The organism is Rhizobium subbaraonis (assembly GCF_900220975.1).
Taxonomy (GTDB): Bacteria; Pseudomonadota; Alphaproteobacteria; order Rhizobiales; family Rhizobiaceae; genus Mycoplana; species Mycoplana subbaraonis.
Window position 1 is genome coordinate 77,447 of sequence record NZ_OBQD01000005.1, and the last position, 230,043, is coordinate 307,489.

Annotated in this window: 205 protein-coding genes, 7 tRNA genes and 2 pseudogenes (1 of these 214 running past the window's edge); 91 read left to right on the forward strand and 123 right to left on the reverse strand. The window is 63.3% G+C overall.

Translation table 11 applies throughout. From position 1 onward, the window contains the following. A partial coding sequence (locus tag CRO48_RS32120) for a cadherin-like domain-containing protein (RefSeq protein ID WP_176526694.1) occupies positions 1-2,006 on the forward strand: 2,006 nt, incomplete at its 5' end. 81 nt (positions 2,007-2,087) lie between these two features. On the opposite strand, the gene CRO48_RS08660 is transcribed toward CRO48_RS32120, so the two are convergent. Beyond that, positions 2,088-2,441, reverse strand: coding sequence for a DUF982 domain-containing protein (locus CRO48_RS08660; protein WP_245423469.1), 354 nt, complete (start codon positions 2,439-2,441; stop codon positions 2,088-2,090). Between the two features lie 225 nt (positions 2,442-2,666). Continuing rightward, entirely contained in the window at positions 2,667-4,001 is a 1,335-nt protein-coding gene (locus CRO48_RS08665) for a calcium-binding protein (protein WP_141402029.1), read from the reverse strand. A gap of 767 nt (positions 4,002-4,768) precedes the next feature. On the opposite strand from CRO48_RS08665, the gene dusA reads away from it, so the two are divergent. Continuing rightward, complete coding sequence (dusA, locus tag CRO48_RS32865) at positions 4,769-6,070, forward strand: tRNA dihydrouridine(20/20a) synthase DusA (protein WP_245423470.1); 1,302 nt, start codon at positions 4,769-4,771, stop codon at positions 6,068-6,070. Positions 6,071-6,175: 105 nt separating this feature from the next. Here the strand turns inward: dusA and CRO48_RS08680 are convergent, their stop codons facing one another. The 4 genes from CRO48_RS08680 to uvrB form a co-directional block, all read right to left on the reverse strand. Then, on the reverse strand, positions 6,176-6,739 hold the full coding sequence (locus CRO48_RS08680) for a hypothetical protein (RefSeq protein WP_097138214.1): 564 nt from the start codon (positions 6,737-6,739) through the stop codon (positions 6,176-6,178). Between the two features lie 1,164 nt (positions 6,740-7,903). Then, positions 7,904-8,320: a Swt1 family HEPN domain-containing protein gene (locus CRO48_RS33460; protein WP_176526710.1), complete on the reverse strand. Its 417-nt coding sequence runs from the start codon at positions 8,318-8,320 to the stop codon at positions 7,904-7,906. 231 nt (positions 8,321-8,551) lie between these two features. Next, complete coding sequence (locus CRO48_RS08685; RefSeq protein ID WP_097138216.1) at positions 8,552-8,842, reverse strand: GIY-YIG nuclease family protein; 291 nt, start codon at positions 8,840-8,842, stop codon at positions 8,552-8,554. Positions 8,843-9,175: 333 nt separating this feature from the next. Next, the gene (gene uvrB, locus CRO48_RS08690; RefSeq protein WP_097138218.1) at positions 9,176-12,328 is read right to left on the reverse strand and encodes an excinuclease ABC subunit UvrB; all 3,153 of its coding nucleotides are present in this window, start codon (positions 12,326-12,328) and stop codon (positions 9,176-9,178) included. A 202-nt stretch (positions 12,329-12,530) separates the two neighbouring features. On the opposite strand from uvrB, the gene CRO48_RS08695 reads away from it, so the two are divergent. The 3 genes from CRO48_RS08695 to CRO48_RS08705 all read left to right on the forward strand — a co-directional run bounded on the left by CRO48_RS08695 (position 12,531) and on the right by CRO48_RS08705 (position 15,734). Further along, on the forward strand, positions 12,531-12,884 hold the full coding sequence (locus CRO48_RS08695; protein WP_097138220.1) for a DMT family protein: 354 nt from the start codon (positions 12,531-12,533) through the stop codon (positions 12,882-12,884). 72 nt (positions 12,885-12,956) lie between these two features. Further along, positions 12,957-14,552, forward strand: coding sequence for a DUF1800 domain-containing protein (locus CRO48_RS08700; protein ID WP_097138222.1), 1,596 nt, complete (start codon positions 12,957-12,959; stop codon positions 14,550-14,552). A gap of 12 nt (positions 14,553-14,564) precedes the next feature. Then, positions 14,565-15,734 carry a DUF1501 domain-containing protein gene (locus CRO48_RS08705; RefSeq protein ID WP_097138224.1) on the forward strand — a complete coding sequence of 390 codons (1,170 nt, stop codon included), beginning with the start codon at positions 14,565-14,567 and terminating at the stop codon, positions 15,732-15,734. Here the strand turns inward: CRO48_RS08705 and CRO48_RS08710 are convergent, their stop codons facing one another. Continuing rightward, positions 15,735-16,325 (reverse strand): hypothetical protein, encoded by a 591-nt coding sequence (locus CRO48_RS08710; protein ID WP_097138226.1) that lies wholly within the window; start codon positions 16,323-16,325, stop codon positions 15,735-15,737. It abuts the gene before it with no gap. Positions 16,326-16,504: 179 nt separating this feature from the next. Then, positions 16,505-16,891 carry an acyl-CoA thioesterase gene (locus tag CRO48_RS08715; protein WP_097138228.1) on the reverse strand — a complete coding sequence of 129 codons (387 nt, stop codon included), beginning with the start codon at positions 16,889-16,891 and terminating at the stop codon, positions 16,505-16,507. Between the two features lie 223 nt (positions 16,892-17,114). Between CRO48_RS08715 and CRO48_RS08720 the strand changes: the two genes are divergently transcribed. From CRO48_RS08720 to CRO48_RS08740, 5 genes are all read left to right on the forward strand, one after another. Next, entirely contained in the window at positions 17,115-18,926 is a 1,812-nt protein-coding gene (locus tag CRO48_RS08720; RefSeq protein ID WP_097138230.1) for a methyl-accepting chemotaxis protein, read from the forward strand. A 310-nt stretch (positions 18,927-19,236) separates the two neighbouring features. Further along, positions 19,237-20,463 carry an extensin-like domain-containing protein gene (locus CRO48_RS08725; RefSeq protein WP_097138233.1) on the forward strand — a complete coding sequence of 409 codons (1,227 nt, stop codon included), beginning with the start codon at positions 19,237-19,239 and terminating at the stop codon, positions 20,461-20,463. A gap of 505 nt (positions 20,464-20,968) precedes the next feature. Further along, positions 20,969-21,895, forward strand: a complete 927-nt coding sequence (locus CRO48_RS08730) for an ABC transporter ATP-binding protein (RefSeq protein ID WP_097138235.1) — start codon at positions 20,969-20,971, stop codon at positions 21,893-21,895. Then, complete coding sequence (locus CRO48_RS08735; RefSeq protein WP_097138237.1) at positions 21,892-22,653, forward strand: ABC transporter permease; 762 nt, start codon at positions 21,892-21,894, stop codon at positions 22,651-22,653. Before CRO48_RS08730 ends, CRO48_RS08735 begins: the two co-directional genes overlap by 4 nt. 229 nt (positions 22,654-22,882) lie before the next feature. After that, positions 22,883-24,577 carry a methyl-accepting chemotaxis protein gene (locus CRO48_RS08740; protein WP_097138239.1) on the forward strand — a complete coding sequence of 565 codons (1,695 nt, stop codon included), beginning with the start codon at positions 22,883-22,885 and terminating at the stop codon, positions 24,575-24,577. Positions 24,578-24,731: 154 nt separating this feature from the next. Here CRO48_RS08740 and CRO48_RS08745 read toward each other — a convergent pair whose 3' ends face one another. Genes CRO48_RS08745 through CRO48_RS08755 form a run of 3 tightly spaced genes read right to left on the reverse strand, consistent with a single transcriptional unit; the run spans position 24,732 to position 26,472 of the window. Further along, positions 24,732-25,430, reverse strand: coding sequence for a retropepsin-like aspartic protease family protein (locus CRO48_RS08745; protein ID WP_097138242.1), 699 nt, complete (start codon positions 25,428-25,430; stop codon positions 24,732-24,734). Beyond that, positions 25,427-25,648: a DUF1289 domain-containing protein gene (locus CRO48_RS08750; protein ID WP_097138244.1), complete on the reverse strand. Its 222-nt coding sequence runs from the start codon at positions 25,646-25,648 to the stop codon at positions 25,427-25,429. Before CRO48_RS08750 ends, CRO48_RS08745 begins: the two co-directional genes overlap by 4 nt. 41 nt (positions 25,649-25,689) lie before the next feature. Next, the gene (locus tag CRO48_RS08755; protein WP_407071906.1) at positions 25,690-26,472 is read right to left on the reverse strand and encodes an adenosylcobinamide-GDP ribazoletransferase; all 783 of its coding nucleotides are present in this window, start codon (positions 26,470-26,472) and stop codon (positions 25,690-25,692) included. Positions 26,473-26,655: 183 nt separating this feature from the next. Between CRO48_RS08755 and cobT the strand changes: the two genes are divergently transcribed. The 3 genes from cobT (at position 26,656) to CRO48_RS08770 (ending at position 29,462) form a co-directional block, all read left to right on the forward strand. Beyond that, complete coding sequence (cobT, locus tag CRO48_RS08760) at positions 26,656-27,672, forward strand: nicotinate-nucleotide--dimethylbenzimidazole phosphoribosyltransferase (protein ID WP_097138738.1); 1,017 nt, start codon at positions 26,656-26,658, stop codon at positions 27,670-27,672. 208 nt (positions 27,673-27,880) lie between these two features. Next, entirely contained in the window at positions 27,881-28,282 is a 402-nt protein-coding gene (locus CRO48_RS08765; protein WP_097138248.1) for a diacylglycerol kinase, read from the forward strand. A 76-nt stretch (positions 28,283-28,358) separates the two neighbouring features. Then, positions 28,359-29,462, forward strand: coding sequence for a hypothetical protein (locus tag CRO48_RS08770; protein ID WP_097138250.1), 1,104 nt, complete (start codon positions 28,359-28,361; stop codon positions 29,460-29,462). 22 nt (positions 29,463-29,484) lie between these two features. On the opposite strand, the gene CRO48_RS08775 is transcribed toward CRO48_RS08770, so the two are convergent. Further along, on the reverse strand, positions 29,485-31,020 hold the full coding sequence (locus tag CRO48_RS08775; RefSeq protein WP_097138252.1) for a sensor histidine kinase: 1,536 nt from the start codon (positions 31,018-31,020) through the stop codon (positions 29,485-29,487). A 296-nt stretch (positions 31,021-31,316) separates the two neighbouring features. Here CRO48_RS08775 and CRO48_RS08780 point away from each other — a divergent pair, with 296 nt between their 5' ends. The 4 genes from CRO48_RS08780 to CRO48_RS08795 all read left to right on the forward strand — a co-directional run bounded on the left by CRO48_RS08780 (position 31,317) and on the right by CRO48_RS08795 (position 34,110). After that, the gene (locus CRO48_RS08780) at positions 31,317-31,904 is read left to right on the forward strand and encodes a thermonuclease family protein (RefSeq protein ID WP_176526696.1); all 588 of its coding nucleotides are present in this window, start codon (positions 31,317-31,319) and stop codon (positions 31,902-31,904) included. A 13-nt stretch (positions 31,905-31,917) separates the two neighbouring features. Further along, entirely contained in the window at positions 31,918-32,559 is a 642-nt protein-coding gene (locus tag CRO48_RS08785) for a uracil-DNA glycosylase family protein (protein WP_245423471.1), read from the forward strand. A gap of 69 nt (positions 32,560-32,628) precedes the next feature. After that, a complete protein-coding gene (locus CRO48_RS08790; protein ID WP_097138740.1) occupies positions 32,629-33,117 on the forward strand; it encodes an Lrp/AsnC family transcriptional regulator in 489 nt (162 codons plus the stop codon). Positions 33,118-33,183: 66 nt separating this feature from the next. Continuing rightward, the gene (locus tag CRO48_RS08795) at positions 33,184-34,110 is read left to right on the forward strand and encodes a cation diffusion facilitator family transporter (RefSeq protein WP_097138258.1); all 927 of its coding nucleotides are present in this window, start codon (positions 33,184-33,186) and stop codon (positions 34,108-34,110) included. Between the two features lie 55 nt (positions 34,111-34,165). On the opposite strand, the gene CRO48_RS08800 is transcribed toward CRO48_RS08795, so the two are convergent. From CRO48_RS08800 to CRO48_RS08815, 4 genes are all read right to left on the reverse strand, one after another. Continuing rightward, positions 34,166-35,038: an NAD(P)-dependent oxidoreductase gene (locus CRO48_RS08800; RefSeq protein ID WP_097138260.1), complete on the reverse strand. Its 873-nt coding sequence runs from the start codon at positions 35,036-35,038 to the stop codon at positions 34,166-34,168. 79 nt (positions 35,039-35,117) lie between these two features. Further along, positions 35,118-36,404, reverse strand: a complete 1,287-nt coding sequence (locus CRO48_RS08805) for an MgtC/SapB family protein (RefSeq protein ID WP_097138262.1) — start codon at positions 36,402-36,404, stop codon at positions 35,118-35,120. Between the two features lie 71 nt (positions 36,405-36,475). Next, on the reverse strand, positions 36,476-37,990 hold the full coding sequence (locus tag CRO48_RS08810; protein WP_097138264.1) for a hypothetical protein: 1,515 nt from the start codon (positions 37,988-37,990) through the stop codon (positions 36,476-36,478). A gap of 88 nt (positions 37,991-38,078) precedes the next feature. Further along, entirely contained in the window at positions 38,079-38,900 is an 822-nt protein-coding gene (locus CRO48_RS08815; protein WP_097138266.1) for a class I SAM-dependent DNA methyltransferase, read from the reverse strand. Positions 38,901-39,046: 146 nt separating this feature from the next. On the opposite strand from CRO48_RS08815, the gene CRO48_RS08820 reads away from it, so the two are divergent. After that, entirely contained in the window at positions 39,047-39,772 is a 726-nt protein-coding gene (locus CRO48_RS08820; protein WP_097138268.1) for a DUF2270 domain-containing protein, read from the forward strand. A gap of 77 nt (positions 39,773-39,849) precedes the next feature. Here the strand turns inward: CRO48_RS08820 and CRO48_RS08825 are convergent, their stop codons facing one another. From CRO48_RS08825 to CRO48_RS08840, 4 genes are all read right to left on the reverse strand, one after another. Continuing rightward, positions 39,850-40,116, reverse strand: a complete 267-nt coding sequence (locus CRO48_RS08825) for an usg protein (protein ID WP_097138270.1) — start codon at positions 40,114-40,116, stop codon at positions 39,850-39,852. A 157-nt stretch (positions 40,117-40,273) separates the two neighbouring features. Then, positions 40,274-41,104: an ABC transporter permease gene (locus CRO48_RS08830; protein ID WP_097138272.1), complete on the reverse strand. Its 831-nt coding sequence runs from the start codon at positions 41,102-41,104 to the stop codon at positions 40,274-40,276. Next, the gene (locus tag CRO48_RS08835) at positions 41,101-41,904 is read right to left on the reverse strand and encodes an ABC transporter permease (RefSeq protein WP_097138274.1); all 804 of its coding nucleotides are present in this window, start codon (positions 41,902-41,904) and stop codon (positions 41,101-41,103) included. The genes CRO48_RS08830 and CRO48_RS08835 overlap by 4 nt, the downstream gene beginning before the upstream one ends. A 171-nt stretch (positions 41,905-42,075) precedes the next feature. Continuing rightward, complete coding sequence (locus CRO48_RS08840) at positions 42,076-42,858, reverse strand: ABC transporter substrate-binding protein (protein WP_097138277.1); 783 nt, start codon at positions 42,856-42,858, stop codon at positions 42,076-42,078. A 357-nt stretch (positions 42,859-43,215) separates the two neighbouring features. Between CRO48_RS08840 and CRO48_RS32130 the strand changes: the two genes are divergently transcribed. Beyond that, positions 43,216-44,145: a hypothetical protein gene (locus tag CRO48_RS32130; protein ID WP_176526697.1), complete on the forward strand. Its 930-nt coding sequence runs from the start codon at positions 43,216-43,218 to the stop codon at positions 44,143-44,145. Between the two features lie 271 nt (positions 44,146-44,416). Then, a complete protein-coding gene (locus tag CRO48_RS32135; protein WP_176526698.1) occupies positions 44,417-45,406 on the forward strand; it encodes an OmpA family protein in 990 nt (329 codons plus the stop codon). A gap of 51 nt (positions 45,407-45,457) precedes the next feature. Here the strand turns inward: CRO48_RS32135 and mobB are convergent, their stop codons facing one another. Continuing rightward, positions 45,458-45,991: a molybdopterin-guanine dinucleotide biosynthesis protein B gene (mobB, locus tag CRO48_RS08850; protein ID WP_097138281.1), complete on the reverse strand. Its 534-nt coding sequence runs from the start codon at positions 45,989-45,991 to the stop codon at positions 45,458-45,460. Then, the gene (gene mobA / locus CRO48_RS08855; protein WP_245423472.1) at positions 45,988-46,635 is read right to left on the reverse strand and encodes a molybdenum cofactor guanylyltransferase MobA; all 648 of its coding nucleotides are present in this window, start codon (positions 46,633-46,635) and stop codon (positions 45,988-45,990) included. Before mobA ends, mobB begins: the two co-directional genes overlap by 4 nt. Positions 46,636-47,004: 369 nt before the next feature. Here mobA and CRO48_RS08860 point away from each other — a divergent pair, with 369 nt between their 5' ends. Then, positions 47,005-49,545 carry a methyl-accepting chemotaxis protein gene (locus CRO48_RS08860; protein ID WP_097138286.1) on the forward strand — a complete coding sequence of 847 codons (2,541 nt, stop codon included), beginning with the start codon at positions 47,005-47,007 and terminating at the stop codon, positions 49,543-49,545. Positions 49,546-49,608: 63 nt separating this feature from the next. Here CRO48_RS08860 and moaA read toward each other — a convergent pair whose 3' ends face one another. After that, positions 49,609-50,634, reverse strand: a complete 1,026-nt coding sequence (gene moaA, locus CRO48_RS08865) for a GTP 3',8-cyclase MoaA (protein WP_097138741.1) — start codon at positions 50,632-50,634, stop codon at positions 49,609-49,611. A 161-nt stretch (positions 50,635-50,795) separates the two neighbouring features. Here moaA and CRO48_RS08870 point away from each other — a divergent pair, with 161 nt between their 5' ends. After that, positions 50,796-51,170, forward strand: coding sequence for a gamma-butyrobetaine hydroxylase-like domain-containing protein (locus CRO48_RS08870; protein WP_097138743.1), 375 nt, complete (start codon positions 50,796-50,798; stop codon positions 51,168-51,170). Positions 51,171-51,311: 141 nt separating this feature from the next. Then, positions 51,312-51,920 (forward strand): pyridoxamine 5'-phosphate oxidase family protein, encoded by a 609-nt coding sequence (locus CRO48_RS08875; RefSeq protein ID WP_097138288.1) that lies wholly within the window; start codon positions 51,312-51,314, stop codon positions 51,918-51,920. A 293-nt stretch (positions 51,921-52,213) separates the two neighbouring features. Here the strand turns inward: CRO48_RS08875 and CRO48_RS08880 are convergent, their stop codons facing one another. Beyond that, the gene (locus CRO48_RS08880; RefSeq protein ID WP_097138291.1) at positions 52,214-53,284 is read right to left on the reverse strand and encodes a GGDEF domain-containing protein; all 1,071 of its coding nucleotides are present in this window, start codon (positions 53,282-53,284) and stop codon (positions 52,214-52,216) included. Between the two features lie 169 nt (positions 53,285-53,453). Continuing rightward, on the reverse strand, positions 53,454-54,845 hold the full coding sequence (gene fumC, locus CRO48_RS08885) for a class II fumarate hydratase (protein WP_097138293.1): 1,392 nt from the start codon (positions 54,843-54,845) through the stop codon (positions 53,454-53,456). A 524-nt stretch (positions 54,846-55,369) separates the two neighbouring features. Here fumC and CRO48_RS08890 point away from each other — a divergent pair. Beyond that, positions 55,370-57,259: a L,D-transpeptidase family protein gene (locus CRO48_RS08890; protein WP_097138295.1), complete on the forward strand. Its 1,890-nt coding sequence runs from the start codon at positions 55,370-55,372 to the stop codon at positions 57,257-57,259. A 90-nt stretch (positions 57,260-57,349) separates the two neighbouring features. Here the strand turns inward: CRO48_RS08890 and CRO48_RS08895 are convergent, their stop codons facing one another. Next, positions 57,350-58,036 (reverse strand): HAD family hydrolase, encoded by a 687-nt coding sequence (locus CRO48_RS08895; protein ID WP_097138297.1) that lies wholly within the window; start codon positions 58,034-58,036, stop codon positions 57,350-57,352. A gap of 197 nt (positions 58,037-58,233) precedes the next feature. Between CRO48_RS08895 and rpiA the strand changes: the two genes are divergently transcribed. The 5 genes from rpiA to CRO48_RS08920 all read left to right on the forward strand — a co-directional run bounded on the left by rpiA (position 58,234) and on the right by CRO48_RS08920 (position 63,061). Then, positions 58,234-58,932 (forward strand): ribose-5-phosphate isomerase RpiA, encoded by a 699-nt coding sequence (rpiA, locus tag CRO48_RS08900; RefSeq protein ID WP_097138299.1) that lies wholly within the window; start codon positions 58,234-58,236, stop codon positions 58,930-58,932. Positions 58,933-58,950: 18 nt separating this feature from the next. Further along, the gene (locus CRO48_RS08905; protein ID WP_097138746.1) at positions 58,951-59,484 is read left to right on the forward strand and encodes a DUF2059 domain-containing protein; all 534 of its coding nucleotides are present in this window, start codon (positions 58,951-58,953) and stop codon (positions 59,482-59,484) included. 144 nt (positions 59,485-59,628) lie between these two features. Further along, complete coding sequence (gor, locus tag CRO48_RS08910) at positions 59,629-61,017, forward strand: glutathione-disulfide reductase (protein ID WP_097138748.1); 1,389 nt, start codon at positions 59,629-59,631, stop codon at positions 61,015-61,017. Positions 61,018-61,127: 110 nt separating this feature from the next. Then, positions 61,128-62,501 carry a class II 3-deoxy-7-phosphoheptulonate synthase gene (locus CRO48_RS08915; protein WP_097138300.1) on the forward strand — a complete coding sequence of 458 codons (1,374 nt, stop codon included), beginning with the start codon at positions 61,128-61,130 and terminating at the stop codon, positions 62,499-62,501. A gap of 161 nt (positions 62,502-62,662) precedes the next feature. Continuing rightward, positions 62,663-63,061, forward strand: coding sequence for a GFA family protein (locus CRO48_RS08920; protein ID WP_097138302.1), 399 nt, complete (start codon positions 62,663-62,665; stop codon positions 63,059-63,061). A gap of 75 nt (positions 63,062-63,136) precedes the next feature. On the opposite strand, the gene sthA is transcribed toward CRO48_RS08920, so the two are convergent. The 5 genes from sthA to phaC all read right to left on the reverse strand — a co-directional run bounded on the left by sthA (position 63,137) and on the right by phaC (position 69,173). Then, the gene (gene sthA / locus CRO48_RS08925) at positions 63,137-64,549 is read right to left on the reverse strand and encodes a Si-specific NAD(P)(+) transhydrogenase (protein WP_097138304.1); all 1,413 of its coding nucleotides are present in this window, start codon (positions 64,547-64,549) and stop codon (positions 63,137-63,139) included. A 156-nt stretch (positions 64,550-64,705) separates the two neighbouring features. Next, entirely contained in the window at positions 64,706-65,557 is an 852-nt protein-coding gene (gene radC / locus CRO48_RS08930; RefSeq protein ID WP_097138307.1) for a RadC family protein, read from the reverse strand. 6 nt (positions 65,558-65,563) lie between these two features. After that, positions 65,564-66,391: a type I methionyl aminopeptidase gene (gene map, locus CRO48_RS08935; RefSeq protein WP_097138309.1), complete on the reverse strand. Its 828-nt coding sequence runs from the start codon at positions 66,389-66,391 to the stop codon at positions 65,564-65,566. 29 nt (positions 66,392-66,420) lie between these two features. Then, a complete protein-coding gene (gene sfsA, locus CRO48_RS08940) occupies positions 66,421-67,137 on the reverse strand; it encodes a DNA/RNA nuclease SfsA (protein ID WP_097138311.1) in 717 nt (238 codons plus the stop codon). Between the two features lie 119 nt (positions 67,138-67,256). Next, positions 67,257-69,173 (reverse strand): poly(3-hydroxyalkanoate) polymerase subunit PhaC, encoded by a 1,917-nt coding sequence (gene phaC / locus CRO48_RS08945; RefSeq protein WP_097138313.1) that lies wholly within the window; start codon positions 69,171-69,173, stop codon positions 67,257-67,259. Between the two features lie 95 nt (positions 69,174-69,268). Here phaC and CRO48_RS08950 point away from each other — a divergent pair, with 95 nt between their 5' ends. The 4 genes from CRO48_RS08950 (at position 69,269) to recJ (ending at position 74,264) form a co-directional block, all read left to right on the forward strand. Further along, complete coding sequence (locus tag CRO48_RS08950; protein WP_097138314.1) at positions 69,269-69,613, forward strand: hypothetical protein; 345 nt, start codon at positions 69,269-69,271, stop codon at positions 69,611-69,613. A 179-nt stretch (positions 69,614-69,792) separates the two neighbouring features. Beyond that, the gene (locus CRO48_RS08955) at positions 69,793-71,010 is read left to right on the forward strand and encodes an LL-diaminopimelate aminotransferase (protein WP_097138316.1); all 1,218 of its coding nucleotides are present in this window, start codon (positions 69,793-69,795) and stop codon (positions 71,008-71,010) included. Between the two features lie 63 nt (positions 71,011-71,073). Beyond that, entirely contained in the window at positions 71,074-72,396 is a 1,323-nt protein-coding gene (locus CRO48_RS08960) for a homoserine dehydrogenase (RefSeq protein WP_097138318.1), read from the forward strand. Positions 72,397-72,464: 68 nt separating this feature from the next. Next, positions 72,465-74,264, forward strand: coding sequence for a single-stranded-DNA-specific exonuclease RecJ (recJ, locus tag CRO48_RS08965; protein WP_097138320.1), 1,800 nt, complete (start codon positions 72,465-72,467; stop codon positions 74,262-74,264). Positions 74,265-74,349: 85 nt separating this feature from the next. Here recJ and CRO48_RS08970 read toward each other — a convergent pair. Both CRO48_RS08970 and CRO48_RS08975 read right to left on the reverse strand, forming a co-directional pair. Continuing rightward, positions 74,350-74,424: transfer RNA gene (locus CRO48_RS08970), tRNA-Glu, on the reverse strand. 109 nt (positions 74,425-74,533) lie between these two features. Next, positions 74,534-74,608 (reverse strand) — tRNA-Glu (locus tag CRO48_RS08975). A 5-nt stretch (positions 74,609-74,613) separates the two neighbouring features. Here CRO48_RS08975 and CRO48_RS08980 point away from each other — a divergent pair. Continuing rightward, positions 74,614-74,907, forward strand: a complete 294-nt coding sequence (locus CRO48_RS08980; protein WP_141402030.1) for a hypothetical protein — start codon at positions 74,614-74,616, stop codon at positions 74,905-74,907. Here the strand turns inward: CRO48_RS08980 and CRO48_RS08985 are convergent. From CRO48_RS08985 to CRO48_RS09000, 4 genes are all read right to left on the reverse strand, one after another. Further along, positions 74,895-74,969 (reverse strand) — tRNA-Glu (locus tag CRO48_RS08985). The two genes, CRO48_RS08980 and CRO48_RS08985, sit on opposite strands and share 13 nt — an antisense overlap. A 150-nt stretch (positions 74,970-75,119) precedes the next feature. After that, a tRNA-Glu gene (locus CRO48_RS08990) sits at positions 75,120-75,194 on the reverse strand. A 321-nt stretch (positions 75,195-75,515) separates the two neighbouring features. Next, on the reverse strand, positions 75,516-76,754 hold the full coding sequence (locus tag CRO48_RS08995; protein ID WP_245423473.1) for a YcbK family protein: 1,239 nt from the start codon (positions 76,752-76,754) through the stop codon (positions 75,516-75,518). A 401-nt stretch (positions 76,755-77,155) separates the two neighbouring features. After that, positions 77,156-77,596 carry a VOC family protein gene (locus CRO48_RS09000; RefSeq protein WP_097138326.1) on the reverse strand — a complete coding sequence of 147 codons (441 nt, stop codon included), beginning with the start codon at positions 77,594-77,596 and terminating at the stop codon, positions 77,156-77,158. 202 nt (positions 77,597-77,798) lie between these two features. Between CRO48_RS09000 and CRO48_RS09005 the strand changes: the two genes are divergently transcribed. The 4 genes from CRO48_RS09005 to CRO48_RS09020 all read left to right on the forward strand — a co-directional run bounded on the left by CRO48_RS09005 (position 77,799) and on the right by CRO48_RS09020 (position 80,438). Then, positions 77,799-78,377, forward strand: a complete 579-nt coding sequence (locus CRO48_RS09005) for a cold-shock protein (RefSeq protein WP_097138328.1) — start codon at positions 77,799-77,801, stop codon at positions 78,375-78,377. A 13-nt stretch (positions 78,378-78,390) separates the two neighbouring features. Then, positions 78,391-78,891, forward strand: coding sequence for a DUF192 domain-containing protein (locus CRO48_RS09010; RefSeq protein WP_097138330.1), 501 nt, complete (start codon positions 78,391-78,393; stop codon positions 78,889-78,891). Positions 78,892-78,984: 93 nt separating this feature from the next. Next, positions 78,985-79,236, forward strand: coding sequence for a hypothetical protein (locus tag CRO48_RS09015; protein ID WP_097138331.1), 252 nt, complete (start codon positions 78,985-78,987; stop codon positions 79,234-79,236). A 32-nt stretch (positions 79,237-79,268) separates the two neighbouring features. Further along, complete coding sequence (locus tag CRO48_RS09020) at positions 79,269-80,438, forward strand: alginate lyase family protein (RefSeq protein WP_097138333.1); 1,170 nt, start codon at positions 79,269-79,271, stop codon at positions 80,436-80,438. 248 nt (positions 80,439-80,686) lie between these two features. Here CRO48_RS09020 and CRO48_RS09025 read toward each other — a convergent pair whose 3' ends face one another. The 7 genes from CRO48_RS09025 to CRO48_RS09055 all read right to left on the reverse strand — a co-directional run bounded on the left by CRO48_RS09025 (position 80,687) and on the right by CRO48_RS09055 (position 89,475). Next, positions 80,687-81,394: a response regulator gene (locus CRO48_RS09025; RefSeq protein ID WP_097138335.1), complete on the reverse strand. Its 708-nt coding sequence runs from the start codon at positions 81,392-81,394 to the stop codon at positions 80,687-80,689. Further along, positions 81,391-84,084, reverse strand: coding sequence for a sensor histidine kinase (locus CRO48_RS09030; protein ID WP_097138337.1), 2,694 nt, complete (start codon positions 84,082-84,084; stop codon positions 81,391-81,393). The genes CRO48_RS09025 and CRO48_RS09030 overlap by 4 nt, the downstream gene beginning before the upstream one ends. Before the next feature lies 1 nt (position 84,085). Further along, on the reverse strand, positions 84,086-84,655 hold the full coding sequence (gene kdpC / locus CRO48_RS09035) for a potassium-transporting ATPase subunit KdpC (protein WP_097138339.1): 570 nt from the start codon (positions 84,653-84,655) through the stop codon (positions 84,086-84,088). A 2-nt stretch (positions 84,656-84,657) separates the two neighbouring features. Beyond that, the gene (kdpB, locus tag CRO48_RS09040) at positions 84,658-86,697 is read right to left on the reverse strand and encodes a potassium-transporting ATPase subunit KdpB (RefSeq protein ID WP_097138341.1); all 2,040 of its coding nucleotides are present in this window, start codon (positions 86,695-86,697) and stop codon (positions 84,658-84,660) included. A gap of 12 nt (positions 86,698-86,709) precedes the next feature. Beyond that, the gene (gene kdpA / locus CRO48_RS09045) at positions 86,710-88,419 is read right to left on the reverse strand and encodes a potassium-transporting ATPase subunit KdpA (RefSeq protein ID WP_097138343.1); all 1,710 of its coding nucleotides are present in this window, start codon (positions 88,417-88,419) and stop codon (positions 86,710-86,712) included. A gap of 18 nt (positions 88,420-88,437) precedes the next feature. After that, on the reverse strand, positions 88,438-88,539 hold the full coding sequence (kdpF, locus tag CRO48_RS09050) for a K(+)-transporting ATPase subunit F (RefSeq protein WP_210201986.1): 102 nt from the start codon (positions 88,537-88,539) through the stop codon (positions 88,438-88,440). Positions 88,540-88,944: 405 nt separating this feature from the next. Continuing rightward, the gene (locus CRO48_RS09055; RefSeq protein WP_097138345.1) at positions 88,945-89,475 is read right to left on the reverse strand and encodes a DUF992 domain-containing protein; all 531 of its coding nucleotides are present in this window, start codon (positions 89,473-89,475) and stop codon (positions 88,945-88,947) included. Positions 89,476-89,992: 517 nt separating this feature from the next. On the opposite strand from CRO48_RS09055, the gene CRO48_RS09060 reads away from it, so the two are divergent. The 4 genes from CRO48_RS09060 to CRO48_RS09075 all read left to right on the forward strand — a co-directional run bounded on the left by CRO48_RS09060 (position 89,993) and on the right by CRO48_RS09075 (position 94,324). After that, the gene (locus CRO48_RS09060) at positions 89,993-91,012 is read left to right on the forward strand and encodes a septal ring lytic transglycosylase RlpA family protein (protein ID WP_097138348.1); all 1,020 of its coding nucleotides are present in this window, start codon (positions 89,993-89,995) and stop codon (positions 91,010-91,012) included. Between the two features lie 172 nt (positions 91,013-91,184). Further along, positions 91,185-92,345, forward strand: coding sequence for a D-alanyl-D-alanine carboxypeptidase family protein (locus tag CRO48_RS09065; RefSeq protein WP_097138350.1), 1,161 nt, complete (start codon positions 91,185-91,187; stop codon positions 92,343-92,345). A 255-nt stretch (positions 92,346-92,600) separates the two neighbouring features. Then, positions 92,601-93,290 (forward strand): dTMP kinase, encoded by a 690-nt coding sequence (gene tmk / locus CRO48_RS09070; protein WP_097138352.1) that lies wholly within the window; start codon positions 92,601-92,603, stop codon positions 93,288-93,290. Further along, complete coding sequence (locus CRO48_RS09075) at positions 93,287-94,324, forward strand: DNA polymerase III subunit delta' (RefSeq protein WP_097138354.1); 1,038 nt, start codon at positions 93,287-93,289, stop codon at positions 94,322-94,324. The genes tmk and CRO48_RS09075 overlap by 4 nt, the downstream gene beginning before the upstream one ends. 7 nt (positions 94,325-94,331) lie before the next feature. On the opposite strand, the gene CRO48_RS09080 is transcribed toward CRO48_RS09075, so the two are convergent. Continuing rightward, the gene (locus CRO48_RS09080) at positions 94,332-95,132 is read right to left on the reverse strand and encodes a sulfite exporter TauE/SafE family protein (RefSeq protein WP_245423474.1); all 801 of its coding nucleotides are present in this window, start codon (positions 95,130-95,132) and stop codon (positions 94,332-94,334) included. Between the two features lie 216 nt (positions 95,133-95,348). Between CRO48_RS09080 and metG the strand changes: the two genes are divergently transcribed. The 3 genes from metG to CRO48_RS09095 are packed head-to-tail and all read left to right on the forward strand — an operon-like array spanning position 95,349 to position 98,546. Continuing rightward, positions 95,349-96,899 carry a methionine--tRNA ligase gene (gene metG / locus CRO48_RS09085; protein ID WP_097138358.1) on the forward strand — a complete coding sequence of 517 codons (1,551 nt, stop codon included), beginning with the start codon at positions 95,349-95,351 and terminating at the stop codon, positions 96,897-96,899. 11 nt (positions 96,900-96,910) lie between these two features. Further along, positions 96,911-97,690 (forward strand): TatD family hydrolase, encoded by a 780-nt coding sequence (locus tag CRO48_RS09090; RefSeq protein WP_097138360.1) that lies wholly within the window; start codon positions 96,911-96,913, stop codon positions 97,688-97,690. A gap of 4 nt (positions 97,691-97,694) precedes the next feature. Next, complete coding sequence (locus tag CRO48_RS09095; RefSeq protein WP_176526701.1) at positions 97,695-98,546, forward strand: MBL fold metallo-hydrolase; 852 nt, start codon at positions 97,695-97,697, stop codon at positions 98,544-98,546. A 126-nt stretch (positions 98,547-98,672) separates the two neighbouring features. On the opposite strand, the gene CRO48_RS09100 is transcribed toward CRO48_RS09095, so the two are convergent. The 5 genes from CRO48_RS09100 to CRO48_RS09120 all read right to left on the reverse strand — a co-directional run bounded on the left by CRO48_RS09100 (position 98,673) and on the right by CRO48_RS09120 (position 104,089). Beyond that, entirely contained in the window at positions 98,673-99,620 is a 948-nt protein-coding gene (locus tag CRO48_RS09100) for a phosphoribosylaminoimidazolesuccinocarboxamide synthase (protein WP_097138750.1), read from the reverse strand. A gap of 184 nt (positions 99,621-99,804) precedes the next feature. Next, positions 99,805-100,581, reverse strand: coding sequence for an amino acid ABC transporter ATP-binding protein (locus CRO48_RS09105; protein WP_097138364.1), 777 nt, complete (start codon positions 100,579-100,581; stop codon positions 99,805-99,807). Positions 100,582-100,597: 16 nt separating this feature from the next. After that, positions 100,598-101,749, reverse strand: a complete 1,152-nt coding sequence (locus tag CRO48_RS09110) for an amino acid ABC transporter permease (RefSeq protein ID WP_097138366.1) — start codon at positions 101,747-101,749, stop codon at positions 100,598-100,600. A gap of 1 nt (position 101,750) precedes the next feature. Further along, a complete protein-coding gene (locus CRO48_RS09115; protein ID WP_097138368.1) occupies positions 101,751-102,959 on the reverse strand; it encodes an amino acid ABC transporter permease in 1,209 nt (402 codons plus the stop codon). A gap of 101 nt (positions 102,960-103,060) precedes the next feature. Continuing rightward, positions 103,061-104,089, reverse strand: a complete 1,029-nt coding sequence (locus tag CRO48_RS09120) for an amino acid ABC transporter substrate-binding protein (protein WP_097138370.1) — start codon at positions 104,087-104,089, stop codon at positions 103,061-103,063. A 368-nt stretch (positions 104,090-104,457) separates the two neighbouring features. Between CRO48_RS09120 and CRO48_RS09125 the strand changes: the two genes are divergently transcribed. Beyond that, positions 104,458-105,648 (forward strand): cystathionine beta-lyase, encoded by a 1,191-nt coding sequence (locus CRO48_RS09125; protein WP_097138372.1) that lies wholly within the window; start codon positions 104,458-104,460, stop codon positions 105,646-105,648. Between the two features lie 27 nt (positions 105,649-105,675). Here CRO48_RS09125 and CRO48_RS09130 read toward each other — a convergent pair whose 3' ends face one another. Further along, a complete protein-coding gene (locus CRO48_RS09130; protein ID WP_097138374.1) occupies positions 105,676-106,842 on the reverse strand; it encodes an FAD-dependent monooxygenase in 1,167 nt (388 codons plus the stop codon). Positions 106,843-106,869: 27 nt separating this feature from the next. Next, positions 106,870-107,115: a zinc-finger domain-containing protein gene (locus CRO48_RS09135; protein ID WP_097138376.1), complete on the reverse strand. Its 246-nt coding sequence runs from the start codon at positions 107,113-107,115 to the stop codon at positions 106,870-106,872. 171 nt (positions 107,116-107,286) lie between these two features. On the opposite strand from CRO48_RS09135, the gene CRO48_RS09140 reads away from it, so the two are divergent. The 4 genes from CRO48_RS09140 (at position 107,287) to CRO48_RS09155 (ending at position 109,824) form a co-directional block, all read left to right on the forward strand. Continuing rightward, entirely contained in the window at positions 107,287-108,075 is a 789-nt protein-coding gene (locus CRO48_RS09140) for an alpha/beta fold hydrolase (RefSeq protein WP_097138378.1), read from the forward strand. 77 nt (positions 108,076-108,152) lie between these two features. After that, entirely contained in the window at positions 108,153-108,986 is an 834-nt protein-coding gene (gene cysE / locus CRO48_RS09145) for a serine O-acetyltransferase (protein WP_097138380.1), read from the forward strand. 95 nt (positions 108,987-109,081) lie between these two features. Further along, entirely contained in the window at positions 109,082-109,285 is a 204-nt protein-coding gene (locus tag CRO48_RS09150; RefSeq protein WP_097138383.1) for a DUF3126 family protein, read from the forward strand. Positions 109,286-109,470: 185 nt separating this feature from the next. Then, positions 109,471-109,824, forward strand: a complete 354-nt coding sequence (locus tag CRO48_RS09155) for a phasin family protein (protein WP_097138385.1) — start codon at positions 109,471-109,473, stop codon at positions 109,822-109,824. A 133-nt stretch (positions 109,825-109,957) separates the two neighbouring features. Here CRO48_RS09155 and CRO48_RS09160 read toward each other — a convergent pair whose 3' ends face one another. The 6 genes from CRO48_RS09160 to CRO48_RS09185 all read right to left on the reverse strand — a co-directional run bounded on the left by CRO48_RS09160 (position 109,958) and on the right by CRO48_RS09185 (position 117,968). Then, on the reverse strand, positions 109,958-111,916 hold the full coding sequence (locus CRO48_RS09160; protein ID WP_097138387.1) for a M10 family metallopeptidase: 1,959 nt from the start codon (positions 111,914-111,916) through the stop codon (positions 109,958-109,960). A gap of 573 nt (positions 111,917-112,489) precedes the next feature. Beyond that, a complete protein-coding gene (locus CRO48_RS09165; protein WP_097138389.1) occupies positions 112,490-113,719 on the reverse strand; it encodes a molybdopterin molybdotransferase MoeA in 1,230 nt (409 codons plus the stop codon). Positions 113,720-113,721: 2 nt separating this feature from the next. Next, a complete protein-coding gene (gene moaC / locus CRO48_RS09170) occupies positions 113,722-114,216 on the reverse strand; it encodes a cyclic pyranopterin monophosphate synthase MoaC (protein WP_097138391.1) in 495 nt (164 codons plus the stop codon). Beyond that, the gene (trpC, locus tag CRO48_RS09175; protein WP_097138393.1) at positions 114,216-115,031 is read right to left on the reverse strand and encodes an indole-3-glycerol phosphate synthase TrpC; all 816 of its coding nucleotides are present in this window, start codon (positions 115,029-115,031) and stop codon (positions 114,216-114,218) included. The genes moaC and trpC overlap by 1 nt, the downstream gene beginning before the upstream one ends. A gap of 9 nt (positions 115,032-115,040) precedes the next feature. Next, positions 115,041-116,063, reverse strand: a complete 1,023-nt coding sequence (gene trpD, locus CRO48_RS09180; RefSeq protein WP_097138395.1) for an anthranilate phosphoribosyltransferase — start codon at positions 116,061-116,063, stop codon at positions 115,041-115,043. A gap of 21 nt (positions 116,064-116,084) precedes the next feature. Continuing rightward, positions 116,085-117,968: a peptidylprolyl isomerase gene (locus tag CRO48_RS09185; RefSeq protein WP_097138397.1), complete on the reverse strand. Its 1,884-nt coding sequence runs from the start codon at positions 117,966-117,968 to the stop codon at positions 116,085-116,087. A 79-nt stretch (positions 117,969-118,047) separates the two neighbouring features. Between CRO48_RS09185 and CRO48_RS31770 the strand changes: the two genes are divergently transcribed. From CRO48_RS31770 to CRO48_RS09210, 6 genes are all read left to right on the forward strand, one after another. Then, entirely contained in the window at positions 118,048-118,284 is a 237-nt protein-coding gene (locus CRO48_RS31770) for a hypothetical protein (protein ID WP_141402031.1), read from the forward strand. An 18-nt stretch (positions 118,285-118,302) separates the two neighbouring features. Beyond that, complete coding sequence (locus CRO48_RS09190; RefSeq protein WP_097138399.1) at positions 118,303-119,946, forward strand: Na/Pi cotransporter family protein; 1,644 nt, start codon at positions 118,303-118,305, stop codon at positions 119,944-119,946. Positions 119,947-120,022: 76 nt separating this feature from the next. Then, entirely contained in the window at positions 120,023-121,390 is a 1,368-nt protein-coding gene (glmU, locus tag CRO48_RS09195) for a bifunctional UDP-N-acetylglucosamine diphosphorylase/glucosamine-1-phosphate N-acetyltransferase GlmU (RefSeq protein ID WP_097138751.1), read from the forward strand. A 221-nt stretch (positions 121,391-121,611) separates the two neighbouring features. Beyond that, positions 121,612-123,438, forward strand: a complete 1,827-nt coding sequence (gene glmS / locus CRO48_RS09200; protein WP_097138401.1) for a glutamine--fructose-6-phosphate transaminase (isomerizing) — start codon at positions 121,612-121,614, stop codon at positions 123,436-123,438. Beyond that, positions 123,435-123,929, forward strand: a complete 495-nt coding sequence (locus CRO48_RS09205) for a GNAT family N-acetyltransferase (protein WP_097138403.1) — start codon at positions 123,435-123,437, stop codon at positions 123,927-123,929. Before glmS ends, CRO48_RS09205 begins: the two co-directional genes overlap by 4 nt. 22 nt (positions 123,930-123,951) lie before the next feature. Next, positions 123,952-124,650 (forward strand): DUF502 domain-containing protein, encoded by a 699-nt coding sequence (locus CRO48_RS09210; RefSeq protein ID WP_097138405.1) that lies wholly within the window; start codon positions 123,952-123,954, stop codon positions 124,648-124,650. Position 124,651: 1 nt separating this feature from the next. Here the strand turns inward: CRO48_RS09210 and recG are convergent, their stop codons facing one another. Next, positions 124,652-126,757 (reverse strand): ATP-dependent DNA helicase RecG, encoded by a 2,106-nt coding sequence (recG, locus tag CRO48_RS09215; RefSeq protein WP_097138753.1) that lies wholly within the window; start codon positions 126,755-126,757, stop codon positions 124,652-124,654. A 265-nt stretch (positions 126,758-127,022) separates the two neighbouring features. On the opposite strand from recG, the gene CRO48_RS09220 reads away from it, so the two are divergent. Further along, on the forward strand, positions 127,023-127,340 hold the full coding sequence (locus CRO48_RS09220) for an FAD assembly factor SdhE (RefSeq protein ID WP_097138407.1): 318 nt from the start codon (positions 127,023-127,025) through the stop codon (positions 127,338-127,340). Then, positions 127,337-130,846, forward strand: coding sequence for a transcription-repair coupling factor (gene mfd / locus CRO48_RS09225; RefSeq protein ID WP_097138409.1), 3,510 nt, complete (start codon positions 127,337-127,339; stop codon positions 130,844-130,846). The genes CRO48_RS09220 and mfd overlap by 4 nt, the downstream gene beginning before the upstream one ends. A gap of 6 nt (positions 130,847-130,852) precedes the next feature. On the opposite strand, the gene CRO48_RS09230 is transcribed toward mfd, so the two are convergent. Both CRO48_RS09230 and CRO48_RS09235 read right to left on the reverse strand, forming a co-directional pair. Beyond that, positions 130,853-131,554: a DsbA family oxidoreductase gene (locus CRO48_RS09230; RefSeq protein WP_097138756.1), complete on the reverse strand. Its 702-nt coding sequence runs from the start codon at positions 131,552-131,554 to the stop codon at positions 130,853-130,855. A gap of 107 nt (positions 131,555-131,661) precedes the next feature. Then, positions 131,662-133,389 (reverse strand): extracellular solute-binding protein, encoded by a 1,728-nt coding sequence (locus CRO48_RS09235; RefSeq protein ID WP_097138758.1) that lies wholly within the window; start codon positions 133,387-133,389, stop codon positions 131,662-131,664. A gap of 349 nt (positions 133,390-133,738) precedes the next feature. Between CRO48_RS09235 and CRO48_RS09240 the strand changes: the two genes are divergently transcribed. Then, positions 133,739-134,362, forward strand: coding sequence for an invasion associated locus B family protein (locus CRO48_RS09240; protein WP_097138760.1), 624 nt, complete (start codon positions 133,739-133,741; stop codon positions 134,360-134,362). Between the two features lie 98 nt (positions 134,363-134,460). Here the strand turns inward: CRO48_RS09240 and hspQ are convergent, their stop codons facing one another. The 3 genes from hspQ to CRO48_RS09255 form a co-directional block, all read right to left on the reverse strand. Next, a complete protein-coding gene (gene hspQ, locus CRO48_RS09245) occupies positions 134,461-134,796 on the reverse strand; it encodes a heat shock protein HspQ (protein WP_097138410.1) in 336 nt (111 codons plus the stop codon). Positions 134,797-135,083: 287 nt separating this feature from the next. Beyond that, positions 135,084-136,493, reverse strand: a complete 1,410-nt coding sequence (gene glnA, locus CRO48_RS09250) for a type I glutamate--ammonia ligase (protein ID WP_097138412.1) — start codon at positions 136,491-136,493, stop codon at positions 135,084-135,086. A gap of 63 nt (positions 136,494-136,556) precedes the next feature. After that, on the reverse strand, positions 136,557-136,895 hold the full coding sequence (locus tag CRO48_RS09255) for a P-II family nitrogen regulator (RefSeq protein WP_038542987.1): 339 nt from the start codon (positions 136,893-136,895) through the stop codon (positions 136,557-136,559). A 365-nt stretch (positions 136,896-137,260) separates the two neighbouring features. Between CRO48_RS09255 and CRO48_RS09260 the strand changes: the two genes are divergently transcribed. Next, a complete protein-coding gene (locus CRO48_RS09260) occupies positions 137,261-138,742 on the forward strand; it encodes an NAD(P)H-hydrate dehydratase (RefSeq protein ID WP_097138414.1) in 1,482 nt (493 codons plus the stop codon). 313 nt (positions 138,743-139,055) lie between these two features. Next, positions 139,056-139,943: an EamA family transporter gene (locus CRO48_RS09265; RefSeq protein ID WP_097138416.1), complete on the forward strand. Its 888-nt coding sequence runs from the start codon at positions 139,056-139,058 to the stop codon at positions 139,941-139,943. A 100-nt stretch (positions 139,944-140,043) separates the two neighbouring features. Here CRO48_RS09265 and CRO48_RS09270 read toward each other — a convergent pair whose 3' ends face one another. From CRO48_RS09270 to uvrA, 3 genes are read right to left on the reverse strand one after another with little or no spacing between them, the layout of a single operon-like run. Then, positions 140,044-140,856 (reverse strand): DUF72 domain-containing protein, encoded by an 813-nt coding sequence (locus tag CRO48_RS09270; RefSeq protein WP_097138418.1) that lies wholly within the window; start codon positions 140,854-140,856, stop codon positions 140,044-140,046. Positions 140,857-140,894: 38 nt separating this feature from the next. Then, complete coding sequence (locus CRO48_RS09275; RefSeq protein ID WP_097138420.1) at positions 140,895-141,521, reverse strand: glutathione S-transferase family protein; 627 nt, start codon at positions 141,519-141,521, stop codon at positions 140,895-140,897. Between the two features lie 5 nt (positions 141,522-141,526). Further along, the gene (uvrA, locus tag CRO48_RS09280) at positions 141,527-144,445 is read right to left on the reverse strand and encodes an excinuclease ABC subunit UvrA (protein ID WP_097138422.1); all 2,919 of its coding nucleotides are present in this window, start codon (positions 144,443-144,445) and stop codon (positions 141,527-141,529) included. A 306-nt stretch (positions 144,446-144,751) separates the two neighbouring features. On the opposite strand from uvrA, the gene CRO48_RS09285 reads away from it, so the two are divergent. Next, positions 144,752-145,297, forward strand: coding sequence for a single-stranded DNA-binding protein (locus CRO48_RS09285; RefSeq protein WP_097138424.1), 546 nt, complete (start codon positions 144,752-144,754; stop codon positions 145,295-145,297). Positions 145,298-145,346: 49 nt separating this feature from the next. Here CRO48_RS09285 and CRO48_RS09290 read toward each other — a convergent pair whose 3' ends face one another. Continuing rightward, a complete protein-coding gene (locus CRO48_RS09290; RefSeq protein ID WP_141402032.1) occupies positions 145,347-145,715 on the reverse strand; it encodes a hypothetical protein in 369 nt (122 codons plus the stop codon). Between the two features lie 192 nt (positions 145,716-145,907). Continuing rightward, positions 145,908-146,537 carry a MarC family protein gene (locus CRO48_RS09295; RefSeq protein ID WP_097138428.1) on the reverse strand — a complete coding sequence of 210 codons (630 nt, stop codon included), beginning with the start codon at positions 146,535-146,537 and terminating at the stop codon, positions 145,908-145,910. Between the two features lie 216 nt (positions 146,538-146,753). Between CRO48_RS09295 and gyrA the strand changes: the two genes are divergently transcribed. Next, positions 146,754-149,564 carry a DNA gyrase subunit A gene (gene gyrA / locus CRO48_RS09300; protein ID WP_097138430.1) on the forward strand — a complete coding sequence of 937 codons (2,811 nt, stop codon included), beginning with the start codon at positions 146,754-146,756 and terminating at the stop codon, positions 149,562-149,564. Between the two features lie 166 nt (positions 149,565-149,730). On the opposite strand, the gene CRO48_RS32140 is transcribed toward gyrA, so the two are convergent. Beyond that, positions 149,731-149,871: a hypothetical protein gene (locus CRO48_RS32140; RefSeq protein ID WP_176526702.1), complete on the reverse strand. Its 141-nt coding sequence runs from the start codon at positions 149,869-149,871 to the stop codon at positions 149,731-149,733. Beyond that, on the reverse strand, positions 149,868-150,014 hold the full coding sequence (locus CRO48_RS32145) for a hypothetical protein (protein ID WP_176526703.1): 147 nt from the start codon (positions 150,012-150,014) through the stop codon (positions 149,868-149,870). Before CRO48_RS32145 ends, CRO48_RS32140 begins: the two co-directional genes overlap by 4 nt. 239 nt (positions 150,015-150,253) lie before the next feature. On the opposite strand from CRO48_RS32145, the gene coaD reads away from it, so the two are divergent. From coaD to tgt, 5 genes are all read left to right on the forward strand, one after another. Next, complete coding sequence (gene coaD / locus CRO48_RS09305) at positions 150,254-150,748, forward strand: pantetheine-phosphate adenylyltransferase (protein ID WP_097138432.1); 495 nt, start codon at positions 150,254-150,256, stop codon at positions 150,746-150,748. A gap of 27 nt (positions 150,749-150,775) precedes the next feature. Next, the gene (locus CRO48_RS09310; RefSeq protein WP_097138434.1) at positions 150,776-151,345 is read left to right on the forward strand and encodes a peptidylprolyl isomerase; all 570 of its coding nucleotides are present in this window, start codon (positions 150,776-150,778) and stop codon (positions 151,343-151,345) included. 24 nt (positions 151,346-151,369) lie between these two features. Continuing rightward, positions 151,370-151,879, forward strand: a complete 510-nt coding sequence (locus CRO48_RS09315; protein ID WP_097138436.1) for a peptidylprolyl isomerase — start codon at positions 151,370-151,372, stop codon at positions 151,877-151,879. A 122-nt stretch (positions 151,880-152,001) separates the two neighbouring features. Continuing rightward, positions 152,002-153,087, forward strand: coding sequence for a tRNA preQ1(34) S-adenosylmethionine ribosyltransferase-isomerase QueA (queA, locus tag CRO48_RS09320; RefSeq protein WP_097138438.1), 1,086 nt, complete (start codon positions 152,002-152,004; stop codon positions 153,085-153,087). Beyond that, positions 153,084-154,223: a tRNA guanosine(34) transglycosylase Tgt gene (gene tgt, locus CRO48_RS09325; RefSeq protein ID WP_097138440.1), complete on the forward strand. Its 1,140-nt coding sequence runs from the start codon at positions 153,084-153,086 to the stop codon at positions 154,221-154,223. The genes queA and tgt overlap by 4 nt, the downstream gene beginning before the upstream one ends. Positions 154,224-154,314: 91 nt before the next feature. On the opposite strand, the gene CRO48_RS09330 is transcribed toward tgt, so the two are convergent. Continuing rightward, positions 154,315-154,743, reverse strand: a complete 429-nt coding sequence (locus tag CRO48_RS09330; RefSeq protein ID WP_097138442.1) for a DUF4864 domain-containing protein — start codon at positions 154,741-154,743, stop codon at positions 154,315-154,317. 209 nt (positions 154,744-154,952) lie between these two features. Then, complete coding sequence (locus CRO48_RS09335) at positions 154,953-156,911, reverse strand: elongation factor G (protein ID WP_097138444.1); 1,959 nt, start codon at positions 156,909-156,911, stop codon at positions 154,953-154,955. Between the two features lie 531 nt (positions 156,912-157,442). Here CRO48_RS09335 and CRO48_RS09340 point away from each other — a divergent pair. Beyond that, positions 157,443-157,946, forward strand: coding sequence for a hypothetical protein (locus CRO48_RS09340; protein ID WP_097138447.1), 504 nt, complete (start codon positions 157,443-157,445; stop codon positions 157,944-157,946). Between the two features lie 183 nt (positions 157,947-158,129). Here the strand turns inward: CRO48_RS09340 and CRO48_RS09345 are convergent. Together CRO48_RS09345 and CRO48_RS09350 are read right to left on the reverse strand one after the other, a co-directional pair. Beyond that, positions 158,130-159,158: pseudogene (locus CRO48_RS09345) on the reverse strand (IS30 family transposase). A 208-nt stretch (positions 159,159-159,366) separates the two neighbouring features. Beyond that, the gene (locus CRO48_RS09350) at positions 159,367-159,768 is read right to left on the reverse strand and encodes a GFA family protein (RefSeq protein ID WP_097138762.1); all 402 of its coding nucleotides are present in this window, start codon (positions 159,766-159,768) and stop codon (positions 159,367-159,369) included. Positions 159,769-160,035: 267 nt separating this feature from the next. Between CRO48_RS09350 and CRO48_RS09355 the strand changes: the two genes are divergently transcribed. Beyond that, positions 160,036-160,509: a VOC family protein gene (locus CRO48_RS09355; protein WP_097138449.1), complete on the forward strand. Its 474-nt coding sequence runs from the start codon at positions 160,036-160,038 to the stop codon at positions 160,507-160,509. 473 nt (positions 160,510-160,982) lie between these two features. Here CRO48_RS09355 and CRO48_RS09365 read toward each other — a convergent pair. Both CRO48_RS09365 and CRO48_RS09370 read right to left on the reverse strand, forming a co-directional pair. Next, positions 160,983-161,059: transfer RNA gene (locus tag CRO48_RS09365), tRNA-Pro, on the reverse strand. Positions 161,060-161,196: 137 nt separating this feature from the next. After that, positions 161,197-161,517: a hypothetical protein gene (locus CRO48_RS09370; RefSeq protein ID WP_245423476.1), complete on the reverse strand. Its 321-nt coding sequence runs from the start codon at positions 161,515-161,517 to the stop codon at positions 161,197-161,199. 328 nt (positions 161,518-161,845) lie between these two features. On the opposite strand from CRO48_RS09370, the gene CRO48_RS09375 reads away from it, so the two are divergent. The 9 genes from CRO48_RS09375 to CRO48_RS09410 all read left to right on the forward strand — a co-directional run bounded on the left by CRO48_RS09375 (position 161,846) and on the right by CRO48_RS09410 (position 170,106). Beyond that, positions 161,846-162,151 (forward strand): ETC complex I subunit, encoded by a 306-nt coding sequence (locus CRO48_RS09375; RefSeq protein WP_097138453.1) that lies wholly within the window; start codon positions 161,846-161,848, stop codon positions 162,149-162,151. Positions 162,152-162,168: 17 nt separating this feature from the next. Then, a tRNA-Arg gene (locus CRO48_RS09380) sits at positions 162,169-162,245 on the forward strand. A gap of 350 nt (positions 162,246-162,595) precedes the next feature. Then, entirely contained in the window at positions 162,596-162,895 is a 300-nt protein-coding gene (locus CRO48_RS09385) for a DUF6538 domain-containing protein (protein WP_097138455.1), read from the forward strand. A 53-nt stretch (positions 162,896-162,948) separates the two neighbouring features. Continuing rightward, positions 162,949-163,077: a hypothetical protein gene (locus CRO48_RS33235; RefSeq protein ID WP_280952655.1), complete on the forward strand. Its 129-nt coding sequence runs from the start codon at positions 162,949-162,951 to the stop codon at positions 163,075-163,077. 43 nt (positions 163,078-163,120) lie between these two features. Continuing rightward, positions 163,121-163,435, forward strand: coding sequence for a Rap1a/Tai family immunity protein (locus CRO48_RS33465; RefSeq protein ID WP_097138457.1), 315 nt, complete (start codon positions 163,121-163,123; stop codon positions 163,433-163,435). Between the two features lie 415 nt (positions 163,436-163,850). Then, on the forward strand, positions 163,851-165,629 hold the full coding sequence (locus CRO48_RS09395; protein ID WP_097138459.1) for an amidohydrolase: 1,779 nt from the start codon (positions 163,851-163,853) through the stop codon (positions 165,627-165,629). A 108-nt stretch (positions 165,630-165,737) separates the two neighbouring features. Beyond that, positions 165,738-166,595, forward strand: a complete 858-nt coding sequence (locus tag CRO48_RS09400) for an alpha/beta fold hydrolase (protein ID WP_176526704.1) — start codon at positions 165,738-165,740, stop codon at positions 166,593-166,595. Positions 166,596-166,690: 95 nt separating this feature from the next. Beyond that, entirely contained in the window at positions 166,691-168,082 is a 1,392-nt protein-coding gene (locus tag CRO48_RS09405) for a DUF1254 domain-containing protein (protein ID WP_097138463.1), read from the forward strand. A 176-nt stretch (positions 168,083-168,258) separates the two neighbouring features. Then, positions 168,259-170,106: an amidohydrolase gene (locus tag CRO48_RS09410; RefSeq protein ID WP_097138465.1), complete on the forward strand. Its 1,848-nt coding sequence runs from the start codon at positions 168,259-168,261 to the stop codon at positions 170,104-170,106. A gap of 373 nt (positions 170,107-170,479) precedes the next feature. On the opposite strand, the gene CRO48_RS09415 is transcribed toward CRO48_RS09410, so the two are convergent. Further along, entirely contained in the window at positions 170,480-171,568 is a 1,089-nt protein-coding gene (locus tag CRO48_RS09415; RefSeq protein WP_097138467.1) for an AraC family transcriptional regulator, read from the reverse strand. 117 nt (positions 171,569-171,685) lie between these two features. Between CRO48_RS09415 and CRO48_RS09420 the strand changes: the two genes are divergently transcribed. Then, the gene (locus CRO48_RS09420) at positions 171,686-173,116 is read left to right on the forward strand and encodes a DUF1254 domain-containing protein (protein WP_097138468.1); all 1,431 of its coding nucleotides are present in this window, start codon (positions 171,686-171,688) and stop codon (positions 173,114-173,116) included. A 407-nt stretch (positions 173,117-173,523) separates the two neighbouring features. Here CRO48_RS09420 and CRO48_RS09425 read toward each other — a convergent pair. Continuing rightward, positions 173,524-173,712 (reverse strand): annotated as a pseudogene (locus tag CRO48_RS09425) (IS630 family transposase); the annotation flags it as partial. 142 nt (positions 173,713-173,854) lie between these two features. Beyond that, positions 173,855-173,944, reverse strand: a tRNA-Ser gene (locus tag CRO48_RS09430). Positions 173,945-174,157: 213 nt separating this feature from the next. Here CRO48_RS09430 and lexA point away from each other — a divergent pair. Further along, positions 174,158-174,868: a transcriptional repressor LexA gene (gene lexA / locus CRO48_RS09435; protein ID WP_097138471.1), complete on the forward strand. Its 711-nt coding sequence runs from the start codon at positions 174,158-174,160 to the stop codon at positions 174,866-174,868. Here lexA and CRO48_RS09440 read toward each other — a convergent pair. Continuing rightward, on the reverse strand, positions 174,849-177,344 hold the full coding sequence (locus tag CRO48_RS09440) for a ComEC/Rec2 family competence protein (protein WP_097138473.1): 2,496 nt from the start codon (positions 177,342-177,344) through the stop codon (positions 174,849-174,851). The two genes, lexA and CRO48_RS09440, sit on opposite strands and share 20 nt — an antisense overlap. 302 nt (positions 177,345-177,646) lie before the next feature. On the opposite strand from CRO48_RS09440, the gene gltA reads away from it, so the two are divergent. Beyond that, entirely contained in the window at positions 177,647-178,936 is a 1,290-nt protein-coding gene (gene gltA / locus CRO48_RS09445; RefSeq protein ID WP_097138766.1) for a citrate synthase, read from the forward strand. A 30-nt stretch (positions 178,937-178,966) separates the two neighbouring features. On the opposite strand, the gene lpxB is transcribed toward gltA, so the two are convergent. From lpxB to CRO48_RS09515, 14 genes are all read right to left on the reverse strand, one after another. Then, complete coding sequence (lpxB, locus tag CRO48_RS09450) at positions 178,967-180,151, reverse strand: lipid-A-disaccharide synthase (RefSeq protein ID WP_097138475.1); 1,185 nt, start codon at positions 180,149-180,151, stop codon at positions 178,967-178,969. After that, on the reverse strand, positions 180,148-181,026 hold the full coding sequence (locus CRO48_RS09455) for an LpxI family protein (protein ID WP_097138477.1): 879 nt from the start codon (positions 181,024-181,026) through the stop codon (positions 180,148-180,150). The genes lpxB and CRO48_RS09455 overlap by 4 nt, the downstream gene beginning before the upstream one ends. 5 nt (positions 181,027-181,031) lie before the next feature. Further along, positions 181,032-181,847 (reverse strand): acyl-ACP--UDP-N-acetylglucosamine O-acyltransferase, encoded by an 816-nt coding sequence (lpxA, locus tag CRO48_RS09460; RefSeq protein WP_176526712.1) that lies wholly within the window; start codon positions 181,845-181,847, stop codon positions 181,032-181,034. Continuing rightward, positions 181,844-182,311 carry a 3-hydroxyacyl-ACP dehydratase FabZ gene (fabZ, locus tag CRO48_RS09465; RefSeq protein ID WP_097138481.1) on the reverse strand — a complete coding sequence of 156 codons (468 nt, stop codon included), beginning with the start codon at positions 182,309-182,311 and terminating at the stop codon, positions 181,844-181,846. Before fabZ ends, lpxA begins: the two co-directional genes overlap by 4 nt. Beyond that, positions 182,308-183,369 (reverse strand): UDP-3-O-(3-hydroxymyristoyl)glucosamine N-acyltransferase, encoded by a 1,062-nt coding sequence (gene lpxD, locus CRO48_RS09470; RefSeq protein ID WP_097138768.1) that lies wholly within the window; start codon positions 183,367-183,369, stop codon positions 182,308-182,310. Before lpxD ends, fabZ begins: the two co-directional genes overlap by 4 nt. Before the next feature lie 50 nt (positions 183,370-183,419). Next, complete coding sequence (gene bamA / locus CRO48_RS09475; protein ID WP_097138483.1) at positions 183,420-185,780, reverse strand: outer membrane protein assembly factor BamA; 2,361 nt, start codon at positions 185,778-185,780, stop codon at positions 183,420-183,422. Between the two features lie 229 nt (positions 185,781-186,009). Beyond that, positions 186,010-187,143 carry an RIP metalloprotease RseP gene (rseP, locus tag CRO48_RS09480; RefSeq protein WP_097138484.1) on the reverse strand — a complete coding sequence of 378 codons (1,134 nt, stop codon included), beginning with the start codon at positions 187,141-187,143 and terminating at the stop codon, positions 186,010-186,012. 31 nt (positions 187,144-187,174) lie between these two features. Then, the gene (locus tag CRO48_RS09485) at positions 187,175-188,005 is read right to left on the reverse strand and encodes a phosphatidate cytidylyltransferase (protein ID WP_097138486.1); all 831 of its coding nucleotides are present in this window, start codon (positions 188,003-188,005) and stop codon (positions 187,175-187,177) included. Next, the gene (locus tag CRO48_RS09490; protein ID WP_097138488.1) at positions 188,005-188,754 is read right to left on the reverse strand and encodes an isoprenyl transferase; all 750 of its coding nucleotides are present in this window, start codon (positions 188,752-188,754) and stop codon (positions 188,005-188,007) included. Before CRO48_RS09490 ends, CRO48_RS09485 begins: the two co-directional genes overlap by 1 nt. Before the next feature lie 44 nt (positions 188,755-188,798). After that, entirely contained in the window at positions 188,799-189,359 is a 561-nt protein-coding gene (gene frr / locus CRO48_RS09495; RefSeq protein WP_097138490.1) for a ribosome recycling factor, read from the reverse strand. A 54-nt stretch (positions 189,360-189,413) separates the two neighbouring features. Further along, positions 189,414-190,136 carry a UMP kinase gene (gene pyrH, locus CRO48_RS09500; RefSeq protein WP_097138492.1) on the reverse strand — a complete coding sequence of 241 codons (723 nt, stop codon included), beginning with the start codon at positions 190,134-190,136 and terminating at the stop codon, positions 189,414-189,416. A gap of 186 nt (positions 190,137-190,322) precedes the next feature. Further along, the gene (tsf, locus tag CRO48_RS09505) at positions 190,323-191,246 is read right to left on the reverse strand and encodes a translation elongation factor Ts (protein ID WP_097138495.1); all 924 of its coding nucleotides are present in this window, start codon (positions 191,244-191,246) and stop codon (positions 190,323-190,325) included. A 306-nt stretch (positions 191,247-191,552) separates the two neighbouring features. Then, positions 191,553-192,317 (reverse strand): 30S ribosomal protein S2, encoded by a 765-nt coding sequence (gene rpsB, locus CRO48_RS09510; protein ID WP_097138497.1) that lies wholly within the window; start codon positions 192,315-192,317, stop codon positions 191,553-191,555. Positions 192,318-192,507: 190 nt separating this feature from the next. Continuing rightward, positions 192,508-193,326, reverse strand: a complete 819-nt coding sequence (locus CRO48_RS09515) for a cell envelope integrity EipB family protein (protein WP_097138499.1) — start codon at positions 193,324-193,326, stop codon at positions 192,508-192,510. A gap of 215 nt (positions 193,327-193,541) precedes the next feature. On the opposite strand from CRO48_RS09515, the gene CRO48_RS09520 reads away from it, so the two are divergent. From CRO48_RS09520 to CRO48_RS09535, 4 genes are read left to right on the forward strand one after another with little or no spacing between them, the layout of a single operon-like run. Beyond that, positions 193,542-194,006, forward strand: a complete 465-nt coding sequence (locus CRO48_RS09520) for a RidA family protein (protein ID WP_097138501.1) — start codon at positions 193,542-193,544, stop codon at positions 194,004-194,006. Beyond that, a complete protein-coding gene (locus CRO48_RS09525; protein ID WP_097138503.1) occupies positions 194,006-194,734 on the forward strand; it encodes a glycerophosphodiester phosphodiesterase in 729 nt (242 codons plus the stop codon). Before CRO48_RS09520 ends, CRO48_RS09525 begins: the two co-directional genes overlap by 1 nt. 2 nt (positions 194,735-194,736) lie before the next feature. Further along, positions 194,737-195,933 (forward strand): GNAT family N-acetyltransferase, encoded by a 1,197-nt coding sequence (locus CRO48_RS09530; RefSeq protein ID WP_097138505.1) that lies wholly within the window; start codon positions 194,737-194,739, stop codon positions 195,931-195,933. A gap of 60 nt (positions 195,934-195,993) precedes the next feature. Further along, positions 195,994-196,419 (forward strand): HIT family protein, encoded by a 426-nt coding sequence (locus tag CRO48_RS09535; RefSeq protein ID WP_097138507.1) that lies wholly within the window; start codon positions 195,994-195,996, stop codon positions 196,417-196,419. 27 nt (positions 196,420-196,446) lie between these two features. On the opposite strand, the gene CRO48_RS09540 is transcribed toward CRO48_RS09535, so the two are convergent. The 9 genes from CRO48_RS09540 to cysG form a co-directional block, all read right to left on the reverse strand. Continuing rightward, complete coding sequence (locus tag CRO48_RS09540) at positions 196,447-196,818, reverse strand: AzlD domain-containing protein (protein ID WP_097138509.1); 372 nt, start codon at positions 196,816-196,818, stop codon at positions 196,447-196,449. Beyond that, complete coding sequence (locus tag CRO48_RS09545) at positions 196,785-197,531, reverse strand: AzlC family ABC transporter permease (protein WP_097138770.1); 747 nt, start codon at positions 197,529-197,531, stop codon at positions 196,785-196,787. Before CRO48_RS09545 ends, CRO48_RS09540 begins: the two co-directional genes overlap by 34 nt. Positions 197,532-197,603: 72 nt before the next feature. Beyond that, positions 197,604-200,093 (reverse strand): ATP-dependent Clp protease ATP-binding subunit ClpA, encoded by a 2,490-nt coding sequence (gene clpA, locus CRO48_RS09550; protein ID WP_097138511.1) that lies wholly within the window; start codon positions 200,091-200,093, stop codon positions 197,604-197,606. 9 nt (positions 200,094-200,102) lie between these two features. Further along, positions 200,103-200,453, reverse strand: coding sequence for an ATP-dependent Clp protease adapter ClpS (clpS, locus tag CRO48_RS09555; protein WP_097138514.1), 351 nt, complete (start codon positions 200,451-200,453; stop codon positions 200,103-200,105). Between the two features lie 373 nt (positions 200,454-200,826). Further along, positions 200,827-201,639 (reverse strand): ferredoxin--NADP reductase, encoded by an 813-nt coding sequence (locus CRO48_RS09560; protein WP_097138516.1) that lies wholly within the window; start codon positions 201,637-201,639, stop codon positions 200,827-200,829. A gap of 219 nt (positions 201,640-201,858) precedes the next feature. Then, positions 201,859-202,359, reverse strand: coding sequence for a DUF934 domain-containing protein (locus CRO48_RS09565; protein ID WP_097138517.1), 501 nt, complete (start codon positions 202,357-202,359; stop codon positions 201,859-201,861). An 11-nt stretch (positions 202,360-202,370) separates the two neighbouring features. Then, a complete protein-coding gene (locus CRO48_RS09570; protein ID WP_097138519.1) occupies positions 202,371-204,044 on the reverse strand; it encodes a nitrite/sulfite reductase in 1,674 nt (557 codons plus the stop codon). A 10-nt stretch (positions 204,045-204,054) separates the two neighbouring features. Continuing rightward, on the reverse strand, positions 204,055-204,372 hold the full coding sequence (locus tag CRO48_RS09575) for a DUF2849 domain-containing protein (RefSeq protein WP_097138521.1): 318 nt from the start codon (positions 204,370-204,372) through the stop codon (positions 204,055-204,057). A 1-nt stretch (position 204,373) separates the two neighbouring features. Continuing rightward, complete coding sequence (gene cysG / locus CRO48_RS09580) at positions 204,374-205,813, reverse strand: siroheme synthase CysG (protein ID WP_097138524.1); 1,440 nt, start codon at positions 205,811-205,813, stop codon at positions 204,374-204,376. Between the two features lie 212 nt (positions 205,814-206,025). On the opposite strand from cysG, the gene CRO48_RS09585 reads away from it, so the two are divergent. The 3 genes from CRO48_RS09585 to CRO48_RS09595 all read left to right on the forward strand — a co-directional run bounded on the left by CRO48_RS09585 (position 206,026) and on the right by CRO48_RS09595 (position 208,274). Continuing rightward, complete coding sequence (locus CRO48_RS09585; RefSeq protein ID WP_097138526.1) at positions 206,026-206,613, forward strand: deaminase; 588 nt, start codon at positions 206,026-206,028, stop codon at positions 206,611-206,613. Positions 206,614-206,633: 20 nt separating this feature from the next. Continuing rightward, positions 206,634-207,467, forward strand: coding sequence for a nucleoside triphosphate pyrophosphohydrolase (mazG, locus tag CRO48_RS09590; protein WP_097138528.1), 834 nt, complete (start codon positions 206,634-206,636; stop codon positions 207,465-207,467). Positions 207,468-207,530: 63 nt separating this feature from the next. Then, positions 207,531-208,274, forward strand: coding sequence for an NUDIX hydrolase (locus tag CRO48_RS09595; protein WP_097138530.1), 744 nt, complete (start codon positions 207,531-207,533; stop codon positions 208,272-208,274). A gap of 72 nt (positions 208,275-208,346) precedes the next feature. Here the strand turns inward: CRO48_RS09595 and hflX are convergent, their stop codons facing one another. The 9 genes from hflX to dusB form a co-directional block, all read right to left on the reverse strand. After that, positions 208,347-209,696: a GTPase HflX gene (hflX, locus tag CRO48_RS09600; protein ID WP_245423477.1), complete on the reverse strand. Its 1,350-nt coding sequence runs from the start codon at positions 209,694-209,696 to the stop codon at positions 208,347-208,349. A gap of 48 nt (positions 209,697-209,744) precedes the next feature. Beyond that, positions 209,745-209,987 carry an RNA chaperone Hfq gene (gene hfq, locus CRO48_RS09605; RefSeq protein ID WP_097138535.1) on the reverse strand — a complete coding sequence of 81 codons (243 nt, stop codon included), beginning with the start codon at positions 209,985-209,987 and terminating at the stop codon, positions 209,745-209,747. Positions 209,988-210,089: 102 nt separating this feature from the next. Then, positions 210,090-210,953 carry a D-amino-acid transaminase gene (locus CRO48_RS09610; protein ID WP_097138536.1) on the reverse strand — a complete coding sequence of 288 codons (864 nt, stop codon included), beginning with the start codon at positions 210,951-210,953 and terminating at the stop codon, positions 210,090-210,092. 9 nt (positions 210,954-210,962) lie between these two features. Beyond that, on the reverse strand, positions 210,963-212,339 hold the full coding sequence (trkA, locus tag CRO48_RS09615; protein ID WP_097138538.1) for a Trk system potassium transporter TrkA: 1,377 nt from the start codon (positions 212,337-212,339) through the stop codon (positions 210,963-210,965). 30 nt (positions 212,340-212,369) lie between these two features. Further along, on the reverse strand, positions 212,370-213,734 hold the full coding sequence (gene ntrX, locus CRO48_RS09620) for a nitrogen assimilation response regulator NtrX (protein ID WP_097138540.1): 1,365 nt from the start codon (positions 213,732-213,734) through the stop codon (positions 212,370-212,372). Beyond that, positions 213,724-215,997: a sensor histidine kinase NtrY-like gene (locus CRO48_RS09625; protein WP_097138543.1), complete on the reverse strand. Its 2,274-nt coding sequence runs from the start codon at positions 215,995-215,997 to the stop codon at positions 213,724-213,726. The genes ntrX and CRO48_RS09625 overlap by 11 nt, the downstream gene beginning before the upstream one ends. Positions 215,998-216,185: 188 nt before the next feature. Further along, entirely contained in the window at positions 216,186-217,640 is a 1,455-nt protein-coding gene (gene ntrC, locus CRO48_RS09630; RefSeq protein ID WP_097138545.1) for a nitrogen regulation protein NR(I), read from the reverse strand. A 3-nt stretch (positions 217,641-217,643) separates the two neighbouring features. Continuing rightward, positions 217,644-218,786: a two-component system sensor histidine kinase NtrB gene (locus CRO48_RS09635; protein ID WP_097138547.1), complete on the reverse strand. Its 1,143-nt coding sequence runs from the start codon at positions 218,784-218,786 to the stop codon at positions 217,644-217,646. Next, a complete protein-coding gene (gene dusB, locus CRO48_RS09640; protein ID WP_097138549.1) occupies positions 218,786-219,820 on the reverse strand; it encodes a tRNA dihydrouridine synthase DusB in 1,035 nt (344 codons plus the stop codon). The genes CRO48_RS09635 and dusB overlap by 1 nt, the downstream gene beginning before the upstream one ends. A gap of 146 nt (positions 219,821-219,966) precedes the next feature. Between dusB and CRO48_RS09645 the strand changes: the two genes are divergently transcribed. Beyond that, a complete protein-coding gene (locus tag CRO48_RS09645) occupies positions 219,967-221,178 on the forward strand; it encodes a bifunctional 2-C-methyl-D-erythritol 4-phosphate cytidylyltransferase/2-C-methyl-D-erythritol 2,4-cyclodiphosphate synthase (RefSeq protein WP_097138551.1) in 1,212 nt (403 codons plus the stop codon). A 2-nt stretch (positions 221,179-221,180) separates the two neighbouring features. Continuing rightward, a complete protein-coding gene (locus CRO48_RS09650) occupies positions 221,181-221,675 on the forward strand; it encodes a CinA family protein (protein WP_097138772.1) in 495 nt (164 codons plus the stop codon). A gap of 10 nt (positions 221,676-221,685) precedes the next feature. Here CRO48_RS09650 and CRO48_RS32150 read toward each other — a convergent pair whose 3' ends face one another. The 10 genes from CRO48_RS32150 to CRO48_RS09695 all read right to left on the reverse strand — a co-directional run. Continuing rightward, positions 221,686-221,853, reverse strand: a complete 168-nt coding sequence (locus CRO48_RS32150; RefSeq protein ID WP_176526706.1) for a hypothetical protein — start codon at positions 221,851-221,853, stop codon at positions 221,686-221,688. Between the two features lie 120 nt (positions 221,854-221,973). Next, positions 221,974-222,420: a type II toxin-antitoxin system RatA family toxin gene (locus CRO48_RS09655; RefSeq protein ID WP_097138553.1), complete on the reverse strand. Its 447-nt coding sequence runs from the start codon at positions 222,418-222,420 to the stop codon at positions 221,974-221,976. Between the two features lie 121 nt (positions 222,421-222,541). Then, entirely contained in the window at positions 222,542-223,945 is a 1,404-nt protein-coding gene (locus tag CRO48_RS09660) for a pyridoxal phosphate-dependent decarboxylase family protein (RefSeq protein ID WP_097138555.1), read from the reverse strand. Positions 223,946-224,087: 142 nt separating this feature from the next. Continuing rightward, positions 224,088-224,669: a P-loop NTPase family protein gene (locus CRO48_RS09665; protein WP_097138557.1), complete on the reverse strand. Its 582-nt coding sequence runs from the start codon at positions 224,667-224,669 to the stop codon at positions 224,088-224,090. Positions 224,670-224,760: 91 nt separating this feature from the next. Beyond that, positions 224,761-225,735 (reverse strand): lipoyl synthase, encoded by a 975-nt coding sequence (lipA, locus tag CRO48_RS09670; RefSeq protein ID WP_097138559.1) that lies wholly within the window; start codon positions 225,733-225,735, stop codon positions 224,761-224,763. 95 nt (positions 225,736-225,830) lie between these two features. After that, positions 225,831-226,076, reverse strand: coding sequence for a GlsB/YeaQ/YmgE family stress response membrane protein (locus CRO48_RS09675; RefSeq protein WP_097138561.1), 246 nt, complete (start codon positions 226,074-226,076; stop codon positions 225,831-225,833). Positions 226,077-226,342: 266 nt separating this feature from the next. Beyond that, positions 226,343-227,788, reverse strand: coding sequence for a dihydrolipoyl dehydrogenase (gene lpdA / locus CRO48_RS09680; RefSeq protein WP_097138563.1), 1,446 nt, complete (start codon positions 227,786-227,788; stop codon positions 226,343-226,345). 99 nt (positions 227,789-227,887) lie between these two features. Continuing rightward, positions 227,888-228,148, reverse strand: a complete 261-nt coding sequence (locus CRO48_RS09685; RefSeq protein WP_097138565.1) for a YdcH family protein — start codon at positions 228,146-228,148, stop codon at positions 227,888-227,890. An 82-nt stretch (positions 228,149-228,230) separates the two neighbouring features. Continuing rightward, positions 228,231-228,872, reverse strand: a complete 642-nt coding sequence (locus CRO48_RS09690; RefSeq protein WP_097138567.1) for an SGNH/GDSL hydrolase family protein — start codon at positions 228,870-228,872, stop codon at positions 228,231-228,233. 15 nt (positions 228,873-228,887) lie between these two features. Further along, positions 228,888-230,043, reverse strand: partial view of a pyruvate dehydrogenase complex dihydrolipoamide acetyltransferase gene (locus tag CRO48_RS09695; protein ID WP_097138569.1) — the 3' portion only. 182 nt of this gene lie beyond the right edge of the window; 1,156 of the gene's 1,338 nt are visible here — the last part of the coding sequence; its start codon lies off the right edge, out of view — the gene reads right to left on this strand; its stop codon occupies positions 228,888-228,890.

The window sequence follows — 230,043 nt, forward strand, 5'->3', positions numbered from 1 at the left end:
CGACGAGCTTCACCGGCGCGGAGCTTGCCGCCGGCAAGGTGACGTTCGTCCATGACGGCTCCGAGACGACCAAGGCCTCGTTCAAGGTCTCCGTCGAGGACGGCAACGAGGACGGCTCGACTCCGGCGACCTCGACCTTCGATTTCGGCGTGACGCCGGTGAACGACGCGCCTGTCCTGACCGGCGACCTGAAGGCGACGGTGAAGGAGGGCGGCAGCTACACGCTGACCAAGTCGGACCTGTCCTTCACCGACCCCGACGACGGCGCCGGCGGCGTGCGCTTCACCGTCTCCAGCCAGTCGGCCGGCAAGATCCAGGTGAACGGCAAGGCCGCGACGAGCTTCACAGGCGCGGATCTTGCCGCCGGCAGGGTGACGTTCGTCCATGACGGCTCCGAGACGACCAAGGCCTCGTTCAAGGTCTCCGTCGAGGACGGCAACGAGGACAGCTCGACGCCTGCAACCTCGACCTTCAACTTCGGCGTGACGCCGGTGAACGACGCGCCTGTCCTGACCGGCGACCTGAAGGCAACGGTGAAGGAGGGCGGCAGCTACACGCTGACCAAGTCCGACCTGTCCTTCTCCGACCCCGACGACGGCGCCGGCGGCGTGCGCTTTACCGTCTCCGGCCAGTCGGCCGGCAAGATCCAGGTGAACGGCAAGGCCGCGACGAGCTTCACCGGCGCGGATCTTGCCGCCGGGAACGTGACGTTCGTCCATGACGGCTCCGAGGCGACCAAGGCCTCGTTCAAGGTCTCCGTCGAGGACGGCAACGAGGACGGCTCGACGCCTGCAACCTCGACCTTCGACTTCGGCGTGACGCCGGTGAACGACGCGCCGAAGCTGACCGGCGACCTGAAGGCAACGGTGAAGGAGGGCGGCAGCTACACGCTGACCAAGTCCGACCTGTCCTTCTCCGACCCCGACGATAGCGCCGCCGGCGTGCGCTTTACCGTCTCCGGCCAGTCGGCCGGCAAGATCCAGGTGAACGGCAAGGCCGCCACGAGCTTCACCGGCGCGGAGCTTGCCGCCGGCAAGGTGACGTTCGTCCATGACGGCTCCGAGACGACCAAGGCCTCGTTCAAGGTCTCCGTCGAGGACGGCAACGAGGACGGCTCTAAGCCTGCAACCTCGACCTTCGATTTCGGTGTGACGCCGGTGAACGACGCGCCGAAGCTGGTGACGAAGCAGGTGTTGAAGTCGATCGCCGAGGATGCCTCGACCGCCTCGGCCCGCAAGGTGGCCACGCTCACCATCGCCGATCCCGACGGCGGCGACAACAGCCTGTCGCTGAAGGGCGCCGACGCCAAGTACTTCGAGATCAAGAACGGTGCGCTCTGGCTGAAGAAGGGCGCGAAGCTCGACCATGACGGCAATCCGTCGCTCGACGTGACCGTCCGTCTCGACGATCCCTCGATCGGCAAGAGCTACGAGGCGTCCAAGACGTTCACGGTTTCGGTCGCCGAGGGCGCAACGAAGCCCGGCACCTCCGGCAGCGACAAGCTCGTCGGCACGTCCGGCAACGACGTTCTGAGCGGCAAGGGCGGTAAGGACATGATCCTGGGCGGCGCGGGCAACGACCGCCTGATCGGCGGCACCGGCGCCGACACGCTGACGGGCGGGGCGGGACGCGACGTCTTCATCTTCACCTCGGAGAAGGACAGCGCTCCCGGTCAGTCCGGTTTCGTCAACAATAGCGGCTACAACCCACAGTCGGGCGTCGGCAAGCGCGACCTCATCACCGACTTCGTCCATGGCAAGGACAAGCTGGATGTGTCCCAGATTGACGCCAACGACAAGCTCGCCGGCGACCAGGCCTTCACCTGGCGCGGCAAGAAAGACTTCACCGGCAAGGTGGGCGAAGTGATCTTCCGCATCTTCGACGAGAAGGGCACCAAGAACGACCGCACCATCGTCTACGGCGACACCGACCACGACGGCCGAGCCGACTTCCAGTTCGAACTGGCGGGGATCATCAACCTGACGAAGTCCGACTTCATCCTCTGACGCACTGGCTCCCGAAAGCAAGAAATCGTTTTCGGGAGCGTCACGTGTGGGAGCGACGGCGACCCGCAATGGGCTGAGGAGCTACGCCCCTGGTGCTCCTGGGCTGCGGCCAGGAGACGCCTCTGCCGCATCCATTTTACCTATATTGGACCCCAAGCGAACCGCATCTCCGTTCTCAAAGGACGTCAGAGGTCTGACGGCCATGCCGGCCTCCATGGACGCGGCCATGAAGGCTTCCCGCGCGATCGCGAGAGGAGCTGAGTTTTCAAGCGATGCTCTGCACAGAACAATCGCGCGATCGTACTTTTGGCCCCTCCGTGAGGGCCATTCATTTTCGAGAAAGTCGAGCGCGTCATAGGGGCCATGGAACACGCGCTGAATGCCGCAAGGTAGTGTGACATTGACCACGACCGACCAAGGCTTATCTGAAAGCATGATATCCTCCTCTCAAAGTGCTCAAAAGAAGTTAGCAGTCCGGGAGCGAAAAAAGGTCGACGGATTATCCGCCGACCGTAATTTTTCGAAGCATTCAAGCAATCTGCCGTGGTCGACAGATGCTTCATTTTAGCACATAATATTTGTTGCTTGATCAATATTTTGTGATCTTTTGCGTGTTCTCGCTATTGCTCCGGCTTATTCGCCTGCGGCGACATTACTCTTTCAAAACAGGAAGTCACCCTTTGCCAGCGAAAGGGCATCGTCGAGGTGGATCGCAATGTCGGCCTTTTTGTCGCCGTTGACGTCACCATAAACGTAAGTGTCTGACTTCGATTTGGAGTAGCGGAGCTCACCCGGATCTCCGGTGAATGATTTAGATCCGACAAACTCGAATGCTTGATCACCGGATTTCTTTGTGTTGGCGTCGATCTCTCTCAAATCAATTTTGTCGCCTTGCTTCTTGCTGAAATCGAAGATCGTGTCGCGACCGTTCGCTTTGACAGTGGAGTCCTTGGTCGATGTGAAGACGAAAAGGTCCTTTCCGCTCCCTCCATACAGATCGTCGGCCCCTCGCATGCCTGTAATCTTGTCACTTCCGCCATTGCCGCGAAGCGTATTGTTTTCCGAGTTGCCCAGAAGCGTGTCGGCCTTGGTTCCGCCCGAGGCGTTCTCAAAATTGCGGATGAGAAATATTCCATTCCCCGTGTCAACAACGTCACTGACGGACAGGTCGATGTTCAGACCGCGCGTAAATGCCGACATGTTCAAAGTGTCAGAGTTCCGGTCGGCACCGGAAGAAACGCCCGATCCGCCATCGACAATGACGAATTGGTCGGCGTCGGCCAACTTTTTCAGGACCACAGTGTCTGCGTCACTGTTGCCGAAAACGGCGTCAGCCCCTCCGGAACCGACGGTGATGGTGTCAGACCCTCTGCTCCCGACGATAGTTCCAATCCAGCCTGATGAAGTGCTGATCTTGTCGTTTCCCCGCCCTGCATCAATGCTTTCCACCTCGGCCAGCGCAGCAATTTTTATGATATCACGGTCGCCGCCAGCACGAATGTTTCCAGCGCCGCCAGAACCGATGGTGACCTGGTTGTCACCGTGACCGACAGATAGATAGTCCACGTAGCCGGCGCCCGTCTTTACGATGTCATTGCCGCCTCCGAGTTCGACCAGGCCGGCTCCGGCCGTGCCGAGTGTTAATATCTCGGGATTTCCGCTGCCTTTGAGTATGTCGACGTATGTCTTATTCAGCTTTGCAACGCTCTTCCCCGCATCGTTCAGGGAGCCCAGAAGGAGGTAACCGATGCTGCCGCCAGAACCGGTAGTGGAGTCTTTGATGCTGGCTTGGACCTGTCCGGTGAAACGGAACATATCAATGTTCCAGCCACCACCCTCTAGGGTATATGTTGCAGTGCGCACTGGTAGAGAGTCTTCGACCCAGGTGTCCACGTAGAGGAGCCACTTTCCGCTCCAACTATAGTCATCGACGCCGACACTAAATGGCGTTGTACCATTGAGTGTGACACTGATGTTTGAGGTCAGTGTAGTCATTTGAATATCCCCAATCCCCTGGTATTTCGAATCCATAGACAAAAAATCTACGGTAATTTCACTTTACGTGCATATACGTGCAAATCAACGTTGAAAATGGAAAAAGATTCGCGCATAGTTTGTCACTGAGGCGCGACCTCATCGGGGGGATTCTTGGCTCCGGGCAACATCGCTCTGTTCCCAGCATGAAGCGGTTGGGGTATATTTTCGACATGCTGTCCGGTCGTGGGAGCGTGACGATGAGACGTCGTGATGCAGTTGGAAGTCCGCTTCTTGCCGGATGCGTTCTTGTATGCATTACGGCGGCGGTTGTTTCCCTGTGTTTCTTCGTGATGTTGAAATCCTACGGACCTTTGGTGGTTGCCGCTTCAACTTATTCCGAGGTCCGTTGAGGAATTCCATTGCCGGACCGATCGATCGGCCGCGCCAGCACCGCCTCTGCTGGGAGCTACCGCATTCAGCCATTCCGGTCCGAGTATTGGTCGCTGCGGTGCTTGATTTGTGGCACCTCTTCAATGAGTTCCACGAACGATGCCCGCATACCGCCGCCATGCGACGGCGCCTTGCTCGGCAAGTACCGTCTCGCATTCTGCCTGTCTGTGCGGTAAAAGCCTCTGACCCATCGCGCGACGCCCGCGCTCGGCTATGACCCCGCTCCTACACGGCCCGATCAATTGTTACGACGTAGCAATTCTATGGCAGAAATAGGCGCGGTAGCGGGTAATGCGATCAAATGAAACAAACACACATTCCGGCAAGTGACTGAAATGTATAGCAATGCACTGAGAACAGGGACCAAGATCTTCGCCACGGCGCCGATGATCGACTGGTCGGACCGCCATTACCGCTATTTCGCAAGGCAGCTTTCGAAGAACGCGTTGCTCTATACCGAGATGATCGTCGCCGACGCGATCCTGCGCGGCAACCGCGACAGGCTGCTGGGCTACGACACGGTCGAGCACCCGCTGGCGCTGCAGCTTGGCGGCAACGATCCCGCGAAGCTTGCCGAGGCGGCCCGCATCGGCGCCGGTTTTGGCTACGACGAGATCAACCTGAACGTCGGCTGCCCCTCCGACCGGGTGCAGTCCGGCACCTTCGGTGCCTGCCTGATGCGCGAGCCGCAACTGGTCGCCGACTGCGTCGCTGCGATGAAGGCGGCGGTGACGATCCCGGTGACGGTGAAGTGCCGCATCGGCGTCGACGACCAGGACCCGGAAATCGCGCTGCGCGATCTCGTCGGGCGCGTCCGGGCGGCCGGTGTCGACGCCGTCTGGGTGCACGCCCGCAAGGCCTGGCTGCAGGGCCTGTCGCCGAAGGAAAACCGCGACATCCCGCCGCTCGACTATGGTCTGGTGCGCCGCCTGAAGGCGGAGAACCCGGACCTGTTCGTCGGCCTCAACGGCGGCCTGCACACGCTGGAGCAGGCGCAGGCCGAGATCGGCAGGCCGGGCGAGGGGCTGGATGGCGCCATGCTCGGCCGCGCCGCCTATCAGGACAGCGGCGTGCTGACCGGCGTGGATGCGGTGTTCGCGCCGGCGGGCATCCGCAGTCTCGAGGCATCGCCGTCCGCGGCCCTCGCCAACGGCCCGCGCGTCCAGCCCTTCGGGCCCTCTTCTTTCCGGCGGGAGGAAGACGGTGGCCCACATGATGCGGCTGGCAACCTGTCTGCCGGCGTCGGCGACACGCGCCCACCTCTCGGAAGCGCGGAGGCGCGCCCTGCAGAGCGAGGCGGCGAGGGGGGCGCGGCCGCAACGGCCGGCACCGACGGTTCCCTCGTCCGGCACACGCCTGCGTCCCAGGGGGAGGCGGGCGTGCTGTCCGACGCCGCCTTCTTTGAAGGCGTGCGCGATGCGATGATGGCCTATGCGGACGGCGTGATTGCCGGCGGCGGACGGCTGAACCACGTGACCCGCCATATGGTCGGCCTGTTCCAGGGGGTTCCGGGCGCGCGCCGCTACCGCCAGATCCTGTCCGCGGACGCGACCCGGCCGGGCGCCGGCCCGGAGGTGATCGCGGCGGCCTTCGCCGCGGTGCTCGAGGCGGGCGCAGACAGGGCGGCGGCCGAATAGCGCGCGGCAGGCGCCAGGGCGACGTCGGGGCCGCCGGCAGGCCGGTGCGGTTGCCGCCCGGACAGTCCGCTATCGCACCCGCCACCGCCACGAAGGACATTGCCGTCACTGCGGCCATCCCGGACGCCCGCCCGGCAGGACGGCGGGCGACAGCCCCTCCAGATCCGGCGCGATCGGCCGGGCGTTGATAAAACGCAGGAAATGCCGGTATTCCGCAAGCTCGCGGCCCGCATGGGGCGGGGCGGTCAAGGCATTGCGGCCGCGGCGCCAGGCGTTGAACCGTGCCTCCAGCGTGCCGCCGCGCGGCAGCATCGCGCGCACGACGGCGGCCGCCGCCTCCTGCACCTCGCGCTCGGTCGGGTCCCGGCTGAGCGGCGTGACCGGCGTCGAAGCCCCGTAGGCCAGCATCTCGATCAGCCGCAGCGCCTCGCAGCAGATCGCCCGGTGCAGCGCGCGCGCCGCCGCGCTCGCCTCGCCGAGGCAGGGCCGGCGGTCGCGGTCGTCGAGCAGAACGCAGCTCAGTGCCCGCCGGCACGGACGGCGACGGCAGACGAATTCCGGAAAGAGCATGAGCGCGCAGGCGGCCCGCTCCACCTCCCGGTGGATGGGCGGATCGAGACGCCGGCCGGCGGCAGCGGCCTGATCGGGCTGGAATGGGTCGTCGGGCATCGTTCGGCTCCATGGCTGATGGACGTGGCGGCGGATTCGGCGTGCTCTCATGGCGTCGTGATTTCATGGCGGCGGCCGCGGGTTGCTGAAGGGAGCGGGATATGCCGAAGGGGCGCGGGACATCGCCTCGGGCGGATGCCGGCGCGGCGGCGAGGATACGCCATGTCGCCGTGCCTCCCGGTCGCACCATCCTGCCTCTGCCCCATTACGTGCCCGCCCCGGATCGGGCGACCTTTCCCGGCTCGTCCGGACTGCGCAGTCTGGACTGGGCGGCCCGGACTGAGCGGTCTGGACTGGGCGGTCTGGACTGAGCGGTTTGGGCTGGTCGGCCAGGACGGTGGGGGCCTGACTAAGGTGACCCGGCTGGGTTGACCCTGGCCGGGCGAGCCAGCCGGCTGATCCAGCCAGGGTGGGCCAGCCTGGGATCCAGCCCGAGTGATCCAGCCTGAGTGGTCCCGCCTGAGTGGTCCAGCCTGGGCGACCTTGTCGCTCTGCGCCGAGGTGCCGTCCGCCCGTGCCCGCCGCCATTGCGCGCCTCCTGCGCGCAGGCCCGCTTGCACGCCCTTGCCGTCGAGCCCGCGCCATCCGCGCATGCGTCCCCGGCCACGCCCGGCAAGCCGTCGCGGTTCACGCCTGCGATTTCGGACGGGGCGCTGGAAGCTGCCTCATCTGAATGTGTTTGTGTGGCACCTTTCAGCGCCCCGTTCGGCGGTTTCTGCCGGCAAACGCGGTCCTCTGCCTCGCCCGCCGGTGAGGGCGGGCGCTCTGTGTGCCGCCGCTCGGGCACGTCCGGCGCGCAACCCGGGCGCATCGCCCGTCGTCGCCGGGAGGGGACCAGTCTCGCCGACCCGGACCATGAGGTCTTGCGTCCCTCCCTCACGCCCCGCGCCGTCCCCGCCTCGCCGCAACGCCTTGCGGTGTATCCGCGGCGGGTTGGTGGGATTGTGGCATGGGAACCGGGGGTGAGGATGAAACGGGGGTGGGGGTGTTGAATTTGTTGGGGGAATGGGGGTGGGTGTGCACGGTTTCGGCCGGTTATGCAACGCAGCCAGCGTACTAAGCGCGGACGTACTTATCCGGTAACGTTTAGCATCGCACACCGGAAGCACTCATTGCTACATCTGCAAACGGTAGCCTGCCCGGTGCCGTGGAATCCCAAGCAGGCTATTTCTCCATCAGCCTAAACCAGTCACGAACTGTAAGCCGCAAGCGAAGTTCTTCGTCCTCTGCCACCGGACAACAATGCGCAATGGGGTTTCGCAGCGCGTTGAGACTGGCAAACACTTTTTCCAGTGCCCTCTTGCTGTTGAATATCGACCCGAACAAACTCCAATTGGACGTGATTATCACAGCCAGTTCACCGAATGTCGTGTAGTCCAATTCGTTCTGCGATCTGCGGCTCACTCCCGCATCCAGTTCCTTCTTGATGCGCTGGCCTACTTCCGTCCGTACTGCCTCCGGAACCGTGGCTCTGCTCCACCAGTCCGTTGTCTGCTCTTCACTTGTGAACGCTTTGCTTGGCGAATTCGCAATAGCACTAGTAGCGTTTTGAACAGTTTGCGCGCATGCCGAGCGATGCAGCGCCTATCCCTCCGTCATGCCGGACCTGATCCGGCATCCAGCCACGGTGCGTCAGCGCCGTGAATGGACCTTCACGGCTCGATATGAACCGAGTCTCCCGCGCGATGGACATCGCGCGCTGGATGCCGGATCAAGTCCGGCATGACGGATGCAGGGAGCATGACGGGGTGGAGGGGCCGGCAGGTCGGGGTGGAGGCGTCGGCAGAACGGTTCGTGGCTGGCGGGGCTGCGTCACAGGCTGTGCAAATAGTGGGCGATGTCCTCCCACTCGGGGTTGGCGGCCTCGATCAGGTCGAGCTTCCATTTCCGCGGCCAGTTCTTGATGGCTTTCTCGCGGGCGATGGCGTCGGTGACGAGGTCGTGTTCTTCGAACCAGACCAGCGTCTTGACGCCGTAGCGGGTGGTGAAGCCAGGAGTCAGGTTGTTCTGGTGTTCGTAGAGGCGGCGCGGCAGGTCGGTGGTCACGCCAGTGTAGAGTGTGCCGTTGCGTTGTGAGGCGAGGATGTAGACGTAGCCTTTCATGGAGGGATGATGCGGGCAGCATTGCATGAAAGCAAGTCTGAGTTGTGCGGAGTAGCTCATCGTTCCGTCATGTCGGACTTGATCCGGCATCCAGCCACGGCGCGTCTGCGCCGTGAATGAAAGCTGTCTTCAGATGGCAGAGATGTTTGATTCTCGTGCGCGATGGACATCGCGCGCTGGATGCCGGATCAAGTCCGGCATGACGGAGAGAGAGAGAGAGAGAGAGAGAGAGAGAGAGAGAGAGAGAGAGAGAGAGAGAGGGCGCCTCCACGAAACATTGTGGCGGCGTTGCCGTGGCCGCGGGTGTTAGTGCAAAGCGTTTCTGTCGGGTGCCTACCGCCCCGGCCGCCCCGTCTTGCCCTTGCCCTTCGCCTTCCGCTTCTCCTCGCCCGGATCCTCGTAGCTGCCGACGCCGACCTTGCCGCGGACGACCGGCTTCACATCGTCGGCGGAGGCGCGGGACGAGCCCGAGGATGACGGGCGCGGGGCGGGGGCGTCGCCCCGTTCCGGCTGGCCCTCGAGCAGCGGCGAGAAGCGCTTCTTCGTGCCCTTCGCGGCTTCGGGTTTCTCAGGGATCGCCCCGGTGACCGGTTTTTCTGTGCGGCCGACGGTCATTTCGTCGAGGCTGTTTTTTCTGAAATAGCCTGTTCCCTGTGGCGCGGATTCGCTGTCTTGGCCGGCTTTGCCGCCCAAGGCATCCGCGCTGGTGTTCTTGCGGAACAGCGACTGCCCCTCATCCGCCCTTCGGGCCCCTTCTCCCCGTGAACGGGGAGAAGGGGTTTCCAGGTCCGTGCCGGGGCCCATGGCGTCGAGCGAGGGTTTGGCGAAATAACTTTCGCCAGCCCTTGCTGTGCTCACGGCCGCATCGCCCTTCGGGCTGGCCTCCGCACGGGGCGCGCCACCTGGCGCGACGGCCATTCGGCCTTGCGGCTTCGCCGACCCGCTGCCTTTTCCGCCACGCTCCTGGCTCCTTGCCTCCTCCCGCGCCATCGGATCGTCCATGACGGCGAGTTCGGCGGCCTTGAGACGCTTGATCTCGTCGCGGATGCGGGCGGCCTTTTCGAAGTCGAGGTCGGCCGCGGCGTCGCGCATCTGCTTTTCCAGCGCGTTGAGATGGGTCTGCAGGTTGGCGCCGACGAGGTTGCCGCCATCGGCAAAACCCTTGCCGGAGACGCCGGAGATGTCGGCGCGGACGTGGTCGCGCTCGTAGACGCTGTCGAGGATGTCGGAGATCTTCGCCTTCACCGATTCCGGCGTGATGCCGTGCTCGGCATTGTAGGCCATCTGCTTCTCGCGGCGGCGGCTGGTCTCGTCCATGGCGCGCTGCATCGAGCCGGTGATCTGGTCGGCATAGAGGATGACCTTGCCGTCGACGTTGCGCGCGGCGCGGCCGATCGTCTGGATCAGCGAGGTCTCGGAGCGCAGGAACCCTTCCTTGTCGGCATCGAGGATGGCGACGAAGCCGCATTCGGGAATGTCGAGGCCCTCGCGCAGGAGGTTGATGCCGACGAGCACGTCGAAGGCGCCGAGCCGCAGGTCGCGGATGATCTCGATGCGCTCCAGCGTGTCGATGTCGGAGTGCATGTACCTGACACGGACTCCCTGCTCGTGCAGGTATTCGGTCAGGTCCTCTGCCATGCGCTTGGTCAGCACGGTGACGAGGGTGCGGTAGCCGCGCTGCGCGGTGTCGCGGATCTCGCCGAGCACGTCGTCAACCTGCGTCTTGGCGGAGCGGATTTCCACGGGCGGGTCGATCAGGCCGGTCGGGCGGATCACCTGCTCGGCGAAGACGCCGCCGGCCTGTTCCATCTCCCAGTTGCCGGGCGTGGCGGAAACGGCGATCGTATCGGGGCGCATCGCGTCCCATTCCTCGAAGCGAAGCGGGCGGTTGTCCATGCACGACGGCAGGCGGAAGCCGTATTCGGCCAGCGTCGCCTTACGGCGAAAGTCGCCCCGGTACATGCCGCCGATCTGCGGGATGGTGACGTGGCTTTCGTCGATGAACACCAGCGCGTTGTCGGGGATGTATTCGAACATCGTCGGCGGCGGCTCGCCCGGCTTGCGGCCGGTGAGGTAGCGCGAATAGTTCTCGATGCCGGCGCAGGACCCGGTGGCCTCCAGCATCTCCAGGTCGTAGCGGGTGCGCTGCTCCAGCCGCTGCGCCTCGAGCAGGCGGCCGGCCTTCTCCAGTTCGGCAAGGCGCAGCTTCAGCTCGTCCTTGATCGACTTGATCGCGGCGTTGAGGGTGGGACGCGGCGTGACGTAGTGCGAGTTGGCGTAGATCTTCACGCTCTTGAGGTCGCCGGTCTTGGCGCCGGTCAGCGGGTCGAACTCGGTGATCGCGTCGATCTCGTCGCCGAACATGGAGATACGCCAGGCGGCATCCTCGAGGTGGGCGGGGAAGATCTCGATGGTGTCGCCGCGGACGCGGAACGAGCCGCGGACGAAGTTGATGTCCTGCCGCTTGTACTGCTGGGCGACGAGGTCGGCGAGCAGCTGGCGCTGGTCGAGCCGGTCGCCGACCGTCATCTGGAAGGTCATGGCGGTATAGGTCTCGACCGAGCCGATACCGTAGATGCAGGAGACCGAGGCGACGATGATGCAGTCGTCGCGCTCGAGGATGGCGCGGGTGGCGGCGTGGCGCATCCGGTCGATCTGCTCGTTGATCGAGGAATCCTTCTCGATGTAGGTGTCCGAGCGCGGGACGTAGGCCTCGGGCTGGTAGTAGTCGTAGTAGGAGACGAAGTATTCGACCGCGTTGTGCGGGAAGAAATTCTTGAACTCGGAATAGAGCTGGGCGGCGAGTGTCTTGTTGGGCGCCAGGATCAGGGCGGGGCGCTGCGTCGCCTCGATCACCTTGGCCATGGTGAAGGTCTTGCCCGAGCCGGTGACGCCGAGCAGGACCTGGCTGCGCTCGCCGCTGTTCAGGCCCTCGACGAGATCCTTGATGGCGGTCGGCTGGTCGCCCGCCGGCTCATACTCGGAGACCATGCGGATCTCGATGCCGCCCTCGGACTTCTCCGGCCGGGGTGGGCGGTGCGGCGTCCAGATCTCGCCGTTCTTGTGCAGCGGGTTGCCGCTCTCGATGAGCTTCGCCAGCGCCTCGACCGTGGCGGTGACGGCGGTGCCGGCGTTGAGGGAGGAGGCTTCCTCGAGGTTGACGTCGAGACCGGCGACCGGATTGAGGCCGGCGGCGGCGCGCGTCTTCGGATCGGAGGAGGCGCCGATCGAGACGCCGCGCGCGGTTTTCTGGACGGTAACCTTTTCCGAATGCCTGCGGGCGGCGTTTTCCACCTGCTTCCGGTGCTTGCCGGCCTTCGACGCGATCTCGCGCTGGCTTTCCAGCGACGAGGCCTCTGCATCCGCTTCCAGCTGCTTCACCCAGTCGGAGACGCTGCCGGAGATCGGCGCGCCTTCGAATTCTGACTGGGGAGCTTCCTCGAAGCCGGGTTTCGAGGGGGACGATTTCTTCGGTGTTCTGGCCATGGGCGGAATATGGAGAGAGTCACCGGGAAAGGGAAGGGGGCGCGAGTACAAAAGGGAAACGGATCGCGCGCCGCGTCGGCAGGCGCGGGCCATCATGCCGCCATGGTTTTGGCGTTCCGCTCGGGTGTCGCGAATGCCTTTCGCAGGCCGCGCGAGAATCGTCTATGACATTGCGAAATCCTCTCAGGAACCGGACCCCACCATGCCTTTCGCTCTCAACCCCGCGGCCGTGTGGCCGATCGTGCTGCTCTGCCTGTCCAATGTTTTCATGACCTTTGCCTGGTACGGCCATCTCAAGGTCAAGGCGGCGCCGCTCTATCTCGTCATTCTGGCGAGCTGGGCAATCGCCTTCTTCGAGTACTGCCTGGCGGTGCCCGCCAACCGCATGGGCCACGAGGTCTACTCCGCCGCGCAGCTGAAGACGATCCAGGAAGTGATCACGCTGGTCATTTTCGCCGGCTTCTCGGTGTTCTTCCTCAAGGAGAGCCTGACCTGGAACCACCTCGTCGGCTTCGCCCTGATCGCCGCCGGCGCCGCCTTCGTCTTCAAAGGTTAGTGAACGCGGTTTCCGCCGGAAAAGAAGTCGCATTTGCGCGCTAGCGATGCTCCCTCACAGGAAGAAAGTCCCATGGTCCCGTCCTTCGGCATGATCGCGGCGCATCGCTTCGGCCTCGGCCCGAGACCGGGCGAGCCGCCGCCGGAGGATGTGGACGCGTTGATGGCGCAGGTGCAGCGCGGCGTCGCGGAGACCTGTCCCTTCCCCTATGACGGCATCGACGGGCGGCGGGCGAGCTTTGCCCAGTTCAGGACCCTGTTTCGCGCCAACCAGGATGCCAAGAAGAACGGCACCGTACGCAAGGTCGGGGACCGTTCGGTCAACCCCTACGAGATCGGGCTGACGGCGGCATCCTTGCGCGACCAGCATCTCAAGATCCGTCACGCGGTCCAATCGCCGAACGGCTTCTTCGAGCGGCTGGCCTTGTTCTGGTGCGACCATTTTGCTGTCAGCGCCGGCAAGTCGAGCGTCATGCGCGTGCTCGTGGGGCTTTACGAGGCTGAGGCCTTGCGTCCCAATCTCGCCGGGTCGTTCGCGCAGCTGCTGACCGCCGCGACGCTGCATCCGGCGATGCTGATCTATCTCGACCAGACAAAGTCGGTCGGTCCGAGCTCCGTCTACGGCGTCAAGAAGGGGCTCGGGCTGAACGAGAACCTCGGACGCGAGCTGCTTGAGCTGCATACGATGGGCGCCGGCAACGGCTATACGCAGGACGACGTGCGCGCCGCCGCCTATGTCCTGACCGGACTGGACAGCGAAAGCTGGAAATTCAGGTTGGCCTATCGCGAGGACCGGGCCGAACCCGGCAGCCACCGCGTTCTGGGCACCAACTATGGCGGTCCGGTGCGGCGCCTGGAAGACGTGCGGCTCCTGCTGTCGGATCTGGCCGGGAAGGAGGCGACGCGGCGCCACATCTGCCGCAAGCTCGTCGTCCATTTTATCGCGGACGATCCGCCCACGGAGGTCGTCGAGGCCATGGTGGCGGCATGGTCGGCCAGCGGCGGGAACCTGCCGGACGTCTACCAAGCCATGCTGGAGCATCCGCGCAGCTGGGAGCAGGAAGGGCAGAAGGCGCGGCAACCCTATGATTTCGTGGTCGCCGGGCTTCGCGCCCTGAACGTGCCGGGCGATGCGCTCGCACCGGTTCGGGTGGCGGACGTTCCGCCGATGACAGTGGCGGGAGCGGAGACCGGGACGATGACTGAGCCGGCCGCGCCGGCCATGGCGCAACCGGTGGCGGGAAACGCCATGGACATGGGTAATTCCGGCGCCGGCGTTGAAAAAAGCCCACCGGTGGCAATGAGCGAGACCGGCGGGGCGGGGCTCGTGGCCGCTCCGACGGCGGACGGGCGCAACCCCTTCCGCGCCAATCCCTATTCCGTTGGCGCGCTGACCAGGCTCGGCCAGCCGATGTGGAAGCCGGCGAGCCCTGCCGGATGGGACGAGAAACTCGCAAGCTGGATCACCGCCAGCCAGCTGACCGAACGGATCGCCTGGTCGCGTGCGCTGGCGGCACGGTTCGGCGAGGGCCAGGATCCGCGCAGGCTGCTGCAGGCGACGCTTGGCGATCTGGCCCGGGACGACACCATTCAGGTGGTCGCACGCGCGCCGAGCCGCGAGATCGGCCTGGCGATGGTGCTGGCCTCACCGGAATTCAACAGGCGCTGAGGAGAGGATGCGATGACGACAGATTTCAGCCGCCGCAACTTCCTCACCGCCGCCTGCTGCCTTGCGGCCGCACCGATCGTGACCCCCGTTACCTTTGCGGCCGTGCCCGGAGACAACCGGCTGGTCACCATCGTCCTCCGCGGCGCGATGGATGGACTGGCGCTCGTGCAGCCCTATGGCGATCCCGTCCTGCGGCTGCTGCGTCCGAAGCTGTCGCTGTCGGCGGAACAGGGGCTGCATGATCTCGACGGCTATTTCGGATTGCATCCGGCCGCCGAGGCCCTGCTGCCGCTGTGGCGGGCGGGCGAGCTCGGTTTCGTCAATGCCATTTCGACGCCCTACCGCTCCGGCCGCAGCCATTTCGACGGGCAGGACATGTTGGAGAGCGGTGGCGCCGCGGTGCAGGACGAGCGGACGGGATGGCTGAACCGGGCGATCGCCGGCATCCCGCGCGGCAGCGCGCGAAAAGCGATCGACGTGAACACGACGTCCGAACTGATCCTTGCGGGTCCGAACCCGGTCGACGTCTGGTCGACGCGGGCGAACCTGGAGCTTGCCGAGGACGAGCGCAGCTTCTTCACGCGTCTTTACCGAAGTGATCCGGTCTTCGCCGCCGCGATGGCGGAGGCTGTCGAAACGGACATGTTCTCCGACGGCATCCATGCGGGCGAAAAGCGTAACAGCGGGGTCGAATCGGTGGCAAGGCTAGCCGCCGGGATGCTTTCGGGCGAGCACCGCATCGCCAGCTTCTCGATCTCCGGCTGGGACACGCATGTCGGTCAGGACCGCACCTTCAAAAAGCCGGTCGGCGAGCTTTGCACTGCGATCCTGACGCTGAAGGCGAACCTGCGGCCGGAGGTCTGGCGCAAAACGGCGGTCCTGGCGATCACGGAGTTCGGTCGGACGGCGCGGGAGAATGGTTCGGCCGGCACCGACCACGGCACCGGTGGCGTGGCGATCATCGCCGGCGGTGCAGTTGCCGGTGGCAGGATACACGGGACTTGGCCAACGCTTTCCGAAGCAAGCCTTCTCGACGGGCGGGACCTGCAGCCGACGACCGACTTGCGGCAGCTCGCCGCCGCGATTCTCTATCAGCAGTTCGGCGTTTCCGCCAAGGCGATCGGCAGCAGCGTTTTTCCGGGGCTGACGCTGGATACCCGCGCGAGCTACCTGCGCGGCTGATCAATTGAGGACGTCGAAGGCGCGGAAGATCCAGCTGATCTGGTAGATCAGGCCGGCGGAGACGAAAGCGGCGTGAAACGTCCTGTTCGCCGTCATCATCGCGATCGCGCAGAGCACGATATAGGTGCCGTTGCGCAGCGGATACTCGTAGCCGAAGGACTCGAAATAGGGCAGCCCCTTCAATGCGGTGTCGGCAAGGTCGACTGTGTAGGCAAGCGCCAGAAAGCCGAAAAACCAACCCCTGCGCGACAGGAAGTAATCCTCATAGCCGCTGTACTCCTCGATCGATGTGGGAAACAGCAGGACGCACAGGAAGAAAAACAGGCAGGCGAAGCCGATCAGGAACATGTAGACGGCGAAGTCGATCGACGTCAGGGCAGCCAGCCGGTATTCCCACCACCAGAAATGCAGCAGGAACAGGAACATCGACAGCACCCAGCCGAGATGGACCCAATAGATGCGCGTCCGGCCGGGATGCTGGATGAATACCGCCAGGCCGGTCAGTAGGCGTGCGATCGAGAGGCTGAGAACCATGCCGACGACGACGCGGATATGGTTGAACAGGGCTGGATCCGTCGCCGGGTGGTCCATCGGACACGGTCTCCATGTCGGGAGGCGGCGAAGGGGCCGGGCCGGTGAGAGCGGCGTCCGGCCGCAGTGTACGGGCTTGGGCTCCCGCGGCCGCGTGGTCATTGCAACTTTTGCGGCAGATTGTCAGAGGCGCGCGGCGAAGTCCACCGTCCGCCCGGCCACGGAGCGCGCGGCGCGTCCTATTCTGCGGGAACGACGGCCGGACGGCCGTCGTGGTCGAGCGCCACCATGACGAAGGTGGCGCCTGTCACCTTGTCGAGCCGGCCGGTCAGATAACGATGCGCCCAGGCTTCGACCAGAAGCGTGATCGACGTGCGCCCGACCTGGGTGACTTCGGTGTAGACGTTTATCGTATCGCCAATCTTCACAGGCAGCTCGAACGCCATTTCGCGCACGGCGCGCGTGACGACCCGGCCGCGAGCGCGCTCGGCAGCGCGGATGCCGGCAGCAAGGTCCATCTGCGACATGACCCAGCCGCCGAAAATGTCACCGGCCGCATTGGCGTCGCCGGGCATGGCAAGCGTCCTGAGCGTCAGCTGGCCGAGGGGAGAGGCGGTGTCGGTCATATGAATCGGTGCTCCGTGTATCGCACCCAAGCGTTTAGCCCAGTCTCGCGCGGTGAGAAAGGCGGCGATGGTGCACACACTGCCTCGCAAAGCGGAAAATGCCGCGAAACCTGCTCCCACGCCCATGATTTGATATGTGATAATTTAGTCGAATTTAACCTATCCCGCGAAATATCCGGGGTAACCGGGAGGAATTGGCGACCGGACTTTAAGGGGGCATTTCGTGAGCAAGTTGAAGATTTCTGCCAGGCTCTATCTGCTGGTCGGCGTGGCCTTGGCCGTGTTTTCCACCGTATCCATCTACACGCTGTTTCACTACCAGGACCTCATGGTTGTCGAGCGCAAGGCGAAGCTGCGGGCGATGGACGAGAGCCTGGTCAAGCTGTTCGAGTTCTATCACGGACAGGAGACGGCCGGGGTGCTGAGCCGCGATGAAGCGCAGGCGCGCGCCAAGGACGCTGTTCGGGCGCTGCGCTACGAGGGCAGCGGCTATTTCTGGATCAACGACCTCGATGCCCGCGTCCTGATGCATCCGATCAAGCCGGAAATGGACAACACCGACCAGTCCGGCATGAAGGATCCCGACGGCAAGTTCATCTTCAAGGAATTCGCCCAGGTGGCCAAGACCAAGGGTGAGGGTTTCGTCGATTACTACTGGCCGAAGCCCGGCGCCGACGAGCCGGTGCTGAAGTATTCGCATGTGGCCGGCTTTGCGCCCTGGGGCTGGGTGGTCGGCACAGGCGTCTATTCCGACGACCTCGCCGCCCTGTTCCGCAGCAACGTGCTGTTCATGGCCGGCCTGCTCGGGCTGGGCGCGGGTGCGATCGTGCTGCTCGCCTATGCGATCGTTCGCAGCGTCGTGCTGCCGATCGACCGCCTGAAGGCATCGATGGAAGCGATCGGACGCGAGGATGTTTCGGGCGAGGTGCCGGAAACGGGGCGCGGAGACGAAATCGGCGACATGGCAAAGGTGGTCTCGGTCCTGCGCGACAAGGTTGAGGAACGGGCCGAACTGCGCCGCCGCGAAGGCGAGCAGCAGCGTCGGATCGACGCCGAGCGCAGCGAGGGCGAACACCGCCAGCGCGCGCTCAGCCAGTCGCAGGCGGAGGCGATGGCGATCGTCGGCACGGCGCTCGAGAAGCTGGCGCGGGGCGATCTCTCCGTACGGATCGGCGCGATGGCGCCGGAATACGCCAAGTTGCGCGACGACTTCAACCAGGCGGCGCAGGCGCTCAACGGCGTTATTACCGCCATCGCCCACTCGACCGACGTGGTGCACGGCAATGCCGGCGGCATTGCCGCTGCGGCCGACAACCTCTCCCACCGCACCGAGCAGCAGGCCGCTTCCCTCGAGGAGACCGCGGCAGCGCTGGACGAGATCACCGTCGCCGTTCGCAACGCTTCCGATCGCGCCTCCGAGGCGAGCCACATGGTTGCCCAGACGCGCGACAGTGCCGGCCGTTCCGGCGCCATCGTCCGCGACGCGGTCGCGGCCATGGGCCGGATCGAGGACGCCTCCAGCCGCATTGGCCAGATCATCGGCGTGATCGACGAGATCGCGTTCCAGACGAATCTGCTGGCGCTGAATGCGGGCGTGGAGGCGGCGCGCGCGGGCGAGGCGGGCAGGGGATTTGCGGTCGTGGCACAGGAAGTTCGCGAACTGGCCCAGCGTTCCGCCAAGGCCGCCAAGGAGATCAAGGGGCTGATCGGAAATTCGGCGACGGAGGTCGAAAACGGCGTGGCGCTGGTACGATCGACCGGCGAGGCGCTGGCGGAGATCGAGCACCTCGTCAACCAGGTCAACGATCAGGTCAAGCTGATCGCGACGGCCGCCCGCGAGCAGTCCGTCGGCCTTGCCGAGGTCAATACGGCGGTCAACCAGATGGACCAGATGACCCAGCAGAATGCGGCGATGGTCGAGGAGACCAGCGCGGCCGGCCAAACGCTGACGCAGGAGAGCGCGCAATTGCGGGCGCTGTTGCAGAACTTCCGCCTTGCGACGCAGCAGGAAGCCGCGCAGATGCGCGCTGCCTAGCATCAAGGTCCGCCGTCGCGCCAAGGGGCATGACGGCAACAGGCGTTCTCCCCGATCAGTAGCGGCCCGGCACCTGCGCCGGGCCGTTTCGGTATCAGTGATCGCATTCCGCCATATCCGGCGAGCGGCCGCGAAACCCTTCGTTTACCCTGGCGCTCTAAAATTTCCTTGATTTGCAGGGGTCTAGCCTCGGGCCGCGCGGCATGTCCGTTTCGTCCCGAATGCGAACACAGGATGTCTGCACCATGCCGGAACATTGGCGGTCGGCCGTTTTGCCGGCTGCCGGACGGCAAGCGGGACGGGAAGTGCCATGAGTATCGCGTCTGCCTTTTCATCCGGTCTTCCGGCCGCGCTATCGGCGATGCTGCTGCTCGCCGGGTGCTCGGACGGGTTGACGCCGCCGGCTAGCATCGACGGTGAAAGCACGGTCAACGCCATCCGGCCGACCGGCGAGCAGCGGACGCGGCATGCGGCCGGCAATGCGGCTGCGGCATATCCCGCGACCGGGATGCCGGTGACGTCGGCGGGAAACAGCGGCGTGGTCATGGACGACGCATACGGTGAACTGCAGGCCCAGCCGGCCGGCGCCTTGCCGAAGATCGACAGCGACGAGGCAATGGGCGTGACGGCCCCGCAGGCCACCTCCGGGACGATGCAGGTGCCGCAGGACGGCGTCAACATGGACGCCGGGCTCGGTGTTCTGCCCGTCCAGGGGCTTGCCGAGGCCCAGGCCGAGGAGATCGCGGAAGGCAACGCCACCCAGGTCGTGGTCGACGGCATCGGCACGGATGAACCGCGGCAGCTTGGCGAGCCCGCGACCACGCCTGAGCCGATGACCATGCCGATGACCGACGCCAGCGCGGAGCTGGGCGGTTCGGCGCCCGCGGCCGCAAGGGCAGCGCCGTCGGCGCAGCAGGACAAGGTCGCCTATATTCCCCGCTTCAACAATCCGATGTCGGTGCCGGAAACGCTGGGCGGCATGCCGGCGGCGGAGAAGTCCTGCCGGCAGCGACTGCAGCGGCTGGGCGTGAAGTTCCGCGACCTGCCGCGAATCGGCAAGGGCAATTCCTGCGGCATTGCCTATCCGATCGAGCTGCAGGGCCTGTCCGGCGGCATCCAGATCAAGCCGGCGGCGCAGGTGAACTGCCAGATCACCGAGGCGTTCGCGCGCTGGGTGAAGAACGAACTCGCACCGGCTGCGCGCCTGCGTTATCTCTCCGGCGTAAAGTCGATCCATCAGATGTCGTCCTATTCCTGCCGCACGATGAACTCGCGGCGCGGCGCCGCCATGTCGGAGCACGCCAAGGGCAATGCCATCGACGTCGGCAAGATCGTCCTCAACAGCGGCAAGGCGATCCTCGTGCGCAACAAGAGCTTTTTCGCCTTTCGCGAGAAGGGTTTGCTGAAGGCGGTGCGCAGCGACAGTTGCAAGTATTTCACGACCGTGCTCGGTCCGGGGAGCGACCGCTTCCACAAGGATCACTTCCACTTCGATCTCCGGATGCGCAAGTCGGGATATCGCCACTGCAGCCTTTGAACGGCCGCGGCCGGACCGAGACAGGAAGCTTCGCGAAAAAAAAAGGACCGGCCCTGGAGCCGGCCAAGTTAACGCTTCATACGGGCGTCGCGGCTGCGCCGACGCGATACAGGTGGCCAGCGGAAGGGGATCCCGCGGGCGGCGCTTCCTTGCGGATGGTTCATCCATCCGTCCGGCCTTGCAAAGGGGACAGCAAGGCGGAGGCGATGTCGCAATCATTGCGAGCGGAAAGCGCCGGGGCGACGCGGTGGCGGCTTCCTGCCTCGGGTCCGAGAATGATCGAAAAACGTCACGGTTTCATGACGGTTGACCGGTCTCGCCTGCGGCCCTGCGACCGCCTGCGGCCGCAACGTGTGAGCGTGACATTTTTTCGCCGCCGGGGGATGAAATCGGCTGCACCCGGTCCCATATAGCGGCGCGCACCCCGCCATATCCGGCAGGCGCGCGTCCTCCCCTATCCGGAGGCCGTCCTGCCTGCTTCCCGCCATTTGCATCGGTCCCGTCCATGGCTCCCATCGTCAGCATCCAGAACCTCACCAAGAGCTATGCCAGCGGCTTCCAGGCTCTGAAGGGGGTGAGCCTCGACATCGAGGAAGGCGAGATCCTCGCGCTGCTCGGCCCCAACGGCGCCGGCAAGACGACGATGATTTCCATCATCTGCGGCATCGTCATGCCGAGCGGCGGCCGCGTGACCGTCGCCGGCCACGACGTGGTCAAGGACTTCCGGGCCACGCGCGAGATCATCGGCCTCGTCCCGCAGGAACTGACGCTCGATGCCTTCGAGACCGTGTTCAATACCGTGGCCTTTTCCCGCGGGCTGCACGGCAAGAAGCCCGATCCGGCCATGATCGAACGCATCCTTCGCGACCTGTCGCTGTGGGACAAGAAGGATACCATGCTCCGCCAGCTGTCCGGCGGCATGCGCCGGCGCGTGCTGATCGCCAAGGCGCTCTCCTACGAACCGAAGGTGCTGTTCCTCGACGAGCCGACCGCCGGCGTCGACGTGGCCCTGCGCAAGGACATGTGGCAACTGGTCGAGCGACTGCGCGCCTCCGGCGTCACGATCATCCTGACGACGCACTACATCGAGGAGGCCGAAGAGATCGCCGATCGCATCGGCGTCATCAACAAGGGCGAGATCCTGCTCGTGGAGGAGAAGGCGGCGCTGATGCAGAAGCTCGGACGCAAGACACTGACGGTCGAGCTTGCCGAACCGGTGGCCGTCGTTCCCGAAACGCTGGCGCCCTTCAATCTGCGGATCGGGAGCGAAGGCCGGACCCTGATCTACGACTATGAAACGAGTGGCGAGCGCACCGGCATTACGGGGCTGTTGAGCGCGATCGCGCAAGAGGGATTTCGGCTGAAGGACGTCTCGACGCAGCAGAGCACGCTGGAAGACATCTTCGTCGAACTGGTTGGAGAGGCGAAATGAATTTCGAGGCCATCAAGTCGATCTACCTGTTCGAGATGGCGCGCACCCGCCGCACGCTCATGCAGAGCGTGATCTCGCCGGTCGTGTCGACCTCGCTCTACTTCATCGTGTTCGGCGCGGCGATCGGCTCGCGCATCCAGGAGGTTGACGGCGTGCCCTACGGGGCCTTCATCGCGCCCGGCCTCATCATGCTGACTCTGCTCAACCAGTGCATCGGCAACGGCTCGTTCGGCATCTACTTCCCGAAGTTCACTGGCACGATCTACGAAATCCTCTCGGCGCCGATCTCGGTGGTCGAGATCGTCATCGGCTATGTCGGCGCGGCCGCGACCAAGGGCCTCCTGATCGGAACGATCATCCTCGCCACGGCATCGCTCTTCGTGGACATCTCGATCGCCCATCCCTTCCTGATGGTTCTGTTCTTCGTCCTGACAGCGGTCAGCTTCAGCCTTTTCGGTTTCATGATCGGTATCTGGGCGAAGGATTTCGAACAGCTGAACGTGATTCCGATGCTGGTGATCCCGCCACTGGTCTTTCTGGGCGGCAGCTTCTACTCGATCGACATGCTTCCACCCTTCTGGCAGACGGTCAGCCATTTCAATCCGGTGCTGTATCTCGTTTCCGGTTTCCGCTGGAGCTTCTATGAGATCGCCGACGTCAACCCGCTCATCAGCCTGGGCATCGTCGTCGTGTTTCTGGCCGCCTGCCTTTCGATCACGGCCTGGATCTTCAAGACCGGTTACAAGCTCAAGAACTGAAGGCTTTGCCGTCGATGCCGCCGCTCCAAGCACATCTGTACGGGAGGCGGAGGCCTTTGCCGCGCATGGGCTATCCCGGTGCGATGGTTCCTCCTTCGGTTGCAATTTAAACAAATGTAAACGTTCGACCGCTTATCTTTCCGGCACTTAATGGACCTGCCTTTCAGCACGGCCCGGTCTGGGCCGTGCCTCTTCCTCAGATATTATCGTTCTTTACTGGAGTCGGATCATGTCGTTGCTTTCGTTCGGCCGCACGGTCGACGCCGCGGCCATCCTCGAGGCCATGGACAGGTCGCAAGCCATCATCGAATTCGACCTCGCCGGAAAAATCCTGACTGCGAACCGCAATTTCTGCGATGCGCTCGGATATGAGCTGTCGGAGATCGCCGGCCGGCATCACAGCATGTTCGTGGAGCCGCAATACGCGATGAGCGGGGAGTATCGCGAGTTCTGGAGACGTCTGGGGCAGGGCGAATTCGATCGCCGTCAGTACAAGCGCATCGGCAAGAACGGGCGCGAGGTCTGGATTGAGGCGTCCTACAACCCGGTGTCCCGTGGCGGCAAGCCGTACAAGATCGTGAAGTTTGCGACCGTCATCACCGAGGCGAAACAGAGGAACGCCGAATATGCCGGCAAGCTGGATGCGATATCACGCGCCCAGGCGATCATCGAGTTCAGTACCGACGGGAAAATTCTGACGGCCAATGACAATTTTCTGCAGGCTCTCGGCTACGGGATCGACGAGATCGTCGGCCAGCACCATTCGATGTTTTGCGACCCGGGTTATGTCGCGAGCCGCGAGTATCGCGAGTTGTGGAACAGGTTGGCAGCCGGCGATTTCGTGTCCGATGAATTCACGCGCATCGGCAAGGGCGGCAGGAAGGTTCATATCCAGGCATCCTACAATCCGATCTTCGACATGAACGGCAAGGTCTTCAAGATCGTGAAGTTTGCAACCGACGTGAGTGATCGCGTTCGCGCCGTCAACGAGCTCGGCGGCGCTTTGCACGAGCTCGCCGGCGGCAATCTCGGATGCAGGTTGGAAAAACCTTTCGGGGCGGCGCTCGACAAGCTGAGGGCGGACTTCAACATGTCCGTTGATCGTCTCTGCGTCGCGGTACGGACGATTTCCCAGAACGCGGCGACCATGGCCTCTGGCTCGCAGCAGGTCCGCATCGCCTCAGAGGCGTTGGCGCGTGAACTGGAACAACAGGCGGCCGCCGTCGAAGAGACGGCTTCCGCGGTCAACGAGATCACGATGACGGTGAACGAGACGGCGACGCGTGCCGCCGAGGCGGGCACGCTGGTCGAAGGCGCAAAACTGAGCGCGGACATATCCGGCGATGTCGTCCGGCAGGCCGTGGACGCGATGGCGAAGATCGAGGCATCCTCCACGCAGATTGCGGGCATCGTCGGTGTGATCGACGTGATCGCGTTCCAGACGAACCTTCTGGCGCTGAACGCCGGCGTGGAGGCTGCGCGGGCCGGAGAAGCCGGCAAGGGCTTTGCGGTGGTGGCCCATGAGGTCCGCGAGCTTGCGCAGCGCACGGCGACGGCGGCGAAGGAGATCAAGGCACTCATCGCCGAATCGGGGAAGCATGTCCGAGACGGGGTCGGTCTCGTCGGGCAGGCCGGCGGCGCGCTGGAGAAGATCGTCGGGCAGGTGACGCGCGTGCACGAAAATGTCGGCGCCATCGTGGAAGCCACGCGCGAGCAATCGGCAAGCCTGAGCCAGGTCAACGAGGCCGTGAATTCGATCGATCAGGGAACGCAGCGCAACGTTGCGCTGGTGGAGGAATCGGCCGTCGCGAGCGCGGGGTTGGCGGAGGAGGCCGCGGAGCTGTCGGGGCTGGTGGGGCAATTCCGCACGGGCAGCCGAGGGGCCGATAGTCCGATCCGCATGCAGCAAAGCCTGGTTGCCTGACCCGCCGGCCGGGTCCACGGGAATTCGTCCCGCCTCGGCTCCCGGAGCGGATATAGAAAAGGGTTTGGCGCAAACGGGGGCCACTGCCGGCCGATTGATTGCGCTATTCAAACGCTGTGGTGGAGGCAGCGGCAGTTGGAGCTTGCTGCCCGTTTCAGTCCCGCAAACGAAGTTCGTCACCGCGAATTTCGACCGAGTCGAGCGTTCCGAGGAAGGTCATGCCGAGAAGGCTCTGGTCCAGCCGGCCTTGACCCGCCACCACGGCCCGGACGTTGCGACGCTCGATCGGGCCGATGGCGACGCTGTCGAGGCGGACGGGCGCGGCCACGGCCGTGCCGTTTGCGGTCGACACCATCAGGTTGAAGTTCAGCGTCTCGGGCGCCAGGCCAAGACGCTCGGCGTCCGCATAGCTGAGGACGACCGAACTCGCGCCAGTATCGACCAGCAGATCGACGCTGCCGCCGTTGATCTGTGCATCGACCTGGAAATGACCATGCTCCATCTTGTGCAGCACGAGAATCTGCTCTCCGGAGGCATCGGTCGTGACGACCGCGCGGCCCGGGACGAGTCCGGCCGTCAGCCGCCCCGCCACCGATTGCAGGTCGTCGCGATAGATATAGCCTGCAACGAAGAGGAGCGCGATCAGCAGCCACAGTGCCGCGTTGCGCAGCGCCTCGCTCATGCGGCCGCGGCTGGCGAGGAAGCCGGTGGCGAGCAACGCGCCGATCGCCGACAACTGAACGAGCTGGCCGAAATCTTCGTTGCCGAGGCCGAAGGTGCGCCCGGTCCCGTGGTTCAGGAAAAGCATCGCCAGTCCGAAGCCGAGGATGCCGAGGACGATCCACAGTCTCATGCCTCGCCGCGCTCCCGCGCCATGCGCGTCCGCCGGGTTTCCCGGCGGGGCTTGCGTTCGATGGTGGCAAGACGGGCCGGCAGTTCGGCCATCACAGAGCGGCGCTGGTCGGAGCTGTAGCTTATCCAGCCGCCGATCTCTTCGCGCGTCCTGCCGCAACCGAAACAATAGCCGGTGGTGTCATCTATCGAACAGACGAGGATGCAAGGTGATTCCATCGGGTCTCCAGCGGATACAGATGCCACTTTATATCGTCGGCTCAGAGCGCCAGCGCAAGGGCGGCGAGCGCCGCAATCTCGGCGACCTGTTCGCTGGCGCCGATCGTGTCGCCGGTGTGGCCGCCGATCTTGTCGGAAACGACGTCGCTGAAGACGAAGACGGCGGCGGCGACTGCGAGCACCATTGAGGCGATACCGAGAAGCGGTGCGGCGGGCAGAAGCAGCAGCAGGACGATTGCCGCGCCGGATACGAGTGCGGTACGGGCGGCGGCTGGTTCCGGCTGGCCGGCGGCGGCGGCGACGCCGTCCGGACGGGCCGGGGGCAGCGCCTGCCAGTGCCAGACCATGGCGGCGCGGCTGGCAGCGGCGACGGCCAGCAGCGCGCAGGCGGAGCCGATCGGCGAAAGGGCGGTGATGATCGCTGCCAGCGCCGACGCCCGAACGCCGAAGGACAGGACGAGGGCGACGACGCCGTAGGAGCCGACCCGGCTGTCCTTCATGATCGAAAGGGCGCTTTCCCGGTCGCGCCCGCCGCCGAGCCCGTCGGCGGCATCCGACAGCCCGTCCTCATGCAGCGCGCCGGTCAAGAGCGTCTGGACCGCGAGAACGAGGAAGGCGGACAGGTAGGGAGCGGTGTCCAGTAGCGTAAGGACCGCCAGGAGGGCTGCCGCCGGTAGCAGGATCAGCACCCCCGCCATCGGAAACGCCCGCACCGTCACGCTGAGGCGGCCGTCGTGTCCGTCGAAGTATCGGCCGGGTACGCGGATACGGGACAGAAAAGCCACCGACCGGGCCACGTCGTTGATATAGTCGCGCAGTTCCACCTGCATCTCTCCTTGCCCGTCCCAATGCGCAGGGCGTGCCATCATCCTAGCGTGTCGCAGCCGCGTTGCCACGCCGAAACGGCGACAGCGTCCGCCGCAAATTCGGTTGTCGGACGCGCCGCCGATCTCTAATAGGGGGCAACCGATCCTGCTTTGGAAGCCGAATACGAGGAATTCCCCAATATGAGTGCCAGCGGCCTGCCGTTCGATGATTTCCGTGAATTGCTGCGCAATCTGCCGGGGCCGGATTCGGCTGCACTGGTGGCCGCGCGCGACCGAGACGCCCAGCTGACCAAGCCGCCGGGTTCTCTCGGCCGGTTGGAGGAGATCGCCTTCTGGCTCGCCGCCTGGTCCGGCCGCGCTCCGGCGGTGACGCGGCCTCTGGTCGCGATCTTTGCCGGCAACCACGGCGTGACCCGGCAGGGCGTGACCCCCTATCCGCCTTCGGTGACCGCCCAGATGGTGGAGAATTTTGCTGCAGGCGGGGCGGCGATCAACCAGATCTGCGTCACCCACGACCTCGGCCTGAAGGTCTTCGACCTCGCGCTTGACTATCCGACCGGCGATATCACGCAGGAGGCAGCCCTTTCCGAGCGCGACTGCGCGGCGACCATGGCCTTCGGCATGGAAGCCGTGGCAGGCGGCACCGATCTTCTGTGCATCGGTGAAATGGGGATCGGCAACACGACGATTGCGGCGGCCATCAACCTCGCGCTCTACGGCGGCACTGCCGCCGATTGGGTCGGTCCGGGCACCGGCGCGGAAGGCGAGGTCCTTGCCCGCAAGATCGCCGCGGTGGAAAAGGCGGTCGCCCTGCACAAGGCGCATCTCTCCGATCCGTTCGAGGTGCTGCGGCGGCTCGGCGGGCGGGAGATCGCCGCGATGGCCGGCGCGATCCTTGCAGCACGCATGCAGAAGGTGCCGGTGATTCTCGACGGCTATGTCGCCACCTGCGCGGGTGCTGTCCTGAAGGCGGCCAACCCGGCGGCGCTGGATCACTGCCTGATCGGCCATGTCTCGGCGGAGCCGGGACACATGCGCGCGATCGAGAAGCTCGGCAAGACGCCGCTTCTTGCGCTCGGCATGCGGCTCGGCGAGGGGACGGGGGCAGCACTTGCAGCGGGCATCGTCAAGTCTGCCGCCGCCTGCCATTCCGGCATGGCGACGTTTGTTCAGGCCGGCGTCAGCAACAAACAGTAGTTGCGGACCGGACCGGTCGGCTACACGCAGGCGCGGAGGTTCCGGTGCGCGTGGCAGCGGCCCGACCGGTCTCGGCCTTGTTTCCGCCACCGGACGCCAATATGGCCCCAACCGGCAGGCCGGCAATGCTTTCGTCGCGCATTGCTGGCATGATAGAGATGACAACGTGGGCGTGCGCGGCCGCAATCGTGCGAGCGAGATAAGAACGATGACCATGGCGCAAGGCAGGATCGATACGAGCCCGGTGAAGAAGCAGAAGGGCTTCCGGCACCTTTTTGCCGCCGCCAGCTATTCGCTGGGCGGGGCGAGACGTCTGCTGGGCGAGGCCGCATTCCGCCACGAACTGCTTGCCTTCGGCGCGGTGATGGTCGGCTTCGTCGCGACCGGCGCGACGCTCTTCCAGTATGTCGCGATGGGGATCCTGTTCCTGTTGATGATGGCCTTCGAGGCGATCAACACCGCGATCGAGGAAATCGTCGACCGTGTCTCGCCCGAGATCTCCGACATGGGGCGCAACGCCAAGGATCTCGGCTCGTTCGCCTGTTTCTGCATGATCGTGGCGAACGCGCTCTACGCAGCCTATGTGGTGATCCTGTCTCACTGGTTGTAAGTAATTTAGAATGCAACCTATAGATTGACGACGTTCGTGCCGCCTCCTATGATCTTCCACAAACGGGGAGGGCGCCATGAGCGTGGGTATCGGCACATTCACAGACTTGGGGCAAGAGGATCGGGAAGAGCGAGACCGGAACGCGAAGGCAAGGTTCCTCGGGCTCGTGGCTCTTGTGCTGCTCGGCATTTCCGCACTGTTCCTTATCGCGTCGCAGTCCTACGGCTATCTGGCGGCGATCGGCATCTGTGGCCTGATCTTCGCCATGGCGGCAGCACTCGGCGGCGTCGTCGGCTTCTTGTTTTCAGTCCCGCGAATCCTTGCGAAAGATCCGCTGGCGCCGGTCTCCGAACTGGAGGACCAGCGACCGGACGATGACGCGAGAGGCAGGCGGCGGCTCAGTCTGCTGCGCTCGAACTCGAATCTGGAGCGCATTTCGGAATGGCTGACGACGATGCTGGTCGGCGTCGGCCTGACCCAAATCGGCACTCTTGATGATCGCCTTTACAGCTTTTCCGAATACCTGAAGTTAAATACGGCGCATCTGGGGCCGTCGGGCCAGTCCATCCCGATCGTCGGCCCGTTCATTCTTCTTTTCGGCCTCGTCGCCGGGTTCATATTCTTCTACCTCTATACGCGGATCTACCTTTCGGCGCTGTTCCAGTATGTCGAACGCGTGCTGGGCGATCACCTCAACGATCCAATCGAGGAGGGCGCGGATGAGGTCACAAGGGCGGCAGAGGAATTGAGCCCTGACAGTGAGAATCCCTCTGTGAAGATGGTCTCGGGCGGCGCTGCACCCTCGGTCGACCAGACGCTCGATATCATTCGCTCCCTTCTCTACGTCGAGGACGGGTACCAGCGCGCGATCGACCTCGGAAACCGGATCAGCGGAAGCTCGGCGCGCAGCAATCCGGAATACTGGCTACTGATGGCTTGCGCATTCGGGCAGAAGCATCACGCTCTTCTCGAACGGCCGGACCTTGCCGGTGAACCGGCCGAAAAGACGCAGAAGGCACTGATCGACATCAAGAACAGCGTGCTGACCTGCGTCCGCAACGCGGTGGCGCTGGACGGAAGATACAAGCAGCGCTTGAAAAACCTGTCGAGGCCGAGCGCCTACGACAACGACCTGCGTGATTTTCACGATTATCAGCCGTTCCTCGACCTTGTCGGTTGACCGGCAGACAAGGGCGTGAAAATCACGCGAAGCTGCGCTTTTTCGGTGCGACCGTCCTGATCTCTTCCACCGGCAGGAGGCTCTGAAGGACCCGCTTTGCGGGCAGGATCGCGATCGCTTCGGTTCCTTCGCGCAGCTTCGATTTCAGGATGAATTCGCCGTTGTGCTTGGCGAGGATCGCCTGGACGATCGGCAGGCCGAGGCCGGTGCCTTGCTCGGCGCTCTTGATCGCGATGGAGCCCTGGCCGAAGGCCGACAGAACGATCGGGATCTCCTCCTCGGGAATGCCCGGGCCGTTGTCCCTGATCGAAATGTACTGACCGCCGCCGGCGGTCCAGCCGACTTTGACGGTGATCTCGCCGCTCTGGGACGTGAACTTGACGGCGTTGGAAAGGAGGTTGAGCACCACCTGCCGCAAGGCCTTCTCGTCCGCCCATACGTCCGGCATGCCGCTTTCGAACTGCTGGCGGATGGAGATGTTCTTGGCGCGGGCACGAAGCTGGACCATGCCGACGCAGTCCTCGCAGATTTCCACCAGCCGGATGGCTTCTTCCGTCAGGTCGTACTTGCCCGCTTCGATGCGTGAAAGATCGAGGATCTCGTTGATCAAGTTCAGCAGGTGCTTGCCCGAACGATGGATGTCGGCGGTGTATTCCTTGTAGGTCGGATTGCTCAACGGCCCCAGCACCTCGGTGCTCATCACTTCGGAAAAGCCCAGGATGGCGTTCAGCGGCGTGCGAAGCTCATGGGACATGGAGGCCAGGAAGCGCGACTTGGCGAGATTGGCCTCCTCCGCCCGGCGGCGCGCCTCGTCCGACATTGATTTCGCCACCTCGAGTTCGGCGATGAGATCATCTTTTTCAGACTGCGACGACAGCAACTGTATGCTGGTGCGGCGGAGGCGATGGGTAATGAAGGTCAGGAAGATCAAGGCGGCCGAGATGATGGCCGTCATCCCGAAAAGCGCTCCGTCCGGCTTGCTGCTTGCGACCAGGAACATCACGATGACGGTCGGCATGAACGCATAGAGCGTGGCATTCCGCAGCATCAACGAGCCGATCGATGTGACGCACAAGGCGACAAGCACGGACGTGCCCTTGTAGAAATCGAAGGTGCTTCCGCCGCAGCTGTTGCAATCCTGCAGGGCAAATACGGCCCAGCCCAGGCCCATGAGGATCTGTGCTGCGAGGAACCACCTCTGCCAGCGGCGAACCTCTTCTGCCGCCAGACCCTTCCTGTGGACGTGCCTTGCCAGCAAGACGGTAATGGCGTGCAGGCTCAGCGCCAGAAGGCCCCAGGCGACGAAGACGGGATCGCGGGAGAGCCGGAGCCCGATGCCGGCGATGATCGTGATCAGGGCGGGAATGACGAGGGCGCTGTTCAGAATGGCATTGATATAGAGAAGGAGCATCTCGCGCTCGAACACGGGAGATGTGCCCGTCGCGGTTTGCAGGCGTTCACGGGTCGCGCGGACGGCGCGCGAGACAGCCTTGTTTCGATGGCTGCGCGATCTGTCGACGATATTCTTGTCGGTCGTGGTGCTGACGCCGGGGCCCATGGTCTACGAAACGCTTGTGATCACTCGCGAAAGTCTATTGTGGAATTCTTAAGAAGATGCTGCCGCGCGTTAGGAATTTGCGAACCATTTCACCGCTAATCGCGGATGGTTGCCTCGTTACGGAACGGTTGTGCCGCGCAGATGCGATGACGGCTGGCAACACATTGAATTTGCGCACGCCTTGGCGATAGGTCACGATGACCGCAGGGCAAACGCGAGGTCGGGCAGGAACGCCCGGCCGGTATGACGAAACGCGGCATGAATGCCGGTCGGGGCAGAACCCGAAGGTGCATACGATGTTTGGATATGGAACCGCGCCGAAGATCGGCAAATGGCGCGATGCGGTGCTGACGGTTGCAATTCTGGCCCTGATGGCCCTGATTGCCGCGCGCGTGAACGAGCGGCCGGTTGCGGAGCTGCTCGGCGGAGCGGCACGCGCAGCCGATGGCGATACGCTGACGCTCGGCGGTCGACGGATCCGTCTGTCCGGCATGGACGCCCCCGAATTGACTCAATCCTGCCGCAGGGGCGAGGCGGACTGGCTTTGCGGGGCATCCGCCCGCTCGCACCTGGCAGAGATGCTGCGCCGCGGCGACATCGCCTGCAGCCTGATCGGTACGGACAAATACAGCCGCACGCTTGCGCGTTGCAGTCTCGGCGAGGAGGATGTCGGCGAGCGCATGGTCCGGGACGGGCTCGCCGTCTCCTACGGCGACTATGAGCAGGCCGAGGCTTTGGCCCGGGCGGAAGGCAAGGGACTTTGGAGCAGCACGTTCGAAATGCCGCAGGACTGGCGCCGCCAGCACGGAAGGCCGCAGGAGGAGCCGCATGAGCCGGTCGCGGGCTATCTCGCCGCCGTGCTCCAGTTCTTCGGTCTCCAGTAGCGCGAGCCCATCCTTGACCGATGTCGTCGACACCTCCGGCGTCGAGCAACTGGGCGCGGCTATCGCCCGATGTCGCCTCTGTCGCGACGATCCGATGGGCGGCCAGCAGTTCCGCTTGCCGCACGAGCCACGCCCGGTCGCGGTGATCTCCGGCAAGGCGCGGATATTGATCGCGGGGCAGGCGCCTGGACTTCGGGTTCATGAAACCGGCCTGCCGTTCAACGACGCGTCCGGCGATCGGTTGCGCGACTGGCTGCAGGTCCGCCGCGAGGAATTCTACGACCCCGGGCGCTTTGCGATCGTGCCGATGGGATTCTGCTTTCCCGGTTATGACGCCAAAGGCAGCGACCTTCCGCCCCGGCGCGAATGCGCGCCGCACTGGCGGGCGCGCGTCATGGCGGCGATGCCGCAGATCGAGCTTGTGCTGGCAATTGGCCAGTATGCGCAGAAGTGGCATCTCGGCCCTGCGCGGGGCAAGACGATGACCGGGACGGTCATGGACTGGCGGTGGCATCTGGGGCGCAACGCGCAGCCGGCGGTCCTGCCGCTGCCGCATCCGAGCTGGCGCAACACGGCCTGGCTCAAGCGCAATCCGTGGTTTGCGGAGGAACTGCTTCCCGAGCTGCAAAAGCGTGTGAAAACACTTGTCAGCTGAAATCTTGTTCTTTCTTTTGCCACGAGGGTGGTTCAAATAGAAAATTCGTTTCAAGGGGGAATGCAATTCATGGACCGTCTCGACCGCAAGATTTTGCGCCTGCTGCAGGAAGATTCCACGCTGGCCGTGGCCGATCTTGCCAAGAAAGTCGGTTTGTCCACCACACCATGCTGGCGGCGCATCCAGAAGATGGAAGAGGATGGCGTCATCCGTCGCCGGGTGGCGCTGCTCGACCCCGTCAAGGTCAACACCAAGGTGACGGTGTTCGTGTCCATTCGCACAAGCTCGCATTCGACTGAGTGGCTGAAGCGCTTTTCCGAAGTGGTCGTGGAGTTTCCCGAGGTGGTCGAGTTCTACCGCATGAGCGGCGACGTCGACTATCTCCTTCGCGTGGTCGTTCCGGACATCGCGGCTTATGACGCGTTCTACAAGCGCCTCATCGCGCGCATCGAGATCCGCGACGTCTCATCGAGCTTCGCCATGGAGCAGATCAAGTACACGACGGAACTTCCGCTCGACTACATGGCGGTCGACAACCAGAAGTCCGCCGAAGACTGAGCAGGCGCGCATCAGACGCGTGGCGGCAACGGCGCCGCCTACCCCTGGTGGGAAGACGGAGGGACGATGCGAACAGAGCAGGGCGTGCTGCGTATGTCGATCGCGGCGACCGTCGCAGTCGCCACCTTCGGCATCGTTTTCGGTCTGCTGTCGGGCTCCTTTTCCATCGTCTTCGACGGCGTCTATGCGCTGGCCGATGCCGGTATGACCGTACTGGCCCTGTGGGTGTCGATGCTGATCGTGCGGTCCGTTCAGGGTGCGTCTCCGAAAGGGCGGTTCGCGCGGCGCTTCACGATGGGATTCTGGCACCTCGAGCCGATGGTCCTTGGCCTCAACGGCGTGCTGCTGATCGCCGTTTCCATCTATGCCTTCATCAATGCGATCGCGAGCATCCTGAACGGCGGTCGCGAACTGGAGTTCGGGCTGGCGATCGTCTATGCGTGCGTGACGCTGGTGACCTGCCTCGGCATGGCCCTGTATGGCTCGCGGGCGAACCGCAGCCTGCAATCGGATTTCGTCGCCCTCGACGCGAAGGCCTGGGTAATGTCGGGCGGCATCACCCTGGCGCTGCTCATTGCGTTTGTGATCGGATACGCGCTGCAGGGGACGGCGCATGACTGGATCGCGCCGTATGTGGATCCCGCCGTGCTGGCCCTGGTCTGTCTCGTGATCATTCCCATGCCGATCGGTACGGTGCGACAGGCGATGGCGGACGTGCTTCTGCTGGCTCCCACAGACCTTCAGGAAATGGTCGATCGGATCGGGGCGGAAACGGTGGCAAGGCACGGCTTCCTTTCCCATCGCTCCTACGTCGCGCGCGTCGGACGGGCCCGTCAGATCGAGCTGTACTTCATCGTCCCGCCCGGTATGGCACCGAAGCGGATCGAGGAATGGGACGCGATCCGCGACGAGGTGGGCCTGGAAATCGGCGGGGACATCGACAATCGCTGGCTGACGATCGCCTTTACGGCCGACCCGGAATGGGCGGAATAGACAGACGACAGGCAGGCCGCTGCCGTCTGCCCGGATCGCGTTCGGACCCGCGAGGCTACTTCCGTTCCAGCCGTGCGAGCAGCGACGAGGTGTCCCAACGGTTGCCGCCCATGTCCTGCACGTCGCCATAGAACTGGTCGACGACGGCGGTCACCGGGAGCCTTGCGCCGTTGCGCCGCGCTTCGGCCAGAACGATCCCGAGATCCTTGCGCATCCAGTCGACGGCGAAGCCGAAGTCGTAGCGCCCCTCGTTCATCGTCTTGTGGCGGTTTTCCATCTGCCAGGAACCGGCAGCCCCCTTGGAGATGACCTCGACCACCTTTTCGATATCGAGGCCCGCGCGCTTGCCGAAATGAATGCCTTCGGCCAGGCCCTGGACGAGGCCGGCGATGCAGATCTGGTTGATCATCTTGGTCAACTGGCCGGCGCCGGCCGCTCCCATCAGCCCGACCATGCGTGCATACGCCTCTATCACCGGCCGGGCCTTCTCGAAATCCGCCTCGTCGCCGCCGCACATGACGGTAAGCACGCCGTTCTCCGCACCGGCCTGGCCGCCGGAGACCGGGGCGTCGATGAAGGCGCAGCCGCGTGCCTTGGCCGCCTCGTAGAGCTCGCGTGCCACTTCCGCCGACGCGGTGGTGTTGTCGATCAGGATCGCGCCGGGCTTCATGCCCTGCAGGGCGCCGTCCTTGCCGGTCGTCACCTCTCTCAGGTCGTCGTCATTGCCGACGCAGACGAAGACGAAGTCGGCGTCTCGTGCGGCCTCGGCAGGCGTGGACGCTGCCGTACCGCCATATTGCGCCGCCCATTTCTCGGCTTTGGCGGATGTCCGGTTATAGACGGTAACCGTATGACCGCCCTTGACCTTGAGGTGGCCGGCCATGGGATAGCCCATGACCCCGAGACCGATAAAAGCGACGTGTGCCATGCATAAATTCTCCTCTGAACGTCACCGAGGTGTATCGGATCCGGTGCGGCAGGAAAAGGGTGCCGCGTACCTTCGCCGGTTACGGTCCCGTCCCGGCAAGCAGGGTTTGCGGCAGCAGCAGATAGCCGGCGAGACCTGCGCCGATGCTGGCAAGCGTCGCAAGGCCGAGCCGGACAGGAAAGGCGCCCCTGCCGTCGATCGATGCGGCCAGGGCGACCTTGGCGGCCATGTTGACGCAGGCGGCGATCAGGATGGCGTCCAGTGCAGTAGCAGGCGAGAGGCCGTTGGCCGTCATTCTGGCCGTTGACAGGGTAATCGCGTCGACGTCCATCAGGCCCGAAACGGCCGCGACGACGTAGAACATCGCAGATCCTGCATAGTCGATGATCAGCTTGGACAGCCAGATGATCAGGCCGAGCAGTGCGCCGAACTGCAGCACGACGCGAAGCTCGAACGGGTTCTTCAGCTTCAGTGCCGGCGCTTGTGCATTGTTCGACGCGTACCGGATCGACCAGAAGGCGGCCGCGAGCATGGCCAGCAGTGCGGGTAAGAGCGAAACGGCGAGCGCGGCGCCAAGGTTCGGGGCAAGCAGTGCCGTGATGACGAGGACGCGTCCGAGGGAAAGGCTCCCGGCGATCATGGCGCCGGCGGCGAGCTGGCCCCCGTTCTCCGGCGTCTCCTTTGCGAAATTGGCGAAGGAGAGGGTGAGGGCGGTCGAGGAGACGAGGCCGCCGGCAGCGCCCGCAAACAGGATGCCGCGATGGGGGCCAGCCACGCGCACGGCCACATAGCCGGCATAGGAGAGGGCCGCGATCATGACGGTCATCAGCCACAGGCTGTGCGGGTTCAGCGCGTCCCACGGATCGACGGTGCGGTCGGGCAAGAGCGGCAGGGCGATCAACGTCATGGCGAGAAGCACGAGTGCGGACCGCAACTCCACCCAGGTCAGCCGCCGGAGGAAGCCGTGTAGCCGGGTCCGGGCCGCCAGCATTGCCGCCGCCGCCACGCCGCCAGCAGCGGCGACCGCCTGGTCGCCGGTGACGGCGAGCGCGCCGAGTGCGAAGACGACGAGCGCTGCGATGTGGCCGGTGATGCTGTAGTCGCCGTCCTCGCTCGCCTCACGCCACTTGAGCAGCGTGTAGATCGCGCCCACGAGGACGAGCAGCGAGATCGAAAACGTCGTTCCGAGCGACGGCTGAAGATAGCCGGCGAGGCCGCCGAGCAGTCCGATCAGCGTGAACGTCCGTACGCCGGCGGTGCGGCCGCCGGGGCGGACCTCACGCTCCTGCCAGCCCCGCTCGATGCCGATGAGCAGTCCGATCGCGAGCGCCACGCCAAGGCGCTGAAAGGCATCGACAGTGTCCATTCCGCCAGCATATCCGCGCCGGCGGCGGGAGCAAGCTATTGAGGATCGACCGGTGGCGTCTACCCGACGTTCTACGGCGTGTCTTCGGGCTTGACGTCCATGAGACGGACGGCCCTCGGGCCGAGGGAATCGGAGATGTCGTTCCAGATCAGCCGCCGGCGGCGCACATGGAGATCGTCGCCGATCCAGCGCATGACATGCTCGATGCATTTGGTGGTCTGCTCGGGACTGGTGCCGATGACCTTGCGCGCCCAGATGCAGAAGTCGTCGATGGAGGCGACGCTGACCTTGCCGTCTTCAATGATCATCGGGTGACCGTTGCCGATTTCCGCGATGGCGCGCAGGTTGTTCGTCGCGGCAAAGAGGATCCCCGCATAGAGCGTGTCCACTTCGTCCGGCTCGCCTTTGCTGTCGATCGCTCGTTCCAGGTCGAAGATGGTGCGGATGTTGAGTTCGCGCATCATCAGGAACTTCTCGACGCCGAGGATGTGGCAGAGCTGCGCCTGCGCGACCCAGTCGATGCACTGGTAGATGCCGAAGGGGGACTCGATGTGCAGCATGATCGGATTTGCCGCGGCAAGGTTCTGCACGTCGTAGATGCCGCAATCTTCGAGCCGGAAGCGCGTCGCAAAGTCGATGCCGTCGATCACGTCCATCGGGGTGATATGCGTCACCTTCTCGAACCGGTCGTCCTCCGACTTGAACCAGCTGATCAGATTTCGCGTCTTGGTGTAGAGAAACTGCGTTGCCGAGCGCGGTGTGAGGCCGAGTATGGGAGCAAGCGCGATCCAGACGCTGGAAATCTGACCGGCATGCTGAGGTGCCTGCGCGCCGTCGCTCAGCGGTTCGAACAGCCAGAACGGATTGGGGAGAGCGGCGAAGGCTATCATGGCGAAGACGCTCGCGGCCAGGACTTCGCAGCTGTACTTGAGGAACGTGAAGGAGCTGAGATCGTAGACCGCCAGATTGCGCAGGAAGTTTCGGACGGCGCCGACATACGCGCCCGCGAAGGCAAGGGCGCCGATGACGATCAGATTGCCGTAGCTCAGCGTTCCTTCCTCGGCCGGCGCGGCGGCCGCCGGGCAGGGGGAAAACGCGATGGTTGCGCAGGTACACGTCGCATTGTGAAAGCCGCAACGGACAGCGGCCATCAGGGCGACGAAGCCAACATAGACGATCAGAATGAGGCCGATGGCCGAAAGGAACAGGCGAAGATCTCGCCGCAGCCCCTGCCGGCGAATTTTGATGAGGAGCTCGGCCAGCGGCTGGCCGATGGGCAGAGGCGAGCGCGGATCCCATCCGTTCTCGAAATCGATGTCTGACAGATACTTGCTGCGCACAAACTCGAGTGACGGATTGATCCGTCTGTCTTTTCCCGATTCGAGGATGCTGCCGAACGTGTGTTCGAAGTCGTAGATCTGCCGGACGCGCTTTACGCGGATCTCCTGGCGGCTGAAAATGATCAGCGCCGGCGTCAGGATTGCGATCAGCAACGCCCAGCCGTTGATTTGGTCCCATGCGTAAAGCAGCGGCCCCAGGAGATATCCATAGGTCGCAATGTCGGATGCCGCCCCCGCGCCTTCCATCTTCGTCGCCCCCCGTAGCGAGATACAGGCGCAAAACTAGAAGGTTTCCTGCATCCGCTCCAGAAACCGGATGCAATCATGAGTTGCTTTATTGCTCGCCGCGGTAGCGGGCGATCACAAGGTGGCCGGCGATCGGTTCGCCTTCTTCCATGCGGACGGTGATGTCGGAGATCTCGACGAGATCGAAGCCGGTGGCGTCGAGGCGCTCGCGGACATAGCGCTCGGCGTGGGCGAAGCGCTGGTGCAGGCCGACCATGAACCCCCGGCCGGCAAAGCTTTCATCCGGCAGGGTCTCCGAGGAGAAGATGAAAAGGCCGCCGGGGACGAGATTGTCCGCAGCACCGAAGAACAGCGGCTCGAGCGCGCCGAGATAGGGCAGCACGTCGGTTGCAGTGATCAGGTCGAACGGCTCGTCATCATTGTCGTCGAGGAAATCCACGGCCTCTGAGACATAGAGCGTTTCGTAGAGATCTTTTTCATGGGCGACTTCGACCATGTTTTCCGACAGATCGACGCCGGTGATGTCTTCGCACATGTCGCGCAGCGCGCCGCCGGTCAAGCCGGTGCCGCAGCCGAGATCGAGCATCCGCTTGAACGGGCCGAGCTCCAGCGCCTGCAGCCGCTGCCGCACCAGGACCGGCACGGCATAGCCGAGCTGTTCGACGAGCACATCCTCGAAGACTTCCGCGTGCTGGTCGAACAACGTCGCCACATAGGCATCCGGCGCCTTTTCCGGCGTGTCGCCGCGTCCCATCGAGGCGAGCCGTACGGCAGCCCCGCCGTGATCTTCCGGATCGAGCGCCAGCACCTGCGCATAGGCCGCCGCCGCCGCATCGAAATCGCCGGACTTTTCCAGGGCAAGGGCGCGGTTATAGGCTTCCGCAAGCGCTTCTTCGTCGATCTTCTTCATGGCTGTCTCATAGGGCCCGCGAAGCCGTTTTGCAATGCGCACGTCCGCCGAGCGCCTTCGAGGTGTAAGCCGAAAATGACATTTCACAATCGGAACAAAGAAGAGCATGATTCCCTTCAACATAAATAGGAATATGGGAGGAAAAGATGCCTGGCGAGGTTGCGGCGTTCTCGACACAGACAGAGACGGAGTTGGCGCGGTCTCCCGCCCTGCCTGCCACGTCCATCGAGGCGATCAACCTGATGGTGCACTACTATCGTGGCGAGATCGCACGCATGGCGGGCTGGCGCGACAGGATCGACCGGACGACGAACTGGGCGATTACGGTCGTGGCGGCGCTGCTGTCGGTCTCGCTATCCACGCCGAGTTCCCACCATGGTGTTCTCCTCTTTGCGATGCTGCTGGTCTCGCTGCTGCTTCTGATCGAGGCCCGGCGCTATCGCTTCTTCGACCTCTACCGGACACGGGTGCGCCAGATCGAGAAGCGGTATTTCGCCGAGTTCCTGCATCCGCGCGGCGATCTGGCGCCTGACTGGGCCGCCTCGATCGCCAGCAGCCTGCGCAAGCCGCATTTTCTCATCAGCTATCGTAACGCGATGTGCCGAAGGCTCAGGCGGAACTATTCATGGATGTATCTGATCTTGCTTCTGGCCTGGGTGCTGAAGATATCCTCTTCCATGATGACGGATGGAACCGGCACCTTCGACGTCGCCCTGTCGTTCAATCAGGTGCTGAAGAACGCCGCGCTCGGCCCCGTTCCCGGCGGCGCGGTCCTGACACTGGTGGCGTGCCTCTATGGCCTCATTCTGATCGGCGTGCTGCATCAGGACCGCGAGGAGAGTGAACGGGTGCGCGGCGAGGCGCATGTCTGACACATCCGCAGAGATGTGCGGCGGGCGCTGCCGGCCCTGCCCATCGTACCCGCGGACCGGCGCCCGTGGCCCACCGGTCAATGTATGATCAGTTCGCCCTTCAGGGCCCGCCACTCCGTCGCCGAAATCAGCTTGCGATGAACGTAGCGTACCGAATGAAGCGGTCCGTCCAGTTCCTCCTGCCAGAATTTGAGGAAGTGGCGCATTTCCGGGAAGTCCGGTGCCAGGTCGTAGTGCTGCCAAACGTATGTCTGGAGCAGGGTAGGATGGTCGGGCATGCGGTAGAGGATTTGCGCCGTCGTCAGGCCGTATCCCTTGAGCTGCATTTCCAGTTCAGGCGTCATTCAGGACCTCATTTCGTCGCGAAAGATGGTCCTTATGATTGAGCCGTCACAACGGTTAATCAATTGCTGATTATCGTCTATGAAAAGAAATATTTCATTTAAAACAAGACTTTGGCAGCATTTAGGTGCGAGTGCTGCCAAAGTGTCCGCTGACGCATCAGCGCTTGAGATGCCGCGTCAGGCGGGCTTCGAACCAGGCCCACAGGTTGCGGATGATCTCGACGATCATCAGGTAGAGAAGCGCTGCCCACAGATAGGTCTGATAGTCGAAGGTGCGGGAGAATGCCCGCCGCGTTTCGCCCATCAGGTCGAAGACGGTGACGATCGCGACGATGGCAGAACCCTTTATCATCAGGATGATCTCGTTGCCATAGGGGCGAAGCGCCACGATCAGCGCCTGCGGCAGGATGACCTTGAAGAAGGTCACCCGCTTCGGCAGGCCGAGCGAGGCGGCGCCCTCGTGCTGGCCACGCGGCACGCTTTCGATGGCGCCGCGAAGGATTTCCGCCTGGTAGGCGGCGGTGTTGAGCGTGAAGGTCAGCAGCGCGCAGTTCCAGGCGTCGCGGAAGAAGCCCCACAGACCAAGCGCCTTCAGTTCGGCCGAGAAGCTGCCGAGCCCGTAATAGACGAGAAACAGCTGGGTCAGGAGCGGCGTGCCGCGAAAGAAATAGACATAGCCATAGGCCAGCCAGGACAGCACCTTGTTTTTCGACATCCGGGCAAACGCGATCGGCAGAGAAACGAGCGCCCCGAGCGTCACCGATAGCGAGACCAGCAGAAGCGTAACGCCGAGGCCGGACAGGTAGCTCGGTCCGTACTTGGCGAACTTGTCGGGGTCCCACCCGTCGACGACCGTCAGGAAGATGCCGACGGCCAGCGCAAGCCATATCCCGAGGGCGACGCTGCCGAAGAAGCGGGAGAGCGTATAGGGCTGGGCAGGTGCGGGTGGCGGGGCCTGCGGCGGGATGAGGCTGGTGACGACGCTCATCGGCGTACCTCCGAACGCTTCACGCGGCTTTCAATGGCTGAAAAAGCAAGCGACGACAGGAACGCAAGGACGAGGAACAGCGCGCAGGCGATGCTGTAGAAGAGGAAGGCTTCCTTGGTGACGCGTGCGGCAATTCCGGTCTGCCGCAGGATGTCGGTCAGGCCGACTACGGAAACGAGTGCGGTATCTTTCAACAGCGCCATCCAGAGGTTGCCGAGCCCCGGAAGGGCGACACGGATGAGTTGCGGCAGGATGACGAGGCGCATCGTGCGGCCATGATGCAGGCCGAGCGCGTAGCCGGCCTCGTACTGTCCGCGCGGTATCGCCTTGAAGGCCGACAGCAACACCTCCGAACAATAGGCGGAAAAGACGACGCCCAGCGCGATCATGCCGGCGAAGAAGGCGTTGATCTCGATCGCCCCCTGGTAACCGAGCGCGGAAAGCAGGTTCTGCACGAGAATCTGCAGGCCGTAATAGACGATGAACAGCGTCAGGAGTTCCGGCAGGCCGCGAAAGATGGTGGTGTAGATGTCGGCGGACAGCCGCAGCGAGCGTTCCTGGGATTGCTTGGCCAGCGCTATGAAGAAGCCGAGCAGAAGACCGACCGGCAGCGTCGCGACGGCAAGGCTTGCGGTGACGAGGAAGCCCACCGCGATCTCGTCCCCCCAGCCGGCGTCGCCGCAGGCAAGCAGGGTCCCCTCGGCGAACCAGCGAAACAGGCCGGCCGGACCGCAGAGTGGATCGATGAAACCTAAGAATGCGGAGACCGCCTCCGCTATGGCGGAAAAGAACCCGCTCATGCCAAAAGAACCCCCACGGCGCTTTGCGCTCGTCGTTAAGGCGCCTCGAAACGCCCTTCATTTCAGGCTGTTCTCAAACAAAAAAGACAGGAGGGCAAGCCCTCCCGTCCACAGAATGCCGTTATCGGCCCCTTATCGGCTCACAAAACGCCGGCATGGCCGGGCGGCAGATCACTCGCCGTAGACGTCGAAGGGGAAGTACTTGGCGTTGATTTCCTGGTACTTGCCGCTGGCGCGGATTCCGGCGATGGCCTTGGTGAACTTGTCGGCAAGATCGGTCTCGCCCTTGCGCACCGCTATGCCCGCGCCGTCGCCGTTGATGACCGGGTCGACCGGCAACGTGCCGAGCAGTTTGCAGCATGCGCCGTCATCACTCTTCAGCCATTCGGAAAGCACGACCACGTCATCGATGACGGCGTCGATGCGGCCGTTTGCGATGTCGAGCTTGTACTCGTCGGCCGTCGGATAGAGCTTGAGCTCCGCATCCTTCATATGCGCTTCGGCATAGTTGGAATGGGTGGTCGAGGACTGCGCGCCGAGCATCTTTCCGGCAAGCGCTTCCGGGGTCGCGGCGGTGATGTCGGAGTCCTTCGGGACCACGATCGCCGGCGGCGTGTTATAGTACTTGGCGGAGAAGTCGACCTTCTGCTTTCTCTCTTCGGTGATCGACATCGAAGCGATGATGGCATCGAACTTCTTGGCTTCGAGGGCCGGAATGATGCCGTCCCAGTCCTGGGTGACGAAGGTGCACTCGGCCTTCATCTCTTCGCAAAGCGCCTTGGCAATGTCGATGTCGAAGCCGGTCAGCGTGCCGTCCGCTTCAAGATTGTTGAAGGGCGGGTAGGCGCCTTCGGTTCCGATAATGATTTTTTCACCATCGGCCATCGCAGCACCTGCCATCAGCGTGAAGACGGCGGCGGACGCTGCCATGGTGAGACGTTTTGAAATGCGCATTTCGATCCTCTCTTTTTTGATCCGGCGGGTTTGTTTTCATTTTCGCCGGTATGCGTACGGACGCCGGTGTGGTCCGATTGGGCAGATAATCGACTGCTTACAGAGCAAAAATCAACGGCTAATCGGATGACAAATAAAGTGCCGTCGCAGCCTTGTGGATTTCGGAACCGTTGGTGGCGTCCGACGTTCATTACGAGCCTGCATGAATGTGGAGGTAACGCGGCGTTCATCGGCAGTTCAGCGGGTGTGGATAGGCTCTACGTGACGAACCGGATGCTGCGGTTGAAACACAAAATCGCCCGGAATCATTGATTCACCGCTCGCCACGATGGGATCATCGGAGACAAGGAAGACATTATGGGTAATCGAACCAAACTGCTTGCCACGGTCGCGCTGCCGATTGCGTCGATGCTGTTGCAGCCTGCTTATGCGGCTCCGTATCGCGCCATGCAGCCGGTGGGTGACGCGCAGGGCGTGATTCTCGTCCAGTCGAATGACGGCGATCTTTCCGAAGAGGAGCAGCGCAAGCTGCGCCGTCAGCAGCGTCAGGAACAGCAACAGCAGGGCGGTCAGCAGCAGGAGCGCAAGAAGAACCGCGAGCAGGCGCAGGACGGCGAGCAGAAGTCCGACCGCGAGAAAGCCCGCGAAGAGCGCCGCAAGCAGCGCGAAGCCCAGCAGGGCGGCGGCAACGAAGAACAGGGCAAGCCGAACCGCGAGCGCAAGCAGCGCGACCAGGAGGGCGAGAGCCAGGGCAAGTCTGCACAGCAGGAACAGAAGTCCGACCGCGAGAAGGCCCGCGAGGAGCGCCGCAAGCAGCGCGAAGCCCAGCAGGGCGGCGGCAACGAAGAGCAGGGCAAGCCCAACCGCGAGCGCAAGCAGGCCGAGCAGCAGGGCGAAGGCCAGAGCCGGCCGGCGCAGAAAGAGCAGCAGTCCGACCGCGAGAAGGCCCGCGAGGAGCGCCGCAAGCAGCGCGAAGCCCAGCAGGGCGGCGGCAACGAAGAACAGGGCAAGCCCAACCGCGAGCGCAAGCAGGCCGAGCAGCAGGGCGAAGGCCAGAGCCGGCCGGCGCAGAAAGAGCAGCAGTCCGACCGCGAGAAGGCCCGCGAGGAGCGTCGCAAACAGCGCGAAGCCGATCAGCAGAACCGCAACGACGATCGCAACCAGCCGGACCGGAACGCGTCAGACCGGAACGCCGGGGGACAGGAAGGATGGCGACCGGAAGGATGCCGGCCAGAATCGCGGCGCGCAGGATCGGAACCAGGCCGATCGCGAGAAGTCCGATCGTGAAAAGGCGCGCGAGGAGCGTCGCCAGAAGGCCGAGGCGGATCGCGATCGCCGCACCTCGGAGGACAACCGCGACCGCCCGCGCCGCGAGCGTGATCCCGAGCGCGAGCGCATCGCCCGCGATCCCTCGCGCACGACCAAGACGATCGACCTCCCCGTCGTTGGCGGCGCGGCCGTTCTCGACAGCGACAAGGACGCCGACCGCCGCGCCGGATCGCGCGAGTCCCGGGAGGAAAGCCGCAGGAAGCGCGAGGAAGAGCGCCGCAATGTCAGCGTGCGCGTGCCCCGATCCGATGCCGACGCCCAGGTCGACCGAGACGGCAACCGCCGCAGCTACGAGCGTCGGGAAGCGATCGACCGCGAGCGCGGCGAGCGGCGCGACCGCAGGCCGGACTATCGCGATCCGGACAACGTGCGCATCGGCCGGCGCGAGGACAATCGCGTCATCTACAACATCGACAACCGCACCTTCGTGCGCCACTACGACAGCGACCGCCTGTCGCGCCGGGGCGGCGACACCTACTACGAAAACCTGCGCGGCGGACGCGTCCGCGAAACGATCGAGCGTCCCGGTGGCGTCCGGGTGGTAACGATCCGCAACGAGTACGGCACCGTCATCCAGCGCTCGCGCTTCGTCGGCGATCGGGAATATGTGCTCTACTACGTGCCGGAGGTCGACTACGTGGATGACCGCCCGTTCTATGATCCCGGCCTCGACCTGCCGCCGATGCGCCTCACCGTGCCCGTCGACGAGTACATCATCGACACGTCGTCCGACTACGACCGGGACTACCGCGCGTTCCTCGATCTGCCTCCGGTCGAACCGGTCGAACGCGTCTACACGCTGGACGAAGTGAAGTATTCGGCGCGTATCCGCGACAAGGTCCGCCGCATCGATCTCGACACGATCACGTTTGCGACCGGAAGCGCCGACATCTCGATGGAGCAGGCATCGACGCTGCGGCAGGTCGCCGACGCGATCAACGAAGTGCTCGACGAGGATCCGAGCGAGACCTTCCTGATCGAAGGCCACACCGACGCGGTCGGCTCGGACGAATCGAACCTGATCCTCTCCGACGAGCGGGCGGAAGCGGTGGCGAACCTTCTGACTGACGTCTATGACATTCCGCCGGAGAACCTGTCGACGCAGGGTTACGGCGAGCGCTATCTGAAGGTGGTGACGGACGGGCCGGAACAGCTCAACCGCCGCGTCACCATCCGTCGCGTGACCCCGCTGGTCAAGCCGGTCGCATCGGCGGAGTGAGGCGGGACGTGAAGGGAAATGAGAGGCCGCCGGAGCGATCCGGCGGCCTTTCTATGTCCGGCTCTCGGGCGTATCCAGCCCGACGGTGCGAATGACGAAGTCCGCAATCGCGTCGGTATCGTCGAGATCGAAGACGGGCAGGGCGCTGTCCTCGATGCGATGGTCGGCGGCGATCGCGACGATATGGGGATCCTGCGGCGCCAGTGGCGTCCGGTTGGCGGCCTCCAGCCGCCGCGCCTCGATCTTGGGGATCGGCTCGCGCTTGTAGCCCTCGATCAGCACCAGGTCGCAGGGAGCGATCCGGGCGAGGATGGCCTCGAAGCTCGGCTCGGGCTCGCCGCGCAACTCGTGCATGATGGCAAAGCGGGTGCCGGATACGATCGTCACTTCATGCGCGCCCGCCTGGCGGTGGCGGTAGCTGTCGGCGCCGACCTTGTCGATATCGAAGTCGTGATGCGCATGCTTGATGGTCGACACGCGATAGCCGCGCGAAACGAGCGTCTCGACAAGGCGCACGGCGAGCCCTGTCTTGCCGGAGTTCTTCCAGCCGGCGATACCGAAAATCCGGGGACGTGTTGCCGTCATGGGTCGATTGCTCCCAGCCAGTGCTGCGCGGCGGCGAGATCGGCCCGCGTGTTGATGTTGAAGAACGGATCGAGCCGGCCAAGCCGGGTATCGTGGTCGGGAAAATGCACCTCGTTGGCGCCATGGCGGGCGAGCCAGTCGCGCAGCCGCAGGCTCTGCCCGCCGCTCAGCCAGCGCTCCAGGTCGTCGGCAAGCGAACGCGGCCAGAGCCCGAAGACCGGATGCAGGCCGCCGCTGGAGGCGGCGACGGCGATACGGTCCGGCCGGTCGATTGCGGTGGAAAGCCTGGCGACGAGATCGGCGGGAAAGAACGGGCTGTCGATCGCAACCGTGACGACATGCGAGGCGGGCCAGGCGGCGAGGCTGGCGTAGCGGAGCGACGCGAGGATGCCGCCGAGCGGCCCGCTGCGGCTGTCGTCCAGATCGCCGAACATCGCAAGGCCGAGCGCCTCCAGTTCGGCCGTCCGGTCGTTGGCGTTGATCGCGACGGACGTGACTTGCGGCGTCAGGCGGCGCGTGGCGCGAAGGACGAGCGATTCGGGGCCGAACTGCAGGAGGGCCTTGTTGCGCCCCATGCGGCTGGAGCGGCCTCCCGCAAGGACGACGCCGGGAAATGCCGCGCCGCTGTCTGCCGAATTCTGCAATGCTCTCATTCCTCCAGGACGTCCCAAGCCATTAAGTCTGCTACGCAAATTATAGCAAGTCTTGTCGCTTTCCGCTGCAAGGGCGGGCTGCCGTTGCAGTCTCTCGCCGATGCGCCTGGGCTGCTGCGGACCCGGAACATGCTGCAATGCCGGCTTCGCATTTCGTTAATGTTCGCATCCTATCGTTACGTCACCCGAAAGACCTTCGCATGATGCGACGGATGGCCGGTGCGCGCGATTTTCTCGCAGCGACCGTCGCTTGTTCCTTGCTGCTGCGCCCGAGTTTGCGCCGGCGATCTATTCGAAGGACCGGCGATCCTGCCATTCACGGGGATGCAATCGGACAGAAGAAAAATATCCGGGGAACCCATGTCCATTATCGATCGCATGCTGCAGCGCCGCCGCATCGTCACCAAAGTGCTGCTTTTCGTCATTCCGCTGGTGGTCCTCATCGCCGGCATCGGTCTCGTCGGGTTCTTCACCGCCCGGACGCTGAACGGTCACATGACCGTGACGCGCGAGACGATCAACAGCCTGTCGGACTTCCAGAAACTCAGGACGGCGCTGCAGGATTTCGTCGACGAGCCGACGGAAGCAAACCGCGACGCTCTGAGCGCGCGCGTGGACGACCAGGAAGCCGGCATCGGCACCCTCAACGATCTTCTGCCCGAACAGGGCGAGAAGGAAAAGATCGCCTCGGTCGTCGCGCTTGCGCCGAAGATGCGCGAGGAGACCGACCTTCTCTGGGCCATCAAGGTGGAGCAGGACAAGATCACCAACAATCTCGAGGCAGCACTTTCCGGGCTGACCGAACAGGGGCAGTTCGCCGAAAAGCAGATCGGCGTGATCCGCAGCGAATCCGACGAGAAGGAAAAGTTTGCCCGCACGCTGCTCTTCGATGCCGCCGCCTATCAGGGTCTCGCAGAGCGGGTCGGCAAGTTCCGCAAGCCCGTTGCCCTTGCCATGAAGGCGGAAGACAAGGTCAAGGCCGCCCAGACCTATCTGCCGGCCCTGATCAAGCAGATCGGCGAATCCGAAAAGATCGCCTCGCCCAAGGCGCTCGGGCAGTTCGCGCTGCTGAAGCGGGAGGTCGATGCGATCCAGAAGGTCCTGGCAAGCCCGGACGATGCCGAAGCCAAGAAGCAGGCCTTCACGCCCATTCTGTCCAAACTCTCGAAGTATGACGCGGATTTCGTCAAGGCTGCCCAGGAGAATTCGGACCTCGCGGCCAAGCGGTTTGTAACCATGGACGCGGAGATCGGGCTGCTTAAGTCGCTGATTTCGATCATGAACGACACCTTTACCAGTATCGACCGGACGCGGCTGCATATCAGCGAGTTGCACCGCAAGCTCGACCAGGAGAGCCGGGATCTGATCCTCGCAGATGTGCAGGCTGTCGCGGCGAGTGCTGCCCAGCTTTCGGAGCTTGGCGCCCGCAATGCGGCGCTGCGCGATCTTTCCGGGCGGATCGCGCCTCATCTTGCGGCGATCGAAGATGGATCACAGGCGCTGATCGATGTCGGCCAGCGCTGGCGCGACGCGCGCAGCCTCGGCCGTTCGCTCGTCGCCGACGCCAGCCAGACGCTGGAGGCCTTCGTCAGCAGCGCCCAGGAGGCAGGCAAGCGCGACAGCCAGCGTTCGGCCAATGTCTCCATCATCGCGATGGTGGCAGGAACGCTGCTTGCGATCATCGGCGGCCTGATGCTGGTCGAAACCTTGCGCGGCCCGCTGAAGCGGGTGACCGAGGTCATGTCCCGCCTTGCGAGCGGCGATCTCACCGTGCCGATCGAGGGCCGCAACCGCGGCGACGAGATCGGCGACATGGTGCGCTCCGTGGCGGTGTTCCGCGATGCGGCCGTCGAGAACGTGCGGCTGGAGCAGGAGGCCGAGGCGCAGCGGGCGCAGACGGCGCAGGAGCAGGCCCGACGCGCCGCCGAACAGGCACGCATCGAGGCCGAGCAGATGGAAGCGCTCACGGCCCTCTCCAACGTTCTCGGCAAGCTTGCCGAGGGCGACCTGGAGGAAAGCATGACCGAGACGTTGGCTGCGGAATACGTGACCATGGCCCGCACCTACAACAATGCGGTCGAAGCTCTGCGGGCAACGCTGGCCGACGTCCGGGCGACCACCCTCGAGATCAACGGCGGCGCCGGCAATCTCGCGACTTCCGCCGACGATCTGGCGCGGCGGACAGAGCAACAGGCCGCAGCTCTGGAGGAAAGCTCTCGCGCCCTTCGCCAACTGACCGACATCGTCCGCTCGACCGCCGAAAGCGCCCAGCGCACCGCGCTCTCCGTGGACGAGACGCACGACTATGCGATCCGCTCCAGCGCGGTGGTGACCAAGGCGGTGGAGGCGATGGCGCAGATCAACACCTCTTCCGAGAGGATCAGCACGATCATCGGTGTCATCGACGAGATCGCCTTCCAGACCAACCTTCTGGCGCTCAACGCGGGCGTGGAAGCCGCGCGTGCCGGCGACGCAGGACGGGGATTTGCCGTGGTCGCCCAGGAAGTGCGTGAACTGGCGCAGCGCTGCGCCGGAGCCGCCCGCGAGATCAAGGGGCTGATTTCGGACAGCTCCGCGCAGGTCCGAAACGGCGTGTCGCTGGTGGAAGAGACCGGCAATGCGCTGTCGGTCATCAACGAGCACATCTCGACGATCCACCAACTCGTTGGAAACATCGAGCAGGCGGCGGCCGCACAGTACGAGGGCCTCAACGAGGTGAACGCGGCGGTGCATCAGGTGGAACTGATCACCCAGCAGAATGCCGCGATGGTGGAGGAGAACACGGCCGAAATTCACGGGCTGCGCCGGCGCGTGGAGCTGCTGAACCAGAAGATCGACCGCTTCAAGACGCGAGACTTCGATGGCAGGGACGAACACTACAGGGGCCACTACGCCGCCTGACGGCCATGGCGCCAGAAGCAGCAGACCCCGGCGTTGTTTTGCGTCGGGGTCTCCAGCGAAAGGTTAGCCGCCGGTAACACTCATGTGGCGGGCGACCGCGGGCCGTCGGTTGCGGTCGATGATGAAATCGTGGCCTTTCGGCTTGCGGGTAATCGCCTCGTCGATCGCCTGCGAAAGGAGCGCATCGTCCTCGGATGCGCGCAGCGGCAGGCGCAGGTCGGCGGCGTCATTCTGGCCGAGGCACATGTAGAGTGTGCCCGTGCAGGTGAGGCGAACCCGGTTGCAGCTTTCGCAGAAATTGTGCGTCATCGGCGTGATCAGGCCGAGACGACCACCGGTTTCAGCCACCCGGACATAGCGCGCCGGTCCGCCGGTGCGATAGTCGATGTCAGTCAGGGTGAACTCTTCGCCAAGGCGCTGGCGCATTTCCGACAGGGGCAGATAATGCTCCGTGCGGTCTTCGTCGATCTCGCCCATCGGCATGGTTTCGATCAGGGTCAGGTCCATTCCACGGCCATGGGCCCAGCGCAGCATTGCCGGAATCTCGCGGTCGTTGAAATCCTTCAGCGCCACGGCGTTCAGCTTCACCTTAATCCCGGCTGCCTGCGCCGCATCGATGCCTTCCAGCACCTTCTGAAGGTCGCCCCAGCGGGTGATGGCGCGAAACTTGTCCGGGTCCAGCGTATCGAGCGAGACGTTGATGCGGCGAACGCCGCAATCGGCAAGTTCGGCGGCATGCCTGGAAAGTTGCGATCCGTTCGTCGTCAGCGTCAGTTCGTCAAGGCGGCCAGCCTCTACATGGCGGCCAAGCTCGCGCACCAGGAACATGATGTTCTTGCGGACCAGTGGCTCGCCACCGGTCAGTCGAAGCTTACGAACGCCCTTGTAGATGAAGGCGGAACAGAGCCTGTTCAGCTCCTCCAGCGAAAGGAGATCCTTCTTCGGCAGGAACGTCATGTTCTCTGCCATGCAATAGGTGCAACGGAAGTCGCAGCGATCGGTGACGGAAACACGCAGATAGGTTACGGCGCGGCCGAACGGATCGACCATCGGGGCGTCCGACTGCGGAAGCGCCTGCGCCTTGTCCATCGTGCCTGCGAAACTGTTCAATTTCATGCTCCGTTCTCGCCCGCAATGTTGGGCGGTTGCCGTCAACCGTCAAGGCCGATGCGTGCATTATCTCACGAAATTGAACCTTGCCTACGCCCCGTTCGCGTCATACTGCTGCCCGGACATGCAGGAGAGCGATGATGAGCGAGCACTGGCCGACGGAATTGCGGGTATCAAAGGATCGTCGTTGTTTGACCGTCGCCTTCGACGACGGACAGCGCTTCGGTCTTTCCGCGGAAATGCTGCGCGTCCTTTCGCCGTCGGCGGAAGTGCAGGGGCACGGCCCCGGCCAGCGCGTCACCGTTCCGGGCAAGCGCAACGTCGCCATCCTTGCCGTGACGCCGACGGGCAACTACGCCGTGCGGATCGGCTTCGACGATCTCCACGACACGGGCATCTACACGTGGAGTTATCTGCGCGAACTGGGCGAAAAGGGCGATGAGCTCTTCGCCGCCTACGAGCGCGAGCTGACCGAAAAGGGCATGACCCGCGACCGCGCCGAGAAGCCCCGGTAGGCTTTCTGACCGCGTCCATCATTGCGCGCCGTGACGGCCGCGGCCGATGAGGCATTCGGGGCGTGAGACAGAAGCCTCACTGTTATGCGCCTGTCATGAGAAAGTGCGATCGCGAGGCGAATTGATTGACTGGAGCAAAGCATGACCGTCGTCACGTCCGTCGAACAGCTGAATGCGCTTTATGGCGAGCCCGGAGAAGCCTCGCTGGTCAAGGTCACGAATTTTCTGACGCCGGAGTATCGGGCGATGATCGAGGCTTCGCCGTTCATGGCGCTGGCAACGGTAGGGCCGGATGGTCTCGACTGTTCGCCGCGCGGCGACGCCGGACATGTGATCCATGTCGAGGACGAGCGCACGCTGATGCTGCCGGACTGGCGGGGCAACAACCGTGTCGATTCGCTTTCCAACATCGTCCGCGATCCGCGCGTGGGGCTGCTGTTCCTGATTCCCGGCTCGAACACGACGATGCGCGTCAACGGTCGCGCCGTCCTTCGCATCGACGAGGAACTGACAGGCCGTTTCGAGATGGAGGGGCGCCACCCGCGATCGGTCGTCGTCATCACGGTGGAGGAGGTCTATTCGCAGTGTGCGCGCGCAGTCCTGCGCGCCGACCTGTGGAACCCGGCGAAGCATCGCGATCCGGCGGAACTGCCGAGTGTCGGACAGATGCTGGCGTCCGCAAAGAAAGGCTTTGACGGAGCGGCGTACGACAGGGAGTGGCCCGGCCGCGCGGCGACGACCATGTGGTAGGGACAGGGGCAAGAGCCTGCTGCAGCTCGTCTTTTTGGCGGGACGCGTGCCCCCGGAATTGCCTCTCGGCATCCGGAGACACGCACCCAGGTGCCCCACCTGTCGCACGAACGCTGCAGTGCCGGGAGGCCGTCGGGCGTTCGGTGCGATGAACCGTTCTACCGTCCGGCGTGCCGCGTTGCGGTTTCCAGCGGAACTGCGCGAAAAAAAGACGACGCCTTGGGCGCCGTCGATCTGTCCGCAAGATAGGGAGAATGTGTCGAGACCCGGCCGCCGCCTTCGGCGGGCCGCCGCTACTTTCGATAGATGAGCCAGCTCTTGGAGAATTCCTTCTTCATCCCGTCCTCATAGGCCATCGTGCGGTTGCGGCCGGCATTCTTGGCGCAGTAGAGCGCAATGTCGGCCTTGCTGTAGAGCTCGGCCGGCGCTTCCGCATCGGCTGCCATGCACAGGCCGATCGAGATGGTGATCGGGCCGTAGTTCACGCCGGTCTTGGAGTTCTTGAACGGCGTGTGCTCAAGCGCGATGCGCACCCGTTCGGCGATCGTCATGACCTCGTCCTGGCTGTTGCCCTCGATGATCATGGCGAATTCCTCGCCGCCGGTGCGGGCGATGAAGATATCCTTGCGGAGGCTGGCGCGAATGATGCTGCCGACCGAGGCGAGAATCTTGTCTCCGACGGGATGGCCGTAGGTGTCGTTGATCTTCTTGAAATGATCGATGTCGGCCAGCACCAGCGCGGTGACGTTGAGCAGCATCGCATTGTCGTAGATCGCGGCCAGCTTGTCGTCGAAGGCGCGCCGGTTGGACAGCTGCGTCAGCGAATCCGTGTGGGCGATGCGCTTGTATTCGTCCAGCTCGCGGCGGACGACCGCCATTTCCAGCGACGTCTGCGTGACGTTCTCGACCATGTTGCGTCCTTGCGAGATCGAGTCGCCGGTTGCATCGGAGAGGACGTCGATCGCGCTGCGGATGATCTCGGTGCTGGTCGTGTTCTTGTTGCTGATCCGGCTATAGGTCTCGTCGAGGATGCGGTTGTAGCTTTCCAGCGAGGTCTGCTCCTGCTTCAGCAGATGCAGGAGGCCTTCCAGCTGTGCCACCATCTTGGTGTGCGCACCGTCTATGGCCTCGGCGCGGTGGTGGTGGCCGAAGTACTGGCGGCCGATCGCATCGAGCTCCTCCTGAGAGGCGCGGTTGCCGAGCGCGGCGATCTCCCGCGTCAGCTTGGGATTGGAACCGATATAGGCCTCGTAGAAAAGCTCGTAGTTCCTGGGAATGGGAGCGATGCCCATTACGCGCATCGCATAGGTCACTTGCGCTGCGATGTCCGGTACCTGGACTTTCTGCGCAACGGACGTGTTCATCTTCCGCTCCTATCGGGTTCCCTTATTCTGGTGTGTCAAATTAGGGAGAAAAGATTTGGAAACGATTAACGATCTTGTGGTTGCCGCGGCCAGCCGGACAAACAAATGCGGCCCGGCGGGATGTCCGCAGGGCCGCTGATGTTCCTGACCGGTTAATGTTCTGCCGACCTCAGCCGGGCATGATCATCTTTTCAGGGCGCACGATCGCGTCGAACTCCTCGTTGGTGACGTAACCGCCGCCAACCGCCTCTTCGCGCAGCGTCGTGCCGTTCTTGTGGGCCGTCTTGGCGATCTTGGCCGCATTGTCGTAGCCGATCTTGGGGGCGAGCGCCGTCACCAGCATCAGCGAGCGTTCCAGCGCCGCCTTGATGTTGTCCTCGCGCGCCTCGATGCCGACCACGCAGTTGTCGGTGAAGGAGACGGCGGCGTCGGCGAGCAACTGGACCGACTGCAGGAAGTTGTAGGCCATCAACGGGTTGTAGACGTTGAGCTCGAAGTGGCCCTGGCTGCCGGCAAAGGTCAGCGCAGTCTGGTTGCCGAAGACCTGGATGCAGACCTGCGTCAGCGCTTCGCACTGGGTCGGGTTGACCTTGCCGGGCATGATCGACGAGCCGGGCTCGTTCTCCGGCAGCGACAGTTCGCCGAGGCCGGAGCGGGGACCGGATCCGAGCAGGCGGATGTCGTTTGCGATCTTGAAGAGGGCAGCAGCGGCCGAGTTGATGGCGCCGTGCGAGAAGACCATCGAATCATGCGCTGCGAGCGCTTCGAACTTGTTGGGAGCGGTCTTGAAGTCGAGGCCGGTGATCGTTGCGATTTCCTCGGCCACCTTCTCGGCGAAGCCGACCGGGGCGTTGAGCCCGGTTCCGACGGCCGTGCCGCCCTGCGCCAGTTCCATCAGGCCCGGCAGCGTCATCTCGATGCGCGCGATCGAGGAGGCGACCTGCGCGGCATAGCCGGAGAATTCCTGGCCGAGCGTGAGGGGGGTGGCGTCCTGGGTGTGGGTGCGGCCGATCTTGATGATGTGTTCAAATGCCTTCACCTTGGCCTCGAGCGCCGCATGCAGGTGCTTCAGCGAGGGCAGGAGGTGGTGAACGATGCGCTCGGCGCAGGCGATGTGCATGGCCGTCGGATAGGTGTCGTTCGACGACTGGCTCATGTTGACGTGGTCGTTCGGATGAACGGGCTTCTTGGAGCCCATCTCGCCGCCCAGCATCTCGATGGCGCGGTTGGAGATGACTTCGTTGGCGTTCATGTTCGACTGCGTGCCCGAACCGGTCTGCCAGACGACGAGGGGGAAATGGTCGTCGAGCTTGCCGTCGATCACTTCCTGGGACGCAGCGATGATCGCTTCGCCGACCTTCGGATCCAGACGGCCGAGAGCCATGTTGGCGCGCGCTGCCGCCTGTTTGACGATGCCAAGTGCGCGGACGACGGAAAGGGGCTGCTTTTCCCAGCCGATCTTGAAGTTGCCGAGCGAACGCTGCGCCTGTGCTCCCCAGTAGCGGCTGTTGTCGACTTCGATAGGGCCGAACGTATCGGTCTCCGTGCGCGTAGATGTCATTTCGTTTCCCGCTTTGATCCATGCGTTTTACGGGTCGGCGCGCCGACCGCCGCATGGAGGCGGGTGCCGCCGGACTGCGCGCTGCCAGCAATGGCACCGTGCCTTAAATCCGGGCATTCTCTGGCCCATAACGGCCGGCCTTGTAAAGAGGCCGGCGGGCTGCGGCGCCTCAGTCTCTCGGTAAAATCGATTAGTGCGGATATCGCACGCGACGGTCTCGACTCGCCACGTCAAAGGCTGTGGCCGATGCGCGACACCCGCCACATTTTGTTGGTCGTGCCATATCCGGACGGGTTTCGGCTTGGGTCGCAACGACGGCTGCTGCGGAATATTTGTGTTGTTTTTCAAATTTTTGTGCCCGCTGGCGCGTCCATGTGAACGATCCCGGGCTGGTGCATCGGGCGCGGCCGGCACGGTCGCGTTTCCTTTTCATTCACTATCCCGTCCTATAGTTTCCGCACTCGCTCGCTCGGGTGCAAACCAGTTCGTGGCCGCCACCGGCGGTACAGGGGAATGAAGCAGATATGACGTTCAAGAAGTCCACGGCGCTCACGGCGCTCATGATCACCTGCGCGGTTGCAGTTGTCGACGTGGCGCCTGCATATGCGGCGCAGCCCAATCTTCTGGATTTCCTGTTCGGCAAGCGCAAGAAGCAGGAAGAGGCGCCGCCACCGGGTGTCATGGGCCAGGGTGCACAGGCAGCCCAGCCGGCGCCGACAAAACCGGCACCGCTGCCGCGCGTGATCGGACCGCGCTACTATAGCTACAAGGCGGAACCCTTGCAGGCGATCGCGCTGGACCGGCTTTCCGATCCGGTTGTGACGGGTTCCATAGAGGATGGTGCAGTCGAAGTGGCGCAGCATACGCCCGAAGGGGAGATCCGTCGCGAGTTCTCCACCGTCAAGGCCTTCGCTCCCGCAGAGAGTGCAAAGGCCGTCGAGGAATTCTACACCCACAATCCGCAGCTCATCTGGATTTCCGGCAACCAGATCAATGATCGGGCGCGCGCAGCCCTTGCCGTTCTCGCCGACGCAGGCTCGGTCGGTCTCGACCCGCAGGACTACGCCGTCGAAGTGCCTTCCGCAGTCTTCGATAGCGCCGATTCTGCCGCACGTTATCAGGAGCTCGCAGCGTTCGAGGTCAATCTGTCTTCGGCGGTTGCGACGTATGTGCTCGATACGGTTCGCGGGCGGATCAATCCGAACCGGATTTCCGGCTACCATGATTTCCAGCGCAAGGAGGTCAACCTCGTTGCAGCGCTGAAGATCCTGGCGCTGAGCCCCGACGTCGCGGCCTATCTGAAGAGCCGCGAGCCTTCGGGCAACCATTTCAAGGCGCTGAAGGCCGAGCTAAAGGCGCTGAAGGCCGAGGAGGGCGCGAGCGATCCCGTTGTGATTGCCGCCGGCACGCTTCTGAAGCCGGGCCAAAGCAATCCGGAACTGGCCAACATCGTCAAGGGCGTCATCCAGCACGGCTCCGATGCCCTCAAGACCGAACAGGCCGCCACGATTGCGGCCTATGCCGGAACACCGGAATACACGCCGGAACTCGTGACCCTCATCGAGGCCTTCCAGAAGGAACGCGGCCTGAAGCCCGACGGCGTCGTCGGCCAGGCGACCATTCGCCACCTGACGGGCGGCGATAGCGTCGCCGACAAGATCTTCAAGGTGCAGGTGGCGATGGAGCAGGCGCGCTGGCTGCCGGCCGAACTCGGTTCGCGCTACGTCTTCATCAACCAGCCGGCCTACATGGCCTACTACCACGACAAGGATGCCGAGCAGTTCTCCATGCGCGTGGTCGTGGGTTCGAAGTCGAACCAGACTTACTTCTTCCAGGACGAAATCCAGACGGTGGAGTACAACCCCTATTGGGGCGTTCCGCAGTCGATCATCATCAACGAGATGCTACCGAAGTTGCGCTCCGACCCCTCCTATCTGGACCGGATGGGCTATCAGGTCGAGGTAAACGGGCGGGCGGTCGCCTCCTCGCAGATCAACTGGAATTCGACCAAGGGTGTCGCTGTCCGCCAGCCTCCCGGTGACGACAATGCACTTGGGGAATTGAAGATCCTGTTCCCGAACGCGCATGCGATCTACATGCACGACACGCCCTCCAAGAGCTTCTTCAACAAGGATATGCGGGCGTTGAGCCACGGCTGCGTGCGTCTGGCCGAGCCGCGCGTGATGGCGGCGGCGGTGCTCGGCACTACCGTCGACCAGGTCGGTGCGGAGATTGCCAAGGGCCGCAACAAGGCCGTCAGCGTGCCGGAGCGGATTCCCGTCTACGTCTCCTACTTCACCGCCTGGCCAAACAAGGATGGCAAGGTCGAGTTCTTCGAAGACGTCTATGGCCGCGACAACTATATGCGCAAGGCAATGGAGGCGACGCGTTCCGCCCGCCAGGTCCAGAGCTGACATCGCTGCTGTCCAGCGCCTTATGCACATCAAAAACGGCCCGCTCCATTCTTCTGAGCGGGCCGTTTCCGTCTGTGCTTTGTCTTCTGCTCAGGCGGCAGCGGAGCGTTCGATCAGCGCTTCCACGAGCTCCGGTCGAAGCTCATCGAAGCTCTCGATGACGTGATTCGGTTCCAGCTGGGCGACGGGAACGTCGGAGTAGCCGAAGGGAACGCCGATGGAGGGAACGCCGGCATTGCGGGCGACGAGCATGTCGTTGAGGCTGTCGCCGATCATCACGGATCTGTCCGAAACACCGCCGGCGAGCTGGATCGTCTCGAGAAGATGAGCTGCGTTCGGCTTGCGGACGGAGAACGTGTCGCCGCCGGTAATCGCGGAGAAACGGGGGGTGAGCTGCAGCCCGTCGATCAGCCGCCGCGCCAGCCCCTCCATCTTGTTGGTGCAGACCGCGAGCCGGAAGCCGGCGCCTTCGAGGCGATCAAGTGCCGCAACCAGTCCGGGATAGGGCAGGGAAGCACCTGGCATGCCCGCTGCATAATGATCGACAAACACCTTCAAGTAGGACGGCAGGTCGCGCTCGGTCAGCGTTTCGCCGCGCAGTTCGAAGGCGCGCTGGATCATCACCTGCCCGCCATGCCCCACGAGGAAGGTCAGATCGTCGTAGCTGACGGGTGGAAGACCGGCCGTGCCGATCGTGTGGTTGAGGCTGGCAATGAGGTCGGGGGCGGTATCGACGAGGGTACCGTCGAGGTCGAAGACGACAAGAGGAGCGGTCACGGTCTGTCTTTCTGCTGGAGGTCCTGCCTGCGGAGGTAAGCGATCGATGCGACGAATGCAAATTGTCTCGCCCGCCACTTGCTCTCGATGGCTGTCGGAACGCCGAATTTGGCTTTCGCTCGTGCGTTAGGGCGTGTAAGTGTCGATCCGGAAATCCGCCGGAGAGCGGCGGGAAGCGCAAGAGGAGCGAGAGGCGGATGGACGCCCGCGAAATGAAGATCAAGGCGGCGGATACCGCTTTGTCCTATGTCGAAGACGGCATGCGGCTGGGAATTGGTACCGGGTCGACTGCGGAGGAGTTTGTTCGACTCCTCGCCGAACGCGTTGCCGACGGTCTTTCGGTTGTCGGGGTACCGACGTCCGAGCGGACTGCTCGTCTCTGCGTCGAGCTCGGCGTTCCGCTCATGTCGCTCGATGAATTGCCGGAACTCGATCTCACCATCGACGGCGCAGACGAGGTCGATGGCAAGCTGAGCCTGATCAAGGGCGGCGGTGGCGCGCTGCTTCGGGAGAAGATCGTCGCCAGCGCCTCAAGCCGCATGATTGTGATTGCCGACGAGAGCAAGGTCGTCGAAACGCTCGGCGCATTCAAGCTGCCGATCGAGGTCAATCCCTTCGGCATCGTCACCACGCGGCTTGCGGTCGAAAGGACGGCGGCGAGGCTCGGACTGTCGGGCGCCATCGAGATCCGGCGTTCCGGAGGCAGTGTCTTCACGACCGACGGCGGCCACCATATTCTCGACGCATCATTTGGCCGTATTCCTGATGCAGAGGCGCTTGCAACCGCGTTGAACGCGATTCCAGGCGTCGTGGAACAAGGCTTGTTCATAAACATGGCGTCGATTGCCATCATTGCCGGGGCGGCAGGTGTGCGGACGCTGAAAGCGGACAGTTAGACAGGAGCTATGACCACCATGACCATTTTTGCCGGCCTTGGCCGCACTCTTGCCGCAACGCTCGTTGCTTCGGCGACTTTCGCAGGGACTGTCCTGGCGCAGGACGCAACCGAAGAGCAGATCCAGGCGGCCCGCGCCGCTATGAACGCACTCGATGCCACCGCACAGTTCGATTCGATCCTACCGCAGATCGCAGAACGGCTGAAGGGCACCCTGATCCAGTCCACGCCGAACTATGGCGATCTGATCAACAAGACGGTCGACGAACAAGCGCTGGCGCTGGCGCCGCGCCGCGCCGACCTTGAGCGGGAAGTGGCCAACATCTATGCAAAGACCTTCACGGTCGATGAGTTGAAGGCAATCGCCGACTTCTACAACTCTTCCGCCGGCAAGAAGCTGCTGCAGTCGGGCCCGCTCGCCGCCCGCGAGGTCATCAAGGCAGCCGACATCTGGGCAGCCGGCATTTCCCGCGATCTTGCCGTCAACAGCGACAAGAAGCTCGAAGCCGATATCGGGGCACTGAAGCAGGCGGAAGGCCAGCAGGCGCAGTAAGCGCTGCCGGATCCCTTGCCATCTGTCGATTTTTGAAAGCCCGGAGCGATCCGGGCTTTTCATTTTGCTGCCGCACAACCTATATCACAGCCGTCGCGACTTCCGTTCGCCGCCTACCGCCTCAACATGACAGGGAGCTTCATGATGCCCGCCTTCGACTATGACCTCTTCGTGATCGGCGGTGGCTCGGGCGGCGTTCGCAGCGGCAGGCTTGCGGCCGCAATGGGCAAGAAGGTGGCGATTGCCGAGGAGTTCCGCTACGGCGGGACCTGCGTCATCCGGGGCTGCGTGCCGAAAAAGCTCTACGTCTATGCCGCGCAGTTTCACGAGCATTTCGAAGATGCCGCCGGTTTCGGCTGGGGTGTCGGCGAGACGCGGTTCGACTGGAAAAAGCTGGTTGCGGCGAAGGAGCAGGAGATCACGCGCCTGGAAGGCCTCTATCGCAAGGGGCTCGACAACGCCGGCGCCGAGATCCTCAACACGCGCGCCGTTCTGACCGGCCCGCATTCCGTCCGGCTCGCGGCGGACGACCGGTTGGTGACGGCCGAACGGATCATGATCGCCACCGGCGGCCACCCGACGCCGCACAGGGACCTGCCGGGCCACGAACTCTGCATCACCTCGAACGAAGCGTTCGACCTGCCCGAACTGCCGAAATCGATCCTGATCGCCGGAGGCGGCTACATCGCCGTCGAATTCGCGAACATCTTCCATGGGCTCGGCGTGGACACGACGCTGATCTACCGGGGCAAGGAGATCCTTTCCCGCTTCGACCAGGATATGCGCCAGGGCCTGCACAAGGCGATGACCGCCAAGGGCATCCGTATCCTGTGCGAGGATCTGCTGCAGAACGTTGCCGCGGATGCCGATGGCCGGCGCCACGTCCGCACGCTCAAGGGCGAGGATCTCGTTGTCGACCAGGTCATGCTGGCGCTGGGCCGCGTGCCGAACACGACGGACCTGGGACTGGAGGCGGCCGGCGTCGAGACCGACGCCCGGGGCGCCATCGTCGTGGACGCGTACTCCCGCACCAACGTTCCCGGCATCTTCGCGATCGGGGACGTGACAGATCGCGTGCAGCTGACGCCTGTGGCGATTCATGAGGCGATGTGCTTCATCGAGACGGAATTCCGCGGCCGGCCGACCTCTCCAGACCACGATCTGATCCCGACTGCGGTCTTCTCCCAGCCGGAGATCGGCACCGTCGGCATGAGCGAGGAGGCTGCGGCAAAGGCGTATTCGGAAATCGAGGTCTATCGCGCCGAGTTCCGGCCGATGAAGGCGACGCTTTCGGGGCGGCAGGAGCGCATGATCATGAAGATCGTCGTCAACGCCGAAGACCGCAGGGTGCTCGGCGTGCATGTGCTCGGCCATGACGCCGGCGAGATGGCCCAGCTCCTCGGCATTGCGCTCAAGGCCGGTTGCACCAAGGACGATTTCGACCGGACGATGGCCGTTCATCCGACGGCGGCGGAGGAGCTTGTGACGATGTATCAGCCGAGCTACCGAGTGAGCAACGGCCAGCGGCTGTGAAGCCGGATGCCCCGGCTATGCAAGCGGGGCATTCCAGTCTATAAGCCCGCATCCTAATGGAGGCTTGGGCTGCGCGGACAAGAACGCATGCCTCGAAACAGGTGAGTGAGATGGCACAGAATTGGAACCCGAATAGCTGGCGGCAGAAGCCGATCCAGCAGGTGCCGGACTATCCGGACGCTGCGGCGCTTGCCGCGACCGAGGAGCAGCTCGCTTCCTATCCGCCGCTGGTCTTTGCCGGCGAGGCCCGTCGCCTGAAGAGCGCGCTGGCCAATGTGGCGGAAGGCAAGGGCTTCCTGCTGCAGGGCGGCGACTGCGCCGAAAGCTTCGCCGAACACGGCGCCGACACCATCCGCGACTTCTTCCGCGCCTTCCTGCAGATGGCCGTGGTGCTGACCTTCGGCGCCCAGCAGCCGGTGGTGAAGGTTGGCCGTATCGCCGGCCAGTTCGCCAAGCCGCGCTCCTCCAATGTCGAGAAGCAGGGTGACGTGACGCTGCCGTCCTACCGCGGCGACATCATCAACGGCATCGAGTTCACCGAAGAGGCCCGCATTCCGAACCCGGAGCGCCAGATCATGGCCTACCGGCAGTCGGCAGCGACCCTGAACCTGCTGCGCGCTTTCGCCATGGGCGGTTATGCCAACCTGGAGAACGTGCATCAGTGGATGCTGGGCTTCGTCAAGGACAGCCCGCAGGCCGAGCGCTACCGCAAGCTGGCGCACCGGATCTCCGAGACGATGGACTTCATGAAGGCGATCGGCATCACCGCCGAGAACCAGCCGAGCCTGCGCGAGACTGATTTCTTCACCAGCCACGAAGCGCTGCTGCTCGGCTACGAGCAGGCGCTGACACGCGTCGACTCGACGTCGGGCGACTGGTATGCGACGTCCGGCCACATGATCTGGATCGGCGACCGCACGCGCCAGGCCGATCACGCGCATGTGGAATACTGCCGTGGCATCAAGAACCCGATCGGCCTGAAGTGCGGCCCGTCGCTGACGGCCGACGGCCTGATCGAGCTGATCGACGCGCTGAACCCGGCAAACGAAGCGGGCCGGCTGACGCTGATCTGCCGCTTCGGGCACGACAAGGTTGCAGAAAACCTTCCGCGCCTGATCCGCGCGGTGGAGCGCGAGGGCAAGAAGGTGGTCTGGTCGTGCGATCCGATGCACGGCAACACGATCACGCTCAACAACTACAAGACCCGTCCGTTCGAGCGGATCCTGTCGGAAGTCGAGAGCTTCTTCCAGATCCACCGGTCGGAGGGCACGCATCCGGGCGGCATCCATATCGAGATGACCGGCAAGGACGTGACCGAATGCACCGGCGGCGCCCGCGCGCTCTCCGGCGACGACCTGGCGGACCGCTACCACACCCATTGCGACCCGCGCCTCAACGCCGACCAGGCACTGGAACTCGCGTTCCTGCTGGCCGAGCGTCTGAAGAGCGGGCGCGACGAAAAGCGCCTTGTCGTGAACGGCTGATCGCGCTTCGTTCACGTTTTGATGCCATTCATCAATGGCATTGAAATGATTGGTGAATTCTCTGAATTTGACAGAGCCGGGTCAGCCTCCCAAGCTGGCCCGGTTTTTTATTGCGCATTGGCGGCGACGACGAGCGCGTTCAGGGGAAAGCGGGAAGGGCGATGAGCGACATACACACCGGACACTGTCTGTGCGGGGCTGTTCGTTTTCGGACAACGGGCCCGCTTCGCGACGTCGTCGCATGCCACTGCAGCCAGTGCCGGCGCCAGACCGGTCACTTCTACGCCGCGACGAACGTCGGCAATGCCAATCTCGAAATCGAAGGCGGCGACAATGTCGGCTGGTACCGCGCGAGCGATGCGGCCGGCCGAGGCTTCTGCCGGACCTGCGGCTCGGCGCTGTTCTGGAAAGCCGACGACGCGGACTATACCTCGATCATGGCCGGTGCCTTCGAGGGTCCGACGGGACTGAAGATCGCCTGCCACATCTACTGCGCCGACAAAGGTGACTATTACGAGCTCGACGACGGCGTCCCGCGATATCCGCAGAACTACCGGTAGGGGCCCGCGGCAACCGGGCGCGCCGCCGGCGCCTCGGCCCCGGGCCTGGTCAAGCCGTGCTCTTGCTGCACGGGGTTACTTGGCCGCTGCCGCCTTGATCTCGCCCATGCGGTTCCAGGCATCGAGGCCGGCGATCTTGTAGGCCTCGGCAAGGGTCGGGTAGTTGAAGGTGTTTTCGACGAAGTACTCGACGGTGCCCTTCAGGTTCAGGACGGCCTGGCCGATATGGACCAGTTCGGTCGCGCCTTCGCCGACGATGTGAACACCCAGCAGGCGGCGCGTCTTCAACGAGAAGATCAGTTTCAGCAGGCCGGAATCGAGCCCCATGATGTGACCGCGCGAGGTCTCCCGGAAGCGGGCGATGCCGCATTCGTAGGGAATGCCGCGCTCTTTGACTTCCTCCTCGGTCAATCCGCAGGTCGAGATTTCCGGCACGGCGTAGATGCCGTAGGGGAAATACTTCTGCGGCTCCTTTGCCATTGCCCCGACGGCGACGCGAGCAGCGATTCGCCCCTGTTCCATCGATGTGGAGGCAAGGCTCGGGAAGCCGACGACGTCGCCGGCGGCATAGATGTTCGGCACTGCCGTCTGGAAGGTTTCCAGATTGACCTTGAGCCGTCCGCGGTCGTCCGCCTCGAGTCCCGCGGCGGCAAGGTTCAGCGTATCGGTCGCGCCCATGCGGCCGGCAGCATAGAGCACCATGTCGGTGACGACGACGCGGCCGTTGTCGAGGGTGATGGAGCATTTTCCGCTGTCGAGCTTCTCGATCTTCTCCGCCTTGGTGCCGAGCAGAAGCTTCATGTTGCGGTCGCGCAACTGATAGGTGAAGTCTTCGACGATTTCGCGATCGATGAAATCGAGGATCGTCGACTTGGGATCGATCACGGTGACCTGCGCGTCAAGCGCGCTGAAGATCGTCGCATACTCGATGCCGATGACGCCCGCGCCGATGACCGCCAGCGAACGCGGCAGCTCTTCGATCTCCAGCAGTTCGTCGCTGTCCAGGATCGCTTTGCCGTCGAAGGGAATGCTGGCGGGGCGATAAGGCTTCGTGCCGACCGCAAGCATGATGCTCTTGCCGTTGACATGAAGGATTTCGCCGTCGTCCTTGACGACTTCCAGCGTGTCAGGCGCCAGAAAGCTCGCCTTGCCGCGAATGAGCTGGACCCGGTTGCGGGCGAACTGATGCTCGAGCACCTCGACCTCGTGGTCCAGCGTGATGAGGAGGCGGCGGCGCAGGTCCTCCGCACTGATCTCCTCCTTGACGCGGTAGGCACGGCCGTAGAAGCCGCGCTCGCGCCACCCCGTCAGGTTCAGCGCCGTCTCGCGCAGCGTCTTGGACGGGATCGTGCCGGTGTGGACGGAGACGCCGCCGACGCGCTTGCCCTGTTCGATGACGAGAACCTTGTGGCCGAGCTTGGCCGCCTGGATCGCGCCCCTGCGTCCTGCGGGGCCGCTGCCGACGACGACGAGATCAAACTGTTGCATGAGCAATTCCGAAAGCTGGAAAGAATCTATGTTGCGGTGCCGCAATATCTATACCGTCAATGTGATGGCTTAACAAAGCCTTCGCAAAGCGATCCCGGCACCGATAATTTTTGCGGTTCGACAAGTTACGGTTCTGCAAACGCAGGTGCGGGCGGGTCAGATCAGGCGCAACCCCTTCAGGCTGGCATGGCCTTCGCGGCCGATGATGATGTGGTCGTGCACGGTGATGCCAAGCGGGCGTGCCGTGTCGATGATCGTCTTGGTCATCTCGATGTCGGCGCGCGAAGGCGTTGGATCGCCGGAGGGATGGTTGTGTACGAGGATGATGGCGGTGGCCGACAGCTCCAGCGCCCGCTTTACCACCTCGCGCGGATAGACGGGGGTGTGGTCGACGGTGCCGCGCCCCTGGATTTCGTCGGCGATCAGAACGTTGCGCTTGTCGAGGAACAGCAGGCGAAACTGTTCCCGGTTCTCGTGCGCCATGGCGGCGTGGCAATAGCTGATGACCGACGACCAGGAACCCAGCACCTGCTTGTTGCGCAGTTCGCTCTTCAGCATGCGCTGCGATACCGTGGCAATCAGCTTCAGGTCGAGTGCGACCGCTTCGCCGATGCCCTTGACCTCCTGCAGGAGGGCGGGCGGCGCGCCGAGCACGCCCGAAAGCGTGCCGAAGCGCTCGAGCAGGGCTTTGGCGATCGGCTTCGTGTCGCGCCTCGGAATCAGGCGGAACAGAAGCAACTCCAGAAGCTCGTAGTCGGCAAGTGCCGTCTCGCCATGTTCGCGGAAGCGGTTGCGCAGGCGCTCGCGATGACCGTGATAATGCGCCTCGGCGGCTTCCTTCGGCGCGGGTGTCTGTGCGCCGACGATCGTCTCGCGTCGCGGCGAGCGTTCGGCGAAATGGCCACGTTCGTCGCCGTCGTTGAAAAGGGAACCGTCATATCCTGAAGACGTCTGCAACGGCTCTTCCGCCGCATTCTCTTCGCCAATGGATACGGGGTTCTTGCCCATGAGGTCCTATCCGGGAAGGCCGGGCCGGTCGAGACCGGCGGGCGAAAGGGTGAAGACTTCGCAGCCATCCGCCGTGACGCCGACGGCATGCTCGTACTGGGCCGAAAGCGAACGGTCGCGCGTGACGGCCGTCCAGCCGTCCGAAAGAACCTTCACATGCGGGCGGCCGAGATTGATCATCGGCTCGATGGTGAAGATCATGCCCTCCTTCAGCTCCGGCCCCTCGTTGGCGCTGCCGTAGTGCAGGATGTTCGGCGCGTCGTGGAACAGCTTGCCGACGCCGTGGCCGCAGAAGTCGCGAACGACGGAGCAGCGCTCGGATTCGGCGTAGCGCTGGATGGCCTCACCGATGGCGCCCGTGCGCACGCCGGGCCGGACGGCGGCGATGCCGCGCAGCAGGCACTCGTAGGTGACTTCGAGCAACCGCTCCGCCGAGCGCTTGATCTGGCCGACGGGATACATGCGGCTGGAATCGCCGTGCCAGCCGTCGAGGACATAGGTGACGTCGATGTTGACCACGTCGCCCTCGCGCAACGGCTTGTCGTTCGGAATGCCGTGGCAGACCACGTGATTGATCGAGGTGCAGGAGGACTTGGTGTAGCCGCGATAGTTAAGCGTGGCGGGAAGCGCGCCGTGATCCATGCCGAATTCGAAGACGAAGCGGTCGAGCGTGTCGGTGGAGGTTCCGGGCTTGACCAGCGGGTAGATCTCGTCGAGCGCGCGCGCCGTCAGCTGGCAGGCCTTGCGCATGCCTTCGAACGCCTCGCTGCCGTAGAGGCGGATCACGCCCGTATTCTTCATCGGCGCGGAAAAGGCTTCGATATAGGTAACCATCGTCGGTCTTTCGGTTGTTTTTCAATTTTTCATAAAACAGCGAGGGCGGCTTCGTCCATGGCGATCAGCGCATCGGGACGAATTTCGCGCGCGGAAACGGAGCATTTTACCGCATAGGCTTCGACGCCGCGCGCCATGGCCCTCTTGAAGGCGGCCGCATAGATGGGGTCGAGGTCGTCGCAGATGCGGAAGCGTTCGCAGTCGCCGCGCTGGATGAGGTAGAGCATGATCGCGCGATGGCCGCTTTCGACGACGTCGCCCAGCTCCTCCAGATGCTTGGCGCCGCGCGCAGTCGCCGTGTCGGGAAACTCGGCCACGCCGGCCTTGCGGCGAAAATGCACGTTCTTCACCTCGACATACGCCATGGGCCGGCCGGGTGCGGAGAGAAGCAGGTCGATGCGCGAATTGCGGCCGTACTTCCGCTCCCGCTGCAGGGTCGGATAGTGGGCGAGGTCGCTGACAAGCCCGGCACGAATGGCCTCCTCCGCCAGTCGGTTCGGCAGCGCCGTATTGATGCCGACGACCGTATCGTCCGCCTCGATCAGTTCGAAGCGATGGCGATATTTGCGCACGCCGTCGTGCTCGGAAAGCCAGATGCGAGAACCGGGTGCCGTAAGTCCCCGCATCGAACCGGTGTTGGGGCACGAGCCGGTGATCGCCGTGCCGTCATCGAGGATGGCGTCGAACAGGAAGCGCTTGTAGCGCTGCACGAGCGTGGCGGGAATGAGTGGCGGATCGAAGAGCATGGGATGGTAACGGATCTCTGGGGCGAAGAGGGGGGGGGCGAAGAGGGGCAGGCACGTGCGGCCGGCTGCCTCACGCCCATATAGGTGGGGAGATGTCCGGTTTCACGTTGTCCGTGCGGTCAAGCCCGGACGCGGACGTAGGACCCAGGCGCTTCCTCGATCGAGTTGAGCGAGCCACCGGGCTTTCTTGCCGGAACCTTGCGGCCGTCCAGCGCCTCGATCCAGGCGCGCCAATGCGGCCACCACGAGCCAGGCGTTTCCTTCGTCTTCTTCAGCCAGTCCTCGAACTCTCCGGTCGGCGGCCCGCCGGTCCAGAACTGGTACTTCATCCTGTCGGGCGGATTGACGACTCCGGCGATATGGCCGGAGCCCGAGAGCACATAGGTGACCTCGCCGCCAAACGCGCTGCTGCCGGCAAAGACTGACTTGGCGGGCGCGATGTGGTCTTCCCGGGTCGCGAGATTGTAGATCGGGATCGTCACGTCCTTCAGCGAAAGCTTCTTGCCCGCCAGCACCATTTCCCCGCGGCTGAGGCTGTTCTTCAGGTAGCAGTTGCGCAGATAGAAGGAATGGTTCGCCGCCGGCATGCGCGTCGAATCGGAATTCCAGTACAGCAGGTCGAAGGGCAGGGGGTCCTGGCCCTTCAGATAGCTGTTGACAAAATAGGGCCAGATCAGCTCGGACGCCCGCAGCATGTTGAACGCCGTCGCCATCTTCGAACCTTCGAGATAGCCGACCGCCGCCATACCCTGTTCGAGCGCTGCGATCTGGTCTTCGTCCGCAAACACCTTCAAATCGCCGGCGAACGTGAAATCCACCTGCGTCGTAAAAAGCGTGGCGGAGCGGATACGTCTGTCGCCTTCCTGTGCGTGCAAGGCCAGCGTCGCTGCAAGCAGGGTGCCGCCGACGCAATAGCCGACCGCGTTGACCTCTTCCTCGCCGCAGGCCTGCTTGATCGTATCGAGCGCGAAATCGATCCCTTCGCGGGCATAGGCCTCCCAATCCTTGCCGGCATGGCGTTCGTCCGGATTGACCCAGGAGATCACGAACACGGTCAGCCCTTGGTCGACCGCCCATTTGATGAAGGACTTCTGCGGGTTAAGGTCCAGGACGTAGAACTTGTTGATCCATGGCGGGCAGATCAGAAGGGGGCGCTTGAGCACTTCTTCCGTTGCCGGCTCGTACTGGATGATCTGGCAGATGTCGCTCTGGGCAATGACCTTGCCCGGCGTGATCGCCAGGTTCTCGCCGATCGCGAACTTGCTGGTGTCGGTCTGGCGCAGTTTCAGGTCGCCGCGGCCGGCGGCGATGTCCTCGGCCAGCATGCGCATGCCGCGCACGAGGTTCTCGCCGTTGCTGGCAACCGTCTCGCGATAGAGCTGCGGATTGGTGGTCACGAAGTTGGTGGGCGAAATGGCGCTGGTGATCTGGCGCACATAGAACGCCGCCTTGTGGCGGGTGTGCTCGTCCAGCCCCTCCGCATCGCTCACCATCCTCTCGGCCCAGTCCGACGTCACGAAATAGGCCTGTCGCAGAAAGTGGAAGAAGGGATTTCTGATCCAGTCCTCGTCGGCGAAGCGCTTGTCGCTTGCAGCTCTGTTGTCTTCGGGGGCTTCGATGTCCTCGCCGGCGAGCTTCTGCAGCGTGCGCGACCAGATGCCGAAGTAGCTCCCGAGCAGGTGCGTCTGCGCCTCCAGCGTGCGGCGTGGATCGGAAAGCCAGTATTCGGAGACTTTCGACAGGGTCTTGACCATGTCGACCATGGGGTCGGCGAGCGTATCGACCTTCTCGCCGCGTTCGCGCGGCGCCAGCCAGGCAGACGCAGCCTTGCCCAGCTGTTCGACGGTGCGGGCGAAATTGACAGCGAGCGCCTCGGGATTCTTGACCACGTAGGGCTCGATCGTCTTGGGGTCGAAACCGCCAAAGCCGGTGGTCTCGCGTGTGTCGCCGTTCTTGTCCTGGCTCACCCCGTTTCCTCCGGATTTTGTTGTTAGTTCCGTTTTTACATCCTGCCGGAAAAAGATTACAAGGGCCATAAAGCTTTTTGTCGGCCGCACTTTTTGGGTGGCCGTCCGGGCGGCAATGAGGCCGCACCGGAGAGGGATGGTTTGCTGCGCGGGGCAGGACGGGAATGGCGTTTGAATTCGGAAAACTGGCTGCTGCGATCCTCATTGGCGGTCTGAGCGGCACCATCATCTCCGGATGCACGTCCGCGAGCTCGCCGTCGCAGACCGCAGTGGTCAATCCCGGTGCCGACCGCTCGCCGACGTATCCCGATATCACCGCTCCCGTGCATGCTGCGACCCAGCAGATGAGCAACGAGGAAGCCCAGAAGATCAGCGCACGCGTCAGCGCTCTGGCAGCGCAGCGCCGGGCCGGAACGATCTCGGACGCGGAGTATCGTCGCGTGCTGCTCGAGATGGATGCGCTTGCGACGAATCACGGCGCCGAGACGCTGAAAGAAATCCAGAATTAGCGCTTGCCTTTGCCTCCGATTGGACGCATTGGCTTGAATGGTCCCAAGGACTGGTTCGGAGGCGCGAAGTGTCATCAAATCGGACATATTCGCCCCTATCCGAACTGTAAGGAATCGCGCGAAAGGGCGCAGCGTCCGATCGATGGACGACTGTTGCGTCGCGCCAAACGAGGTCGAAGATGGAAGAGTTTCACAAGGTCCGGCGACTGCCGCCGTATGTTTTCGAACAGGTCAACCGTTTGAAAGCAAGCGCGCGAGCGGGCGGCGCCGACATCATCGACCTCGGCATGGGCAATCCCGACCTTCCGACGCCGAAGGCGATCGTCGACAAGCTCTGCGAGGTCGTTCAGGACCCGCGCACCCACCGCTATTCCGCCTCGAAGGGCATTCCCGGCCTGCGCCGCGCGCAAGCGTCCTACTATGCGCGCCGCTTCGGCGTGAAGCTCAATCCCGACACCCAGGTCGTGGCGACCTTGGGTTCCAAGGAAGGCTTCGCCAACATGGCGCAGGCGATCACCGCTCCCGGCGACGTCATCCTCTGCCCGAATCCGACCTATCCGATCCACGCCTTCGGCTTTCTGATGGCGGGCGGCGTGATCCGTTCCCTCTCGGTCGAACCCGATGAGAGTTTCTTCGGGCCGCTCGAGCGTGCCGTGCGCCACTCTATCCCCAAGCCGCTGGCGCTGATCCTGAACTACCCGTCGAACCCGACCGCGCATGTGGCGACACTCGATTTCTACAAGGACGTGGTCGCCTTTGCGAAGAAGCACGACATCATCGTCCTTTCGGATCTCGCCTATTCCGAGATCTACTTCGACGACGCGCCGCCGCCGTCCGTGCTGCAGGTTCCGGGCGCAATCGACATCACCGTCGAGTTCACCTCCATGTCCAAGACCTTCTCCATGCCCGGCTGGCGCATGGGCTTTGCCGTCGGCAACGAGCGCCTTATCGCGGCACTGACCCGCGTGAAATCCTATCTCGACTACGGCGCGTTCACGCCGATTCAGGTTGCGGCCACGCATGCGCTCAACGGCGACGGCTCGGACATTGCCGAGGTGCGCAACATCTACAAGCGTCGCCGCGACGTGATGGTCGACACCTTCGGCAAGGCCGGATTCGAGGTGCCGCCGCCGGCGGCGACCATGTTCGCATGGGCCAAGATCCCCGAAAAGTTCCGCCATCTCGGCAGCCTCGAATTCTCCAAGCTCTTGGTCGAGAAGGCCGACGTGGCCGTGGCGCCGGGCATCGGCTTCGGCGAGCAGGGCGATGACTATGTCCGCCTGGCGCTGGTGGAGAACGAACACCGCATCCGCCAGGCGGCGCGCAACATCAAGCGCTTCCTGTCGTCGGCGGACGAGACGATGCATAACGTTATCTCGCTCAACGCGCACCGCTGACCCTTCTTCGCCCGCCGGTGTTCTGCCGGTGGGCACAAACTTACATCGATAGGACTTTTCATCATGGCTGATGCCCTCAAAATCGGCATAGCGGGCTTGGGGACCGTTGGGGCCTCGCTCGCACGCATTCTCGTCGAGCGCCGGGAAACGCTGGCGGCGACATGCGGACGTCCGATAGAGATCGTCGCCGTGAGCGCCCGCGATCGTACGCGCGATCGCGGCGTCGACCTTTCGCGGGTCGCATGGTTCGACGATGCCGTGGCGCTGGCCGAAAACCCGCAGATCGACGTTTTCGTAGAACTGATGGGCGGGGCGGGCGATCCGGCCTACGCCGCCGTGAAGACTGCCCTTTCGCGCGGGGTGCACGTGGTGACGGCCAACAAGGCGCTGCTGGCCGCACACGGTGTGGAACTGGCAACCATTGCCGAGGAGCGCGGCTGCCTCCTGAACTACGAGGCGGCTGTCGCCGGCGGCATTCCCGTCATCAAGGCGCTGCGTGAATCGCTGACCGGCAATACCATTTCGCGCATCTACGGCATCATGAACGGCACCTGCAACTACATCCTGACCAAGATGGAGAAGGAAGGCCTCGGCTTTGCCGAATGCCTCCGGGAGGCGCAGCGGCTGGGCTACGCCGAAGCCGATCCGGCCTTCGACATCGAGGGCAACGACACTGCCCACAAGCTGTCGATCCTGACCACGCTTGCCTTCGGCAACAGGATCGCGGCGGACGACATCTATCTCGAAGGAATCAGCAACATTTCGATCGACGACATCCGCGCGGCCGCCGATCTCGGCTACCGTATCAAGCTGCTGGGCGTGGCGCAGCGCACCGATACCGGTATCGAGCAGCGCGTTCATCCCACCATGGTGCCGATCGAATCCGAGATCGCGCAGGTCGACGGCGTCACCAATGCGGTGGCGATCGAGGCTGATATCCTCGGCGAACTGCTGATGGTCGGCCCCGGCGCCGGCGGCAACGCGACGGCCTCCGCCGTGCTTGGCGACATCGCCGATATCGCCAAGAGCCGTCCCGGGGCGCAGATGGTGCCGGTGCTCGGGCGTCCGGCTGCCACGCTCGAACCCTACAAGCGCGCGCAGATCCGCAAGCATCACGGCGGTTACTTCATCCGCATGACGGTGGAGGACAGGGCAGGGGTGTTCGCCAACGTCGCCGGTCACATGGCCGAAAACGGCATCTCGCTGGAATCGATCGTGCAGCATTCGAAGCACCACACAGAGGCAGCCGAACCGAAGACCATCATCCTCGTCACCCACGCGACGATGGAGGACAGCGTGCGGCGCGCGGTAGCGGCGATCACCCGGGAAGGCTATCTTGCCGGCGAACCGCAGGTGATCCGCATCGAACGGCCGAAGGCCGCCTGAACCCAGGCGGCGTACGTCCCGCCAGCCAATATCCCTCGTGCCCCGCCCGGTGCATGCCAAGGAGACCGATGAGCCAGGAGGTCGATCCCGTCCAGCGCGCCTTTCTCGGTGTCGAGCGATCGGCAACCGGGCAGAAATGGCTGGCACGGCTAGATCAGGCGGGTGAGAACCGGGCGCTGGCGATGAGCCAGAGCCTCGGCATACCCGACCTGATTTCCCGCGTCCTTGCCGGACGCGGCGTCGGCTATGACGAGGCGCTGGAGTTCCTGGATCCTACGCTCCGCCGGCTGATGCCCGATCCCTATCGCATGACCGATTGCGAGGCGGCGGCGGAGCGGATCGCGGCTGCGATCGCGCGGCGGGAGAGGGTAGCGATCTTCGGCGACTATGACGTCGACGGCGCCTGTGCCTCCGCGATCCTCTACCGTTTCGTCCGCCATTTCGACGTCGATTGCGAAATCTATATTCCCGATCGCATCTTCGAAGGCTACGGGCCCAATCCGCAAGCGATCGACACGCTGATCGAGCGTGGCGCCAGGCTGATCGTCACTGTCGACTGCGGTTCGACCAGTTTCGATTCCATTGGGCATGCCAGCAAGCGCGGCATCGACGTCGTCGTGCTCGATCACCATCAGGTCGGGCAGGATCTGCCGAAATGCGCAGCCCTGGTGAACCCGAACCGGGAGGACGATCTCTCCGGGTTAGGCTACCTCTGCGCCGCCGGCGTCGTCTTCCTGGTGCTGGTGGCGCTGCAGAGGCTGCTTCGCCGCCGCGATCCGCGTGCGGGCGAACTCGATCTTCTGGCGATGCTTGATCTCGTGGCGCTGGCCACCGTCTGCGACGTGGTCCCGCTGAAGGGGCTGAACCGCGCCTACGTCGTCAAGGGGCTTGTCGCTGCACGCCATCTCGGCAATCCGGGACTGGCCGCCCTCGTCAAGCAGGCGGGCATCGGCGGGCCGATCACCCCCTATCACTTCGGCTTCATGGTCGGACCGCGGATCAATGCCGGCGGGCGCATCGGTGACGCCGCGCTCGGTAGCCGGTTGCTGACGCTGGACGACGCCTCGCAGGCCGAAGCGATTGCAATCCAGCTCGACGGCCTGAACCGTGAACGCCAGGCGCTCGAAGTGGCGATGCTGGCGGAGGCCGAAGCCGAGGCGAGCGCCGAATACGGTTCCGGCGAAAACGCGGCGGTCATCCTGACGGCGCGCGAAGGCTGGCATCCTGGCGTGGTCGGCCTGTTGGCCTCGCGCCTCAAGGATCGCTTCCATCGGCCGGCCTTTGCCATTGCCTTCGATCCCAACGGCAAGGGCACCGGCTCCGGCCGCTCGATCAGCGGCTTCGATCTCGGCCGCATGGTGCGCGCGGCCGTGGACGAGGGGCTTCTCGTCAAGGGGGGCGGCCACGGCATGGCGGCCGGCCTGACAGTCGAGCGCGCTCAGCTTGGCAGGCTGCGGAGCTTCTTCGAGGAACGGGCGGAAAAGACGGTGCGCGAACTGACGGCGACCCGCACGATGAAGATCGACGGCGCGCTGTCGGCCGCAGGCACGACGGTCGCGCTGGCCGAACAGCTGGAGCAGGCAGGCCCGTACGGCTCCGGTCATCCGCAGCCCGTCTTCGCCCTTGCCGCCCATCGCTTGCTGGACGCGCGACAGGTCGGCGTGAACCACCTCAAGCTGACGCTGGAAGGCCCCGACAGGGGACGGATCGAGGCCATGGCGTTTCGCGCCGTCGACGCCCCGCTCGGCGCCTTCTGCCTCGCCCGCCGTGGGCAACTCATGCACGTGGCCGGCTCGGTCTCCGCCGACCAGTGGCAGGGAAGCCGGCGCGTCCAGTTCCGCGTCAGTGATGCCGCCGAGGCGTTTTAAAGCATCTCGCGCACAACAAGGCCCTGGGGTGTGCTGCCCGGAACATCTGACGCGGTTTTCGGATGGAAATGATTTCGGCACTGACTGGTACGCCCAACGGGAATCGAACCCGTGTTTTCGCCGTGAGAGGGCGATGTCCTGACCGCTAGACGATGGGCGCTTCGCTTCTTGAGATATAGGGACTTGCGATTCGTACGACAAGGTCACCGCTTGCGCAGTCTAAGATTCGCACTTTTATCCGAAAGGTGGAACGGGTGAAGTGTAGAGAGTGGCACGCCCTAGGGGAGTCGAACCCCTCTTTTCAGAATGAAAATCTGACGTCCTAACCGATAGACGAAGGGCGCGTGCGGTGGGCGTCTTCTACTCAGGGCGGCGGCTGCACGCAAGACGTAAAATGATGATTCGGCAAATTTTTTCGGGTGCTGTGGATGAGTGGGATCTCGGCTGCCGAGCAGCCGGCGCGCATCCACAAGGGCGATGGCAGATGCCCTTACCATTGTGCCGGAATGTTGATGACGAGATGCAGCCGGACGTCGGTGGAGCCATGGAGAGGCAGTCGGCGCGCAACCTGCCAGAGATCGTTTACGCGAACGACGGCCAAAAAGAACAGGCGAATTTTTCGAGGAAGGGTGGCACGCCCTAGGGGAGTCGAACCCCTCTTTTCAGAATGAAAATCTGACGTCCTAACCGATAGACGAAGGGCGCGTGCGATGGGCGTCTTCTACTCAGGCGAGCCTGTTTGCGCAAGGCGAAAAATGGGAAAACGGCGAATTTATTCACAGCTCCGAATGGCATGGAACGGACAAGGCTTCGCCGCGGTAATGCGCATAAAATCAGAGGCTTGTTGGAACGAGGTGGCACGCCCTAGGGGAGTCGAACCCCTCTTTTCAGAATGAAAATCTGACGTCCTAACCGATAGACGAAGGGCGCGTGCGGGGCGGTTTATAGAGGGCGAATCCCGGTTCGGCAAGCGCCAATCGCCGCAAATGTCAAAAAATCTTCACACGCGTGAAGATGTGGTGCGGAAATGGGGATTCGTTTTTTATTTCAATCGTTTACGCAATCAAAGTGTTGATCCGCCCCGCTTCGGCCGGATCCCTGATCGTCGATTGGAATGACGGACGAATTCCGGGAAGGGAACCGACGAGAGGCAGCACCCGCGGCAAGGCGAATCCTGTACGATCGGATTTGATTGTGTCTGAAGATCATTTGTAGTGGAACAGCACGGCACCGCGATTCGATGCGCCGATGTCATTTACGCTTGCCGCGGCATCTCCAGTTCCAGTCGCGTTCCGGACCGATGTCGATATGCACCGATTCCGTATGGCAGTAGGTGCCGACGCCACCGCGGCCGGGCATGGAGCGAAGGTATTCGGCCAGTTCCCAGCGACTGACGCCGGCGATCTGGATGTCGGCCGCCTCGCAGCGCGTGTGCAGCGACTGCTTGGCCCGGTTGCCCTTTATCGGGCGGACGCCGGACGTGACGATGACCGGCTTGCCATAGTGCTGCTCGATCGATTTCAGCGTGGCAAGCAGCTGCGGCTTGAAGCAGCCGGTATTGACCTTCTCCGTCTGCAGCCAGAGACCGTTGGGCGACAGCCGCGCCAGTCCTGCAAGCGACGCGACCTCGGTGATGCCGTTGTCCGCGCCGCCGTCGTCCGATCCGTCTTCCTCGACTTCGGAATGATCGTTGGGTGCTGCCGTCACTGCCGCGGCGACGCCGGGCAGGGCGGGCTGGCCGAGGGATGCCGTCTGATAGGACCCGGCCGTCTCCCGGTTGAGCACGGGGGGCTTCTGGTTCGCCGTCCTGCCGTTTTCGACGGCGGCCGGCGATTTTCGCTTCGCCGCAAAGAGAGCGGCAAGCGTCAGCGGCTTGCCGGTGTCGTTGCCGGCAGGCTGCCCTTGCGGAATCGCGCCAAGCGCTGCGGCCGGCTGTGCCTGCGCGAACGCCTGCTCGGCGGCGCTCTGCCTGGGTTCAGCGGCAAGTGCGGAGCGCACGCTGGTCGGCAGCGGCACCCGGTCCGGCACCAGAGATGCCTCGTCGTCCGAAAGGGAAGAGGGCATGGAGCCCATCGGAAACGCCTCGCCGGCGCTGGATGTCGGATTGGCGCCGTAGAGATTGCCGATTGCCGGGCTCGCGCTCGGTGCACCGGCGATCGTCCCGGACTGCGCCGCCCCGGCGTTCGACGACGCGTAGATGCTCGTCTGGTTGGCGTTGACCTGGGCCGGCTGCATGATGACGTCGCCGAGGTTGGCCGGTGTCTCTCCGTCATCTCCGGTCTTTTGCGTCGCTGCTGGAGTATCCTCGCCGCCTGAAGCGGCCGCTGCAACCATGGGGTCGCGATATCCCGACGCCGCCTCTTCGCCGCCGTCCGGCTTTGCCCCCTGCAGGACGGCAGCGTCCACCGCCGTACCGTCGTCATCGGAGCGCATGTCGCCGGTTGCCGAGACGCAGCCCGAGAGGGCCAAGGCGGAGACTGCGATCAGCAAACCGCTTCGCGTCCGTTTGAGTTTGTCGCCCATTCTGCGTGTGAACAGCAAATTGGATCCCCGATTCATTCTGGCGGTCAGCCCGAGGGAGGGCCTGCCCGCATTCGGGAGAAAGCCGGCTTCCATTTGGAAGTGGCATCTTCCCGCCACCCGCATCAAGCGGACGGTGTCTGAGATTGCCCTGACAAAAGCGTCTGAGCGGCGCTGTATCTCCTCCCCCGAGAACCGCCTTCGCCGCCGGCGCCAAGAATTGGGGCAAAAGGCGGCGAAACCGTGGTCGATTGAGCGCAATCATTGCAAAAAGACGGCGCCGCCACCCAGAATAGGTTGATTTCGGCGCGATCCGTCCGCAACGGCGTGCGTTCCGTCACCGGTCCTAACGGCCAGGCGTTGCGTGAGGCTTACCAGCTGCCGGTGTTCGGCATCGAGGCCCAAGGCTCGGCCGGGGCCAGGTTCGCGCCTTTCTGAAGGATTTCGATCGAGATCCCGTCCGGCGACCGAACGAATGCCATGTGGCCGTCGCGCGGCGGCCGATTGATGGTGACGCCGTTGTCCAGCAGGTGCTGGCAGAAACCGTAGATGTCGTCGACCTCATAGGCGAGGTGTCCGAAGTTGCGACCGCCGGTGTATTCTTCTGTATCCCAGTTGTACGTCAGCTCGATACAGGGTGCGGCATTCTGCTTGACATTCTCCACGTCCTCGGGCGCGGCGAGGAAGATCAGGGTGAAGCGTCCCTTCTCGTTGTCTATGCGTCGCGTTTCGACGAGACCGAACAGGTCGCGATAGAAATGCAGCGACTGCTCGATATTGTTCACCCGGACCATCGTGTGGAGAAAGCGCATCTTGGTATCCTCGCCTGAAAGAACGAATCTGCGCGGGAAGATAGGAGTTTGTCAGCCAGAGGCAAGCCTCGGCGGCTATAACGGGATCGGGCAAAACTTTTTACGGAGGCTTGCCCAATCGTAACGGGACGATGTTATTCTGATCATCAAGAATCAGTTAACCGTAATTCATGTGACGCGTAATCGAGGGGCTGAGCAGATCATGACGGACAGGATATCGACGAAGGACGTCGCACAGCACGATGAGCAGGGTGGCGATGCCGTCGATCTGATCGAGATTACCGGCGTGATCAAATGGTTCGACGTCGCCAAGGGCTTCGGCTTCATCGTTCCCGACAACGGCATGCAGGACGTGCTGGTTCACGTCACCTGCCTGCGGCGCGACGGCCACCAGACCGTGCTGGAAGGAACGCGCGTCGTCGCCCTCATCCAGCGGCGCGAGCGCGGCTACCAGGCCTTCCGCATCCTCTCTATGGACCAGTCGACCGCGGTGCATCCCTCGCAGATGCCGCCGGTCAAGACCCATGTGCAGGTGACCCCGTCCAGCGGGCTTGAGCGCGTGCTGGTCAAATGGTTCAACCGGACAAAGGGCTTCGGGTTCCTGACGCGCGGCGAGGGGACGGAAGACATCTTCATCCACATGGAGACGCTGCGCCGCTTCGGACTCACCGAACTGCGTCCTGGCCAGGTCGTGCTGGTCCGCTTCGGCGACGGCGAGAAGGGCCTGATGGCTGCGGAGATCCATCCCGACAATCCGCTTCCGGGCAACCGGGCACATTGACGGCGGCCCGACGATGGCTGCCGGACCTTTCTTGTCTCTCTCGCGCATCGGCAGCGTCCTCGTGGCGCTTTTTTTGTTGCTGGTCGGCGCAAGCGTCGCGACAGCCGACGAGAACTTTGAGCAAGGGCCGCTGACCATCGTCACGGCAAAAGGCAAACAGCACGCCTTCACGGTGGAACTGGCACTGACGCCGCGCCAGCGCTCTCAGGGACTGATGGACCGGCGTGAAATGGCAGCAGATCGCGGCATGCTTTTCGACTTTGGGGAAACCCGGCAGGTCCTGATGTGGATGAAAAACACCTATCTGCCGCTGGATATGCTTTTTATCGATGGCAAGGGCACGATTCGCACGATCCGGGAAAACGCCGAGCCGCTTTCGGAGGCGATCATCGATTCGCGCGTGCCGGTCGCCTACGTCCTCGAACTGAACGGCGGAACGGTCCGCAAGCTCGGCATCCGCACCGGTGACACGGTCGAAAGCCCCGTCATAGGCAAGGTCGGCGGGACACCTTGACGCCGGCAACGCGCCATCACGGCATTGTGACATTTTCGCCGGCGGCCGAATCCCTGTAAGAGGCGGCCGAACGATACGGCAGTGAGGACGGACATGGCGGCGCGCGATCGATATTCCAGGAAGCTCGAATGTTCGAAATGCGGCCGCAGCGGGTTTGCCGAGGCATCGGAGGACGACGATCCGCGGCGCAAGAACCCCGGCTTTCAGGTCGACGAGATGCCGGCCGGTTTTTCCGTCGAGCGTCCGTCGAACGACCCGGCCAAGTTCATGGTGCGTTGCCGTTGCGGCAATGTGTTCGCGTTCCGGCAGAAGACCTACTATCCTCCGGGAGGCGAGCCGTCCTAGGCGAACAGGCCCGATGCGGCAGAGGGGGCTCTATGTTCCATTTTGCCGTCAGCATGAAAAGCGGTAACGACAAGGCAGACACTTCGATGATCCTTCGCACTTTCCACGCCATCCTGACCTTGTTCGTCGCCTTGGCCTTTACGGCAAATGCTTTTGCGGCGGAGTTCAAGCACCCCGGCCTGATCAATTCCAGCGGTCGCCTCAATGCGCTGTCGCGGCTGGAGAAAGAAAGCCGTGCGTCCGACCGCAAGCAGAGCTACTACGGCCTTCTCGACAAGGACAAGCGCTTCTCGGTCGACTACCAGCCTGCTCCGATGGATTATGTCATCGTCACCGCGCGCGGTATGAACCCGATGGAACGGCGCTTTCGCAACGACATGATCGCGGCCTATTTCACGGCGCTGCGCTGGGTCAAGACCGGCGACAACCGGTATCGCGCCAAGTCCATCGAGATCATGAATGCATGGGCCGACAAGTTCGTGGCTCTCGATCGCGAGAAGGGAACCTGGAAGGGGCAGATCCGGCTGGAAGCGGCATGGGCCGTGCCGATCTGGGCGAATGCGGCCGAGATCATTCTCTATTACAAGCACCCCTATGGAAATCCGGGACCGGAATGGCGCAATGGCGACGTCAAGAAGTTCCGCGCATTTCTGGGGCGCCTGCACGTTCAAATCGGCGAGGCGCGTGACAGGGTCGACAATCAGGGGGTCGCGACCGCGCTTGCCGACATGTCGTTTGGCGTCTTTACCAACGACCGTCGGCTCTACGAGGCCGGGCTGGCACGCGCGCGCAATCTGATGCCGCAGATCATCTCCGACGACGGCGAAGTCAAGGAACTGCGCAAGAGCGATTGCGTGCATCCGCAGTATTCGCTCATAGGCCTGACGCAGGCAGCGCAGATCGAGATGAACCAGACGGGCAAAAGCACGCTGATCGACGCCCGGCGTCCGGGCAGCAGCGAGCCGATGCTCGCCAGCGGCATCGAATACATGGCGCGCGCCCTGACCGACGGAACGGATGCCCGGGACTGCCGGACCGGCCGGTTGATCGACGGCTACGCCCCGATCGCCAAGAAGATGTATGCCAACGACAACAAGGCGCCGATGAAACAACTGGACAAGGCGATGTCGACGGTCCCCCAGCGCATGTCGGGCCTGTTTCCGGAGGCCGCCGAGGTCACCCATGGCGAAGGCGTTCAATAGCGATTGGCCTTCGGCGGGCAGAGGCAGCGTTTCCATCCGCGGGAGTGGCGCGCCGCGCGCCGCCAAGCGCACGGATGTGGGTCGCCTGTCGGCCCGCGCCCGTCGCTGCAGATAACCATTCATGCGGCCTTGTGCTCGACGCCATCGACCAATTTCTGGCGAGGCAGTAAACAAGCCCCTGTTGCGACGACTGCTTGAACCTGCCCAATTTTCCAAAGCTTCCGCGTCGCTGTCGGTCCGCGTTGCTATCAATCCGCGTTGCGTTCGTCCGTATCGGCAATGAGGCGGTAGCCGACGCCGGGTTCGGTCTGGACGATGCGCGGTTGGCCGGGGTCGCGCTCGATCTTCTGGCGAAGCTGACCGATGAAGACGCGCAGGTAGTGCAGGTCTTCCGCGTGTGCGGGTCCCCAGACCGATGTCAGCAGGGTGCGGTGCGTGACGACCCGGCCGGCATGGTGGGCAAGCAGTGCGAGAAGCTCGTATTCCTTCGGCGTCAGGCGAATAGTGGCACCGTCGCGTGCGACCATCCGAAGCGCAGGGTCGACCGTCAGGCCGTCGGCGGTGACCGGTGCCGGCGGGGCATCGGGCCTGCCACGGTGGCGCATCGCGCTGCGGATGCGGGCCGTCAGTTCGCCGATGCCGAAAGGTTTCTCCACATAATCGTCGGCGCCAAGGTCAAGGGCCGCGATCTTTTCGCTTTCCCGGTCGCGTGCGGACAGGATGATGATCGGCACTGTCGACCAGCCGCGCAGGCTGGCGATGACGTCCTTTCCATCCATGTCCGGCAGACCGAGGTCGAGTATGACGAGATCGGGTGCGCCGGTGGCGACAGCCTTGACGGCATCCGCGCCGTTTTCGGCCTCCACCACGTCATAGCCTGCCGCCGTCAGCGCCGGGCGGAGGAAGCGTCGGATCTGGGGTTCGTCGTCGACGACGAGAATGCGGCCAAGCGTCATCGTTCTTCTTTTCTCGCCGCCGCGTCACCTGCGGGAAAGCGCATGACGATGCGGGTACCAAGCCTGTTGGCGGCCGGGCTTTCCGCATGAATATGCCCGCCCATCGCCTCGACGAAGCCGCGCGCAATGGAAAGGCCCAATCCCGTCCCGGGCGCGCGCCCGTCCGAATTCGAGCGACGATAGAATTTCTCGAAGATTCGGTCGAGGTCCTCGGTGGGTATTCCCCTGCCACGGTCGGTCACGGAGATCGTGACTTCCCGCCCGTTCTGCTGCGCATCCACGTCCACCGCTTCGCCAGCGCCATATTTGGCGGCGTTGTCGAGCAGGTTGAACAGAACCTGCCCGAGCAGGATCGCGTCTCCCCGAATCACCGGCAGGTCGGGGCCGACGCTCGTCGAGAACGGCTGGGCCGGAAAATACCTGCGTGCCCTTGCGACGGAGGTGCGGATTACGTCTGCGACGTCCACCCAATCCCGACTTGCGACCAGCGTGCCGGTCGCGATGCGCGTCATGTCGAGAAGATTGGCGACGAAACGGCTGAGGCGCGCGCCTTCCTCCTCGATGGACTGCAGCAGGTCGTCACGGCTTTCCGGCGGCATGCGCTCGCCATACTCGCGCAGGCTCGTCACCGCACCGGTAATGGTTGCCAGTGGCGTGCGCAGGTCGTGCGAGATCGAGGAAAGCAGCGCCTCCCGGTAGCGTTCGCTCTCCTGCCGTGCGGCGTGTTTTGCGCTTTCGGAGGTGAGGCGGGCGCGGTCGATGGCGGTGGCCGCCTGGTCGAGGATCGCGGCCAGCATGCGCTCAGAGCCGGAATCCAGCCCGTCCTGCCCGAACTCGTAGCCGCACACCCCGACGCTCCCGTGAGGGCTGGTCAATGGCCTGAACTGAAAACCGCAAGTGGGCAAGGTGCCAGTGCCGGCGCCGGCCGCCTCCTTGTGTTCGTTCGCCCAGCGGGCCGCCGCAAGTTCGCCGACGCCGAGCTCCGTGTCGGGGGGCCAGGCGGCCACCATTTCCAGCTCGGTGCCCCGCGGCATGAGCAGGACGACGTTGCGCCGGATGCTGGCGTGCAACTGCGTGACGCAGGCCCAGAGCACGTCGTCGGAATTGGCCGTGCCGGTCAGCTTGCGGGAGAAATCGTAGAGCGCCTGAACGGCAGCGGCGCGCCGGCGCGCCGAACGGGCCTGGTCGCGAATGCGGGAGGCGAGGCTGCCGGCAAGGACGGCCGCGGCCACGAAGACGCACAGTGCGAAGACTTCGTGCGGAGAGGCTATCGTGAAGGTGTAGAGCGGCGGGATGAAGAAGAAATTATAGGTGAGCGCCGACAGTAGGGCCGCCAGCAGCGCCGCGGCAAAGCCGGCATAGGCGGCTGCTCCGAGTACGGCAAGAAGAAACACCAGCGAGATGTTGGGCAGTTCCGTGTAACGGTCGATAACGACGCCGAGCGCTGTCGCAGGCGTAACGAAAAGAAATGCGGCACCGAGCGATTTCGCAAATGTTGAGAAGCGTGGGCGCAGGCGCACTGGGGGAGCCGGGCGCTGCGGACGGCCGTCCGGCATCACCAGATATAGACCGATTGCGCTCGCCTCCCTCGTCAGCGCATCGGCCAGGCCGGAACGGAGCGGGTGATGGAACCACGCCCTTTTCTGCGCGCCGATGACGATCTGCGTGGCATGTTCGCGCCGTGCCAATTGGAGGATCTCGGCCACGAAATCGTTGCCCGCCACATGCTTCGTTTCCGCGCCGAGACGCGCGGCCAGGCGAAACAGGTCATCGATCCGCCGCAGGCTGTTTTCGTCTATCGTTTCCCGATCGGCGCGCGCGATGCTGGCCACGGTCCATGGTGCGTTCAGTCCGGCAGCCAGGCGGCTCGCCACGCGGATGACCTTTTCGGACAGCGCGTCCGGGCCGATGCAGACGAGCAGCCGCTCGCCGGTCGCCCACGGACCCTCGATGGCGTTCTGGCGCAGGTAGTCGACCATCTGGTCGTCGACCCGGTCGGCGGCCCGGCGCAGCGCAAGCTCGCGCAACGCCGTGAGATTTCCCAGTCGAAAGAAGCGTTCGACGGCGTGGCGCGCGTTCTCCGGCAGATAGATCTTGCCTTCGTTCAGTCGGCTGATCAGTTCCGCTGGCGACAGGTCCACCAGCAGCACCTCGTCCGCACGCTTCAGCACGATATCGGGCACGCGTTCGCGCACAGTGACGCCGGTGATCTGCGCGACGAGGTCGGACAGGCTCTCCAGATGCTGGATATTGAGCGCCGTCCATACGTCGATCCCGGCTGCCAGTAGCTCCTCGATGTCCTGAAACCGCTTGGGGTGACGCAGGCCGTCCGGGTTCGAATGTGCCAACTCGTCGACGATAAGGACCTGCGGATGGCGCGCTAGGGCGGCATCGAGGTCGAATTCCTCGAGCGTCCGGCCATGATAGGGCATGCGCAGGCGGGCAAGCACCTCGAGTCCATCGAGAAGAGAGGAGGTTTCGTCCCGCCCGTGCGTCTCCACCAGGCCCACAACGATGTCCGCGCCGTCGCGCTTCAGGCGCTGGGCGCGGCTCAGCATCGAATAGGTTTTGCCTACGCCGGGTGCGGCCCCGAGGAAAATCGTCAGCTTGCCCCGCCGGTCCTTCTCCGCCAGGGCAAGCAGCGCATCGGGGTCGGCGCGCAATGGGTCGTCTCGTTGGTCTGCCGGCATCTCAACTCTTCAGCGCATCCAGCGCCAGATTGAGTTCTAGCACATTCACCCGCGGTTCGCCGATGAAACCTAATGCACGGTTGTCGATGTGGTCGAGGACAATCGCGCGGAGGGCCTCCGGCTCAAGACCGCGGGTGCGTGCCACCCGATCCACCTGTGCGGCAGCAAATTCCGGCGAGATATGCGGATCCAGACCGGATCCGGACGTTGTCGCAGCGTCGGCCGGAATAGCGCCTGCGACACCCGCTTCGCGCAGACGCTGAACCTCGCCCGTGACGCGGTCGCGCAGCTTGACCGAGGTGGTGCCGAGGTTGGAGCCGGAGGAGGCGGAGGCGTTATAGGCCTCCGGCCCGGTGGCGGAAGGCCGCGGCCAGAAATAGCGATCGCTCGCGAAATTCTGGCCGATAAGGGCTGATCCGACGACCGTTTCGCCGCGTCGGACAAGCGAGCCGTCGGCCTGTGCGGGAAACAGGGCTTGCCCGAGGCCGGTGACGGCGAGCGGAAAGCAGAGGCCGGTCACCAGAGTGAAGAAGGTGATCGTGACGAGGGCGGGGCGGAGTTGATTGAGCATGACTACACCAGATGAAGACTTGAAACGGCCATGTCGATGACCTTGATGCCGGCGAACGGCAGCAACAGGCCGCCGAGGCCATAGATGAAGAGGTTGCGGCGCAGGAGCGCGGCTGCGCCGGCCGGACGGTAGGCGACGCCCTTCAGGGCCAGCGGTATGAGCGCGATGATGATGAGGGCGTTGAAGATGACGGCCGACAGGATCGCCGACTGGGGCGAGGCGAGACCCATGATGTTGAGGCCGCCCAAGGCCGGATAGGTGGCGACGAACAACGCCGGAATGATTGCGAAATACTTGGCGACGTCGTTGGCGATCGAGAAGGTCGTCAGCGAGCCGCGCGTCATCAGCAGCTGCTTTCCGATCTCGACGATCTCGATCAGCTTGGTCGGGCTCGAATCGAGGTCGACCATGTTGGCGGCCTCGCGAGCGGCTTGCGTGCCCGTCTGCATCGCGACGCCGACATCGGCCTGGGCGAGTGCCGGTGCGTCGTTGGTGCCGTCGCCGCACATGGCGATCAAGCGGCCGCCCTGCTGTTCTTTGCGGATGTAGGCAAGCTTGTCCTCGGGCGTGGCTTGCGCCAGGAAATCATCGACGCCTGCCTCCGATGCGATCGCCGCCGCCGTCACCGGGTTGTCGCCGGTGACCATCACGGTGCGGATGCCCATGGCGCGCAGCGCGGCAAAGCGCTCCTTGATCCCGGGTTTGACGACGTCCTTGAGGTGAATGACGCCCAGAAGCCGGTTTCCGTCGGCGACGCCGAGCGGGGTACCACCGGCGCGCGCGATCTGATCCACGGCCTGCGAGAACTCCACAGGGGTTTGGTTCTGCTGCACGCCGGCAAATTTCAGGATCGCATCGACCGCGCCCTTGCGCAGGCGATGTGCGCCCATGTCGACGCCGGAAAGCCGGGTCTGCGCGGTGAAGGGGACGGTCGCATCGACCGGCGTTTTCGGCACGGACAGCCCGAACTCGCCCGTCGCCAGCGCGGCGATCGAGCGCCCCTCCGGCGTTTCGTCGGAAAGGGAGGCAAGCAGTGCGGCTTCTGCCAACTGCCGCGGCGTGACACCCGGCGCCGGAATGAAATCCGTGGCCATGCGGTTTCCGAACGTGATCGTGCCGGTCTTGTCGAGGAGTAGGGTGTCAACGTCTCCCGCCGCCTCCACGGCCCGCCCTGACGTGGCAATGACGTTGAAGCGCACGAGGCGATCCATGCCGGCAATGCCGATGGCCGAGAGCAAGCCGCCGATGGTGGTCGGAATGAGGGTAACGAGCAGGGCGGCGAGAACCGTCACCGACACCAAGGTGCCCGAGTAGCCCGCGAGGCCCCAGACCGTGGCGACGACGATGAGAAAGACGAGCGTCAGTCCGGAGAGCAGGATGGACAAGGCGATCTCGTTTGGCGTTTTCTGCCGCTCGGCGCCTTCGATCAGCGCAATCATCCTGTCCACGAAGCTTGCGCCGGGCGGTGTCGTGATTCGGATTCTGAGCCGGTCGGACAGCACCTGCGTGCCGCCGGTGACGGCCGAGCGGTCGCCGCCGGCTTCGCGGATGACGGGGGCCGATTCGCCTGTCACGGCGCTTTCGTTGACGGAAGCCACGCCTTCGACCACCTCGCCGTCGCCGGGGATCAGTTCGCCGGCCTCGACCACCACCACGTCGCCCACCTTGAGCATCGTGGCGGGGACCTCTTCTTCGGCGCCGTTCGCCCCGACCCTGCGGGCGGACAGGTTGGAACGTGTGCGCTTCAGGCTATCCGCCTGCGCGCGCCCCCTACCTTCGGCAACCGCTTCGGCGAAGGTGGCGAAGAGGACAGTGAACCAGAGCCAGGCGGCGATCTGCCCGGAGAAGGCAGCACCGGCGGGATCTGCGATCAGGTCGCGAACGAAGAGAAGCGTAACCATCGCCGCCACGACCTCGGTGACGAATATCACCGGATTGCGCAGCAGCTGGCGCGGATCGAGCTTGACGAAGGCGTTCTTCGCGGCGGGACCGAGGATGGCGGGATCGAAGAGTTTTGGTTTGGCTGGACGGTGTTGGGACATGAGATCCCTCCTTCAATAGGTCTGGCCGGCGAGCATCGCGAAATGTTCGACGATGGGGCCAAGGGCGAGCGCGGGAAAGAACTGCAGCCCGCCGAGAATGAGGATGATGGCGATGAGAAGGCCGACGAAAAGCGGGCCGTCGGTCGGGAACGTGCCGGAGGAAGCCGGAGACCTGACCTTCTTTGCCAGCGAACCGGCTATCGCCATGACCGGAACGGCATAGGCGAAGCGGCCCAGCAGCATCGCGATCCCGAGCGTCGTGTTGTACCACGGCGTATTGCCGGAGAGACCGCCGAAGGCCGAACCGTTGTTGCCGGCAGCGGAGCTGAAGGCGTAGAGAATTTCCGAAAGCCCGTGCGGCCCTGCGGTCCCGACGCTTGCAACCGCCACTGGAAGGACTGCGGAGATCGCGGTGAAGCCGAGAATGGCAAGCGGCAGGATCAGAACTGCGAGCATGGCATACTTCATTTCGCGGCTTTCGATCTTCTTGCCCAGAAATTCCGGTGTGCGTCCGACCATCAGGCCGGCGACGAAGACCGAAAGCAGGGCGAATACCAGCATGCCATAGAGCCCGGAGCCGACGCCGCCCGGCAGCACTTCGCCAAGCTGGATCAGGAACATCGGGACGAGACCGCCAAGACCGGTGAACGAACCGTGCATGCCGTTGACGCCGCCGTCCGAAAGGCCGGTGGTGACCGCCGCGTAGAGTGCCGTCATTGCCTGGCCGAAACGGACTTCCTTGCCCTCCATGTTGCCCTGAGCGCCGTCGATGCCGAGCGCGGTCAGGATCGGATTGCCGCCTGCTTCGGCCCAGTAGACGACGGCCACGCCTGCGACGAGGAGGGTCGCCATCGTCGCCAGCAGCGTCCAGCCCTGGCGGCGGTTGCCGACCATCTGACCGAAGGTGAAGACGAGGGCCGCGGAGACTGACAGCATGGCGAAAATGTTGAGGTAGTTCGAAAATGCGGACGGGTTTTCGAAGGGATGCGCGGCGTTGACGTTGAAGAAGCCGCCACCGTTGGTGCCAAGCTGCTTGATCGCTTCCTGGCTTGCGACCGGGCCGAGCGCGATGACCTGTTGCGCGCCGTCAAGCGTTTGGGCGGTGACACCTGCGCTGAGCGTCTGCGGCAGGCCCATGGCAACGAAGGCGAGAGCGACGATGAACGCCAGCGGCAGCAGGACATAGAGCGTCGCCCTCGTCATATCTACCCAGAAATTGCCGATCGTCGCTGCCTGCGACCGGGCGAAGGCGCGCGTCAGCGCCATGGCGAGTGCCATGCCGGTGGCGGCGGACAGGAAGTTCTGAACGGTTAGCCCCGCCATCTGGCTGAAATGGCTCATCGTGGTTTCGCCACCGTAGTTCTGCCAGTTCGTGTTGGTCACGAAGCTGACCGCGGTGTTGAAGGCGAGGTCGGGCGCAACGTTGCCGAAGCCCTGTGGGTTCAGCGGCAGGTAGGCCTGGAGCCGGAGGATCGCGTAAAGCGCAATGAAGCCCGCAACTGAGAAGGCGAGCATGGCGAACGTGTAGCCGAGCCAGCCCTGTTCCTTCTTCGGATCGACACCGGCCACTGCATAGAGGCCGCGCTCGACCGGAGCGAGGATCGGGGAAAGCCATGTTCTTTCGCCGGAGAAAACGCTGGCCATGTAAAGGCCGAGCGGTTTGACGACTGCGAGAACGGCAAGGAAAAGGAGGCCGATTTGCAGCCACCCGATGAGGGTCATGATTGTTCTCCAGAAAGATCAGAAACGTTCGGGACGCAACAGCGTCACGACGAGGTAGACGCCGAGCGCGATGGCGACGGCGAGGCCAAAAAGAGGCTCCAGCATGGTTCCTCCTTTCACAGCCGCGACAGCGCGCCGGCGTAGAGGGCCAGCAGCAGCAGCGTGCCGCCCCCGAGCGCCAGAAAGACGAAGTCGGACATGTTCGTTACTCCTGATTGTTGGTCAGGAGACCCTACGTCCGTCCAAGGTCATTTTTCGATTGGGAAGATGCCGCTATGGCATAAGGAAAACATAAAGGTCGCGCCGAACGGCGGACAAGGGCAGTGGCGATCTTTGCCCGCGTGAGATGGCGTTTTGCGGCTGCGTGAGCGGCAATCCACGGCGTAGGCGGGCTGCCGCGCCTCCGCGAAACGGGCAGACTACAGATATCCCGGGCAACGCGAAAGAACGACGGAGGCGTTTTGCGAACAGGCGATGCCCGGACTCCGCAAGCTGCGGAGGCCGGGCAGGGGAACGGGGAGGCGATCAGTTGACGGAGGTCAGCGTCATCGAAGTGCCGGTGGCGGCGATGTTGAGGCCGAGCTGGCCGGTCACGCTGATCGTCTGCAGATGGATGGATCCGGAGGTGCCGCCGACAAGGATGTTGGCGCCGACGCCCGCGCCGACGGTCGCTTCAGCGGTCGCGCCCTGGTAGATGCCGGCAAGGGAACCGTCGTGATATCCGGCGGTCGGTGCGAGGACGGCCCACACAAGACGACCGCGCGTGGTGAAGCCGAGATCGACGCCCAGCTTGCGGATTTCGCCGCGATAGTGATCGACGGGTTCGCTGCCCATCGTGGTCACGAAGGCGCAATCCACTTCCTTGGCCGATCCGAGGACATAGCCGGCGCCGCCGCCGATCGAGCATTCGAGGTAGCCGATCCGTACGCCGTCGCGCGCGCCCGATTGCACGACGACCGGTGCGTCGGGCTTGACCATGTCGGCCGCGCGCGCGCCAGAAACACCGGTGGCGACAACGCTGATCGTGCTCAGGGCAACGGCAATAAACTTCTTCATTTCATTCTCTCCTGTTTCGGCAACGCGTTGATGGCGCGCCGTTATTCGATGCGTGTGGTTCGACGACAGGAACGCGGCTCATTGGCGCGAGGTTCCCTGGAAGGCGAATCCGACGCCTCACTCGTCGCTTCGCATTGAGGCGTTTCGACGGCACCGGGAGCGAGCATCGACGGGATACAACCTGGTGCAGAGAGGGCCTGGGAACGCTCCAGTCGAAATCGGTCTTTTCCCAGATTGATAAGTCGAAGCTCTCGTGCACGCTTGTACGAATGCCGTCTTTTCACCCATCTGCAAATATATCCACGCGGGTGGCAGGGCTATGGTTTGATTAAAGTTTTCATTAACTATGATTCAAATCTGTTCGTCTGTTGCAGCGTTTCCCCGTCGCGACGTTCGCATTTTTGCCATTTTGAGGTCATGATTAATATATTGTTTTGATCAGGCGGGTATCGAACGACCGATCGCAGGGCAGGCGATCTTCTACGGAATTCCGACGGGGACTAGCGGCGTGGGACATATGAATCGCGGTATTTTCTTGGCCGGCACGCGCACGGCTATCCGTCTTGCGGCCATCCCGGCCATGTGCGTCGGCCTTGCGGCCTGCAACACGACCGGCGAAACGGCGAAGAAGGCGGGTCGCAGCAAGGAATATTTCGCCGAGTCCGAATACGGCGTGAAAGCTAGCCCGAGGGTGGTGCGGGAAGGGCAACCGGTGCCGAAGGGCGGCGGTCGCTACCAGGTTGGTCAGCCCTATGTCGTGCGTGGCAAGTGGTACACGCCGAAGGAAGATCCGAATTACAACAAGACCGGTCTCGCCTCGTGGTACGGCTCGGCGTTTCATGGTCGTTACACCGCCAACGGCGAAGTCTATGACAAGTACCACCTGTCTGCCGCCCATCCTACGTTCCCGCTGCCGAGCTACGCCCGCGTCACCAATCTGGAAAACGGCTCGTCCGTCATCGTGCGCGTAAACGATCGCGGGCCGTACTCGAAAGGCCGCATCATCGACGTATCCTCCAAGGCGGCAGAGATGCTGGACGTGAAGGGGAAGGGCACGGCGAATGTCCGCGTGCAGTATGTCGGCAAGGCGCCGCTCGACGGCCACGACATGCCGTTCCTGATGGCATCCTACGTGCCGAAGGGCGCCCGTGGCCCCGCCGTCAATCCCGGCGGCCAGATCGCGACCGGCGTAATGGTCGCGTCCGCCGCCCCGATGTCGGAAAGCTTTGCAGCCGCCGTTCCGACCTTTGCCGAACGCAGCGCCGAGCCTTCGTCCTCCAGCATGACCGCGCTTGCCGCAGAAGCGCCGGAAACGCCCGCTTTCACGACGATGGGGCAGTTCGTGATGTTGCCGGAAATCGGCCCCGTTCCACGCGAACGACCTGAGTCGGGTTCGGGGTACGATCCGGGCTTTGCCGCAGCATATGCCCCCGATGCTGCCGAGCCTTCCGCGGCCGCTGCCTTCGACGCCATCCTTCGGCGCGACGGCTCCATGATCCTGCTGTCGCGACCGGCCGGGCCGGAAACAAGAAGCTGAGGGAAGAGGCCCTCCGCCGCTTGCCGAACGGGTCGAGGTGTAGGACGCTGATGCGGTCGCGACCTTTCAGATTCGCCCCTGACGCTGTGGACCTGGGACTTTACGCATGTCGTCAGAAAGACCGCTGAACCGGTTTGGGCGACATGCTTCAGGACGGTCTGAGGGAGATTACATGTCCTTGCGCTCACTCGCCGCCTTCCTTGTCTGCCTGTTGGTGCCCCTTTGCGCGCTTGCCCAGGCACCGGCATCCAGCGCTTTCGACACCAAGGCGAAGCAGGCGTTCCTGATCGATGGCAGCACCGGCACCATCCTGTTTTCGCGTCGCGAAGACGAGACGGTTGCCGCGGCCTCGCTGGCGAAGGCAATGACGCTGGCCGTCGTCTTCAAGGCGCTGCGTGCAGGAGAGATCGGCCTCGACACGACCTATCCCGTATCGGAACATGCCTGGCGCACGGGCGGCGCGCCCTCTGGCACGGCGACCATGTTCGCGGCGCTGAAGTCGCAGGTGCGCGTCGAGGATCTGGTCCGCGGTGTCGCAGTCCAGGCCGCAAACGACGCGTGTATCATCCTTGCAGAAGGCATGACCGGATCCGAGGGGGCGTTCGCAACCCGGATGAACGAGAATGCGAGGGCGCTGGGGCTCACAAGCTCGCATTTTGCCAACGCCACAGGGCTGCCCGATCCCGGAAATCGCGTCAGCATGCGCGATATGGTGACGCTGGCGCGCCATCTCCAGCAGAGCTATCCGGAATTCTATCGCTACTACGTCGAGCCGGAATTCGAGTGGAACCGGATCAAGCAGCGCAACCGCAACCCGCTTGTTTCGATGAAAATCGGCGCAGACGGGCTGGTGATGGGATTTGCCGAGGACGCCGGATACGGGCTCGTCGCTTCCGTGGAGCGGGACGGGCGCAGGCTTTTTCTGGCGATGAGCGGCCTTTCGAGCGACAAGGAACGGCTTGACGAGGCCCGGCGCATCATCGACTGGGGAATGACGGCGTTTGTGACGAAGACGCTCTTCAAGGCGGGCGAGACGGTGGCGGAGGCCAGCGTTTACGGCGGCAACAGCGGCAGGGTGACGTTGGTGACGCCGCAGAACGTAGACGTGCTTCTTCCCGTCGACAATGCCGAGCGCCTGTCGGCACGCGTCGTCTATTCCTGGCCCTTGCGCGCGCCAGTTGCGCCCGGCCAGCAGGTCGGCGTGCTGAGGGTCTGGAACGGCGATCGATTCCTGCGGGAGGTGCCGCTCGAGACGGCGGGTGCGGTCGAGGTGGGAACGCTGACGCGCCGAGCGCGGGATGCCTTGCAGGAACTGCTGTTCTTCTGGCTGTAATAGTAAGGGCCGAGGGGGTATTCGCCGGAGGCGTTTTCCCGGCATAGCCCCGTAAATCGATTTTCCGTTGACGCCGATTTGGTCTACTAAGGCGCGGCGTTGTCTTCCGGATTCGTGATCGACGCCCCAGTTTTTGAACAGGTGGGCATGGTCGTCGCAAAATCGCTGCACACGATCGCGCGACATGCTCTATTGGGTGGAATTGGCCTGCAAGGGCGCTGACCGGCATTGGCGCCGGACGATAGAAGGTCGGGTTTGGCTGGTTTGAGCGGATTGTTCATAACGTTCGAGGGCGGCGAGGGGGCCGGTAAGTCCACCCAGATCCGATTGCTTGCGCAAGCGCTTCGTGAACGCGGCCACAGCGTCGTCCTGACACGCGAGCCGGGCGGGTCGCCGGGTGCAGAAGCGGTTCGGCACGTGATCCTTTCGGGTGCCGCGGAGCATTTCGGCACGCGGATGGAGGCGTTGCTTTTTGCCGCCGCCCGCAGCGACCACGTCGAGGAGGTCATCCGTCCGGCTCTGCGTGCGGGCAAGGTCGTGCTCTGCGACCGCTTTGTGGATTCGTCGCGCGTCTATCAGGGCATCACCGGGAACCTGGAACCGGATTTCGTCGAACGACTGCAGCGTGTCGCGGTGAACGGCGTGATGCCGGATTGCACGCTGATCCTGGACCTGCCGGCCGCCATCGGGCTGGAGCGGGCCCGTCAGCGCGCCGAAGGCCCGATCGACAGCGAACCGGACCGCTTCGAGAAGGAAGAGATCCAAACCCACGAAAAGCGCCGCGAGGCGTTTCTCGATCTCGCCGACCGCGAGCCACTGCGGTGCCGGGTGATCGATGCAACGCAAGCGCGCGAGGACATCGCACGCCAGGTGCTTGCCACGGTGGAACCGCTGCTGCCGTTGTCGCGGCGCGAGCGGCCGGCCATCCCGGAGGATGCGAGTTGAGTGCGGAGCAGACGGGCGTGCTCGACGGCGCGGTTGCGCCTGCCGAGCAGACGCGCCTTTTCGGTCATGACGAAGCTGCGGCCTTCCTCGCCCAATCCTATCGATCGGGCAAGGGGCATCATGCGATCCTGATCGAGGGGCCGGAGGGCATCGGCAAGGCGACGCTGGCGTTCCGCTTCGCTCATCACATCCTTTCGTATCCCGATCCGCGCACGGCGCCGGAGACGATGGCGGATCCCGACCCTTCATCGCCCCTCGGCCGGCAGATTGCCTCCGGCGCGTCGCACAATCTGCTTCATCTGTCCCGGCCGGTGGACGAGAAAACGGGCAAGATGCGCGCGGCAATCACGGTCGACGAGGTGAGGCGGGCCGGGAAATTCTTCTCGCAGACGTCCGGCACCGGCGGCTGGCGCATCGTCATCATCGACCCCGCCGACGATCTGAACCGGAACGCTGCGAACGCGATCCTGAAGATTCTGGAAGAGCCGCCACGCAATGCGCTCTTCCTGGTTCTGACGCATGCGCCGGGCAAGCTCCTGCCGACGATCCGGTCGCGCTGCCTTCCCTTGAGCCTTTCGCCCCTGCCGGAGCACGAATTGGCGCAGGCTCTGGACAGCCTCGGTGTAACGCTGCCCGCCGACCAGACGGGACGGGTGCTTGCCGCCGCCGGAGGTAGTGTGGCCACGGCGCTGAAGCTGATCAACTACGGTGGCTTCGACATTCTCGAGGCCTTCAGGGCGATCGTGTCGCAGGCGGGGGCTGCGCCGCGCAAGGACGTGCACAAGCTGGCAGACGTTTTGGCTGCGCGGGACGGCGATACGCTCTACGACTTCTTTTGCAGCCAGGCCGTCGATCATGTGGTGGAAAAGGCGAGGGCTGCGGGAATAGCCGGCGACGTCGTCGCCGCCGAGCGGACGGCACGGCTCGTGTCCTCCCTGTCGGAAAAGATCAACGTGGCCGCAGCCTACAACCTCGACCGAAAGCAGACGGTCATCGAGGTACTCGACGAGATTGCGCTGCAGGCAGGCGGCTGATCGCCCTTCAGGCGAAGACGAGCTTCGATCCGACCAGCGCCAGCGTGACTGCCAGCATCACACTGACGAACCGTTCGGAAAGGCGCGGAGAAATGTGGCTGCCGATCACGATGCCGGGAATGGAGCCCAGCAGGAGCGATGCCAGCAGCATCCAGTCGACTTCACCGATCACCCAGTAGCCAACGCCGGCAACGAAGGTCAGCGGCACGGCGTGCACGATGTCAGAACCGACGATTTCCCGCACCGCAAGGCTCGGATAGAGCGCCAGCAGCACCGTGACGCCGAGCGCTCCGGCGCCGACCGACGTGAGCGTGACGAGGATGCCGATCGTGAGGCCGAGAACGATGGTGAGAATTCCGACGGTTGCGGGATCGACACTCTTCTTCGTCCGCCTGATGTCGCCGATCTTTTCTATGATCCGGCGACGAAACAGCAGAAGAACCGAAGTGAGGATCAGCATGTAACCGAGCGCCATGGTGATTGTGCCGACGGCTGCCACGCTCTTGCGGTCGATGCCCGAGATCAGCCAGAGGGTGACCGCTGCGGCGGGAAGGCTGCCGGCCGCCAACCTGCCGACGACGCGCCAGTCGACCGTCTTGTTGCGGCCGTGCACGGCAGTTCCCGCGGTCTTGGTGATGGCGGCATAGAGGAGATCGGTGCCGACAGCGGTGACGGGATGAACGCCGAAAAAGAGAACGAGGAGCGGCGTCATCAGCGAACCGCCACCGACGCCGGTTATACCGACGAGAAGTCCAACAAAGAAGCCTGAGACAGAGAAGAGCGGATTGAACGAATTCCAGAGATCCAAACAGTGCTTCCTTACGGTTCCGAGCGCTTTCGACGATCTTCGGTTCGAAACCTCACGAGTCTGAGACATAAGGCGGTTAATGGCGGCGGCGGCCGGTGTCAAGCGGTGGCGTGTTGCCTGTGGGGCAGGTCAGGCGCGCAAACTTGCTGTTTCCCAATTTGCCTGCATGCGGTAATAGCTGCCACCATCACAAGAAAAGACAGGCAAAGCTTCGCCATGAGAGATAACTCGCCCTTCTATATCACCACGGCCATCGCCTACCCGAACGGCAAGCCACATATCGGTCATGCCTACGAGTTGATCGCGACGGATGCCGTGGCCCGCTACCAGCGGCTGGACGGGCGCGACGTGTTCTTCCTGACGGGGACCGACGAGCATGGCCAGAAGATGCAGCAGACTGCGCGCAAGGAGGGGATTTCCGCCCAGGAGCTCGCCGACCGCAACACGGCCGAATTCCAGAACATGGCAGTCCTGCTGAATGCGTCGAACGACGATTTTATCCGCACGACCGAGAAGCGCCACCACGAAGCCAGCCAGATCATCTGGAAGCGCATGGCCGCCGCCGGCGACATTTACAAGGACAGCTATTCCGGCTGGTACTCCGTCCGCGACGAGGCCTACTACCAGGAGGGCGAGACGGAGTTGCGCGACGACGGCGTGCGGTACGGTCCGCAGGGGACGCCGGTTGAATGGGTCGAGGAGGAAAGCTACTTCTTCCGTCTGTCCGACTATCAGGACCGGCTGCTGAAGCTCTATGAGGACAATCCCGACTTCATCGGGCCTGCAGAGCGCCGCAACGAGGTCGTGTCGTTCGTAAAGTCGGGGCTGAAAGATCTCTCCGTATCGCGCACGACCTTCGACTGGGGTATCAAGGTGCCGGACGATCCGGCGCACGTCATGTATGTCTGGGTCGACGCGCTGACCAACTACATCACCGCGACCGGCTATCTCAGCGATCCGGAAGGACCGCGCGCGAAATACTGGCCGGCCGACATCCACATGATCGGCAAGGACATCATCCGTTTCCACGCGGTCTACTGGCCGGCTTTCCTTATGTCGGCGGGCCTGCCGTTGCCCAAGCGCGTCTTCGCGCACGGCTTCCTTCTCAACAAGGGTGAGAAGATGTCGAAGTCGCTCGGCAACGTGGTCGATCCGGTCAATCTCGTCGAGCACTTCGGCCTCGACCAGATCCGCTACTTCCTGCTGCGCGAAGTCTCCTTCGGCCAGGACGGCAGCTACAGCGAGGAGGGGATCGCAACGCGAATCAACTCCGACCTCGCCAACGGCATCGGTAATCTGGCGAGCCGTTCGCTGTCGATGATCGTCAGGAACTGTGACGGCAAGATCCCCGCCTGCGGACCGCTGAACGAGGCGGATCGGGCGATGCTGGCTTCTGCCGATGCCCTGCATTCTGTCACCCGTGACGAGATGGGCAAGCTGATGATCCACCGAGCACTGGCGGCGATCATCGCCGTCGTGTCGGAAGCCGACCGTTACTTCGCCGGCGAGGCGCCGTGGGCGTTGAAGAAGACCGACCCGGAGCGGATGGGCACCGTGCTCTACGTGACGGCCGAAGTCGTCCGCCAGATCGCCATCCTGCTGCAGCCGTTCATGCCCGTTTCCGCCGGCAAGCTGCTGGATCTGGTCGCCGCACCGGCCGACAAGCGGGACTTTGCCGCCCTCGGTGAAGCCGGACGCCTTGTCAGCGGCACGCCGCTTGAGGCCCCGGCACCTGTCTTCCCGCGCTACGTGGCTCCGGAGGCTTGAGGGGCGGGCCGATGCTGATCGATACCCATTGCCATCTGGACTTTCCCGACTTCGAGGCGGAGCGCGACGATATCGTCGCACGCGCCCATGCCGCCGGCGTCGCGCAGATGGTGACGATCTCGACGCGGGTCAGAAAGTTTCCGACGATTCTGGCGATTGCGGAAAAGTATCCGACGGTGTTCTGCTCGGTCGGCACACACCCGCACAATGCCGACGAGGAGCTGGACGTGAGCGTGGACGAGCTGGTCCGGCTGGCAGAGCATCCCCGTGTCGTGGCGATCGGCGAGGCGGGGCTCGACTATTTCTACGACAACGCCCCGCGCGAGGCCCAGGCGCAGGGTCTGCGCAACCATATCGCCGCTGCCCGCATCACCGGCCTGCCGCTCGTCATACACAGCCGTTCGGCCGACGAGGACATGGCAGCGATCCTGACGGAGGAGACGGAAAAGGGTGCCTTTCCCTTCCTGCTCCATTGTTTTTCCTCCGGGCCGGAGCTCGCGCGGATCGGCGTCGAACTGGGCGGCTACGTTTCCTTTTCCGGGATCCTGACCTTCCCGAAATCCGAAGAGTTGCGCCAGATCGCAAAGACGGTGCCCGTGGAGCGCATGCTGGTGGAGACGGACGCGCCTTATCTGGCGCCGAAACCCTTCCGTGGCAAGCGCAACGAGCCGGCCTACGTGGCCCATACCGCCGCCGTCCTGGCGCAGACGCTCGGCATCGGCGAAGCAGAGATCGCGGCGATCACCACCGAAAATGCATTCCGCATCTTTTCCAAGATGCCGAGGGTCTGAAACCGTGATCCACACGCGCCGCTTCACCATTCTCGGCTGCGGATCATCCCCGGGCACGCCCAGGATCACCGGCGACTGGGGCGCTTGCGATCCGGGCAACCCGAAGAACCGCCGCACGCGGGCGGCGCTCTTGGTCGAACAGGTGGGGCCCGAAGGGCGCACGACGGTCGTGATAGACACCGGGCCGGACTTCCGCGAGCAGATGATTGCCGCGAAGGTCGGGCATATCGATGCCGTTCTCTATACCCATCCCCATGCCGACCACATTCACGGTATCGATGACATCCGTGGCTTCGTCGTCAACAACCAGAGCCGCATGCCGATCTGGGCGGACGTGTCGACGATGGCGCGCATCCGCGAGGGGTTTCCCTATTGTATCGAGACGCCGCCGGGCGGCTTCTATCCGCCTATCGTGAGCGCCAACCTGATCGATCCGCCGGAAAGGCCCGTCGTCATCAACGGTGCGGGCGGGCCGATCAGCTTCCAGCCGCTTCTTCAGGTGCACGGCGCGATCCACTCGCTCGGCTTTCGCATCGGCGAAGTCGCCTACTGCACCGACGTCAGCGCCTTTCCAGAGGAGACCGCTGCCAGGCTCGGCGGACTCGACCTGCTGGTCATCGACGCGCTGCAATATCGCCCGCATGTCAGCCATTTCTCGCTCGGCCAGGCTCTTGAATGGATCGACAGGCTGAAACCGCGCCGGGCCGTTCTGACCCATATGCACGTGCCGCTCGACTACGATACCGTCATGCGCGAGACGCCGGACCATGTGGAGCCCGGCTACGACCAGCTTGCCATCGAGTTCGATGTGACCGAAGAGGTGAAAGCGTTGGCGGCAGCGGCAGCGGCGAACTGACCCCATCGCGCAGGATGCGCCGGGCACCTGTTTTGTTGCGAGACAGGACAAGCCACGACGCACGGCTGTTGCGTCGTGTGTGGATGCTTTACTTTATGATGTGTCCGTAACTATATGAATAAAATTCTATTTTGCAAAGTAAGGTCTCAGGTTTTCGCGAATCCGATCAAGCACCGTTGCGCCCGACATGTCGGGTGTGAATGATTTGCCGGTGATGGTTTCGTAGGCCTGGATGTAGACCTTCGACGTCTGCTCGATGAGGTCGAGCGGGATTTCCGGGACCGGGTCCTTGTAGGGATCGCAGCGCTCGGTGACCCAGGCGCGGACAAAGTCCTTGTCGAAGCTCTGCGGGCGCGTGCCGGAAGCGAAGGCGTCTTCGTAGCTGTCGGCGATCCAGTAACGGCTGCTGTCGGGCGTGTGAATTTCGTCGGCCAGAACGATGCGGCCGTCCTTGTCGGTACCGAATTCATACTTGGTGTCGACGAGGATCAGGCCACGCTCGGCCGCGAGTTTCTGGCCGCGGGCGAACAGCGCCAGCGCATAGCGCGAGACGGTTTCCCATTGCTCGGCCGTCAAGAGACCCTGAGCGAGGATTTCCTCGCCGGAAAGCGGCTCGTCGTGGCCGCCGTCGAAGGCCTTGCTGGTCGGCGTGATGATCGGCTGCGGCAGCTTTTCGTTGTCGCGCATGCCGTCCGGCAACGTGATGCCGTACATCTCGCGCTCGCCGTTCTTGTACTTCGTCAGGATCGAGGTGCTCGTGGTTCCGGCCAGATAGCCGCGTACGACGACCTCCACCGGCAGGATGTCGAGGCGCGTGCCGATGACGACGTTCGGATCGGGATAGGCCAGGACGTGGTTGGGGCAGATGTCGGCGGTCTCTTCGAACCAGTAACGCGCCGTCTGCGTCAGGACCTGCCCCTTGAAGGGGATCGAGGTCAGGATGATGTCGAAGGCGCTGAGGCGGTCGGTGGCGATGATGATGCGGCTACCATCGGCGAGATCATAGTTCTCCCGGACCTTACCATTGTAGCGTCCCGGCAGCTCGGGGATGAAGGCATCTGAAAGTACGCGCAGTTCGCTCATGGCCAAGTCTCGCATCAAAGGAAAGTCGTAGGGCTAAAGCAGTCATGGCCGCCAAGGTCAAGGCGGTGAACGCCGGGCGGGCGCAATAGGTATCCTATCCTGCCTGCAGCGCTTGCGGAAAACGAAAAAGGGGCGGACCTGCGGGCCGCCCCTTCCATGCTCGTGATGCGAAATGTCAATGCAGGATCTGGCTCAGGAACAGCTTGGTGCGTTCGTGCTGCGGATTGTCGAAGAAGCTCTGCGGGTCATTCTGCTCGACGATCTGCCCCTGGTCCATGAAGATCACGCGGTTGGCCACCTGCCGGGCGAAGCCCATCTCGTGGGTGACGCAGATCATGGTCATGCCTTCTTCGGCGAGCGACACCATCGTGTCGAGCACTTCCTTGACCATTTCCGGGTCCAGTGCCGAGGTCGGTTCGTCGAACAGCATGATTTTCGGCTTCATGCACAGCGAACGGGCGATCGCGACGCGCTGCTGCTGGCCGCCGGACAACTGGCCGGGATACTTGTTCGCCTGCTCGGGGATCTTCACCCGCTCCAGATAGTGCATGGCGACCTTTTCGGCTTCCTTCTTCGGCATCTTGCGCACCCAGATCGGTGCAAGCGTGCAATTTTCAAGGATCGTCAGGTGCGGGAACAGGTTGAAGTGCTGGAACACCATGCCGACCTCGCGGCGCACTTCGTCGATCTTCTTCAGGTCGTTCGTCAGTTCGATCCCGTCGACGAGGATCTGACCCTTCTGGTGCTCCTCCAGCCGGTTGATGCAGCGGATCATCGTGGACTTGCCGGAACCCGAAGGGCCGGCAACGACGATGCGCTCCCCGCGCATCACCTTCAGATTGACGTCGCGCAGCACGTGGAAGTCGCCGTACCACTTGTTCATGTTGATGATATCGATCGCGACGTCGGTCGCTGACACGGTCATCGCTTTGGGCTGGCCCAGGTTTGCCATTGTTTTATCCCCTTGATTATCGTTTGTGGCCCGTGTCGAGCCGGCGTTCCACGAATGCTGAATAGCGCGACATGCCGAAGCAGAAAAGCCAGAAGACGAAGCCTGCGAAGATCAGGCCCGTCAGCGGCGTCACCGGCGTGATCCAGCCGGAATCCCCGAAGCTGGCCTTCACGATGCCGAGCAGGTCGTACATCGAGATGATCGTCACCAGCGAGGTGTCCTTGAACATGCCGATGAAGGTATTGACGATGCCGGGAATGACGAGCTTGATCGCCTGCGGCAGCACGATGAACGCCATCTTGTGGAAGTAGTTGAGGCCGAGCGCGTCGGCTGCCTCGTACTGGCCTTTCGGGATCGCCTGGAGCCCGCCGCGGATGACTTCGGCCATATAGGCCGACGCAAAGATCGAGACGCCGATCAGCGCACGCAGGAACTTGTCGATGTTGTTGCCCGGCTCCAGGAAAAGCGGCAGAAGGACGCTCGCCATGAACAGGACGGTGATGAGCGGCACGCCGCGGATGAGCTCGATGAAGACGATGCAGGCCGTCTTCAGGATCGGCATCTGCGAGCGGCGCCCGAGCGCGAGAAGTATCCCCGCCGGCAGCGAGATGACGATGCCGACGAAGGAGAGGATGAGCGTCACCATCAGCCCGCCCCAGAGCGATGTCTCGACGTGACGCAGCCCGAAGCGGCCGCCCAGCAGCAGGAAATAGGCGAAGACTGGCAATCCGATGAGCAGGAGCAGGGCGTTCAAGCCCTTGCGCGGCACCTTCGGGATCAGGAAGGGCACGAGCAGGGCGACGAAAACGGCTGCCACCAGCAGCGGCCGCCAGAGCTGGTCGCGCGGATAGGAGCCGAACATGAACTGCACGAAACGGTCGCCGACATAGGCCCAGCACGCACCGCTCCAGCCGGTCGGCAAGGCGCCGCCTTGATCGACCGTCAGGCACGCGGTCCGGTCCGTGCCCGTCCAGACGGCGGACAGGAACAGCCAGTCGATCGCCGGCGGCAGATAGTAGAGGATTGCCAGGATCGCGACGATCGTCAGAACACTGTCGCTCCAGGAGGCAAACAGGTTGCGACGGATCCAGCCGTACGCGGATGCATCCGAGATCGGCGGGCTTTCGGCCGGTATGAAGCGCTCACGGACGTAGGAAATATCGGACATCTCAGCGCTCCACCAGTGCCATCTTGGCGTTGAACCAGTTCATGAACAGCGACGTCACGAGGCTGATCGAGACATAGACGAGCATCCAGATCGCGATGATCTCGATCGCCTTGCCGGCCTGATTGAGGATGGTTCCCCCGACGGCTACCAGATCGGCGTAGCCCACGGCCACGGCCAGCGATGAGTTCTTGATGAGGTTGAGATATTGCGAGGTGAGCGGCGGAATGATGATGCGCAACGCCTGCGGCAGCACGACCAGCCGCGTCGTCTGGCCCGGTCGCAGCCCGAGCGCATAGGAAGCTTCGGTCTGGCCCTTCGCCACGCCGCGAATGCCGGCGCGGACGATCTCGGCAATGAACGACGCGGTATACAGCGAAAGCGCCAGGAAGAGGGCGAGAAACTCCGGCCCAATCGACATGCCGCCGCGCATGTTGAACGATCCGGGGATCGCATAGTCGAACGAAAGCGGCATGCCGGCAAATAGAAATACGACAAGCGGCATGAGCACGATCAGTCCCAGGCTGACCATCAGCACTGGCGGACGCTTGCCGGTGGCACGCTGGCGGGCATTCGCCCAGATCGCGAACGCGATCGCCGCGACGATGCCGATGGCGAACGCTGCCAGCACATAGCCGAAGCCTTCGCCGAAGACGGGTGCCGGCATGTAGATGCCGCGGTTCGAGATGAAGAACACCGCATCCGGATTTTCCTCCAGATGCTGGAAGATGGTGCGGATCGACGGCAGCAGCGCGAGCACGCCGAGATACCAGAAGAAGATGACCAGCAGCGGCGGGATGTTGCGGAAGATCTCGACATAGACCGTGCAGAGCCGCGCTATCAGCCAGTTTTGCGAAAGCCGGCCGATGCCGACGAGCAGGCCGACAATCGTGGCGGTAACGATGCCTGCGGCCGAGACGACAAGCGTATTGATCAAGCCGACCTGCAGCGCCCGGAAATAGGTCGAATCGCTGGAATAGGCGATCAGGCTCTGGGCGACGTCGAAGCCGGCACGGCTGTTGAGAAAGCCGAAGCCGGCCGTCATGTTGGCGCGCGCAAGGTTCTGCGAGGCGTTGTGCCAGGCATACCAGATGACCCAGGCGATCACGACGATCGTGACGATCTGGTAGACATAGCTGCGCAGAGCTGGATTGTAGAGAAGCGATACTTTCGGTGGGTCGCCGGACCCGGTACGGGCGTCCGCAATTGCCATTCAGAACCCCTGTCATTGTTTTCGCCCTGTTTTCCGGGCGTTTGTCCTTACAGGGAGGGTGGTGAACCACCCTCCCGATTTTCGAGCGCGTGCGCTACCGCTTAGCGGATCGGCGGTGCGTACTGCAGGCCACCCTTGGTCCAGAGCGCGTTCAGGCCACGGTCGATCTTGAGCGGAGAACCCTGGCCGACGTTACGCTCGAACGAATCGCCGTAGTTGCCGACTGCCTTGACGATCTGGACAGCCCAGTCCTTCGGCAGGCCGAGGTCGGCGCCGAGCGTGGAATCAGCTTCTTCGCCCAGGAAGCGCTTGATGTCCGGGTTGGCGGACTTCTTCATTTCCTCGACATTTTCCTGGTTGATACCGAATTCCTCGGCGGCCACCATCGCGTAGTGCGACCAGCTCACGACGTCGAGCCACTTGGAATCGTTCTGGCGGACGGCCGGACCGAGCGGTTCCTTGGAGATGATTTCCGGCAGGACCATGTGATCGTCCGGATTGGCCATCTTCAGGCGGATCGAGTAGAGGCCGGAAGCGTCGGTCGTGTAGGCGTCGCAGCGGCCGGCGTTGTAGGCGGCATCCGCTTCGTCCTGGGCTTCGAAGACCACCGGCTTGAAGTCCATGTTGTTGGCGCGGAAATAGTCGGCGAGGTTCAATTCGGTCGTGGTGCCGGACTGCACGCAGATGGACGCGCCGCTGAGTTCGAGCGCCGATTTAACGCCGAGTTCCTTCTTCACCATGAAGCCCTGACCGTCATAGTAGTTAACAGCGCGGAAATCGAAACCGAGCTGCGAATCGCGGCTGGTGCTCCAGGTGGTGTTGCGGGCCAGCATGTCGATTTCGCCGGACTGCAGGGCCGGGAAGCGATCCTTTGCCGAAAGCGGCGTGTACTTGACCTTGGTCGCGTCACCGAAGATCGCTGCGGCGACGGCCTTGCAGAGATCCACGTCCAGCCCCGACCAGTTGCCGGCCGAATCCTGCGCGCCGAAACCGGCGAGGTTCGAACCATTCACGCCACACTGTACGAACCCCTTGGCCTTGACGTCCGAAAGCGTATCGGCCTGTGCGGCCTGTGCGCCAATCCCCATGACGGCTGCACCGATGACGGCTGCCACAATCTTCTTTGCCATGTTTTACAACCTTTTTTCTACGTTCTTGTTTGTGCCGCGTCGCGCTGGCTTTGTGCGGGAGCAACGCGCACTCGCAAACCTCCCGGTGCGAGTTGGCCTATCTCATGCGCAAATCGACGCACGGTCAAGAGAGGCAGCCCTTTTTCCAAGCACAGCCGTCCATTACGCGCGAGTTGGGCAATTATTGAGCAAAATCATAGGGAAAATTATCGTTCTCGCCTAAAAATCAAACGGAATGGCCGGCACCGGAAGGGGCTACATGTAACTTCCGCGTGATGGGTTGTTCAGGATTTTTGGCTTGACCGGACAATTCAAGGCGCAGAAAAGTCGCGAATTTAGCAAAAGCACAATTTTCGGAAGCGCGCCAAATGAAAGACAAAGCAGAAGTGTTCGCCGCGGCAGGGCCAAATACCCGTCTCGCGCATGCCGGCAACGACCCCGCGGACTTCTTCGGCTTCGTCAATCCGCCCGTCGTCCACGCATCGACCGTGCTTTTCCCCGATGCGGCCACGATGGAGAAGCGCGCGCAGAAATACAGCTACGGTACTCGCGGAACGCCGACGACGGATGCGCTTTGCGCGGCGATCGACGAACTCGAAGGGTCTGCGGGCACCATTCTCGTTCCCTCCGGCCTGGCGGCCGTCACCGTGCCCTTCCTGGCGTTTCTGTCGGCCGGGGATCACGCGCTCGTCGTCGATTCGGTCTATAGCCCCACCCGTCATTTCTGCGACACGATGCTCACGAGGCTTGGTGTCAGCGTCGAATATTACAATCCTGCTATCGGCGCGGGTATTTCCGCGCTGATGAAGCCAAACACGAAACTCGTGCATCTCGAGGCGCCGGGCTCCAACACGTTCGAAATGCAGGACGTGCGTGCCATCGCCGACGCCGCCCACAGGGGCGGCGCAGTCGTAACGCTCGACAACACCTGGGCGACGCCGCTCTATTTCAGGCCGCTGGACCATGGCGTCGATATTTCGATCCATGCCGCAACCAAGTACCCCTCGGGACATTCGGACATCCTGATGGGCACCGTCTCCGCCAATGCCCAGCATTGGCAGCAACTGTGGGACGGAAATTTCGCGCTCGGCATCTGCGGATCGCCGGACGATTCCTACCAGATCCTGCGCGGCCTGCGCACGATGGGGCTGCGACTGGAGCGCCACCAGGAAAGTGCGCTGCGGCTGGCGGAATGGCTGGAGGGCCTTGACGACGTCGCCCGCGTCCTGCATCCGGCCTTGCCGAGCTTTCCCGGCCACGAACTGTGGAAGCGGGATTTCAAGGGCGCCAGCGGCATCTTTTCGGTCGTGCTTCAGGGCGGGAGCCCGGAGCGTTTCAAGGCAAAGGCGCATGCCTTCCTCGACGCGTTGCGCATCTTCGGCCTCGGCTATTCCTGGGGCGGCTATGAGAGCCTTGCCGTTCACGTCAACCTGAGCGACCGCAAGATCTGCACCGCACCTAAGGAAGGTCCGGTCTTGCGGCTGCAAATCGGCCTTGAGGACGTTGCCGACATCCGCGCCGATATCGAGCGGGGGCTCGCGGCCGCAAGGGCCATCTAGGGCAGAGAGGTCGCGCCCGCGAAAGCCTCAGATCTTCGGACGATAACCGTAGAGCCAGTCGAAATCGGCGGCGAGGCTTTCCGGGCTGCGCAGTGCCAACACGGCATTGCGTGCCAGCGCGACCGGGCCGCGGGCATGATAGGCGAAGCGGTTGAAATCGGCGCGGGAGCGGACCCGGCGGATGCGCTTCCGGCGGCGCGTCTCGAAACCGGAAATCGCCGTTGCGAGCGGGGAGGCGTTCGCGATTGCTTCTGCGAGTTCGGCCGCGTCCTCGATCGCCATTGCCGCTCCCTGGGCCGCAAACGGCGTCGTCGCATGCGCCGCGTCTCCGGTCAGCAGCAAGGCCTCGTCGTCGAACCAGCGCCCGTCGCCGCATTGGTAGAGCGGCCATGCCTGAGGTGCGGCTGCCTGCTGCAGCATTTTCACGATGTCGCCGTTCCAGCTCGCGAACTTGTCCGTGCGCAAGGTCATGCCGGCGTCGCCGGACGGGTGCGACCAGCCATGGGCGCCCGACACGCTCTTGTGGATCGCGACGATGTTGAAGGCCTCCGCCTCGTGGAGGGGATAGGCGACGAGGTGCGCGTGCGGACCGACCCAGGCGGTGACACGCCGCGGGTGCAGGAGCTCCGGTGCGCCTTCGAACGGCACCATGAAGCGCCATGCGACGTGCCCGCTGAACCGCGCCGTGGCGGCACCGGGAACACTGGCGCGCATCTTCGACCAGACCCCGTCCGCGGCGATCGTGAGGTCCGGGCGGGTGCCGATCACCGCGCCGATCGCCTCGCGATCGTAGCGCTCGACGGGCATGCCGAGTTGAAGATGGGCGAGGGGGCATTCGGCCACGGCATCGAGCAGCGCGCGCTGCAATGTTGCACGGTGAAGGATGCCATAGGGCTGATGCCAGCGATGTCGGGCATCGCGGCCGGCGGGAACCTCTGCGAGCGTCCGGAGATTTCGCCCCGAAGCCAGTACGATTCGCTCGGGCTCGATCCACTGCCGTTCAAGCGCCGGCAGCACGCCAAGCGCTGACAGCACGAAAGAAGCGTTCGGCGAAACCTGCAGGCCCGCGCCCACCTCTTCCAAGCTGTCTGCCTGCTCGAGGATGTGGCTGGAAATGCCCTTGCGGGCAAGGCAAAGCGCCGCCGTCAGACCGGCGATGCCGGCCCCGACGATCGCAACTGTCCGGCCGCTCATCGACGGAGCACGTCGGAAGGCATGAGGTCAGGCGGCCTGGTTTGCGAAGGTGCAGCCGACCGGGTTGGTCTGCGTCGCCTTGAGCGACGGGTTGTAGCGGTAGAGCGTCGAGCAGTAGCCGCAGACCTTCTCGTTGTCGTCGCCCATGTCGATGAAGATGTGGGGATGGTCGAAGGGCACCGAGGCGCCGACGCACATGAATTCCTTCACGCCGATCTCGATCACTGCGTGTCCGCCGTCGTTCTGGAAGTGAGGAATGCTGTGGCCAGCCATGGGATGCTCCGATGTGGGTATGTCGTATATCGCGGCGGACCATATAGCCGTTGAATAAAAATGTGTAGCGGCAAACATCAAGTCTCTCGCGAGAAAAAGCAGTCGCGGGCGTTCCATCGCGCGGCAAAGCGTCCTAAGAGCGGTCAGACAGTCGCCTGACAGAGGTACCTCATGAATCTCGATCCTCCGACCTTTTCCCGCTTCCGCCACGAAGGGCTCGAACTCGCCTTTTTCGACGAGGGGGATCCGTCCGGCGCTCCGGTGCTGTTGATCCACGGCTTTGCCTCGAGCGCCAGCGTCAACTGGGTTTATCCCGGGTGGGTAAAGACGCTCGGGGAGGCCGGATACCGGGTGATTGGCATCGACAATCGCGGCCATGGCGCCAGCGACAAGCCGCACGATCCCGCCCTCTATCATCCGCCGTCGATGGCAGGCGACGCTGCGGCCCTGCTCGATCATCTCGGCATCCCCGAAGCGCATGTCATGGGGTATTCCATGGGTGCCCGCATCACTGCCTTCATGGCCCTCGGACACCCCCACCGGGTCCGTTCCGTGGTCTTCGGCGGGCTGGGGATCGGCATGGTCGACGGCGTCGGCGACTGGGATCCGATCGCCGGCGCGCTTCTCGCTGAAACGCTTGACGACGTCGATCACGAACGCGGCCGCATGTTCCGTTCGTTCGCAGAGCAGACGAAATCGGATCGTATCGCGCTCGCCGCCTGCATCACGACCTCGCGCGATCTTCTGACGCCGGCAGACATGGCACGCATCGACGTGCCGGCATTGGTGGCCGTCGGCACGAAGGACGACATTGCAGGCTCCGCGCACGCGCTCGCCGAACTGATGCCGAACGCCCGGGCGCTGGACATCCCCGGACGCGATCACATGCTGGCGGTGGGCGACAGGGTGTTCAAGAAGGCGGTGCTGGAGTTCTATGCCGCGGTCGACGGGCGCCAATAGGTGGTGCATGTGTGAGGCATTTCGCTTGGCAGCCGTTTGCTCTATAACTGGAGCCGTATGCGAGAAGGAGTAGGGCGATGGTCGCCAGCAACGAGAAGCGAGCCGACGAAAAGCTCAAGGTGATGGATCCGATCTGGGATAGCCTTCAGCAGGAAGCGCGCATCGCAGCTCAGGAGGATCCGCTGCTTGCAGCATTCCTCTATTCGACCGTGATCAACCAGCCTTCGCTGGAAGCGAGCGTCATTCACCGGATCTGCGAGCGTCTCGACCATCCGGACCTGCAGGCGAACCTGCTGCGCCAGACCTACGAGGAGATGCAGGCGGCCTGGCCGGAGTGGGGCTCGATCCTGCGCGTCGACATTCAGGCCGTCTACGACCGCGATCCGGCGTGCACGCGCTTCATCGAGCCGGTGCTCTATTTCAAGGGCTTCCACGCGATCCAGACCCACCGGCTGGCGCATTGGCTTCACATTAACGGCCGGCGTGACTTTGCGCTCTATCTGCAGAGCCGTTCCTCGAGCGTCTTCCAGACGGATATCAATCCGGCCGCGCGCATCGGCAAGGGGATCTTCCTCGACCACGCGACCGGCCTCGTCGTCGGCGAGACGGCGGTGATCGGCGACAATGTCTCGATCCTGCATAACGTCACGCTCGGGGGAACCGGCAAGGAAGGCGGCGATCGCCATCCCAAGATCGACAACGGCGTTCTGATCGGCGCGGGTGCCAAGATACTCGGCAATATCCATATCGGCCATTGCTCGCGCATTGCCGCCGGCTCGGTGGTGCTGAAGGACATGCCGCCGAAATCGACCGTCGCTGGCGTCCCGGCCAAGGTGGTGGGCGAGGCCGGCTGTTCCGAACCGTCGCGGGCCATGGACCAGATCCTGCACGGCGCAGGCTTCGACATCTGAACGCAAATCTGCTGGAAACTGGCCTCATTGAGGGTTTACAGCACCCCGCTCAGGTGCGAGAAGCGGCGCGAACGAACCGATACGGAGACGCAATCGTGAAGCCCGAAGAGATCAGGAAGCTTGAGGCCTACTTCAAGCGGAACTTCAACAAGGATATGGTCATCAAGGCGCGTCCGAAGAAGGACGAGTCTGCGGAAGTCTATCTCGCGGACGAGTTTCTGGGCGTCGTGTTCCGCGACGAAGAGGATGGCGAACTCTCCTACAACTTCTCGATGGCGATCCTCGACATCGACCTCTAAAAGTCTCCTTCTCGAAGGAATTCTCGTGAACCCGGCGCGCCCAGGCGCCGGGTTTTTGCGTTTTGTACGCTTCCGTCATCAAGTATTTGCAATCGTTGACTAATATTGCGATGCGGCAATTCGTTGACTTTATTGTGCATTGCATATAATTTTCGGTCATCTGAACGGAACGAAAGGAGCGTCCCATGTTCAACTTGGAAGAGGCCAACAAGAGGGGGAAAGAAGCCGTGGACACCGTCGTGAAGAGCTATTCTTCCTTGGCCAAGGGCATGCAGGCGATCGCCACCGAGGCGACCGACTATTCCAAGAAGTCCTTCGAAGAGGGCCTTGCGCATTTCGAGAAGCTGTCGAGCGCGAAGAGCTTCGAAGCAGCCTTCGAACTCCAGACGTCGTACCTGAAGAAGAGCTACGAATCCTATATCGCGGAAGCGACGAAGATCGGCGAGATGTATTCCGATCTCGCGAAGGATGCATACAAGCCCTACGAGGCGCCGGTTGCCAAGGCAACGGCCGCGGCAAAGGCAGCCGTCGCCGCCTGATCGCGCCATTCCCGATTCATGAAAAAGCCGGCGACACGCTCGTGTCGCCGGCTTTTCTGTTTCTTCCTGGCGCCTTTTCCGATGGGCGCGCTGACCGCGCTTCGAACGATGGCGGCCCGCTATCGGCAATACCTCAGGCCAGAATGAAATCGCCCGTGTCGAGGTCGGCTTTCTCAAAATTCTTCAGAAGAAGAATATCGGTCGCGGCAAACTTGAGCTGAACGTCGTCGTCGACCTGCGCGGCCTTTTTCACAACCGAGGAAATGCCGTCGAAGCCGTAACTGCGAAGATCGATCTGGTCGGCGCCGTCCTGGAATTCCAGGATGGTGTCCTTGCCGTATCCCTTCTTGAAGACGAAGGTGTCGCTGCCCGGGCCGCCGGTCAGCGTGTCGTTGCCGCGGCCGCCATCCAGTATGTCGGCGCCGCCTGCACCCTTTAGGACATCATTGCCGCCGCCGCCCGCGAGACGGTTGGCAGCGCTGTTGCCGATCAGCTTGTCGGCATAGGCCGTTCCCGACAGATTTTCGATCGAGGAGTACTTGTCGCCCTTGGCGTCGTTCGTGTTCGCTGAGGGGGAGAGGAGGCTGACGGTCACGCCCTTCGATGCCGTCTCGTAAGAAGCGGTGTCGATCCCCTTGCCGCCGACAAGCCTGTCCGCTCCGCTGCCGCCGATCAGGATGTCCTTGCCGGCTCCACCGTCCAGCGTGTCGTTGCCCTTGCCGCCGGTCAGCCTGTTGGCGCCGTCGTTGCCGGTCAGTTTGTCGGCATAGGCCGAGCCGCTGAGGTGCTCGATCGACGAGTAGCTGTCGCCGGCAGCGTCGTTGGTGTTGACGGATGGCTTGGCGAGGCTTGCGACGACACCGGCGCGGGCGGAAGAGTAGGATGCGGTGTCGTGGCCGGTCCCGCCGATCAGCTTGTCTGCACCTGCACCGCCGGCCAGAATGTCGTTCCCGCTACCGCCGTCCAGCGTGTCCTTGCCGACGCCGCCATACAGGATGTCCTTGCCGCCAAGGCCGTACAGCTTGTCGTTGCCGCCGTTGCCGTAGAGCGTGTTGTTCGCCTGGTTGCCGCTGAGGGCGTCGTTGCCGGATCCGCCCTTGGCGTTCTCGATCAGCGAGCGCGTGTCGCCCTCGAACAGAAGCGCGTTGAAGATATTGCCGCGGGCATAGTGGTTGTTGCCGAGATTGGCGAGTTGCTCGTCGCTGAAAGCGGAGTAGGAGCCCGGCGCGAGATCGATCTTCAACGCGGTCTGATAGGCCGACAGATCGTACGTATCGACGCCGCCGCCGTCCCAGATGGTGGCGAAGATGCGGTTGGCGCCCGGGCTGATGGCGGCCTGGCCATCGACATAGGTCTTGCCGCTTGAAGGATTCCATTTGTAGGTGGTGCTGCCGGAATTGGTGGTGTAGTCGGCGCCATACATGTACTGCAGCGCCTGAATATCGGCCATCATGAAGGTCTGCGGCCCGCCGAACTCCTCATAGAGGTATCCGGCGGAGAAGTCCGCACCCTCATAGCTGCGGTAGGTCATCACGGTATATTCGATCGAGTCATACTTTGAGGGCATGGTGGCCAGCCCTTCGCCGCTGTGGGCGTGATTGAGGCCCAGGGCGTGCCCGAGCTCATGGATCACCGTGTGCCAGGCGTAGTTGCCCGCAACCGGGTTACGCATGTCGAGGCTGGTCCCAGCATATTCGGTACCCAACCAGAGATCGCCCGCCTCTTCGTATTCGCCGGGAAAATAGGCCTTTGCGGTTTCGTTGTCATAGGTCGATTCCGCGAAGCGAAGATTGGCGGTCGTGGCACTCCCTTGCGAGAAATTCAGCTTTGTGAAGCCTTCCACCGCGAAGCCGTCATTCGCCTTCGCGCCGTAGGACTGCTCCATGGCGAAAAGCGCAGTCGAACGAACCTTGGCCGAAACCGCGCCGAAGCCATAAAGCGGCTCAAGCGACTCGGAATAATCGTACTGGGTGCTCGATGTCGGAAAGGCGTAGGTGACGCTGCCGCTCCAGGCGATGTCGCCAAGGACGGAATCGACAAAGTCGGAGCCGGTCGCCGATATCGACTTGGTGGTCTTTCCAATTCCGGTCATTCAATGTTCCTTGTACGAATGCAGTGGCGAACGGATCGCGAAATGATCGGCGCTTTTCACCACGACTATAGGTCGATTCTCAATATTTCGTCACGTTCCGGCGACCTCCGGTCAGTAACTCCGGGTTCTGATGTGGGCCGCCGCAGTCATGTCAGCGCCCGCGGCAAGGCACATCGCCATCGCTCAAGTTCTCCCGTGTACTGCGATGCGGAGTACGAAAGACAACGACGCAGCCATTCTGGAAACAAGCGACCGGCAGGCCGCTCTATCCGTCGATAGCGGGCGAATATGCCCGTCTCAAGGCATCGTCTGATCGCATGTCTTGTCCTGATCATCCAATACCGGTGCATATTTCGGGAACACGGAGCCGGACCGGCAAGACGCAAACAGCAGTTCTCGGAAATCGGAAGGCGGAGGTTGATTGGATTGACCGCGCCAAACGTCCTATGCAAAAGCGTGCACAAATGTCCGGTTCCCTGTTTCGTGCATCGGCAAATCACATGCGAAGCAAATCGGATTCGAAACGGTCATTCCTGATGACTGGCGTCGCCAACGTTGCTTCATCTTGCGGATTCAACGGTTAGTGGGCGGCGGCCGAAGCAGGAGGACCTCGCACGGGTCCCCCGCTTCGGCCGGTTCCGCGAACGGCGGGCGCACGATCAGGCAGTCGGCTGCGGCGAAGATCTTCATCATCGACGAATCCTGTTTCTCGAACGGCGTGGCGACCATCGCGCCGTCCTCCCGCAGAGCAAGCCTTGCGCGCAGGTGATCCTGACGGTGATCGTTGCCGGACAGGGACGATCCCGCCACCGCGATCGCGCGGCGCTCGGGCCCGGGCAGGCGCGCAAGCCTCCGGACGAGCGGATCGAGAAAAAGCAGCGAACAGACCATGGCGGAGACTGGATTTCCGGGCAGGCCGACGATCTGCATCCCTCCCAGCCGACCGACCATCAGCGGCTTTCCCGGACGCATGGCGATACGCCAGAAATCGAGCTCCATCCCCGCGGAACGCAGGACCGGCTGGACCAGGTCGAGATCCCCCACCGATGCGCCGCCGAGCGTGACCAGCACGTCGGCGCCGCAGGCCCTGGCCCAGTCGACGGCATCGAGGATGGCGTTGCTGTCGTCACCGGCGATACCAAGGTCGATCACTTCGGCTCCCGCCTCGCGGGCGATCGCGGCAACGCCATAGCCGTTCGAGGCGACGATCTGGCTGGCGCTCAGCGCCGAACCGGGCGGCACGAGTTCGTCACCGGTGGCAAGCAGCGCCACCTTCGGCCTGGCATAGACTTGAAGCACGGGATGATTCATGGCGGCGGCAACGGTGAGCCTGCCGGCGTCCAGCAGTTCGCCTTGTCGCAGCACGCATTCGCCTTCGACGAAGTCCTGTCCGCGGGGGCGGATATGGCGGCCCTTGGGCGGAACGAAGGTGGTGCGGATGCGCCCACCGTCCAGCGCCTCGGCGTCCTCCTGCAGCAGCACCGTATCGGCGCCGGCGGGGACCGGGGCTCCCGTGAAAATCCGTACGGCTTCGCCCGTTCCGACGGTGCCGGAGAAGGCGTGGCCGGCCGCGGCGCGGCCAATGACGTTCAGCGCGGAGCCAAGTTCGACGATGTCCTCATGGCGAAGCGCATATCCGTCCATGGCGGAACTGTCGAAGGGCGGCTGGGTCAGTCGGGCGGTCACGTCGCCGGAGAGCACGCGCCCGCAGGCTTCGTGCAGCGGGACGCTCTCGCTCTTGTCCGGTGGACTTGCCGAATGCAGCAGACGTTCAAGCGCATCCTCGACCGGCAAAAGCGACATGTCTAACCGTGCTCCCCTCGCTGATAATCTCCGGAGCGGCCGCCGGACTTGGCGACGAGCCGAATTCCGCCGATCTCCATCTCCCGGTCGGCAGCCTTTGCCATATCGTAGATCGTCAGGCAGGCGACGCTGACGGCCGTCAACGCCTCCATTTCGACGCCGGTGCGCCCGGTGAGCTTCGCCGTGGCCTCGACCCGCAAGCCGGGCAGGGCGGCGTCTTCGGTAATTTCGACAGCAACCCTGGTCAGCATCAGCGGGTGGCAAAGCGGAATGAGATTGGCCGTCTGCTTCGCCGCCATGATGCCGGCCAACCGGGCTGTGCCGATCACGTCGCCCTTCTTGGCATCGCCGTCGCGGATCAGTTGCAGGGTCTCCGGCCGCATCCGCACCATACCTTCGGCAACCGCGATCCGGACGGTCTCCGCCTTGTCGCCGACATCAACCATGTTGGCCTCGCCCGAGGCACCGATATGCGTCAGGGCGCCGCCGGCCGTCATCACTCTGCCGCCATCATCGGATCGCTTCCGTTGAGAAGCGTGCGGGTGGCGGCGGCGACATCGTCCTTGCGCATCAGGCTTTCGCCGACGAGGAAGGTCGAGATGCCCGACGCCTTGAGGCGTTCGCAGTCAGCATGGGTGAAGATGCCGCTTTCGCCGACCAGAAGCCGGTCTTCCGGCACCATGCGGGACAGACGTTCGGAAACCGCAAGATCGACCTCGAACGTGCGCAGATTGCGGTTGTTGATGCCGAGCAGCTTGGATTTCAGATTGAGCGCCCGTTCCATCTCCGCTTCGTCATGCACCTCGACGAGAACATCCATGGCGAGCGAGAAGGCGTGGTCCTGCAACCGTTTGGCTTCGTCGTCGGAAAGCGAGGCCATGATCAGGAGAATGCAGTCCGCACCCCAGGCGCGCGCTTCCTGAACCTGGTAGGTGTCGAACATGAAGTCCTTGCGCAGAGCCGGAAGCGCGCAGGCCGCACGGGCCTGCGTCAGGTATTCTGGTGCGCCCTGGAAGCTCGGGCCGTCCGTCAGCACCGAAAGGCAGGCAGCCCCGCCTGCTTCATAGGCCATGGCGAGCGCCGGCGGATCGAAGTCCGGCCGGATCAGCCCCTTGGACGGGCTCGCCTTCTTGATCTCCGCGATAAGTCCGAATTCACCTCGCGCCTTCTTCGTCAGCAGGCTGGCGAAGAAGGCGCGCGGCGGCTCCTGGTCGCGGCAGATCGCGCGCAGGTCGGCAAGCGGCACGCGCGCCTTGGCCGCCTCGATTTCCTGGCGTTTGTAGGATTCGATCTTCTTGAGAATATCGGTCATCGGCAGAGCCTACCCCTGAAGTTCGGCGTTGGAAACCGCGACGAGTGTCTCGAGCGCTCGACGCGCGCTGCCGCTTTCCAGCGACTGGCGGGCAAGCGCCATGCCCTCGGCGATCGAGCCGGCCTTGCCGGCGACCAGCAGGGCGGCGGCGGCATTTGCAAGCGAAATGTCCCGGTAGGGCGTCTCGGCGCCGCCGAGCACCGAAAGGAGGGCTTCGGCGTTATGCGCACCGTCGCCGCCACGCAAATCGTCCAGCGTCACCTGCGGCAGGCCGAAATCGGCCGGCGTCAGCTCGAAGGTGCGGATGCGGCCATCCTCGAGCGCGGCAACCTGCGTGGTGCCCGTGGTAGTGATCTCGTCGAGACCGGAACCGTGGACAACCCAGATCCGTTCGGAGCCGAGATCCCGCAGGACTTCGGCCACCGGTACCAGCCATTGCGCCGAGTAGACGCCTAGGAGCTGCCGCTTGACGTTGCCGGGGTTCGACAGTGGACCGAGCAGGTTGAAGATCGTCCGCGTGCCGAGCTCCACGCGAGACGGGCCGACATGCTTCATGGCCGGGTGGTGGAGCTGGGCGAACATGAAGCCGAGGCCGGCCTCGGCCACGCAACGGGCGATCGCATCCGGCCCGATATCGAGCTTGACGCCGAGGCAGAAGAGGGCGTCGGCCGTACCTGACTTGGAGCTAAGCGCCCGGTTGCCGTGCTTGGCGACCGGCACACCGGCGCCGGCGACGATGATCGAGGCCAGCGTCGAGATGTTGTAGGTGCCGGCACCGTCTCCACCCGTGCCGACGATGTCGATCGCGTCGGGCGGAACGCTGACGGGGAGCATGCGGGCGCGCATCGAGCCGACGGCGCCGTAAATCTCGTCCACAGTCTCGCCGCGGACCCGCAGCGCCATCAGGAAGCCGCCGATCTGCGAGGGCGTCGCCGAGCCGGACATGATGATCTCGAAGGCGCCGCGCGCCTCCTCGCGATCGAGCGGCGCTCCGGTGGCGACCTTGGCGATGAAGGGTTTCAGGTCAGACATGTGGTGCGGATCCCGGCTTCATCATTGCATGCTGCGCTCGGCGGCCGACCGGTTGATCGACACGCCATAGGCGCTCTGCAGGCTCGTGACCATCTGGTCGAGAATATCGTCGCCGCTGGCGCGGGCGATCGCCTCGATCTGCTGATCGGAATTGGCGAGCGCGTCGCCGGCGGCTTCGCTGTTGACGTCGGTCACCTGAAGGACGATCTGGCCCTCGCCGCCGATACCCGGCGCATTCGCCACATGCCCTGCGGGACCGCCGAAGGCGGCGGCAACAGCGGCCGGGCTCAGGGTGATGTCTTCAACGCCGCGGGTCAGACCGGCCTTGGTCTCGACCGCCATGCCCATGTCGGCTGCGATATCGGCCATTTTTTCGCCCTTGCGGATGCGTTCGGCAATTTCAGCGGCCTTCGTGGCCAGCGCCTCGCGCTGCTGCTCCGCCGCCCAGTCAGCAGCGACCGTCTCGCGGACCTCGTCCAGGGTGCGGTCGCGTGCCGGCATGATGTCGTTGACTTCGTACCAGATATAGCCGTCACGTCCGTAGTTGACCGACGGGCTTTCCAGCCCGACGTCGGTCTTGAAGACCTCGGCAAGCAGGCCGGTTTCCTCGGGAAGGGCGATGTCCTCACCGTCCTGGCCGCGGCCGGTCGAATCGACAGCATCGACGGTCACGGCCTTCAAATGCGCCTCGGTGGCCGCTTCGGCGATGCCGGCACCATTGGCCTGTGCCTCTTCGAAGCGGTCGTGGACAGCCATCAGGTCCTGACTGGCCTGTGACAGCGCAAGCTCGTTGCGCAGTTCGTCCTTCACGTCGTCGTATGTCTTGATGGTTTCCGGATGAATGCTCGACACGCGCAGAATGACCGGACCGAAGACGCCTTGGACGACCGGGGAAGTGCCGCCGGCCGCCGGAATTGCAAAAGCGGCTTCGGCAAGCGTCTGATCGGGCATCGCGGCCTTGGTGAAATCGCCAAGCGTGACGTCGGATTCCGTCTTGCCCTGTTCGGCTGCGAGCGCATCGAAAGTCGTGCCGGCGGCGAGCTTGGCTGCAGCGGCATCGGCCGCTGCGCGGTCGGGGAACGTTAGCTGCTGGACGGTGCGTGTCTCCGCCGTCCGGTATTTGTCCTTGTTCTTCTCGTAGTCTTCCCGCACTGCTGCTTCGTCGATCGTCGACGGATCGGCAATGTCCTTCGGGGCCAGGGCGACATAGGTGAACTTGCGGAACTCGGGCGCGCGGTACTTGTCCTTGTTCTTCTCGAACCAGGCCGCCAGCACGTCGTCGGCCGGCGCCTTGACCGGATCGATGTTGGCGTTGGACAGCAGCAGGTAGTCCACGGTGCGCGCTTCGTTGCGGTACTGCTTGAGGGCGCTGGTCAGCGTTTCCGGCGCCCGGTAGCCATCGGAAATGGCTTCGACGATCTGGCTGCGGACGGCGACCTGGCTGCGATTGTTGATGTAGTCGTCCTCGCGCAGCCCCGCATTACGCAGGATCGACGAGAAGGCAATGCGGTCGAAGCGACCGTTCGGGCCGCGGAACGCGGGATCCTCGGCGATCAGCTGCGCAAGGCGGTCCTCGCTCAGGCCGAGGCTCATGTCGCTTGAAAGCTGGTCGAGCGCTGCACCGGCGACGAGTTCGGCATAGACCTGGTTCTCGACACCGAGCGCCCGCGCCTGATCGAGCGTCAGGCGCGTCCCGAAGCGCTGGGACAGCGCGGAAACCTGTCGCTCATAGGCGAGGCGGAAGTCCGTCGGCGAAACCTTGACGTCGCCAACCGTTACCACCACGTTGGATGTGCCGGTCACGAGCGAGCTCGAAATGCCCCATACGCCAAAGGAGGCCACCAGGATCAGCATCAGGGCTTTGGCGACCCATGTCTGGGCGCCTTTTCTCAAAGATTCGAGCATACTTCGCATTCCTCGCTTGCTCGGCACGGGGCCGGACGGAACCCGTCTCATAACGGAAAGTTCGCAGGAATAGAAGGGCATGGATGACGCCGCGGCCGCGCGGCCGGCGAGAGCGCCAGGATGTGCGCGTCCGATGATGCAAGAGGGGCTGTGCCGAGTTCAAAATCCCACGCCGCAAACGGGCCAGCAACTGACGATTTCCTTTGCCGGCAAAGGAATTTATTCTGAAATAATTGAAGAATTATACAATCTGCGCTTTGTGCCAAGTTCTGACCAACATCCGCGCGGCAGATGGATGCGGGCAATGATCCAGTAGCTGGAAAAAGGCATCGGAATGGAGTCGATGATCGTCATGATCAACCTGCTCGGGGCGGTGGCTTTGCTGCTGTTCGGTCTGGCGCAGGTCAAGGACGGGGCGACGCGCACCCTTGGCGGGCGGCTGCGCAAGAGCCTGACCTTGGGCACAGGTGGCCCCATGCGCGCCTTCGTGTCCGGTTTTCTCGCGACACTCGCGCTGCAGAGTTCGACTGCGACGGCGCTGATGACGGCCTCCTTCGTTGAGAAGAACCTTATCCGCTCGCGGATGGCGCAGATCGTCCTTCTCGGCGCGAATGTCGGCACCGCCGTGACGGCCTGGATTGTCGCGACCGGGATCGAATGGGTCGCGCCGCTGGTCATCCTCGCGGGCGTCATTCTCTATCGGGGCGCTTCGACGTGGCGGCAGGGGGCCGGTGGCGCACTGGTCGGTATCGGCCTCATGCTCCTGTCGCTGCATCTGCTGAGCCAGGCGACGGAGCCGATGCGGCAGTCCCAGGCGCTTGCGGCCTTTCTCACCCTTCTAGACGGTGCGTGGCCGGTGGCGTTGGCGTTTTCGACCGTTCTGGCCTTCTTGTCGTCGTCGAGCCTTGCGGTGGTCGTGCTCATTCTCTCGCTGGCTTCGACCGGCATCGTTTCTCCGGGGCTGACGGTCGTCCTGGTGCTGGGCGCCAATCTCGGTGGCGCCATTCCCCCCGTCATCGCCACGCTCAAGGCGCCGGCGCCAGCGCGCCGGGTGACGATCGCCAACCTCTTCGTGCGTGCGGTCGGGTGCCTGATCGCGCTACCGTTTGCAGGTCTTGCCGCCGACGCGTTGGCAATGCTGCCGCTGCCGCCTTCGAAGCTGCCGGTCGACGCGCATCTGGCCTTCAATCTGATGGTGGCCGCGGTCTTCTGGCCGCTGTCGCCACTGCTGGCCAGGCTGATGGAAAAGCTCGTGCCGGACGAGCCGCGCGGCGAAACGGGGCCACGGTATCTGGATGAGGCCGCGCTGGCGACACCCGTCGTCGCCCTTGCCGGCGCGACACGCGAAGTCCTGCGGGTCGGCGACCTGATCGAGGCGATGCTGATCCGGACGATGAAGGCCTTCGAGGAGAACAATCTTGCCGAACTCGACCGAATCGGCGCGATCGAGAAGCAGGTCGACGAGTTGCAGCAGGCGATCAAGGTCTATCTCTCGCGCCTCGGTAACAAGGGGCTCAGCGAAGACAACGCCGCCCGGTCGATCGTCATCATCGACTATGCGATCAACCTCGAGCACATCGGCGACATCATCGAGAAGGGCCTGCAGGAGCAGGTGCGCAAGAAGGTGCTGAACGGCTTGCGTTTTTCCACCGACGGCTATGAAGAGTTGTCTGGCCTGTTCCATCTCACCATCGAGAACCTGCGGATCGCACAGACCATCCTCGTGTCCCGCGACGCGTCGCTCGCCCGGCAGTTGGTCGAGGTCAAGGTGTCGGTAAGGCACATGGAGAAGCAATCCGCCGAGCGGCATCTCGCCCGGCTGCGCGACGGAAGGCTGGACAGCCTGCAGACGAGCTCGCTCCACCTGGACATGCTGCGCGACCTCAAGCGCATTACCGCCCACCTCGTTTCCGTCGCCTATCCGATCCTCGACGAAAGCGGACTTCTTGTCGAAAGCCGTCTGCGGGAAGCGGAGTAGCTTGTGAATTTCCTTTGTCTGGCGCGGGGTGCGTTTGGTATGCAACCGCATCCAACAGCATGAAACGAGGATGACGATGCAAAAGGAAGAGACCAAACGCAGCTGCCTGGCGGTCATTCTGGCGGCCGGGGAAAGCACCCGGATGAAGTCGTCCCAGTCGAAAGTGCTGCATCCGATCGGCAACCGGCCGATGATCGCCCATGTCGTCGATGCGCTGGCGGCGGCCGGCATCAGCGAGATTGCGCTCGTTCTCGGGCGCGACGCCGAAAAGGTCGAGGCGGCGGCGCGCCATCCATCCGTCAGGGCGGAGACCTATATCCAGAATGAGCGGTTGGGAACGGCACATGCGGTCCTGGCGGCCCGCGAGGCGATCGCCAAGGGCTATGACGACGTGCTGGTCGTCTTCGGTGATACGCCGCTTCTAACGCAGACGCCGCTGCAAGACGCGCGCGCCGGGCTTGCCGGCGGCAGCGATGTCGTTGTCGTCGGCTTCATGGCCGCCGATCCGTTCGGCTATGGCCGACTGCTTGTAGAGAACGGCGAACTCGTCGCCATCCGCGAGGAGAAGGATGCGACACCGGCGGAGCGTGCTATTCCCTATTGCAACGGCGGGCTGATGGCGATCGATGGGCGCAAGGCGCTCGGCCTGATCGAGAAGATCGGCAACGCCAATGCCAAGGGTGAGTATTATCTGACCGACATCGTGGAAGTCGTTCGCGCAGCCGGCGGCCATGCCACGACGGTCGAGGCGCCGGAGGAGGAGCTGACCGGCTGCAATACCCGCGCCGAACTCGCCTTTATCGAGCGCCTCTGGCAGCAGCGCCGCCGCACCGCGCTGATGCTGTCCGGCGTCTCGATGGTGGCGCCCGAAACCGTGTTTCTGTCTTATGATACAACCGTGGGGCAGGATGTAACGATCGAGCCGAACGTGGTGTTCGGTCCGGGTGTGACCGTCGAAAGCGGTGCCGTCATCCACGCCTTCTCGCATATTGAAGGCGCGCATGTGAGCGCCGGCGCGTCGGTCGGCCCGTTCGCGCGCCTGCGCCCGGGGGCCAACCTTGGGCCGGACTCGAAGGTCGGAAACTTCTGCGAGGTGAAGAAGGCCGAGATAGGGGCGGGGGCGAAGGTCAACCACCTCACCTATATCGGCGACGCGTTCATCGGCGCGGGCAGCAACATCGGTGCAGGCACCATCACCTGCAACTATGACGGCATCAACAAGCACGAGACGCGGATCGGCGAGAACGCCTTCATCGGCTCCAATTCGGCGCTGGTCGCCCCGGTGACGATCGGAGACGGCGCCTACGTCGCCTCCGGTAGCGTCATTACCGAGGACGTGCCCGCGGATGCGGTCGCCTTCGGCCGGGCGCGCCAGGAAAACAAGCCGGAGCGCGCCAGGCTCGTCCGCGAACGCAATGCCGCCCTCAAGGCAGCACGGAAGTAGGCGGCCGAGTAGCCTTCGGCGTTAACGCCTGAAACCGAAAGTGAGCGCGGGACGATTGCGCTCACTCCAAAAATCACTACCAGAATGCGGCACTTACACCGCATACCGCCGAAAGTCGGAATCGATTTTCGCTTCGGCTTGTGCGCCGAATGCAATGGCCGCATTTTCCTGTCCCGCTGTCGGACGCGAAACCTGCGGCAGTCCAAGGACGGAGTGGTTTTATGTGCGGTATTGTCGGCATCGTCGGGACGGAGCCTGTCGCCGGGCGGCTGGTGGAGGCGTTGAAGCGTCTGGAGTACCGGGGGTACGATTCGGCCGGCGTGGCAACCATCCGCGACGGTCGGCTGGAGCGCCGCCGCGCCGAGGGGAAGCTGGTCAATCTGGAAGCCCGGCTTGCCGAACAGCCGCTCGAAGGCACGATCGGCATCGCCCATACCCGTTGGGCCACGCACGGCGCGCCGACCGAGGGCAACGCCCATCCGCATTTCACCGAAGGCGTTGCTGTCGTCCACAACGGGATCATCGAGAATTTCTCGGAGATCAAGGACGAACTGATCGCCGACGGCGCGACGTTCGCCACCCAGACGGACACTGAAGTCATAGCCCAGCTGCTGGCGAAGCTTCGGCGCGAAGGCTACGGCCGGCGCGACGCCATGCTCGCCATGCTGCAGCGGGTGAGCGGCGCCTATGCGCTGGCGGTGATGTTCGAGGACGATCCGTCGACCATCATGGTCGCCCGGAACGGCCCTCCGCTGGCAATCGGCCACGGTCAGGGCGAGATGTTCCTGGGCTCGGACGCGATCGCGCTTGCGCCCTTCACCTCGGAGATCACCTATCTGGTGGATGGCGACTGGGCGGTGGTGGGCCGCAACGGCGTGCACATCTTCGATCTGGAGGGCAATCCGGTCGAACGCCGCCGGCAGGTCTCCAGCGCTGCGGCCTACATGATCGACAAGGGCAACCATCGGCATTTCATGGAGAAGGAGATCCATGAGCAGTCCGAAGTGGTGTCGCACACACTCAGTCACTATATCGACTTCATCGAAAACAAGGTGAGAAAGCCTGCGGAGGAGATTGATTTCTCTTCTGTTTCTAGCCTTGCAATATCCGCCTGCGGTACGGCTTACCTCGCCGGCCTCGTCGGCAAGTACTGGTTCGAACGGCTAGCGCGGCTGCCGGTGGAAATCGATGTCGCCTCCGAATTCCGCTACCGCGAAATGCCGCTGAACCCGACGTCTGCGGCGCTGTTCATCTCGCAATCCGGCGAGACGGCCGACACGCTTGCGTCCCTGCGTTACTGCAAGGATGCCGGGCTGAAGATCGGCGCCATCGTGAATGCGCCCGAATCGACCATCGCCCGCGAGGCCGACGTGGTATTTCCGACGCTGGCCGGACCGGAGATCGGCGTCGCCTCCACCAAGGCCTTCACCTGCCAGCTCGCCGTGCTCGCGTCGCTGGCGATACAGGCCGGCCGCGCGCGCGGCACGCTGTCTGGGGAGGAAGAGGCCGCGCTGGTGCGAAATCTCGCGGAAACGCCGCGACTGATCGCCAACGTCCTCAACACCATCCAGCCGTCCATCGAGCTTCTGGCGCGCGAGCTGTCGAAGTGCAGAGACGTCCTCTATCTCGGCCGCGGCACCAGCTATCCGCTCGCGCTGGAGGGCGCGCTGAAGCTGAAGGAAATTTCCTACATCCACGCGGAAGGCTATGCGGCGGGCGAACTGAAGCACGGGCCGATCGCGCTGATCGACGAGAACATGCCTGTTATCGTCATCGCGCCGTTTGATCGCTTCTTCGAAAAGACCGTCTCGAACATGCAGGAAGTCGCGGCCCGCGGCGGCCGGATCATCTTCATCACCGACGAGCGCGGGGCGGCTGCGACAAAGCTCGAAACGATGGCGACGATCGTGCTGCCGGCCGTCGACGAGATCATCGCGCCGGTGCTCTACGCGCTGCCGATCCAGCTCATCGCCTATCACACCGCTGTCTTCATGGGCACGGACGTAGACCAGCCGCGCAACCTCGCGAAATCCGTGACGGTCGAATGATCATCCGCGACGAGACGCCGGCGGATGTGGACGCCATCGGCGCCCTGACGGCGGAGGCATTTGCCACCATGCCTTACAGCGACGGATCGGAGCCGGCGATCATCGAGCGCCTGCGCGCAACCGGTGCGCTGACATTCTCGCTCGTCGCCGAGGAAAACGGGACCATCGTCGGTCACGTGGCGTTCTCCCCAGTTTCCGTATCCGGCGAGGGCGGCGGCTGGTTCGGTCTCGGGCCGATCTCGGTGGAACCTGCTCGGCAGCGGGCCGGTATCGGCAGCGCGCTTGTGCGGGCGGGGCTGGAACGCCTGAGGCAGATCGGTGCGAAGGGGTGTGTGCTGGCGGGCGATCCCGGCTATTATGCCCGTTTCGGCTTCGCTTGTGATCCCGCCTTTACCTCGCCCGGCATCCCTCACGAGTATTTCATGAGGCTGGCTCTTTCTCCGGTTTACGCGGGCGGGACGGTTACCTATCATCCGGCTTTCTTCGGCTGAGGTTCCGGACGGCACACTGGCGATGACCGATATCGTTCCGCGACTTTCCGTGGCCACGCGGCTGCGCAACAATTTTCTGACCGGGCTCGTCATCTGCGCCCCGATCGCGATCACCATCTGGCTGACCTGGACGTTCATCCACTGGGCAGACAGCTGGGTGAAGCCGTACATCCCGACAAAGTACAATCCGGAGAACTACTTCGAGTTCGCCATTCCCGGCTTCGGGCTTTTGATTGCACTGGTCGTTATCACGCTCGTGGGCTTTCTCGGCAAGAACCTGATCGGACGATCGATCGTCAATTTTGGCGAGACGATCCTCAACCGCACGCCGCTGGTCAGCACGATCTACAAGAGCCTCAAGCAGATCTTCGAATCAGTGCTGAAGGAGAAGGGGACGTCCTTCAACAAGGCGGGGCTGATCGAGTATCCAAGCGCCGGCCTTTGGTCCGTCGTCTTCATTGCCACCGATGCCAAGGGCGAGATGAAGTCGAAGTTCGATGCCATGGGCCGCGACATGGTGGCGTGCTTTCTGCCGCCGACGCCGTTTCCGACCGCCGGCTACCTCGTCTTCGTGCCGCGCGAGAAGATCGTACTGCTAGACATGAGCGCGGAGGACGCGGCCAAGCTGATCATCTCGGTCGGCCTCGTCAATCCGCCGGACAAGCTCGTGAGCGCGCCGACGCCGTTCTCCGCAAAGCTGAAAGAGAAATTCCGCAAGTAGATCAACCCGCGCGCAGGAAGCGTATCGCCTCGTCGCGGCGGAAAAGATAGAGCAGGGTGCGGATCGCCTGGCCGCGCTCGCCCTCCAGATTGGGATCCTTTTCCAGCACGTAGGCCGCTTCCTTGCGGGCGATCTCCAGAAGATCGCCGTGCGCTTCGATACTGGCAACGAGAAAGCCCGGGGTACCAGACTGTCGGGTGCCGAGCAGCTCGCCTTCGCCGCGCAGCTTCAGGTCCTCCTCGGCGATCCGGAAGCCATCCTCGGTCTCGCGCAGAATGCCGAGCCGCGCCCGGCCGTTCTCGCTGAGCGGTCCCTTGTAGAGCAGGATGCAGGAGGAGGCCCCTTGGCCGCGCCCGACGCGGCCGCGCAACTGGTGGAGCTGGGCGAGCCCGAAGCGCTCGGCATGCTCGATCACCATGATCGTGGCGTCGGGGACGTCAACGCCGACCTCGACGACGGTCGTGGCGACCAGCAGCCGCGTCTCGCCGTTCTTGTAGGCGAGCATGGCTTCGTCCTTCTGCGGTCCGCTCATGCGTCCGTGCACGAGGCCGACGGCGTCGCCGAACACGCTTTTCAGCGTCTCGTGCCGCTCTTCCACAGACATCAGGTCGGATTCCTCGGTCTCCTCGACCAGCGGGCAGATCCAGTAGGCCTTCTTGCCTTCGGCGATAGCCGTGCGCAGCCGGTCGACGATCTCGCCGGTGCGCTCCTGCGGCATCACCACCGTCTGGATCGGCTGGCGGCCGGCGGGCTTCTCGGTCAGCTTGGAGACGTCCATGTCGCCGAAGGCGGCGAGCACGAGCGTGCGCGGGATCGGCGTCGCGGTCATCACCAGCATGTGCGGCGAGATCCCCTTGGCCGTCAGCCGCAGCCGCTGGTGGACGCCGAACCGGTGCTGTTCGTCCACGACGGCAAGCGCCAGGTCGCGGTAGACGACGCTGTCCTGGAACAGCGCATGCGTGCCGACGACGATGTTCGTTTCGCCGCTTTCGATGCGCCTGAGAATATCGTCGCGCTCGCGGCCCTTGGTGCGGCCGGTCAGGACGTCGATGTGGATGCCGGTGGGCGCGGCCATCCTCGACAGGGTCGCATGGTGCTGTCGGGCGAGGATTTCCGTCGGCGCCATCAGCACCGCCTGCCCACCGGCCTCGACGGCGGCCAGCATCGCCATCAGCGCCACCGCCGTCTTGCCCGATCCGACGTCGCCTTGCAAAAGCCGCAGCATGCGCTGGTCGGTCGCCATGTCGGCCTTGATCTCGCTGATCGCCAAAGTCTGGCTGCCTGTCAAAGCAAAGGGCAGGGCAGAAAGCACCGGTTCGGACAGCTTTCCGGTCGCCACCACCGGACGGCCGGCGATGCGGCGCAACGTCTGGCGCACCAGCGCCAGCGAGATCTGGCCGGCCAGGAACTCGTCATGGGCGAGCCTGCGGCGGGCGGGCGCCTGCAGGTCGAGGTCCGAGGCTTCATGAGGGTGATGGAGAGCCTGAATGGCATCCGTTGCCGCGGGAAAGCCTTCGCGCACGGCAAGGGCCGCGTCGATCCATTCGGGCAGCTGCGGCACACGCGCCACCGCGGCCTCGATCGCCTTGCGCAGCGTGCGCGGCGAAAGGCCGGCCGTCAGCCCGTAGACCGGTTCGACCAGCGGCATCGTCTCCGCCTCCGATGCCTTCACCATGAAATCGGGATGGACCATCGAGGCGCGGCCGTTGAACCAGTCGACCTTGCCGCTCACGATGACCTGCTCGTCCACCGGCAGGCTCTTTTCCAGCCAGTCACCCTTGGCGCGGAAGAAGGTCAGCGCCAGCTCGCCCGTATCGTCGTGGAGGAATACGCGATAGGGCACGTTCGACTTGCCCCGCGGCGGCGGCTGGTGGCGGTCGACGCGCCCGGAAACCGTGACGATCGTGCCCTGCGGCGCATGCGCGATGCCGGGCTGGTTGCGGCGGTCGATCACGCTGTACGGTAGGTGGAAGACGAGATCGACAACGCGGCAGTCGTCGATGCTCTCCTGCCCGAGAAGTTTCGCGAACAATTCGCCCGTCTTCGGGCCGATACCGGCAAGCGAGGCGAGGGAGGCGAACAGGGGATCGAGCAGGGCAGGACGCATGGCCGCAAGATGCGCCGGACGATTGCCGCTTGGCAAGGCTGACAATCGTCTTTCGAGCGTCTATAGAAGCGCCGGCGAGGGTTTTCGGCGTTGCCGCCGGGCGCTCGTCCTGCCTTCCGGTCTCGACAGACCGTCGTGCAGCAAGCGATTGAATTCGCGCATGAAGCCGTGGCGGCCGCGGAGCGGTGCTCGGGCCGAGATGCGCCTGGTCCCGTAAGCTCCGAACGGGCGGACGGGCGAGAACTCATGCGGGAAAGACAAGGCCATGACCGGCACCACACGCTCCAGCGCAGATATCGAACCGCGACGCAAGCGCATCCTCTTCCGCTGCTGGCATCGCGGCATTCGCGAGATGGATCTGGTGCTGGGGTCGTTCGCCGATGCCGAGATCGAGACCCTGTCGATAGCAGAACTGGACGAACTGGAGGAGATCATGGCGGAGCACGACCGCGATCTAGTGATGTGGGTTACCGGCGAGCGTCCCGTTCCCGAGCGTTTCCGCACCGGCCTGTTCCCACGCATCTGCGCCTTCACCCCTGATTTCTCGCCGGTGACGGCCGAAAATTTCGGAAAAGCGAAATGATTCCAGGCCTCGATACCGCATCGCTCGCCACGATCGGCCAGCCGGCCACCATCGGCGCCGTGCCGAGCGGCGCCGAATCGCTGGTGCTGGCCGAACTCGCCCGCGAGCTCGGGCCGGTCGCCTATGTCATGTCCGACGGCCAGCGGATCGGCGACATGGAGCAGATGCTGGGCTTTGCTGCGCCCGACATCCCGGTGCTGACACTGCCGGGCTGGGACTGTCTGCCCTATGACCGCGTCTCTCCGAGCGCCGACACGTCGGCCAGAAGGCTTTCGGCGCTTTCGGCCCTGATCGCGCACGCAAAGAAGCCGCATCCGGCGATCGCGCTCATCACCGTCAATGCCATGCTGCAGAAGATGGCGCCGAGGCAGGTGATCGCGCAGCTCGCCTTTTCCGCCCGGCCCGGCAACCAGGTGCGGATGGACGATCTCGCCGCCCGGCTGGAGCGCAACGGCTTCGACCGGGTCGCGACCGTGCGCGAGGTCGGCGAATACGCGGTGCGCGGCGGCATCCTCGATGTCTTCGTGCCCGGCAGTTCCGAGCCGGTTCGCCTCGATTTCTTCGGCGATACGCTGGAAAGCGTCCGCACCTTCGATCCGGCCAGTCAGCGAACCACCGGGCAGGCCAGGAGCCTCGACCTTAATCCGATGAGCGAGGTGACGCTGACGCCGGAGACGATCAGCCATTTCCGCAAGGAGTACCTGTCGCTGTTCGGCGCTACGACCCGCGACGACGCGCTCTACCAGGCGGTTTCGGAAGGACGGCGCTATGCCGGCATGGAGCACTGGCTGCCGCTGTTCTACGACGAGCTGGAGACGTCGTTCGACTATCTCGCCGGCTTTCGGATCGTCACAGACCATGCCGCGCGCGAGGCGGCCGCCGAGCGCTCGAAGCTTGTCCGCGACTATTACGACGCACGGCTGAGTTCGGCCTCCGCCAAGGGCCAGCTGGCGCAGGCGACGCCCTACAAGCCCGTGCCGCCTGGGCAGCTCTATCTCGACGACGAGAGCTTTTCCCGGCTGCTCAACGAACGCGACGCGATACGCATTTCGCCCTTCAACGAACACGAGGGCGAGGCGCGCCGCGTTTATTCGCTGGAGGCACGTGCCGGCGCCCGCTGGGCGAAGGCGGCGAAGGAGGGCGAGGACGGCACCGAACGCGTCAACGTCTTCGATCAGGTGGTGAAATACATCGCGGACCTGCGGTCGGCGGGCAAGAAGGTGCTGGTCACCGGCTGGAGCGAAGGCTCGCTCGACCGGCTGATGCAGGTGCTGGCCGAGCACGGGCTTGGTAACGTCGTGCCGGTGGCCGACCTGTCGGGCCTGCGCAAGCTGAAGGCCGGCGAGGCGGGATCGGCGGTGCTCAGCCTTGAGAACGGCTTCGAGGCGGGCGACCTTGTCTTCATCGGTGAGCAGGACATCCTCGGCGACCGCATGGTCCGCCGTTCGCGCCGGCGCAAGCGCGGCGCCGATTTCATCGCCGAGGTCGCAGGCCTCGACGAAGGCAGCATCGTCGTCCATGCCGAGCACGGCATCGGCCGCTTCGTCGGCCTGCAGACAATCGAGGCGGCCGGCGCGCCGCATGCCTGCCTTGAATTGCGCTACGCCGACGACGCCAAGCTCTATCTTCCGGTGGAGAATATCGACCTCCTGTCGCGTTATGGCGGCGAGGGGACGGATGCGATCCTCGACAAGCTCGGCGGCGTCGCCTGGCAGGCGCGCAAGGCCAAGCTGAAGAAGCGCCTGCTGGACATGGCAAACGGCCTGATCCAGATCGCCGCCGCCCGCCTCGTGCGCCATGCGCCGGTGCTCGCCGCCCAGGACGGCGTCTACGACGAATTCGCCGCCCGCTTCCCCTATGACGAGACCGAGGACCAGGCAAACGCCATCGACGCGGTGCGCGAGGATCTCGGTGCCGGCCGGCCGATGGACCGGCTCGTCTGCGGCGACGTCGGCTTCGGCAAGACGGAAGTTGCGCTGCGGGCCGCCTTCATCGCGGCCATGAACGGCGTGCAGGTCGCCGTCGTCGTGCCGACCACGCTTCTCGCCCGCCAGCACTTTAAGACCTTTACGGAACGCTTCCGCGGACTGCCGATCCGGCTGCAGCAGGCCTCGCGCCTCGTCGGTTCGAAAGAACTGGCGCTGACCAAGAAGGAGGTGGCGGACGGCAAGACCGATATCGTCGTCGGCACGCATGCGCTGCTCGGCAGCTCGATCAAGTTCGCCAATCTTGGTCTCCTCATCATCGACGAGGAGCAGCATTTCGGTGTCAAGCACAAGGAGCGGCTGAAGGAGCTGAAGAGTGACGTACACGTGCTGACTCTGTCGGCCACGCCGATCCCACGCACGCTGCAGCTCGCCATGACCGGCGTGCGCGAGCTGTCGCTGATCACGACGCCGCCGGTCGACCGCATGGCGGTGCGCACCTTCATCTCGCCCTTCGATCCGCTCGTTATCCGCGAGACGCTGATGCGCGAGCATTACCGCGGCGGCCAGAGCTTCTACGTCTGCCCGCGCCTCAGCGACCTGGCCGAGATCCAGGAGTTTCTGCAGCAGGACGTGCCGGAGCTGAAGGTGGCGGTCGCCCATGGGCAGATGCCGGCGACCGAGCTGGAAGACATCATGAACGCCTTCTACGACGGGCGCTACGACGTGCTGCTGTCGACCACGATCGTTGAATCGGGGCTGGACGTGCCGACGGCGAACACCCTCATCGTCCACCGCGCCGACATGTTCGGGCTGGCGCAGCTCTACCAGCTTCGCGGTCGCGTAGGGCGTTCGAAGGTGCGCGCCTTCGCGCTTCTGACGCTGCCGGTCAACAAGAAGCTGACGGCCACGGCCGAGCGGCGGCTGAAGGTGCTGCAGTCGCTCGATACGCTCGGCGCCGGCTTCCAGCTCGCCAGCCACGACCTCGACATCCGCGGTGCCGGCAACCTGCTGGGCGAGGAGCAGTCGGGCCATATCAAGGAAGTCGGCTTCGAGCTGTACCAGCAGATGCTGGAAGAGGCCGTGGCCGAGATCAAGGGCGACGAGGAGATCGTCGATACCGGCTGGTCGCCGCAGATCTCGGTCGGCACGCCGGTCATGATCCCCGACGACTACGTGCCCGACCTGCACCTGCGCCTGGGTCTCTACCGCCGGCTTGGCGAGATCACCGAGCTTTCGGATATCGACGCCTTCGGCGCCGAACTGATCGATCGCTTCGGCCCGCTGCCGATCGAGGTGCAGCATCTCTTGAAGATCGTCTACATCAAGTCGCTCTGCCGCGTGGCCAACGTGGAGAAGCTGGATGCGGGTCCGAAGGGCGTCGTCGTGCAGTTCCGCCACAAGGAGTTCCCGAACCCGGCGGCGCTTGTAGGCTATATCGCCAAGCAGGGCACGCTGGCCAAGATCCGCCCGGACCAGAGCCTGTTCCTCTCACGCGACCTCCCGACGCCGGAAAAGCGGCTCACGGGCGCGGCCCAGCTGATGACGCAACTGGCGGCATTGGCGAAGGCATCGACCTGAGTCGTATTATTGGGGGAAGGAAGCGGTACAGGCCCCCGTGGCCTCCGTGGCCGCTTCCGCCTTCTTCAATGCGGCCACCTCGCGAAGGGCGCCGGCCAGCACATCCACGGTCTGGGCGCCCACCACGGCATATTTATTGTCGATGATGAAGCAGGGAACCCCCGTCACCCCCATGTCGCGCGCCATGCCGATTTCCTGCTTCACTGAATCGATGTCAGCGTTGGCGGAAAACAGGGCGCAGACCACGGCACGGTCCATGCCGGCGGCCTCTGCGATGTCGAGAAGCACGCTGCGATCGCCGACATTTCTGCCGTCCTCGAAATAGGCCTTGAACAGCGCCTGCGACACCCTGCTCTGGACCTCGGGGCTTTCGATCATTGCCCACCGCAGCAAGCGGTGAGCATCGAGCGTGTTCGGGCTCAGTGCGATGGCGTCGAAATTGAATTCGATACCGTCTTCATGGCCGAGATTTGTGAGCATGCCATGGGCGCGGTCGACCGCTTCGCGACCGCCGAGTTTTTCCGCCAGGTGCTTCTTGTGGTCGAGGCCGGCGGGCGGCATGTCGGGGTTGAGCTGATAGGGGCGGAAGGTCACGTTGACGTTCACGTCGCCCGCGACCGCGTCGATTGCCTTCTCCAGCCGCTTCTTGCCAAGATAGCACCACGGGCAGACTACGTCGGATACGATGTCGATCGTTACGTTTTCCATGTCCTGATCGCCTTCCTGGTCGCTCATGAACCGCAGATAGTTTGCCTGCCCGATGAGTTCAATGGCCGTGAGCCCGTGAACAAGCTGCGCCCGCTGCGGTTGCAGCGCTATTTCTGTGCCCGTGCATCCCACCAGACCGGAAGCTGGTAGCCGTAGAGCGGCACGGCATCGGGACGGGCGATATAGTCGTACCGGGCAACCCATTGCCGCCCGAGATGGTAGAGCGGCAGCACATAGTGGTTGGAAAGCAGGAGGCGATCATGGGCGCGGACGGCGGAGCGAAAATCCTCGGCGCTGCGCGCGCTCAGGATCGCGTCCACCATGCGATCGACATCGGGATCGTTCGCGCCGGCGAAGGCCTCGCTGCCTTCACGGTCTCGATAGTCCGAACGCCAGCGCACGGCCTGCTCGAGGCCCGGGGACAGCGATGAGGCGTAGGCACGCACGATCACGTCGTAGTCGAACGTCAGCGTGCGGCTCTGATACTGCGAATCGTCCACCGTCCGGACGGCGGCGCGGATGCCGAGGGCGGAGAGAAACCGCTGATAGGCCAGCGCCAGCTTCTCCTGGTCGGCGTTCTGCGTCATAATCTCGAAGGCGAGCGGCTTGCCGTTGGCGTCGCTCATCACACCGTCCTTGATGCTGTAGCCGGCCTCCTTCATCAGCATGACGGCCTGCTTCAGTACCGTTCTGTCGCGGCCGGACGCATCTGTCTGCGGCCAGCGATAGGTGCCGTCCAGGATTTCGGGCTCGATTCGCGCCAATGCGGGCCCCAGCAGCGCCCTTTCGCTTTCGTCCGCCGGCACGCCCAGCGAGGAAAGTTCGGAATTCTGCCAGAAGCTCTCGGTCCGCCTGTAGGCGTTTTCAAACAGGTTTCTGTTCACCCATTCGAAATCGAAGACGAGCGACAGCCCGTGGCGCAGGCGCGCATCGGCAAACATCGGGCGTCGGGTGTTGAAGACGAAGCCCAGCATGCCCGACGGTACCTTCGGCATGAATTCCTCCTTGAGGATTGCGCCGGACGTCACGGCCGGGAAATCATAGCCCCGCGCCCACTTCGTCGGGTTCCCCTCTTGGAAGATGTCGACACTGCCCTTCTTGAAGGCTTCGAACAGCGTGTTTTCCTGCAGGAAATATTCGACGCTGATCTGGTCGTAGTTGTCGAAACCGATCTTGGAGGGGATATCCTTGCCCCAATAGTCCGGGTTGCGCTCGTAGACGATCTTCTCGCCGGGCCGGACGTCCTTGACCCGGTAGGGACCGGAGCCGAGAGGGAACGCCAGCGACGTGCGGTCGAAGCCCTCCACGTCTATCGCATGCTTCGGCAGGACCGGGGACAAGGCCAGAAGCAGCGGCGATTCGCGGTCCGCCTTGTCGTTGAAGGTGAAGCGGACGCCGTGTTTACCGATCTTCTCGGTCTTCTCGACGACGTCGAGCCTGCGGCTGAACGGCGAACGCCCCTTGTCGCGCAGCAGTTCGAAGGAGAAGATCACATCGTCCGGCGTGACCGGCTGTCCGTCCGCCCATTTCGCCTTCGGGTTGAGGTTGAACTGTATGAAGCTGCGCTCGTCGTCCCATTCTACCGTCTCGGCCAGCAATCCGTACATCGAGAACGCCTCGTCGCGCGAGCGCTGCATCAGCGACTCATAGACGAGATTGCCGAATTCGGGGTCCCACATGCCGCGCGCCGTGGTGCGCATGCTCTTCAGGATGAAGGGGTTGAGGTTATCAAAGGTGCCGACGACGCCATAGGTGATCCTGCCACCCTTTTTTACGTCCGGATTCACATAGGGAAAGTGCTTGTAGTCCGGCGGCAGCGCGGGCTCGCCGTGCATAGCTATACCATGCACCGGTGCCGCAAGCGCCTGGCCGAACGGGGCTGCAAGAGCAAGGCAGAGTGCCGTCAACAGAACTCGCAACGTGATTCCTCTTCAACATCGCATATCGATTCGCGACAACTTACAGTCTTGGACATGCGGCAAACAATGATGGTTCCTCTATTTCAGGAAGTGCGGGTAAAAATGCGACGAAAGACTGGATATCCATCGCGCCCCATTGTAACAGGGAGCCTGAAAGCGGGTCATGCAAATGCCTCAATTCGCCGACAGAGAGCGCACAGCTGACCGGAACATTTCAAGGGCGAAAAAAACGCTCGGCATCGGACTTCAGGAGACGGAACCCGTTATGATCTTCAAATCGAGCTTTACCAAGCAGGCAGTGCTTTCCGCATTTGCAGTTTCGCTTGCTGCCAGCGCGCTGCCTTCGACGGCCGTCGCACAGCAGGCCGCAGCGCCGCAGGGCTGGTTCAAGGTCTGCACGAAGCAGGAAGACAACGACGTCTGCATCGTCCAGAACCTTCTGACCGCCGGCGGCGGACAGTTGCTGACGGCCGTTGGCCTGATTACGGTCGAGGGCAAGGTCAACCGCAAGATCATGCAGGTGTCCGTGCCGAGCGCGCGGCTGATCCCGCCGGGCGTCGCCATGCAGATCGATGGCGGCAAGTCGCAGAAGCTCGACTACGCCATCTGCATGCCCGACAAGTGCGTGGCCGAAGTGCCGCTGACCGACCAGATGCTTGCCAGCCTCAAGAAGGGCGGCGAGGTCGTGTTCACCTCGATCAATTTCCAGCGTTCGCCCAACCCGATCAAGATGTCGCTCGCCGGCTTCACCGGCGCCTTCGACGGCGAGCCGATCGAGCAGTCGAAGCTCGAGGAGCGCCAGCGCCTGCTGCAGGAAGAAATGCAGAAGAAGGCCGACGAGGCACGCAAGAAGCTCGAAGACGCGCAGAAGGCGGCCAAGAGCCAGTAAGCGGCCTTTTCCCTGAAAATACGAAAAACCCGGCCGCAAAGCCGGGTTTTTTGATTCACGACATGTTTGAAATCTAACCGACCGTGGTCCGTGAACGGTCAGTGGACGATGCCGGCATCGACCTTCCAGTGATAGGTCCCGCCATCGTCCGGCGCCATCAGCGCCCGCACCTGCGCATGCCTGAGCGGAACGCCGCTGTCGTCCGGTACGAGGTTCTGCTCGGACACATAGGCGACGTATTCGGTTTCGTCATTCTCGGCAAACAGATGATAGAACGGCTGGTTCTTCGACGGGCGAATTTCCGCAGGAATCGAATTCCACCACTCTTCGGTGTTGGCGAATTCGGGATCGACGTCGAAGACCACGCCGCGGAACGGATAGGTCCGGTGGCGGACCACGTCTCCTATGCCGTACTTCGCAGTTCTGATTCTCATATCGGGCCTTCCTTTCAAGGTATATTTGGGAAGGATCGCGTAGAACTCAAGGGGTTAACGCGTTTACGGAAAATCCGCTTTAAGTGGAGCGCCTTGCTTCGCCGCCCGCACGGGCTCCCCACCAGGCGCCCTCCACCGGGCCCAGCGGCAGGGCCTTCCGAGGCTCGGCAATCGCGCTGCCGCACTTTTCCCGGCAGATCACGACGTCTGGCCGCTTTACGAAAAAGCCCGGCACGCGGCCGGGCTTCTCCAATTCGTGCTCCTGGCATGTGCCGGAGCCACCGGCATCAGGCCGAGTAGTACATGTCGAACTCGACCGGATGCGGCGTCATTTCGAAGCGCATGACTTCCGCCATCTTGAGTTCGATGTAGGCGTCGATCTGGTCGTCATCGAAGACGCCGCCGGCCGTCAGGAACTTGCGGTCCTTGTCGAGGTTCTCGAGCGCTTCGCGCAGCGAGCCGCAAACGGTCGGGATCTTCTTCAGTTCCTTCGGCGGCAGGTCGTACAGGTCCTTGTCCATGGCCTTGCCGGGATGGATCTTGTTCTTGATGCCGTCGAGGCCGGCCATCAGCATGGCGGCGAAGCCGAGGTAGGGGTTTGCCAGCGGGTCGGGGAAGCGGACTTCGACGCGCTTGGACTTCGGACCGGTGCCGAACGGAATGCGGCACGAAGCCGAGCGGTTGCGGGCCGAGTAGGCGAGCAGAACCGGTGCTTCATAGCCCGGGACGAGACGCTTGTAGGAGTTCGTCGTCGGGTTGGTGAAGGCGTTGATGGCCTTGGCGTGCTTGATGATGCCGCCGATGTAGTACAGGCAGCTCTCGGAGAGGCCGGCATACTCGTCGCCTGCGAAGGTCGGCTTGCCGTCCTTCCAGATCGACTGGTGAACGTGCATGCCCGAGCCGTTGTCGCCGAAGATCGGCTTCGGCATGAAGGTTGCCGTCTTGCCGTAGGCGTTGGCGACCTGGTGGACGACGTACTTGTAGATCTGGATCTTGTCGGCGTTGCGCACCAGCGTGTCGAACTTGACGCCGAGCTCGTGCTGGGCGGCGGCCACTTCGTGGTGCTGCTTTTCGACGACGACGCCCATTTCGGCGAGAACCGTCAGCATTTCGGAGCGCATGTCCTGGCAGCTGTCGACCGGCGGAACCGGGAAGTAGCCGCCCTTGACGCGCGGACGGTGGCCGAGGTTGCCGGTGTCGTAGTCGGTGTCGTCGTTGGACGGCAGTTCGGACGAATCGAGCTTGAAGCCGGTGTTGTAGGGATCAGCCTTGTACTTGACGTCGTCGAAGACGAAGAATTCGGGCTCGGGACCGACGAATACGGTGTCGCCGATGCCGGACGACTTCAGGTAGGCCTCTGCCTTCTTGGCGGTGCCGCGCGGGTCGCGGTTGTAGGCTTCGCCGGAGATCGGATCCAGGATGTCGCAGAAGACGACCATGGTGGACTGGGCGAAGAAGGGGTCCATGTGAACCGTGGCCGGATCGGGCATCAGCACCATGTCCGACTCGTTGATGGCCTTCCAGCCTGCGATCGAGGAGCCGTCGAACATGACGCCATCGGCGAACATGTCTTCATCGACGCAGGAGACGTCCATCGTCACGTGCTGCAGCTTGCCCTTCGGGTCGGTAAAGCGCAGGTCCACGAACTTGACGTCGTTCTCCTTGATTTGCTTCAGGATATCGTTGGCAGTCGTCATGTTTTGAAAGTCCCTATTTGAGATGACGAGGTAGAAAACCTGGGCCGGACGGCCAGGCGGGGATTAGATGGCATCAACGCCGGTCTCGCCGGTGCGGATGCGGATGACTTCTTCGATGTTGGAAACGAAGATCTTGCCGTCGCCAATGCGGCCGGTCTGGGCTGCGTTGCGGATCGCTTCGATCACCGCATCCGCATTCTCGTCGGCCAGGACAACCTCGACCTTAACCTTCGGCAGGAAATCGACCACGTATTCGGCGCCGCGATAGAGCTCGGTATGCCCCTTCTGGCGGCCGAAGCCCTTCGCTTCCGTGACCGTGATGCCCTGCAGGCCGACTTCCTGAAGCGCTTCCTTCACTTCGTCGAGCTTGAACGGCTTTATGATCGCTTCGATCTTTTTCATGAGAAAATGTCTCTCCGCTTCTCCCATTTGCGCAGGTTTTGGACCCTGCCGCCTATGTTGATGCATTTAACGTGCCAATCTTTGCATAATGCGTGCCAGTTTCGACGCGCGGAAGCCTCTCACGCAGGACGAGTTGTCGCACCCTCAGCAAACGCAGACTTCCCCAACCCCCGCAGCGGCGGTTTGTGCCTAAAATTCGGCCTGCAAGCCGGCAATTTTCGTTGACGCAGAGTCGGCCACAGGGCGCGCTCCGCTTTCCGCATGTATTTTGAGCACCAAATTGATGCAGATGCATAATTATTACTCATTTGGCGTTGAAATTTTAAGCCTTGGCGGCGGTGATCCTTTAAGTGCATTGTCGGACCATGCACAGGGAACTCGAAACGATCGTCGTCACGCCGGAGGAAATGGCCGGCATCGACAAGGCGGCCGCCGACAGCGGCATCGACAGCGAGGCGCTGATGGAACGGGCAGGGCGGGCGGTGGCGGCCGCAGCGCTTCGCCGCTTCCCGGGCGCGTTGCGATTTGTCGTGCTCGCCGGGCCGGGCAACAATGGCGGCGACGGCTACGTGGCCGCCAGGGTGTTGGCCGAGGCGGGGTGCGCCGTTTCCCTTTATCAGCTCGCCCCGCCGAGGGGCCGTTCCGACGCCGGCAAGGCGAGCGCGCGCTTTTTCGGCTCCGTCGGGTCGCTCACGGCGTATGTGCCGGCGATCGGGGATGTCGTGATCGACGCGCTTTTCGGTGCGGGATTATCGCGCAATCTCGATCCCGCGGTTTGCGACCTCGTGGTCCGCATCAACGGGCTGGCGCTGCCGGTTTTGGCTGTCGACCTGCCGAGCGGTGTCGACGGGCGTACGGGCCAGGCTCTCGGCGCCGCCTTCGAGGCCGTCCACACGGTGACATTCATGTGCCGGAAGCCCGGGCACCTGCTGATGCCCGGCCGGTCGCTATGCGGTGAGCTCGAGGTGTTCGATATCGGCATTCCTGCCCGCATTGTCCTTGCCGCGTCCCACCACCTGCGCGTCAACGTGCCCGCTGTCTGGTCGATGAGCCTGCCAAAAGCGGCAGCGAGCGCCCACAAGTACGGGCACGGTCATCTGGCCGTCTTCTCCGGCGGCCCGCTTGCCACCGGCGCTGCGCGCCTTTCGGCGACGGCCGGCCTGCATGCAGGGGCAGGGCTCGTCACCGTGCTCTCGCCACCCAAGGCAGGTGCTGCCAATGCGGCCCACCTGACGGCAGTGATGCTGCGCGAGATCGACGGTGTGCCGGCTCTCGACGGACTTCTTGCCGATCCCCGCTATTCCGCCTTCGTGCTCGGTCCCGGTTTCGGCGACCTGGACCGGGCGAGGGCCTATGTCGCATGCCTGCGTGAACGGCCGCTGGTCCTGGATGCCGATGGCATCACGGCGTTTCGCGACCGGCCGGAAGCGCTGTTCGAAGCCTTCGACGGGGGGCAGACGCGGCTCGTGCTGACGCCGCATGACGGAGAATTCTCCCGGCTGTTCCCCGATATTGCCTCAGACGCCGCCCTTTCGAAGATCGACAGGGCCCGGGCAGCGGCGGTACGCAGCCATGCGGTCATCGTTCTGAAGGGGGCGGACACGGTGATCGCCGCGCCCGACGGACGGGCGCTGATCAACGACAACGCCCCGCCGTGGCTTGCCACCGCCGGCTCCGGTGACGTGCTTTCCGGCATCATCGGCGCGCATCTGGCCCAGGACATGCCTGCCTTCGAGGCCGCGGCCGCCGGTGTCTGGCGACACGGAGAAGCCGCGCGCCGCGCCGGCCCCGGCCTGACCGCCGAAGACCTCGTCGATTTCCTGAAGGGGATCGCCGAGTTCGAGTGACACGGGACAGGGGCACATGCTCTCCGGTGCGGCGCTCCGATCGCAGCCTGCCCTGTCAGTTCAGGTAACGCGATTGGCGGGGCAGCAGGCTATGGCAAAGCCCACGCTCTCGCGCGGCTGCGCGCGCCCCGCGGTGTCTCGCATCGAAGCATCACGCATCCTCGTCATGCTTCTTGGGCGATCTCCGCCGGTTTACGTCAAAGTCAGAACGTTCCCATCGCGCTCCGCACCCCATGAGCCCGGCACGCTTCCCTTTGGCGACGAACGGTTCTAAAGCATTGCCAATCGCAGCGAAGATGGTGGACGCCAACGCATGGGCCTGATCGATATCGCTCTCCTCGTGCTGGTCGCAGCCGTCTGGGGTTTCAATTTCGTCGTCATCAAGATCGGAATCGAGAACTTTCCACCGATCCTGTTTTCAGCGCTCCGGTTCCTGTTCGCGGCCCTGCCGCTGGTTTTCTTCCTGCCCCGCCCGGCCGTGCCGCTACGCCTCATTCTCGGCATCGGCCTCATTCTCGGGGTCGTGAAGTTCAGCCTGCTCTTCATTGGCATGGACATCGGCATTTCCGCCGGACTTGCCTCGCTGCTGCTGCAGTCGCAGGCCTTCTTTACCGTCATTCTGGCAGCTTCGATCTATGGCGAGCGGCCGAGGCCGGTGCAGATTGCCGGCATTGTCGTCGCGCTTGGCGGAATGGCCGCGATCGCCACGACCGTCGATGCCGGCTTCACCTATACCGGGCTCGCCCTGGTGCTGGCCGCCGGTCTGTCCTGGGCCGTTTCGAACATCCTGATGAAGAAGGTCGGAAAGGTGGACATGCTGGCGCTGATGGTATGGGTCAGCCTCGTGCCGCCGATCCCGCTGGCCATCATCTCGCTTCTGACGGAGGGATGGGACCGCGACATGGCGGCTCTCGCCAGCCTGTCCTGGGAAGGGATCGGAGCCGTCGCCTACATCGCCTATGCCACCACAGTCTTCGGATTCGGCGTCTGGGGCTACATGATCCGCAAACACGGAGTCTCCACCGTGGCGCCGTTTTCGCTGCTCGTCCCCGTGTTCGGAATGAGCTCTTCGGCTCTCGTCCTCGGCGAGAGTTTCGGCAACGCGCGTCTCGCCGGAGCCGCCCTCGTCGTCTGCGGACTGGTGCTGACCGCGCTCGGCCCCCGCATCGTCGATCGCATGCGCCGTCCCGTGACAGCATAGACGCAACGCGACACCCTCAGCGCGCGACCTTCATGGTCGCCTCACCGCGAAGCCTTTCTGCCGCAGCCAGCCGAAAGCCGCCCTGGCCGGCGATGCCGCCTCACACGCGCGGCTGTGCCCGCTTCTGCAACTCGCGCGCACCGTTCGGCGCGTTGACCTTGCCCGACGTGATGAAGAAGGCGAACACGTCGCGCGGCTCCCTGGCAGCCGGTTGTCCCGCATCGATCATGGGCAGATCCGCCGGCTGGCCGCCATCCGCCCATGTTTTCAGCCGCTCTGCCCACGCGTCGAGGTCCTTGGGAGGATAGCAGCTCTCAACGTCGTCCGATCCGCGCTGCAGGCGGGCGTATACGAAGTCGCCGGTCACGTCGGCGATTTCGGGATACTCGTCGTGATGGGCGTAGACGATCGCGGCACCGTGCCTGCGCGCCAGGGCCACGAACTCGGGCACCATGAAGGACGGGTTGCGCACCTCCAGCGCGTGCCGAAGGGGCAGGCCATCCTGCTTTGCCGGCAGCAGCTTTAAGAAGGCCTCGAAGTCGTCCGGCTCGAACTTCTTCGTCGGCGCGAACTGCCAGAGGATCGGGCCGAGATGCGGGCCGAGCTCGGTCAGGCCCTGCGTCAGGAAGCGCTCGATCGATTCGCCGGCTTCCGCGAGAACCTTGCGATTGGTGGTGAAGCGGCTGGCCTTGAGCGAGAAGACAAAGCCGTCCGGAACCTCAGAGGCCCATTTTGCGAATGTTTCCGGCTTCTGCGAGCCGTAATAGGTGCCGTTGACCTCTATCGCCGTCAGCTCACGGCTGGCGAACTCCAGCTGCCGCTTCTTGGCCAGCTTGTCGGGATAGAACGTTCCCTCCCAGGGATCGAAGGTCCAGCCGCCGATGCCGGTTCGGATGGTGCCGGATTTGCTCATGGGGATTCTCCCGAACGCGAATGTTGCAGAGCTGCCGCTCAGGCCGGAGCGATGAAGGGCTGCGAGATTTCCTTGAAGACGGGGAGGGCCTCCATCGCGGCGCAATGGGCGGCAAGCGCGGGACGCTGATCCGGCCGGATCAGGCCGGGATGAGCCTCGCTCATGTGCCTGATGGCACAGGCAACTGCAATATCCGCGTGGCCGATGCGCTCGCCCAGCCAGAAGGGACCCGTCGCACGCGCACGGTCGGCCTCCAGCACATCGAGCGTTGCTGCGATCTGCACCCTGCAGCGTTCCACCCACAGGACCGAAGGCTCCTTGTGGATCCGCTCCTCGTAGAAGAGGCTCACGCCCTTGTCAGCAAGGCCGGTGGCAAGCGCCATGACCTTCAGCGCATGCCGCCGGCCCGGGCCGTCGGCCGGAATGAGGCGCCTTTCCGGCGCAACGAGCCCGTCGATGTGATCGATGATCGAAGGGCTGTCGACGATAACGTCGCCGTCGTCCAGCACCATGGTCGGCACCCGCATCAGCGGATTGATGGCGCGAATCTTGTCGCCGTCGCCGAAGACCGACCAGGGGCGATGCTCGAAGGGCAGGTCGTAGAGCCGCAGGGCGATGGCCACGCGGCGGACGAAGGATGAATCGTACTGGCCGATCAGGATCATCCGATCTACTCCGCCGCCACCTTCTTCGCCGGACGCCGTTCCAGCAGCTCCTTGAGGAACTGGCCAGTATAGGAGCGCTCAACCTTGACGATATCCTCCGGCGTGCCCTTGGCGATCACCTCGCCGCCGCCATCCCCGCCCTCGGGGCCGAAGTCGATCACCCAGTCGGCCGTCTTGATGACCTCGAGGTTGTGCTCGATGACCACAACGGAATTGCCCTGGTTCACCAGTTCGTGCAGCACCTCGAGCAGCTTGGCCACGTCGTGGAAATGCAGGCCTGTCGTCGGCTCGTCCAGGATATAGAGCGTGCGGCCGGTCGAGCGCTTGGAGAGTTCCTTGGCGAGCTTGACGCGCTGCGCCTCGCCGCCCGAGAGCGTGTTGGCCTGCTGGCCGACCTTGATATAGCCGAGGCCGACCTCGTTCAGCGTCTTGAGCTTGTCGCGCACGGCAGGGACGGCGGCAAAGAACTCGACGCCTTCCTCCACCGTCATGTCGAGCACATCGGCGATAGACTTGCCCTTGAAGGTCACGTCGAGCGTCTCGCGGTTGTAGCGCTTGCCGTGGCAGACGTCGCAGGTGACGTAGACGTCGGGCAGAAAGTGCATCTCGATCTTGATGACGCCGTCGCCCTGGCAGGCCTCGCAGCGGCCACCCTTGACGTTGAAGGAGAAGCGGCCCGGCTGGTAGCCGCGCGCCTTCGCCTCGGGAAGTCCGGCGAACCAGTCGCGGATCGGGGTGAAGGCACCGGTATAGGTCGCCGGGTTGGAACGTGGCGTGCGGCCGATCGGCGACTGGTCGATATCGATCACCTTGTCGATGAACTCGAAACCGTCAATGCGGTCGTGCTCGGCCGGGATTTCGCGCGCGCCCATGATGCGGCGGGCGGCGGACTTGTAGAGCGTCTCGATCAGGAAGGTCGACTTGCCGCCGCCGGATACGCCGGTGACCGCGGTAAAGACGCCGAGCGGGATGGAGGCGGTGACGTTCTTCAGATTGTTGGCCCGGGCGCCGACGACGGTGATTTCCTTCTTCTTGCTCGTCTTGCGCCGCTCGGAGGGAACTGAGACGGCCATTTCGCCGGAAAGATACTTGCCCGTCAGCGACTTCGGGTTGGCCATCACCTCGGGCGGCGAGCCTTGCGCGATCACTTCTCCGCCGTGGATGCCGGCGGCGGGCCCGATGTCGACCACGTAGTCCGCCGTCAGGATCGCATCCTCGTCATGCTCGACGACGATCACCGTATTGCCGATGTCGCGAAGATGGCGCAGCGTATCGAGCAGGCGGGCGTTGTCGCGCTGGTGCAGGCCGATCGACGGCTCGTCGAGCACGTAGAGCACGCCGGTCAACCCCGAGCCGATCTGCGAGGCGAGCCGGATGCGCTGGCTCTCGCCCCCTGAAAGCGTTCCCGAATTGCGCGACAGGCTCAAATATTCGAGGCCGACGTCGTTGAGGAAGCGCAGGCGCTCGCGGATCTCCTTCAGGATCCGCACGGCGATCTCGTTCTGCTTGGCGTTCATGTGCTCGGGCAGGGCCTCGAACCAGTCGCGCGCCACCCGGATCGACATCTGCGTGACCTCGCCGATGTGCAGCGCATGGATCTTCACCGCAAGCGCTTCCGGCTTGAGACGGAAGCCGTTGCAGGCGGGGCAGGGGGCGGCCGACATGTAGCGCTCGATCTCCTCGCGCGCCCAGGCCGAATCCGTTTCCTTCCAGCGCCGCTCGAGGTTCGGCACGATCCCCTCGAAGGTCTTCGTCGTCTTGTAGGAGCGGGCGCCGTCCTTGTAGTTGAAGTCGATCTTTTCCTTGGTGCCGTGGAGGATCGCGTCCTGCCCTTCCTTGGAAAGGTCCGACCAGCGATTGGAAAGCTTGAAGCCGTAGGCCGCCCCGAGAGCTTCCAGCGTCTGGTTGTAGTAAGGGGAGGACGACTTCGCCCACGGCGCAATCGCCCCGTCGCGCAGCGTGCGCTGCGGCTCGGGCACGATCAGGTCCGGATCGATCTTCTGCTGGCTGCCGAGACCGTCGCAGGTCGGGCAGGCACCGAAGGGATTGTTGAACGAAAACAGCCGCGGCTCGATCTCGGGAATGGTGAAGCCAGAGACCGGGCAGGCGAATTTCTCCGAGAACATCACCCGCTCGTGCGTCTCGTTCAGCGACTTGTTGGCCGAGCCGCCTGCCGACGTCTCTTCCAGCGGCAGCGGCTTGTCAGCGAACTCGGCGATCGCCAATCCGTCGGCGAGCTTGAGGCAGGTCTCCAGGCTGTCCGCCAGGCGCGCGGCGAGGTCCGGGCGGACGACGACGCGGTCGACGACAACGTCGATGTCGTGCTTGTACTTCTTGTCCAGCGCCGGCACGTCGGCGATCTCGTAGAACTGCCCGTCGACCTTGACCCGCTGGAAGCCCTTCTTCATCAACTCGGCAAGTTCTTTCTTGTACTCGCCCTTCCGGCCGCGCACGATCGGCGCCAGGATGTAAAGGCGCGTGCCCTCGCCGAAATCGATCACCCGGTCGACCATCTGGCTGACCGTCTGGCTCTCAATCGGCAGGCCCGTCGCTGGCGAATAGGGAACGCCGACGCGGGCGAACAACAGGCGCATGTAATCGTAGATCTCGGTGACCGTGCCCACCGTGGAGCGCGGGTTCTTCGAGGTCGTCTTCTGCTCGATCGAGATGGCCGGCGACAGGCCCTCGATCTGGTCGACGTCCGGCTTCTGCATCATCTCCAGGAACTGGCGCGCATAGGCCGAAAGGCTTTCGACGTAGCGCCGCTGGCCCTCGGCATAGATCGTGTCGAAGGCGAGCGACGACTTGCCGGAACCGGACAGGCCGGTCATGACGATCAGCTTGTTGCGCGGCAGGTCGAGGTCGATGCCCTTGAGATTGTGCTCGCGCGCGCCGCGGATGGAAATGGTCTTGAGTTCGCTCATGTGTCCAGCGCCAGATGTCGTCTGTGAGTGTCGGGTCTCGGATGAAGGTGGCTGTTCGATTGCGCATCCTATGTAGGGACTGGAACGTGCCTGTCCATGCGCGTCGCGACGAAACCCTGCCTCTTTCCGATTCGGTTGACAAGATGTTACGGATTTACTAGAACAAAAAAAGAACGAAATATATCGGAATTTCATCTGTGGATTAACCGGGCTCCGGGGCGGCGCACGGCCGCCTGGATCGTTAAGATGGGCAGATTGAAATTTTGGCAGCCGGGCGGCGCCCGGCGCGACAAAGGGACTAAGCGGATGGCAGGCAGCGTCAACAAGGTAATCCTGATCGGGAACGTCGGCGCGGATCCGGAGATCCGTCGCACCCAGGACGGTCGTCCGATCGCAAACCTGCGCATCGCGACGTCGGAAACCTGGCGCGATCGCAATTCCGGCGAGCGTCGCGAAAAGACCGAGTGGCACAACGTCGTCGTGTTCAACGAAGGCCTGTGCAAGGTCGTCGAACAATATGTGAAGAAGGGCGCCAAGCTCTATATCGAGGGCGCGCTGCAGACCCGCAAGTGGCAGGACCAGACCGGCAACGACCGTTATTCGACGGAAGTCGTGCTGCAGGGCTTTGGCTCGACGCTGACCATGCTGGACGGTCGCGGCGAGGGCGGCGGCGACCGTCGCGGCGGCGGCTCCGACTTCGGCGGTGCGAGCAATTACGGCGGCGGTAGCGGTGGCAACTATGGCGGCGGCCAGAACTACGACGACTACGGTTCGCAGCCGTCTTCTTCGCCTTCTTCATCCAGCCGCGGCGGCTCGCTCTCGCGCGACATGGACGACGACATTCCCTTCTGAGGATGGCGACGATCCGCGTTGAGACGTTCTGAGTGCTGGGGCACGCAGTCTACCGGGTCCGCCCGGCAATGCATTCCATCGCGTTCGATTTTGCCAGCGTATGCAGGTTCGCGACGACTGTTTTCTTGAGGTCATCCGGGAGTGGCCTCAGGTGAACCGGCAGGTTTGCCTTCGTCCACTCGCGCATTTTTGCCTTCTGATCGCTTTTGTCGGCGGTCTGCTGCCTGACCTCGAGCGTCTTCGAATAGAGAACGGCGACCACCTCCGCCGTTTCCCGGCTGCCGCGGGCTGCCGGATCGAAGGCGGGCATACAGGCGAAGAGGGCGTCATGGATCGCGGTATTAGAGGGAGTTGGGACTGAAGATCCGGCGGACTCGCTGGGCGTCAGCCCAAGGTGGGCTTTCCCGACCGCATCCACGAGAAGTCCCACGACATGCATGACGGCGATGAACCCGAGGATTGTGTATATTGTCCGCAAGTGCGCGCCCCCTCGTGACGATCAAGCGTCACGCTAGGCTGTTCGGCTATATACTTCGTTAAAACTCAAGGTTGAGCCTGAGGCCGTTGCAGGTATGCCGCGGCATTGATGGTCTGCCGCCACATCCGTGCGTCAAAGCACGAATGCCGCACGGATCCCGTCCACCACGAACTGGATGGCGAGGGCCGCCAGGATCACCCCGAGCAGGCGGGTGAGGATGGCGCGGCCGGTTGCGCCCAGATAACGATCGACACGCTCGGCGACGTAGAGCGTCACGTAGACGATGGCAACGCACATCGCGATCACCGCGAGAAGTGCTGCTCGGCCGACGGGGGAGGACAGCGAGCCCGACAGAAGGATCGTTGCCGAGATCGCGCCGGGACCGGCGATCAGCGGCAGGGCGAGCGGAAAGACCGCGATGTTGCGGATGTGGTCCTTGGTGATGGCAATCTCACTTGCCTTTTCCTTACGCTCTTGGCGGCGCTCGAAAACCATTTCGAAGGCGATGAAGAAGAGCAGCAGGCCGCCGGCGATACGGAAGGCGGCGATCGATATGCCGAGCAGGCCCAGGATGCCCGCGCCGAAGATGGCGAAGGCGGCGAGGATGGAGAAGGCGATGATGGAGCCGCGCAACGCGACCTGCTGGCGCTCGGCGCGGTTCATCCCAACCGTCAGGCCGAGGAAGATCGGCGCAAGGCCCGGCGGGTCGAGGGTCACGAGCATGGTCGTGAATGCATTGACGATCAGATTCCAGTCGTACATGCGGCCGTTCCCTTCGCCGAATTTTTTCCTATTGTTAGGCGAGTGCCGACGCCAAGGGAAGGGGCGCGCCGGGTTGGGTGCCGATGCCGCCATGAAATTGCAATAATTGGCGGATTTCTGGCAAAAGGCTGTTCAAAACCTCCGGCAAAATTGGCGCAGTTCAAGCCGTTAGGCTATAGATTCCCGACTGATTCTGAACAAAGATCGTGATCGAAATTGACAGAGCAAACGACCCCCGGCGGTAAAAACCCTCCCGGCATCGAGCCGATTTCCATCATCGAGGAAATGCAGCGGTCTTATCTCGACTACGCCATGAGCGTGATCGTGAGCCGTGCGCTGCCCGATGTGCGCGACGGCATGAAGCCGGTGCACCGGCGCATCCTCTTCAGCATGGGCGAGATGGGGATCGACTGGAACAAGAAGTACGTCAAGTGCGCGCGCGTTACCGGCGACGTGATGGGTAAGTATCACCCGCACGGCGACAGCGCGATCTACGACGCGCTCGCCCGCCTGGCGCAGGACTGGTCGCTGCGGCTGCCGCTGATCGACGGCCAGGGCAACTTCGGCTCGGTCGATGGCGATCCGCCGGCGGCCCAGCGCTATACCGAGTGCCGCCTGGAGAAGGCCGCGCATTCGCTGCTGGACGATCTGGACAAGGAGACGGTCAACTTCCGCGACAACTACGACGGCACCATGCAGGAGCCGACGGTGCTGCCGGCGAAGTTTCCAAACCTGCTGGTCAACGGCGCGGGCGGCATTGCCGTCGGCATGGCGACGAACATCCCGCCGCACAACCTCTCCGAAGTCATCAATGGTTGCGTGGCGCTGATCGACAATCCAGCGATCGAACTGCCGGACCTGATGCAGATCATTCCCGGGCCGGACTTTCCGACCGGCGCCATGATCCTCGGCCGCGCCGGCATCCGGCAGGCCTACGAGACCGGCCGCGGTTCGGTGATCATGCGCGGCGTGGCCCGCGTCGAGCCGATGCGCGGCGACCGCGAGCAGATCATCATCACCGAGATCCCCTATCAGGTGAACAAGGCGACGATGATCGAGAAGATGGCCGAACTGGTGCGCGAGAAGCGCATCGAGGGCATCTCCGACCTGCGTGACGAGTCCGACCGCGAAGGCTACCGCGTCGTCATCGAACTCAAGCGCGACGCCGTCGCCGACGTCGTCCTGAACCAGCTCTACCGCTACACGCCGCTGCAAACCTCGTTCGGCTGCAACATGGTGGCGCTGAACGGCGGCAAGCCGGAACAGCTGGCGCTGCTCGACATGCTGCGCGCCTTCGTCTCCTTCCGCGAGGAAGTCGTCAGTCGCCGCACCAAGTACCTGCTGCGCAAGGCGCGTGACCGCGCGCATGTGCTGGTCGGGCTTGCGATCGCGGTCGCCAACATCGACGAGGTGATCAGCCTGATCCGCCGCGCGCCGGATCCGCAGACGGCACGTGAACAGTTGATGGAACGCCGCTGGCCGGCGAAGGACGTCGATTCGCTGATCCGCCTGATCGACGATCCGCGCCACCGCATCAACGAGGACGGCACCTACAATCTCTCCGAAGAGCAGGCACGCGCCATCCTGGAGCTGCGTCTCGCCCGCCTGACCGCCCTTGGTCGCGATGAAATCGACGAGGAACTGAACAAGATCGGCGAGGAAATCCGCGACTATCTCGATATTCTCAGCTCGCGCCTGCGCATCCAGGCGATCGTCAAGGACGAGATGATCGCGATCCGCGACGAGTTCGGCACGCCGCGCCGCACCGAGATCGCCGATTTCGGTCCCGACATGGACGACGAGGACCTCATCGCCCGAGAGGACATGGTGGTCACCGTCTCGCATGCCGGCTACGTCAAGCGCGTGCCGCTTGCGACCTACCGCGCCCAGCGCCGCGGCGGCAAGGGCCGTTCGGGCATGGCGACGCGCGATGAGGATTTCGTCACGCGCCTGTTCGTCGCCAACACGCATACGCCGGTACTGTTCTTCTCATCGCGCGGCATCGTCTACAAGGAAAAGGTCTGGCGCCTGCCGATCGGCACGCCGCAGTCCAAAGGCAAGGCGCTGATCAACATGCTGCCGATCGAGCCCGGCGAGCGGATCACCACCATCATGCCGCTGCCGGAGGACGAGAGCACCTGGGAAAACCTCGACGTGATGTTCTCGACGACGCGCGGCACGGTGCGGCGCAACAAGCTGTCGGACTTCGTCCAGGTCAACCGCAACGGCAAGATCGCGATGAAGCTGGAGGAGGAGGGCGACGAGATCCTCTCCGTCGAGACCTGCACGGAGCGCGACGACGTGCTGCTGACGACGGCGCTCGGCCAGTGCATCCGCTTCCCCGTCGACGACGTGCGCGTCTTTGCCGGCCGCAACTCCATCGGCGTACGCGGCATCTCTCTGGGCAAGGGCGACAGCATCATCTCGATGACGATCGTCAGCCACGTCGATGCCGAGCCGTGGGAGCGGGCGGCCTATCTGAAGCGCTCCGCGGCAGAACGGCGCGCAGCCGGCGGCGAGGCCGAGGAGATCGCGCTGGTCGGTGAGGAGATCACCGAAGAGGGGCAGCTTACCGACGAACGCTACGAGGAACTGAGGCTGCGCGAGCAATTCGTCCTGACGCTTTCGGAGAAGGGCTTCGGCAAGCGGTCGTCCTCCTACGACTTCCGCACCTCAGGCCGCGGCGGCAAGGGCATCCGCGCCACCGACACGTCGAAGACCTCAGAGATCGGCAAGCTCGTCGCGGCTTTCCCGGTCGAGGACAAGGACCAGATCATGCTGGTCTCGGACGGCGGACAGCTGATCCGCGTGCCGGTCAATGGCATCCGCATCGCCAGCCGCGCCACCAAGGGCGTCACCATCTTCTCCACCGCCAAGGACGAGAAGGTCGTCTCCGTCGAGCGCATCAACGAGCCGGATGGCGATGACGAGGAGATCGGCGAGGAGGCAAACGGCGCCGAACTTTCGGCTCACGATACGGGCGATGACGCAGTTCGGTCGGCGGACGAGGGGGAAGCCTCGGATTAAGGGCGATCCCTGCGGTCGTACAATAACCAGAAAGGCCGGCGCTCTAGCGTCGGCCTTTCTGGTTTGCGGGCTGCCCGAGGGGTGGCGTCCGCGAGGACGGCGGCAAGGGGACGCTGGCGCGGACGCGGTTTCCGGTGTTGCCTTCTTCCGGAACCGCGGCGCGCGCCTACACGTCGAAGCCGCCTGCTTTCCGTCTCATCTTCCCGATCGCGACCCGCTCCTGGCGGAGCGTGTAGATGGTTCGCGAGAAGTCGATGGTGAAGACCGTGCTGATCAGCACGGCGAAGAAGATCATGAGGATGGTCATGCCTTCACCTCCCGCCGGCTGCGGATCCATTTGCCATGCAGGTTGCCCTGCTCACTGCGTCGGCGGGCCTCGTGGCGGGTCGCGCGCATGCTTGCGGTAGTGAGAACAACGAACATGGTCATGCAGAGTAGAGCAAGCGCCATCTTGCAATTCCTTCCATCTTGGGAAGCGCATTTTCACAATCAACTTGCCGACAAAACGCGTCCTCTTTGAGATTTGTTCCCGACAACCTGTATTCGAAGTAAATCACCGGTCGCGCACAGAGGTCTTGGACGGATCGGTGCAGGAAACTTGTCGACTTTGCCGGGGACATGACGGAGCGCCACTATTGCCTAACGCCGCGTCGCATGACAAAACGCGGGCGAAACGGGAACTGCACGCCATGGCCGCCGCCTTCTATCCGGGCTCCTTCGACCCGATCACCAACGGACACCTCGACGTGCTCGTCCAGGCCCTGAACATCGCGCCCAAGGTGATCGTTGCGATCGGCATCCATCCCGGCAAGACGCCGCTGTTTTCCTTCGAGGAACGCGCTGAACTGATCCGGCAGGCGATCGCCGAGGCCCTCCCGGCGCGGGCGGACGACGTATCGGTGGTGTCGTTCGACAGGTTGGTCGTCGATGCCGCGCGGTCGCACAATGCGCATCTGTTGATCCGCGGCCTCCGTGATGGCACCGACCTCGACTACGAAATGCAGATGGCGGGGATGAACCAGCAGATGGCGCCGGACGTACAGACCGTTTTCCTGCCTGCGGGGGTTGCATCGCGGCCCATAACCGCCACATTGGTTCGTCAGATCGCGGGAATGGGCGGTGACGTCAGCGCCTTCGTTCCCAAGGTCGTCGATGCGGCGCTGAAGGCCCGCAGACGCACCTGATACGCCTTTCAACGAAACGGAGTGACCATGAAACTCTTCAAGTTCGCCCTTGCCGGCGCCCTTCTTCTTGCTACCGCCAGCGGCAGCGCCTGGGCGCAGGCGAAGGAATATCTGACGATCCAGCTGAAGGACGGCCCCGTTGTCATCGAGCTGCGCCCCGACGTCGCGCCGAAGCATGTCGAGCGCATCAAGGCGCTGGCGGAAAAGGGGGAATACGACAACGTCGCGTTCCACCGCGTGATCGACGGCTTCATGGCGCAGACGGGTGACGTCCAGTATGGCGACATGGAGGACGGCTTTAGCGCGGCTGCCGCCGGGACCGGCGGTTCCTCCATGCCCGACCTGCCCGCCGAGTTCTCCAACGTCCCGTTCCAGCGCGGCACGGTCGGCATGGCCCGCGCGCAGAATCCCGATTCCGCCAATTCGCAGTTCTTCATCATGTTTGCGCCCGGCGATTTCCTCAATGGGCAGTACACGGTCGTCGGCCAGGTCGTCGAGGGCATGGAGAACGTCGACAAGATCAAGCGCGGCGAGGAGAGCAACAACGGCTCCGTCACCGATCCCGACAGGATGATCAAAGTCACCGTCGGCAAATAAGCATTCCAACCAAGGAGAAAGACCATGGCCGAGATCAAGGATCCGGAAAACACTATCATCATGGAGACCTCGAAGGGCAAGGTCGTCATCCAGCTTCTGCCGGACGTAGCGCCCGGGCACGTCGCCCGCATCAAGGAGCTGACGCGTGAGGGCGCCTATGACGGCGTCGTCTTCCACCGCGTCATCGAGGACTTCATGGCCCAGACCGGTGACGTTCAGTACGGCAAGACCGGCGGCAAGGACTTCAATCCGGCCCGCGCCGGCATGGGCGGCTCGGAAAAGCCGGACCTGAAGGCCGAATTCTCCAACATGAGCCACGTTCGCGGTACCTGCTCCATGGCCCGCAGCCAGATGCCGAATTCTGCGAACTCGCAGTTCTTCATCTGCTTCACCGACGCGCCCTGGCTGAACAAGCAGTATTCCGTCTGGGGCCAGGTCATCGAAGGCATGGACAACATCGACAAGATCAAGCGCGGCGAGCCCGTCAAGGATCCCGACACCATCGTCTCGATGAAGGTCGCAGCCGACGCCTGATCGCGTCCGATCTCCGGAACCCGCTCCGCGCACCTGTCTCGACCCGGCAGGCACCGGGGCGGGTTTCCCTTTTCTGCCGAAATGGTTTATCGGGCAGCACCTGGACCAATAGCTGCAGCACAATGCGTATAGAACTGTTCGATTTCGATCTCCCGGAAGAGCGGATCGCCCTTCGCCCGGTCACCCCGCGCGAGGCCGCGCGTCTTCTCGTCGTCCGTCCCGATGCGGACCAGCCTTTCGAGGACCGCCACGTCGGCGACCTGTCGGAATTCCTGCAGCCCGGGGACGCGCTGGTGTTCAACGATACGCGTGTCATCCCAGCACAGCTCGAGGGCATTCGCCACCGGGAAGGGGCGGGCGGTCAGCAGGTCTCGGCCACGCTGCACATGCGGATTGCCGCCGACCGCTGGAAGGCCTTCGCAAAGCCCGGCAAGCGCATCAAGCTCGGCGATCGCATCACCTTCGGCCATCGCGGTAACGCCTGCCTGCTTGGCAGCCTGGAGGCGACGGTGGAGGAAAAGGGCGAGGGCGGCGAAGTCACGCTGCGCTTCGATCTTTCCGGCCCCATGCTGGACGAGGCCATCGCCTCCGTCGGCCATATTCCGCTGCCACCCTACATCGCCTCCAAGCGCGCCGACGATGCCGAGGACCGGCGCGACTACCAGACGATATATGCGCGCGAGGAGGGTGCGGTCGCCGCGCCCACCGCGGGCCTGCATTTCACCGACGCGCTGTTTGCCAAGCTCGATGCCCGCGGGGTCGAGCGCCATTTCGTCACGCTGCATGTCGGCGCGGGGACATTTCTGCCCGTCAAGGCGGACGACACCGACGACCACGTCATGCACCAGGAGATCGGCTACGTATCCAGGGAGACGGCAGCGGCGCTGAACGCGGTTCGGGCGAGGGGCGGACGGATCGTCTGCGTCGGCACCACCTCGCTGCGCCTGCTGGAAAGTGCGGTAAGCGAGGACGGAACGGTCGAGCCTTGGTCCGGTCCGACCGGCATTTTCATCACGCCCGGCTACCGCTTTCGCGTGGCGGACGTGCTGATGACCAATTTTCATCTGCCGAAATCGACGCTATTCATGCTCGTTTCCGCCTTCTGCGGCCTGGAGACGATGCGGGAAGCCTATGCGCATGCGATCGAGACCGGCTACCGCTTCTATTCCTATGGCGACGCCAGCCTGCTTTTCCGGAAGAAACCATGACCGAACGCTTTGAATTCAAGCTCTCCGCGACCGACGGCAAGGCGCGGCGCGGCGAGGTGTCGATGCCGCGGGGCGCGATCCGGACGCCGGCCTTCATGCCGGTGGGCACGGTTGGCACCGTCAAGGCGATGTATCTCGATCAGGTACGCGATCTCGGCGCCGACATCATCCTCGGCAATACCTATCACCTGATGCTGCGCCCCGGTGCGGAGCGCGTGGCACGCCTCGGCGGCCTGCACGAGCTGATCCGCTGGCCCTATCCCATCCTGACCGATTCCGGGGGATTCCAGGTGATGTCGCTGTCCGGCCTGCGCAAGCTGGACGAGCAGGGTGTGACCTTCAAGAGCCATGTCGACGGCTCGCTGCACCACATGTCGCCGGAGCGCTCGATCGAGATCCAGGGCCTGCTCGACAGCGACATCCAGATGCAGCTCGACGAATGCGTGCGCCTCCCCGCCGAACCGAAAGAGATCGAGCGGGCGATGGAGATGTCCTATCGCTGGGCCGAGCGCTGCAAGGTGGCGTTCGGCGACCAGCCGGGCAAGGCGATGTTCGGCATCGTGCAGGGCGGCGACATTCCAGAACTGCGCGTGCGCTCGGCGCAGGCACTCACCGGCCTCGACCTCAAGGGCTATGCGATCGGCGGGCTTGCCGTGGGCGAACCGCAGGCGGTCATGCTCGACATGATCGACACGACGTGCCCGCATCTTCCCTTCGAAAAGCCGCGCTACCTGATGGGTGTGGGCACGCCCGATGACATCTTGAAATCTGTGGCACATGGCATAGACATGTTCGACTGCGTGATGCCGACCCGCTCCGGCCGTCACGGCCTTGCGTTCACCCGCCACGGTCGCATCAACATCCGCAACGCCCGCCATGCCGAGGACATGCGCCCGCTCGACGAGCTGTCGTCCTGCCCGGCGAGCCGCGACTATTCGCGCGCCTATCTGCACCATCTCGTGCGTTCGAACGAGTCGCTGGGCGGGATGCTGCTGACATGGAACAATCTGGCCTACTATCAGGAACTGATGGCCGGAATCCGTTCAGCGATCGAAGAGGGTCGCTATGCGGATTTCATGGCGGAAACGCAGGAGGCCTGGGCACGCGGCGAGGCGGATGCGAAGAAGAGCGCGTGAAGCTGACCTCAAGACCGAAAACGTCAATTTCCTTTTATCTAAATACATTACCAGGAAAAGTTCATGAACTATATGAGCTAACTGGCGCACATCATATATCGGATCCGCCCTTCGACGGCGTCATGTGGACGCCGTTGATCTTGTAGCTGCCGTCCGGTTGCCGCATCAGCTGGTAGATCGCCGTCCAGTGCTTGCCTCCGCTTCCCGATATCAGCACTTCCTGCAGGATCACGTCGCCTGAGACCTTGCTGCGGCCGAAGCCGAAGTTTCCGGGGCGATAGACGGGCGCATAGCCGCGCTTCACCATTTCGAAGAAGGACGCCTCATCGGGGAATTTCTCGCGAATGCTGGGCGAGGCGAAGGAATAGGCGGACGTCGCATCGTCATTCAGAAACGCCTCGATCTGCCGCGTGATGATCTCCTGGGCCACGGCCGCAGGCTCCTGTGCAGCGGTGCGACCCGGCAAGGCCAAGATAGACAGACAGACGGCTATGGCAGAGGCGATGGAGGCGATCTTCATGGGGCTGATGCTCCGGCAGACCGCAATAAGGGTAGGGCGGCCATGCGGGATTGCCAGAGATAAGGCGACGATGTGCTGAATTTCGCCGCAGGCTGCACAACGGCCGTGCCGAGGGCGACGGGATCTGCGGTGAACTCAAGCCGCCCCTTGATCGGCTATCTTCATTTAAAACAGTGCGATGGCGGACCTTTCTTACGTTCCGTATTCAATTATGACTGAGCTGCGCGCGCCCCGTGCGCGGTGACGATCGCGTCGGCCTCCTTGCCATACATTTCCTCGAAGTGGTCGAAGGCGCCGGAGAAATTGCCAATTCCCTGCGTTGCCGAACGCAGCGAGCGCGCCAGTTCCTCAAGGGCGCTTCCCGGCACGAGGGCCCGAAACGTGTCCCAGCCCTTTGCACTTTCGTCGCGATCGAAACCGAGAACCTGTCCCTTGAGCGACGAGACGATCTGCACCAGCCCGCCGGTATAGATGGAGGGTATGTGAATCTCCACCCGCATGATCGGCTGCATCAGCACCGGCAGAGCCTGCCCCATCGCCTGGCGCACGCCCATCTTGGCTGCCGTGCGGAAGGCATATTCGGAGCTGTCCACTGTGTGGTGCTGGCCGTCGGTCAGCGTCACGCCGACATCGATCACGCCGAAGCCGAGCGGCCCCTTGTCCATCGCCTCGCGCGCGCCCGCCTCGACGGCGGGGATGAAGTTGCGCGGCACCGCACCGCCCTTGACGACTTCGGCGAAGGAAAAGCCGTCGCCGCGGCCGGTGGGATGAATGCTCAGCTTCACATCGGCAAACTGACCGGCGCCACCGGTCTGCTTGCGATGACGGTAGTGGATATCCGATGTCCGGGAGACGGTTTCGCGATAGACCGGGCTCGGCGGTTCGTCGCTGACGGCGATGTTGAAGACCTCGGCGAGGGCACGGATCACCTCTCGCAGATGCAGCGGCCCCTGTGTTCCCACAAGATGGGCGCCGGTGCCTTCCTCCTGCGCCACCAGCAGGCCCTTGTCGGTCTCGGCGATCTTCGCAAGAGCGGCGGACAGCTTCGTTTCGTCGCGCTCGCTTCCCGGTACCAGAATGCGCTGCAGCATGGGCGACGGCGGCGCAGTCCAGTGCGGGGCGGGGTAGGCGGTCCCGGTGCCGATCAGGGCAGGCACGGCCAGGCGTTCCGACTTCACCGATGCGAAGACCGCTCCCGGCACGGGCAAGCCGTTGGAAAGCGGCCGTCCGGAAATGGCATCCTGCAGGGTGCCAAGTCCTGCCTCGCCCAGAGCGGACGTCTGCTTCATCCCGTCGAGCGCCCGGACAAGGACGGTCTTGCCGATGTTCTGGCGGTGGAAGGCATGGAACGTGACGGCGGCCAGTGCTGGCGCCTCCATCCCGCCGGCTGCGGCGAGGCGGTCGCGCAGGGCTTCCACCGGGGGAGCCTCGTGGCGCAGCGCCTTCATCAGTCTTTGCATGCCGTTGCCATGGCCGGCCGACCCGATGAAAACCGGCGTGATCCGGTTGTCCTTCAAGATCCGCGTGGAAATGGCGTAGACTGCACCGCTGTCGGGCTGCCGGTCCTCGATCAGTTCCTCCAGCAGCCAGTCATCGAACTCCGAAAGGTGCTCGAGAAGTTCGGCGCGCGCTTCGTGCTCGCGCTCGGCGATATCGTCGGGAAGCGCTATCAGGGAGGAGGTCTGCCCCTCCCGGTAGCGCCAGGCGCGCTCGGAGATGAGATCGACGCTGCCGACGACTTCCTCACCCTCGCGGATCGGGATCTGCCGGAGCACCAGGGCATGGCTCGCATAATCCTGCAGCGCGGCGATCACGTCGCGAATGCGGCCACGCGGCTCGTCGATCCGGTTGATGAAGATGATGCAGGGCGTGCCGGATGCTTCAATGACCCGAAGATAGGGTGCGGCGAGCACGGCCTCGTCCGGTGATGGCGAGACGCAGAGAATGCAGGCGTCGCTGGCGAGAAGCGCGTTGTGGGCATGCGCAAGCGCCTCGATCGATCCCGGTGCGTCCAAGGCACACCAGACATCGCCGCCGAACTCGAATTCGCAAAGGTTCAGGCCGTGGGGCGAGGCGGTCTTCCTCGACTTTCCCGCCAGAGCCCCCAGTCTTTCGACAAGTGTAGTCTTGCCCGTCTGCGACGGGCCCAGGACGGCAAAGCAGCGCATCGGCATTCCTCCGTTGCCAAGGACCGCAACTCTCTCTCCATCCATAGGATGGCGCGAAGCCGCGCGAAGCGCCAGTCCGGCGTCGTTTTTTCTTGCTCAATGGCTCGATTTGCTGCGCAACCAGGCTCGATCGCATCGAATTTCGTCGCGCTGCCATGGTGTTACAGCCGATCCGGGACCATAACACGAAGATCGGAACCGGCTGACCCGCTCGACCAGCGACGTCACACAGGCAAGCCATACACCAGTGCGCTCTGACTCCGTTCAGCCAGGTTGCTAAGGGAGCAGGTGGACTTCATCGCAGCTTCCTTGCGAGTGACACCCCATTGGTATCATTCGCAAATCTCACTTAATCGTTGAACCCACCCGGCTACCATACTGTCAAAGCTGAATAGGGCTGCGAACGGTCTGGCCAGATAGAAACGCGACACAGGCTCTGCCGATCAGCCCCCGACCGGACCAGCTGGCCAGGGTTGCAAGGGCAGGGAGGGGGCGGGTAATCGTATACGCTCATCGGCTTTAGCTTTCTCAATGGCAGAAGCAGTCAAGCTCTTTCACGTCACGCAGAAAGCGTGCACTTTGTCGGTCTTTGCCTATCTGAATGCCGAGGCGCCTGTGAACTATCAACTGGACGACATGGGTTTCCTTCAAGAACCATGGCTTCACGATGGCTATCTGACGGCCATCTCGGTGGCAGGCGATGTCGTAACACTCACAGCTAGAACTGTGGATGGGCAACAGTTCGCTATACAGCTTTTGGGCACCGTGGAACTGCACGTGACTGATTTTAAGTTGGGCAACATCATCTTCGACATACGTCTCTCAACGCGCACGGATGTTGGCCAAGACCAGCTTGGCCTTCTGTATGCCCCCCCTCACCAGTCAGCTGACCAGAAATTCCATCATGCGTATATCAAGGCACTGGATGAAAAACGCAGCGCGATCCTTCTCGGCGAACTGAAGCTCTTCGAGTTGTCAAGCAGTTACGGTGCCAAAGTCGATGCTCTTTGCAAAGAGATGCTCGTGTTCAGTTGATCTCCTTGCTCTCAAACGGCCTATATTCTCGCGGCGTTCACTCCGCGCCGCTTCCATCTTCGCCAGGGCCTTCTCTCGCTTCGCGATCACCTCCGGATCGTTCATGTAATCCGTTTTCGGCTTGCGTCCTCGCTTCTGCCTCGGTCTGCTGGCTTCAGATTGAATGCAACGCTGGCTAGAAATCTACACGCATTGCCGTTCAAGCGCCGATAGATGCTGGCTGAACATCTCCTTCGGTGTCCGAAACCCCAGGCATTTGCGCGGCGTGTCGTTGAGCCGGTCGCATGTTGAGCCGGTCGCATAAGGAGCGGATCTCCTGATCTGCGATATCCAGCACGATGGTCTCCGGCGGCAGATAACGTCGGAAGCGTTTGTTGGTATTCTCCACCGTTCCCTTCTGCCATGGCGCCTGCGGGTCGCAGAACCAAGCTGCCGTTCCCATGCCGCGCTTCAGTTCGCGCCATGAGACGAACTCCAGCCCTCGATCGAATGTGAGGCTTTGTCGGGCTTGGACGGGTAGGGGTGCCAGATGGCGGATTAACTGATTCATGATCGGCTTGGAGCGTCTGTCGTTGTTGCGAAACAGCAGGGTGTAGCGGCTCTTGCGCTCAACGACGGTGGCGACGTTTGCGGCGCCGTGCTCCTTTCTGAAGATCATCAGATCCGCTTCCCAGTGACCAAATTCGCTGCGGGAATTGACGGTCTCAGGTCTGTTTCGGATGGCGCATTCGCTTGGAAAGACAAGGCTTCTTGGTTTGCGTGCGTATCGCGGTCGTCGTTTGCGACGACGCTCAGGCAGGTGCCGGGCCAACTGCTGATCCTGGCCTTCCTTCGAGTAGACGTATTGATAGATTGTCTCATGGCTTAATCGGGCAGAGGAACCGCTGGAAGCTTCAACCGTCCGGAAATTTGTTCCGGCGAACAGCCGTCCTTAAGGCGATCGATAACCGCGGCGCACAGGTGCGGATCACGCAGCAGCTTGCGATACTTGCGCCTTCGGTCCATCGCCATTCCATGCGCCGTCATGTGCCAATAGCCTTCGGCCATCGGCACATCATGATCATGCAAAAAATTCCGTCTGATCTCGCGGCAGATCGTCGAGCGATCCCGCTGCAGAGCGCGCGCGATCTCGGCCTGGCTGAACTTCTTCTCATGCATGCGCGCAATGATGCGGCGTTCGTCAAAACTCAACTGCGCAAAGGACCGGGCCATTCCATCCTCCTGAAACCATGGCCATTATTGTCCTCGTTGCATTTGAAAATGGAATCTGCCCGGCTACACATAAATGTCAGATAAGATAGATTATGGAATGCAATGAGCTCCCCCGGTACCGCATCGCGTGCCCTTCGCCCGAAGCGTTCGAGCTTCGTCAGCCATCACCGTCGCCTCGTCACGTCACGAACCGCCAATGGCGTTTTTCCTAGAACCAGAGATCGCGCACGCATTTCCCTGTCGATGGAAGGTCCTCGAACGTGTCGAGACCATCGAAATGATCGATCGGCAAATCGCAGACGGCATCCGGCGGCGCGAGACGCACGTTGACGGCCATGCGCCGACGGCCTTCCTTGTCAAGCCGCAGGCCACGCCAGCTCAGGACACAGCCGCAGGTCGGACAGAACAGAATTTCAAGCGAAGACCGATCCCGACGGTCCCGGCTGTAGGAAGCGGTCTCGCCGGTCAGCGTGATCCGCTCGTCCTCATAATCATATGCCCAGAGCGCGCCGTAGCGCCGGCAGAGCGTGCAGTTGCAGGCAGTGATCGACCCCGGATCGCCCTTCAGCGTCCACTTCGCGCCGCCGCAATGGCATGAGCCGGTCAACATCGTAAGGTCCACCATGATATTATGGAACGACGATCATACTGCCTTGACCGGGCAGACTCTGCAACCGGGTTGACTCCGGATGCAAGGTGGCCGGCCGAGCAACCCTTGCCGATTTCGTTGCCGAACCGGCTTTCTACACCTGGACAGCGACCTGATGCGAAGGGAAAGGCAATAGGCGGGTGGCGGAAAGCGATCCTTGGTCTATTTAGCTGGATGGATGATGGAAGGATGAACTTTCCCGATGTCAAAAAAGGAAGGGAGTTTGCTATGGCCAAGAATACGATTTGTCTCTGGTTCGACAAGGACGCCGAGGCTGCAGCCCGATTCTATGCGGGGATCTTTCCCGACAGCGCCGTCGGTGCGGTTCGCCGCGCCCCCGGTGACTATCCCTCCGGCAAGGAAGGCGATGTGCTGACGGTGGAATTCACCGTCGCCGGCATTCCCTGCCTCGGCCTCAATGGAGGTCCGATGTTCAAGCACAACGAGGCGTTTTCGTTCCAGATCGCGACCGACGACCAGGAAGAGACCGACCGTTACTGGAACGCGATCGTCGGCAACGGCGGTCAGGAAAGCGCTTGCGGCTGGTGCAAGGACAGATGGGGCATCTCCTGGCAGATCACCCCGCGGGTCCTGACCGAGGCCATGGCGGCGGGCGGAGCCGAGGCTAAGCGCGCGTTCGAGGCGATGATGACCATGCGGAAGATCGACGTCGCCGCAATCGAGGCGGCGCGACGCGGCTGAACGGCGCCTTTCGGCGCACCGCAGTCATACTTCTTCGGCGATCGAAACCATCGCCTCCTCGGCCCTTTCCTGGCACCGTCATCGATGACTGGTCGAACGAGCGAAATCGGGTCAGGGACGCACACAACTGACGATGAAGCGGAGATACACAAGTGTCCGCAGCTTGTTCCTGAGGCTTGCATTCCGTCGTTGAGCTCTCGCTATCGGTTCGTGGGAACGCAGTTCGATATCGGAGAAACCCGCGGCTGCCAGAAGGGGCACGAGCATGTCCGGCCGCAGACCTCTGCCAAAAGGCAGAGCGTTCATGACGCGCCCGTGGCGTTCGCCGAGTGCGGCGTCATAGTTTGGGTCAATACCGACGGCGCGATCGATCAGCGTAATGAACAGGCGCGCGATGCGACCGGAAGGCTTCGGCTCGGCCCAGGGCCGACAATCCGAAAGGAGATGTAGCCGGATTGCCAGACGGTCGACGGTGGTCGGAGTGGAGAGATTCGAACTCCCGACCCTCTGGTCCCAAACCAGATGCGCTACCAGGCTGCGCTACACTCCGCCGATCCGTTCGGCGGAGATACACGCATCCGCCACATGCCGCAACAGCAAAATGCTCTGATACCAAATGCCGGCCGCCCAAGAGGAAACCCGCCGAAGAGGAAAGCGGTTGGACCTGGGGATTGGGGGCGGATGCCATCAGAAGTCGAAAACATCCTCCAAGACGACCCGGCGGGTCAGGAGCAGCGAACGATCCGGCTGGATCACATAGGTCTCCTGGACCGTGCGACCAAATTGGTCGGTGAACCGATGATGGAACCAACTGCCGATCGGCGACTTGGTCAGTTTCGTCCTGGGCTGGCCGCCATAGGTGATGCTGCCCGGAATCGGTTCGGGATAACGGCCACCGGGCGACGTCGTGCACCCGCCAAGGCCGACAATAGCGACAATAGCGACAAAGCCGGCCCATTTCGAAGCAAGCGGCACGCGCAGAACACAACCGTTCAACTTACAAAGCATCGTGGCCCTCCTTGCGACAGAACTGCGGCAGTCGTCGTATGCACGCAACGTCCGGTCCCGGGCGTCGGTTCCACAATAGCAAATTGGTCGGACGAACCGACAAAGCAAGGACCAGCAGCGGCGCTGAGCCGTTGAAATGCTGCCGTGCCAGTGTTATGGCTCCCGCACGCGGGGCGCGCGCCTGTACGGATCTGTGGCCGTTCGTCGAACGAAGTGGCTCAGTTCGTTGGTTTTCCCCTGCCCTGACATTTGCCGTTTACCGATTCTGCGCTATGCATGGGCAATGCCGGTGCGGCACGAAATCGAACCTGCTGGAGACAGAATACCGATGTCCGCGAAGATCTACCGTCCCGCCAAGACCGCGATGCAGTCCGGCAAGGCGAAAACGCATCGCTGGGTTCTGGAATTCGACCAGGAACGCGCCCGTACGATCGATCCGATCATGGGCTATACGAGTTCCAGCGACATGCGCCAGCAGGTCAAGTTGACATTCGAGACCTGTGAACTGGCGGTTGCTTATGCCGAACGCAACGGGCTGGAATATCGTGTGATCGAGCCGCACGACGCGACGCGCAAGAAGGTCGCCTACCCCGACAATTTCCGCTTCAACCGCATGCAGCCCTGGACCCACTGACCCGGCCTGCCGGCAACGGCCCCTTAGCTCAGCTGGATAGAGCAACTGCCTTCTAAGCAGTAGGTCGCAGGTTCGAATCCTGCAGGGGTCGCCAAAAAATGCCGGCTTTTTCAGGGCTTTCAGCCCAAAAACACCCACACCATCACGTTTATCGTCACGTTTTGCCGCCTTGAACAGCGCCAAAGCGCCCTACCCCCGTTCCGAATTCAAAATGATTTCGGAAAAATTCATTTTCAAAATGAATTCCATACCAAAATCAATTACTTACTAGTTGACGCGGCGGCGATCCTCGTCTATGCCGCCTCTATCACGAGCGTTCGCCCGGACCTGATCAGGTCCAGTCAGCATTTCCAGCGACGTTCGTTCCCTTCATCAAAATTCATTGAAGAGACCGACGTTTCGCCATCGAAGCGTGAACTCGTTTTTTCACAGAGGCAATTTGTTATGGCAGCGAAGAAGCAGCGCTACATGCTGCAAAAAAACGGCATCTGGCATTTTCGTATCATGGTGCCCATGCACCTACGCGAGAAGTTTGGCAGAGCCGATTTCAGCCATTCATTGGGGACCCGGGACTTCGACACAGCACACCGCAAGGCGATGGCGCTTGCCCTCAAATACAAAGAGATGTTCGACGCGGGCGAACTGCCTGCCAAGAGAGACGACTACACGGCGGAACACATACGGACGATTTCGGTCAAGAACGGCGTTGAACCGCATTCCTACCAATGGATTCGGTCGCCCTGAGAAGCAGCAAGCAGCCGACCAACGAACCCATTTGGTGAAAGGACCGGCTGCACATGAAAAATCTCGGAACGCTCAGCTTTAAACTTCTCGGCATTGTCGAAGTGTCAGGCACCGGACTTGGCATTATCGTTGCCGGTCTGCTGGTTTTGCTCGTGCTGCCTATTGTGCGTGCTCGAAAGTGACCCAAACTCTTCACTTTTCATTCGGAATTGGTGCAATCTCGAAATGATCAAATCCACTGTTCCCGCTCTGCTATTTCTCGCCATTCCCTGTATTGCTTCTGCGGAAATCTCGAAGAACACGTTGTTCAATAAGTGCGATCAAGGAAAAAAGACGTACGATGTTTCCTACGCCATAATACTCACTCACCACATCAACCCGGAATTGAAGCAAGGAATCTGTATTCCTGAAAGCACCACGTTCGGTGAGACGGAAAACGTTGTTTGTGATTACCTTAAGGAGCACCCCGAAAGACGTGGTGAGGATGATCGAGTGTTGGCGGTAGAGTCACTTAAGCATGCTTACCCATGCCAGAAGTGAGCCAACATGCGGTCAGTACTGATGTAAACCAGCGTTTCTGAACACCGACAATCGGGACAACGTATCGGCAGCTATCCTGATAGGGTATGGCTCAAGATATAATTACGTTTATCTCAGGGAATTGAAAACCCGACACATTGGGCGGGTCTTGGCTCGGCGGCGCTCAAACGTTTCGCTTGCTATAGGCTTCTGAAGTTTGAATAACTCGGCGCATCTATTCTTCAAAATAATCTTCGAACTGGCGGATGCAGTTGTGCCGCGGGAGGGCGTTGTCGTAGCAGCAGCCCCAACGTCGCCTATATTGATCTAGGTCAGTGCAATAAGAGAATCTGTATGTCATTTTGGTCATGTCGTCCTATCTCGACGGAAGGATCGACAAGCACGCACGGTCAGTTCTTGGGAGGAGTGACGATCCATGTGTTTTGCTTGCAGTCCTTTCGCCGGCGCCCTCGGCGCCGCCCTCTCGCGCCGCGCGGTCCTGAAACACACGATCGCTGGCGTCGCGTTTGCCGGCACCGCGAGGGCGGCGCCTGCCTTCCTTTGCACCGAGGCGCAAGCGGCGACTGAAATCGTCGATACGCTCTATGTCGGCGGCCCGATCGTCACGATCAATGACTCCCAGCCGACCGCCGAGGCAGTGCTCGTGCGTGGCGGCAAGATTGTTGCCGTGGGCGCCCGCGCCGAGGTCGAAAGCCAAGCGACGGGTCCGATCGCGACCGTCGACCTCATGGGCAAGACGATGCTTCCGGGTTTCGTCGATCCGCATGGGCATGTCGTCATGGTCGGGCTACAGGCCCTCGCAGCGAACCTCCTGCCGGCGCCTGACGGAGAAGGCAATAGCATCCCTGCGCTGCAACGTGTACTGCGCGACTGGATCGCCACCAAAAGCGAGGTCATCAAGCGCTACGGCGTTATCGTCGGCTTCGGCTACGACGACTCGCAACTTGAGGAGCAACGCCACCCCACCCGCGCCGACCTCGATGCTGTTTCGTCCGACACTCCGATTTTGATCGTCCACCAATCGGGTCATCTCGGCGTTCTGAACAGCAAGGCGCTCGAGGAGGCGGGCTTGGCCAAGGGGACGCCCAATCCGCCCGGCGGCGCGTTCCGTCGCGAGGCCGACGGAGAGACCCCAAACGGTGTGTGCGAGGAGGCGGCCTTCTTTACTGCGGCCGGCAAGCTCCTGGGCCGTCTGGACGCGCAAGCCTATCTCGAAATGATCAAGGCAGGGGCAGCGTTCTACGCCTCATTCGGATACACGACCGTCCAGGAAGGGCGCGCCATGCCGGGCAGCGCAACCATGCTTGCGAAGGCCGGCGAAGCAGGGCTGCTCGATGTCGACGTCGTCGTCTATCCTGACATCTTTCAGTCTCTCAATGAAATTGCGCCCTCCCGCGAGTACAGGAACCGGGTCCGGATCGGTGGCGCCAAAGCGACCATCGACGGCTCGCCCCAGGGCAAGACCGCGTTTCTCTCGCAGCCATACTACAAGCCACCGGAGGGGAAGGACGCCGACTATCGCGGCTACGCGGCGATCACCAAGGAGCAAATCGTCGATGCCGTCGATCTCGCCTTCGCAAACGGCTGGCAGATCCTCACCCACGCCAATGGCGACGCGGCGGTCGACTGGCTGATCGAGGCGGTCGGCGCCGCGACCGCGAAGCACGGTTCAGGCGATCGGCGCGCGGTCCTGGTACACGGCCAGACCGCGAGGCTCGACCAACTGCCGAAACTGCAGGAGCTCACCATCCTGCCCTCCTTCTTCCCGATGCATACCTATTACTGGGGCGACTGGCATCGCAGTTCGGTTCTGGGGCCGGAGCGGGCCGAGCGCATCTCGCCCTGCAATTCGGCGCGCGAACTCGGCATGATCTTTACAAGCCATCACGACGCGCCAGTTGCGAACCCGGACGCGATCCGCGTGCTATCGGCGACCGTCACGCGCGTGACACGCTCGGGCTACGTGCTCGGCCCCGAGGAGCGGGTCGATACGTTGACCGCGCTCAAGGCCATGACGATCTGGCCGGCAGTCCAGTATTTCGAGGAGGCGAGCAAGGGCACGATCGAGCCCGGCAAGCTCGCTGACTTCGTCATCCTGAGCGATAACCCTCTGGCGGTGAAGCCTGAGGCGTTGATCACGCTCAAGGTCGTCGAGACGATCAAGGAAGGAAAGAGCGTCTACCGCGCGGCCTGAGGGATCGGAGTAGATGCACACGACCTCGGGCTGCGGGACACATCGCACCGTTGGAAGGCGAAGGGGATGAACGTTCGAGCTTGGACACTGACGGCGACACGGTGGGTCATGGTTGCGGCGGCCATCAGCACCTACGGCATCGCGTCAATGACCTACGCGAGCGCGGGCGACGATACGCGTCGGCTGATCTCCGTGCACGGTCAGACCATCGAAACCTTCGTCTTTGGCGAGGGCCCGGAAACGCTGATTATGGCTGCCGGCAACGGACGACCGGCGTCGCAACTGAAGGATCTCGCCAAGGCCATTTCCTCCGCCGGCATTCGTACAGTCATCTACAACTACCGTGGAATTGGCGCGAGTGACGGCCCGCTCGACGGATTAACGCTCGTCGACTACGGCAACGATGTCTGGGCGATTGCCGACGCGCTCGGCGTGCAGAAGGTGCATCTGGCCGGCAAGACCTATGGCAACCGGGTCATGCGCGCCGCGTCCCAGGCAAAGCCGGACCGAGTCGCGACGATCATTCTGGTCGGCGCCGGCGGCGAGGTACTGCCCTCGGAGGAAACGATGGCGCTGTACAAACGGTACCTCGACCCCGACGTGCCCAAGTCCGAATGGCTGTCGTTGCAGGCGAAGTTGATGTATGCGCCCGGAAACGAGCGTCTGGCCGAAAAGGACGCGGGCGAAGGCGAGTTCCCTGCGGTCGCAGCCGCTGAGGCCAAGGCCAGCGATGCGACCCCAAAGGAAGCCTGGAGCACGGGCGGAACCGCGCCGATGCTGGCGATCACCTGCCTCCTCGACCGTGTCGCCGTGCCGGAAAACGCCTTCAACATTGCCAGGACGCGCCCGAACACCTGGCTCGCGGGGCTGCCCGGCTGTGGCCACAACATGATAAATGAACAGCCCGAAGAACTGCGCCGCCTGATCGTCGGTTTCATTCAGGCTCGTTCGGGCGCGAACAAGTAGCGCATCGGTCCGCCGAGAGGACTTCCCGCTCGCCCAAGAACGCGTCGCGCCGAGGTCGGAATCGGGACACATTGGTCTGGAGGAAGGTGACGAAGATGATCGTTCGAACGTTGATGCTATTTGCGGCGACGATCGCGATGATGGGCGCCAGTCCCGCGCTCCAAGCCGGCGCGCAGGATAAGCAGCCCGACTGGCGCGAGCTCAATGCCTACACACTGGGTGTCCAAGCCTACCTCTACACGTTTCCTTGGTCGTACATGACGGAACAACGATGGTTTCGAAGCGCCGATGTCGGGCACCGGGCGAACCAGTTGTTCCATTTTCGGGAACTCAAGGACGCGAGCCACGTCGATGGCGGTTCACCCAACAATGACACGATCTACTCCCGCTCCTGGCTCTATCTGAAAGACGAGCCGGTGATCCTCACCGTGCCGGCCATCTCCGACCGCTATCACTCGGTCGAGCTCACTGATTTCATGGACGACAATTTCGCTTATGTCGGCACGCGAACGACGGGCGACGGGGGTGGGAGCTACGCGATCGTCGACAAAAACTGGACAGGCGCACTACCCGCGGGGGTGACGGCGCTGCCCCCCTCGTCCACGCCCTGGGGCTTCCTGCAGGTGCGCACCGCCGTGAAGGATGCGTCGGACCTCGATGCGGCCCACGCGATCCAGGACCAGTACAAACTGACGCCCCTCTCGCAATGGGGAAAGCCCGATGCCCCCGCCCCCCGGACGGCCGAGATCTGGCAACCGCTGGACCGGGACGCCGATCCTCTTAACGAATGGCGGACGATCAATCGTTCGATGCGCGAGGTCCCCCCCGACCCGCGCGACGCGGACATCCTGCAGTCCTATGCGCGCATCGGGGTCGGAGCCGGGCTCGACATCGACGCCCTGGACCCCGCAACGAAGCGCGGGCTGGCGCGCGCAGCCGTGGACGGCCGCAGGCTCATCTATGACGCGTTCGCGGCCGGCTACGGGCAGACCAACATCAACGGATGGAACTACCCGCCGCCGTCGACGGGCCGGATGACGCAAGCCCGCGACTGGCTGCTGCGCGCGATCCAGCCCGCCGTCGGCTTCAACGCGAACGACCCGGTCGAGGCGACCTATCTCAACGCCTCCGTCGATGGAGAGGGGCGGCCCCTGACTGGCGAGACCCGCTACGTGATCCACTTCGACAAGGGCGGCGAGCCGAAGGTCAAGGCCTTCTGGTCCCTGACCATGTACAATAAGGCGTACAACCTCGTTGATAATCCCATCAACCGCTACTCGGTTGGTGACCGCAGCGGGATGAAGCGCGACGCAGATGGCGGGTTGACCATCTACCTACAACAAAACTCGCCCGGCGCGGACAAGGAAAGCAACTGGCTGCCTGCGCCGGAAGGACCGTTCTTTCTCTTTCTTCGTGCGTACCTGCCGGCAGACGACATCGTGAACCAGACATGGCGCCCACCGAAAATAACTGCCGTCGGCGAGTAGCGCCTTGATGTGAGGACATATGGCCTCCGATAATCTGCCCTTCAGCCAAATACGATCGAAGCAGACACTAACAGTCCAATTTGGCTTAAACTTCGTCGTCAGGACCAGACGCGTTCATCCAGTTCCAGCTTGCGATGATAGGCCGAGCAGACAGGCTTAACTTGGGAGGACCCGCGATGTGCGTGATGTGCAACCCGGCATTTGCCGAAGCGTTCAGGAACTACAACTTTCCCTCGCGCCGACAGATCCTGAAACTCGCGGCCGTGACAACAGCCTCCGCATTCGTCTGCGAAGCCGCCACCTCCGTTCCAGCGCAGGCGCAGGAAGCGTCCCTCCAGGATCTGGCCACTCAATTCGACCGCAAGGACTTGCCCCGCGTCACGATCTATCCCGCCAAGGAAATCATCACCCTCGATCCCGATAAGCCGTCCGTAACGGCTGTCGCTGTCCTCGGCGACCGCATCCTGGCAGTCGGCTCTTTGGACGAACTGAAATCCCTTTCCGACGGCCAGCCCTACGTGATCGACGAGACCTTCGCCGGCAAGGTGATCACGCCGGGCCTGATCGCCCAGCACGATCATCCGCTCCTGACCGGCCTCACCATGGTGTCGGAGATCATCGCCATCGAGGATTGGGTTCTGCCGTCCGGGGTCGTGCCCTCAGCCAGCAACCCTAGCCAATATCGCGCGAGGCTCGCTGACGCCAACGCAAAGCTCAAGACTTCAACCGAGTTGCTCGTGACCTGGGGTTATCACCCCGTCTTCCACGGCCCCCTGACCCGATCGGATCTGGATCGCATCAGCAGCACGAGGCCCATCATCGTCTGGCACCGGTCGGCCCACGAATTCATCGTCAACAGCAAGGCGCTCGACGCCTACGGGATCGACGCGGCCTTTGTCTCCGGCCTGCCGGATGGGGCGCGAAAACAGTCCAGTCTCGCTGATGGCCATTTCTGGGAAGGCGGCATGTTCGGCGTCATCCCGAAGCTGCTTCCCGCTATCGCCACGCCCGATCGGCTTCGGCGCGGGCTCGAATTCGTCGTCCGCTACTATCACGCCAATGGCGTGACCCTCGGCTGCGAGCCCGGCGGGTTGTTTTCGAAACAGCTTCAGGTCGCGCAGAACGCAGTGTTGTCCCGTGCCGGCAACCCGTTCCGCTTCTATTTCATCCCGGACGGGAAATCGATCAACGCCGCCTTTCCCGACACCACGATCAGCGAGACGGAAAAGGTGCTCGGCTGGGGCGAGGGCATGACGGCCATGATGCCCGGCGCGATCAAGCTGTTCGCGGACGGAGCGATCTACTCCCTCGCCATGCGGGTGCGTGACCCCTATCTCGGCGGGGGGCATGGCGAATGGATCATGGATCCGGACTTCTTCGCACGGGCCTTCAACATCTACTGGGACGCCGGCTACCAGATTCACGTCCACGTCAATGGCGACGCCGGACTCGACATGGTCCTCGACACCGTCGAGACCAATATGCGCCGCCATCCGCGCTACGATCACCGCACGGTCGCCATTCACCTGGCAGTCTCGCAGAAGGATCAGGTCGTGCGCATGAAGCGGCTCGGCGTGGTCGTCAGCGCCAACCCTTATTACGTGCGGGCGCTCGCCGACGCCTATGCGGAGGATGGTCTCGGTCCGGAGCGGGCCGACAACATGGTGCGCCTTGGAGACATGGAACGGGCAGGAGTGCCCTTCTCGCTGCACTCGGACATGCCGATGGCACCCGGCCAGCCGCTGTTCCTGATGCATTGCGCGGTGAACCGCACGACCGTGTCCGGGCGCGTCGCGGCACCGGACCAGCGCGCGACCCGGCTCGGCGCGCTCAAGGGCGTCACGCTCGGTGCCGCCCACTCCCTGCGCATGGAAAACGACATCGGCAGCATCGTCCCGGGCAAGCTCGCCAATTTCAGCATCCTTGAAGACAACCCGCTGACTGTCGATGCGGCAAAGATCAAGGACATCCCTGTCTGGGGGACGGTGTTCGAAGGAAGGGTTTTGCCAGTTGCGCGATCCTGAACGCGGAACAATCCAGTCTGCGAGCGGGTCGCATACGCGTTCTCGGCGTGACTGCGGGGTTTGAAATGGGGATCAGCCGCGGCGGCGAAGGGGTTGTCAACGACCGCTTGAAGTCGTTAGGGGACGCGTGCTGATGCTATATCCGGTAACGGCCGGTCAGGTGCGCACCTCAGTGTCAGACCGTGACCTATCCATGACCAGGATCCGCGCGATACGATATGGTTGGAGTTGGCGCACCCCGCATAGTATTCGACCTGTTTGTCTAATATCTCGAGTGGTAAAGGGTTCGGCTCACCGACAAGGCAGTCATCAATCGCGAGATCGGAAGCACGCTCGTGGCATCTGGCCTCGCGCGGCAGACCTGCGCACGGCCTTAGCGAGGGAACGCGGCGTCGAGGCCGCAATTGAATTCCTCAAATGATTGAGCGTCGCACCGAGTTGAGCGCGGCGTCTGGGCGGTGATCGCGGAGCGAAATTCCTTCGGCCCGTTGCCGGTCGCCTTTCGGAAAGCGCGAGCAAAGTTGGCTGGCGAGGAATACCCCAATTCGGCCGCAACGCGGGTGATCGAGCCATTCCTGTCCCGGAGCAGTTCAGTGGCGCGCTGAACCCTTACTGCGGTCGCCAGGCTGCGAAAGTCCGTGCCCGCGCGGTTCAGTTCACGTTGCAGTGTTCGGACGCTGGTGTCAGTCACTTGCGCGGCGCTGTCGATCGACACGCTGCCCGTGAGAACCTGCGCCCGGATCTGCTCCATGATGACGTCGAGCAAATCGCGAGGAGCGCCGCCACGCCGGTCTCGCGCGACATCCTCGATGGTGACGATCGGCCATGCGACGTGCCTTGGACCAGCCGACAAATGACGGCGTTCCACCACAACGGTCACCGCGGGGGCGTTGAAGTGGACCGGACACTGGAAGACGTCCTCCAAAAGACCGGTTTGCCGCGGCCTGACGGTGTCGAACTCGATGCGCAGGGGGCGCCAATCCGGGGCCAAATAGGCCCTGAAGAGACTGAGCAGGACGCCCGCCGCCGCAAACCCGACGTTGGCATATCCGGCACAGCCGGCCAGCGCAAAGACATAGCTGTATCGTACCTCGTCGCCGACGACCGAGACCGACATCCTGTCATCCGTACTATGAAAACAAAGACTGGAGATCGCGCGCCCGATGGCTTGCCCCAAGGTGCCGGCTCCAAACACATAGCGTCCGTAGCTGCCGTAGTTGGCAGCGTTCATCATCGGGGCCATCAGGACCCCGAAGTTGGCATCGCCGGCGGCCCGAGCGGCCGCCTCGATGAAGCGGATCACCGCCAAGTGCGGGATGAAGCAATTCTCTCCCTCGGTCAGTTCGAGGTCGAAGCCGATGGCGCGATTGGCCTGCAGCAGCGCCTTTTGCCCGATTTCGCGGCGTATGAAGGCCGGCATGCCATGCAATATGCGGTTGGAGATAACCGGGATCTCAGCCATGCATGCCGCGCTCCAGAAATAATGCAACCGTGGCGTAAAATGAGTGGTTTCGAATTACGAATAGTGTCTAGTGCAGTATACAAACCGGGCGCGGGAAGCCACAAGGGAGCAAGGCAAATGCTGACAAAGCGAAATCTACTTCGCTCCGCCACGATGATCGTCGCTGGCGCCGCGATTGCGAGGCCAAGCCTGTCGATGGCGCAAAACTACCCAGGCATCATTGAGGCCAGGGACATCGCCCAGGAGGGTTTCATCTATGGCCTGCCGCTCGTGATGAACTATGCCATCATGTACGAATACGCGGTAGATCGCAATTCAGGGCAGTTCAAGGCGCCGTTCAACCAGATCAAGAACGAGCCCAACGTTTATACATACAAGGACACGGCGATCGTCACGCCCAACAGCGATACGCCCTATTCCTTTGTCTGGCTGGATTTGCGGGCGGAGCCGGTGGTGCTCTCGGTGCCGGCGATCGACCCGAAGCGCTACTACTCCGTCATGCTCTGTGATGGCAACACCTACAATTTCGGTTATATCGGCACCCGCGCCACAGGGAGCGATGCCGGCGACTACATGGTGGTCGGGCCCGACTGGAAGGGCGACACGCCGGCGGGCATCAAGCAGGTGTTTCGTTCGAGCACGCAGTTTTCCCTCGCGGGCTATCGTACCCAGCTTTTTGGCCCGGATGATCTCGACAACGTCAAGGAGGTGCAGGCTGGCTACAAGGCGCAGATGCTGTCGGCATATCTGAAGCAGACGCCGCCGCCGGCCGCGCCAACCATCGATTTCCCCAAGATCGACAAGGAACTCGTAAAGACCAACTTCTTCGATTATCTCGACTTCGCTCTGCAATTCGGCCCGGCGCAGGGCAACGAGAAGGAGATAAGGGCCAAGCTGGCGCGCATCGGCATCGGGCCGGGAAAGTCCTTTGACTTCAAGGACCTGCCACTGGAGCACAAGCTGGAGATTGGCCTCGGCATGAAGGCGGGCCAGCGGAAGGTCGACGAGGCCGTCGCTACTGCCGGCAAGGCGATCAATGGCTGGCGGATCAGCGGTCTTCCAGGAGACAGCGCCCACTACAATGGCGACTGGTTGAAACGCGCCGTCGCCGCTCAGGCCGGCATCTATGGCAATGACCCGGAGGAAGCCACCTATCCCTACACGCGCGTCGATAACAAGGGCCAGACACTGGACGGCAGCAAGCACAATTACACGATCACCTTTCCCGCAGGGCAACTTCCACCGGTGAACTCCTTCTGGTCGGTGACGATGTATGACGGCAAGAGCCAGCTTTTGATCAAGAATCCGATCGATCGCTACCTCATCAACTCGCCGATGCTTCCGGGCATGAAGAAGAACGAGGATGGTTCGCTCACCCTTTATATCCAGAAGGACAGCCCCGGCGCGGACAAGGAAGCCAACTGGCTGCCTGCTCCGGATGACACGATCTATCTTGTCATGCGCCTGTACTGGCCGAAGACAGAAGCGCCGTCCATATTGCCGGCGGGCGAAGGCACCTGGCAGCCGCCAGCCGTCGTGGCGCAGTAGTTGTCCCGCCTATCCTGTGCGCGGCACCGCATGCGGATGAGGAGAGAGCAACCGCCACCACGACGAGACAACTTTGCGCCACCGCCGCGCTATCGCAAGGCCCCGTACCCCCCCTCGATCCCGATGACAATCGAGTAGCCGGTAATCGGGATCACCACATCTGGTCGATGCGTTTCCAGAGCGGCGGCAACATCGTCATGCCAGATCGAGTCGCCAGCAAGATAGACCGTCTTTGCTCTGGCCATCTTGAATACGACCCCGCACGCCTCTTCGAGAAGTTTGCCGATTGCTGCTTAGTGAGCCGCGGTCCCATGGCGGCCCCCGGTCTTGATGAGTTGCACACAATTGAAGCTCGACGTGGCTGACAGCACGCGAACACATGTGAACCGCTGCCCCCGAATGATTTCATCGAGCCGGGACACTCCAGGTCGCCCCTGCTTGGCCGCGCTCACCTGGCCCTGCCGCGCATTCGCAATCCAGGCGATGGCCGTCGAAATCCCTATCCCAAACCGCGCGGCGGCCGACCGTGCCGACATTCCACCAGCCGAAGCAGCCAAAACGCGGCTGCGCAGATCATCACTCAATGCTCGGGCCATGTTCTCCTCCGGCAAATCACTCAGGAGGATGGAATCATGGAAAACCCTGGAAAGGAATCATCAGGCCGCTTCCGTTTTCAAAGGACGTGCTCTAGTGCGTACGGCCACTAAAGTCGAAATAAGACAATAAAATCAAGGAGAATGGCGGAAGAGGTGGGATTCGAACCCACGGTACGGTTTCCCGCACGCCGGTTTTCAAGACCGGTTCCTTAAACCACTCGGACACTCTTCCGTTGCACGCTACCCACAACCTCGTATTGAGCTTTCAGGTCGGGCTGAGCTTGGCTTTATATCCGTTCGCCATCCGCCGTCAACTTGCCAATTGCCAGGCAGGAAACATGACGGATTACACCAATATGTTCACGAAAATTTAGAGGCTTGCGGAACACATATGGAACAGATAGTGTTTGTTCCGGATTTGTTTCGTGATTTTGGTGGACGAGCCATGCTGACCCGCAAGCAACAGGAATTGCTTCTCTTCATTCACGAGCGGATGAAGGAGACCGGTATTCCGCCTTCGTTCGACGAAATGAAGGACGCGCTGGATCTCGCCTCCAAGTCGGGGATCCACCGTCTCATCACCGCCCTCGAAGAACGGGGCTTCATTCGCAGGCTGCCGAACAGGGCGCGTGCGCTTGAGGTCATCAAGCTTCCCGAGGCGTATACCCCGAGCCTCAAGGCGCGCCGCGGTTTTTCGCCATCCGTCATCGAAGGCAGCCTTGGCAAGGCCAGGCCCGCCGAAGAGAAGCAGCCGCCAGCGGCAACCGAGGGTTCGGTATCGGTGCCGGTCATGGGCAGGATCGCCGCCGGCGTTCCGATTTCGGCCATTCAGAATAATACGCACGACATTGCCGTGCCGATGGAAATGCTCGGCGCGGGCGAGCACTACGCCCTGGAGGTCAAGGGCGATTCGATGATTGAGGCCGGAATTCTCGACGGCGATACAGTAATCATCCGCAACATGAACACAGCCTCGCCCGGAGACATTGTTGTGGCGCTTGTCGACGACGAGGAGGCGACGCTGAAGCGCTTCCGCCGCAAGGGTGCCTCGATCGCGCTCGAGGCGGCGAATCCGGCCTACGAGACCAGGATCTTCGGACCCGACCGCGTCAAGATCCAGGGCAAGCTCGTCGGCCTCATTCGCCGCTATCAATAGGCGTGGCGTCGTCGCGCGCATCGGCGTACTGGTCGGTTCGCCAGTCGTAGAGACGGTGCCGGTTCCAGGGTCGATCGAGTGCCGTTACCGCCTGTGTGGCGGCGTAGGCGGTGCCTTCGACGGCCGGGTTCGTTTCGTTCACCGGCGAAAATTCCAGAGCGCCGGTTCTTCGAAGCGTCCCAGCCGTGATCAGCCGCCCGCCGGAGCGGCATGCTTCCAAACCACGATAATGGGGCGAAACGACAATGTCGGCGCTGTCGCAGGCGACACCGAGAAAGCCAGGATTTTCGATCCAGACGACACGCCAGCCGGCCTGGGCCACACCGGCGCACCATGCCGCGCGCCGGCATATGAAGCGCCTCTCGTCGGCCGCTTCGGCAAGGGCCGCCGGTATCTGCTTGCGCGCAAGGCCTAGTTCGGCGTCAGTGAGCCGGTTGCGTCGCGTGCCGGGTGCGGTTGCCGGCGGCGGCGCACTTTCACCCTGCCCGTCTCCGGTTCCCTCGGCCATCATCCGCGGCGGCTGGTGCGTGGAAAGCCGCAAGGCACGGCGCCACTGGTCGTAGACAAAGCCCGGCGGCCGTGGCCGGTTGGTCGCCGCGCCGTCGCCCGAGACCAGCGCGAGCAGTTTTGCGTCCTCCGAAACGAGAAGTTGCGGCCGCGGCGTCGGCCCATCGGCCATCGCGAGCCCCGCCCCTGCCGCAATCGGCAGCAGGCCCAGCAAGGCCAGCCGGGTGCGGAACAGACAGACAAGCCCGCCGCCAAGCGCGATGAGGATAAAGGCCAGCGCAGGCAGGCGCCCGGTGACGATGTCGCCGTCCCAGTCCGACACCCACGCCGCCATGGCGATCATCCAATCGATGCCCCACCCCATGATCTTCAGCGGCAACCAATCAAGCCCGAACGGCATCAGCATCATCGCGATGACCGCCATCGGCATCACCACGATCGAGATGATCGGCATGGCGACGAGATTGCCGACCAGTCCATATGCGGGAATACGGTGAAAATGGCCGACAGAGTAGATGAACGTCGCAGCACCGCCGATCAGCGACGAGAGAAGGAGGCCGGCGAAAAAGGTCGATCCCGCCTCCGCCAGCCGGAGATAGGGATTGCTCGGTCGCTCGCGATGAACGGAACGCTCCCGCCAGGCGGCATAGCCGGCGACAAGCCCCACCGTCGCGGCGTAGGACATCTGGAAGCCCGGCCCTGTGACGGCCGAGGGCGTCACCGCCAGGATGATCAGCGCCGACAGGGCGATGTTGCGCATGCTGATCGCGACACGGTCGAAGAGGACCGCGGTCAGCATGACGACGATCATCAGCCACGAGCGGATGGCGGAAATCGCCCCGCCCGAGATGAGGATGTACAACGTCACCATCACAAGTCCGCCGACTGCGGCGATCTTCTTGACGGGGTATCGCTCGGCGACACCGGGCAGAAGGGCGAGCAGCAGACGGGCGCCGACAAGAAAGGTGCCGGCGGCCAGAACCATGTTCAGGCCGGAGATCGCCAGCACGTGCGCCAGTCCGGCCTGGCGCAGCGCCTCGACCGTATCCGGACTGATGCCGCGCTGCTCGGCGGTCACGAGCGCTGCGGCAATCGCTCCGGCATCGCCACCGATCTGTCCGCGGATCCGCTCGGTGATCGCGTTGCGCCAGCCGGCGATCATCTTGCTGGCGTCGGTTGTCAGGGAGCCGCCACCTGCGGCGGACGCCGGAGGAAGTGCTGCCGGCCTGCCATAGAAGAAACCGACCGCGCCGGTCCCGGCGAAATAGGCATCGAAGGCGAAATCGTTCAACCCCGGCAGGGCCGGGCCCGACGGCGGGCTCAACCGCGCGCGCCCCGCAATCCTTGCGCCGATGGCGATCGCCTCGTGCGGGCTGCGGGCGAGAAGGTTCACGACGTTAGGCGGCCGCCTCAGCACGGGATCGTCCGTACGTTCGAGCGCCACGCGGTAGCGCATGCGGCCGCGGTCATCCGCCTCCCGCGACAGCACCTGCCCGGTGACGAACGTCGTCACGGGCTGATCGAGAAGCACCGTCGACAGCCGCCAGCTTTCGATCGCCGCAAGCACCAGCCCGAAAAGCAGGAAGAAGCAGAGCCGTATGGCCATCGGAAGGAGGCCCGGCCGATGCCATGTCAGACAGGACGCAAGGCCCACTGTGACAAAGCAGATGACCAGCAGATAAGGTACTGGCGCATAAAGATACCAGATCCAGGCGCCGGCCCCGACAAAGAGGGGGACGAAGAGAAAGCCGGTTCCATACTCCCTCTCCCTGCGCCAGGCTGCGCCGAGGCTTCCGGCATTGAATGCGACCGCAAGAGCCGCTTTTGTGGCACGAACCGCCTGCCCCGGGCGCTTCGCAAGCGCCACCCTCGGCTCGTCCTCCTGCCGGATGGCCGGCAAGGCCGCGGGCGGCGTCTCGACCGGTATTCGCACCGGATGCGCGGCTTTTGTCGCAGTTCCCAATGCCATGTCGAAGCCCCTCGCTCCCAGGCTGCACCATACTGCAACTCAGGATTTAGGCCCGCAACAGAAAAGAATGAGCGCCGCGCTTATGCCGACAAAAAAGAATGCCACCTCAACAATCTCGGCGGCTCCCCCATAAGTTGCTTGCAACTGCCGCGGAAGAGTAGATATTGCGACGCCGGAACGTCGATTTTGCATCGCACAAATGTGCCTTTAGTTCTGCTTGGCAGGACCGGGCAAATGGGGTAGCAAAGCGGCACCGCAAGGTTTGGGCACGCCCGTGCCACAATGAAGCAATGGAGGTCCTCATGACGGGAAAGAGCGCGGACGTCACCATCGGTGACAAGAAGGTGGAGCTGCCCCTGCGACAGGGTACGATCGGTCCGTCGGTCGTGGACATCGGCACGCTGTACAAGCAGACCGACACTTTCACCTACGATCCAGGCTTCACCTCGACGGCCTCCTGCGAATCCAAGATCACCTATATCGACGGCGACGAAGGCGTGCTGCTGCACCGCGGCTACCCGATCGAACAGCTTGCCGAACATGGCGATTTTCTCGAAGTCTGCTACCTGCTGCTCTACGGCGAACTGCCGACGAAGACCCAGAAGGACGACTTCGACTACCGGGTCACGCACCACACCATGGTGCACGAGCAGATGTCGCGCTTCTTCACTGGCTTCCGCCGCGACGCCCACCCGATGGCGGTGATGTGCGGTTGTGTCGGCGCCCTGTCGGCCTTCTACCACGACTCGACGGATATTACCGATCCGCACCAGCGCATGGTCGCCTCGCTGCGCATGATCGCCAAGATGCCGACGATTGCGGCAATGGCCTACAAGTATCACATCGGCCAGCCCTTCGTTTATCCGAAGAACGATCTCGACTACGCCTCGAACTTCCTGCGCATGTGCTTTGCCGTGCCTTGCGAGGAATATGTCGTCAATCCGGTGCTGTCGCGCGCGATGGACCGCATCTTCATCCTGCACGCCGACCACGAGCAGAACGCGTCGACCTCGACCGTTCGACTTGCCGGCTCCTCCGGTGCCAACCCGTTCGCCTGTATCGCGGCCGGCATCGCCTGCCTGTGGGGTCCGGCCCATGGCGGCGCCAACGAGGCAGCGCTCAACATGCTCGCCGAAATCGGCTCGGTCGATCGTATCCCGGAATATGTCGCCAGGGCCAAGGACAAGAACGATCCGTTCCGCCTGATGGGCTTCGGCCACCGCGTCTACAAGAACTACGATCCGCGCGCCCGCATCATGCAGAAGACCACGCATGAAGTTCTCGGCGAACTCGGCATCAAGGACGACCCGATGCTGGAAGTCGCGATGGAACTGGAGCGCATCGCGCTGACCGATGAATACTTCATCGAGAAGAAGCTCTATCCGAACATCGACTTCTACTCGGGCATCACGCTGAAGGCTCTGGGCTTCCCCACCACCATGTTCACCGTTCTGTTTGCGCTGGCTCGTACCGTCGGCTGGATCGCACAGTGGAACGAAATGATCGAGGATCCGGAGCAGCGGATCGGCCGTCCGCGCCAGCTCTATATCGGTGCGCCGAAGCGCGACTACGTGCCGGTATCCAAGCGCTGATATCCGGCCCCCAGAAAGACGAAAGCCCGGTCAGATCAGACCGGGCTTTTTCTGTTTGAGCACGTCGATGACGACATCAGCGGCCTTGTCGCCAGGCGATCGCTCCTCGCGCATCCGCGAGAGAACAAGATCGAAGCCTTCCAGCATCGCCTGGCGCTGCACGGTGTCGTGCGACAAGCGTACCGCCCAGCGCGCCAGGCTTCCCGGGCGGACCACTTCGTTCAGGTATTCCGGTATCACCGGGTAGTCCGCGATCAGGTTCGGCAGGGCCGCCGTCCACGTCTTGATCTTGCGGGTCATCAGCTTTGCGATCCAGTCCAGCTTGTAGCAGGATACGACCGGCACGCGTGCAAGACCGAGTTCGAGCAGCACAGTGCCCGACGCGGCAATGGCGACGTCTGCCGCCTGAAACGCCTTCCACTTCTCGGAAGCCTCCACGGTCACGGCCGGCTTCACGGGCCAGTCCGCAATGATCCTGCGGACCAGTTCCGACTGCCGGGGGACGGTTGGCAGGCGAAAATCAAACGGGACCTCGCCGTTGGACAGCTCCGCCACCGCCTCGCCGAAGGCCGGCAGCAGCCGGCTGATCTCGCCAGCGCGCGATCCCGGCAGCAACAGGCAGGTTCTCCGCGTTCCGCTGCCAAGCGGCGGCGCGGCCTTCGCCAACTGGGCGGACCTGACGGCGCTCACATCCGGATCGCTGGAAAGCCGGTGCCCGACATAGGTCGTCGGCGGTCCTTGCAGCCGCGCCATCACCGACGGCTCGAACGGAAGAACAGCAAGGACGTGGTCGACATAGGAGCGCATGCGCGGCGCGCGCTCCTCCTTCCACGCCCATACGCTCGGGCAGACATAGTTCACGACCGGAAGATCGGGCAGTTCCTTGCGGACAAGCCGGGCGACGCGATGGGTGAAGTCCGGGCTGTCGATGATGACCAGCATGTCGGGCCGCGCGGCAACGATGGCCGCAGCGGTCTGCCGTATCAGTCGCATAAGCTTCGGCAGCTTCGCGACGACCTGCGAAAACCCCATGATGGACAGTTCGGAGTAGTCGAACAGGGATACAAGGCCCTCAGCCTGAAGGGCCTCGCCGCCGACGCCGACGAGCGAAATTTCGTTCTTGCCCTGCCGCCGCAACGCGGCAACGAGGTCGCCGCCAAGAAGATCGCCGGACACCTCCCCGGCGATGACCGCGAGCTTCAGCGACCGGGTCATTTCCCCTCTCCTCCGACCCGCGGCACGATACCGGTGACGAACAGCCCTGCCCCGTTTGCCTCCTTCACCAGCAGATCGCGGTCGAGCACGAGCGAACGCCCCGCCTCGCAGGCGATGCCGGCCAAACCCGCAGCCGCGGCGCGCCGCACCGTATCCGCCCCAATCGAGGGCAGGTCGGCCCGCGTATCCTGATGTGGCTTGCAAAGCTTGACGAGCACACCCCTCCGCCGGCGGGATATCCGTCCCTCCTGGCGCAGTGCCTGTACCCGTTCCAGCATCTGGTCCGTTCCCTCGGCGCCTTCAAGCGCGATCACGCGCCCACCGACGGCGACCGCGCCCTGCCCGACATCGAGCGCGCCAAGCGCGAGCGCAGCAGCCGACGCAGCCGCAATATCGCGACGATCATCGGCATCCGGTGCTACGCCGCCAATAGGCCCCTCCGTCGCAAGCAACTCCGGCGCGATCTCGTCGGCGCCGACGACCCGCACGCCGTTCGCCTCGATCAGGCGGATGACCATCTTCAGCACCGTGTCATCGCCGCCGTTCAACAGCGTGCGGATGATGGCAGGAACCTGCAGCAGCGTGCGGATGTTCGGCCGGATCTCGCGCCATTCCGGCCGCCTCCGGACCGCTCCGGACAGCACCACCCGCCCGATGCCCTCGCGCGCGAATATCCGGCTCAGGCCACCATAGTCGCCGACGCCGACGACCGCGTGGTCGAACCCAGCCCAATCCTGCTCGGATTCGTCTGTCAGTGCCAGAATATAGGGATCCTCGCCGTGAACCCGGGCGGCCTCGGCCACATAGAGCGGCAGCCGCCCGCCGCCGGCGATAATGCCCAGCCGCGAACCCGTCTCCGGCCGGGAGGCCTCCATAGGGTTCAGCCCTTGTTTCGGTTCGGCGAGGAAAGTGCCCGGTCGCTGTCCGCGGCGATGAAGTCGAGAATATGCAGGACCTGCTCGCTGTCGAAATATTCGTCACGGATGGCGGCGGCGTTCGCCCGGATCGAGCCATCGCCCTCGAAGATCTGCTTGAAGGCGCGACGGACGCGGTGGATCGTCGCCTTGTCCATACCGGAACGCGACATACCGACGACATTGATGCCCCCGAGGATGCCGGGATTGCCGTTCAGCATGCCATAGGGAATAACGTCGTAAGCGACGGCGGAAAGCCCCCCGACGAAAGCATGGCGGCCGACACGGGCAAACTGGTGCACCGCCGACCCGCCTCCGAGAATGGCGCGGTCCTCGACGGTTACATGGCCGGCCAGCATCACGTTGTTCGACAGGATGACGCCGTTGCCCACGATGCAGTCGTGCGCGATATGCGAGTAGGCAAGAAAGAGATTGCCGTCGCCGACCACCGTCTTACCGCCGCCGCCCGTCGTACCCGTATTCATCGTCACGCCTTCGCGGATGACGTTGCGTTCACCCACCGTCAGCGTCGTTTCCTCGCCGGCGTGATGAATGCTCTGGGGATCCCCGCCGATGACTGCCGAGGGGAAGATGCGCGTGCCGCGGCCAATGGTCGTGCGCCCCGTGACCACGACATGGGTCAAAAGCTCGACTTCGTCATCCAGAACGACCTTCGCCCCCACGTGACAGAACGGGCCGATGACGACGTTCTCGCCGATCACCGCCCCGTCTTCGACGACGGACAGCGGATGGATCTTGGCACTGGCAGCAATCATGTTCAGGCGTCTTCCTTGTTGACGATCATCGCGCCGATATCAGCTTCGGCGACAAGTTGCCCATCAACTTTTGCATCGCAGTGAAATTTCCAGATATTGCCGCGCTGCTTCTGCTTGACCACGTGGTACTCGACACGGTCACCGGGGACCACCGGCTTGCGGAAGCGGGCATTGTCGATCGTCATGAAGTAGACGAGATTGGTGCCAGAACCTGTCTTGCGCGCACAGATGGCGCCGGCCGTCTGTGCCATCCCCTCGATGAGGAGCACACCCGGCATGATCGGATGGTCGGGAAAATGCCCGGTGAACTGCGGCTCGTTGACGGTCACGTTCTTGACGCCAATCGCGGAGTTGTCGCCATCGATCTCGATAATCTTGTCAACCAGCAGGAACGGGTAGCGGTGCGGCAGAAGCTTCAGGATATCCCTCAGTTCCGCGACGCCCAGTGCCTCCTTCTTTTCCTCGCTCATTCCTTGTCACCCGTCTTTTTTCTGTTGTTGGTTCGCGCAGTCATCTCGGCCACGTCACGGAGAAAGTCACGCATAGGCCTTGCCGGTATGCCGCCGTAGCGTTCGCCGGCGGGAATGTCCGCCACCACGCCGCTCATCGCGGCAATCTGGACGCCGTCGCCGATCTTGATGTGGCCGTTGAGCCCCGCGGCGCCGCCGATCATCACACCGTCACCGACCGTCGTGCTGCCGGCAATCCCGACCTTGCTGACGATGCCGCAATGGCGGCCGACGCGGACGTTGTGGCCAATCTGCACCTGATTGTCGATCTTGGTGCCTTCTCCGATGACGGTATCGTCCATCGTTCCACGGTCGATCGTCGTATTTGCGCCGATCTCCACGTCGTCCTGAATGATGACGCGTCCGACCTGAACGATCTTGATCATGCCGCCCTTGGGGCTCGGGCCGTAGCCGAAGCCATCCTGCCCGATGCAGGCGCCGGGGTGGAGAATGACGCGGTTGCCGATCAGGGCACATTGGATCCTCGCCCCGGCGGAGATCGTGCAATCCCGACCGATGCGGACGCCCGCGCCAATCACAACGCCAGGCCCGATGCGCGTTCCTTCACCAATCTCGACATTCGCACCGATGACGGCCATCGGCTCGACGACGACATCCGGCTCGAGCCGCGCTGTCGGATCCACATACGCCATCGGGGAAACACCGGAAGCCTCCGATGTGACAAAAGCCGGCCGCATGGCAGCAGGTTGAAGGATTTCGCCGGCAAGGGCGAAAGCCATATGCGCACGCGGCGTCAGCAACACGGTAATGTGCGCAGGAACCAGGGAGGCCAGCGCCGCGTCGCAAAGAATAGCCGTCGCCTGACATGTCTCAAGCTCGGCCTTGCCCTTGCGCGAAAGCAGATAGCAAAGGTCGCCGTCCTTCGCCCGATACACGGGCGACACGTTGCGCACGACCTTTGCGGCCGCCCCCTGATCGGAGAGCTCCGCCCCAAGACGCATCGCCAGATCTTCGAGGCGAACGCCGTCATGCGGCGGGAAGAACCAATTGTGTTCCATCAGCATAGACTCCAGAACAGTCCGTACTACGCAGTTCTGGACTGCTACGATCAGAAGGTCGACGAAATGCCGAACTTGAACCGCTGCGTCTTGTCGAAGTCTTCCTTGACGACCGGCACCGCGTAGTCGACACGCAGCGGACCGAACGGCGAAGACCAGATCAAGCTCGCACCGATGGAGGCGCGCCAGGCCATGCTCGTGCCGCGCGCACTGTCATCGCCGATATCGACGTCGTTGCCGTAGAGCGTGCCCGCGTCTGCGAAGAGCGCGCCACGGAAGCCGGCGTCACGCGCGATGAACGGCAGCGGGAACGTCGTCTCGGCCGACAAGGTGAAGTACGTGGTACCGCCGAGCGCATCGCCATTGGCCATGCGCGGGCCGATGCCGCCGCTTTCGAAGCCGCGAAGATCGTTGGCGTTCAGCTGGAACTGGTCGAACACATACAGGTCGCCGCTGGTCGGCGTCATATAGCCCGCACCTGCCGAAAGCGAACCGATGACGTCGGCATCTTCCATAAGAGTGCGGAAATAGCGCGCCTTGCCGTAGATCTTGTAGAAATCGGAGTCGCCGCCGACACCTGCAAATTCCTGCGTGAAGGTCGCATAGATGCCGTCGCGCGGCAGCTTGCGGTCGTCAAGCGTATCGTAGGTCATCGACTGAGAAATAGACGAACGCACCCAGGGGCTGCCATCGACAGCATCCCAATAAGGACGCGACAGCTTGCGATCTTCCGGCGCCCTGGCCAGATCCTCTTCCTCGTCCACGCTCGTCGAGTAGTCGAGCTTGGTGTAGTTGTAACGCAGCGTCGTCGACAGATCCTCGGTGATCGGCGCCGTCACACGCAGCGTGAAGCCCTTGTTGTCGACGTCGTAGTAGTCTTCCGAATCGTCCGTGTTGCTGAAGATGTCGAAACCGGCAGCAAGACGGTAACCAAGGAAATACGGCTCGGTGAACGAAAGGTTGTAGCTGCGCGAATCCGAACCACCGCCTGCGGCGATGCGGATATACTGGCCACGGCCGAGGAAGTTGCGCTCCTCGATCGAGGCTTCCAGCTTGAAGCCGCCGTCGCTGCCCGTCGAATAGCCGGCACCGACGCCGAAGGTACCGGTCGACTGATCCTGAACGTCGACGATGAGCACGACGCGGTCGGACGCACTGCCGGGAGCCGTCGTGATGTTGACGCTCGAGAAGAAGCCGAGAGCATCCAGACGCCGCTTGGCGCTGTTGACCACTTCCTGATTGAACGCGTCGCCTTCACTGATGTCGAATTCGCGACGGATGACGAAGTCGCGCGTGCGGGTGTTGCCGCGAATCTCGATCCGCTCGACATAGGCGCGATCGCCCTGGTCGACGAGGTAATCGACTGCGATCGTTTGGTTTGCGAAGTCGCGGTTGCCTCGCGGCGTGACGCGTGCAAACGGATAGCCCCTTGCCGACACGACACGGGAAATCTCCGACATCGAATCCTGAACGTCGTTGGCGCGATAGACTTCGCCGGCGCGGGATTCCAGCAGCCCCTTCAGCTCGTTCGCATCGACTCCTTCGACGGTCGACTCGACCGTGATGTCGCCGAAATTGTAGCGCTCACCTTCCTCGACGGTGAAGGTAATGGTGTATTCGTTCGTGGTCTCGTCCAGAACGGCATCCGAAGAGACGACCTGGAAGTCCGCATAGCCGCGGTTGAAGTAGAACTGGCGCAGCGCCTCTTCGTCGGCGCGCATCTTCATCTCGTCATAGACGTCCTTGCGGGTCAGGAACGAGAGCGGGCCGGACTTCTTGGTATTGACGACAGCGCGCAGGCGACCGTCGCTATAGGCGTTGTTGCCAACGAAATTGATCCCCGCAATCTTCGTGCGGTCGCCTTCGTTGATCACGAAAGCGAGGTTCACGCGACCGTTGCCGACATCATAGGTCTGCGTCGTGACCGTCGCATCGCTGCGCCCGATCGCCGCATAGGCACCCTTGATCGACTGGATATCGCTTTCGATCGTCGACTCGCTGAACGGGCCGAGCGACTGGGAACGGACGATGCCTGCCAGCTTGTCGTCCTTGATCTTGCGGTTGCCGTTGAAAACGACCTGGTTGATCAGGCGATTCTCATCGACGACGACGACGAGCGTGCTGCCGGAAACGCTGATGCGGACATCGGAGAAGTAGCCAGTTCCAAACAGGCGACGGACCGAAGCATCGATATCGGAGTTGCTGAAGTCCTTGCCCGGCTGGATGGTCAGATTGGCCCGAACGGTTTCAGGGCTGACACGGCTCGCACCACGCACGTCGATTCGCTGGATCACAGCAGCCTGCGCAGCACTGACTGAAACGAGCGAGACGGCTGCTCCACCAGCCACCACCATGCTCGTGGAAAGGGCAACGGCAGACACCGCGTTCAAAAATCTTGAACCAGCTTTCATTTTCACAACTTACCTTTGTTTCAATGTCTCGCGGCGAACTCGTACCCGACTCCGGTCACGCTGCCGTTTTAACCGCTTTTGCCATACAAGCAAGCTCGGCCGTTAATTTCTGTTTACTTCGAATCGAACCGTGGCCCAATGGTCACTAAAGCTTTCAATTACGGTAAACAGCTCCTTAGCAAAACGTCGCTTTTCCCCTGTTGCCTGCCGGCATGACACCCCTCGCCGCTCACCCGAGACGCCCGAAAGTATCGTTCCAGGTCGCAAAGACCGTCAGCATAAGGATCAGCCCCATGCCGATGCGGAATGCAATTTCCTGCGTCCTTGGGCCGACCGGCCGTCCGCGAAGAGCTTCAATCGCATAGAACATCAAATGGCCACCATCAAGTACCGGAACGGGCATAAGGTTCAAAAGTCCAATGGAAACAGACAGAACCGCGGCCAGCTGCAGCAGGGCTGCAACACCCAGCGTCGCCATCTGGCCCGATGCCTCCGCGACCCTTATCGGGCCGCCGATCTGATCCGCCTTCATCCGGCCTGTGACGACGTTCGACAGGTAGTCGAACGTGCCAGTGACGATCTGCCAGCTCTGGATTACGCCCTGCCCGACCGCCTCCAGCGGAGTATAGTTGACGACGCGGAAGTTTCCGGCGGCCTCCGTCGTCACGATGCCGATGACGCCCACTTCCATCTTGTTGCCGAACTGGTCCGTCAGTTCCGTGCGCTGCGGCACCATGCGCAGATCCCTGTCTGTCCCGTCACGCCGGATGGTGACGACGATCGGCATTTCGGGACGCACGCTCACATAGCGCCGCACGTCGTCAAACGTGTGAATGGGAACGCCGTCGATCGCCACGAGCAGGTCGCCCGGAATGATCCCGGCCTCGGCGGCGGCACTCGCCTCGCGCACTTCGGCGACGACAGGATCGGCGATCTGCCGGCCGTAGCTTGCAAAGGTGACGCTGAAAATGGCGATCGCGAGAATGAAATTGGCGATCGGGCCGGCGGCCACAGTGACCGCCCGCTTCCACAGCGCAGCACCCAGGAAGGTGCGCGACCGTTCCTCCGGCGTCAGACCGTCGAACTTCTCGTAGTCCGGCGTGGAGGCGGCATCCTCGTCGCCGTGGAACTTCACATAGCCGCCGAGCGGTATCGCCGACAGCTTCCAGCGCGTGCCGCGTCGGTCGGTAAACCCCGCCAGTTCGGGGCCGAAGCCGACCGAGAATGCGGTGATGCCGATGCCACACCAGCGACCGGCGAGATAGTGCCCCATCTCGTGGATGAAGACGATCAGGGTCAGGACGACGAGGAACGGGACGATCGTGCCGGTCAGGAGGCCGAAAGCATGCTGAAACAGTTCCATTTCCGAGATGGCCTCCTAGGAAAAAACGGCGTCAAAGGCCGAGAAGAAACGCGCCCGTCGAAGCGACCGGGCGTCCCGTCGCCATAGCTGCCAATCCTAGCAGGAACGCCGCGAAACAGGCAAAAACAAGACCGTCAACGCGGTCCATCACGCCACCGTGTCCCGGGATGAGGCGGCTGGAATCCTTGACCCCGAAACGACGCTTGATGAAGGATTCGAACAGGTCGCCCACCTGGCTGCACACGGACAAGACAAGCGCAATCAGCACGATCCAGATCCCCGGCCACGCGAAGAACGACAGATACAGCGCGCTGCCCGCCACGATGGCCGAGACCGTCCCACCGATCGCCCCGGACCAGGTCTTTCCCGGAGAGGTCGAGGGCGCCAGCTTCGGCCCGCCGATGGCCCTTCCGACGAAATAGGCCAGGATATCGGTTGCCCACACCACGGCGAAGACAAACAGCATGGCGATCAGGCCGGTGTCGTCGTCGGCGCGGATTGCCGCAAGCGACAGCGCCGTCAGTCCCGCATAGGCAATGCCTCCGGGCAGCCAATAGCTCTTCTTGAAGATTGCCGTGTGCGCGAGGGAAAGCACGGTCGCTACGGCGACGGTCACGAGCGCCAGAACGCCCTCGCCCGAGACCGTAAGCACGGCGGCAAGGGCCGTGGCAGCCCAGCCGAACGCATTGCCGCGCGGATCGACCGCGCCGAGACGCGTGATCGTCGACCACTCGTAATAGACCAGAAGCGCCATCGCAGCCGCCAGCAGACGGAACGGGAAACCGCCGGCCCAGGTGGCGGCGAGCACGACGATTGCAAGAACGACAGCGGAAATGATGCGAAGGCGCAGTTCTGTGCTCATCAGGAGCCTACAGCCAAGGTCGGCGCTGCAGCCGTTACGCCGCCAAACCGGCGCTCACGCCCGGCATAGTTCCGCAGCGCGTCGTGAAAGGTTTCCCGGGAAAAGTCGGGCCAGAAATCGGGTATGAACATGAGTTCCGCATATGCAGCCTGCCACAGCAGGAAATTGGACAACCGCTCCTCCCCGCTGGTGCGGATGATGAGGTCAGGGTCGGGGATGTCGGCCGTATCGAGCCGGGCGCTGATGCATTCCGGCGTGACTTCCGCGGGATGCAGAATCCCGGCCGCGACGTCTCCCGCAATGGAGCGGACAGCGCGTGCGATCTCGTCGCGGGCGCCGTAGTTGAAGGCAATCACCAGCGTGATCGCGGTATTGTCACGCGTACGTTCCTCCGCCTCAAGCAGAAGCGGCAGAATGTCGCTGCGCAGGTTGGACCGGTCGCCGATCACGCGTATGCGCACGTTCTCCTTGTGCAGCGTCTGCAGATCACGGCGAACGAACGTCTTCAGCAGCCCCATGAGATCGCTGACCTCGCTTTCGGGCCGGCTCCAGTTTTCCGACGAGAAGGCGAACAGGGTCAGGTATTCGACACCGAGTTCGGCGGCGGTGCGAACCGCCTCCCGAACTGCCTCGACCCCCTTACGATGGCCCATGCTGCGCGGCAGGCCACGAACATTTGCCCAGCGCCCGTTGCCATCCATGATGATGGCGACGTGGCGCGGAATGTTCTTCAAAGCATGTTTGGTCATCGACGATCCGTGAAAGAAAACGGGAAATCGGGCAAGCCTTCAAACTAGACTTGCATGATTTCCTTTTCCTTCTCGGCAAGCAAGCGATCGATATCGGAAATCATATCGTCGGTCATCTTTTGGACCTTCTCGGATTGGCTGCGGCTGATGTCCTGGCCGATATCGCCATCCTTCTCGGCCTTCTTAAGTTCGTCCATGCCGTCACGACGGACGTGACGAATGGCGACCTTGCCCTTTTCCGCATAATCATGCGCGATCTTGACCAGCGAGCGGCGACGCTCCTCGTTCAGTTCCGGAAGCGGGATGCGCAGGTTCTGGCCGTCGATGATCGGGTTCAGGCCGAGATTGGATTCCCGGATGGCCCGGTCGACGGCGCCGACCATCGACTTGTCCCAGACTGATACGGCCAGCATGCGCGGCTCCGGTACAGTGATGTTGGCCACCTGGTTCAGCGGCATGCGCGAACCGTAGGCCTCGACCGTCACCGGATCGAGAACGTTGGCCGAGGCGCGGCCCGTACGCAGCGATGCGATATCGTGCTTGAACGCGGAAATGGCACCATCCATGCGGCGCTTCAGTTCCTTCAGATCAACACCTTCACTCATAGCTTGGAACTCCCGTTATAAGGAAACAATGCGCCAGGCGGCGCCGTCTCGGAATCAGTTGTCGGATACGATGGTCCCGCGACCGCCGCCGGTCAATATTTGTGCAAATCCGCCCTTCTCGTGGATCGAGAAGACGACGATCGGGATGGCGTTCTCGCGTGCCAGCGCGACGGCAGCGATGTCCATCACGGCCAGTCCCCTTTCCAGCACTTCGCCATGCGTCAGACGGTCGAAGCGCGTGGCATCGGGATACTTCTTCGGATCAGCGGAATAAATGCCGTCCACCTGCGTGCCCTTGAAGATCGCCTCGGCGCCGATTTCGGCCGCACGCAGTGCTGCTGCGGAGTCTGTGGTGAAGAACGGATTGCCCGTGCCGCCGGCAAAGATCACCACGCGCCCCTGCGACAGATGGTGCAATGTCGCGCGCTGGGAGAAGCTTTCGCAGATCTCCGGCATGGCGATGGCGGAGAGCACCACCGTGTCGATATCGAGCTTGCGCAGCGATGTCGCCAGCGCAAGCGCGTTGATCACGGTGGCCAGCATGCCCATGTGGTCGCCGGTCACGCGGTCGCCACCCTTGGAAGCGACCGCCACGCCGCGAAAGATGTTGCCGCCGCCAACGACGACGCCGACCTCAACGCCCAGCGCGCGCGCTTCGGCGATGTCGGAGGCGATCCGGTCGGCCACCGCGACGTCGATGCCGAACCCTTGCGACCCCATCAGCGCCTCGCCCGAGGCTTTCAGCAGCACGCGTTTGTAGATCGGATTGGCGGACATTGGCGCTCCTGGCTCTTGTTATGAACTTCGTGGCGAAGCGGTTGCGGCAGCAGCGGGGCGCACGCGATGGCGCGCGCGGCGCCCAAGCTTCACCGTGAGCCGGATACACGAAGGGCACCGCGTTGTCACGCGATGCCCCGTTTCTTTTCTGAAGTCGCTGGTCTTTTCCCAAATCGGGTAAAGAAATCAGCCCTTGGCGACGGCTGCGACTTCGGCTGCGAAGTCGGATTCTTCCTTCTCGACGCCTTCGCCGAGCAGCAGGCGCGCCATGCCGACGACTTCGATCGATGCACCGGCGAGCTTCTCGGCGTCCTTGACGGCCTGGCCGACGGTGATTTCCGGGTTCATCACGAAAGCCTGCGACAGAAGCGCGACTTCCTCGAAGAACTTGCGCATGCGGCCTTCGACCATCTTCTCGATGATGTTGTCCGGCTTGCCGGAGGCACGCGACTGTTCGATGAAGACGTTGCGCTCGCGCTCGGCGACGGCCGGATCGACTTCTTCGGCGCGGATGGCCAGCGGGTTGGTGGCAGCGACGTGCATGGCGACCTGGCGGCCGACCGAGTAGAGCACTTCCTTGTCACCGACCGACTTCAGCGCGACGAGGACGCCGAGCTTGCCGATGCCGTCGCCGGCAGCGTTGTGGATGTAGGTCGCGACAACGCCGTCCTCGACCTGCAGCAGGGCTGCGCGGCGAAGCGTCATGTTTTCGCCGATGGTGGCGATCGCGTCCTTGATCGAGTCTTCGACCGACTTGCCGGTGGCCGGGTAGGTCGCCTTGGCGATCGCCTCGACGGTGCCGTCGGTCGAAAGTGCGACGTTAGCGACGCCGCGGACGAGTTCCTGGAAGGCCTCGTTGCGGGCAACGAAGTCGGTCTCGGAGTTGATTTCGACGGCAACGGCCTTCACGCCGCCGCTGACGATGCCGATCAGGCCTTCAGCTGCGGTGCGACCGGACTTCTTGTCGGCCTTGGCGATGCCCTTGGCGCGCAGCCAATCGATCGCGGCTTCCATGTCGCCATTGGTCTCGTTCAGCGCCTTCTTGCAATCCATCATGCCTGCGCCGGACTTTTCGCGCAGTTCCTTCACCATTGCTGCAGTGATTTCCATCGTCTCGCCTCTTTGCGGGTTCTGCGCACCGTTTCACGGAAATTGGACAATTCCCGCGCGACGCTAGCGCGATTTCAATTCAATGGCGCCGTTGGCCGCATCCCGCGGACAAGACCAGCGTGGCGGCAGCCAATCCACCTTGCGCATGACAGGGTGATGACGGATCAGCCCCTGCCGCGCCATGATCGCGCGGATCTCGCGCGCATCTATGGCAAAACAGACAAGGCCGCTCGACCTTTTTGGAGGCAAACGGCCTTGTCCAGATTCCTTAACGGACGCAATCAGTGCGGTCCGCGCCCGGACCTATCAGGCCTGGGCGTCGTCCAGAGCCGGCTCGAGCTGGGCTTCGGCCGAAGCACCGAGGTCGCGGCCAGACGAGCTCTGCTGGCGGGCGATGCCGTCGATGGCAGCGCGCGCGATCAGGTCGCAGTAGAGAGCGATGGCGCGCGAGGCGTCGTCGTTGCCCGGGATCGGGAAATCGATCGGGTCCGGATCGCAGTTCGAATCGATGATGGCGACGACCGGGATGCCGAGACGCTTGGCTTCCTGGATCGCGATCGACTCCTTGTTGGTGTCGATGATGAACATCAGGTCCGGCGTGCCGCCCATGTCCTTGATGCCGCCGAGAGCCTTGTCCAGCTTCTCGCGCTCGCGCTCGAGGTTCAGGCGCTCCTTCTTGGTGAAGCCCGAAGCTTCCGAAGAAAGGATCTCGTCGAGCTTGCGCAGGCGCTGGATCGAGTTCGAGATCGTCTTCCAGTTCGTCAGCATGCCGCCGAGCCAGCGGGCGTTGACGTAGTACTGGGCCGAACGCTTGGCGGCGTCGGCGATGATGTCGGACGCCTGGCGCTTGGTGCCGACGAACAGGACGCGGCCGCCACCGGCGACGGTGTCGCTGACGACCTGCAGCGCGCGATGAAGCAGCGGAACGGTCTGAGCGAGGTCGATGATGTGGACGTTGCTACGGTCGCCGAAGATGTACGGCTTCATCTTCGGGTTCCAGCGGTGGGTCTGGTGGCCGAAGTGGACACCAGCTTCCAGAAGCTGGCGCATGCTGAAATCAGGCAATGCCATGCCTTTTCTCCTTTTTCCGGTTGAACCTCCGCAAGGCGAACAGCAGGACCCCTTGGCCCTGCCACCGGCGGAACACTCCGGATTTCTCCCGGAAAGCCCCATGCCTCACGTGTGGAATGCGCTGCCCTTAACCTCAGTCGGCGGCGAAATCAACCCCGCGGCAACAAAAAGGGAGCCGACGGGGAGCCTCCTATTTGCAATCTGCGGCCTGGAACAGCTCCAGGTTTGCGAGCTTGCCCGTCAGTACGAAATCCCCGTAGTCCATCGTCAGGTCGCGGGTGATGCCGTTCTCGTAGAGCTTGAACGACATGCGGTAGATCGGAAGCGCGTCACCTTTTGTATCGTCGTTGTAGTAGGCGATCGTCACCGGCCAGAATGCCTGCTTGGCGAAAGTGCCCGCCTTGGCGGCATCCGGGTCGTCGGAACCCGGCATTTCCTTCTTGCCGAGGATCGTTGTCGTCATCAGCGCCTTGTCGCCCGAGTCCGAGCCGTCGAAGATTCGCGCCTCGAAGAACCGCTCTCCCTTCTTCGCCCGTTCGATCAGTTCCAGCATGTGCTGGGTGGGAAAGACGCTTTCACCAAGCTCCACGGCCCGCGTATCGGGCGCCGTCAGTTCGACGTTGACGCCGTTCTTGTCGTCGCGCGCATTGCCGCGCACTTCCTTGTCGAGCTTGTCGTCCGTGAAGGAGCGGGTCAGGAAGCGGAAGCTGCGATTCTTCAGGTCTTCGTAGGTGGTCGTCTGCTGGTCGGTCAGGCGCGTCTCCTCGCCCGTATTGATCTGGGTGACGAACCGGAAGCTGACGGTATAGCCCTCGCAGGCGTTGCCGTTGAACTCGTAGACCATACGTCCGTACATGCCGGCGATCCCGGAGCGCTCGGACGCGTCCTTCAGCTGCAGGTCGTAGACCGCCCGATGCGGTGCGAGGCCGGCTGCGGAAACGGAACTGAACGGCATCGCTGCCAGGATGGCCGCGGCGGACACGGCCGGGACAAAGGTTGAGCGAAACATCCGTTTCCTCCTGTTGAACTCGGCCGCGATGTTATAAGAACACATTCGGCAAGAGCGAGGCGCATTTGCATTTGCATGCCGCATTGTAACAGAAAACGCAATCGAGGCGGCGCGCCTGCGCACAGCTCCGGGCATGCCGTCCTGAAAAACGACAATCGGCGCCTGCCGTCCCTTCGACGGCATGGCCAAAGTGATCGCAAGGATGGAGACGAAGCATGTCCGCTGAAATCGAGACCAGGATCAAGGAACTCGGCTACACGATCCCCGACGCCGCGGCTCCTGCCGCAAACTACGTTCCCTACGTGATCAGCGGCTCGATCCTGCACATATCCGGCCAGTTGCCGATCGCCGACGGCAAGATCGCCGTGACCGGACACCTCGGCAAGGATGTGGACGTTGCGAGCGGCCAGAAGGCGGCCGAGCTCTGCGCCGTCAATCTGCTCGCCCAGGCGAAGGCCGCACTCGGCGACCTGTCACGAATCAAGCGAATCATAAAGATCAATGGTTTCGTGGCGTCTGTTCCAACTTTTGTCGAACAGCACCTCGTCATCAACGGCGCATCGAACCTCCTGGTCAACGCGCTTGGCGAGCCGGGCAAGCATGCCCGCGCGGCTGTCGGCATGGCCGCACTGCCGCTGAACGCCGCCGTCGAGATCGACGCCATCATGGAAATCGCTTGATGCCGCACAACATTCCCTGGCTGACAGCCCAGCCGATCGCCCACCGCGGCTACCACGACATGAACAATAAGGTGTGGGAAAATACGCTCTCGGCGTTCTCGCGGACCGTCGAAGCGGGATTTGCGATCGAGTGCGACCTGCAATATGCCTCCGATGGCGTCCCCGTCGTCTTCCATGACGACGACCTGCAGCGGCTGTGCGCCATCCCCGGCGACGTCCGCGCAAAGACTTCCGGCGAGCTCGGCATGCTCTCGGTAGGCGGGACCAAGGACAGGATTCCGACGCTGTCCCAGTTACTGAAGCTCGTCGACGGCCGCGTGCCGCTCGTCATCGAACTGAAGGGCCGCCGCGACGACGACGAAGGCTTTGCGGCAAGCGTGCTGGAGATCATCGAGGACTACAAGGGTCCGATTGCGCTGATGAGTTTCGACCATTGGCTGCTGAAGGATCTCAAGGAGCTCGACGCCCCGCGCCCCGTGGGCCTGACCGCCGAAGGCGCCGAGCCGGAGACCTTCTTCGTGCACGAGGAGGCGATGCATCTCGGCCTGGACTTCATCTCCTATCACTACGGCCACCTACCCAATGCCTTCATCAGCAAGGAACGCAAGGCGGGCATCCCCGTCATCACCTGGACCGTTCGCGGTCCGGAGGGCGTGGAAAAGACCCGCGCCGAAGCGGATCAGATGACCTTCGAAGGCTTCGATCCCCGTGAACAACTGGTCGCCTGACAATGGCTGATGCCTACCGGATACGCGTCGTCCAGTCTTTTGCCGAGATCCCGGCGGATCGCTGGGCGCGCCTTTCCGGAGCCGCGCGCGGCCTGTCCGGCACGGCATACAATCCCTTCGTCAGCCATGCCTTCCTGTCCTCGCTGGAAGAATCGGGCTCCGCCACGGCAAGGTCTGGCTGGCTCGGCCAACACCTGCTGCTGGAACAGGAAGACGGAACGCTGCTGGGGGCAGCAATCGCCTATCTGAAGAACCACAGCCAGGGCGAATACGTCTTCGACCACGGCTGGGCCGACGCCTTCGAGCGGGCCGGCGGACGGTATTATCCGAAGCTGCAGGCCTCCATCCCGTTTACTCCGGCGACCGGGCCGCGACTTCTTCATCGGCACGATCTCGACCCCGCCCCGGTGCGCCGGGCGCTGGCCGGCGGACTTCGCGAACTGGCGCGCCGCAACGAACTGTCCTCCGTCCACGTCACCTTCGTAGAGGCGGACGAAATGCCGGCGCTCGAGGAAGCCGGATTCCTGCACCGCACCGACCAGCAGTTTCATTTCCTCAATACGGGCTATGGTTCCCACGACGACTTCCTGCAGACGCTGGCCTCCCGCAAGCGCAAGGCGCTGAAGAAGGAGCGGCGCTCCGCGCTGGAGAATGGAATCGAGATCGACTGGCTGACCGGCGACGACCTGACCGAAGACATCTGGGACCAGTTTTTCGCCTTCTACATGGATACGGGCGGGCGCAAGTGGGGACGCCCCTACCTGACCCGGCAATTCTATTCGCTGATCGGCGAGCGCATGGCCAGCGACATCCTGCTGGTCATGGCCAGGCGCGGCGGGCGTTACATCGCCGGCGCCATCAATTTCATCGGCGGGGATGCGCTCTATGGCCGCCACTGGGGCTGCATCGAGGATCATCCCTACCTCCATTTCGAGGTCTGCTACCATCAGGCGATCGATTTCGCGATCGCCCATGGTCTCGGCTGCGTCGAAGCCGGTGCGCAGGGAGAGCACAAGCTGGCGCGCGGCTATATGCCGGTGACGACGCACTCGGCCCACTACATCACCCACCCCGGACTTCGCCGCGCGGTGGCGGATTATCTGGAACGCGAACGCCGCGACGTCGCCGAGACCGGCGAATGGCTGGCCGAGCACGGGCCATTCCGCAAGGGCGGCCAGCGCCCTCCGGATCAGGACTGACCTCCCTTGCCCCGCAGCAAACCATTCCGGCCACTGGCCGCACATTCAGAGGAGACAGAAATGAGCACCTACGATTCCGGCAATATCTTCGCCAAGATCCTTCGCGGGGAAATCCCCTCGCACAAGGTGTACGAGGACGGGCATGCGCTGGCTTTCATGGACGTGATGCCGCAGGGTACCGGGCATACGCTGGTGATACCCAAGGCGCCGTCGCGCAACATCCTCGACGCCGATCCTCAGACGCTTTCGCAGGTGATGCCCGTCGTGCAGAAAATCGCGATTGCGGCCAAGGAGGCCTTCGAGGCGGATGGCGTCACCGTGATCCAGTTCAACGAACCGGCATCCGGCCAGACGATCTACCACCTTCATTTCCACGTCATCCCCCGCTTCGAGGGCGTAGCGCTGAAGCCGCATTCCGGGACGATGGAAGACCAGGGTATACTGGCGGCGAACGCGAAAAAGCTGCGCGAAGCGCTCGGCGCCTGACGCCGCGATCACCCTTGTCCTTGGCGCTCAGACGCCGAGGACAAGGAGTCCGAAGGCAAGCGCTCCCATGGCAGCCGCGATGCCGGCAAGCTGGTTGCGGCGGAAGGCAAAGAAGGCGGCAGCCCCGATCGCGATTGCTCCGACCCGCAGCCAGAGCGGCGAGGTCTCCAGTTCGCCGGTCGGATAGACGATCAGCTTGGCAATGACGGCCGCCACCAGCGCCGTCGCCACCGCTCTCACCCAGTTCATCGTCTCCGAATTCTCATCGATCCTGTTGCCAGCGAGCACGCCCAGCCAGCGCCAGATGTCGGTTGCCAGCCAGCCGGCAACGGCAATGAAGATGTAAGGCCAGAGCGCGTCGACGGTCACGGCGCGTTCCCCGCCTGACGCAGGCGCCAGTGCCGCTCGCCCGCCCAGGCGAGCGTCCCGCCGATCACGCCTGCGAGCAGGATGTCGAACTCCGGCGCCACTTCATGAAAAAGGACGCCCGACACCAGCCCAATGCCAAGCGCCCAGTAGATGACGCGGTGGCGGGCGGAGACCCAGATCGAACTCAGGAAATAGACGGGCGTGAGGAAGAAGAGGCATGCCCCGACAATCGGCGGAAACTGCGCCACCAGGAAGTAGGCGATGCCGACCAGGAGCACGTTTGCCAGGGTGAGCGTTATGCTGAAGCCCGCGAAATAGGCTACCCGCCCCGACCGTGGCACATGATGCGCCCGCTCCATGGCAAAGACCCAGGCCGTGATGGCGACGAAATGCGACAGGACAAGCAGGAGCCAGGTCGGCGTGCTGCGCGTGCGGATTTCCGGCACCAGTGCCGCCACCATCGGCATCATGCGCACTGAGGACAGCGTCACCGCGATGAACGCGGTCAGCAGGTTGGCCCCGGACAACATCGTGCCGACAAGTATGACCTTGGCCGGCAGCGCCCAGACCACGCCGGTCATGAACATCACCTGCTCCACCGGCACTCCGACTTCGGCCGTAAACGCCGCGAAGCCGACGAAGGAGAGCATCAGGATGATCGCGGGCACGCTCCAGAGACCGCGCATGCCCTGAACGAACCAGTAACGGCTCGTCTGTCCATCGATTGTCGCCTCGGCTTCCATCTTCATTCCCGGCAATACACATGAAAATGCCGGGCGGTTTCCCGCCCGGCATCGGACCTGCGTCGGCAGGCTTTACTTCTTGCGCGGCACCTTCGGCACGCCGCTGCCCTTTCGGGCCGGTGCCGCGGGCTTCTCGGCCTCCGCCTTGACAGACTTGGACTTCGGCGCGGCACTGGCCGCAACGGTCTCCTTCGCCTTCTTCGGCTTGGCTGCCTTGCGGGCGGGTGCTGCGATTTCCGCCTTGGGCTTGATCGGAGCGGTCTCCGGTACGGCGTCGAGGATGATGCCCTTGGTGCCATCTTCCTTCGGACCGACGGAGACGCGGACGACGCCGCCCTTCTTCAGCTTGCCGAACAGGATCTCGTCGGCGAGCTTCTTCTTGATGTTTTCCTGGATGACGCGGGCCAGCGGCCGCGCACCCATCTTTTCGTCGTAGCCCTTCTCGGCCAGCCAGGCGATCGCCTCCGGCTGCAGTTCGAAGGTGACGTTGCGCTCCGACAGCTGGGTTTCCAGCTGCATGACGAACTTCTGCACGACCTGGTGGATCACCGGCGTCGGCAGCGAGCCAAACGGGATGATCGCATCGAGGCGGTTGCGGAACTCGGGCGTGAACAGGCGGTTGATCGCCTCCATGTCGTCGCCTTCGCGCTTGGACGAGCCGAAGCCGATGGCGGCCTTGGCCATGTCGGAAGCGCCCGCATTGGTCGTCATGATCAGGATGACGTTACGGAAGTCGATCTTCTTGCCGTTGTGGTCCGTCAGCGAGCCGTGATCCATGACCTGCAGCAGAATGTTGTACAGGTCCGGATGCGCCTTCTCGATCTCGTCGAGAAGCAGCACGCAGTGCGGATGCTGGTCGACGCCATCGGTCAGAAGGCCGCCCTGGTCGAAGCCGACATAGCCGGGAGGTGCCCCGAGCAGACGCGAAACGGTGTGCCGCTCCATGTATTCCGACATGTCGAAGCGCAGGAGCTCGACGCCCAGTGATGCAGCCAGCTGCTTGGCCACCTCCGTCTTGCCGACGCCGGTCGGGCCGGAGAACAGGTAGCAACCGATCGGCTTGTTGGGCTCGCGCAGCCCCGCACGTGCCAGCTTGATAGCCGAGGCGAGCGCCTCGATCGCCAGGTCCTGGCCGTAGACGACCGAGCGCAGTTCCTTCTCAAGGTTGGCGAGCACCTGCTCGTCGTCCTTGGAAACCGTCTTCGGCGGAATGCGCGCCATCGTCGCAATCGTCGCCTCGATCTCCTTCTCGGTGATCAGCTTGCGCCGCTTGCCGGCCGGCAGCAGCATCTGTGCCGCCCCTGTCTCGTCGATCACATCGATCGCCTTGTCGGGCAACTTCCGGTCGGAGATGTAGCGGGCCGACAGTTCGACGGCGGTCTTGATCGCCTCGTTCGAGTACTTCAGCTTGTGATAGTCCTCGAAATAGGGCTTCAGGCCCTTCATGATCTCGATCGCGTCGTCGATCGTCGGCTCGTTGACGTCGATCTTCTGGAAGCGGCGGACGAGCGCCCGGTCCTTTTCGAAGAACTGCCGGTATTCCTTGTAGGTGGTCGAGCCGATGCAACGGATCGCACCGGAGGATAGCGCCGGCTTCAGCAGGTTCGACGCGTCCATGGCGCCACCCGAAGTGGCGCCGGCGCCGATCACCGTGTGAATCTCGTCGATGAAGAGCACCGCACCCGGATATTCCTCGAGCTCCTTGACGACCTGCTTCAGCCGCTCCTCGAAGTCGCCGCGATAACGGGTGCCGGCAAGCAGCGTGCCCATGTCGAGCGAAAAGATGGTCGCGTCCTGCAGGGCCTCGGGCACCTTGCCCTCGACGATGCGCTTGGCGAGACCTTCGGCGATCGCCGTCTTGCCGACGCCTGGATCGCCGACATAGAGCGGATTGTTCTTGGATCGGCGGCACAGCACCTGGATGGTGCGATTGACCTCGGCGTGACGGCCGATCAGCGGGTCGATCTTGCCGTTCTTGGCCTTCTCGTTGAGATTGACGCAGTAGGCAGAGAGCGCGTCCTGCTTCTTGCCGCCCTCCTCCTGCTCGCCCTGCGCGCGCGTCTGCTTCTGCTCGTTCTCGCCCTCCTCGGCGCCACGCACCGTGCGCGCGTCGGATGACCCCGGACGCTTGCCGATGCCGTGCGAGATGAAGTTGACCGCGTCGTAGCGCGTCATCTCCTGCTCCTGCAGGAAATAGGCGGCGTGGCTTTCGCGCTCGGCGAAGATCGCAACCAGCACGTTTGCGCCGGTCACTTCCTCGCGGCCGGACGACTGGACGTGGATGACCGCGCGCTGGATGACGCGCTGGAAGCCTGAGGTGGGCTTGGAATCCTCCTCATACCCCGTCACCAGGTTGGCAAGGTCGTTGTCGACATAGTCGGACACGGTCTTGCGCAGGCTTTCGAGATTGACGTTGCAGGCGCCCATCACGGCGGCGGCGTCGGCGTCGTCGATCAGCGCCAGAAGCAGATGTTCAAGCGTGGCGTATTCATGGTGGCGCTCATTGGCGTAGGTCAGTGCCTGATGAAGCGCTTTCTCAAGACTGGTCGAAAAAGTTGGCACGTTATGTCCTCATTTCTTTTCCATGACACATTGCAGCGGATGCTGGTGCTGGCGGGAGAAATCCATCACCTGTGTCACTTTGGTTTCGGCAACCTCGTAGGTAAAAACGCCACACTCACCCACGCCGTGATTATGCACGTGGAGCATGATCCGCGTCGCAGCCTCTCGGTCCTTCTGGAAGAACCGCTCGAGGATATGGATCACGAACTCCATCGGCGTGTAGTCATCGTTCAACAGCAAAACCCGATAGAGGCTCGGCTTCTTCGTTTTCGGCTTCGTGCGGGTGATGACGGAAGTGCTGCGACCCGGAGTGTCGCCGCTTCCTTCATTGCCCTGCAACCGGACCGGTATCGCATTCATTCCAGTTCATTCCTCGTGAGCACGGCTCTCGCATGGGAAGCAGCCGCGGCGGCGATGATTGCCGTCATCATGCCTACGTAATCTAGTGGTTTCTTGCGGGATTTTAAGGCCCCCGCGTCGTCCTGCAAGGATAATCCAGCCGCGGGGGATTGAAAGCGGGAAAATTGTGCGACACCCCGCGATTTGACGAGCCGCCGCCTGCTTCCCCACATTAGCCGCCCACGCGACCGCTGCAAAGGCCGCATACCATTCGCCTGACGGCGCATTCCACCTCCGCATTCCGCTCTCGCTGGCGGAACGACGGGGAACGGCGGAACGAAAAAGGCGATGCCGTCGCCGGCATCGCCCCCAAATCAGGCACTGCCGTACACGCTCAATCGACGAAGGCGCGCTCGATCACGAATTCACCGGGCTTGTTGTTCGCCCCTTCCGTCAGACCGGCCTGCTCGAGCAGAAGCTTGGTCTCCTTCAGCATGCCCGTCGAACCGCAGATCATCGCCCGATCGATCGCGGGATCGAACGGATCGACGCCGAGATCCGCAAACATCTTGCCGTTGCTGATCAGGTCGGTGATGCGGCCCTGATAAGGGAACGCCTCGCGGGTCACGGTGGCGTAGTGGCGCAGCTTGCCTCCGACCACCTCCGATAGAAGTTCGTCCTGCGCGATCTCCTCAACCAGATCGAATCCGTACTTCAGCTCGGACACCTCCCGGCAGGTATGGGTAAGGATGACCTCGTCAAACTTCTCATAGGTCTCCGGATCGCGGATGAGGCTTGCGAACGGCGCAATGCCCGTACCGGTAGAGAACATGTAGAGGCGCTTGCCGGGCGTCAGTGCGTCGAGCACCAGCGTGCCTGTCGGCTTCTTGCGCATCAGAACCTGGTCGCCCTGCTTGATCTGCTGCAGATGCGAGGTCAGCGGACCGTCCGGAACCTTGATCGAGAAGAATTCCAGCTCCTCGTCCCAGGCAGGGCTTGCGATCGAATAGGCACGATAGACCGGCTTGCCCTCCACCATCAGGCCGATCATGGCGAATTCGCCAGAACGGAAGCGGAAGCCGTCCGGACGCGTCATGCGGAAACGGAAGAGACGGTCAGTATAGTGCTGCACGCTCGTCACCTTCTCGGCATAGACGCCGGCGGGAACGGTGGCTGCGAGATCTTCGGTCTTTGCGGGCGCGTTCATGCGTGGTCGGTTCCTGCGGTCAAAGCTGATGTCGTATAGGCAGATATTATAACCTGACCGCGGAAGGAAGGCATCGCGTTCCAAAGGAAGCGGCCATGCGCAAATTGCATTTCAACGGTCGCGGTATGATTGCACGCCCTATATAATGTGCAGCGCAGCAAGAGAAAAGGCCCGCCCTCCGGCGAAACCGGAAAACGAGCCTTTGCGCGACAAAATGCGTCAGCCGACGCGGCGCCAGCTGTAGGACTTTGCATCCGCCGAAGGACGCGCCGTCGGCTGGTAGTGATTGTCGATTCCGGGCAGGCGGTTTTCCGAAAGCCGCTTCAGCGCGGTCGCATTGGTGACGGCGAAACTGTCGATCCCACAGCGGAGCATCAGCGGGATCTGGTCGATCAGCACATCGCCCACCGCCCTCACCTCGCCCTTGAAACCGAGCCGCGAACGGAGCAGCGACGCATGGCTGAAGGCCCGGCCGTCGTTGAAGGCCGGGAAAGAAACCGCCACCAGTGCAATGCGGTCGAGATGGTCGACCAGCCGGCGCACGTCATCGGCCGGATTGACCAGGACGCCGAAACCCTGCTCATCGCCTTCCGACACCTTCGCCAGAAAATCGTCAATGCCGAGGATCGCCTTCTCGTTCGAGCCGGCCTTGCTTTCCTCGCTCTCGATGACCCAGGGGTCGTCGGTGACGAAGCCCGTTTCGTTCCAGATTTTCGTCATGACAGTTCTCCTCAGGCTGCCGCGGCCGTCTTGTCACCGTAGAGCGCATCCTTGAACGGCTGCGGCCCGACGCGACGATAGGCGGTGAGGAAGGTTTCGGACGGATCGAGACGCAGGCCGAGATAGGTATCGACGATGACCTCGATTGCATCCGTCACCTTTTCCGGCTCGAAGCCCCGTCCGATGATTTCGCCGATCGACGTGTTCTCGTCGCCCGAACCGCCGAGCGTGATCTGGTAAAGCTCCTCGCCCTTCTTCTCCACCCCGAGCAGGCCGATATGGCCGACATGGTGGTGGCCGCAGGCGTTGATGCAGCCCGAGATCTTGATCTTCAGCTCACCGATCTCCGCCTGGCGCTCCGGCGAGCCGAAACGGGTGGAGATTTCCTGCGCCACCGGGATCGAGCGGGCGTTCGCCAGCGCGCAGTAGTCCAACCCGGGACAGGCGATGATGTCGGTGATCAGCCCGGCGTTCGCGGTGGCGAGCCCGGCCGCGACCAGCGCGCGGTAGACGGGCTCGAGATCGGCCAGCGCAACATGCGGCAGGATCAGGTTCTGCTCATGGCTGACGCGGATCTCGTCGAACGCGTATTCCTGGGCGATGTCGGCCACCGCATCCATCTGCGCATCGGTCGCATCCCCCGGAATGCCGCCAATGGGCTTCAGGGAGATAGTGACCATGCCATAGTCGGGATGCTTGTGCGGCTGGACGTTCTGCTGCACCCAGCGGGCAAAATCGGCATCCGCCTTCTTCCACTGTGCGAGCTGCGCCCAGCCTTCCGCGCGCGGCTCCAGCGCCGGCGGCGCGAAATAGGCGGTGATCGCCGCGATATCCTGCTCGGGCAGCTTCAGCTCGGTGTTCTTGAGTTCGGCGAACTCGACTTCCACCTGACGCGCCAGTTCCTCCGCCCCGGTCTCGTGCACGAGGATCTTGATGCGGGCCTTGTACTTATTGTCGCGCCGGCCGTGCAGGTTGTACACCCGCATGATCGCCGTCGTATACGACAGAAGGTCCTCTTCCGGCAGGAAGTCGCGGATCTTCTTGGCGATCATCGGCGTGCGGCCCTGTCCGCCGCCGACATAGACCGCAAAGCCGATCTCGCCCTTTTCGTTCTTCTTCAGATGCAGGCCGATGTCATGCACCTGGATCGCGGCGCGGTCGCGCTCGGCACCGGTAACGGCGATCTTGAACTTGCGCGGCAGGAAGGAGAATTCCGGATGGACGGAGGACCACTGGCGCAGTATCTCGGCATAGGGACGCGGATCGGCAACCTCGTCGGCAGCCGCACCGGCGAAATGGTCGGCCGTGACATTGCGGATGCAGTTGCCAGACGTCTGGATCGCGTGCATTTCGACGGATGCCAGATCGGCGAGCGCGTCCGGCAGTTCGGAAAGCTTCGGCCAGTTGTACTGGATGTTCTGCCGCGTGGTGAAATGTCCGTAGCCGCGGTCGTACTTGCGTGCGACATGGGCGAGCATACGCATCTGCCGGCTGTTCATCGTACCGTAGGGAACGGCTACGCGCAGCATGTAGGCATGAAGCTGCAGGTAGACGCCGTTCATCAGGCGCAGCGGTTTAAAGGCATCCTCCGAAAGCTCGCCGGAGAGGCGTCGGGCGACCTGGTCGCGAAACTGGGCGACGCGGTCGTTGACGAAGGCGTGGTCGAATTCATCGTAACGATACATGTGTTGTCCTTCAGGCGACGGCCGAACGGATTGCGCTCAGGCCGGCATAGCCGGCTGCATAGGGAATGGTCGGGCCGGCTGCCCGGATACGCTCGCGCATCCGCAACGGCCGCAGCACGCCATCGACCTCTTCGACGTCTACGACATTGACGTCAACAACCTTGTTGTCGGCAAAGGCCTGCTTGCCGGTCGCCTCGAGCGCCTCGACGGCCTCCTTGTGGCGCGCCACGAAGGCTTCCTGCAGAGATTCGTTCCAGTTGCCCGCGGCATCGAGCCAGACGGATATGCCGTCCGACAGCCGGTTTGCGGTCAGAACCTTGTCTGTCATGTCATGCTCCCTGCAATACTGCCTCCGCCGTGGCGCGGCTGCGCACGAGCGGAACGGATTGTGTGAAATTGGCGCCGGCCACCGCGTCGCCGATGATAACCATGACCGGGCCGGTCAATTCGTCGCGATTCTCGAGGTCCGACAGGTCCTTCAACGTGCCGTGCATCAGCCGTTTCTCCGCCCGGCTTGCATTCTCGATGACCGCCACCGTGGTTTCCGCCGGCAGGCCGGCCTGCATCAGACGTCCGGCGACCGAGGCCGCAACCGTCCGTCCCATGTAGACGGCGATGGTCGCCCCGGAGACGGCAAGCCGTGCCCAGTCGGGCAGAACGGCGCCGGTCAGATCGTGGCCGGTCGTGAACACAAGCGACGACGCCACGCCACGCAGCGTCAGCGGCAGCTCGAAATCGGCAGCGGCAGCGAATGCAGACGTAATGCCGGGGACGATCTCATAGGCAATTCCCGCCTCCCGCAGCGCCGACATCTCTTCCGCCGCGCGACCGTAGACCAGCGGATCGCCGGCCTTGAGGCGCACAACGCGTTTGCCGGCGCGACCGAGCTCCACCAGGAGCTCGTTGATCTCGTCCTGGGACTTCGAATGACAGCCCTTGCGCTTGCCGACGGAAATCCGCTCGGCATCGCGGCGGCCCATATCTACGATCGCCTGCGGCACCAGCGCGTCATAGACGATCGCATCGGCCTCCATCATCACCCGCTGGGCGCGCAGGGTCAGGAGATCTTCCGCACCCGGCCCGGCGCCGACGAGCCAGACGCGCCCTTCCACCTTGTGCGATTCGGCCAGAAGCTGGGTCGCCTTGCGGCGCGCCAGGTCCTCGTTGCCTTCGCTCACGGCGTCGGCGACCTGTCCCTGGAAGAACTTGCGCCAGAAGAGCCGGCGCGTGACGCCGCGCGGCACCATGGCTTCGACGGCATGCCGGTAGGATGCGGCAAGCGTCGCCAGCCGGCCAAGCGAAGGAGAGAGCATCTGATCCACTTGGCTGCGAATCATCTGGGCCAGAACCGGACCGGCCCCTTCGGTGCCGATGGCCACAGCGACCGGCGCGCGATTGACGAGCGCGGGCGTAAAGAAATCACAGAAGTCCGGCTGATCAACAGCGTTCACCGGAATGCGCAGTTCGCGCGCCCGTGTCGCGATGGCCTGGTCGCGCGCGCCGTCACCCGTCGCGGCAAACACCAGACTGGCGCCGGTGAGATGCGCAACCGAAACCTCTTCACGAACGACCCTGACGCCTTCATTGCCAAGATAACGGGCGAAGGCGGCTTCCAGCTCTTGCGAGACCACGACGATTTCGGCGTCGGTGTTGCGCAGCAGGCGGACCTTGGCATAGGCCTCGTCACCACCGCCCACGACAACTACCTTCTTCCCCTTCACGCGGAAGAAGGCCGGAAATACCGAAAGCTTTTCACTGGTCTGCTGCATTTGCACGATCCGGTTCGAATGTGCCGGCAATATCGCCAATCCGGAACTAAAATAAAAGAAACAGGAATCTGCCGCTCGTTTGAGGCGCGTATTGTTTTGCTCGACACCCGCCGATTTCGGGTAAATCTCTCCGGCGCCCCCTTGCCCCTTGCCTCGCCGACGGCCGCACCGCTAAGGATGAGGCAACTTCGCACCATCAAAGAGGCAGCCCCATGGAACAACCGATCCTGGCCCGGCGTCTGCTGGACGTCATCGAGAACGATATTCTTCCATTGACGGAAAAAGGCGTCGCTGCAGGAAACAAGATCTTCGGCGCGGCCATTCTGAAGAAATCCGATCTCTCGCTGGTTCTGGCGGAAACGAACAACGAGACCGAGAATCCGCTTTGGCACGGTGAAGTGCACGCGCTGAAGCGCTTCTACGAGCAGGCGGTCATACCCGACACAAAGGAGCTTGTGTTCCTCTCGACCCACGAGCCGTGTTCGATGTGCCTGTCGGCCATCACCTGGGCGGGCTTCGACAACTTCTATTATTTCTTCACCCACGAGGATTCGCGTGACGCCTTCGCCATTCCGCACGACCTGAAGATCCTCAAGGAAGTGTTCCGCCTCGATCCGGGCGGCTATGCGAAGCAGAACGCCTTCTGGCGATCGGCGGCGATCGGCGACCTGATCGCCACGACGCCGGGGGCGGAAAAGGTTGAGTTGCAGGCACAAGATACGCGCATCCGCGAAGCCTACGAAACGCTGTCAGCCGCCTACCAGTCCGGCAAGGACGACAACAGCATCCCGCTCAACTGAGCGCCAAACGGAGTGGAACCATGCAGCCGTCCCGCGACATCAAGGGCCTTCTCGACATCATGGCGGCACTTCGCCAGCCGGAAACCGGCTGCCCGTGGGATGTGGTGCAGACATTCGAGACGATCAAGCCTTACACGATCGAAGAGGCATACGAGGTGGCGGATGCGATCGAACGCGCCGACATGCACGACCTCTGCGACGAGCTCGGCGATCTGCTGCTGCAGGTCGTCTTTCACGCCCGGATCGCCGAAGAGGCGGGGGAATTTTCCTTCGGCGACGTGGTCGAGGCGATCACGAACAAAATGATCCGCCGCCATCCGCATGTCTTCGACCGTTCGGAGGCCGATACGCCGGAGCGGGTCAAGGTCCAGTGGGACGCGATCAAGCAGGCCGAGAAGCGCGAGCGCCACGAGCGACGCCAAAGCCGCGGCCTGCCGCCAGAAAACGATGCAGGCTATCTTGGCACAGTTCAGCGTTCATTTCCCGCGCTGGTTGAAGCCCTGAAGCTGCAGGAGCGCGCCGCCAAGGTCGGCTTCGACTGGTCCGAACCCGAGCCGATCCTCGACAAGATCGAGGAGGAGGTCGGCGAACTGCGCGAGGCGTTGCGACAGGGCGACCGGAAGAAGGTGGCAGACGAGCTCGGCGACCTCATCTTCGCCGTCGTCAACATCGGCCGCCACACCGACACCGACGCCGAAATGGCTCTGCGCGGCACCAACGCGAAATTCCGCCGCCGCTTCGCCCATATCGAGACCGAGCTGGAAGCCGCCGGCGAGACGCTGGAGCAGGCGACGCTGGAGCGGATGGAAGACCTCTGGGAGGCCGCCAAGGCGATCGAACGGCAGATTGGGTGAACGGCGTCCTTCGCGGCGGCGACCAACGTCGGGCAAGCAACAGAACCCCTTGGAGACGGCCGCATGTTTGAGGATCGCTGGTTGAGCACCCCGGTCGATCGGATCGAATGCCGCTTGGTCGGCGACTTCGAGCTTGCCAAAGCGGTGGAGACGAACAGAAAATCGATATGGGCATCGACAAGTTCCAGGCACCCCGAAGCCTTCGACGGTACGCTGCTGCGCATGGCAGATCATCGCATCGAATGCGGCCAGCTGACCATCTCAGCACAAAAGACTTGCTATTCCGCCTACCTGGCGACACGCCATCCCGAATTTGACGACGAATATCCGGACGCGGCACGCGCCGATCCGCTTGGAATGACTGTCGTCGTCCTGACAGCAGACGATTGCGCCATTGTCACGAGACGGAGCCTTACGGCCGAGCAGAATCCCGGCGGACTTTACTTCGTGGGAGGGTACGCAGAGCCCAACGGTTCGAAGACCGTCGATCTTTTCCAGGAAGCGGCTCGTGAAATCGCAGAGGAAATTGCCGTCTCCGACCTCATCCGTTCTGCATCCTATGCGATTGGCCTTTCCTACGATCCCGTCTTTTGTCACCCGGAAATGTTCCTGTTGACGGTCAGTCGTTCGACGGCGACGCAGGTCCTGGATGGGGCAGGCAACGCGCCCGATCGGAACGAAGCCGCACACCTCTACGCCTATCCTCTGGACGACATTCTCAACGGGGACAGTGCCCTGGCAGATGCCCCCAAGACATGGAGCTTCCTCAAAGCCAGAGCTTTTCTAGCTCGTCATTTCGAAGCGTAAACACCGGTGGCGCATCGACGTTTCGCGCGATCCCGCTGCGAACGACCCGAAACTCACACAGATGATCGCCCGCTACCGCTCCCAGTCCTCGAGCGGCCGCTTCTCTCCCTGCCCCAGCCTCCGGTCGAGTTCGGCCGCCTCGGTCTCCGTCAGCCGCACGGCGACGCGGACGCTGCCATCCTCCTGGTCCTCGCGCTCGTCGACGATCGAATGGTCGTAGAGCCAGGGCAGAAGCTGCAGCTTGTCGATCGGCAGCACCACGTCGCGATCGACGAGGACGCCGGACAGACGGCGATTGATCTCGGCCATCAGCGCGTCGACCCCCTCGCCCGTCAATGCGGACACCGCGATGGTATTGGGCGTCGACGCCGCCTTCTGCACCAGTGCCTCGCGTGCTTCTGCCGGCAGGTCGTCGATCTTGTTCCAGACCTCCAGGATACGTTCGGCGCCGTCCTTCTCGTCGATGCCGAGATCGGCGAGGATGCGCAGCACATCGGAAGCTTGTGCGCCATTGTCCGGGTCCGACATGTCGCGCACGTGCAGGATCAGGTCCGCCTCCAGCACCTCTTCCAGCGTCGCCCGAAAGGCTGCGACGAGATGGGTGGGCAGGTCGGAAATGAAGCCGACGGTGTCAGAGAGGATCACGGTGCGCCCCTGCGGCAGCTTCATCCGCCGCAGCGTCGGGTCCAGCGTGGCAAACAGCATGTCCTCGGCCAGAACGCCCGCGCCGGTGATCCGGTTGAACAGCGTCGATTTGCCGGCATTCGTATAGCCGACGAGCGCCACGATCGGATGGGGAACCTTCTTGCGCTTGGCCCGGTGCAGCTGGCGCGTGCGACGCACCTGCTCCAGCTCGCGCTCCAGCCGCACGATGCGTTCCTGCAGCAGCCGGCGGTCGGCCTCGATCTGCGTTTCGCCGGGGCCGCCCATGAAGCCGGCACCGCCGCGCTGACGCTCAAGGTGGGTCCAGCTGCGGACCAGCCGGCCCTTCTGGTAGTTGAGATGGGCAAGCTCGACCTGCAACGTGCCTTCCTTCGTGGAAGCCCGGCGGCCGAAAATTTCCAGGATGAGGCCCGTCCGGTCGATGACCTTGGCGTTCCACTCCTTCTCGAGGTTGCGCTGCTGAACCGGCGTCAGCGGGTGATCGACGATGACCAGACCGGCATCGTTCGCATCGAGCGCCGTCTTGATCTCGGCGATCTTGCCGGTGCCGAGCAGCGTGCCCGGCTTCGGCTGGCTGACCGGGACCACGGCCGAGAAAACCACCTCGAGATCGATGGCGCGTGCAAGCCCGATCGCTTCCGCCAGCCGCGCCTCGTCGGAACGGGAAACGGCGCCGCTGGCGTCGACTTTCCCCTTCTTGATCACCGGGGCAATGACGACCGCCCGCGAATCGTCGCGGCGCTTCTCGAGCTCCGGCACAATGGAATCCTGACTTGTATCGCGCTTGCTAATGAGCCTTGACCTTTGTCAGGAGGCGCCTTCCTCGGTCTCGAACATCTGCAGCGGCTGACCGGGCATGATGGTGGAGATCGCGTGCTTGTAGACGAGCTGCGAGTGGCCGTCGCGCCGCAGGAGCACACAGAAGTTGTCAAAAGACGTCACAACGCCCGTCAGCTTTACGCCATTGATAAGGAAGATTGTGAGGGAGATCTTTTGCTTGCGAACAGTATTTAGAAAAAGGTCCTGCAAATTCTGAGAACGTTCCGCCATGGCGCCGCTTCTTTCTTGATTGCCGATCCTGACGACCGGTTGACTAAAACTTGATGCCCCGTGAGGTTCGAAGCATCGTTCGCCCCTCCATCCGCTTAGGTATCAAATCGCAATCTTCTCCGCAACGTCGAAAAAAACATCACGCAGTTTCTGCGCGCTCCCGCCGGGATGGCCGTTTGCAACGGGTTTTCCGTCGATTTCGACCACAGGGAAGCAGATGCTCGTCGCCGCGGAGATGAACACCTCACGCGCGTTCATCATCTCCGCAACCGTAAAGGCGCGTTCCACGACCGTCATGCCGACTCGTTCGGCCACGTCCATCAGCGACGTCCGCGTGATTCCCCTGAGGATGCCGTGGTCTGCCGGACGGGTCACGAGCCGGCCCTCGCCGTCCACGATCCAGACATTGGTCGCAGCCCCTTCGGTGACGTTACCCTCCGCATCTACGAAGATCGCTTCCTGCGCCCCGCTCTCCTTCGCCTGCTGCCTTGCCAGCACGTTGGGCAGCAACCCGACGGTCTTGATATCGACGCGATCCCAGCGATTCTCCGGCACGGTGATCGCCCTGATGCCGATTTCGTTCTTGCGCGCGATGACGCCCGGATCGGTCGACTTCGCAGTGACGACGATCGATGGCGCGACGTCTCCTGCCGGAAAAACATGATCGCGCCGCGCCACCCCGCGCGTGACCTGCAGGTAGAACAGGCCGTTGTGCACCCTGTTTCGCCGCAGGACCTCGCGGATCACCACGACAAGCGCCTGCCGTGACATCGGCCAGGCGATGCACAGTTCGCCCAGCGACCGGCCCAGGCGGTCGAGATGCCGCGTCAGATCGACGATAAAGCCGTGGCGAACCTCGCAAACCTCATAGACGCCGTCGGCGAACTGGTAGCCGCGATCCTCGACGTGGACGGCCGCCTCGGCATGACGCACATACTGACCGTTGACATAGGCAAAACGTGGCATGGGAACCGCCTAAAAATACTGGATGCTGACACGGAAAAGCTGCTGGACATGGCGGACGGCTTCCACCGTCGCAAACAGGACGACCCTGTCCTTCGCCTTGATGCGGACGTCGCCGTCTGGCCGGACCACCTTGCCGTCGCGCAGGATGGCGCCGATGCGAATGCCCTCGGGAAGGTCGAGGTCCCGGAACGGCCTGCCGACCAAAGGCGAGGTCTCCAGCGCCTCCGCCTCGATCACCTCGGCCGCCCCGCGCTGCACCGCGTAGACCCGGCGGATGCGCCCCTTCCGGACATGCTGAAGGATGCCGGAGATCGTCACCGCCCGCGGATTGATGTGCGCGTCGATGTCCATGCTGCGAATGAGTTCCTGATAGGAGGGATCGTTCAGGAGGACGAGGTTGTGCTTGCAGCCGAGCGCCTTGGCCATCACGCCGCCCAGAATATTGATCTGGTCGTTGTTGGTCAGCGTGACCACGAGATCGGCGTCCTGGATATCGGCCTGCTGCAAAAGCTTCTGGTCGAGCGCCGACCCATGCAGGACGACGGAATTGCGCAAGTTATCGGCGATATGGACGGCACGCTCCCGGTCGCTCTCGATGATCTTGATGCGGGTGCGCGGCTGAAACTCCTCGATCGTCTTGGCAACGAAGAGACCGATATTGCCGCCGCCGGCAATGACGATGCGCGCGGCCTCCTGCTCCTCGTGCCCGAAAAGCGATAGCGTGCGCCGCACCTGCGTCGCATCGCAGACGACATAGGCAAGGTCCCCGGTCTGCAACTCGTCGCCCGATCGCGGCACGAACAGCTTGCCATCCCGGTAGACGCCGGTCACCGTGGCCATGAGGTCCGGAAAGAGCTCCGTCAGCTGCTGCAACGGCGTGTTGACGACGGGGCAATCCTCCATGCACTCGATCGCCAGCATCACGATCCGGTCGTCGGCGAAACGTACGACGTCGGTGGCACCGGGAAAGGAAATGCGCCGGAGAACCATCTTGCCGACCTCGATCTCCGGGGAAATCGCCACGTCGATCGGCATGTCGTCGCGCGAGAAGAGATCGGAGTACTCCGGCGCCAGATAGCTCTGCGCACGGATGCGGGCGATCTTGGTCGGCACCTTGAACAGCGAATGCGCCACCTGGCAGGCGACCATGTTGATCTCGTCGTGCAGGGTGACGGCGATGATCATTTCGGCCTGGTCCGCGCCCGCGCGTCCCAAAACGTCCGGATGCGCGCCGTGGCCCACCACGCCGCTCACGTCCAAGGTCTCGGTGATCGCCGAGATCAGCGAAGCCGAGGTATCGATGACCGAGACGTCGTTGCCCTCCTGCGACAGACGCTCGGCGATGCCGTAACCCACGCGGCCGGCGCCGCAAATAATGACTTTCATGTCACGCCCCTCGCCGCTCCCACATCGCCCTCAGACGCCGAGCGACTTCAGTTTGCGATGCAGCGCGGAACGTTCCATGCCGACGAACTCGGCGGTCCGCGAAATGTTACCGCCGAAGCGGTTGATCTGCGCCACGAGATAATCGCGCTCGAACATTTCGCGCGCCTCACGGAGCGGCAGCGTCATGATGTGCTGGTCGCCCTGGGTGGAGACCTTCGGCAGCATGTCGCCGACGTCGGTCGGCAGCATGTCGGCGGTGATGACGCTGTCGGGGCCGTCGCTGCGGGCGAGGATCATCAGCCGTTCGATATTGTTGCGCAGCTGACGGATGTTGCCGGGCCAGTCATGCGCCTGCAACACCGCAAGCGCGTCGTCTCCGATCTTGCGGGCCCGGATGCCGGCCTGCTCGCTGACCTGGCGCATGAACATGTCCACGAGGAATGGAATGTCCTCGCGCCGCTCGGCCAGCGCCGGCACGCGCACGGGCACAACGGCGAGACGGTGATAGAGGTCTTCCCGGAACGCGCCCTCCGCGATCTGGCTTTCCAGATTGTAGGCGGTGGAGGAAATGATCCGGACGTCGACCTTGACCCGCTTCGATCCGCCGACGCGTTCGAACTGCTGGTCGACCAGAACGCGCAGGATCTTGTTTTGCGTCTCGCGCGGCATTTCGCCGATCTCGTCGAGGTAGAGGATGCCGCCATGCGCTTCTTCGAGCGCGCCGGTCTTGCGCTGCTGCCCAGGCCCGCCTTCGGTGCCGAACAACGCAATCTCCATCCGCTCGGGCGTGATTGCGGCCGCATTGAGGACGACGAAGGGACCGCCCGCGCGCGTCGACTTGCGATGGATCATCCTCGCGACGAGTTCCTTGCCGGATCCGGAGGGCCCGAGGATCATGATGCGGCTGTTGGTTGGCGACACCTTCTCGATCGTCTGGCGCAGCTGCGAGACGGCAACCGACGTACCGATCAGCTCGGCCGCGTCGCCGGACCGGCGCTTCAGCTCCGTGACTTCGCGACGCAGCTTCGAATTTTCCAGCGCCCGTTCCGCGATCAGGATCAGTCGGTCCGCCTTGAAGGGCTTTTCGATGAAATCGTATGCGCCGCGGCGAATCGCGGAGACGGCGGTCTCGATGTTGCCGTGACCGGAGATCATCACGACCGGCAGGTCCGGATAGCGGCTTTTGATTTCGTCAAGCAGGGCAAGGCCGTCCAGCCGGCTGCCCTGCATCCAGATGTCGAGAAACACCAGCCGCGGGACGCGATCGCTTATGGCCTGGAGCGCGCTGTCGCTGTCGTAGGCAGTGCGCGTCTCGTGCCCCTCGTCGGAGAGGATTCCCGACACGATCTCGCGGATATCCTCTTCGTCGTCCACAACCAGAATGTCAGAGGCCATGTGTCAGTTCCTTGTCACTTTTTTCCGCATCGACAGCCACATTTTCCTCGACGGGCAGGATCACGCGGATCATCGCCCCGTGGCCGTTGTCGAAGTCCGCGGGGGCATCGTGCAGTTCCAGCTGCCCGCCGTGGTCTTCTATGATTTTCTTGACGATCGCGAGACCGAGCCCAGTGCCCTTTTCGCGCATTGTCATGTAGGGCTCCAGAATCCGGTGTCGGTTTTCCGTCGGCAGCCCTTTGCCGTTGTCGATCACGTCGACGACATATCGTCCGCTTCCCGCCTCCCGCCGCGCCCGCACGAGCACCTTGCGCTCGTCGCGCTGCCCGTCGGCCGGCAAGGCCTCGATCGCCTCGACGGCGTTCTTGATGATATTGCCGAAGGCCTGGCCGAGCATGCGCGAATCGAAATGCCCGACCAGCGGCTCGGCATCGAAGTCCTTCACGAAAGTAACGTGATTGTTGCCCATCTCGCGCAGGAACACCGCATCCTTGAGGATGCTGCGCAGGTCCGCCTGGTCCTTGGTCGGCTTCGGCATGCGCGCGAACGAAGAGAACTCGTCCACCATGCGGCCGATATCCTCGACCTGGCGCACGATCGTGTCGGTACACTGGTCGAACACGGCACGGTCGTCCTGGTTGATCTGCTTGCCGTAGCGACGCCGGATCCGCTCCGCCGAAAGCTGGATCGGCGTCAGCGGGTTCTTGATCTCGTGGGCGATCCTGCGGGCGACGTCGGCCCATGCGGTCGAGCGTTGCGCGATCACGAGATCGGTGATGTCGTCGATGGTGATGACGTAGGATTCCTTCGCGTCCTTCGCCTCCTCGCGCGTCACCTGGACGTTGAGCGTGCGTTCGGTGCCGCCGCGCATGATGTTGATCTGCCGGCGGTAGTCGTTGCGGTACCGCGGAGAGGCTTCCTGCAGGACGGCAGCGACCTCGGGCGCGACCTCCGAAAGCTGCGCCCCCACAAGCGCGCCGGCGTCCCGGCCGAAGAGAAGCTCGGCGGAAGAATTGGCGATCGTCAGGCGTCCACCCTCCTCCACGCCGATCACCGCCGCAGTCACGCCCGATAGCACCGCCTCGATGAAGTGGCCGCGCTGCTCCATCTCGTCCTTGGCATCGAGAATCTGGCCCTGCTGGGCGCGAATCTCCGAGATCATCTTGTTAAAGGTCCGCGACAGGCTGCCGACGTCGCCATCGGCCGTGCGCACCGGCACATGGACGTCAAGGTTGCCCGAAGCGACGGCATCAGCAGCCCCGATCAAAAGCCGGATCGGGCGGACGATGCGGTCGGCGACCGCAATCGCGGTCCAGATCGCCGCCAGCAGCACGATCAGCGCAAAGCCGAGATAGAGCACGCCGAAGGCAAGTTGCAGCGACGTTCTGCCAGCCTCCAGTGCCCGGTATTCGGCCGTATTGTCCTCCATCTGCCGCATCGAGCGCATGACTTCGGGATCGACCGTGCGGATCGTGTAGAGAAAGGTGTCGGGAATATTGTCGATCTTTATGACGGCGCCGACGAGGTTGGTCGTGCCCGGCGGGATCAGCGTCGGCTGGCCGGACGCCGCGGCCTCCAGCGCTTCTTCCGGAACTGCCGGCAGCGGCTTGTCGGTTGGAATGTTCGCCTGCAGGATTGGCGAACCGTCGCCGCGCACAAGGAATGCCCCAAGCATGCCGCGACCCCGCGCCTGCCGGGTGATCAGTTCGGCAAATCCGGTGCGGTCGAGGCTGTAGAGCTGGCGGTTCCGCTCCAGGTCGTTCGACATCGAAACCGTCTGCCCCTGGAGATAGCTGGCATTCTCCAGGACATAGGCCTGGGCGACGTTCAGCGACGAACTGACGATCGACTGGGTGCGGATGGAAAACCAGCGATCGAGCCCGACGTCGAGGGTGATCGAAGCGAAGATGGCGACCAGAATCGCCGGCGTGATCGCCACGACCGAGAACAATGCCACGATGCGCACATGCAGCCGTGCTGCGGCACGGCCGCGCGAACGCGCCTTCAGCAGCCGCGCGATCTCGCGCCCGATGAGGATGATGAGACCGAGCACGAACAACGCGTTGACCGCGACGGAGGCGATGATGACGTTGGCCTCGGGCTTGATCGGCGTCAGCCCCAGCAGGATGAAGAGCGAGATGGTCGCAGCGATCAGCGCCCCGCCGGCGAGAAGCAGGCCCGGAAGCGCGAACGATGCCCTGCGGTCGCGACCGTTGCCGGCCGTTTCCTGTCCGCCCCCGATCAGGGTCGCGTTGTCGTTCATTCGCTGCACTCGCTCCAACCGGCCATGGCTGGCCGGTACCCTCGTTCATCCTGATGCGTCCGAATGAAGGCGGGATCCCGTACCGTACAGGGGGAACGGCAGATGTAATCTGCCTATTCGCCACCGCGCCCATCTGTTACCACCAAGCAACACAATGTGGCGAAAATGCAACGCGGCTTGGCGCCAAGTCAAGCCAGCCGGGAGCTTCGGTAGACCGAGACGCCGAGTTCGCGAATCTTCTTGCGCAGGGTGTTCCGGTTGAGACCGAGCAGATCGGCCGCCTTGATCTGGTTTCCGCGCGTCGCCGTCAGGGCGGCGAGGATCAGCGGATACTCCATTTCGGCCAGAACACGGTCGTAAAGCCCCGGAGGCGGCAGGCCATCGCCGAAACTGGCGAAATACTGACGCATGTTTTCCTCCACCGCCTGGGAGATCGAAAGCGAGCCGTTGCGGGCCGACGCCTTCTCGATCGGGCTGTCGGGCACGTCGGTGCGCAGCTCGGTGTCTATGATTTCGCGGGTGATGACATCCTGTGGATAAAGTGCCGTCAGGCGCCGGATGAGGTTCTCCAGCTCGCGCACGTTGCCCGGCCAGGAATGCGCCTTCATCAGTTCCAGTGCTTCCTGGTCGAATCGCTTGGAGTCCAGACCTTCCTTTTCGGCCTGCTGGACGAAATGGCGCACCAGGTCCGGAATGTCCTCCGCCCGGTCGCGAAGCGGCGGCAACCGCAGCGGCACGACGTTCAGGCGGTAGTAGAGATCTTCCCGGAAAAGGCCCTGATTGATCGACTGTTTCAGATCCTTGTTGGTGGCAGCGACGATGCGCACGTCGGTGCGGATCGGGGTGCGACCGCCGACGGTGGTGTATTCGCCCTGCTGGAGCACGCGCAGAAGACGTGTCTGTGCGTCCATCGGCATATCGCCGATCTCGTCGAGGAACAGCGTGCCCCCCTCCGCCTGCTCGAAGCGGCCGGTCGAGCGATTCTGCGCACCGGTGAAGGCGCCCTTCTCGTGGCCGAACAGCTCCGATTCGATCAGGTCACGTGGAATAGCCGCCATGTTGATCGCCACAAACGGCCCGTTGCGGCGCTTGCCGTAGTCGTGCAGCGCGCGCGCCACCAGCTCCTTGCCGGTACCCGATTCGCCGGTGATCATCAGGGTCAGGTCTGTCTGCATCAGCCGGGCCAGGACGCGGTAGATCTCCTGCATGGCAGCCGAACGTCCGACCAGCGGCATGCCGTCCTGGGTGTCGTCGTCGAGTTTCGCCGGCTTCTTCTTCGGCTCGGCCAGAGCCCGGCCGATGATCGCGATCAGTTCGGTCAGGTCGAACGGCTTCGGCAGGTAGTCGTACGCGCCACGCTCGGACGCCTTGATCGCCGTCATGAAGGTATTCTGCGCGCTCATGACGAGCACCGGCAGGTCGGGCCGTGCCTTCTTGATCCGCGGCAGGAGGTCAAACGCGTTCTCGTCCGGCATCACGACGTCGGTCACGACGATGTCGCCCTCGCCCGCCGCGATCCAGCGCCAGAGCGTCGCGGCGTTGGAGGTGATGCGAACATCGTAGCCTGCCCGGCTCAGCGCCTGGTTGAGAACGGTTCTGATCGCCGCATCGTCGTCGGCAACAAGGACTGTGGCGCCTGTCATCTGCTATTTCCTCTGCTCTCCGGAGGTATCATCTTCCTCGCGCAGCCCCTTGGAGGCGGGCATCAGCACGCGAAACGTTGTGCGGTGGCCCTGGCTGTCGCATTCGATGATGCCGCCATGGCCGCCGATGATCTTGGCGACCAGCGCCAGTCCGAGACCCGACCCGTTGGTCTTGGTCGTGATGAAGGGATCGAACAGGTGCGGCAGCAAATCCGGCGGCACGCCCGGCCCGTTGTCGTGAACGCAGAACTCGAGCGGCAACGAAACCTTCTCGCGCGTGCCCGCTACGGACAGGCGGATGCCCGGCCGGTAGGCCGTCGTCAGCATGATCTCGCCATCTGGCCTGTCGCCCACCGCCTCGGCAGCGTTCTTGATCAGGTTGAGGAACACCTGCACCAGTTGGTCGCGATTGGCGTAGACCGGCGGCAGCGAGGGATCGTAGTTCTCTGTGATCTTGATGTGACGGGCAAAGCCGGCGCTGGCCACCGCCTTCACATGGTCCAGCACGGAATGGATGTTCAGCGCCACCCGGTCGACGGGACGCTCGTCCGAGAACACTTCCATCCGGTCGACCAGCGAGACGATCCGGTCCGTCTCATCGCAGATCAGTCGCGTCAGCGCCCGGTCGTCGTCGACAACGGAGGTTTCCAGCAGTTGCGCCGCGCCGCGAATGCCTGACAGCGGGTTCTTGATCTCGTGCGCCAGCATCGACGCCAGCCCCGTGACCGAGCGGGCAGCGGCGCGGTGCGTCAGCTGCCGGTCGATCTTGTCTGCCATCGATCGCTCCTGCAGCACCACGACCACGGAACCGGCAGTCGTCGAAACCGGGGCAACATAGAGATCGACGAGCTTGTCAGCGCCGAGCCGCGGCGAACTGAGGTCTACCCGATACTCGTTCACAGGAGCGCGCCGCTCCCTGACCTGTTCGATCAACGTTAGAAGAGGACTGCCGAAGGGTATGAAAGTGCTGATATTATAGCGGGCAAGATGGCTTGCGCTGGCGCCAAAGAAGCTCTCTGCCTCCCAGTTGGCGAAAGCGATGTGGCCGGCCTCGTCGACGAGGATGACGGGATGCTGAATAGCGTTCAGCACCGCCATGGCCAGCCCGTTCGTGTCGGCCTGAGTATCCTTGTCCGAACTGCTCATTACGCCGCCTTTTCCTTCATTGGCCCGGCAGCAGCACCGCCGTCGATCAGGGCCGCCGCCAGACGATCGGCGACGAACTCCGCGTCGGTCGACACCATGAGCGCGCCTCTCTGCGCCGGCGCGATACCGGGCGCATGTCGGTCCAGATACCAGCCCACGTGCTTTCGCGCGTGGCGGAGGCCGGCGACGGTGCCATAGAAATCGAGCATCATCCGATAGTGCTCCACGGCGATGGCTGCCAGTTCGTCCCCCGCAGGCGCCGCGCAGACGCCGGCAACGACGGCCGGATGCCACGGACGCCCCTGCGCAGCACGGCCGATCATGACCGCGTCTGCGCCCGACCGGCGCAGGATATCCGCGCAGTCCTCGGCGGTATCGACGTCGCCATTGGCGACAAGCGGAACCTGGATGCGGTCGCGCACGGCGCCGATCGCATCCCAGTCGGCCTTGCCTTCGTAGAACTGCATGCGGGTGCGCCCATGCACAGTGATCATCTGCGCGCCTGCGCCCTCCGCGCGTGCTGCAATTTCCGGCGCATTCAGGCAGTCGTGGTCCCAGCCGAGCCGCATCTTCACCGTGACGGGCACCGTCACCGCCTTCACGGTCGCCTCGATCAGCCGCAGTGCATGGTCGGGCTCCCGCATCAGGGCAGAGCCGGAATAGCCGCCGATCACCTTCTTTGCGGGGCATCCCATATTGATATCGATGATGTCGGCACCGTTTGCCTCGGCGAGGCGGGCCGCCTCCGCCATCCAGACTGCGTCGCGTCCTGCCAGTTGCACCATGTGCGGGCGAATCCCGCGATTGCGGATGCGCGCCCAAGATTCCGGTGCATTCGCCGCGAGCTCCCGGCTCGCCACCATCTCCGTCACCACCAGCCCCGCGCCGAACCGCCACGCAAGTTCGCGAAACGGCAAGTCGGTCACGCCCGACATCGGCGCGAGCACAACGCGGTTGCGCAGAACCTGTCGTCCGATCGACAAGGGTTCGGAAAGGCTCACCTCTGTCAAATGCTCATCTTTCAAGCAGACCAAAATCGTGCCCTATTTTTAGACAATCAGAAAGGTATTGCCAAGTCGTTTCCGTCACCTGCCGCAAAATTCCGCAACTCGGCTGGCATTGAGGCGACGATCGTTCTACATCGGCTCAAACCGCTTCGATCGCGAGGAACCAGAACACGATGAGCGCACAAAATCGGATCAATTGCGGCGTGATCATCGTTGCGGCGGGACGCGGAGAACGAGCCGGATCGCACCCGGATGGTCCGAAGCAGTATCGGCGCATTGCAGGAAGGCCGGTTATCTCCCATACGCTGGATGCCTTTGTCAAATGGGCGCCCGATGCCCCGATCGTCGTCGTCATCCATGCGGACGACCGCGATCTTCTTGCCGCCGCGCTGTTACAGGTGAATGGCAGTAGCGGCAATATCCGCGTGGTCACGGGCGGTGCGAGCCGCCAGCAGTCCGTACTGGCCGGACTGGAAGCCATGGCGGGCGCCGACATCGAACATGTCCTGATCCAGGATGCCGTCCGCCCGTTCGCGGATCCCGCATTGCTCGATCGCGTGGAGGCAGCACTTGCGGCCGGTGCCCGGGCAGTGCTGCCGGCGGTCGCCGTCGCCGACACGCTCAAGCGGGCCGGCATCGACGGCGACGTCGCAGAAACCGTGCCGCGCGCAGGTCTCTTTGCCGCCCAGACACCGCAAGCTTTTCACTTCCAGACGATTCTCGATGCGCACCGACAGGCTGCCGCCGGGGGCCAAAGCGATTTCACCGACGACGCTGCCATCGCCGAATGGGCGGGCGTGCCCGTGCGCCTCGTCGAAGGAGCCGTCGGAAACGTCAAGCTGACTTTGCAGAAAGATATCATCATGGCAGACGAAAGACTGTCCGCGCCCCTTCCCGACGTGCGCACCGGCAATGGCTACGACGTCCACCAGCTCGAACCCGGCGACGGCGTCACGCTCTGCGGCATCTTCATCCCGCACGACCAGCGGCTGAAGGGCCATTCGGACGCCGACGTCGCCCTCCACGCGCTGACGGACGCGTTGCTCGCTACCTGCGGCGCCGGCGACATCGGCGATCACTTTCCGCCGTCCGACCCGCAATGGAAGGGGGCGCCCTCGCGCATCTTCCTCGAGCACGCGGCAGGCATCGTCCGCCAGAACGGCGGCACGATCATGAACGCCGACGTCTCGCTGATCGCCGAGGCCCCCAAGATCGGCCCTCATCGCGAGGCCATGCGGATGAAACTGTCGGAAATACTCGCAATCTCGCTCGACCGCTGCTCGGTCAAGGCGACGACGAACGAGAAGATCGGCTTTATCGGCCGCCGCGAGGGGATCGCCGCGATCGCCACGGCAACCGTCGTCTACGGAAAACGCAAGCCATGAGCATGTGGCCCGCCGATATCGAGGCAACCGCACATGACATTGTGTCGGATTGGACGAGGCGAGGCCTCATGGCGGCAACCGCGGAGTCCTGCACCGGCGGGCTGATTGCGGCGGCACTGACGGAGATCGCCGGCTCCTCGGCCGTGGTCGATCGCGGCTTCGTCACCTATTCCAACGACGCCAAGATGCAGCTTCTCAAGGTTTCGGAAGAAACGCTTGCCGCCCATGGCGCCGTATCGAGGCAAACCGCCATCGAGATGGTCGAAGGCGCGCTCACGGCCTCCCGTGCCGACGTCGCGGTCGCCGTCACAGGCATCGCCGGTCCCGGTGGCGGCTCTGCGGAAAAGCCGGTCGGCCTGGTTCATATCGCAGCCGCCAACCGGAACGGCGCCACGCTGCACCGGGAAATGCGCTACGGCGACATCGGCCGCCAGGCGATTCGGCTTGCCACCGTCCTGACGGCGCTGGAAATGCTGATCGAGGCGGCCGGCCCGTAGCACGGCACCTTCATCGCGCGGGCGAAAACCGCTTCACGCCGGTCGCATGCGCGCCGGCCATCGATGCCTTAACCGAGGATTGCGTTCTAGCGCCTTCGCCGCCGTCTGCCACATTGAAGACGAGAACAGCTGCCACCGCGATCGAAACGGCGTTCAGCGCGAGCAGGATTGCGTGCATGGTGCCGACCTCTGTTACCGTGTCCTATCGAACTGACGGCCAGCCACCGGCTTTTGTTCGCCAGAAAATCGCCGGTTCTCGACTGGATCCGCTTGCCGCCGTTACCAACACGGAAGGATGTCAGGCGTAGATCTTTTCGGCACGCTTCTCGAAGGCTTCGGAGAACATGTGGAAGGCCCGGTCGAACATCGAGCCCATGAGGGCGCCCAGGATGCGGCTCTTGAACTCGTAGTCGATGAAGAAGTGGACGCTGCACCCGCCGCCGTCGACCGGTTCAAAGCGCCAGCGGTTGTCGAGGTAGCGAAACGGACCGTCGATATACTTCACGTCGATCGCCTGTTCCGCCGGATTGAGCAGCACCTGCGTCGTGAACGTCTCACGAATGGCCTTGTAGCCCACGGTCATGTCCGCGACGAGCAGCTCCTTGCCGTCCCGCTCCTTGCGGGAGCGAACCACAAGCCCTTCGCACAGGGGCAGGAATTCGGGATAGCGCTCCACGTCGGCGACGAGCGCATACATCTGTTCGGGCGAGTGCGGCACCTGCCGCCGGGTTTCGAATTGGGGCATGTGCTGGAGATATTCAAACACAGTCGCAGAAACAAGATGCGATACGCCTCGAAAGCGCGCCGGCCGGCAGGGCGCGCCGGTTTCGGGTGCGCCATCCCGGCGACGATACAAGATCGGAGCGCTATTTAACCTCTGCCGAGACACGCCCGAGGGCCGAGAGGATTGCCGCCGCGGCAATCTCGGCCTGATGCACGTCGGTCTGGAAGTTGCAGACCGAGATCCGCATCACCTGTCGACCGCGCCACTGCGCGCCGCCGACAAAGATCTGGCCGTCCTTTTGCACAGCTGCGATCACCTCCTGCGTCAGGCGGTCGCCCGCCTCCCCGTCCGTGCCGAAGCGGACGATGACCTGGTTGAGCACCACCTCGTTGAGCACGCGAACGTCCTGTCGCTCGCCCAGGATTGCGGCGATCGCTGCGGCCGCCTTGCAATTGCGCTCGATCATATCCGCGATGCCGTGACGGCCAAGGTGCCTGATCATCGCCCAGGTGGCAAATCCCCGCGCCCGCCGCGACAGCTCCGGCACGTAATGCGACGGATCGCGTTCGCCCTCGCCGGCAAGGGGCAGGTAGCTCGCGGCGATTGTCATGGCGCGGCGATGGGCAAGCTCGTCGCGCACGATCGCATAGCCGCTGTCATAAGGCGTCTGCAGCCATTTGTGCCCGTCCGTGGCCCAACTGTCGGCCTCTTCCACGCCCGCTGCCAGCGCCCGCCTTTCCAGGCTTGCGCTTGCCCAGAGGCCGAAGGCGCCATCGACATGCACCCACGCGCCCTTGCCCTTCGCCAGAGGTATGAGCGCGTGAAAGTCGTCGAACGCACCGGTATTGATCTGCCCCGCCTGGAGGATGGCGATGGCTGGTCCATCGACGCCCGACAAGGCCTCCTCGAAGGCGTCCGCTCGTATCCGCCCTTCCCCGTCGGTCGCCACGCGGATGACGCGGTCGTGGCCGAGGCCAAGAAACTGCAGGGCTGAGAAGACCGTCGTATGCGCGTCGTCGCCGATCAGCACGGTTATCGGCGGAGCGCCGAACAGACCGCGCGCGTCGGCATCCCAGCCGTGCCGCCGCAGCACCGCCCCGCGTGCGGCCGCAAGACAGGTGAAGTTGGCGACCGTTGCGCCCGTCACGAAACCGACGGAGCATTCGCCGGGAAGATGAAGCAGTTGCAGCAGCCAGCGTGCGGCCACCGTCTCCACGGCCGCCGCCGAGGGCGCGGCCGTATGGTTGCCGGCATTCTGCCCCCAGGCGGACGTCAGCATGTCGGCCGCCACGCCGACCGGGTGCGACCCGCCGATCACCCATCCGAAGAAGCGCGGTCCGGCCATGAGGTGCAGGCCGGGATCGGCGCGCGCGGCCAGGTCCGAAATCAGTGCGTTCGCCTCTGCCGGGCCTTCCGGAAGGGCCTCGTCGAATGCGGCGACGCTGCCGGCATAGTCGCGAAGCGGTCGGTGCGGCCGCTCCGCTACAGCATTGCGAAACCGGGCGGCGCTTTGCGCCGCCAAGCGAAAGAGGGCTTCGATATCCATCCGCGATCCTCCCTGCGGACAAATTCGCAACGTCAGCCGTTGCGATCGCCCCAACCTACGTCCACCCGCTGCCGCCGCCAAATGATTTCGCGATGGCGGCATCTGAGAGCATGGCTTGTGGAGGTCGAAAGAGGGGAGCGAGCTATCGGCCGACGTATCCCGTGCCTGACAGGAGGCGCTTCAGCGCCAGCACAAGCCGCTCATACTGTGCATGCGAACGCAGGACCAGTACTGGAACGGTCGGGTGTTCCTCAAGCCGCTCCTCGATCTCCGGGCTTTCGCTCCGCTCGAAATTCCAGATGTAGCGCAGGAATTGGAGGTCGAGGCGTTCCGGACATCCCTCGGCCATGTCCGGGCGCGACCGTCCCCGATATCTGAGCCATCGTCCGGTCACGCCCCGGAGCGATTTCCATCGCGGCGGTCGCAGCCACAAGACGAGATCGGTGCGCGGCAGACGAAGCGACAGCGTACCGGGACTTGTTCCGTCCATGATCCAGCGTGGTTTGTCGACGGCTTCCCTGAGCCGGGCGAGCGCTTCGGCTCGTGGCCGCGGCTGCCAGCCCTGCAACCAGAATATATCCCTGTCCATCGGCACGTGCGGCAGGTCGAGCATCCCCGAAAGGCGCGCGGCCAGCGTGCTCTTGCCGCTGCCCGAACAGCCAATGACGAGCACCCGCGATGCGCTTGCAAGGCGGGCCGCCACCTCATCGAGGTCCTCGGCCATGGGACGCCCCTCCTCTTACTGAAACGCATTCGGGCCGCGGTCTTGCAACCACGGCCGTGTGGATCTTTCTGTGTGAATCTGACTGTGCCGCCTATTCGGCAGCGGCCAGGAGCTTCTTTTCGCGCGCAGCCTTCAAGCGGGCGAAATCGTCGCCGGCATGGTGCGAGGAGCGCGTCAGCGGGCTCGACGCCACCATGAGGAAGCCCTTGGTATAGGCGACCGTCTCGTAGGACTTGAACTCGTCGGGGGTGACGAACTTCTCCACCTTGTGGTGCTTGCGGGTCGGCTGCAGGTACTGTCCGATCGTCAGGAAGTCGACATCGGCGGTGCGCAGGTCGTCCATCAGCTGCAGCACCTCGTTGCGCTCCTCGCCGAGGCCCACCATGATGCCCGACTTGGTGAACATGGTCGGGTCCAGTTCCTTCACCCGCTGCAGAAGGCGGATGGAGTGGAAGTAGCGCGCGCCCGGGCGCACCGTCAGGTAGTTGCCGGCGACCGTTTCCATGTTGTGGTTGAAGACGTCCGGCTTGGCGGCCACGACGCGCTCCAGCGCACCCGGCTTCTTCAGGAAATCGGGGGTGAGGATCTCGATCGTCGTTAGCGGCGAAGCCGCCCGGATCGCCCAGATCACCTTCTCGAAATGCTCGGCACCACCGTCCTCCAGGTCGTCGCGGTCGACGGAGGTAATGACGACGTGGCTAAGGCCCATCTGGCGCACGGCCTTGGCGACGTTTTCGGGCTCGGCCATGTCGAGCGCGTTCGGCTTGCCGGTGGCGACGTTGCAGAAGGCGCAGGCGCGCGTACAGATCTCGCCCATGATCATGAAGGTGGCATGCTTCTTGTCCCAGCATTCGCCGATATTGGGGCAGCCGGCTTCCTCGCAGACCGTGACGAGCTTGTGCTCCTTCACGATAGAGCGCGTCTCCTGGTAGCCCTTGGAGACGGGTGCCTTAACGCGGATCCACTCCGGCTTGCGCGCGACCTCGGTATCGGGGCGATGCGCCTTCTCCGGATGACGGAGGCGCTTTTCTTCGCCCGGGACAGTCCTGTCGAGGATGGTGACCATTTCAAACCTGCCTTCAGCCGCTTCTTACAATCGCATGTCGTGGCCGCAAAACCGCTATACACTTTTGCGCGACATGCGTGCGCGCGAAAAATCCGTCAACGCCTGACGAGCTTGGCGACAAATAACAAAATGCACGAGCCGACGAAACCCTGCACGAGGTAACCCAGCCAACCGCTGGCGACATGGATTCCGGCCCGGTCGAAGATCGCATTCGCCAGCACCGCTCCGATCATGCCGATCACGATGTTCATGAGGATGCCAAAGCGAAGGTCCATCAGCTTGCCGGCAAGCCAGCCCGAAAGCCCGCCGATGACGATCCCCGTAATCAAGCCCACTTCCATTCCGTCCGTTCCTTTGTATCCGTTCGCCCGTGGGCGGCCGATCCGCCGCGTCGGTCATATGGGCAAGCGCGCCGCCGGCCGCAACGAGGGCCGCATATCGCCCTGTCTCTCGTCATGCCGGACTTGATCCGGCATCCAGCCCGCGCAAGTCTTTGCGCGGATCGTGCTTTTCCCGTGCCCCTCACCCGCCTGCCGGCATCTTCTCCCCTCAGGCGGGGAGAGTTAGGGTGAGAGGAAAACTGTGAAGCCCCGCTCCTTCTAGCGACTTAAGCGTTCAACGCCCGCCCGTAGGCGTCGAGCACGCTTTCCTTCAGCGTTTCCGAAATCGTCGGATGCGGGAAGATCGTGTGCATCAGCTCTTCCTCGGTCGTCTCGAGGTTCATGGCTACGACGAAGCCCTGAATCAGTTCGGTCACTTCCGCGCCGACGAGATGCGCGCCGAGCAGTTCGCCGGTCTTCTTGTCGAAGATCGTCTTCACGAGGCCCTGGTCTTCTCCAAGCGCGATCGCCTTGCCGTTGGCGACGAAGGGGAAGCGGCCGACGCGGATGTCGCGGCCCTGCTCCTTCGCTTTTGCTTCCGTCAGCCCCACCGAGGCGACCTGCGGGTGGCAATAGGTGCAGCCGGGGATCTTCAGCTTGTCCATCGGATGGACGTTCGGCAGGCCCGCGATCTTCTCGACGCAGATGACGGCCTCGTGCTCGGCCTTGTGCGCCAGCATCGGCGGGCCGGCAACGTCTCCGATGGCATAAATGCCGGGCACGTTGGTCTTGCCGTAGCCGTCGATCGCTATGAAGCCGCGATCGGTCTTCACGCCGAGCGCCTCAAGCCCGATGTTCTCGATGTTGGCCTGAACGCCGACCGCCGAGATCATCCGGTCGGCGGTGATCTTCTCGACCTTGCCGTCCTTCATCTCCACGTGCGCTGTGATCGAATTCGCGCCCTTCTCCACCTTGGTGACCTTGGCCTCCAGATGGATCTTCATGCCCTGCTTCTCGAACTGCTTCTTGGCGAGCGCGGATATCTCAGCATCCTCGACCGGCATCACCGTCTTCATCACTTCAACGACCGTGACGTCGACGCCGAGCGTGCGGTAGAACGAGGCGAACTCGATGCCAATCGCGCCCGACCCCATGACCAGCAGCGACTTCGGCATTTCTGCCGGCTTCATCGCCTCGAAATAGGTCCAGATCAGCTTGCCGTCCGGCTCGATGCCCGGAAGCGCGCGCGGACGCGCGCCGGTGGCGACGATGATGTGCTTCGCGGTGTAGGTGCCCTCGGGCAGCACGTTCTTCGGCAGCGGGGCCTGCGGCTCGACGGGCTTTTTCGACGTCTTGGAGACGACGATCTCGCCGGGCTTGGAAAGCTTCGCCTCGCCCCAGATGATGTCGACCTTGTTCTTCTTCATCAAAAAGCCGACGCCGCCGTTCATGCGCTGGGCGATGCCGCGCGAGCGGGCGACGATGGCCTTCAGGTCCGGCGTCACACTGCCTTCGATCTTGATGCCGTAATCGCCGGGGTGCTTCGCATAGTGGAAGATCTCGGCGGAACGCAGCAGCGCCTTGGTCGGGATGCACCCCCAGTTCGAGCAGATGCCGGCAAGGTGCTCCCGCTCGACGATCGCCGTTTTCAGGCCGAGCTGGGCGGCCCGAATCGCAGCGATATAACCGCCGGGACCCGAACCGATAACGATGACGTCGTAGGCATTCGACATGAGCGCTTCCACTCCTCTTTTTCTCTTGTGCGGGTGCGCTCCGATCGGAGGCCGTACCCGCTGTCGCTATAGAGGACCGGAAAGCGCGCTTGCCGTCCCTCAGGGAAGCTCGTCAGCGGCTTCGAACCGCGTGAGCATTCCAAAGATTTCGTCCTTGAGCCGCATCCGCTCCTTGCGCATGTCCGCCATGCGAAAGTCGTCGGTCGGCTCGATATCCGTCTCTGCCCGATGGATCGCCCGATTCACCGCGTCGTACTCGTCGGTGATGCGGTGAAAATGTCCATCGACTTCCCGCAAATGCCGGATCTTGCCGACATGCTCGGGAAACTCTTCTGCAAGCTGGTGCGGGGTGTTCGACATGGCAGCATCTCCTGTTTGAAGTCGATGCGGCAAGCCTACCTCGCCGGGTGTATCACTCCTTGATCCCCGTCAAACGCCGTCTTCAAAGTCCAAGCATCATGCGCACGACGGGCTCCAATCCCCGGCCGATAGCCCGTGTGTTGGTGGCATCCAGATGCACGCCGTCCAGCGGTGTCGTCTCGGCAACGGAGCCGGCATCGAAGAAACCGCAGCCCTTCTCGTCAGCAAGGTCCGCATAAAGCGTCGCCAGCATCGCCGACTGTTCGACGCCGCCCGCAAACATCGCCGCAAAGGTCGTATTCGCCGTCTCGCACAGGGGCGGCGGCGACACGATCAGGATGTCGGGCCGCTCCTCGCTGTCGAAGGACCAGACGTGGTGCCGCACAAGATCGATCAGCCGCTCCATGCCCTGCACCGCGCCGAAGGCCGTGCCGCAGATCGCAGGCTTCATGTCGTTGGCACCGAGCATGATGATGACCAGATCGAGCGGGTCGTGGCTGTGCAGCACGGTCGGCAGGATGCGGGCGCCGTTGCGGTCGCAGTCCGCCAGATGATCGTCATAGGCGGTCGTCCGCCCGTTCAGCCCCTCGGCGATCACCTGCACGCCAGGCCCGAGCGCCTTGGCAAGCACGCTCGGCCAACGGTCCTCCAGCGGATGGCGCCCGAGCGTCTCCGCGTCATAGCCCCATGTCAGGCTGTCGCCATAGCAGAGAACCGTCTTCATGGCCGAACCACTCCGTTAGACGAGCATCCCCATCGGGTTCTCGATGTAGCGCTTGAAGGCGCCCAGCAGTTCTGCCCCGAGCGCGCCGTCGACACAGCGGTGATCGGTCGAAAGCGTGACCGTCATCGCCTGGACGATGGCGATCTCGCCGTTCTTCACCACGACGCGCTGCTCGCCCGCGCCGACCGCAAGGATCGTCGCATGCGGCGGATTGATGACGGCGGCGAAGTTCTTCACGCCCATCATGCCCATGTTGGAGACGGACGTCGTGCCACCCTGGTATTCCTCGGGCTTCAGCTTGCGTTCCTTGGCGCGCTTGCCGAGGTCCTTCATCTCGTTGGAGATGGCCGACAGGCTCTTGGTCTCCGCGTGGCGGATGATCGGCGTGATCAGACCGCCGGGGATCGACACGGCGACGCCGACGTCGGCGTGCTTGTGCTTGACCATCGCCTGCTCCGTCCAGGAGACGTTGGCGTCCGGCACATCCCGTAGCGCTAGCGCCATGGCCTTGATGACCATGTCGTTGACCGAGAGCTTGTAGGCCGGCTTGCCGTCCCGCTCGGGTGCTGCGGAATTGAGCTGCGACCGCAGCGCCATCAGTGCATCGAGTTCGCAATCGACCGAAACGTAGAAGTGCGGCACGGTCTGCTTGGATTCCACCAGCCGGCGGGCGATCGTCTTGCGCATGCCGTCGTGCGGCACAAGCTCGTAGGAGCCATCCTCGAACAGCTTCAGGACCGCATCGTCGGAGGCGCCCTTAGCCAGCGGTGCGGCAGGCGCAGCTGCAGCGGCAGCAGGCGTTGCCGCCTTCTTCGCGCCACCGCCGGAAACGGCAGCCTCGACATCGGCCTTGACGACGCGGCCATGCGGGCCGGAGCCCGCGATCGCGGAAATGTCCAGACCGGCTTCCTTGGCGAGGCGTCGTGCCAGTGGGGAAGAGAAGGTGCGGTTGCCGTCTGCCTTGGAGGCAGAAGCGACAGCCGGTGCCGGTGCGGCTTGAGCCGGAGCGGGTTCGCTCTTGGCTGCGGGCTCCGGCGAAGCGGCAGGTGCCGCCTCAGCCTTCGGCGCCGGCGCATCGCCGCCGGCGCTTGCGGCCGCCTTCACGTCCTCTCCATCGGCGGCAAGGATCGCGATCAGCGAGTTGACCTTGACGCCTTCGGTGCCGGCCGGA

Bases quoted from the DNA above. Each gene is read 5' to 3' on its own strand.
- CRO48_RS08660 (WP_245423469.1), bottom strand. From the start codon at position 2,441: ATGCTTTCAGATAAGCCTTGGTCGGTCGTGGTCAATGTCACACTACCT.
- CRO48_RS08665 (WP_141402029.1), bottom strand. From the start codon at position 4,001: ATGACTACACTGACCTCAAACATCAGTGTCACACTCAATGGTACAACG.
- dusA (WP_245423470.1), top strand. From the start codon at position 4,769: ATGTATAGCAATGCACTGAGAACAGGGACCAAGATCTTCGCCACGGCG.
- CRO48_RS08680 (WP_097138214.1), bottom strand. From the start codon at position 6,739: ATGCCCGACGACCCATTCCAGCCCGATCAGGCCGCTGCCGCCGGCCGG.
- CRO48_RS08685 (WP_097138216.1), bottom strand. From the start codon at position 8,842: ATGAAAGGCTACGTCTACATCCTCGCCTCACAACGCAACGGCACACTC.
- uvrB (WP_097138218.1), bottom strand. From the start codon at position 12,328: ATGGCCAGAACACCGAAGAAATCGTCCCCCTCGAAACCCGGCTTCGAG.
- CRO48_RS08695 (WP_097138220.1), top strand. From the start codon at position 12,531: ATGCCTTTCGCTCTCAACCCCGCGGCCGTGTGGCCGATCGTGCTGCTC.
- CRO48_RS08700 (WP_097138222.1), top strand. From the start codon at position 12,957: ATGGTCCCGTCCTTCGGCATGATCGCGGCGCATCGCTTCGGCCTCGGC.
- CRO48_RS08705 (WP_097138224.1), top strand. From the start codon at position 14,565: ATGACGACAGATTTCAGCCGCCGCAACTTCCTCACCGCCGCCTGCTGC.
- CRO48_RS08710 (WP_097138226.1), bottom strand. From the start codon at position 16,325: ATGGACCACCCGGCGACGGATCCAGCCCTGTTCAACCATATCCGCGTC.
- CRO48_RS08715 (WP_097138228.1), bottom strand. From the start codon at position 16,891: ATGACCGACACCGCCTCTCCCCTCGGCCAGCTGACGCTCAGGACGCTT.
- CRO48_RS08725 (WP_097138233.1), top strand. From the start codon at position 19,237: ATGAGTATCGCGTCTGCCTTTTCATCCGGTCTTCCGGCCGCGCTATCG.
- CRO48_RS08730 (WP_097138235.1), top strand. From the start codon at position 20,969: ATGGCTCCCATCGTCAGCATCCAGAACCTCACCAAGAGCTATGCCAGC.
- CRO48_RS08735 (WP_097138237.1), top strand. From the start codon at position 21,892: ATGAATTTCGAGGCCATCAAGTCGATCTACCTGTTCGAGATGGCGCGC.
- CRO48_RS08740 (WP_097138239.1), top strand. From the start codon at position 22,883: ATGTCGTTGCTTTCGTTCGGCCGCACGGTCGACGCCGCGGCCATCCTC.
- CRO48_RS08745 (WP_097138242.1), bottom strand. From the start codon at position 25,430: ATGAGACTGTGGATCGTCCTCGGCATCCTCGGCTTCGGACTGGCGATG.
- CRO48_RS08750 (WP_097138244.1), bottom strand. From the start codon at position 25,648: ATGGAATCACCTTGCATCCTCGTCTGTTCGATAGATGACACCACCGGC.
- cobT (WP_097138738.1), top strand. From the start codon at position 26,656: ATGAGTGCCAGCGGCCTGCCGTTCGATGATTTCCGTGAATTGCTGCGC.
- CRO48_RS08765 (WP_097138248.1), top strand. From the start codon at position 27,881: ATGACCATGGCGCAAGGCAGGATCGATACGAGCCCGGTGAAGAAGCAG.
- CRO48_RS08770 (WP_097138250.1), top strand. From the start codon at position 28,359: ATGAGCGTGGGTATCGGCACATTCACAGACTTGGGGCAAGAGGATCGG.
- CRO48_RS08775 (WP_097138252.1), bottom strand. From the start codon at position 31,020: ATGGGCCCCGGCGTCAGCACCACGACCGACAAGAATATCGTCGACAGA.
- CRO48_RS08780 (WP_176526696.1), top strand. From the start codon at position 31,317: ATGTTTGGATATGGAACCGCGCCGAAGATCGGCAAATGGCGCGATGCG.
- CRO48_RS08790 (WP_097138740.1), top strand. From the start codon at position 32,629: ATGGACCGTCTCGACCGCAAGATTTTGCGCCTGCTGCAGGAAGATTCC.
- CRO48_RS08795 (WP_097138258.1), top strand. From the start codon at position 33,184: ATGCGAACAGAGCAGGGCGTGCTGCGTATGTCGATCGCGGCGACCGTC.
- CRO48_RS08800 (WP_097138260.1), bottom strand. From the start codon at position 35,038: ATGGCACACGTCGCTTTTATCGGTCTCGGGGTCATGGGCTATCCCATG.
- CRO48_RS08805 (WP_097138262.1), bottom strand. From the start codon at position 36,404: ATGGACACTGTCGATGCCTTTCAGCGCCTTGGCGTGGCGCTCGCGATC.
- CRO48_RS08810 (WP_097138264.1), bottom strand. From the start codon at position 37,990: ATGGAAGGCGCGGGGGCGGCATCCGACATTGCGACCTATGGATATCTC.
- CRO48_RS08815 (WP_097138266.1), bottom strand. From the start codon at position 38,900: ATGAAGAAGATCGACGAAGAAGCGCTTGCGGAAGCCTATAACCGCGCC.
- CRO48_RS08820 (WP_097138268.1), top strand. From the start codon at position 39,047: ATGCCTGGCGAGGTTGCGGCGTTCTCGACACAGACAGAGACGGAGTTG.
- CRO48_RS08825 (WP_097138270.1), bottom strand. From the start codon at position 40,116: ATGACGCCTGAACTGGAAATGCAGCTCAAGGGATACGGCCTGACGACG.
- CRO48_RS08830 (WP_097138272.1), bottom strand. From the start codon at position 41,104: ATGAGCGTCGTCACCAGCCTCATCCCGCCGCAGGCCCCGCCACCCGCA.
- CRO48_RS08835 (WP_097138274.1), bottom strand. From the start codon at position 41,904: ATGAGCGGGTTCTTTTCCGCCATAGCGGAGGCGGTCTCCGCATTCTTA.
- CRO48_RS08840 (WP_097138277.1), bottom strand. From the start codon at position 42,858: ATGCGCATTTCAAAACGTCTCACCATGGCAGCGTCCGCCGCCGTCTTC.
- CRO48_RS32130 (WP_176526697.1), top strand. From the start codon at position 43,216: ATGGGTAATCGAACCAAACTGCTTGCCACGGTCGCGCTGCCGATTGCG.
- mobB (WP_097138281.1), bottom strand. From the start codon at position 45,991: ATGACGGCAACACGTCCCCGGATTTTCGGTATCGCCGGCTGGAAGAAC.
- CRO48_RS08860 (WP_097138286.1), top strand. From the start codon at position 47,005: ATGTCCATTATCGATCGCATGCTGCAGCGCCGCCGCATCGTCACCAAA.
- moaA (WP_097138741.1), bottom strand. From the start codon at position 50,634: ATGGACAAGGCGCAGGCGCTTCCGCAGTCGGACGCCCCGATGGTCGAT.
- CRO48_RS08870 (WP_097138743.1), top strand. From the start codon at position 50,796: ATGAGCGAGCACTGGCCGACGGAATTGCGGGTATCAAAGGATCGTCGT.
- CRO48_RS08875 (WP_097138288.1), top strand. From the start codon at position 51,312: ATGACCGTCGTCACGTCCGTCGAACAGCTGAATGCGCTTTATGGCGAG.
- CRO48_RS08880 (WP_097138291.1), bottom strand. From the start codon at position 53,284: ATGAACACGTCCGTTGCGCAGAAAGTCCAGGTACCGGACATCGCAGCG.
- fumC (WP_097138293.1), bottom strand. From the start codon at position 54,845: ATGACATCTACGCGCACGGAGACCGATACGTTCGGCCCTATCGAAGTC.
- CRO48_RS08890 (WP_097138295.1), top strand. From the start codon at position 55,370: ATGACGTTCAAGAAGTCCACGGCGCTCACGGCGCTCATGATCACCTGC.
- rpiA (WP_097138299.1), top strand. From the start codon at position 58,234: ATGGACGCCCGCGAAATGAAGATCAAGGCGGCGGATACCGCTTTGTCC.
- CRO48_RS08905 (WP_097138746.1), top strand. From the start codon at position 58,951: ATGACCATTTTTGCCGGCCTTGGCCGCACTCTTGCCGCAACGCTCGTT.
- gor (WP_097138748.1), top strand. From the start codon at position 59,629: ATGCCCGCCTTCGACTATGACCTCTTCGTGATCGGCGGTGGCTCGGGC.
- CRO48_RS08915 (WP_097138300.1), top strand. From the start codon at position 61,128: ATGGCACAGAATTGGAACCCGAATAGCTGGCGGCAGAAGCCGATCCAG.
- CRO48_RS08920 (WP_097138302.1), top strand. From the start codon at position 62,663: ATGAGCGACATACACACCGGACACTGTCTGTGCGGGGCTGTTCGTTTT.
- sthA (WP_097138304.1), bottom strand. From the start codon at position 64,549: ATGCAACAGTTTGATCTCGTCGTCGTCGGCAGCGGCCCCGCAGGACGC.
- radC (WP_097138307.1), bottom strand. From the start codon at position 65,557: ATGGGCAAGAACCCCGTATCCATTGGCGAAGAGAATGCGGCGGAAGAG.
- map (WP_097138309.1), bottom strand. From the start codon at position 66,391: ATGGTTACCTATATCGAAGCCTTTTCCGCGCCGATGAAGAATACGGGC.
- sfsA (WP_097138311.1), bottom strand. From the start codon at position 67,137: ATGCTCTTCGATCCGCCACTCATTCCCGCCACGCTCGTGCAGCGCTAC.
- phaC (WP_097138313.1), bottom strand. From the start codon at position 69,173: ATGGCCCTTGTAATCTTTTTCCGGCAGGATGTAAAAACGGAACTAACA.
- CRO48_RS08950 (WP_097138314.1), top strand. From the start codon at position 69,269: ATGGCGTTTGAATTCGGAAAACTGGCTGCTGCGATCCTCATTGGCGGT.
- CRO48_RS08955 (WP_097138316.1), top strand. From the start codon at position 69,793: ATGGAAGAGTTTCACAAGGTCCGGCGACTGCCGCCGTATGTTTTCGAA.
- CRO48_RS08960 (WP_097138318.1), top strand. From the start codon at position 71,074: ATGGCTGATGCCCTCAAAATCGGCATAGCGGGCTTGGGGACCGTTGGG.
- recJ (WP_097138320.1), top strand. From the start codon at position 72,465: ATGAGCCAGGAGGTCGATCCCGTCCAGCGCGCCTTTCTCGGTGTCGAG.
- CRO48_RS09000 (WP_097138326.1), bottom strand. From the start codon at position 77,596: ATGCGCTTTCTCCACACGATGGTCCGGGTGAACAATATCGAGCAGTCG.
- CRO48_RS09005 (WP_097138328.1), top strand. From the start codon at position 77,799: ATGACGGACAGGATATCGACGAAGGACGTCGCACAGCACGATGAGCAG.
- CRO48_RS09010 (WP_097138330.1), top strand. From the start codon at position 78,391: ATGGCTGCCGGACCTTTCTTGTCTCTCTCGCGCATCGGCAGCGTCCTC.
- CRO48_RS09015 (WP_097138331.1), top strand. From the start codon at position 78,985: ATGGCGGCGCGCGATCGATATTCCAGGAAGCTCGAATGTTCGAAATGC.
- CRO48_RS09020 (WP_097138333.1), top strand. From the start codon at position 79,269: ATGTTCCATTTTGCCGTCAGCATGAAAAGCGGTAACGACAAGGCAGAC.
- CRO48_RS09025 (WP_097138335.1), bottom strand. From the start codon at position 81,394: ATGACGCTTGGCCGCATTCTCGTCGTCGACGACGAACCCCAGATCCGA.
- CRO48_RS09030 (WP_097138337.1), bottom strand. From the start codon at position 84,084: ATGCCGGCAGACCAACGAGACGACCCATTGCGCGCCGACCCCGATGCG.
- kdpC (WP_097138339.1), bottom strand. From the start codon at position 84,655: ATGCTCAATCAACTCCGCCCCGCCCTCGTCACGATCACCTTCTTCACT.
- kdpB (WP_097138341.1), bottom strand. From the start codon at position 86,697: ATGTCCCAACACCGTCCAGCCAAACCAAAACTCTTCGATCCCGCCATC.
- kdpA (WP_097138343.1), bottom strand. From the start codon at position 88,419: ATGACCCTCATCGGGTGGCTGCAAATCGGCCTCCTTTTCCTTGCCGTT.
- CRO48_RS09055 (WP_097138345.1), bottom strand. From the start codon at position 89,475: ATGAAGAAGTTTATTGCCGTTGCCCTGAGCACGATCAGCGTTGTCGCC.
- CRO48_RS09060 (WP_097138348.1), top strand. From the start codon at position 89,993: ATGAATCGCGGTATTTTCTTGGCCGGCACGCGCACGGCTATCCGTCTT.
- CRO48_RS09065 (WP_097138350.1), top strand. From the start codon at position 91,185: ATGTCCTTGCGCTCACTCGCCGCCTTCCTTGTCTGCCTGTTGGTGCCC.
- metG (WP_097138358.1), top strand. From the start codon at position 95,349: ATGAGAGATAACTCGCCCTTCTATATCACCACGGCCATCGCCTACCCG.
- CRO48_RS09090 (WP_097138360.1), top strand. From the start codon at position 96,911: ATGCTGATCGATACCCATTGCCATCTGGACTTTCCCGACTTCGAGGCG.
- CRO48_RS09105 (WP_097138364.1), bottom strand. From the start codon at position 100,581: ATGGCAAACCTGGGCCAGCCCAAAGCGATGACCGTGTCAGCGACCGAC.
- CRO48_RS09110 (WP_097138366.1), bottom strand. From the start codon at position 101,749: ATGTCCGATATTTCCTACGTCCGTGAGCGCTTCATACCGGCCGAAAGC.
- CRO48_RS09115 (WP_097138368.1), bottom strand. From the start codon at position 102,959: ATGGCAATTGCGGACGCCCGTACCGGGTCCGGCGACCCACCGAAAGTA.
- CRO48_RS09120 (WP_097138370.1), bottom strand. From the start codon at position 104,089: ATGGCAAAGAAGATTGTGGCAGCCGTCATCGGTGCAGCCGTCATGGGG.
- CRO48_RS09125 (WP_097138372.1), top strand. From the start codon at position 104,458: ATGAAAGACAAAGCAGAAGTGTTCGCCGCGGCAGGGCCAAATACCCGT.
- CRO48_RS09130 (WP_097138374.1), bottom strand. From the start codon at position 106,842: ATGAGCGGCCGGACAGTTGCGATCGTCGGGGCCGGCATCGCCGGTCTG.
- CRO48_RS09135 (WP_097138376.1), bottom strand. From the start codon at position 107,115: ATGGCTGGCCACAGCATTCCTCACTTCCAGAACGACGGCGGACACGCA.
- CRO48_RS09140 (WP_097138378.1), top strand. From the start codon at position 107,287: ATGAATCTCGATCCTCCGACCTTTTCCCGCTTCCGCCACGAAGGGCTC.
- cysE (WP_097138380.1), top strand. From the start codon at position 108,153: ATGGTCGCCAGCAACGAGAAGCGAGCCGACGAAAAGCTCAAGGTGATG.
- CRO48_RS09155 (WP_097138385.1), top strand. From the start codon at position 109,471: ATGTTCAACTTGGAAGAGGCCAACAAGAGGGGGAAAGAAGCCGTGGAC.
- CRO48_RS09160 (WP_097138387.1), bottom strand. From the start codon at position 111,916: ATGACCGGAATTGGAAAGACCACCAAGTCGATATCGGCGACCGGCTCC.
- CRO48_RS09165 (WP_097138389.1), bottom strand. From the start codon at position 113,719: ATGTCGCTTTTGCCGGTCGAGGATGCGCTTGAACGTCTGCTGCATTCG.
- moaC (WP_097138391.1), bottom strand. From the start codon at position 114,216: ATGACGGCCGGCGGCGCCCTGACGCATATCGGTGCCTCGGGCGAGGCC.
- trpC (WP_097138393.1), bottom strand. From the start codon at position 115,031: ATGACCGATATTCTCAAGAAGATCGAATCCTACAAACGCCAGGAAATC.
- trpD (WP_097138395.1), bottom strand. From the start codon at position 116,063: ATGTCTGACCTGAAACCCTTCATCGCCAAGGTCGCCACCGGAGCGCCG.
- CRO48_RS09185 (WP_097138397.1), bottom strand. From the start codon at position 117,968: ATGCTCGAATCTTTGAGAAAAGGCGCCCAGACATGGGTCGCCAAAGCC.
- CRO48_RS31770 (WP_141402031.1), top strand. From the start codon at position 118,048: ATGGATGACGCCGCGGCCGCGCGGCCGGCGAGAGCGCCAGGATGTGCG.
- CRO48_RS09190 (WP_097138399.1), top strand. From the start codon at position 118,303: ATGGAGTCGATGATCGTCATGATCAACCTGCTCGGGGCGGTGGCTTTG.
- glmU (WP_097138751.1), top strand. From the start codon at position 120,023: ATGCAAAAGGAAGAGACCAAACGCAGCTGCCTGGCGGTCATTCTGGCG.
- glmS (WP_097138401.1), top strand. From the start codon at position 121,612: ATGTGCGGTATTGTCGGCATCGTCGGGACGGAGCCTGTCGCCGGGCGG.
- CRO48_RS09205 (WP_097138403.1), top strand. From the start codon at position 123,435: ATGATCATCCGCGACGAGACGCCGGCGGATGTGGACGCCATCGGCGCC.
- CRO48_RS09210 (WP_097138405.1), top strand. From the start codon at position 123,952: ATGACCGATATCGTTCCGCGACTTTCCGTGGCCACGCGGCTGCGCAAC.
- recG (WP_097138753.1), bottom strand. From the start codon at position 126,757: ATGCGTCCTGCCCTGCTCGATCCCCTGTTCGCCTCCCTCGCCTCGCTT.
- CRO48_RS09220 (WP_097138407.1), top strand. From the start codon at position 127,023: ATGACCGGCACCACACGCTCCAGCGCAGATATCGAACCGCGACGCAAG.
- mfd (WP_097138409.1), top strand. From the start codon at position 127,337: ATGATTCCAGGCCTCGATACCGCATCGCTCGCCACGATCGGCCAGCCG.
- CRO48_RS09230 (WP_097138756.1), bottom strand. From the start codon at position 131,554: ATGGAAAACGTAACGATCGACATCGTATCCGACGTAGTCTGCCCGTGG.
- CRO48_RS09235 (WP_097138758.1), bottom strand. From the start codon at position 133,389: ATGCACGGCGAGCCCGCGCTGCCGCCGGACTACAAGCACTTTCCCTAT.
- CRO48_RS09240 (WP_097138760.1), top strand. From the start codon at position 133,739: ATGATCTTCAAATCGAGCTTTACCAAGCAGGCAGTGCTTTCCGCATTT.
- hspQ (WP_097138410.1), bottom strand. From the start codon at position 134,796: ATGAGAATCAGAACTGCGAAGTACGGCATAGGAGACGTGGTCCGCCAC.
- glnA (WP_097138412.1), bottom strand. From the start codon at position 136,493: ATGACGACTGCCAACGATATCCTGAAGCAAATCAAGGAGAACGACGTC.
- CRO48_RS09255 (WP_038542987.1), bottom strand. From the start codon at position 136,895: ATGAAAAAGATCGAAGCGATCATAAAGCCGTTCAAGCTCGACGAAGTG.
- CRO48_RS09260 (WP_097138414.1), top strand. From the start codon at position 137,261: ATGCACAGGGAACTCGAAACGATCGTCGTCACGCCGGAGGAAATGGCC.
- CRO48_RS09265 (WP_097138416.1), top strand. From the start codon at position 139,056: ATGGGCCTGATCGATATCGCTCTCCTCGTGCTGGTCGCAGCCGTCTGG.
- CRO48_RS09270 (WP_097138418.1), bottom strand. From the start codon at position 140,856: ATGAGCAAATCCGGCACCATCCGAACCGGCATCGGCGGCTGGACCTTC.
- CRO48_RS09275 (WP_097138420.1), bottom strand. From the start codon at position 141,521: ATGATCCTGATCGGCCAGTACGATTCATCCTTCGTCCGCCGCGTGGCC.
- uvrA (WP_097138422.1), bottom strand. From the start codon at position 144,445: ATGAGCGAACTCAAGACCATTTCCATCCGCGGCGCGCGCGAGCACAAT.
- CRO48_RS09285 (WP_097138424.1), top strand. From the start codon at position 144,752: ATGGCAGGCAGCGTCAACAAGGTAATCCTGATCGGGAACGTCGGCGCG.
- CRO48_RS09295 (WP_097138428.1), bottom strand. From the start codon at position 146,537: ATGTACGACTGGAATCTGATCGTCAATGCATTCACGACCATGCTCGTG.
- CRO48_RS32140 (WP_176526702.1), bottom strand. From the start codon at position 149,871: ATGACCATCCTCATGATCTTCTTCGCCGTGCTGATCAGCACGGTCTTC.
- CRO48_RS32145 (WP_176526703.1), bottom strand. From the start codon at position 150,014: ATGGCGCTTGCTCTACTCTGCATGACCATGTTCGTTGTTCTCACTACC.
- coaD (WP_097138432.1), top strand. From the start codon at position 150,254: ATGGCCGCCGCCTTCTATCCGGGCTCCTTCGACCCGATCACCAACGGA.
- CRO48_RS09310 (WP_097138434.1), top strand. From the start codon at position 150,776: ATGAAACTCTTCAAGTTCGCCCTTGCCGGCGCCCTTCTTCTTGCTACC.
- CRO48_RS09315 (WP_097138436.1), top strand. From the start codon at position 151,370: ATGGCCGAGATCAAGGATCCGGAAAACACTATCATCATGGAGACCTCG.
- queA (WP_097138438.1), top strand. From the start codon at position 152,002: ATGCGTATAGAACTGTTCGATTTCGATCTCCCGGAAGAGCGGATCGCC.
- tgt (WP_097138440.1), top strand. From the start codon at position 153,084: ATGACCGAACGCTTTGAATTCAAGCTCTCCGCGACCGACGGCAAGGCG.
- CRO48_RS09330 (WP_097138442.1), bottom strand. From the start codon at position 154,743: ATGAAGATCGCCTCCATCGCCTCTGCCATAGCCGTCTGTCTGTCTATC.
- CRO48_RS09335 (WP_097138444.1), bottom strand. From the start codon at position 156,911: ATGCGCTGCTTTGCCGTCCTGGGCCCGTCGCAGACGGGCAAGACTACA.
- CRO48_RS09340 (WP_097138447.1), top strand. From the start codon at position 157,443: ATGGCAGAAGCAGTCAAGCTCTTTCACGTCACGCAGAAAGCGTGCACT.
- CRO48_RS09350 (WP_097138762.1), bottom strand. From the start codon at position 159,768: ATGTTGACCGGCTCATGCCATTGCGGCGGCGCGAAGTGGACGCTGAAG.
- CRO48_RS09355 (WP_097138449.1), top strand. From the start codon at position 160,036: ATGGCCAAGAATACGATTTGTCTCTGGTTCGACAAGGACGCCGAGGCT.
- CRO48_RS09370 (WP_245423476.1), bottom strand. From the start codon at position 161,517: ATGCTTTGTAAGTTGAACGGTTGTGTTCTGCGCGTGCCGCTTGCTTCG.
- CRO48_RS09375 (WP_097138453.1), top strand. From the start codon at position 161,846: ATGTCCGCGAAGATCTACCGTCCCGCCAAGACCGCGATGCAGTCCGGC.
- CRO48_RS09385 (WP_097138455.1), top strand. From the start codon at position 162,596: ATGGCAGCGAAGAAGCAGCGCTACATGCTGCAAAAAAACGGCATCTGG.
- CRO48_RS33235 (WP_280952655.1), top strand. From the start codon at position 162,949: ATGAAAAATCTCGGAACGCTCAGCTTTAAACTTCTCGGCATTGTCGAA.
- CRO48_RS33465 (WP_097138457.1), top strand. From the start codon at position 163,121: ATGATCAAATCCACTGTTCCCGCTCTGCTATTTCTCGCCATTCCCTGT.
- CRO48_RS09395 (WP_097138459.1), top strand. From the start codon at position 163,851: ATGTGTTTTGCTTGCAGTCCTTTCGCCGGCGCCCTCGGCGCCGCCCTC.
- CRO48_RS09400 (WP_176526704.1), top strand. From the start codon at position 165,738: ATGGTTGCGGCGGCCATCAGCACCTACGGCATCGCGTCAATGACCTAC.
- CRO48_RS09405 (WP_097138463.1), top strand. From the start codon at position 166,691: ATGATCGTTCGAACGTTGATGCTATTTGCGGCGACGATCGCGATGATG.
- CRO48_RS09410 (WP_097138465.1), top strand. From the start codon at position 168,259: ATGTGCGTGATGTGCAACCCGGCATTTGCCGAAGCGTTCAGGAACTAC.
- CRO48_RS09415 (WP_097138467.1), bottom strand. From the start codon at position 171,568: ATGGCTGAGATCCCGGTTATCTCCAACCGCATATTGCATGGCATGCCG.
- CRO48_RS09420 (WP_097138468.1), top strand. From the start codon at position 171,686: ATGCTGACAAAGCGAAATCTACTTCGCTCCGCCACGATGATCGTCGCT.
- lexA (WP_097138471.1), top strand. From the start codon at position 174,158: ATGCTGACCCGCAAGCAACAGGAATTGCTTCTCTTCATTCACGAGCGG.
- CRO48_RS09440 (WP_097138473.1), bottom strand. From the start codon at position 177,344: ATGGCATTGGGAACTGCGACAAAAGCCGCGCATCCGGTGCGAATACCG.
- gltA (WP_097138766.1), top strand. From the start codon at position 177,647: ATGACGGGAAAGAGCGCGGACGTCACCATCGGTGACAAGAAGGTGGAG.
- lpxB (WP_097138475.1), bottom strand. From the start codon at position 180,151: ATGACCCGGTCGCTGAAGCTCGCGGTCATCGCCGGGGAGGTGTCCGGC.
- CRO48_RS09455 (WP_097138477.1), bottom strand. From the start codon at position 181,026: ATGGAGGCCTCCCGGCCGGAGACGGGTTCGCGGCTGGGCATTATCGCC.
- fabZ (WP_097138481.1), bottom strand. From the start codon at position 182,311: ATGAGCGAGGAAAAGAAGGAGGCACTGGGCGTCGCGGAACTGAGGGAT.
- lpxD (WP_097138768.1), bottom strand. From the start codon at position 183,369: ATGGAACACAATTGGTTCTTCCCGCCGCATGACGGCGTTCGCCTCGAA.
- bamA (WP_097138483.1), bottom strand. From the start codon at position 185,780: ATGAAAGCTGGTTCAAGATTTTTGAACGCGGTGTCTGCCGTTGCCCTT.
- rseP (WP_097138484.1), bottom strand. From the start codon at position 187,143: ATGGAACTGTTTCAGCATGCTTTCGGCCTCCTGACCGGCACGATCGTC.
- CRO48_RS09485 (WP_097138486.1), bottom strand. From the start codon at position 188,005: ATGAGCACAGAACTGCGCCTTCGCATCATTTCCGCTGTCGTTCTTGCA.
- CRO48_RS09490 (WP_097138488.1), bottom strand. From the start codon at position 188,754: ATGACCAAACATGCTTTGAAGAACATTCCGCGCCACGTCGCCATCATC.
- frr (WP_097138490.1), bottom strand. From the start codon at position 189,359: ATGAGTGAAGGTGTTGATCTGAAGGAACTGAAGCGCCGCATGGATGGT.
- pyrH (WP_097138492.1), bottom strand. From the start codon at position 190,136: ATGTCCGCCAATCCGATCTACAAACGCGTGCTGCTGAAAGCCTCGGGC.
- tsf (WP_097138495.1), bottom strand. From the start codon at position 191,246: ATGGAAATCACTGCAGCAATGGTGAAGGAACTGCGCGAAAAGTCCGGC.
- rpsB (WP_097138497.1), bottom strand. From the start codon at position 192,317: ATGGCATTGCCTGATTTCAGCATGCGCCAGCTTCTGGAAGCTGGTGTC.
- CRO48_RS09515 (WP_097138499.1), bottom strand. From the start codon at position 193,326: ATGTTTCGCTCAACCTTTGTCCCGGCCGTGTCCGCCGCGGCCATCCTG.
- CRO48_RS09520 (WP_097138501.1), top strand. From the start codon at position 193,542: ATGTCCGCTGAAATCGAGACCAGGATCAAGGAACTCGGCTACACGATC.
- CRO48_RS09525 (WP_097138503.1), top strand. From the start codon at position 194,006: ATGCCGCACAACATTCCCTGGCTGACAGCCCAGCCGATCGCCCACCGC.
- CRO48_RS09530 (WP_097138505.1), top strand. From the start codon at position 194,737: ATGGCTGATGCCTACCGGATACGCGTCGTCCAGTCTTTTGCCGAGATC.
- CRO48_RS09535 (WP_097138507.1), top strand. From the start codon at position 195,994: ATGAGCACCTACGATTCCGGCAATATCTTCGCCAAGATCCTTCGCGGG.
- CRO48_RS09545 (WP_097138770.1), bottom strand. From the start codon at position 197,531: ATGGAAGCCGAGGCGACAATCGATGGACAGACGAGCCGTTACTGGTTC.
- clpS (WP_097138514.1), bottom strand. From the start codon at position 200,453: ATGAATGCGATACCGGTCCGGTTGCAGGGCAATGAAGGAAGCGGCGAC.
- CRO48_RS09560 (WP_097138516.1), bottom strand. From the start codon at position 201,639: ATGAACGCGCCCGCAAAGACCGAAGATCTCGCAGCCACCGTTCCCGCC.
- CRO48_RS09565 (WP_097138517.1), bottom strand. From the start codon at position 202,359: ATGACGAAAATCTGGAACGAAACGGGCTTCGTCACCGACGACCCCTGG.
- CRO48_RS09570 (WP_097138519.1), bottom strand. From the start codon at position 204,044: ATGTATCGTTACGATGAATTCGACCACGCCTTCGTCAACGACCGCGTC.
- CRO48_RS09575 (WP_097138521.1), bottom strand. From the start codon at position 204,372: ATGACAGACAAGGTTCTGACCGCAAACCGGCTGTCGGACGGCATATCC.
- cysG (WP_097138524.1), bottom strand. From the start codon at position 205,813: ATGCAGCAGACCAGTGAAAAGCTTTCGGTATTTCCGGCCTTCTTCCGC.
- CRO48_RS09585 (WP_097138526.1), top strand. From the start codon at position 206,026: ATGGAACAACCGATCCTGGCCCGGCGTCTGCTGGACGTCATCGAGAAC.
- mazG (WP_097138528.1), top strand. From the start codon at position 206,634: ATGCAGCCGTCCCGCGACATCAAGGGCCTTCTCGACATCATGGCGGCA.
- CRO48_RS09595 (WP_097138530.1), top strand. From the start codon at position 207,531: ATGTTTGAGGATCGCTGGTTGAGCACCCCGGTCGATCGGATCGAATGC.
- hfq (WP_097138535.1), bottom strand. From the start codon at position 209,987: ATGGCGGAACGTTCTCAGAATTTGCAGGACCTTTTTCTAAATACTGTT.
- CRO48_RS09610 (WP_097138536.1), bottom strand. From the start codon at position 210,953: ATGCCACGTTTTGCCTATGTCAACGGTCAGTATGTGCGTCATGCCGAG.
- trkA (WP_097138538.1), bottom strand. From the start codon at position 212,339: ATGAAAGTCATTATTTGCGGCGCCGGCCGCGTGGGTTACGGCATCGCC.
- ntrX (WP_097138540.1), bottom strand. From the start codon at position 213,734: ATGGCCTCTGACATTCTGGTTGTGGACGACGAAGAGGATATCCGCGAG.
- CRO48_RS09625 (WP_097138543.1), bottom strand. From the start codon at position 215,997: ATGAACGACAACGCGACCCTGATCGGGGGCGGACAGGAAACGGCCGGC.
- ntrC (WP_097138545.1), bottom strand. From the start codon at position 217,640: ATGACAGGCGCCACAGTCCTTGTTGCCGACGACGATGCGGCGATCAGA.
- CRO48_RS09635 (WP_097138547.1), bottom strand. From the start codon at position 218,786: ATGAGCAGTTCGGACAAGGATACTCAGGCCGACACGAACGGGCTGGCC.
- CRO48_RS09645 (WP_097138551.1), top strand. From the start codon at position 219,967: ATGAGCGCACAAAATCGGATCAATTGCGGCGTGATCATCGTTGCGGCG.
- CRO48_RS09650 (WP_097138772.1), top strand. From the start codon at position 221,181: ATGTGGCCCGCCGATATCGAGGCAACCGCACATGACATTGTGTCGGAT.
- CRO48_RS32150 (WP_176526706.1), bottom strand. From the start codon at position 221,853: ATGCACGCAATCCTGCTCGCGCTGAACGCCGTTTCGATCGCGGTGGCA.
- CRO48_RS09655 (WP_097138553.1), bottom strand. From the start codon at position 222,420: ATGCCCCAATTCGAAACCCGGCGGCAGGTGCCGCACTCGCCCGAACAG.
- CRO48_RS09660 (WP_097138555.1), bottom strand. From the start codon at position 223,945: ATGGATATCGAAGCCCTCTTTCGCTTGGCGGCGCAAAGCGCCGCCCGG.
- CRO48_RS09665 (WP_097138557.1), bottom strand. From the start codon at position 224,669: ATGGCCGAGGACCTCGATGAGGTGGCGGCCCGCCTTGCAAGCGCATCG.
- lipA (WP_097138559.1), bottom strand. From the start codon at position 225,735: ATGGTCACCATCCTCGACAGGACTGTCCCGGGCGAAGAAAAGCGCCTC.
- CRO48_RS09675 (WP_097138561.1), bottom strand. From the start codon at position 226,076: ATGGAAGTGGGCTTGATTACGGGGATCGTCATCGGCGGGCTTTCGGGC.
- lpdA (WP_097138563.1), bottom strand. From the start codon at position 227,788: ATGTCGAATGCCTACGACGTCATCGTTATCGGTTCGGGTCCCGGCGGT.
- CRO48_RS09685 (WP_097138565.1), bottom strand. From the start codon at position 228,148: ATGTCGAACACCCCGCACCAGCTTGCAGAAGAGTTTCCCGAGCATGTC.
- CRO48_RS09690 (WP_097138567.1), bottom strand. From the start codon at position 228,872: ATGAAGACGGTTCTCTGCTATGGCGACAGCCTGACATGGGGCTATGAC.